Source organism: Arthrobacter sp. Rue61a (genome assembly GCF_000294695.2).
In the GTDB taxonomy this organism is placed as follows: domain Bacteria; phylum Actinomycetota; class Actinomycetes; order Actinomycetales; family Micrococcaceae; genus Arthrobacter; species Arthrobacter aurescens_A.
Map to the genome: position 1 here is coordinate 112,160 of NC_018531.1, position 224,491 is coordinate 336,650.

General features: G+C 62.7%; 212 protein-coding genes, 1 tRNA gene and 6 rRNA genes (2 of these 219 cut by a window edge). 124 read left to right on the forward strand and 95 right to left on the reverse strand.

The window, feature by feature from the left end; all coding sequences use genetic code 11:
* Positions 1 to 307: the end of a sigma-70 family RNA polymerase sigma factor gene (locus ARUE_RS00550; RefSeq protein WP_014920352.1), read on the forward strand. The gene continues 470 nt to the left of window position 1, outside the view; 307 of the gene's 777 nt are visible here — the last part of the coding sequence; its start codon lies beyond the left edge, outside the window; its stop codon occupies positions 305 to 307.
* A gap of 7 nt (positions 308 to 314) precedes the next feature.
* Here ARUE_RS00550 and ARUE_RS00555 read toward each other — a convergent pair whose 3' ends face one another.
* Entirely contained in the window at positions 315 to 1,277 is a 963-nt protein-coding gene (locus ARUE_RS00555; RefSeq protein ID WP_014920353.1) for a glycosyltransferase family 9 protein, read from the reverse strand.
* 86 nt (positions 1,278 to 1,363) lie between these two features.
* Here ARUE_RS00555 and ARUE_RS00560 point away from each other — a divergent pair, with 86 nt between their 5' ends.
* Genes ARUE_RS00560 through ARUE_RS00590 form a run of 7 tightly spaced genes read left to right on the forward strand, consistent with a single transcriptional unit; the run spans position 1,364 to position 8,172 of the window.
* Positions 1,364 to 1,918, forward strand: coding sequence for a D-glycero-alpha-D-manno-heptose-1,7-bisphosphate 7-phosphatase (locus tag ARUE_RS00560; RefSeq protein WP_014920354.1), 555 nt, complete (start codon positions 1,364 to 1,366; stop codon positions 1,916 to 1,918).
* Positions 1,915 to 3,003, forward strand: coding sequence for a glycosyltransferase family 9 protein (locus ARUE_RS00565; protein WP_014920355.1), 1,089 nt, complete (start codon positions 1,915 to 1,917; stop codon positions 3,001 to 3,003). Before ARUE_RS00560 ends, ARUE_RS00565 begins: the two co-directional genes overlap by 4 nt.
* Complete coding sequence (locus ARUE_RS00570; RefSeq protein ID WP_014920356.1) at positions 3,000 to 4,085, forward strand: glycosyltransferase; 1,086 nt, start codon at positions 3,000 to 3,002, stop codon at positions 4,083 to 4,085. Before ARUE_RS00565 ends, ARUE_RS00570 begins: the two co-directional genes overlap by 4 nt.
* The gene (locus tag ARUE_RS00575) at positions 4,082 to 5,350 is read left to right on the forward strand and encodes a glycosyltransferase (protein ID WP_014920357.1); all 1,269 of its coding nucleotides are present in this window, start codon (positions 4,082 to 4,084) and stop codon (positions 5,348 to 5,350) included. Before ARUE_RS00570 ends, ARUE_RS00575 begins: the two co-directional genes overlap by 4 nt.
* Positions 5,351 to 5,406: 56 nt before the next feature.
* Positions 5,407 to 6,039: a D-sedoheptulose-7-phosphate isomerase gene (locus ARUE_RS00580; protein ID WP_286140392.1), complete on the forward strand. Its 633-nt coding sequence runs from the start codon at positions 5,407 to 5,409 to the stop codon at positions 6,037 to 6,039.
* Complete coding sequence (locus tag ARUE_RS00585; RefSeq protein WP_014920359.1) at positions 6,036 to 7,445, forward strand: PfkB family carbohydrate kinase; 1,410 nt, start codon at positions 6,036 to 6,038, stop codon at positions 7,443 to 7,445. Before ARUE_RS00580 ends, ARUE_RS00585 begins: the two co-directional genes overlap by 4 nt.
* 31 nt (positions 7,446 to 7,476) lie before the next feature.
* The gene (locus tag ARUE_RS00590; protein WP_011772894.1) at positions 7,477 to 8,172 is read left to right on the forward strand and encodes an SDR family oxidoreductase; all 696 of its coding nucleotides are present in this window, start codon (positions 7,477 to 7,479) and stop codon (positions 8,170 to 8,172) included.
* On the opposite strand, the gene ARUE_RS00595 is transcribed toward ARUE_RS00590, so the two are convergent.
* Positions 8,138 to 9,313 (reverse strand): glycosyltransferase family 9 protein, encoded by a 1,176-nt coding sequence (locus tag ARUE_RS00595; protein ID WP_051024878.1) that lies wholly within the window; start codon positions 9,311 to 9,313, stop codon positions 8,138 to 8,140. The genes ARUE_RS00590 and ARUE_RS00595 overlap by 35 nt on opposite strands.
* Positions 9,314 to 9,471: 158 nt before the next feature.
* Here ARUE_RS00595 and rfaE2 point away from each other — a divergent pair, with 158 nt between their 5' ends.
* Together rfaE2 and ARUE_RS00605 are read left to right on the forward strand one after the other, a co-directional pair.
* A complete protein-coding gene (rfaE2, locus tag ARUE_RS00600; protein ID WP_014920361.1) occupies positions 9,472 to 11,049 on the forward strand; it encodes a D-glycero-beta-D-manno-heptose 1-phosphate adenylyltransferase in 1,578 nt (525 codons plus the stop codon).
* A gap of 10 nt (positions 11,050 to 11,059) precedes the next feature.
* Positions 11,060 to 12,094, forward strand: a complete 1,035-nt coding sequence (locus ARUE_RS00605; protein WP_043469579.1) for an NAD-dependent epimerase/dehydratase family protein — start codon at positions 11,060 to 11,062, stop codon at positions 12,092 to 12,094.
* Between the two features lie 3 nt (positions 12,095 to 12,097).
* Here the strand turns inward: ARUE_RS00605 and ARUE_RS00610 are convergent, their stop codons facing one another.
* A complete protein-coding gene (locus ARUE_RS00610) occupies positions 12,098 to 13,180 on the reverse strand; it encodes an FUSC family protein (protein ID WP_238324457.1) in 1,083 nt (360 codons plus the stop codon).
* Positions 13,181 to 13,363: 183 nt separating this feature from the next.
* Between ARUE_RS00610 and ARUE_RS00615 the strand changes: the two genes are divergently transcribed.
* Genes ARUE_RS00615 through ARUE_RS00625 form a run of 3 tightly spaced genes read left to right on the forward strand, consistent with a single transcriptional unit; the run spans position 13,364 to position 15,317 of the window.
* Entirely contained in the window at positions 13,364 to 14,296 is a 933-nt protein-coding gene (locus ARUE_RS00615) for a hypothetical protein (RefSeq protein WP_238324459.1), read from the forward strand.
* Positions 14,293 to 14,724, forward strand: a complete 432-nt coding sequence (locus ARUE_RS00620) for a phage holin family protein (protein ID WP_011772900.1) — start codon at positions 14,293 to 14,295, stop codon at positions 14,722 to 14,724. The genes ARUE_RS00615 and ARUE_RS00620 overlap by 4 nt, the downstream gene beginning before the upstream one ends.
* Entirely contained in the window at positions 14,721 to 15,317 is a 597-nt protein-coding gene (locus ARUE_RS00625) for a DUF3618 domain-containing protein (protein ID WP_011772901.1), read from the forward strand. The genes ARUE_RS00620 and ARUE_RS00625 overlap by 4 nt, the downstream gene beginning before the upstream one ends.
* An 82-nt stretch (positions 15,318 to 15,399) precedes the next feature.
* Here ARUE_RS00625 and ARUE_RS00630 read toward each other — a convergent pair whose 3' ends face one another.
* The 6 genes from ARUE_RS00630 to ARUE_RS00655 form a co-directional block, all read right to left on the reverse strand.
* Entirely contained in the window at positions 15,400 to 15,999 is a 600-nt protein-coding gene (locus tag ARUE_RS00630; protein ID WP_011772902.1) for a hypothetical protein, read from the reverse strand.
* Between the two features lie 58 nt (positions 16,000 to 16,057).
* Complete coding sequence (locus ARUE_RS00635) at positions 16,058 to 16,693, reverse strand: hypothetical protein (RefSeq protein ID WP_014920363.1); 636 nt, start codon at positions 16,691 to 16,693, stop codon at positions 16,058 to 16,060.
* Complete coding sequence (locus ARUE_RS00640) at positions 16,680 to 17,315, reverse strand: hypothetical protein (protein ID WP_011772904.1); 636 nt, start codon at positions 17,313 to 17,315, stop codon at positions 16,680 to 16,682. The genes ARUE_RS00635 and ARUE_RS00640 overlap by 14 nt, the downstream gene beginning before the upstream one ends.
* 47 nt (positions 17,316 to 17,362) lie before the next feature.
* The gene (locus tag ARUE_RS00645) at positions 17,363 to 18,139 is read right to left on the reverse strand and encodes a hypothetical protein (protein ID WP_014920364.1); all 777 of its coding nucleotides are present in this window, start codon (positions 18,137 to 18,139) and stop codon (positions 17,363 to 17,365) included.
* Positions 18,136 to 19,149, reverse strand: a complete 1,014-nt coding sequence (locus ARUE_RS00650; RefSeq protein ID WP_011772906.1) for a hypothetical protein — start codon at positions 19,147 to 19,149, stop codon at positions 18,136 to 18,138. Before ARUE_RS00650 ends, ARUE_RS00645 begins: the two co-directional genes overlap by 4 nt.
* A gap of 199 nt (positions 19,150 to 19,348) precedes the next feature.
* Positions 19,349 to 19,837 carry an inorganic diphosphatase gene (locus ARUE_RS00655; RefSeq protein WP_014920365.1) on the reverse strand — a complete coding sequence of 163 codons (489 nt, stop codon included), beginning with the start codon at positions 19,835 to 19,837 and terminating at the stop codon, positions 19,349 to 19,351.
* A gap of 147 nt (positions 19,838 to 19,984) precedes the next feature.
* Between ARUE_RS00655 and dacB the strand changes: the two genes are divergently transcribed.
* From dacB to ARUE_RS00680, 5 genes are all read left to right on the forward strand, one after another.
* The gene (dacB, locus tag ARUE_RS00660; RefSeq protein ID WP_014920366.1) at positions 19,985 to 21,430 is read left to right on the forward strand and encodes a D-alanyl-D-alanine carboxypeptidase/D-alanyl-D-alanine endopeptidase; all 1,446 of its coding nucleotides are present in this window, start codon (positions 19,985 to 19,987) and stop codon (positions 21,428 to 21,430) included.
* Positions 21,431 to 21,490: 60 nt separating this feature from the next.
* A complete protein-coding gene (locus ARUE_RS00665; protein ID WP_011772908.1) occupies positions 21,491 to 22,612 on the forward strand; it encodes an Rv3626c family coenzyme F420 biosynthesis-associated protein in 1,122 nt (373 codons plus the stop codon).
* 92 nt (positions 22,613 to 22,704) lie between these two features.
* Entirely contained in the window at positions 22,705 to 23,775 is a 1,071-nt protein-coding gene (tilS, locus tag ARUE_RS00670) for a tRNA lysidine(34) synthetase TilS (protein WP_011772909.1), read from the forward strand.
* Positions 23,776 to 23,806: 31 nt separating this feature from the next.
* Positions 23,807 to 24,358 carry a hypoxanthine phosphoribosyltransferase gene (gene hpt, locus ARUE_RS00675; RefSeq protein WP_011772910.1) on the forward strand — a complete coding sequence of 184 codons (552 nt, stop codon included), beginning with the start codon at positions 23,807 to 23,809 and terminating at the stop codon, positions 24,356 to 24,358.
* A gap of 620 nt (positions 24,359 to 24,978) precedes the next feature.
* The gene (locus ARUE_RS00680) at positions 24,979 to 25,824 is read left to right on the forward strand and encodes a hypothetical protein (protein WP_043470923.1); all 846 of its coding nucleotides are present in this window, start codon (positions 24,979 to 24,981) and stop codon (positions 25,822 to 25,824) included.
* Positions 25,825 to 25,886: 62 nt separating this feature from the next.
* Here the strand turns inward: ARUE_RS00680 and ARUE_RS00685 are convergent, their stop codons facing one another.
* A complete protein-coding gene (locus tag ARUE_RS00685) occupies positions 25,887 to 26,864 on the reverse strand; it encodes a type IV toxin-antitoxin system AbiEi family antitoxin domain-containing protein (protein WP_014920369.1) in 978 nt (325 codons plus the stop codon).
* A 435-nt stretch (positions 26,865 to 27,299) separates the two neighbouring features.
* Between ARUE_RS00685 and ftsH the strand changes: the two genes are divergently transcribed.
* The 14 genes from ftsH (at position 27,300) to rrf (ARUE_RS00755) (ending at position 44,301) form a co-directional block, all read left to right on the forward strand.
* Entirely contained in the window at positions 27,300 to 29,369 is a 2,070-nt protein-coding gene (gene ftsH / locus ARUE_RS00690) for an ATP-dependent zinc metalloprotease FtsH (RefSeq protein WP_011772914.1), read from the forward strand.
* Between the two features lie 9 nt (positions 29,370 to 29,378).
* Complete coding sequence (gene folE / locus ARUE_RS00695; RefSeq protein WP_011772915.1) at positions 29,379 to 30,014, forward strand: GTP cyclohydrolase I FolE; 636 nt, start codon at positions 29,379 to 29,381, stop codon at positions 30,012 to 30,014.
* Between the two features lie 5 nt (positions 30,015 to 30,019).
* Entirely contained in the window at positions 30,020 to 30,925 is a 906-nt protein-coding gene (gene folP, locus ARUE_RS00700) for a dihydropteroate synthase (protein WP_014920371.1), read from the forward strand.
* Positions 30,926 to 30,937: 12 nt separating this feature from the next.
* Positions 30,938 to 31,297 carry a dihydroneopterin aldolase gene (folB, locus tag ARUE_RS00705; RefSeq protein ID WP_011772917.1) on the forward strand — a complete coding sequence of 120 codons (360 nt, stop codon included), beginning with the start codon at positions 30,938 to 30,940 and terminating at the stop codon, positions 31,295 to 31,297.
* Positions 31,294 to 31,839 carry a 2-amino-4-hydroxy-6-hydroxymethyldihydropteridine diphosphokinase gene (gene folK, locus ARUE_RS00710; RefSeq protein ID WP_014920373.1) on the forward strand — a complete coding sequence of 182 codons (546 nt, stop codon included), beginning with the start codon at positions 31,294 to 31,296 and terminating at the stop codon, positions 31,837 to 31,839. Before folB ends, folK begins: the two co-directional genes overlap by 4 nt.
* Positions 31,836 to 32,357 carry a DUF3180 domain-containing protein gene (locus ARUE_RS00715; protein ID WP_011772919.1) on the forward strand — a complete coding sequence of 174 codons (522 nt, stop codon included), beginning with the start codon at positions 31,836 to 31,838 and terminating at the stop codon, positions 32,355 to 32,357. Before folK ends, ARUE_RS00715 begins: the two co-directional genes overlap by 4 nt.
* A complete protein-coding gene (locus tag ARUE_RS00720) occupies positions 32,338 to 32,850 on the forward strand; it encodes a PH domain-containing protein (protein ID WP_011772920.1) in 513 nt (170 codons plus the stop codon). The genes ARUE_RS00715 and ARUE_RS00720 overlap by 20 nt, the downstream gene beginning before the upstream one ends.
* The gene (locus ARUE_RS00725) at positions 32,847 to 34,418 is read left to right on the forward strand and encodes a PH domain-containing protein (protein WP_014920374.1); all 1,572 of its coding nucleotides are present in this window, start codon (positions 32,847 to 32,849) and stop codon (positions 34,416 to 34,418) included. Before ARUE_RS00720 ends, ARUE_RS00725 begins: the two co-directional genes overlap by 4 nt.
* Entirely contained in the window at positions 34,411 to 35,319 is a 909-nt protein-coding gene (locus tag ARUE_RS00730; RefSeq protein WP_014920375.1) for a Rossmann-like and DUF2520 domain-containing protein, read from the forward strand. The genes ARUE_RS00725 and ARUE_RS00730 overlap by 8 nt, the downstream gene beginning before the upstream one ends.
* Before the next feature lie 5 nt (positions 35,320 to 35,324).
* The gene (gene panC / locus ARUE_RS00735) at positions 35,325 to 36,227 is read left to right on the forward strand and encodes a pantoate--beta-alanine ligase (protein ID WP_011772923.1); all 903 of its coding nucleotides are present in this window, start codon (positions 35,325 to 35,327) and stop codon (positions 36,225 to 36,227) included.
* Positions 36,228 to 36,332: 105 nt separating this feature from the next.
* Positions 36,333 to 37,850 carry a DHA2 family efflux MFS transporter permease subunit gene (locus ARUE_RS00740; protein WP_014920376.1) on the forward strand — a complete coding sequence of 506 codons (1,518 nt, stop codon included), beginning with the start codon at positions 36,333 to 36,335 and terminating at the stop codon, positions 37,848 to 37,850.
* Positions 37,851 to 38,796: 946 nt separating this feature from the next.
* Positions 38,797 to 40,319, forward strand: a 16S ribosomal RNA gene (locus tag ARUE_RS00745).
* Between the two features lie 576 nt (positions 40,320 to 40,895).
* A 23S ribosomal RNA gene (locus ARUE_RS00750) occupies positions 40,896 to 44,038 on the forward strand.
* Positions 44,039 to 44,184: 146 nt separating this feature from the next.
* A 5S ribosomal RNA gene (rrf, locus tag ARUE_RS00755) occupies positions 44,185 to 44,301 on the forward strand.
* A gap of 87 nt (positions 44,302 to 44,388) precedes the next feature.
* On the opposite strand, the gene ARUE_RS00760 is transcribed toward rrf (ARUE_RS00755), so the two are convergent.
* Positions 44,389 to 44,754, reverse strand: a complete 366-nt coding sequence (locus ARUE_RS00760; protein ID WP_043469585.1) for a hypothetical protein — start codon at positions 44,752 to 44,754, stop codon at positions 44,389 to 44,391.
* Between the two features lie 226 nt (positions 44,755 to 44,980).
* Positions 44,981 to 45,574, reverse strand: a complete 594-nt coding sequence (locus ARUE_RS00765; protein WP_014920377.1) for an HhH-GPD-type base excision DNA repair protein — start codon at positions 45,572 to 45,574, stop codon at positions 44,981 to 44,983.
* Between the two features lie 507 nt (positions 45,575 to 46,081).
* Between ARUE_RS00765 and ARUE_RS00770 the strand changes: the two genes are divergently transcribed.
* From ARUE_RS00770 to rrf (ARUE_RS00780), 3 genes are all read left to right on the forward strand, one after another.
* Positions 46,082 to 47,604 (forward strand): 16S ribosomal RNA (locus tag ARUE_RS00770).
* Between the two features lie 557 nt (positions 47,605 to 48,161).
* Positions 48,162 to 51,304: ribosomal RNA gene (locus ARUE_RS00775) — 23S ribosomal RNA — on the forward strand.
* A 146-nt stretch (positions 51,305 to 51,450) separates the two neighbouring features.
* Positions 51,451 to 51,567: ribosomal RNA gene (rrf, locus tag ARUE_RS00780) — 5S ribosomal RNA — on the forward strand.
* The 16S, 23S and 5S rRNA genes sit together here, the layout of an rRNA operon.
* 96 nt (positions 51,568 to 51,663) lie before the next feature.
* On the opposite strand, the gene ARUE_RS00785 is transcribed toward rrf (ARUE_RS00780), so the two are convergent.
* Positions 51,664 to 52,524, reverse strand: a complete 861-nt coding sequence (locus ARUE_RS00785; RefSeq protein ID WP_238324461.1) for a LysR substrate-binding domain-containing protein — start codon at positions 52,522 to 52,524, stop codon at positions 51,664 to 51,666.
* Positions 52,525 to 52,598: 74 nt separating this feature from the next.
* Between ARUE_RS00785 and ARUE_RS00790 the strand changes: the two genes are divergently transcribed.
* Complete coding sequence (locus ARUE_RS00790; RefSeq protein ID WP_014920378.1) at positions 52,599 to 53,513, forward strand: alkaline phosphatase family protein; 915 nt, start codon at positions 52,599 to 52,601, stop codon at positions 53,511 to 53,513.
* The gene (locus ARUE_RS00795; protein ID WP_043469588.1) at positions 53,510 to 54,367 is read left to right on the forward strand and encodes an EamA family transporter; all 858 of its coding nucleotides are present in this window, start codon (positions 53,510 to 53,512) and stop codon (positions 54,365 to 54,367) included. The genes ARUE_RS00790 and ARUE_RS00795 overlap by 4 nt, the downstream gene beginning before the upstream one ends.
* A gap of 24 nt (positions 54,368 to 54,391) precedes the next feature.
* Here the strand turns inward: ARUE_RS00795 and ARUE_RS00800 are convergent, their stop codons facing one another.
* The 3 genes from ARUE_RS00800 to ARUE_RS00810 form a co-directional block, all read right to left on the reverse strand.
* A complete protein-coding gene (locus ARUE_RS00800; RefSeq protein WP_011772931.1) occupies positions 54,392 to 55,225 on the reverse strand; it encodes an alpha/beta fold hydrolase in 834 nt (277 codons plus the stop codon).
* A 63-nt stretch (positions 55,226 to 55,288) separates the two neighbouring features.
* Complete coding sequence (locus tag ARUE_RS00805) at positions 55,289 to 56,143, reverse strand: alpha/beta fold hydrolase (RefSeq protein WP_014920380.1); 855 nt, start codon at positions 56,141 to 56,143, stop codon at positions 55,289 to 55,291.
* Positions 56,144 to 56,152: 9 nt separating this feature from the next.
* On the reverse strand, positions 56,153 to 57,049 hold the full coding sequence (locus ARUE_RS00810; protein WP_014920381.1) for an alpha/beta fold hydrolase: 897 nt from the start codon (positions 57,047 to 57,049) through the stop codon (positions 56,153 to 56,155).
* Positions 57,050 to 57,124: 75 nt separating this feature from the next.
* Here ARUE_RS00810 and lysS point away from each other — a divergent pair, with 75 nt between their 5' ends.
* From lysS to ARUE_RS00880, 14 genes are all read left to right on the forward strand, one after another.
* Positions 57,125 to 58,654 (forward strand): lysine--tRNA ligase, encoded by a 1,530-nt coding sequence (gene lysS / locus ARUE_RS00815; RefSeq protein WP_011772934.1) that lies wholly within the window; start codon positions 57,125 to 57,127, stop codon positions 58,652 to 58,654.
* A 2-nt stretch (positions 58,655 to 58,656) separates the two neighbouring features.
* On the forward strand, positions 58,657 to 58,830 hold the full coding sequence (locus tag ARUE_RS24410) for a hypothetical protein (RefSeq protein ID WP_011772935.1): 174 nt from the start codon (positions 58,657 to 58,659) through the stop codon (positions 58,828 to 58,830).
* A gap of 131 nt (positions 58,831 to 58,961) precedes the next feature.
* Positions 58,962 to 59,288, forward strand: a complete 327-nt coding sequence (locus tag ARUE_RS00820; protein WP_014920382.1) for a histone-like nucleoid-structuring protein Lsr2 — start codon at positions 58,962 to 58,964, stop codon at positions 59,286 to 59,288.
* Positions 59,289 to 59,639: 351 nt separating this feature from the next.
* Positions 59,640 to 62,132: an ATP-dependent Clp protease ATP-binding subunit gene (locus tag ARUE_RS00825; protein WP_011772937.1), complete on the forward strand. Its 2,493-nt coding sequence runs from the start codon at positions 59,640 to 59,642 to the stop codon at positions 62,130 to 62,132.
* 79 nt (positions 62,133 to 62,211) lie between these two features.
* Positions 62,212 to 63,420 carry a glycosyltransferase gene (locus tag ARUE_RS00830; protein ID WP_014920385.1) on the forward strand — a complete coding sequence of 403 codons (1,209 nt, stop codon included), beginning with the start codon at positions 62,212 to 62,214 and terminating at the stop codon, positions 63,418 to 63,420.
* Positions 63,421 to 63,504: 84 nt separating this feature from the next.
* Positions 63,505 to 65,607, forward strand: a complete 2,103-nt coding sequence (locus ARUE_RS00835) for a S9 family peptidase (protein WP_187329911.1) — start codon at positions 63,505 to 63,507, stop codon at positions 65,605 to 65,607.
* Positions 65,608 to 65,782: 175 nt separating this feature from the next.
* The gene (locus tag ARUE_RS00840) at positions 65,783 to 66,292 is read left to right on the forward strand and encodes an amino-acid N-acetyltransferase (protein WP_011772940.1); all 510 of its coding nucleotides are present in this window, start codon (positions 65,783 to 65,785) and stop codon (positions 66,290 to 66,292) included.
* A 179-nt stretch (positions 66,293 to 66,471) separates the two neighbouring features.
* Positions 66,472 to 67,920 carry an FAD-binding oxidoreductase gene (locus ARUE_RS00845; RefSeq protein WP_014920387.1) on the forward strand — a complete coding sequence of 483 codons (1,449 nt, stop codon included), beginning with the start codon at positions 66,472 to 66,474 and terminating at the stop codon, positions 67,918 to 67,920.
* Between the two features lie 346 nt (positions 67,921 to 68,266).
* Positions 68,267 to 69,268: a dihydroxyacetone kinase subunit DhaK gene (gene dhaK, locus ARUE_RS00855; protein ID WP_011772943.1), complete on the forward strand. Its 1,002-nt coding sequence runs from the start codon at positions 68,267 to 68,269 to the stop codon at positions 69,266 to 69,268.
* A 2-nt stretch (positions 69,269 to 69,270) separates the two neighbouring features.
* Positions 69,271 to 69,933: a dihydroxyacetone kinase subunit DhaL gene (gene dhaL, locus ARUE_RS00860; RefSeq protein WP_011772944.1), complete on the forward strand. Its 663-nt coding sequence runs from the start codon at positions 69,271 to 69,273 to the stop codon at positions 69,931 to 69,933.
* Positions 69,930 to 70,622, forward strand: a complete 693-nt coding sequence (gene dhaM / locus ARUE_RS00865) for a dihydroxyacetone kinase phosphoryl donor subunit DhaM (RefSeq protein ID WP_014920389.1) — start codon at positions 69,930 to 69,932, stop codon at positions 70,620 to 70,622. Before dhaL ends, dhaM begins: the two co-directional genes overlap by 4 nt.
* Before the next feature lie 89 nt (positions 70,623 to 70,711).
* Complete coding sequence (locus tag ARUE_RS00870; protein WP_035760998.1) at positions 70,712 to 70,888, forward strand: CsbD family protein; 177 nt, start codon at positions 70,712 to 70,714, stop codon at positions 70,886 to 70,888.
* A 95-nt stretch (positions 70,889 to 70,983) separates the two neighbouring features.
* On the forward strand, positions 70,984 to 71,244 hold the full coding sequence (locus tag ARUE_RS00875) for a DUF4235 domain-containing protein (protein ID WP_011772947.1): 261 nt from the start codon (positions 70,984 to 70,986) through the stop codon (positions 71,242 to 71,244).
* Positions 71,245 to 71,247: 3 nt separating this feature from the next.
* The gene (locus ARUE_RS00880) at positions 71,248 to 71,607 is read left to right on the forward strand and encodes a VOC family protein (protein ID WP_011772948.1); all 360 of its coding nucleotides are present in this window, start codon (positions 71,248 to 71,250) and stop codon (positions 71,605 to 71,607) included.
* 13 nt (positions 71,608 to 71,620) lie between these two features.
* Here the strand turns inward: ARUE_RS00880 and ARUE_RS00885 are convergent, their stop codons facing one another.
* The gene (locus tag ARUE_RS00885) at positions 71,621 to 72,133 is read right to left on the reverse strand and encodes a VOC family protein (RefSeq protein ID WP_011772949.1); all 513 of its coding nucleotides are present in this window, start codon (positions 72,131 to 72,133) and stop codon (positions 71,621 to 71,623) included.
* A gap of 79 nt (positions 72,134 to 72,212) precedes the next feature.
* Here ARUE_RS00885 and ARUE_RS00890 point away from each other — a divergent pair, with 79 nt between their 5' ends.
* Positions 72,213 to 73,025 (forward strand): helix-turn-helix transcriptional regulator, encoded by an 813-nt coding sequence (locus tag ARUE_RS00890; protein WP_014920391.1) that lies wholly within the window; start codon positions 72,213 to 72,215, stop codon positions 73,023 to 73,025.
* 30 nt (positions 73,026 to 73,055) lie between these two features.
* On the opposite strand, the gene ARUE_RS00895 is transcribed toward ARUE_RS00890, so the two are convergent.
* Positions 73,056 to 73,538: a hypothetical protein gene (locus ARUE_RS00895; RefSeq protein ID WP_014920392.1), complete on the reverse strand. Its 483-nt coding sequence runs from the start codon at positions 73,536 to 73,538 to the stop codon at positions 73,056 to 73,058.
* A gap of 121 nt (positions 73,539 to 73,659) precedes the next feature.
* Positions 73,660 to 74,610, reverse strand: coding sequence for an iron-sulfur binding domain-containing protein (locus tag ARUE_RS00900; RefSeq protein ID WP_043469593.1), 951 nt, complete (start codon positions 74,608 to 74,610; stop codon positions 73,660 to 73,662).
* Positions 74,611 to 74,747: 137 nt separating this feature from the next.
* Here ARUE_RS00900 and ARUE_RS00905 point away from each other — a divergent pair, with 137 nt between their 5' ends.
* Positions 74,748 to 75,470 (forward strand): hypothetical protein, encoded by a 723-nt coding sequence (locus tag ARUE_RS00905; RefSeq protein ID WP_011772954.1) that lies wholly within the window; start codon positions 74,748 to 74,750, stop codon positions 75,468 to 75,470.
* 38 nt (positions 75,471 to 75,508) lie between these two features.
* Here ARUE_RS00905 and disA read toward each other — a convergent pair whose 3' ends face one another.
* The 6 genes from disA to ARUE_RS00935 form a co-directional block, all read right to left on the reverse strand.
* Positions 75,509 to 76,585: a DNA integrity scanning diadenylate cyclase DisA gene (gene disA, locus ARUE_RS00910; protein WP_011772955.1), complete on the reverse strand. Its 1,077-nt coding sequence runs from the start codon at positions 76,583 to 76,585 to the stop codon at positions 75,509 to 75,511.
* 233 nt (positions 76,586 to 76,818) lie between these two features.
* The gene (gene atzF, locus ARUE_RS00915; protein WP_014920394.1) at positions 76,819 to 78,654 is read right to left on the reverse strand and encodes an allophanate hydrolase; all 1,836 of its coding nucleotides are present in this window, start codon (positions 78,652 to 78,654) and stop codon (positions 76,819 to 76,821) included.
* The gene (gene uca / locus ARUE_RS00920) at positions 78,651 to 82,325 is read right to left on the reverse strand and encodes an urea carboxylase (RefSeq protein ID WP_014920395.1); all 3,675 of its coding nucleotides are present in this window, start codon (positions 82,323 to 82,325) and stop codon (positions 78,651 to 78,653) included. The genes atzF and uca overlap by 4 nt, the downstream gene beginning before the upstream one ends.
* On the reverse strand, positions 82,322 to 82,978 hold the full coding sequence (locus tag ARUE_RS00925) for an urea amidolyase associated protein UAAP2 (RefSeq protein WP_011772958.1): 657 nt from the start codon (positions 82,976 to 82,978) through the stop codon (positions 82,322 to 82,324). The genes uca and ARUE_RS00925 overlap by 4 nt, the downstream gene beginning before the upstream one ends.
* Complete coding sequence (locus tag ARUE_RS00930; protein ID WP_014920396.1) at positions 82,975 to 83,862, reverse strand: urea amidolyase associated protein UAAP1; 888 nt, start codon at positions 83,860 to 83,862, stop codon at positions 82,975 to 82,977. Before ARUE_RS00930 ends, ARUE_RS00925 begins: the two co-directional genes overlap by 4 nt.
* 53 nt (positions 83,863 to 83,915) lie before the next feature.
* Entirely contained in the window at positions 83,916 to 85,439 is a 1,524-nt protein-coding gene (locus ARUE_RS00935) for an amino acid permease (RefSeq protein WP_014920397.1), read from the reverse strand.
* Between the two features lie 228 nt (positions 85,440 to 85,667).
* Here ARUE_RS00935 and ARUE_RS00940 point away from each other — a divergent pair, with 228 nt between their 5' ends.
* Entirely contained in the window at positions 85,668 to 86,366 is a 699-nt protein-coding gene (locus tag ARUE_RS00940) for a TetR/AcrR family transcriptional regulator (protein WP_014920398.1), read from the forward strand.
* On the opposite strand, the gene ARUE_RS00945 is transcribed toward ARUE_RS00940, so the two are convergent.
* Genes ARUE_RS00945 through ARUE_RS00955 form a run of 3 tightly spaced genes read right to left on the reverse strand, consistent with a single transcriptional unit; the run spans position 86,363 to position 89,582 of the window.
* Positions 86,363 to 86,986, reverse strand: coding sequence for a Pr6Pr family membrane protein (locus ARUE_RS00945; RefSeq protein ID WP_011772962.1), 624 nt, complete (start codon positions 86,984 to 86,986; stop codon positions 86,363 to 86,365). The genes ARUE_RS00940 and ARUE_RS00945 overlap by 4 nt on opposite strands.
* 55 nt (positions 86,987 to 87,041) lie before the next feature.
* Complete coding sequence (gene radA, locus ARUE_RS00950) at positions 87,042 to 88,415, reverse strand: DNA repair protein RadA (RefSeq protein WP_011772963.1); 1,374 nt, start codon at positions 88,413 to 88,415, stop codon at positions 87,042 to 87,044.
* 39 nt (positions 88,416 to 88,454) lie between these two features.
* A complete protein-coding gene (locus ARUE_RS00955) occupies positions 88,455 to 89,582 on the reverse strand; it encodes an FUSC family protein (protein ID WP_043469597.1) in 1,128 nt (375 codons plus the stop codon).
* Positions 89,583 to 89,831: 249 nt separating this feature from the next.
* Between ARUE_RS00955 and pstS the strand changes: the two genes are divergently transcribed.
* From pstS to pstB, 4 genes are all read left to right on the forward strand, one after another.
* Positions 89,832 to 90,953 carry a phosphate ABC transporter substrate-binding protein PstS gene (pstS, locus tag ARUE_RS00960; RefSeq protein WP_014920400.1) on the forward strand — a complete coding sequence of 374 codons (1,122 nt, stop codon included), beginning with the start codon at positions 89,832 to 89,834 and terminating at the stop codon, positions 90,951 to 90,953.
* Between the two features lie 137 nt (positions 90,954 to 91,090).
* Entirely contained in the window at positions 91,091 to 92,023 is a 933-nt protein-coding gene (gene pstC, locus ARUE_RS00965; RefSeq protein ID WP_017197022.1) for a phosphate ABC transporter permease subunit PstC, read from the forward strand.
* Positions 92,024 to 93,127 (forward strand): phosphate ABC transporter permease PstA, encoded by a 1,104-nt coding sequence (gene pstA, locus ARUE_RS00970; protein ID WP_014920401.1) that lies wholly within the window; start codon positions 92,024 to 92,026, stop codon positions 93,125 to 93,127. It begins immediately after the preceding gene.
* Between the two features lie 68 nt (positions 93,128 to 93,195).
* Positions 93,196 to 93,975, forward strand: coding sequence for a phosphate ABC transporter ATP-binding protein PstB (gene pstB, locus ARUE_RS00975; RefSeq protein ID WP_011772968.1), 780 nt, complete (start codon positions 93,196 to 93,198; stop codon positions 93,973 to 93,975).
* A gap of 95 nt (positions 93,976 to 94,070) precedes the next feature.
* Here the strand turns inward: pstB and ARUE_RS00980 are convergent, their stop codons facing one another.
* Both ARUE_RS00980 and ARUE_RS00985 read right to left on the reverse strand, forming a co-directional pair.
* Positions 94,071 to 95,087: an inorganic phosphate transporter gene (locus ARUE_RS00980; protein ID WP_014920402.1), complete on the reverse strand. Its 1,017-nt coding sequence runs from the start codon at positions 95,085 to 95,087 to the stop codon at positions 94,071 to 94,073.
* 1 nt (position 95,088) lies between these two features.
* Positions 95,089 to 95,706: a DUF47 domain-containing protein gene (locus ARUE_RS00985; protein WP_043469600.1), complete on the reverse strand. Its 618-nt coding sequence runs from the start codon at positions 95,704 to 95,706 to the stop codon at positions 95,089 to 95,091.
* Positions 95,707 to 95,902: 196 nt separating this feature from the next.
* Between ARUE_RS00985 and ARUE_RS00990 the strand changes: the two genes are divergently transcribed.
* Positions 95,903 to 96,634: a hypothetical protein gene (locus ARUE_RS00990; RefSeq protein ID WP_014920404.1), complete on the forward strand. Its 732-nt coding sequence runs from the start codon at positions 95,903 to 95,905 to the stop codon at positions 96,632 to 96,634.
* Positions 96,635 to 96,866: 232 nt separating this feature from the next.
* Here the strand turns inward: ARUE_RS00990 and ARUE_RS00995 are convergent, their stop codons facing one another.
* Positions 96,867 to 97,526: a hypothetical protein gene (locus ARUE_RS00995; RefSeq protein WP_011772972.1), complete on the reverse strand. Its 660-nt coding sequence runs from the start codon at positions 97,524 to 97,526 to the stop codon at positions 96,867 to 96,869.
* Between the two features lie 239 nt (positions 97,527 to 97,765).
* Here ARUE_RS00995 and ARUE_RS01000 point away from each other — a divergent pair.
* A tRNA-Lys gene (locus ARUE_RS01000) sits at positions 97,766 to 97,838 on the forward strand.
* Positions 97,839 to 98,072: 234 nt separating this feature from the next.
* Positions 98,073 to 99,599, forward strand: a complete 1,527-nt coding sequence (gene arfA / locus ARUE_RS01005) for an arabinosylfuranosidase ArfA (RefSeq protein WP_014920405.1) — start codon at positions 98,073 to 98,075, stop codon at positions 99,597 to 99,599.
* On the opposite strand, the gene ARUE_RS01010 is transcribed toward arfA, so the two are convergent.
* The 6 genes from ARUE_RS01010 to ARUE_RS01035 all read right to left on the reverse strand — a co-directional run bounded on the left by ARUE_RS01010 (position 99,596) and on the right by ARUE_RS01035 (position 103,011).
* Entirely contained in the window at positions 99,596 to 99,970 is a 375-nt protein-coding gene (locus ARUE_RS01010; protein WP_011772974.1) for a hypothetical protein, read from the reverse strand. The genes arfA and ARUE_RS01010 overlap by 4 nt on opposite strands.
* A gap of 108 nt (positions 99,971 to 100,078) precedes the next feature.
* Positions 100,079 to 100,375, reverse strand: a complete 297-nt coding sequence (locus ARUE_RS01015; RefSeq protein WP_011772975.1) for a hypothetical protein — start codon at positions 100,373 to 100,375, stop codon at positions 100,079 to 100,081.
* A gap of 10 nt (positions 100,376 to 100,385) precedes the next feature.
* On the reverse strand, positions 100,386 to 101,108 hold the full coding sequence (locus ARUE_RS01020) for a GAF and ANTAR domain-containing protein (protein WP_014920406.1): 723 nt from the start codon (positions 101,106 to 101,108) through the stop codon (positions 100,386 to 100,388).
* Between the two features lie 124 nt (positions 101,109 to 101,232).
* The gene (locus ARUE_RS01025) at positions 101,233 to 102,021 is read right to left on the reverse strand and encodes a GAF and ANTAR domain-containing protein (protein ID WP_014920407.1); all 789 of its coding nucleotides are present in this window, start codon (positions 102,019 to 102,021) and stop codon (positions 101,233 to 101,235) included.
* An 11-nt stretch (positions 102,022 to 102,032) separates the two neighbouring features.
* Positions 102,033 to 102,290 (reverse strand): hypothetical protein, encoded by a 258-nt coding sequence (locus ARUE_RS01030; protein WP_011772978.1) that lies wholly within the window; start codon positions 102,288 to 102,290, stop codon positions 102,033 to 102,035.
* Complete coding sequence (locus ARUE_RS01035; protein WP_014920408.1) at positions 102,274 to 103,011, reverse strand: GAF and ANTAR domain-containing protein; 738 nt, start codon at positions 103,009 to 103,011, stop codon at positions 102,274 to 102,276. Before ARUE_RS01035 ends, ARUE_RS01030 begins: the two co-directional genes overlap by 17 nt.
* A gap of 210 nt (positions 103,012 to 103,221) precedes the next feature.
* Between ARUE_RS01035 and ARUE_RS01040 the strand changes: the two genes are divergently transcribed.
* Complete coding sequence (locus ARUE_RS01040) at positions 103,222 to 104,226, forward strand: LacI family DNA-binding transcriptional regulator (protein WP_014920409.1); 1,005 nt, start codon at positions 103,222 to 103,224, stop codon at positions 104,224 to 104,226.
* A 34-nt stretch (positions 104,227 to 104,260) separates the two neighbouring features.
* On the forward strand, positions 104,261 to 105,361 hold the full coding sequence (locus ARUE_RS01045) for a D-TA family PLP-dependent enzyme (RefSeq protein WP_011772981.1): 1,101 nt from the start codon (positions 104,261 to 104,263) through the stop codon (positions 105,359 to 105,361).
* Between the two features lie 159 nt (positions 105,362 to 105,520).
* Here ARUE_RS01045 and ARUE_RS01050 read toward each other — a convergent pair whose 3' ends face one another.
* On the reverse strand, positions 105,521 to 106,042 hold the full coding sequence (locus ARUE_RS01050; RefSeq protein WP_011772982.1) for a flavin reductase family protein: 522 nt from the start codon (positions 106,040 to 106,042) through the stop codon (positions 105,521 to 105,523).
* Between the two features lie 198 nt (positions 106,043 to 106,240).
* Here ARUE_RS01050 and ARUE_RS01055 point away from each other — a divergent pair, with 198 nt between their 5' ends.
* The 8 genes from ARUE_RS01055 to ARUE_RS01090 all read left to right on the forward strand — a co-directional run bounded on the left by ARUE_RS01055 (position 106,241) and on the right by ARUE_RS01090 (position 112,807).
* Positions 106,241 to 106,543, forward strand: coding sequence for an urease subunit gamma (locus ARUE_RS01055; RefSeq protein WP_011772983.1), 303 nt, complete (start codon positions 106,241 to 106,243; stop codon positions 106,541 to 106,543).
* Positions 106,544 to 106,551: 8 nt separating this feature from the next.
* A complete protein-coding gene (locus ARUE_RS01060; protein ID WP_011772984.1) occupies positions 106,552 to 106,920 on the forward strand; it encodes an urease subunit beta in 369 nt (122 codons plus the stop codon).
* Positions 106,917 to 108,647, forward strand: a complete 1,731-nt coding sequence (gene ureC / locus ARUE_RS01065; protein ID WP_014920410.1) for an urease subunit alpha — start codon at positions 106,917 to 106,919, stop codon at positions 108,645 to 108,647. The genes ARUE_RS01060 and ureC overlap by 4 nt, the downstream gene beginning before the upstream one ends.
* 8 nt (positions 108,648 to 108,655) lie before the next feature.
* The gene (gene ureE, locus ARUE_RS01070) at positions 108,656 to 109,129 is read left to right on the forward strand and encodes an urease accessory protein UreE (RefSeq protein WP_011772986.1); all 474 of its coding nucleotides are present in this window, start codon (positions 108,656 to 108,658) and stop codon (positions 109,127 to 109,129) included.
* A gap of 198 nt (positions 109,130 to 109,327) precedes the next feature.
* Complete coding sequence (locus ARUE_RS01075; RefSeq protein ID WP_043469603.1) at positions 109,328 to 109,999, forward strand: urease accessory protein UreF; 672 nt, start codon at positions 109,328 to 109,330, stop codon at positions 109,997 to 109,999.
* A 21-nt stretch (positions 110,000 to 110,020) separates the two neighbouring features.
* Positions 110,021 to 110,638 (forward strand): urease accessory protein UreG, encoded by a 618-nt coding sequence (ureG, locus tag ARUE_RS01080; protein WP_014920412.1) that lies wholly within the window; start codon positions 110,021 to 110,023, stop codon positions 110,636 to 110,638.
* A 202-nt stretch (positions 110,639 to 110,840) separates the two neighbouring features.
* Positions 110,841 to 111,761 (forward strand): urease accessory protein UreD, encoded by a 921-nt coding sequence (locus ARUE_RS01085; RefSeq protein ID WP_014920413.1) that lies wholly within the window; start codon positions 110,841 to 110,843, stop codon positions 111,759 to 111,761.
* Positions 111,761 to 112,807 (forward strand): HoxN/HupN/NixA family nickel/cobalt transporter, encoded by a 1,047-nt coding sequence (locus ARUE_RS01090; protein ID WP_014920414.1) that lies wholly within the window; start codon positions 111,761 to 111,763, stop codon positions 112,805 to 112,807. Before ARUE_RS01085 ends, ARUE_RS01090 begins: the two co-directional genes overlap by 1 nt.
* On the opposite strand, the gene ARUE_RS01095 is transcribed toward ARUE_RS01090, so the two are convergent.
* Positions 112,804 to 113,781, reverse strand: a complete 978-nt coding sequence (locus tag ARUE_RS01095; RefSeq protein WP_014920415.1) for a serine hydrolase domain-containing protein — start codon at positions 113,779 to 113,781, stop codon at positions 112,804 to 112,806. The two genes, ARUE_RS01090 and ARUE_RS01095, sit on opposite strands and share 4 nt — an antisense overlap.
* A gap of 258 nt (positions 113,782 to 114,039) precedes the next feature.
* Here ARUE_RS01095 and ARUE_RS01100 point away from each other — a divergent pair, with 258 nt between their 5' ends.
* The 4 genes from ARUE_RS01100 to ARUE_RS01115 all read left to right on the forward strand — a co-directional run bounded on the left by ARUE_RS01100 (position 114,040) and on the right by ARUE_RS01115 (position 118,779).
* On the forward strand, positions 114,040 to 114,663 hold the full coding sequence (locus ARUE_RS01100) for a hypothetical protein (RefSeq protein ID WP_043469606.1): 624 nt from the start codon (positions 114,040 to 114,042) through the stop codon (positions 114,661 to 114,663).
* Between the two features lie 24 nt (positions 114,664 to 114,687).
* Positions 114,688 to 117,087 (forward strand): signal peptidase I, encoded by a 2,400-nt coding sequence (locus ARUE_RS01105; protein WP_014920417.1) that lies wholly within the window; start codon positions 114,688 to 114,690, stop codon positions 117,085 to 117,087.
* 130 nt (positions 117,088 to 117,217) lie between these two features.
* The gene (locus tag ARUE_RS01110) at positions 117,218 to 117,727 is read left to right on the forward strand and encodes an RNA polymerase sigma factor (protein WP_014920418.1); all 510 of its coding nucleotides are present in this window, start codon (positions 117,218 to 117,220) and stop codon (positions 117,725 to 117,727) included.
* Positions 117,728 to 117,732: 5 nt separating this feature from the next.
* Complete coding sequence (locus ARUE_RS01115) at positions 117,733 to 118,779, forward strand: hypothetical protein (RefSeq protein ID WP_014920419.1); 1,047 nt, start codon at positions 117,733 to 117,735, stop codon at positions 118,777 to 118,779.
* A gap of 65 nt (positions 118,780 to 118,844) precedes the next feature.
* Here the strand turns inward: ARUE_RS01115 and ARUE_RS01120 are convergent, their stop codons facing one another.
* Positions 118,845 to 121,562, reverse strand: a complete 2,718-nt coding sequence (locus ARUE_RS01120; RefSeq protein ID WP_014920420.1) for an alpha-amylase family glycosyl hydrolase — start codon at positions 121,560 to 121,562, stop codon at positions 118,845 to 118,847.
* A 391-nt stretch (positions 121,563 to 121,953) separates the two neighbouring features.
* Here ARUE_RS01120 and ARUE_RS01125 point away from each other — a divergent pair, with 391 nt between their 5' ends.
* Together ARUE_RS01125 and ARUE_RS01130 are read left to right on the forward strand one after the other, a co-directional pair.
* Positions 121,954 to 122,151, forward strand: coding sequence for a hypothetical protein (locus tag ARUE_RS01125; RefSeq protein WP_011772994.1), 198 nt, complete (start codon positions 121,954 to 121,956; stop codon positions 122,149 to 122,151).
* On the forward strand, positions 122,148 to 122,378 hold the full coding sequence (locus tag ARUE_RS01130; protein WP_011772995.1) for a hypothetical protein: 231 nt from the start codon (positions 122,148 to 122,150) through the stop codon (positions 122,376 to 122,378). The genes ARUE_RS01125 and ARUE_RS01130 overlap by 4 nt, the downstream gene beginning before the upstream one ends.
* 74 nt (positions 122,379 to 122,452) lie before the next feature.
* Here ARUE_RS01130 and ARUE_RS01135 read toward each other — a convergent pair whose 3' ends face one another.
* From ARUE_RS01135 to ARUE_RS01155, 5 genes are all read right to left on the reverse strand, one after another.
* Positions 122,453 to 123,475 carry a lactonase family protein gene (locus ARUE_RS01135; RefSeq protein ID WP_014920421.1) on the reverse strand — a complete coding sequence of 341 codons (1,023 nt, stop codon included), beginning with the start codon at positions 123,473 to 123,475 and terminating at the stop codon, positions 122,453 to 122,455.
* Positions 123,476 to 123,498: 23 nt separating this feature from the next.
* A complete protein-coding gene (locus ARUE_RS01140) occupies positions 123,499 to 124,329 on the reverse strand; it encodes an aldo/keto reductase (RefSeq protein WP_014920422.1) in 831 nt (276 codons plus the stop codon).
* Between the two features lie 63 nt (positions 124,330 to 124,392).
* The gene (locus ARUE_RS01145; RefSeq protein WP_014920423.1) at positions 124,393 to 125,430 is read right to left on the reverse strand and encodes an NAD-dependent epimerase/dehydratase family protein; all 1,038 of its coding nucleotides are present in this window, start codon (positions 125,428 to 125,430) and stop codon (positions 124,393 to 124,395) included.
* The gene (locus ARUE_RS01150) at positions 125,427 to 126,398 is read right to left on the reverse strand and encodes an aldo/keto reductase (protein ID WP_011772999.1); all 972 of its coding nucleotides are present in this window, start codon (positions 126,396 to 126,398) and stop codon (positions 125,427 to 125,429) included. The genes ARUE_RS01145 and ARUE_RS01150 overlap by 4 nt, the downstream gene beginning before the upstream one ends.
* 24 nt (positions 126,399 to 126,422) lie before the next feature.
* Complete coding sequence (locus ARUE_RS01155) at positions 126,423 to 127,244, reverse strand: aldo/keto reductase (protein WP_011773000.1); 822 nt, start codon at positions 127,242 to 127,244, stop codon at positions 126,423 to 126,425.
* Between the two features lie 184 nt (positions 127,245 to 127,428).
* Here ARUE_RS01155 and ARUE_RS01160 point away from each other — a divergent pair, with 184 nt between their 5' ends.
* Positions 127,429 to 128,307, forward strand: a complete 879-nt coding sequence (locus tag ARUE_RS01160) for a helix-turn-helix transcriptional regulator (protein WP_011773001.1) — start codon at positions 127,429 to 127,431, stop codon at positions 128,305 to 128,307.
* Between the two features lie 53 nt (positions 128,308 to 128,360).
* On the opposite strand, the gene ARUE_RS01165 is transcribed toward ARUE_RS01160, so the two are convergent.
* Together ARUE_RS01165 and ARUE_RS01170 are read right to left on the reverse strand one after the other, a co-directional pair.
* Positions 128,361 to 128,570, reverse strand: a complete 210-nt coding sequence (locus ARUE_RS01165) for a dodecin (protein WP_011773002.1) — start codon at positions 128,568 to 128,570, stop codon at positions 128,361 to 128,363.
* Positions 128,571 to 128,679: 109 nt separating this feature from the next.
* A complete protein-coding gene (locus ARUE_RS01170; RefSeq protein ID WP_011773003.1) occupies positions 128,680 to 129,486 on the reverse strand; it encodes an SDR family oxidoreductase in 807 nt (268 codons plus the stop codon).
* A gap of 160 nt (positions 129,487 to 129,646) precedes the next feature.
* Here ARUE_RS01170 and ARUE_RS01175 point away from each other — a divergent pair, with 160 nt between their 5' ends.
* A complete protein-coding gene (locus tag ARUE_RS01175) occupies positions 129,647 to 130,078 on the forward strand; it encodes a universal stress protein (RefSeq protein WP_011773004.1) in 432 nt (143 codons plus the stop codon).
* A gap of 70 nt (positions 130,079 to 130,148) precedes the next feature.
* Here the strand turns inward: ARUE_RS01175 and ARUE_RS01180 are convergent, their stop codons facing one another.
* The 5 genes from ARUE_RS01180 to ARUE_RS01200 are packed head-to-tail and all read right to left on the reverse strand — an operon-like array spanning position 130,149 to position 136,835.
* The gene (locus tag ARUE_RS01180; RefSeq protein WP_014920426.1) at positions 130,149 to 131,600 is read right to left on the reverse strand and encodes a pectate lyase family protein; all 1,452 of its coding nucleotides are present in this window, start codon (positions 131,598 to 131,600) and stop codon (positions 130,149 to 130,151) included.
* Position 131,601: 1 nt separating this feature from the next.
* A complete protein-coding gene (locus tag ARUE_RS01185; RefSeq protein ID WP_014920427.1) occupies positions 131,602 to 133,584 on the reverse strand; it encodes a pectinesterase family protein in 1,983 nt (660 codons plus the stop codon).
* A 50-nt stretch (positions 133,585 to 133,634) separates the two neighbouring features.
* Positions 133,635 to 134,531 carry a carbohydrate ABC transporter permease gene (locus tag ARUE_RS01190; RefSeq protein WP_011773007.1) on the reverse strand — a complete coding sequence of 299 codons (897 nt, stop codon included), beginning with the start codon at positions 134,529 to 134,531 and terminating at the stop codon, positions 133,635 to 133,637.
* A 9-nt stretch (positions 134,532 to 134,540) separates the two neighbouring features.
* Positions 134,541 to 135,488 carry a carbohydrate ABC transporter permease gene (locus ARUE_RS01195; protein WP_011773008.1) on the reverse strand — a complete coding sequence of 316 codons (948 nt, stop codon included), beginning with the start codon at positions 135,486 to 135,488 and terminating at the stop codon, positions 134,541 to 134,543.
* A 33-nt stretch (positions 135,489 to 135,521) separates the two neighbouring features.
* A complete protein-coding gene (locus ARUE_RS01200; protein WP_014920428.1) occupies positions 135,522 to 136,835 on the reverse strand; it encodes an ABC transporter substrate-binding protein in 1,314 nt (437 codons plus the stop codon).
* A gap of 315 nt (positions 136,836 to 137,150) precedes the next feature.
* On the opposite strand from ARUE_RS01200, the gene ARUE_RS01205 reads away from it, so the two are divergent.
* From ARUE_RS01205 to ARUE_RS01215, 3 genes are read left to right on the forward strand one after another with little or no spacing between them, the layout of a single operon-like run.
* A complete protein-coding gene (locus ARUE_RS01205) occupies positions 137,151 to 138,014 on the forward strand; it encodes a DUF6807 domain-containing protein (protein ID WP_014920429.1) in 864 nt (287 codons plus the stop codon).
* 5 nt (positions 138,015 to 138,019) lie between these two features.
* Entirely contained in the window at positions 138,020 to 139,600 is a 1,581-nt protein-coding gene (locus ARUE_RS01210; RefSeq protein ID WP_014920430.1) for a glycoside hydrolase family 43 protein, read from the forward strand.
* Complete coding sequence (locus ARUE_RS01215) at positions 139,597 to 140,622, forward strand: LacI family DNA-binding transcriptional regulator (protein ID WP_051024883.1); 1,026 nt, start codon at positions 139,597 to 139,599, stop codon at positions 140,620 to 140,622. The genes ARUE_RS01210 and ARUE_RS01215 overlap by 4 nt, the downstream gene beginning before the upstream one ends.
* A 45-nt stretch (positions 140,623 to 140,667) precedes the next feature.
* Here ARUE_RS01215 and ARUE_RS01220 read toward each other — a convergent pair whose 3' ends face one another.
* The 7 genes from ARUE_RS01220 to ARUE_RS24415 form a co-directional block, all read right to left on the reverse strand.
* On the reverse strand, positions 140,668 to 142,344 hold the full coding sequence (locus ARUE_RS01220) for a thiamine pyrophosphate-binding protein (protein ID WP_043469614.1): 1,677 nt from the start codon (positions 142,342 to 142,344) through the stop codon (positions 140,668 to 140,670).
* Positions 142,341 to 143,132, reverse strand: a complete 792-nt coding sequence (locus ARUE_RS01225; protein WP_014920433.1) for a cyclase family protein — start codon at positions 143,130 to 143,132, stop codon at positions 142,341 to 142,343. The genes ARUE_RS01220 and ARUE_RS01225 overlap by 4 nt, the downstream gene beginning before the upstream one ends.
* A 7-nt stretch (positions 143,133 to 143,139) precedes the next feature.
* Positions 143,140 to 144,789: a phytoene desaturase family protein gene (locus ARUE_RS01230; protein WP_014920434.1), complete on the reverse strand. Its 1,650-nt coding sequence runs from the start codon at positions 144,787 to 144,789 to the stop codon at positions 143,140 to 143,142.
* A 24-nt stretch (positions 144,790 to 144,813) separates the two neighbouring features.
* A complete protein-coding gene (locus tag ARUE_RS01235; protein ID WP_011773015.1) occupies positions 144,814 to 146,556 on the reverse strand; it encodes a flavin reductase in 1,743 nt (580 codons plus the stop codon).
* A gap of 27 nt (positions 146,557 to 146,583) precedes the next feature.
* Positions 146,584 to 147,825, reverse strand: a complete 1,242-nt coding sequence (locus ARUE_RS01240; RefSeq protein ID WP_014920435.1) for a styrene monooxygenase/indole monooxygenase family protein — start codon at positions 147,823 to 147,825, stop codon at positions 146,584 to 146,586.
* A 44-nt stretch (positions 147,826 to 147,869) separates the two neighbouring features.
* The gene (locus ARUE_RS01245; RefSeq protein WP_014920436.1) at positions 147,870 to 148,658 is read right to left on the reverse strand and encodes an SDR family oxidoreductase; all 789 of its coding nucleotides are present in this window, start codon (positions 148,656 to 148,658) and stop codon (positions 147,870 to 147,872) included.
* A gap of 123 nt (positions 148,659 to 148,781) precedes the next feature.
* The gene (locus tag ARUE_RS24415) at positions 148,782 to 148,931 is read right to left on the reverse strand and encodes a hypothetical protein (protein WP_014920437.1); all 150 of its coding nucleotides are present in this window, start codon (positions 148,929 to 148,931) and stop codon (positions 148,782 to 148,784) included.
* A 223-nt stretch (positions 148,932 to 149,154) separates the two neighbouring features.
* Here ARUE_RS24415 and ARUE_RS01250 point away from each other — a divergent pair, with 223 nt between their 5' ends.
* Positions 149,155 to 150,078, forward strand: a complete 924-nt coding sequence (locus ARUE_RS01250) for an AraC family transcriptional regulator (RefSeq protein ID WP_286140079.1) — start codon at positions 149,155 to 149,157, stop codon at positions 150,076 to 150,078.
* Between the two features lie 455 nt (positions 150,079 to 150,533).
* Here the strand turns inward: ARUE_RS01250 and ARUE_RS01255 are convergent, their stop codons facing one another.
* Together ARUE_RS01255 and ARUE_RS01260 are read right to left on the reverse strand one after the other, a co-directional pair.
* A complete protein-coding gene (locus ARUE_RS01255; RefSeq protein WP_011773020.1) occupies positions 150,534 to 151,235 on the reverse strand; it encodes a FadR/GntR family transcriptional regulator in 702 nt (233 codons plus the stop codon).
* Positions 151,236 to 151,309: 74 nt separating this feature from the next.
* Positions 151,310 to 152,113 carry an alpha/beta fold hydrolase gene (locus ARUE_RS01260; RefSeq protein ID WP_014920440.1) on the reverse strand — a complete coding sequence of 268 codons (804 nt, stop codon included), beginning with the start codon at positions 152,111 to 152,113 and terminating at the stop codon, positions 151,310 to 151,312.
* Between the two features lie 129 nt (positions 152,114 to 152,242).
* Between ARUE_RS01260 and ARUE_RS01265 the strand changes: the two genes are divergently transcribed.
* The 5 genes from ARUE_RS01265 to ARUE_RS01285 all read left to right on the forward strand — a co-directional run bounded on the left by ARUE_RS01265 (position 152,243) and on the right by ARUE_RS01285 (position 157,585).
* A complete protein-coding gene (locus tag ARUE_RS01265) occupies positions 152,243 to 153,736 on the forward strand; it encodes a four-carbon acid sugar kinase family protein (RefSeq protein WP_011773022.1) in 1,494 nt (497 codons plus the stop codon).
* Positions 153,737 to 153,776: 40 nt separating this feature from the next.
* Positions 153,777 to 154,679 carry an NAD(P)-dependent oxidoreductase gene (locus tag ARUE_RS01270; protein WP_043469618.1) on the forward strand — a complete coding sequence of 301 codons (903 nt, stop codon included), beginning with the start codon at positions 153,777 to 153,779 and terminating at the stop codon, positions 154,677 to 154,679.
* A gap of 120 nt (positions 154,680 to 154,799) precedes the next feature.
* Positions 154,800 to 156,266 (forward strand): GntP family transporter, encoded by a 1,467-nt coding sequence (locus ARUE_RS01275; RefSeq protein WP_014920442.1) that lies wholly within the window; start codon positions 154,800 to 154,802, stop codon positions 156,264 to 156,266.
* Positions 156,266 to 157,141 (forward strand): class II fructose-bisphosphate aldolase, encoded by an 876-nt coding sequence (locus ARUE_RS01280; RefSeq protein ID WP_014920443.1) that lies wholly within the window; start codon positions 156,266 to 156,268, stop codon positions 157,139 to 157,141. The genes ARUE_RS01275 and ARUE_RS01280 overlap by 1 nt, the downstream gene beginning before the upstream one ends.
* Positions 157,142 to 157,192: 51 nt before the next feature.
* Positions 157,193 to 157,585, forward strand: coding sequence for a DUF1304 domain-containing protein (locus ARUE_RS01285; protein WP_011773026.1), 393 nt, complete (start codon positions 157,193 to 157,195; stop codon positions 157,583 to 157,585).
* On the opposite strand, the gene ARUE_RS01290 is transcribed toward ARUE_RS01285, so the two are convergent.
* Positions 157,582 to 158,001, reverse strand: coding sequence for a VOC family protein (locus ARUE_RS01290; protein WP_011773027.1), 420 nt, complete (start codon positions 157,999 to 158,001; stop codon positions 157,582 to 157,584). The two genes, ARUE_RS01285 and ARUE_RS01290, sit on opposite strands and share 4 nt — an antisense overlap.
* 266 nt (positions 158,002 to 158,267) lie before the next feature.
* Here ARUE_RS01290 and ARUE_RS01295 point away from each other — a divergent pair, with 266 nt between their 5' ends.
* Both ARUE_RS01295 and ARUE_RS01300 read left to right on the forward strand, forming a co-directional pair.
* Entirely contained in the window at positions 158,268 to 159,623 is a 1,356-nt protein-coding gene (locus tag ARUE_RS01295; RefSeq protein WP_014920444.1) for an acyltransferase family protein, read from the forward strand.
* Positions 159,620 to 159,976, forward strand: coding sequence for a GNAT family N-acetyltransferase (locus ARUE_RS01300; RefSeq protein ID WP_011773029.1), 357 nt, complete (start codon positions 159,620 to 159,622; stop codon positions 159,974 to 159,976). Before ARUE_RS01295 ends, ARUE_RS01300 begins: the two co-directional genes overlap by 4 nt.
* 4 nt (positions 159,977 to 159,980) lie before the next feature.
* Here ARUE_RS01300 and ARUE_RS01305 read toward each other — a convergent pair whose 3' ends face one another.
* Positions 159,981 to 160,391 (reverse strand): hypothetical protein, encoded by a 411-nt coding sequence (locus ARUE_RS01305; protein WP_286140085.1) that lies wholly within the window; start codon positions 160,389 to 160,391, stop codon positions 159,981 to 159,983.
* A gap of 314 nt (positions 160,392 to 160,705) precedes the next feature.
* Between ARUE_RS01305 and ARUE_RS01310 the strand changes: the two genes are divergently transcribed.
* Together ARUE_RS01310 and ARUE_RS01315 are read left to right on the forward strand one after the other, a co-directional pair.
* A complete protein-coding gene (locus ARUE_RS01310; protein ID WP_014920446.1) occupies positions 160,706 to 162,310 on the forward strand; it encodes a sigma-70 family RNA polymerase sigma factor in 1,605 nt (534 codons plus the stop codon).
* 184 nt (positions 162,311 to 162,494) lie between these two features.
* Positions 162,495 to 165,368 (forward strand): CLIPPER-2 domain-containing protein, encoded by a 2,874-nt coding sequence (locus ARUE_RS01315; protein ID WP_014920447.1) that lies wholly within the window; start codon positions 162,495 to 162,497, stop codon positions 165,366 to 165,368.
* A gap of 42 nt (positions 165,369 to 165,410) precedes the next feature.
* On the opposite strand, the gene ARUE_RS01320 is transcribed toward ARUE_RS01315, so the two are convergent.
* Entirely contained in the window at positions 165,411 to 165,770 is a 360-nt protein-coding gene (locus ARUE_RS01320) for a hypothetical protein (protein WP_011773033.1), read from the reverse strand.
* A 285-nt stretch (positions 165,771 to 166,055) separates the two neighbouring features.
* Between ARUE_RS01320 and ARUE_RS01325 the strand changes: the two genes are divergently transcribed.
* The 4 genes from ARUE_RS01325 to ARUE_RS01340 are packed head-to-tail and all read left to right on the forward strand — an operon-like array spanning position 166,056 to position 171,383.
* Positions 166,056 to 167,618 (forward strand): pyridoxal phosphate-dependent decarboxylase family protein, encoded by a 1,563-nt coding sequence (locus tag ARUE_RS01325; RefSeq protein ID WP_014920448.1) that lies wholly within the window; start codon positions 166,056 to 166,058, stop codon positions 167,616 to 167,618.
* The gene (locus ARUE_RS01330) at positions 167,615 to 168,958 is read left to right on the forward strand and encodes a lysine N(6)-hydroxylase/L-ornithine N(5)-oxygenase family protein (protein WP_011773035.1); all 1,344 of its coding nucleotides are present in this window, start codon (positions 167,615 to 167,617) and stop codon (positions 168,956 to 168,958) included. The genes ARUE_RS01325 and ARUE_RS01330 overlap by 4 nt, the downstream gene beginning before the upstream one ends.
* Positions 168,955 to 169,545 carry a GNAT family N-acetyltransferase gene (locus ARUE_RS01335; protein ID WP_014920449.1) on the forward strand — a complete coding sequence of 197 codons (591 nt, stop codon included), beginning with the start codon at positions 168,955 to 168,957 and terminating at the stop codon, positions 169,543 to 169,545. Before ARUE_RS01330 ends, ARUE_RS01335 begins: the two co-directional genes overlap by 4 nt.
* Positions 169,542 to 171,383: an IucA/IucC family protein gene (locus tag ARUE_RS01340; protein WP_014920450.1), complete on the forward strand. Its 1,842-nt coding sequence runs from the start codon at positions 169,542 to 169,544 to the stop codon at positions 171,381 to 171,383. The genes ARUE_RS01335 and ARUE_RS01340 overlap by 4 nt, the downstream gene beginning before the upstream one ends.
* A gap of 56 nt (positions 171,384 to 171,439) precedes the next feature.
* Here ARUE_RS01340 and ARUE_RS01345 read toward each other — a convergent pair whose 3' ends face one another.
* Positions 171,440 to 172,759: a BNR-4 repeat-containing protein gene (locus tag ARUE_RS01345; protein WP_014920451.1), complete on the reverse strand. Its 1,320-nt coding sequence runs from the start codon at positions 172,757 to 172,759 to the stop codon at positions 171,440 to 171,442.
* Positions 172,760 to 172,817: 58 nt separating this feature from the next.
* On the opposite strand from ARUE_RS01345, the gene ARUE_RS01350 reads away from it, so the two are divergent.
* Together ARUE_RS01350 and ARUE_RS01355 are read left to right on the forward strand one after the other, a co-directional pair.
* Positions 172,818 to 173,597, forward strand: a complete 780-nt coding sequence (locus ARUE_RS01350; RefSeq protein ID WP_014920452.1) for an SDR family NAD(P)-dependent oxidoreductase — start codon at positions 172,818 to 172,820, stop codon at positions 173,595 to 173,597.
* Between the two features lie 89 nt (positions 173,598 to 173,686).
* A complete protein-coding gene (locus ARUE_RS01355; RefSeq protein WP_014920453.1) occupies positions 173,687 to 174,118 on the forward strand; it encodes a hypothetical protein in 432 nt (143 codons plus the stop codon).
* Here ARUE_RS01355 and ARUE_RS01360 read toward each other — a convergent pair.
* Positions 174,108 to 175,226, reverse strand: a complete 1,119-nt coding sequence (locus ARUE_RS01360; RefSeq protein ID WP_014920454.1) for an FUSC family protein — start codon at positions 175,224 to 175,226, stop codon at positions 174,108 to 174,110. The genes ARUE_RS01355 and ARUE_RS01360 overlap by 11 nt on opposite strands.
* A gap of 74 nt (positions 175,227 to 175,300) precedes the next feature.
* Between ARUE_RS01360 and ARUE_RS01365 the strand changes: the two genes are divergently transcribed.
* Together ARUE_RS01365 and ARUE_RS01370 are read left to right on the forward strand one after the other, a co-directional pair.
* Positions 175,301 to 175,816: an SRPBCC family protein gene (locus ARUE_RS01365; protein ID WP_014920455.1), complete on the forward strand. Its 516-nt coding sequence runs from the start codon at positions 175,301 to 175,303 to the stop codon at positions 175,814 to 175,816.
* Positions 175,813 to 176,328, forward strand: a complete 516-nt coding sequence (locus ARUE_RS01370) for a GNAT family N-acetyltransferase (protein ID WP_014920456.1) — start codon at positions 175,813 to 175,815, stop codon at positions 176,326 to 176,328. The genes ARUE_RS01365 and ARUE_RS01370 overlap by 4 nt, the downstream gene beginning before the upstream one ends.
* Here the strand turns inward: ARUE_RS01370 and ARUE_RS01375 are convergent, their stop codons facing one another.
* From ARUE_RS01375 to ARUE_RS01385, 3 genes are read right to left on the reverse strand one after another with little or no spacing between them, the layout of a single operon-like run.
* Positions 176,329 to 176,730 carry a VOC family protein gene (locus ARUE_RS01375; RefSeq protein ID WP_014920457.1) on the reverse strand — a complete coding sequence of 134 codons (402 nt, stop codon included), beginning with the start codon at positions 176,728 to 176,730 and terminating at the stop codon, positions 176,329 to 176,331. It lies immediately after the preceding gene.
* A gap of 9 nt (positions 176,731 to 176,739) precedes the next feature.
* Positions 176,740 to 177,363 (reverse strand): FMN-binding negative transcriptional regulator, encoded by a 624-nt coding sequence (locus ARUE_RS01380; RefSeq protein ID WP_014920458.1) that lies wholly within the window; start codon positions 177,361 to 177,363, stop codon positions 176,740 to 176,742.
* A 7-nt stretch (positions 177,364 to 177,370) separates the two neighbouring features.
* Positions 177,371 to 178,291: a DMT family transporter gene (locus ARUE_RS01385; protein WP_014920459.1), complete on the reverse strand. Its 921-nt coding sequence runs from the start codon at positions 178,289 to 178,291 to the stop codon at positions 177,371 to 177,373.
* Between ARUE_RS01385 and ARUE_RS01390 the strand changes: the two genes are divergently transcribed.
* Positions 178,290 to 179,705: an aminotransferase-like domain-containing protein gene (locus ARUE_RS01390; RefSeq protein WP_014920460.1), complete on the forward strand. Its 1,416-nt coding sequence runs from the start codon at positions 178,290 to 178,292 to the stop codon at positions 179,703 to 179,705. The two genes, ARUE_RS01385 and ARUE_RS01390, sit on opposite strands and share 2 nt — an antisense overlap.
* Before the next feature lie 129 nt (positions 179,706 to 179,834).
* Here the strand turns inward: ARUE_RS01390 and ARUE_RS01395 are convergent, their stop codons facing one another.
* Together ARUE_RS01395 and ARUE_RS01400 are read right to left on the reverse strand one after the other, a co-directional pair.
* Positions 179,835 to 181,469 carry an MFS transporter gene (locus ARUE_RS01395; protein WP_011773048.1) on the reverse strand — a complete coding sequence of 545 codons (1,635 nt, stop codon included), beginning with the start codon at positions 181,467 to 181,469 and terminating at the stop codon, positions 179,835 to 179,837.
* 287 nt (positions 181,470 to 181,756) lie between these two features.
* On the reverse strand, positions 181,757 to 182,641 hold the full coding sequence (locus ARUE_RS01400; RefSeq protein WP_014920461.1) for a putative protein N(5)-glutamine methyltransferase: 885 nt from the start codon (positions 182,639 to 182,641) through the stop codon (positions 181,757 to 181,759).
* A 186-nt stretch (positions 182,642 to 182,827) separates the two neighbouring features.
* Here ARUE_RS01400 and ARUE_RS01405 point away from each other — a divergent pair, with 186 nt between their 5' ends.
* Together ARUE_RS01405 and ARUE_RS01410 are read left to right on the forward strand one after the other, a co-directional pair.
* On the forward strand, positions 182,828 to 183,028 hold the full coding sequence (locus tag ARUE_RS01405) for a hypothetical protein (protein ID WP_043469623.1): 201 nt from the start codon (positions 182,828 to 182,830) through the stop codon (positions 183,026 to 183,028).
* A 49-nt stretch (positions 183,029 to 183,077) separates the two neighbouring features.
* Entirely contained in the window at positions 183,078 to 183,338 is a 261-nt protein-coding gene (locus tag ARUE_RS01410) for a hypothetical protein (protein ID WP_043469625.1), read from the forward strand.
* Positions 183,339 to 183,447: 109 nt separating this feature from the next.
* On the opposite strand, the gene ARUE_RS01415 is transcribed toward ARUE_RS01410, so the two are convergent.
* Positions 183,448 to 186,006 carry an ATP-dependent DNA ligase gene (locus tag ARUE_RS01415; protein ID WP_014920462.1) on the reverse strand — a complete coding sequence of 853 codons (2,559 nt, stop codon included), beginning with the start codon at positions 186,004 to 186,006 and terminating at the stop codon, positions 183,448 to 183,450.
* Positions 186,007 to 186,044: 38 nt separating this feature from the next.
* Here ARUE_RS01415 and ku point away from each other — a divergent pair, with 38 nt between their 5' ends.
* Positions 186,045 to 186,911, forward strand: a complete 867-nt coding sequence (ku, locus tag ARUE_RS01420; RefSeq protein WP_014920463.1) for a non-homologous end joining protein Ku — start codon at positions 186,045 to 186,047, stop codon at positions 186,909 to 186,911.
* A gap of 60 nt (positions 186,912 to 186,971) precedes the next feature.
* Here the strand turns inward: ku and ARUE_RS01425 are convergent, their stop codons facing one another.
* Genes ARUE_RS01425 through ARUE_RS01435 form a run of 3 tightly spaced genes read right to left on the reverse strand, consistent with a single transcriptional unit; the run spans position 186,972 to position 188,530 of the window.
* Positions 186,972 to 187,238 carry a DUF7218 family protein gene (locus tag ARUE_RS01425; protein ID WP_014920464.1) on the reverse strand — a complete coding sequence of 89 codons (267 nt, stop codon included), beginning with the start codon at positions 187,236 to 187,238 and terminating at the stop codon, positions 186,972 to 186,974.
* Between the two features lie 51 nt (positions 187,239 to 187,289).
* Complete coding sequence (locus ARUE_RS01430) at positions 187,290 to 188,003, reverse strand: DUF6766 family protein (protein ID WP_014920465.1); 714 nt, start codon at positions 188,001 to 188,003, stop codon at positions 187,290 to 187,292.
* Positions 188,004 to 188,008: 5 nt separating this feature from the next.
* Positions 188,009 to 188,530 carry a DUF6328 family protein gene (locus ARUE_RS01435; protein ID WP_043469628.1) on the reverse strand — a complete coding sequence of 174 codons (522 nt, stop codon included), beginning with the start codon at positions 188,528 to 188,530 and terminating at the stop codon, positions 188,009 to 188,011.
* Between the two features lie 117 nt (positions 188,531 to 188,647).
* Between ARUE_RS01435 and ARUE_RS01440 the strand changes: the two genes are divergently transcribed.
* Complete coding sequence (locus ARUE_RS01440) at positions 188,648 to 188,872, forward strand: hypothetical protein (RefSeq protein ID WP_014920467.1); 225 nt, start codon at positions 188,648 to 188,650, stop codon at positions 188,870 to 188,872.
* Positions 188,873 to 188,962: 90 nt separating this feature from the next.
* Here ARUE_RS01440 and ARUE_RS01445 read toward each other — a convergent pair whose 3' ends face one another.
* Positions 188,963 to 189,133: a DUF4175 domain-containing protein gene (locus tag ARUE_RS01445; RefSeq protein ID WP_143711595.1), complete on the reverse strand. Its 171-nt coding sequence runs from the start codon at positions 189,131 to 189,133 to the stop codon at positions 188,963 to 188,965.
* A gap of 309 nt (positions 189,134 to 189,442) precedes the next feature.
* Between ARUE_RS01445 and ARUE_RS01450 the strand changes: the two genes are divergently transcribed.
* The 4 genes from ARUE_RS01450 (at position 189,443) to ARUE_RS01465 (ending at position 192,165) form a co-directional block, all read left to right on the forward strand.
* Positions 189,443 to 189,922 carry a Dps family protein gene (locus ARUE_RS01450; RefSeq protein WP_014920468.1) on the forward strand — a complete coding sequence of 160 codons (480 nt, stop codon included), beginning with the start codon at positions 189,443 to 189,445 and terminating at the stop codon, positions 189,920 to 189,922.
* Positions 189,923 to 189,966: 44 nt separating this feature from the next.
* Positions 189,967 to 190,926 carry a DNA topoisomerase IB gene (locus ARUE_RS01455; RefSeq protein WP_014920469.1) on the forward strand — a complete coding sequence of 320 codons (960 nt, stop codon included), beginning with the start codon at positions 189,967 to 189,969 and terminating at the stop codon, positions 190,924 to 190,926.
* Positions 190,927 to 191,013: 87 nt separating this feature from the next.
* Positions 191,014 to 191,571 carry a hypothetical protein gene (locus ARUE_RS01460; protein ID WP_014920470.1) on the forward strand — a complete coding sequence of 186 codons (558 nt, stop codon included), beginning with the start codon at positions 191,014 to 191,016 and terminating at the stop codon, positions 191,569 to 191,571.
* A 6-nt stretch (positions 191,572 to 191,577) separates the two neighbouring features.
* Positions 191,578 to 192,165 carry a TetR/AcrR family transcriptional regulator gene (locus tag ARUE_RS01465; protein WP_011773060.1) on the forward strand — a complete coding sequence of 196 codons (588 nt, stop codon included), beginning with the start codon at positions 191,578 to 191,580 and terminating at the stop codon, positions 192,163 to 192,165.
* Positions 192,166 to 192,246: 81 nt separating this feature from the next.
* Here the strand turns inward: ARUE_RS01465 and ARUE_RS01470 are convergent, their stop codons facing one another.
* The 4 genes from ARUE_RS01470 to ARUE_RS01485 all read right to left on the reverse strand — a co-directional run bounded on the left by ARUE_RS01470 (position 192,247) and on the right by ARUE_RS01485 (position 196,383).
* The gene (locus ARUE_RS01470; protein ID WP_014920471.1) at positions 192,247 to 192,522 is read right to left on the reverse strand and encodes an HPr family phosphocarrier protein; all 276 of its coding nucleotides are present in this window, start codon (positions 192,520 to 192,522) and stop codon (positions 192,247 to 192,249) included.
* A 74-nt stretch (positions 192,523 to 192,596) separates the two neighbouring features.
* Positions 192,597 to 194,606: a PTS fructose transporter subunit IIABC gene (locus ARUE_RS01475; RefSeq protein WP_014920472.1), complete on the reverse strand. Its 2,010-nt coding sequence runs from the start codon at positions 194,604 to 194,606 to the stop codon at positions 192,597 to 192,599.
* Complete coding sequence (locus ARUE_RS01480; RefSeq protein ID WP_011773063.1) at positions 194,603 to 195,595, reverse strand: 1-phosphofructokinase family hexose kinase; 993 nt, start codon at positions 195,593 to 195,595, stop codon at positions 194,603 to 194,605. Before ARUE_RS01480 ends, ARUE_RS01475 begins: the two co-directional genes overlap by 4 nt.
* The gene (locus tag ARUE_RS01485) at positions 195,592 to 196,383 is read right to left on the reverse strand and encodes a DeoR/GlpR family DNA-binding transcription regulator (protein ID WP_011773064.1); all 792 of its coding nucleotides are present in this window, start codon (positions 196,381 to 196,383) and stop codon (positions 195,592 to 195,594) included. The genes ARUE_RS01480 and ARUE_RS01485 overlap by 4 nt, the downstream gene beginning before the upstream one ends.
* A gap of 262 nt (positions 196,384 to 196,645) precedes the next feature.
* On the opposite strand from ARUE_RS01485, the gene ARUE_RS24010 reads away from it, so the two are divergent.
* Positions 196,646 to 196,855 (forward strand): hypothetical protein, encoded by a 210-nt coding sequence (locus ARUE_RS24010; protein ID WP_162486102.1) that lies wholly within the window; start codon positions 196,646 to 196,648, stop codon positions 196,853 to 196,855.
* Positions 196,856 to 197,118: 263 nt separating this feature from the next.
* Here the strand turns inward: ARUE_RS24010 and ARUE_RS01495 are convergent, their stop codons facing one another.
* Positions 197,119 to 197,550, reverse strand: coding sequence for a hypothetical protein (locus ARUE_RS01495; RefSeq protein ID WP_043469638.1), 432 nt, complete (start codon positions 197,548 to 197,550; stop codon positions 197,119 to 197,121).
* Positions 197,551 to 197,726: 176 nt separating this feature from the next.
* Between ARUE_RS01495 and ARUE_RS01500 the strand changes: the two genes are divergently transcribed.
* The 3 genes from ARUE_RS01500 (at position 197,727) to ARUE_RS01510 (ending at position 200,357) form a co-directional block, all read left to right on the forward strand.
* A complete protein-coding gene (locus tag ARUE_RS01500; protein ID WP_011773067.1) occupies positions 197,727 to 198,500 on the forward strand; it encodes a GAF and ANTAR domain-containing protein in 774 nt (257 codons plus the stop codon).
* A gap of 220 nt (positions 198,501 to 198,720) precedes the next feature.
* Positions 198,721 to 199,179 carry a hypothetical protein gene (locus ARUE_RS01505; protein WP_043469641.1) on the forward strand — a complete coding sequence of 153 codons (459 nt, stop codon included), beginning with the start codon at positions 198,721 to 198,723 and terminating at the stop codon, positions 199,177 to 199,179.
* Between the two features lie 32 nt (positions 199,180 to 199,211).
* Positions 199,212 to 200,357 (forward strand): glutamate--cysteine ligase 2, encoded by a 1,146-nt coding sequence (locus ARUE_RS01510; protein ID WP_014920475.1) that lies wholly within the window; start codon positions 199,212 to 199,214, stop codon positions 200,355 to 200,357.
* A gap of 42 nt (positions 200,358 to 200,399) precedes the next feature.
* Here the strand turns inward: ARUE_RS01510 and ARUE_RS01515 are convergent, their stop codons facing one another.
* Both ARUE_RS01515 and ARUE_RS01520 read right to left on the reverse strand, forming a co-directional pair.
* Positions 200,400 to 200,801: a VOC family protein gene (locus ARUE_RS01515; RefSeq protein WP_011773069.1), complete on the reverse strand. Its 402-nt coding sequence runs from the start codon at positions 200,799 to 200,801 to the stop codon at positions 200,400 to 200,402.
* Between the two features lie 19 nt (positions 200,802 to 200,820).
* A complete protein-coding gene (locus ARUE_RS01520; RefSeq protein ID WP_011773070.1) occupies positions 200,821 to 201,267 on the reverse strand; it encodes a helix-turn-helix transcriptional regulator in 447 nt (148 codons plus the stop codon).
* 64 nt (positions 201,268 to 201,331) lie between these two features.
* Here ARUE_RS01520 and ARUE_RS01525 point away from each other — a divergent pair, with 64 nt between their 5' ends.
* The 4 genes from ARUE_RS01525 to ARUE_RS01540 all read left to right on the forward strand — a co-directional run bounded on the left by ARUE_RS01525 (position 201,332) and on the right by ARUE_RS01540 (position 206,282).
* Complete coding sequence (locus ARUE_RS01525; RefSeq protein WP_014920477.1) at positions 201,332 to 201,949, forward strand: alpha/beta hydrolase; 618 nt, start codon at positions 201,332 to 201,334, stop codon at positions 201,947 to 201,949.
* Positions 201,950 to 202,154: 205 nt separating this feature from the next.
* Positions 202,155 to 203,156 carry a LacI family DNA-binding transcriptional regulator gene (locus ARUE_RS01530; protein ID WP_238324466.1) on the forward strand — a complete coding sequence of 334 codons (1,002 nt, stop codon included), beginning with the start codon at positions 202,155 to 202,157 and terminating at the stop codon, positions 203,154 to 203,156.
* Positions 203,157 to 203,164: 8 nt separating this feature from the next.
* Positions 203,165 to 203,896: an HAD family hydrolase gene (locus tag ARUE_RS01535; protein WP_014920478.1), complete on the forward strand. Its 732-nt coding sequence runs from the start codon at positions 203,165 to 203,167 to the stop codon at positions 203,894 to 203,896.
* 31 nt (positions 203,897 to 203,927) lie between these two features.
* A complete protein-coding gene (locus ARUE_RS01540) occupies positions 203,928 to 206,282 on the forward strand; it encodes a glycoside hydrolase family 65 protein (protein WP_014920479.1) in 2,355 nt (784 codons plus the stop codon).
* A gap of 65 nt (positions 206,283 to 206,347) precedes the next feature.
* On the opposite strand, the gene ARUE_RS01545 is transcribed toward ARUE_RS01540, so the two are convergent.
* The 3 genes from ARUE_RS01545 to ARUE_RS01555 all read right to left on the reverse strand — a co-directional run bounded on the left by ARUE_RS01545 (position 206,348) and on the right by ARUE_RS01555 (position 208,915).
* Positions 206,348 to 206,701, reverse strand: coding sequence for a hypothetical protein (locus ARUE_RS01545; RefSeq protein ID WP_011773074.1), 354 nt, complete (start codon positions 206,699 to 206,701; stop codon positions 206,348 to 206,350).
* A gap of 196 nt (positions 206,702 to 206,897) precedes the next feature.
* Entirely contained in the window at positions 206,898 to 208,370 is a 1,473-nt protein-coding gene (locus ARUE_RS01550) for an MFS transporter (RefSeq protein WP_014920480.1), read from the reverse strand.
* An 89-nt stretch (positions 208,371 to 208,459) separates the two neighbouring features.
* Positions 208,460 to 208,915 carry a MarR family winged helix-turn-helix transcriptional regulator gene (locus ARUE_RS01555; RefSeq protein WP_014920481.1) on the reverse strand — a complete coding sequence of 152 codons (456 nt, stop codon included), beginning with the start codon at positions 208,913 to 208,915 and terminating at the stop codon, positions 208,460 to 208,462.
* A gap of 62 nt (positions 208,916 to 208,977) precedes the next feature.
* Between ARUE_RS01555 and ARUE_RS01560 the strand changes: the two genes are divergently transcribed.
* The 3 genes from ARUE_RS01560 to ARUE_RS01570 all read left to right on the forward strand — a co-directional run bounded on the left by ARUE_RS01560 (position 208,978) and on the right by ARUE_RS01570 (position 211,684).
* The gene (locus ARUE_RS01560; protein ID WP_014920482.1) at positions 208,978 to 209,733 is read left to right on the forward strand and encodes a class I SAM-dependent DNA methyltransferase; all 756 of its coding nucleotides are present in this window, start codon (positions 208,978 to 208,980) and stop codon (positions 209,731 to 209,733) included.
* Between the two features lie 376 nt (positions 209,734 to 210,109).
* Positions 210,110 to 211,228 (forward strand): PheS-related mystery ligase SrmL, encoded by a 1,119-nt coding sequence (gene srmL / locus ARUE_RS01565; protein ID WP_014920483.1) that lies wholly within the window; start codon positions 210,110 to 210,112, stop codon positions 211,226 to 211,228.
* Positions 211,229 to 211,348: 120 nt separating this feature from the next.
* Positions 211,349 to 211,684 (forward strand): hypothetical protein, encoded by a 336-nt coding sequence (locus tag ARUE_RS01570; protein WP_011773078.1) that lies wholly within the window; start codon positions 211,349 to 211,351, stop codon positions 211,682 to 211,684.
* A gap of 34 nt (positions 211,685 to 211,718) precedes the next feature.
* Here ARUE_RS01570 and ARUE_RS01575 read toward each other — a convergent pair whose 3' ends face one another.
* Positions 211,719 to 213,236 carry an HNH endonuclease gene (locus tag ARUE_RS01575; protein WP_014920484.1) on the reverse strand — a complete coding sequence of 506 codons (1,518 nt, stop codon included), beginning with the start codon at positions 213,234 to 213,236 and terminating at the stop codon, positions 211,719 to 211,721.
* A gap of 272 nt (positions 213,237 to 213,508) precedes the next feature.
* Positions 213,509 to 214,300 (reverse strand): TspO/MBR family protein, encoded by a 792-nt coding sequence (locus ARUE_RS01580; RefSeq protein WP_014920485.1) that lies wholly within the window; start codon positions 214,298 to 214,300, stop codon positions 213,509 to 213,511.
* A gap of 111 nt (positions 214,301 to 214,411) precedes the next feature.
* On the opposite strand from ARUE_RS01580, the gene ARUE_RS01585 reads away from it, so the two are divergent.
* The gene (locus ARUE_RS01585; protein WP_187329912.1) at positions 214,412 to 214,942 is read left to right on the forward strand and encodes a MarR family winged helix-turn-helix transcriptional regulator; all 531 of its coding nucleotides are present in this window, start codon (positions 214,412 to 214,414) and stop codon (positions 214,940 to 214,942) included.
* Here ARUE_RS01585 and ARUE_RS01590 read toward each other — a convergent pair.
* The 6 genes from ARUE_RS01590 to idi are packed head-to-tail and all read right to left on the reverse strand — an operon-like array spanning position 214,937 to position 220,700.
* The gene (locus ARUE_RS01590; protein ID WP_014920486.1) at positions 214,937 to 216,142 is read right to left on the reverse strand and encodes a prenyltransferase; all 1,206 of its coding nucleotides are present in this window, start codon (positions 216,140 to 216,142) and stop codon (positions 214,937 to 214,939) included. The genes ARUE_RS01585 and ARUE_RS01590 overlap by 6 nt on opposite strands.
* Positions 216,139 to 216,489: a lycopene cyclase domain-containing protein gene (locus ARUE_RS01595; protein ID WP_014920487.1), complete on the reverse strand. Its 351-nt coding sequence runs from the start codon at positions 216,487 to 216,489 to the stop codon at positions 216,139 to 216,141. The genes ARUE_RS01590 and ARUE_RS01595 overlap by 4 nt, the downstream gene beginning before the upstream one ends.
* Positions 216,489 to 218,141 (reverse strand): phytoene desaturase family protein, encoded by a 1,653-nt coding sequence (crtI, locus tag ARUE_RS01600; protein WP_014920488.1) that lies wholly within the window; start codon positions 218,139 to 218,141, stop codon positions 216,489 to 216,491. The genes ARUE_RS01595 and crtI overlap by 1 nt, the downstream gene beginning before the upstream one ends.
* The gene (locus ARUE_RS01605; RefSeq protein ID WP_011773084.1) at positions 218,138 to 219,043 is read right to left on the reverse strand and encodes a phytoene/squalene synthase family protein; all 906 of its coding nucleotides are present in this window, start codon (positions 219,041 to 219,043) and stop codon (positions 218,138 to 218,140) included. The genes crtI and ARUE_RS01605 overlap by 4 nt, the downstream gene beginning before the upstream one ends.
* Positions 219,040 to 220,149, reverse strand: coding sequence for a polyprenyl synthetase family protein (locus tag ARUE_RS01610; RefSeq protein ID WP_011773085.1), 1,110 nt, complete (start codon positions 220,147 to 220,149; stop codon positions 219,040 to 219,042). The genes ARUE_RS01605 and ARUE_RS01610 overlap by 4 nt, the downstream gene beginning before the upstream one ends.
* Positions 220,146 to 220,700, reverse strand: a complete 555-nt coding sequence (gene idi, locus ARUE_RS01615; protein ID WP_014920489.1) for an isopentenyl-diphosphate Delta-isomerase — start codon at positions 220,698 to 220,700, stop codon at positions 220,146 to 220,148. Before idi ends, ARUE_RS01610 begins: the two co-directional genes overlap by 4 nt.
* Positions 220,701 to 220,802: 102 nt before the next feature.
* On the opposite strand from idi, the gene ARUE_RS01620 reads away from it, so the two are divergent.
* Positions 220,803 to 221,390: a MarR family winged helix-turn-helix transcriptional regulator gene (locus ARUE_RS01620; RefSeq protein WP_011773087.1), complete on the forward strand. Its 588-nt coding sequence runs from the start codon at positions 220,803 to 220,805 to the stop codon at positions 221,388 to 221,390.
* Positions 221,391 to 221,398: 8 nt separating this feature from the next.
* On the opposite strand, the gene ARUE_RS01625 is transcribed toward ARUE_RS01620, so the two are convergent.
* On the reverse strand, positions 221,399 to 222,217 hold the full coding sequence (locus tag ARUE_RS01625; protein WP_043469649.1) for a CPBP family intramembrane glutamic endopeptidase: 819 nt from the start codon (positions 222,215 to 222,217) through the stop codon (positions 221,399 to 221,401).
* Positions 222,218 to 222,391: 174 nt separating this feature from the next.
* On the opposite strand from ARUE_RS01625, the gene ARUE_RS01630 reads away from it, so the two are divergent.
* Complete coding sequence (locus ARUE_RS01630) at positions 222,392 to 223,510, forward strand: EAL domain-containing protein (protein ID WP_014920491.1); 1,119 nt, start codon at positions 222,392 to 222,394, stop codon at positions 223,508 to 223,510.
* Between the two features lie 114 nt (positions 223,511 to 223,624).
* Positions 223,625 to 224,491, forward strand: the 5' portion of a protein-coding gene (locus ARUE_RS01635; protein WP_014920492.1) for a glycosyltransferase family 87 protein. It continues 438 nt past the right edge of the window; only the first 867 of its 1,305 coding nucleotides appear in the window; the start codon lies at positions 223,625 to 223,627; its stop codon lies off the right edge, out of view.

Consider the following 224,491-nt stretch of genomic DNA (forward strand, 5'->3'; position numbering starts at 1 on the left):
GGACTCTTTGGATGCTCCGGCATCCGACGGGCGGGACGGTCTCCAAGGATCACTTTCAGCTTTCGGTTGCCCAACAGACCGGCTGGAGGATGTGCTGGCTTTGCGCAACGCTATCCGTGGTCTGAGCGCCGAGGACCGGCATCTGCTCTACCGCCGCTATTACCGCGAAGAAACGCAGTCCACCATTGCCGAGGCACTGGGAATGTCGCAAATGCAGGTATCGCGGAAGCTCTCCAAAATCCTCGTTTCACTCCAAACGCAGCTGCTGGACGAAGAAGCTCAACTGCTGGACGGGACAGCCCCCTGAGAACCGCTTAGCAGCCCAGCCGCTCCACGGCGTCCAGAACATCGCGGACGCTTACCGCCAGGAGCGCGGGATCAGGATCGGTTGAGAACACATCACCGCGGCGGAGTTCGACGGCGGTGAGCACCACGTGCGGCCCTGGAGGCGGTCCCCATTCCTCAGCGGGCGCGGGACCGAACAGCACTACGGACGGACGTTCGTAGGCGGAGGCCAGATGTGCCGCGCCCGTGTCCGCAGAGACTACCAACCGGGCTTCGGCGATGGTGGCCGCGAACTCGGCGAGGCCTTGCTCCCCAGCCAGCAAACCGTCGTCGAGGTTTGCTCCTTTGCGCTTGGCCAAGGCGGCTGTCTCTTCAGCGCGCCCGCGCTCCGACACGCCACCCGTGAGCACCACGTCATGTCCGGCTGCCGCGAGTTCCACGGCGACGTCCGCGAACCGTTCCACCGGCCACAGCCGGCTCCCGTAAGCCGCGCCCACATGGATAACGGTGGCTCGGGGACGCGGTGAGGGGATGGCGGGACGGTTCAGCCGGTAGTCCAGGGGGTCGGCATGGATGCCGTGCCAGTTGAGCAGACGCGTCCAGCGCTCGCGTTCCGGGATTCCAGTGGTCCACTCAGGTCCGTCAGTCCCGGGCGAGCTGTGCGCCACCACCCGGTTGGCCTGCAGTTCCTCAATCCGCATACGGCTCTCGGCCCCGTTTCCGTGCAGGTTCACGGCAATGTCCACAGCTCCTCGCGGGACGGTGAGGGGGTCGTCGAGCCCGGGTGTTGGCAGGTGGTGAATGCCGCCCACCAGCTGCAAAGCCTCTGCGATCCAGGCTGGTGCGGCGTACAGGATCCGGTGCTCGGGGAACGCCCGGCGCAAGCCCCGGAGCGCCGGAACGGCAACCAGCAAGTCGCCCAGTTTCAGGGCGCGCAGGGCAAGCAGCAGGGGTTGATCGTTGTTCTCTTGACTGTCCAAGGCTGTGTCCATGGTGGCCTCCCGCTAGGAGTCTAGCCGCACGAAAGTTCTCACGGCCGCACTGTTTAGCGCCCGGGGAACTGGGGAACGTTGCGGGTATGGGAGGAACCGGAACGTTGAAGGCGGTCCTGTTTGACCGCGATGGAACACTCGTTGTTGACGTGCCCTACAACGGGGATCCGCAGCTGGTGCGGCCCATGGACGGCGCCTTGTCTGCCCTCGAAAAAGTACGTCGGGCAGGGCTGGCCACCGGAGTGGTGACCAACCAGTCGGGCGTGGCGCGTGGGCTGTTGACGTTGGAGCAAATGCACTCCGTCAACCAGCGCGTGGAGCAGGTGCTCGGTCCTTTCGACGTGTGGGAATTCTGTCCGCACGGACCCGATGACCGCTGCCACTGCCGCAAACCTGAGCCTGGAATGATTCTGGCGGCCTGCCTGGCCGTGGGCATCACGCCGGGAGAGGCTGCTTTCGTTGGCGACATCGGTGCTGACATGAAAGCCGCCGCCGCGGCGGGTGCGAGGGCTGTGCTGGTGCCGACCAGTGTCACGCGGCGTGAAGAGATCGAGGCTGCCAGCAGTGTTGCCGAGGATCTGGGCCATGCAGTGGAGCTTCTGCTCTCCGGGGCGCTGGACGAACAGGATGCCCCTGTATGAGCCGGGTTCTGGTAGCCCGGTTGGACAGCATGGGCGACGTCCTCCTTTCGGGACCTGCCTTGCGTGCCGTGGCGAACGGAAGCCGGCCCGATGGCAGCCGCCCCAACGACGTGGTGTTGCTCTGCGGCCCTGAAGGCTCGAGTGCTGCGGAAATGCTGCCCGGGGTCACCCAAGTGCACACGTGGGCGTGCCCGTGGATCGTGAACCCGGCACCGCCCCCGACGCAAGAAACGACCAACGCGCTGATCGACTTTGTCCGCAGTTCCCGAATCGAAGAAGCCGTCATCCTGACGTCCTTCCACCAGTCCCCGCTCCCTCTCGCGCTGCTCCTGCGCTTGGCGGGCGTTCAAAAAATCACGGGCGCATCCACGGACTATGCGGGCTCACTCCTGGACGTCCGGCTCAAGCCTGGCGAAGACTTTCCGGAGGACCAGCCGGAAGTGGTCCGGGCGCTCACCATTGCAGAGGCCGGTGGTTACGTGCTGCCGAATGGCGACGACGGAAAGCTGCGCATCACCTCCGGTCCGGATCCTGAAGGGCTGGCCGAAGGGCTGGCGGATGAAGGCCCATACATTGTGGTCCACCCGGGAGCCGCCGCCCCGGCCCGGGCGTGGCCTGCACTGCACAACGCCGCCACGGTGGAACTCCTTGAAGCGTACGGGCACAGGGTGGTGGTCACTGGAGGCCCGGGCGAAACGTCACTCACGGCAACAGTGGCGGGCCCCTCCGCCCGGAACCTCGGCGGCGGAACGAACCTCCGGACGCTCGCAGCGGTACTTGCGGGAGCCGCCGTCGTGGTCACCGGCAACACCGGCCCCGCCCATCTGGCGGCAGCCGTAGGCACGCCTGTGGTGTGCCTGTTCGCCCCGGTGGTTCCAGCCATCCGTTGGGCACCCTACGGCGTCCCCCTTGAACTGTTGGGAGACCAGGACGCGGCCTGCAAGAACACCCGCGCCCGCGTCTGCCCGGTCCCCGGACATCCTTGCCTGAGCTCGGTAACCCCGGAGCAGGTGGTGGAAGCCGTCGAAAGGCTCTTGGGAGGCGTGTCCTCACTGTCCACTCGACGAAAGGTCTGGAAACCATGAGGATCCTGGTGTGGCACGTCCACGGCGGATGGATGGAAGCATTCGTCCGCGGTCGGCATGAGTACCTGCTTCCAACATCGTCCGACGGCGGCGCCTGGGGCTTGGGGCGAGGTGGCCGTGAGTGGCCTGCCGCCGCGCAGGAAGTGGACCTGGAGAGCCTCGATCCGGGGAGCGTGGACGCAGTGGTCCTGCAACGGCCCGAGGAAATCGCGGCAGTGGCCCGAGCGCTCGGCCGCCGCCCGGGCGTGGACCTTCCGGCTGTCTACCTGGAGCACAACACCCCCAAGGGCGACGTCCCGTTCACGCTCCACCCCTTGGCGGACCAGAGCACCATCCCCGTGGTCCACGTAACGCATTTCAACCAGCTCTTCTGGGACACGGGTACTGCAACCACCACGGTGATCGAGCACGGTATTCCAGACCCGGGACACCTGTACAGCGGTGAGCAGGAAGAGATGGGCGTGGTGGTCAATGAACCTGTCCGGCGTGGACGGGTCACAGGAACGGATCTGCTCCCGGGCTTTGCCGGTGTGGGACCGCTGCGGGTCTTCGGCATGGGGACAGAGGATTTGCGCGAAGCACTGAACCTCAAGAGATCCGGGCTCAGCGAGGAAAGGCTACGCATCGCCGGTGACGTCCCCGCCCCGAAACTCCACCAGGAGCTGGCCCGCTGCCGGCTGTACCTTCATCCTCTGCGCTGGACGTCGCTGGGGTTGGCACTCCTGGAAGCCATGCACCTGGGCATGCCCGTCCTGGCACTGGCCACCACAGAGGCGAGCCGCGCTATTCCGCGGGGTGCAGGCCTGGTCTCCAACGACGTCGACGACCTCCGGAAGTTCGCCCGGCGGTTGCTGGACGACCCCGACGACGCCTACGCCATGGGCATCATCGCCCGCGAGGCCGCGCTGCAACGCTACGGACTGAATAAGTTTCTTGGGGCCTGGGATCAACTCCTGGCCGAACTTCCCAAGGCCACGCGCAGTGGAAGCCGTCCGCAATCAGGCACAGCTTTCGCCCGCCATGACACCGATGCCCGCCATGACACCGATGCCAGCCATGACACCGAGAGGACGTACCCATGAAAGTCTCCATGGTCTCTGAGCACGCCAGTCCGCTGGCGGCCTTGGGAGGCGTCGACGCCGGAGGGCAGAACGTCCACGTCGCCGCACTTTCCTCAAGCCTGGCTGAACGCGGCCATCAGGTCACCGTGTACACACGGCGTGATGACCCGGCCCTACCCGCAAAGGTGCAGGTAAGTCCGGGCCTCACCGTGGTGCACGTGGACGCCGGGCCGGCTCGCCGCATCCCCAAGGATGAGCTGTTGCCGTTCATGGGAGAGCTGGCCGACGGGATCTGCGCGGACTGGGCGGGGCAGCTCCCGGATGTGATGCACGCGCACTTTTGGATGTCCGGGCTCGCTGCCATTCAAGCGTCGCGCCGTGCAGGAGCTAGCGATCCCGTACCAGTGGTCCAAACTTTTCATGCCCTCGGATCGGTGAAACGCAGACACCAAGGCGCCGCGGACACCAGCCCGCCGGCCAGGGCATGGCTGGAACCGTGGGTAGGACGCGCCGCTGACTGGGTCATCGCGACCTGCCCCGACGAGGTCTTCGAACTTAAAGCCTTGGGCATCAGCCGGTCCAAGATCTCCATTGCACCCTGCGGCGTGGACCTCACTCTGTTCCCCGGAACGTCCGACGCCGAACCCAAGTCCCGCACGCATCGCATCCTGAGTGTGGGACGCCTGGTGCAACGCAAGGGCGTGGACCTGATCATCCAGGCCCTGCCGCTGCTGGCCGAGGCGGGCTTCAACGACGTGGAACTGCTGATAGTTGGCGGTTCCGGCGATGCCCTGACGCTTGAAGAAGACCCTGAGGCCCAGAGGCTCCATGCCTTGGCGAAAGAACTCGGCGTCGAGGACAACGTAACCCTGCGTGGTCAGGTACCACGTGACGCGATGCCCGGAATTTTCCGCAGCGCAGACGCCGTGGTCTGCGCCCCTTGGTATGAGCCGTTCGGCATCGTTCCACTCGAGGCGATGGCCTGCGGAGTGCCTGTGGTGGCAGCTGCGGTGGGCGGCCTCCGGGAGACCGTAGTGGACCAGAAGACCGGCCTTCACGTGCCGCCCCGGAACCCGGAAGCCCTCGCGGAGGCACTCGCAAAGCTGCTGGCGGACCCGGGACTTCGATCCGACATGGGTCGTGCCGGCGCCCGTCGGGCCCGCTCCCGCTACGCCTGGGAACGCATAGCCGCGGACACCGAGAAGGCCTACCGATCTGTCCTGGCTGCCGGGCTGTCACGGCAAGCTGACGAAGGGCTGGAACCATTGGAAGGAACGGCGCTGTGACTATCAAAGGCCTTGTGACCCAAGAATCCACGCTCCCGTCGGCGGTCCCGGATACCGTGCCCGCCCGGTGGTCCCCGGACACGAGCAATTCCACCCATCACGCTGAGGTCACCACCCACCTGGACAACGTCCTGCCCGCCCTGGAATCCCTGCGCTCGCAGTCAGGACGCTTATCCGAGTGGGGCACCGAACTCGCCAAGAGGCTGCTGTCCGGCCAACGATTGCTGGCTGCAGGCAATGGCGGCTCAGCGGCGGAGGCGCAGCACCTCACTGCTGAGTTGGTGGGCAGGTTCGATGAAGAACGCGCACCGTTCTCCGCAATCTCGCTCCACGCAGAGTCCTCCGCCCTCACTGCGCTCGCCAACGACTACGGCTACGAGGAAGTCTTCGCCCGGCAGGTAAGGGCCCACGGCCGTGCCGGCGACGTCCTGATTCTCCTCTCCACCAGTGGCCGCAGCCCCAACCTGCTCAAAGCCGTCCGTGCAGCACGGGAACGCGGCATCACCACCTGGGCACTCACGGGCCCAGGCCCCAACCCGCTCGCCGAGGCCTGCGATCAAGCCATCACCGTGGACGCCATCGCCGCGAACGCCCAGGAAGGACACCTCATTGCCGTCCACGCCGTGTGCCGGGCCTTTGACGCCGAGGTGGCCCGGCGCGCAAGCACTCATGGCGGGAGTCAACCATGAGGATCACGGTGGTAGGTGACGTGCTCCTCGACGTCGACATCAACGGGGCCGCCACCCGGCTCAGCCCCGACGCGCCGGTGCCGGTAGTCGACGTCGCGGACATCCGGCGTCGTGCGGGCGGCGCGGGCCTCGTGGCTACCGTCCTCGCGCACGACGGTCACGAGGTCGCGCTGGTCACCGCGTTGGGGAACGACGACGGCGCCAGCCACCTCAGGCGGGCACTGACCGGGGTGTCCGTGCTCGCCGGAGCCCCGCTCGCCCCGACGCCCACCAAGACCCGTGTGCGCATCGGGACACATCCGATGGTTCGCTTCGACGAAGGATGTGCTCCTGCTCCGATCCCGTTAAGCACGGCGGAAATGCTGGCTGCCATTGCTTCTGCTGAGGCGGTTGTTGTGGCCGATTATGGCCGGGGAATCACCACCAACCCGGACATTCGTACCGCGCTCGCAGAAGCAGCCCGCCGCGTCCCTGTGGTGTGGGACCCGCATCCTGCCGGTTCCGAACCCGTGGCGGGAGTCGCCGTCGTGACCCCAAACCTCGCCGAAGCGACTGCATCCGCGACAACCGGCGGGCTGGACCCGTCCCGCACGGGTGCTGAAGAAGCCGGCCGCTACCTGCTCGGGAAGTGGGGCAGTGGTGCAGTTCTGGTGACGAGAGGCGAGGACGGGGCGGTCCTGCTGTCGGCCGGTGGTCGGGCGCAAGGCATCCCCGCACCCAAAACCAACGTCGCCGATCCTTGCGGAGCGGGAGACCGGCTGGCTGGAAGCCTTGCCGTGCACTTGGGGCTCGGGTTGGAACTCGCGCAAGCAGCCACCAAGGCAGTGGAGGATGCGTCGGCCTTCCTGGCAGCTGGCGGAGCGGCGTCGCTGGCGGTGGTGGGTGAGGCGCCAGCGGCGAGCCCCGCCGTCGAACTCAAGGGCCTGGAACTCGTTGACGCCGGAGACCTGAGCCCTGACGGCGTCCACCTAGCTCGCGCAGTGCGGAGCAGAGGAGGCACGGTGGTAGCGACCGGCGGGTGCTTCGACCTCCTCCACGCAGGCCACGCCCGGACGTTGGCCGCGGCACGCAGCATGGGCGATTGCCTCATCGTGTGCCTGAATTCCGATGAATCCGTGCGGCGGCTCAAGGGCGCACACCGGCCAATCGTCAGCGTCGAAGACCGCGCGGAGTTGCTGCTGGCACTCGAATGCGTTGACGCCGTGGTGGTCTTCGGCGAGGACACCCCCGAAGCCTGCCTCAGCGAAATCCGACCCGATGTCTGGGTCAAGGGTGGCGACTACACCCCCCAAGAATTGCCGGAAGCCCGCCTGGTTGCGGGTTGGGGAGGGCGGTGCGTCACCGTGCCCTTCCACCCGGCACGCTCCACCAGCGGGCTGGCGGCAGCACTGGCCAAAGTCAGCTGACAACAAGCAACCATCAACCGAGAGGAACCGCATGAACACGCAAACACCCGGCCGCGTCATCGTCACTGGAGGCGGCTCCGGACTCGGCGCTGCGATCGTGGAAGCCATCCGCGACGCCGGCGGCACACCCTTCGTCTTCGACCGCGACGTCAGCAACGTGTCCGGCGCCAAGGCCTTGGAAGTGGACGTCTCCAACCGCGAAGCCGTGGAAGCAGCCGTCAAAGAGGCCGCGGAGACCCTCGGCGGCCTGGACGGAGTGGTGACGGCGGCAGGCATCGATCGCTGCGGCAAGCTGGGCGACGTACCGGCAGAGGAATGGGAAAAGGTCATCGGAGTGAACCTCCTGGGCACAGTGTCCGTCATCCGTGCGGCCTTGCCGTACCTGAAGGGATCCCGCGGCCGGGCCATCACTATCGCCTCAACGCTCGGCCTCCGGGCGCTGCCCGATGCCACGGCGTACTGCGCCTCGAAGTTCGGCGTGATCGGTTTCAGCCGCGCGCTCGCCGCCGAAACCGGGGGCGTCATCGGCGTCACCACCATCATCCCGGGCGGCATGAAGACGCACTTCTTCGACGACCGCGACGAACAGTACAAGCCGCAGGACGATTCCAAGCTCAACGATCCCGCCAACGTGGCGCAGGCGGTGGTGTTCGCCCTCTCCCAGCCGTTCGGCAGCGAGGTCCGCGAACTCCTTATTTGCCCCGCAGAAGAAGGCTCGTGGCCGTAAGGTCCAGGACGTCCTGAACGACGTCGGCCACGGCGATGCCCCTGATGAGCGTGTCGTCGTGGCCGCAGTGCGGTGCAGTCCATCCCACTTGGGTCACATCCGCTCCGCATGCCGGGCACCGGGTCACCCACGACATATGGACACGGTGCAAGCTCCGCCCCCGCGGGCCGGCATTGAACGCGTTGCCCACCCAATAAATCCCCACCGTCGGCGTCCCCACTGCCTGGGCCAGGTGCCGGGGACCGCTGTCGCTGGCGAGCATCACCGTGGCATCCGCCAGGAGCGCAGCCAAGTCTCCGATGTCCAGTTCCCCAGCCACGGAGCGCACAGCCATCCGGTCCTCTTCCGCGAGTTGGCGAACCGCAAGCTCCTCGACTTCCTGCGTCAGCGCCTTCTCGGAGCTGTCGCCCACTATCAACACCTGCGCTCCTTCGGCTGCTGCTGCGGCCACCGCTTCAGCGAAGTACGACGCCGGCCACCGCCTCCGCGGATCGGTGGCACCAGGGTGAACCACCACCAGCGATCTCCGCTGGGGGTCCCTGAATCCCGCGATGTTCCGGTGGTGTTCCGGCCGCGGGCGCAGGGGAGGCGCAACGATCGGCGGAGCTCCTGCCAGGCCTGCGAGCTCCAGCCAGCGGTCCGGCTCGTTCTGGTAGTAGACATAGTCCAGGTTCCGTTCCAACCGCTCAGCGTCCCTGGTGCGCGTGCCCACGGAATGCCGTGCACCCAGGCGGAGCAGGAAAGGGTTGGAGAAACGCCCTCCGCCGTGCATCTGCAACGCGACATCGAACTTCTTGGCGCGCATGGCCTCGAAAAAGGCCTCTTGCTCCGCCACGTCCTCCGCATCATCCTCGAAGCGCTCCCCGTTTCGGGGGCCATCGTGGACGCCCTGCGCAACGGGCAGCATCTGGACGTCGTCAACCGGACCGTCCATCGCAGCCACCACGGCCGCATGGACCGGAGTTCCCAGAAGCGTGATGGTGGCATCGGGGTACGCGTTCTTCAACGCAGTGAGGGCGGGATAGGTGTAGATCAGGTCTCCCAAACCGCCGCCCCTGAGGACCGCGATTCGCTTGACGTCATTGAACTTTTCCAGCACGGGGCCAACGCCGGGGCTCGGATTCGTCAGCGGTTTCTCCATGGATGATTCCTTTCGCTGCCAATGCTGCGGTCTGGCTCTTCCGTAGCTCCGAGGCCGCAGTGATTCCGGGCGGAAACTCCCGGGTTCGGCGTGTGAAGCCCGTGCCGCGGGGTACCTGAGGGGAACAGGAAACTGTAAGCCCAACCGGAAGGTACCCCATGGCACGCCTATCCAATCAAGAAGGCCTGGCCAATCAAGAAGGCTTGGCTGACTGGTTGCCAGGTCGCTTGGCCGAGGAACGTCCTGTGGTGACGGTCATCGGAGATTCCATCCTGGATGGCTGGTGGGATGGAACCATTGACCGGTTCTGCCGCGAAGCCCCGGCCCCCGTGGTCCAGGTCCAGCGCCGCGACTTCGCCCCGGGAGGTGCCGCCAATACGGCGATGAACCTCGCCGCGATGGGGGCGGACGTTCGTTTCGTTTCACTGGTGGGGCAGGACTCCGGAGGCCATAAGCTCCTTGAGCAGCTCAGCTCGGCGGGAGTGGACGTATCTCACGTCGTCGCCCATGAGGATATGACCACCACCACCAAATTCCGCGTGAGCAGCGGCGGGCAGGTGATGCTGCGTTTGGACGACGCCGCCACGGAGGTCCCCGCTGATGGCCTCCGCCAGATGGCCGCTGCCATCCCCGAAGCACTCCGAACCTCGTCAGCCGTGGTTCTCTGCGACTACGGAGCGGGAGCTTTGGACGGGGCGGTGCGGGACGCAATTTTCCATCACCTGGGTCCCGGAAACGACGGCCCGGATTCCGTGGAGGCCCGCTCTTCCAATGCCCGGCAGGACACCCTGCTAGTAGTGGACGCCCACTATCCAGGACGCTGGGCACAGCTCAGGCCTGACCTCTCTACCCCCAATGCGCAGGAAGCCGCCAGGTTGCTCGGGACGGAGTTCCCCGGAGGGGCTGCCAGGTGTCCCTTCGTGGAAGCACACGCGGACCAGCTCCTGCGCGCCTCAGGTGCGGCCGCCGTCGTCGTGACTTTGGACCGGGAAGGGACCTTGACGATCCGGCGTAACGACACCTCGCAGAAGCCGGCAACCCACCGGACCTGGGCGCGGCCCCAGGCGGAGAAGCAGGCCTCGGGCGCCGGCGACACTTTCGTGGCCGCGTTGACGATCGCCCGGGCCGCGGGATTGCCGCTGACCACCAGCGTGAACCTGGCTCAGGCGGCAGCCGATGTCGTCGTCCATCGGCCAGGTACCTCCGTTTGCACCACTGAAGAACTGGCAAAGCACCTGCGGGGGTTCGCCGATACTGCACTGACGGATGAAGAGTTGGCCCGGCAGGTGGATGAGCACCGCCGGGAAGGCAAACGGATTGTGCTGACCAACGGGTGCTTCGATGTCCTCCACCGCGGCCATACGCGGTACCTCAACCAAGCCAAGCAATTGGGTGACGTGTTGGTGGTCGCGCTGAACAGCGATTCCTCCGTGCGGAAACTCAAGGGCCCGGACCGGCCGGTCAACCACGAGGCCGACCGCGCGGCAGTCATCGCCGCACTGAGCTGCGTGGACCATGTCACGGTTTTCGATACCCCGACTCCCATACCGCTCATAGATCTCCTGCGGCCGGATGTCTATGCCAAAGGCGGCGATTACACACCGGAGATGCTCCAGGAAACCGAAGCCGTGGAACGCTACGGCGGCACCGTGACCATCCTGGATTACGTGCCCGAACACTCCACCACAGCGGTATTGGAACGCATCCGTTCCACGGGCGAAACCCCGCAGAGCTGAGGAAGCAGACATGCGTATTGTGATCATCGGTGCAACAGGACACGGCGGTACGGAGCTGCTGAAACGGCTCCAGAGGGCACGTTCGGAAGAGGGCGCGGACTTGGAGCTGGTGGGTGTCGTCCGGCGGCAACCTGATCAGGATGCCGCCCCGTATCACGGAGTGGATTGGCACACCCTGGACATCAGCGCCGCTGAGGATCAACCCGCCCTGGAAGAAGCTTTGGCAGGCGCCGATGCGCTGGTTCATCTGGCGTGGCTGATCCAGCCGAACCACAACCGGGAGATGCTCCGCCGGACCAATGTGGCCGGGACAGCCCACGTGCTGGCCGCCGCCCGCAAGGCCGGAGTGGGGCACATCGTGTGCGCATCATCCGTTGGAGCGTACTCGCCGGCTCCCAAGGACCAACGGACCAAGGAAGGGTGGCCAACGGGTGGCATCCGCAGTTCGCATTACAGCGCGGACAAGGCGGCACAGGAAAGGCTCCTGGACGGTTTCGCCAAGGAGAACCCGGATATTGTGGTGGCCCGGCTGCGCCCCGCGCTGATGTTCAGCGCAGGCGGCGGCAGTGAGGTTGGCCGCTACTTCCTGGGACGGGTTTTGCCTCGCCTGGTTCCGCGTAAGCCGTGGCTGCCGCTGCTTGCCATCCCCAAGGAGATGGTGTTCCAGGCCGTCCACACTGCTGACGTCGCTGATGCCTACTGGCGTGTGTTGGAGCGCAGAGCGGAAGGTGCTTACAACATCGCCGCCGAGCCGGTCATCGACCCCAACGCCTTGGCGTGGATTTTCAACGCCCGGCGGGTGATGCCGTTCCCGCTTCCGGTGCTGCGCGCCGTCGTCGAGGTCAGTTGGCGACTCCGGCTGCAGGTGACCGACGGTGGTTGGGTGGACATGGCGGCCAACGCGCCCATCATGGATACAGCCCGGGCGCACACTCTTTTGGGCTGGTCGCCCAAGCATTCGTCGTTGGAGTCGCTGGCGGAAATGCTGGACGGGATCGGCGCGGGCAAGGGCCGGAAGGGCTCGCCGCCGCTGACGCCGCGCTAGCCTTTACTCGGCCGACAACACCACGGTAAGAATACGGCGCAGGCTCATGGCGACTGACGCTGGTGCATTTACAGAGGACTGATCGGCTGCGGCCTCTGCCACTGCGTTGCTGAGCGCCGTGATGCTGTCCTTAGCTCGCGCCAAGCGATTGGCCAGCTCACCGTTCTCGGCGTCGCGCCAATGATCAATCACGGCCGCGGTCGCCTCCAGGGCCTCGGAAAGGTTGCCCACCACGGCATCCGGGATCACCGTGCCCGCGTCTTTTTCCCAGATGGCGCTGGCCAGGACATCGGTGATGTCCTGGACGTGGAAGGTGAGGCGTTCAAGGGTCCGCAAACCAGCGAGGTCGCCGGGAAGGCGGGTTGCACGACGGCGGGACCGGGGATTTGCTTTGGCGCTCAGCTCAGCTTGGTGCACCGCCGTCCGCACAGCTGCCGCGGTGAGTGAGAGTTCGTCGCTGCGGCTTGCCCAGGCCTCATGATTGGGCGGCCAGGACTCCTCCATTGCTCGGGCCATGTCCTTGAGTTGCCGGGACAAAGCTTCCTGATGACCTGCGATGGCGGGATCGATGTCCTCCAGGTGCAGGGGCGGGAAGACCAGCCAGTTCACAGCGAAGCCTACGGCCACGCCCAGGGCCATCTGCAGAACGTACGCAAAAGAGAATCCCTCAGCGTTGGAGTCTCCCAGCACCAGCACGAACAGTGCGGCCATGGGAATCCACTCGGACGCCGTCCCTAGCCGGGGAAGTCCGCCTATGAGGACGCCGAGCCCCACCACCACCGCAACAGCCAGGGCAGTCGGGGCGGCCACGGTGGTGATGGCGAAGGCCATCCCGATGCCTAGGACCAGTCCGGCCAGGCTTTGCAGCCCATGTTTGGCGGAATCCGCCACAGTGGGGTGCATGCTGACCAAGGCGCCCAGTGGGGCGTAATACGGATACTCGGCGGCAGACCCGGGCATGAAGGGCGCCAAATACCAGGCCAGTCCCGCTGCGACTGCTGTTTTCGCAGCGAAGAGGAGGCGGTGGCGTGTGATGGTTTTTCGAAGCGCGGGAATCAGCCGTCGCCTTAAGGGCATTTGGCTCATCAACCCAACGTTGGCAGGTCTGGCTCCACCTGTCGAGCGGAGAAAGCCGAAAGTGGGCTACAGCATCTTTTGGAAATTGTGGTGATTAGAACCTTGGTTAGCGGGTACACACCCATTGATAGTAACGATACTTACTATCCCGGCTGCTGTCCGCAGCCTGCCAACTGTGGAAAGAGAGCGATAATGACTGAGAGCAAATCGCCGCAGGACGGAAGCTTCGCGGCGCCAAACACCGGTGCCCATGCAGGCACCGAACCGTTCACGGGAAACTACCTGGACTCGGCCGATGTTGAGACTCAAACTGCTGGAACCACCGGAATCAGTGGAACTCCCGCTGGTTCGGGAACCGGTTCCGACAGCTCCGGCAAGGTGGATACCGCCAAGGAAGAAGCTGCGGGTGTAGCAGGCGCCGTAAGTGACGCCGCGGGCGGAGTCGTGGACACCGCCAAGACCGAGGCCGGACACGTGGCCCACGAAGTCAAGGTAAATGCCCGCCAACTGCTGACGCAGACCAAGGGTGAGCTGAGCGAACAGGCCCAGGCCCAACAGCAGCGTGTTGCCGAAGGTTTGCGGTCCATTTCCGACGAACTTTCCACCATGGCCAACTCGACTGAAAACGGTGGTGTTGCCACGGACTTGGTCCAGCAGGCAGCCCAGCGCTCCTCCTCCGTTGCCCAGTGGTTGGAAGGCCGGGATCCCGGCTCGCTGCTGGATGAAGTCAAGGGCTTCGCACGCCGCAAGCCAGGAACCTTCCTGCTGCTGGCTGCCGGCGCCGGTGTACTCGCCGGCCGTCTTGGCCGGGGCATGGCAGGCAATGCCTCCGACGCGGCCTCCGCAAGCGGAACGCCCGCCACCACGGAGACGCCTCGCGCCGTTTACTACCCGACCCAGGGCGGCGCGGTAACTCCTCCGGCAGTGGACCTCCCCGGACCGACGGCAACCACCGCCGGATACGGTTCGGCCACCACCACCGGCTACGACGCAGGCACCACGGGTGGCTACGACGGGTCCACCCTTCCTTACCCGGAGACCGAGGCCGGTGGCGTTAAGGCCCAAGGCGACCCGCTGGCAGGACCGCTCGATCCCGATGACCCCCAGTATGGAGGTCACCGATGAGCAGTCCCGCCGATTTGCCTCCCACAGAAGCCCACGTGAAGGCGGAGACCCTTCCCCTCGGTGAGCTCCTGAGCGACCTGACGCGCGACGTTTCCACGTTGATGCGCCAGGAAGTGGAGCTGGCCAAGGCGGAGCTGAAGGAGTCCGCCACCAAGGCCGGCAAGGGCGCGGGAATGCTTGGCGGAGCTGCATACGCCGGCCACATCACCGTGCTGTTCCTGTCCATTGCCCTTTGGTGGGCTTTGGGTCAGCTTGTTGGCTTGGGATGGTCCGCCGTTATTGTCGCGGTCATCTGGGGCATCGTTGCAGCAGTTTTGGCAGCCAAGGGCCGCAAGGAACTCAACACCATCAAGGGCATGCCGCAGACCGCCGAGACGGTCAAAGAAATACCCCCCGCTTTGAAACCGAACACTGAGGAGACACGATGACGCAGAACCCCGACGCCCTGCGCGCCGATATCGAAGAAACTCGCCGGCGGCTCAGTACCAACGTTGATGCCGTGGCGGACAAGGTCACGCCCTCGCACATCGTCAATCGCAGGGTGGACAAGATCAAGACCGCTGTGTTCGGCGCCCGCGACGACGTCAGCGATGCTGCAGGGAACGCTGCGCACCGTGCCGGGGACGCTGTTTCCGGCGTGGCCAGCAACGTTTCCGGCGCCGTCTCGGACCTGGGCGATGCCCCGCAGGTGATCACGCGGAAGGCCCAAGGCAGCCCGATCGCCGCAGGCCTGATCGCGTTCGGCGCCGGCTTGCTGGTGTCCTCGCTGTTCCCGGCCTCGGAAAAGGAGCGCGAAGCTGCCCAGGCCGTCAAGGAAGCAGCCCAGCCCCTGACCGACGAGCTGAGCCATGCGGCCCAAGAAGTCGCTGAGCACCTGCGCGAGCCTGCCCAGGATGCGATGCAGAACGTCAAGGACAGCGCCACGGAAGCCGCAGCCAACGTCAAGGACGAGGGCCAGGCAGCCGCCGCCGACGTCCAGGACCGGGCACAGACGGCCAAGGATAACGTCAGCAACCAGTAAGTTGGCCGTTTTACACAACTGACTCGCAGTTGTGGTTGTTTTGGAGCCCCATAACAACCACAACTGCGAGTCAGTTGCTGTTTCAGCGAACTTCGAGAATCATCTGCAGCAAGCGGGCTGCAGCAGGACGGGCCGCGTGTTCCTCGGACCATTGCGCCCGTGCCAAGGCTTTGCTCACGGCCTGGGTGGTGATGCCGAGTTCCTGGGCGACCGCTTTCTGCTGGCCCCGGACGCCGGGCGTGAGCAGGTCCAGTACCCGCCATTCCGCCGTGCTCCGGTGTTGCACGATGTGTCCGAGGAGCCGCAGCACGGCCTCGGCCTCCGAAGCAAGGGCTGTCAGGGGGCCGTCCACTGCGACCGGGACACGTTCCTTGCCGTTCCGCAGCCTGTCGACTGCCCGGCGGGCATATACGAGGCCATGCCCCGAAGCGTCCTTGACCAAGTTGGGTAGGGGCTCATTAATTGGTCCCACGCCGATTCCCACGTACCACTGGCCGGTCCGGAGCGCGATCAGGGCTGTCTCCACGGCTTGGTGGCTGCATTCGACAATGCCTTGCACTTCATCCTCAACCGAGCGGTCAAAGTCGAGCCGCGCAGGAATGTGCCGCAGGTCCTTGAGCAGCTGCGGCACAAGATCGCCGTCGCGGCGGCTGTCGCGTTGGTTGATGGTGAGAGTGAACATAGTGGATCACATGCTACCGGCTGGTAGCGGGTCTGCAAGGGCAAAATTCCCCTGCAGTTCAGTCAAGCGCCGTACGTCCGGTCAATACGACGGCGGGCAGCGCACCTGCCGTGGCGCGCACAGCATCATCCATTCCCGCGTCACGCAGGCATTCCCGGATCGCGATGACCAGCGGCTGCGGGTCCTCGTCGGAGGCAAACACCCAGTGGGTGTCACGGGCTTGGAAAACCAGTGCATTACGTCCGCCGGCTCCCAGCGAAACCTTCTGGCGTGCCACCATGCGGCGGTCGGGATCACTGCCGTCAGCCGTGGTCACCGCCTTGATGCTCCCGGGCACGATGTCACTCCAGGGAATCACCACCATGGTGTGCTTTTGGGAGTACTTGGCCACCGCCCCGCGGTCAAACACCAGCAGTTTCCGGAAGCTTCCCAGGAGGGTCATGGACCACAGCAACAAGCCGGTGAGGATGCCCACGGTGATGAACAGTGTGGGGTCGCTGAAATGTCCGGCTTCCCGGGTTGAACGAATGGGGCTGACGAATTCCGCGATGGTCCCGAACACGAACCCCACCACCAAACAAGGAATCAGCGCCTTCCAGAAGACCCTGCGGGAGGAAGCGACATGGCGCAGCCCACCGAGCTCAGGCCCGAGCCTGCGCTCCACCCGGCGAACCAGCCAGTTACGGCCGCGCATCCGGACGCTGGCCGTAGAGGTTTGGCATGTTCCGGCGTTCCGCTTCGGCTGCCTGTTCCGCGGCAACCACCTTGGGGTCCGGGACGGGCTGCTGGCCTTGGGCGATGCCAGAGCGCCGGTCAATGGCCGCAAACTTCGGCTCCCACGTGTCGTCACCGCCGCCACTCACTGCGGAGGCAATGAGCATCACCACGAAGAACGGGAAGAAGGACCAGCAGATGGCGCGCCAACCGCCCAGCCACGCTCCCGCCGTCGTACCGTTCTTGATCCGCACGGAGCGCATGCCGGCGGCGGCGTCGCCCACACTGCCCACGGATCCCCAGATCATGCCGTAGGCAAACAACCCCACGAACCACAGGACAACGTAGAGCGTCAGCCACAAACCATCGTTGTATCCGAGCGCTGAGCCGCTGTTCATCATGGATTCCCGCACAACGGCCAGGATCACGGCCAAAACCGCGTAGCCAACCAGGAACACCAGGGCATCCAGTACGCGGCCCCAGAAGTGCGCGCCTCCGGACGCCTTGACGAAGTACGCGCCGGTCTCAGGATGGCGGCGAACGGGGCGGCCGTTGACAGCGTCAAGCAGACCGGTGAGGGTGGTGGACTTCGGAGTGCTCATCTGGGGCTTTCGGCTCGACGGCGGTGTACGGGCTTGGGTGCGGAGCGTCAGGCCAGTCCGGCCAGACCACCGAGGACGCCGGCCAGCGAGGCCGCGGACGTTTCCTTCAGTTCCAAAGACACCGAGTCGCCGTCAACCTGCGGGGTCAGCACATGGACGCCCGACGGGCCGGTGTAAACGGTGATGGTGGGGAACTCGTTAGTGTCCGAGTTGAAGGCCACCACGGTACTCGCGGCCAGGGTATCCGCCAAGGCAGTTGCTGCGTGTTCCTCGAACTGGGCTTCCGTGTAACCAGTGGGATCGGTATCGCGTACGGCGGCCTTTTCCGGGTCAACGAATTCGGCGAGGCGCTGGGCCAGTTGGTCGCGGGTTATGACGGTGAAGCCATGCAGGCCGCCTTCATCCACTTCTTCGAGCAGCACGCCGTCGTCGTGGAGATAGCTGTAGAGCCAGCGCTTTCCCGTGGACACCGTGCGTTCCACGGAAACAACGCTGCTGCCACTGCGGCGCAGGGTAAGGGCGCCGGTGATTTCTTCGGTGGCGTGCAAACGCGAAGGCTCGGCTTCACCTTCGAAGATCACCGGGTAAACGAGTTCCTTGGCGAGCAGTCCGCGCAAGGCTACGGCGCACATCAGTTCCTTGCTTGCGTCCTGGGCAGAAAGCCAGGGCAGGGCCACCAACTGTTCGTGCTGCACGCCATCCAGGGCCACAACTTCTTCGTCGGTCAGCGTGGGTAAGGGCGCTCCGGTTGCGCTGGCCGACGCCAGGACCTTGGCCGCTGCCTGCACGTCCCGTTCGGTCCAATTCATGGTGCTGGCGGTCATCCGAATATCCCTCCGACAAAGTTCCCGACTGATTTGGCGGCGTCACTGACCCCATCTGCCACCTTACTGCCTACATCTTTCGCGAAGCCCGCCACTTCCTTGGCGCCATCGGCGATGTAGCTGCCCGGGTTACGGGCAAAGTTGCTGATGGAGTCCCAGTTGTCGGCCACCAGGTTACCCAAGGCCCAGGCCCCGGCAACAAGCCCGGCACCAATCACAATCGGCGCACCAATCGGGCCCAGCAGGGCTGCACCGCCAGCGGTCATGAGCATGATGCTGCCCACGCCGCCCACCACGGACAGGCCGCCGGCCACGCGGTCGCCCGTGCCGCGCCAGCCGTCATGCTGCGGGTTGATCATGTCGCTGATGCCGCCCACGATGTTCAGCGGTGCTGCCAAAGCCCCCGCGATGCGCAGGCCCTTGGAGAATTTGCTGGCTTCCTGGAAAGCCTGGCTGTAAGGGATGTTGGCTTTGAGGTCGGTAATGACATCCGTGACCTTTTCGCCGTTGCGAAGGGCCGTGATCCCGTCCCTCAGGACGGTCCCGCCGGCACGCCAGTTGGTCAGGATCTCCTTGGTCTTGCCGTACCTCACATGCCGGGGATCGATGACGCCGTTGGGCAGTGGCTTGACGGGCAGAACGTACCTGACGGCCGCTACCAGCGGACTGATCGCGCCCTTCGCGCCCATGGCGGTGTCGTAGACGTCCTTGAGGACACCAACCGAGGTGCCTGAACCATCATTGTGGCTGGCGAACTCCTGCTGGTTGGCGTGCTTCTTCAGCTGGCTCGCATTTTCGCGCAGCATGTTGGCGGCCTTCACGAGGCTCTGCCGGTGTTGGCTGTTCCAGTCGCCCTTGAACACCGTGGCGTCCCGGCCCTGCCACGCCGTGGTGGAGTTGATCGCGTTGGACAACTGCGTGCTTTGCAAACTGATGGCGTCGGCAGCTTTGCCCATCACACCCGCCAGACTGCGAAGCTGCGCGATGTCCGCGCCATAGAACCCAGCCATATGGAACCCCCTGTGAATATGCATCGAACCTGTGAACATGCATCGAAAAGTCTCGTCCCAGCCTAGGCGGACCCGTCAACTGCCGCGATGGGGAGACATGCCCATGTGCATAAACCGTTAAAGAACGACGGCGGCCGGTGAGGTTCCGAGGGAACCGCACCAGCCGCCGTCGAGCGTCAGGCGTTGAAGGCCGCGAAAATCAGTGGCCTTCGGCGGAGAAGCGCTTGATGGAAGCTTCCAGCTCGGCTTCGGCAGCGGCGCGGTCGCCCCAGCCTTCAGCCTTGACCCACTTGCCGGGCTCCAGGTCCTTGTAGCGCGTGAAGAAGTGCTCGATTTCCTTGACCAGGAATTCGCTGACGTCGCTGACTTCCTGGATGTGGTCGAAACGTGCGTCAACGGGGACGCAGAGGACCTTGGCGTCTCCGCCGCCGTCGTCGGTCATGTTGAAGACGCCGATAGGGCGGGATTCAACGATGACGCCCGGGTGCAGATCGAAGTCCTGCAGGAGAACCAAAGCGTCCAGCGGGTCGCCGTCTTCGCCCAGGGTGTTCTCGAAGAAACCGTAGTGCGTGGGGTACTGCATGGAGGTGAACAGGACGCGGTCCAGGCGGACACGGCCGGTTTCGTGGTCAACTTCGTACTTGACGCGCGATCCCTTGGGGATCTCGATGGTCACGTCGTGCTTCATGGAATGCTCCTTGACGGGTGTGGGTGGGGCGCGGCAGGCAAAAGCGCCGCCGGCGCCGCCGACTACTATTGAGGATATAGCGAGAGGCCCGGGTTTCTTGAACCGGCGGGGACATTTCAAGACTGACAGGACCAAGCAGCTTCCATGATGGGCGTTAAAAACGGGGGTGCCCGCAAGCGGGTTCCCGCGGCGTGGGGGCGCTTTACATGGCCGGTGCTATTGACCACGGTCCTGCTGTGCCTCGGTGCCGTGGTGGCTGTGGGGATGTTTCCGGGCCTGCTCAGTTTCCCCAAGCCCCTACCTTCCGTTCCCGCTTGGCAGCAGGTGCCGGACCGACTTTCGGGCGCAAACAGTGTGCTTCCGCTGGATCCCAAGGCGCCCGTTCCCGTGCCTGCTGAGGTGGCGAAGCTCCTTGACGCCACGCTCAAGCCGGATGGCGCGGGCAGTATCAGCGGTGTGGTGATGGACGCCTCCACCGGCCAGGTGCTTTTTGACCGCGAAGCCACCGCCAACCGCATCCCGGCCTCGAACATGAAACTGCTGACAGCCGTCTCTGCCTTGAAGGCGCTCGGTCCCGAAACCCGTTTCACCACGCGTGTGCTCGCATCTGACAATCCCTCAACAGTGGTGCTGACCGGGGGAGGGGATGTGCTGCTGGGCGCTTCCGCTTCCGAGCCCACAGCCGTCCTGGGCCGGGCCGGCCTGGCGTCCCTGGCTGCAGACACGGCTGCCGCTTTGGCTTCAGCCGGAGTGAAGGGGCCCGTTACCGTTCAAGTTGACGACTCTCTCTTCAGCGGCGCGCCCCTTAACCCGGCATGGAGTTTGGAGGATGTCGCCGCCGGTGAAACCGCGCCCTTGTACTCCTTGGCGTTGAACTCCGGTCGCTACGCCCCGGACGTTCTCACCGGACCCCGACCCCAGGATTCCGCCCTCGCCACCGCCCAAACGTTCGCCGAACAGTTGGCGGCTGCCGGCGTAGCGGTGAGTCCCGGCGTCGAACGCGGCAAAGGCCTCCCCGCCAAAGAACTGGCAGCTGCTGAGTCAGCCACCGTCGGCGAGCAAGTGGACCTCATGCTGGAATCCTCTGACAATTTCCTGGCGGAAGCGCTGGGGCGGATGACCGCCTTGGCGTCTGGTCATGAAGGGACGTACGACGGCGCCACTGCGGCCGTGCGGCAAAGGCTGGGGGAGCTGGGAATCGCCACGGATTCGATGCAGTTGGCCGATGTGTCGGGCCTTGCCCTGGAGAATCAGGTCACCGCCCGCCAGTTCGCCGAGGTTGTCCGTGCCATCACCAGCGGGCCGGACCCTGCATTGCGGACCGCGCTCGATGGTTTCCCTGTAGCCGGGCTCACCGGGACCCTGGACGACAGATATGTGGACGCCGGTACGTCCGAGGGCGCCGGGCTGGTACGCGCCAAGACCGGGACGTTAAATACCGTGCTCGCGTTGAGCGGTTACGTGGTGGACGCCGATGGCCGGCTGCTGGTGTTCTCGTTCATCGGCAATGGCCTGGACCCGGGAGCCGCGGGCAACAAGGTGGCCTTGGACCGTTCGGCGTCGGTGCTGGCCTCATGCGGGTGCCGAGGCTGAATCCTCCGCGCGGAGCGAACTTAAGGCTGACTGTCAGTCACGTGTGGTGTGATGGACCGTATGGTGTCATCTGCCCGAGATTCGTCAGCAGGGGCCCCGTCCCTGATCAACTGGGACCTGGCCGCCTCTACGGCTGCCCGGCTTGCCCCTCCCGGCCCGGAGCTTAGCGCCGGGGAGATCGGCAAGGCCGTGGACAATCTGCGCTTCAACGCGGATATCTCCGTCCCGCACGTGCACGACATCACCGGCTTGGATGCCGCCAGGGACCTGCGTGATTCGCACGTCCTGGTGGTGGACCGAGCCTCCTGGTCCAAGGCCAATACCCAGAGCTTTTCCGTGATGCTCCAGCCCGCGCTGAAGAAGATGCTGGAGAACCGCAGCGGAGTGGCCATGACCCCGGCCGCGGCTGCTGCCAGCGGTGCCATCACCGGCACCCAGCTTGGCGCCGTGCTCGCGTTCCTGTCCAGCAAAGTCCTTGGCCAATACGATCCTTTTGCCGCGCTCGCCCCGGATTCCAACGTGCCCCCCGGCGGCCGGCTCCTGCTGGTGGCGCCGAACATCATTTCCGTGGAGCGCGAACTGAACGTTCACCCGGATGACTTCCGTCTCTGGGTCTGCCTGCACGAACAAACACACCGGGTGCAGTTCGCGGCCGCACCGTGGCTCCGGCACCACATGCTCGATGAAATCGAAAAGCTCAGCGGCAACCTCCTGGGCAACATGGACACTTTGGTTGAACGCGCCAGCGCTGTAGCCAAGTCCCTACGGGACCGTAACCCCTCCGAGAAAACACCGGGCCGCGGTGCCATCCTGGACCTCCTCCAGAACCCGGAGGAAAAGGCGTCCCTGTCCCACATCACCGCCGTCATGAGCCTCCTTGAGGGTCACGCCAACGTGGTGATGGATGCCGTGGATTCGAGCATCGTTCCCTCAGTGAAGACCATCCGTCAGCGTTTCAACGAGCGCGGCAAGGACCGCGGCGTGGTGGAGAAGTTCATCCGCAATCTCCTCGGCCTGGACGCCAAAATGCGCCAGTACACCGATGGCGCCAAGTTCGTCCGCGAAGTTGTTGCCGTGGCTGGCATGGAGGGCTTCAACCGGGTGTGGGAATCCGCCGAATACCTGCCCACTGAAGAAGAGATCCACAACTCCAAGCTGTGGCTTGAGCGGATGGGGCTTTGAGCGTTCCTTCCGGTTCCGCTGTCGGTTCGGCCGGTAAGGGTCGACGGCGTCCGGGGCGTCTGGCGCCCGTCGTCGGGAAGGCGCGGAAGCAGTTGCAGAACGCCTTGGCCTCTGCCGGCTATCCCTCGCGTGTGCTTGTAGCCTGCAGCGGAGGCCCGGATTCGTTGGCTTTGGCAGCCGTTGCCGCATACTTTGCCAGACGCGGCCATGTAGACGGGCATCCAGTGTCCGTGGCGGGCGTGGTGGTGGATCATCAACTGCAGGCCGGCTCCGCGGAGGTGGCTGCCCGGACGGCGTCTGTGCTGCGCGAGCTGGGGCTTTCTCCGGTAGAAGTGCGGACCGTGGAAGTAGCTTCAACTGGTTTTGGTCCCGAGGCCGCAGCCCGGGATGCCCGCCACGCTGCGTTGGAGTCCGCTGCTGACCACCTCGGATGTGATGCGATCCTGCTCGGCCACACCTTGGATGACCAAGCCGAACAGGTGCTCCTGGGGTTGGCTCGCGGATCCGGAACCCGATCTCTCGCGGGGATGAGGCCCGCTCGGGGACGCCTGCTCCGGCCTTTCCTTGGCCTTCGGCGCGAGGAGACCCTGGAAATCTGCGAGGTTGAGGAACTGGATCCCTGGCATGATCCCAGTAACGCCGATCCCGCCTTCGCCCGCTCCAGGACACGTGTTGAAGTGATGCCGGTTTTGGAAGAGAAACTCGGCCCGGGCGTTGCAGAGTCGCTGGCCCGGACCGCGGCAATCCTGCAGCAAGACGCGGACTTCCTTGAAGATCTGGCCAACGAGACCTATCTCTCACTTGTGCAGCGCGTGGACGATGGCGCGTGGTTGCCCGAAGACGCCGTTCGTGAGCTGCCCGCAGCGCTCAGGTTCCGCGTCATCGCGAAGGCGGCGGCCGACGTCGGAGGTCAACAACCCGGCTACGGGCGCCTCCAAGCTGCGGAAGCGCTGCTTCGCAGGCAAGGCTCGGCAGGGCCTGTGGAGCTGCCCGGCCACGTCAGTGTGTACCGCTTGTCCCTCAGTGATCTGGAGCAGGAAGGGCCTGTTTCCGCGGGTGCTTCGTCCGCATTTTCGGCGGGTGCTGCCGCTGACGGCGTTCCCCGACTAGCCCCCCGCTGTGGGAAGCTAGTATTCCGGCATCAGAAACCGTCCCAACAGTAGCCGCACCCGAGCATCAAAACAGGAGCCATTGGTGGATTCAAACGACGTCCAGGCAGATCTCAAGCACGTTCTTTACACCAAAGAGCAGATCCAAACACGTATCGCGGAACTCGCGGCGCAGATCGATAAGGATTACGAAGGCCGCGACATCCTCATCGTCGGTGTCCTCAAGGGCGCAGTGATGGTCATGGCTGACCTCGCACGTGCGCTGCACAGCCACGTCAGCATGGACTGGATGGCAGTCTCGTCCTACGGCTCGGGCACCCAGTCCTCCGGTGTTGTCCGGATCCTCAAGGACCTCGACACCGACCTCATGGGCAAGGACGTGCTCATTGTTGAGGACATCATCGACTCCGGCCTGACCTTGTCCTGGCTCAAGTCCAACCTCGAATCCCGTGGCACGGCCAGCGTCGAGATCTGCACAGCCTTCCGCAAGCCGACCGCCGCCAAGGTGGAAATCGACGTCAAGTACGTCGGCTACGACATCCCCAACGAATTCGTCGTCGGTTACGGCCTTGACTACGCCGAGAAGTACCGCAACTTGGACTTCGTGGGCACCCTGGCCCCGCACGTGTACGAGTAAGCACTCTCCGCCGCTTTCCGCCGCGCCCTTTTCCGCTGTTTGCACCCGTAACCTCTGGTGCGTTTGGCGGGAGTGGGTGCGGCGTTGGTGCTTAAGGGGTGCGTGCGGCGGTTGCAGGTGCAGCAGTGGGTACCGGATGAGCCTGCCGTCGCACCCTTTTCCGCTGTTTGCACCCGTAACCTCTGGTGCGTTTGGCGGGAGTGGGTGCGGCGTTGGTGCTTAAGGGGTGCGTGCGGCGGTTGCAGGTGCAGCAGTGGGTACCGGATGAGCCTGCCGTCGCACCCTTGAGCCATTGAGCTTTTGAGCCTTTTAGCTTTCAGCCGGTGTCCGTTGAGTCGTAGAGCTTCTCAGGCGGTGTCCGTTGCGTCGTAGAGCTCTGAGCCGGTGTCCGTTTGTCGCTGATGGCCGATCCTGACGGCGTGCTCGCTTTCGGACGTGGTTCCTTTCTCGGCCCTCATTTCGCCGCACCACTTTCCGCCGTTTGCACCCGTAACCTCTGGTGCGTTTGGCGGGAGTGGGTGCGGCGTTGGCGCTTAGGGGGTGCGTGCGGCGGTTGCAGGTGCAGCAGTGGGTACCGGATGAGCCTGCCGTCGCGCCGACCCTCCGCGCTAAACTTGACCATGACCGGTGCCCCTGCCCGTCTTCTGGCGTGGCTCGCCGTCATGGCGACTCTTCTTACGGCTTGCACTCCTGCCGTCGATTCCACCGTGCTCGATGCTGGACAACCAATCGCGACCTCGTCCTCCGTGCCGCCTAGGGGTGACGCCGGCGCGGGTCCGTCAACGAGTGCCACTCAGGCTCCTTCGCCCGCACCGCCACCTGCACCTGCTCCGCCACCGCCACCCGCGCCGCCAGCGGTGCCCCAGGCATTCGCCGTCAACCTCTACCAAGAGGGGGACTTCGTACCGCAGTACACCTTTGACTGGTGTGTTGCTGCGAGCATCCAGATGGCGCACAACCTCGTCGATGACACCGGAGGCGGTTCGTGGGCATCATCCGCACAGCAAAGTGAACTGTGGGAGATGGCCCGTGCGCGGTCGTCCAATTCGTTTAACGGAGCCAACCCGCGAGGTTGGGCGCAGGTGCTGACCGAAGTGGGAATGGGGGCATACACAGTGGTCAGCATCGCCAACTACGAGGACACGCTGCAGACGGCGGCGCGTGCCATAGCCGAAACCGGCCGACCGGTGGGGCTGGTCATGTGGAGCGGCCGCCACGCATGGGTGATGAGCGGATTCGAATCGATGGGCGACCCCTCACAATTCCCGGAGTTCCAAGTAACGGGGATCCGCGTCCTGGATCCTCTCTATCCGTACGGAAGTGGACAATGGGGCCCGTCACCGGAGCCCAACAGCCTGCTCACCCCGGAGCAGCTGGCCACACAGTTCGTGGTCCGTGAGCCCCGACGATGGAGCGCTGACCTGCCCACCGGCTACCTGTTGGTACTCCCGGTCGCCGCAGCCTGACGCAGCCAATCCAGTCAAGCAGCCTTCTCCCCGATGGCTACGGTTTGGGCTGAACGAAACCATCAGGCCACACGCAGAGATCGGAGCCCGCCGTCGTTCAAGATTCGGGCGAACATGCGCGGATTCATCATGTCGGACCAGTCCCAGCGAATAACGGTAAGGCCCAGTGCCCGCAAACCGTTTTCTCGGGCCTTTTCCGCCATGACTGCTTGCTGGATGGTCTGGTTACCCCGCAATTTGTTTCTCAGGTACTTCCCGTAGCCATCGAATTCCCCCACCAAGTCGAGTTCGGGCCACCAGAAATCCGTTCGGGCGGTCCGTCCGGTCCTCAAGGTAAAAGATCCTTGAAGGCTTGGGGTGGGGAAGTTGAGCAAAATCATTTGGGCTCGACTCATGGATTCCCCCACCGATTCGGACTTGTCTGTGGACAATTCGAGAATGGTGCCAGCGCGTCGTTTTCTCGACTGACTGGTAAAAGCGGAGACAGCGTCACCCAGTTCGTCCACGTCCGACGGAGGACCCCAGGCCCTGTCCTTGTTCCAATCGTCAACCTCAAGAGCGTCGCCCCACCTTTGGGTCCGCCGGCTGGAGTCTACGATTGCCAAGGCCTCAGCAAAGTTCAGGGCGGCAGCCAGCTCCATCGTTGTGCGAACTTTGTCCGTAACACGGAAGGCGCCGAGTTGGACTACCCCGGTGTCACAGGCCCCGAAGCTTCTCCGGATCCCGTGCTTTGACCGGCCACCTGTTGGGTCTGCAGTGACGGTACACAGGTGTTTCGGCACGCCAACTACGCCGAGCCCCCAGAGGAGTGCAGCCGTCTGCAAATTGAAGATGGGCGCAGTCCTGGTCGTATTGACCAGCGCAGCTGCTTGAAGTCCGTGCCGTTGGCGGTTGTTCAATTCCGCCCAATAAGCAGAGCGGACATATGTGCCTCGTCTTACTCGCACCAGTTCGCCACGCATGGCCCGCTTGGCGAGTTGGCGGGCATCCTGTCCGATACGTGTCGCGTCCGAGGCGAGGAGGAGTTCTGGAAAAGCCATAGGTTCTACGTTCCGGCGTTACGAGCGAAGGCGAAAGTTCAGGCTCGCGCTATGTGGAAAACACAAGGGAGCCCACACGGAAAACCAGTCTGCTGCAACTCAATGAGCACCGTGTGTGGCCGTTCGCCGGAGAAACCCCGCACCCTTTTCCGCCGTTCGCACCAGCCGTTACGGGGGCGAATGGCGCGAGTGGGTGCATCAGTGGGCGCACCGCAGCAGAGCGGACGCCCCACTCACGCCCGCCAGATAGCGCAAAAGCCCTGTTCCAGCACGCACAACGCGAGTATCCTGTGTACGCCCAGAGGGAACTTTTGGACTTTCCAGTGCGTGAATTACTGGGAACGGTGTATAGCTTGAAACTGAAGCAGCACCACTCGCGCGCAGAAGTTGCGCCTTGCAGCACTACCAGGAGGGACGGGGCAAAACCCCGATCAGATGAAAGCTAAGAGTTTCTTCAAGGGCCCGGGCATCTGGATTGTTGTCGTCGTTGGCTTGCTCCTGGTGGCATTCGCAACGCTGGCTCCGGGCGGTTCCACGCGCATTGACACCAAGGAAGGCCTCGAACTCCTTTCCCAAAGCGGGAAGGTTGAGCAGGCCAAGATTTTCGACGCCGAGAACCGCGTTGACCTGGTGCTCAAGGACAACCTGAACCTGGACGGCCAGGACAAGGGCAAGAACGTTCAGTTCTTCTACGTCACGGATCGCGGGCCGGATGTGGTGAAGGCTGTCACCAACGCCAACCCGGACAAGGGCTTCACGGACCAGCCGGTGGAGAACAACTGGTTCTCCGGCTTGTTCTCCCTGCTTATCCCTGTGCTGCTGCTCGGCGTCCTGTTCTGGTTCCTGCTTTCCCGCATGCAGGGCGGCGGCTCCAAGGTGATGCAGTTCGGCAAGTCCAAAGCCAAGTTGGTCAACAAGGACATGCCGCAGGTGACCTTCTCTGACGTCGCCGGTGCGGACGAAGCCGTGGAAGAGCTCCAGGAAATCAAGGAGTTCCTCCAGGAACCGGCCAAGTTCCAGGCCGTTGGTGCCAAGATCCCCAAGGGTGTGCTGCTCTACGGCCCGCCAGGTACCGGTAAGACGCTGCTTGCCCGCGCTGTTGCCGGCGAGGCCGGCGTTCCCTTCTTCTCCATCTCCGGCTCGGACTTCGTTGAGATGTTTGTGGGTGTTGGTGCTTCCCGTGTCCGCGACCTCTTCGAACAGGCCAAAGCAAGCTCCCCGGCCATCATCTTCGTGGATGAAATCGACGCCGTTGGACGTCACCGCGGTGCCGGTATCGGCGGCGGTAACGACGAACGCGAGCAGACGTTGAACCAGCTCCTTGTTGAGATGGACGGCTTTGACGTGAAGACCAACGTCATCCTCATCGCGGCCACCAACCGTCCCGACGTCCTGGACCCCGCGCTGCTTCGCCCGGGCCGTTTCGACCGCCAGATTACTGTGGAAGCGCCGGACATGATCGGCCGCGAACAGATCCTCAACGTCCACGCCAAGGGCAAGCCGATGGCTCCGGGCATCGACCTCCGGGGTGTTGCCAAGAAGACGCCCGGCTACACGGGTGCGGACCTGGCCAACGTCCTGAACGAAGCCGCGCTGTTGACCGCTCGTTCAAATGCCAACCTGATCGATGACCGCGCACTGGACGAGGCAATCGACCGTGTCATGGCAGGCCCGCAGAAGCGCAGCCGCGTCATGAAGGAGCTTGAGCGCAAGATCACCGCGTACCACGAAGGTGGGCACGCATTGGTTGCGGCTGCGCTGCGTAACTCCGCCCCGGTCACCAAAATCACCATCCTTCCCCGCGGCCGTGCTCTTGGCTACACCATGGTGATCCCTGAGGACGATAAGTACTCGGTGACCCGCAACGAACTGCTGGACCAGATGGCTTACGCCATGGGCGGCCGTGTTGCTGAGGAAATCGTGTTCCACGATCCCTCCACAGGTGCTTCCAATGACATCGAAAAGGCCACCTCCACGGCCCGGAAGATGGTCACCCAGTACGGCATGAGCGAGCGTGTTGGTGCCGTGAAGCTGGGCCAGGGCGGCGGTGAGCCGTTCCTCGGCCGTGACGCCGCGCAGGAGCGCAACTTCTCCGACCAGATCGCCTATGTGGTGGACGAGGAAGTACGCCGCCTGATCGACCAGGCGCACGATGAGGCATACGCCATCCTCACGGAAAACCGGGACGTTTTGGATCGCCTGGCACTGGAACTGCTGGAACGGGAAACCCTGAACCAAACGGAGATTGCCGAGATTTTCCACGACATCCGGAAGCGCGATTTCCGCGAGATCTGGTTGTCCAAGGAATCCCGCCCGGTGCAGTCGATTCCTCCGGTGGAGAGCCGCGCGGAGAAGGCTGAGCGCCAAGCCCAGGAAGAGGCCAAGCAGGCCCGCTTGGACGAGCCGCTGGACGTCGTGGCTCCGCACGCGCAGGGAGTCAGCAGCCAGGATTCCTTCCAGGCCCCGCAGCCCGACGGCGGCAACGACCACCCGCATCACGGCTAAGCTTCTGCTGTGACTCATTTCGACGACGACGACGACCTCGCCGCCGCCCACGGTTCCGCCGCGGGCTCCAAACACGACCATAAAGTGGACCGTCCGCGCATTGAAGCGGCTGTCCGTGAGATCCTCCTGGCGATAGGTGAAGACCCCGAGCGCGGAGGCCTCCTGGACACGCCCAAGCGTGTGGCCAAGGCATATGCGGAGATGTTTGCAGGGCTGCATCAGCACCCGGTGGATGTCCTGTCCACCACGTTCGACCTCGACCATGAAGAGCTTGTCCTTGTGAAGGACATTCCTTTCTACTCGACGTGCGAGCACCACTTGGTCCCGTTCCACGGAGTGGCGCATGTTGGTTACATTCCGTCACATGACGGAAAAGTGACCGGCCTGAGCAAGTTGGCACGGTTGGTGGACATCTATGCGCGGCGGCCGCAGGTGCAGGAGCGCCTCACCACGCAGATCGTTGAAGCGCTGGTGACGCACCTCAACCCGCGCGGCGCGATTGTCGTCGTCGAATGTGAACACATGTGCATGTCCATGCGCGGCATTCGCAAGCCCGGCGCAAAGACCGTCACCAGTGCGGTGCGCGGTCAACTCCATGACCCGGCCACCCGCGCCGAGGCCATGAGCCTCATACTCGGAAGGTAAGCACTATGGACTCCCTCGCTGCAGCACCCGGAACCGGCCCGGCCACAAGCCCGTTGTCGATTCTCCGCAAACCGCGCCCCGCGGCCAGGTTCGAGGACCTGCCAACGGACCGCACGCTCGTCATGGGAATCCTCAATGTCACCCCGGATTCCTTCAGCGACGGTGGCACGCACCGGACACCGGACACCGCCATCGCGCTCGGCCTGCGCATGTTTTACGCAGGCGCAGACATCATCGACGTCGGGGGTGAGTCCACTCGCTCCGGCGCTGAACCGGTTTCCCCTGAGGAAGAACAGCGCCGCGTCCTCCCCGTGATCCAGGCACTGGTGAAGGCAGGAGCGCTGGTCAGCATTGACACAATGCACACGTCCACGGCTGCCGCTGCCATCGAGGCAGGCGCTGCCATCATCAACGATGTTTCCGGCCTGACGATTGAACCGGACATGCCAGAGCTCGTTGCCCGGACCAAGGTTCCGTACATCCTGACTCATCGCCGCGGCGACGCCCTGACCATGGACAGCCTCACGGACTACAACAACGTCACGGAGGACGTGGTGGCTGAGATCAGCGGCGTCCGCGACAAGCTTTACGCAGCTGGCGTTGCGCCGGAGCAGATCATCATCGATCCCGGCGTCGGTTTCTCCAAGAACGAGGACCAGAACTGGGAGATCCTCAAGAACCTGGACCAGCTTTTCTCGCTGGGCCACAAGGTGATGGTTGCGGCTTCCCGCAAACGGTTCCTCGGTTCGCTTCTCACGGTGGCAGGTAAGTCCGCTGCGCCTCTGGAACGCGATGCTGCCACCGCTGCCATTACCGCTTTGAGCGCCACTAAGGGCGCTTGGGCTGTCCGCGTTCACGACGTCGGCCCCAGCCTTGACGCCGTCAAGGTCGCCGCCCGCATTTCCCGCTGATTGGATATCGCTGTGGACAGGATCACGCTGACCGGCGTCACCGCCGTCGGTTATCACGGAGTGTTCGATTTCGAACGCCGTGACGGCCAGCCTTTCGTTGTGGACGCCGTGTTGTACACGGACTTCACCAAAGCGGCTGAGACGGACGATCTCCAGTACACGGCCCACTACGGCGAGGTGGCTGAACTGATCACCAAGCACATCGAGGGCGAGCCTTTGAACCTCATAGAGGGCTTGGCTGTCAGGATTGCCGAGGGCATCCTCGAGAACTACCAGGTTGCCGCCGTCGATGTCACCGTCCACAAGCCCAAGGCCCCCATTGAGGTGCCTTTTGGCGACGTCACGGTCAGCGTCCACCGGGAGAGATCATGACGTCCGGCTATACCAAGGTCATCCTGGCTCTTGGCAGCAACCTGGGGGAGCGGAACGACACCCTGTCCACTGCCGTTGCGGATCTGGTGGACCCGCCGGAGGTGCGCCTCTTGGGTGTGTCGCCGGTGGTGCAGACCAAGGCCGTCGGCGGTCCGGAGGGCCAACCAGATTTCCTGAACATGGTCATGGCTGTGGAGACGACATTGGCGCCTTTGGAGCTCCTGAAGCACTGCCACGCGGTGGAACAGAAGCATCACCGCACCCGCGAGGTGCGCTGGGGCCCAAGAACGCTTGACGTGGACATCATCGTGTTCGGTGACGTGCTCAGCGACGATCCCGTTCTGACCATTCCGCATCCGCGGGCAGCTGAGCGTGCTTTCGTGCTTTACCCGTGGTCCTTACTTGAGCCGCACGCCACGCTGAATGGCGAAAGCGTGGCTGAACTGGCCGCCGTCGCCGCTGACATGCCGGACATCCGGCGCTTCGACGGCTTCGGTGACGTTGCCGGTGTGCCTGCGACGGGAGCTGTGGAGCAGCCATGAAAGCAATGCGCCCCGTAGTTCTGGTGCTCATCGCCGTCATCGCTGCCGTCATTGGATGGTTGGCCACGGTCACTACCAACCGTTTCAGCATGCCAACACCGGTGCTGCCGGTTTCGGCGCTCGTCACCATGGCTGTCATCGCGGTGCTGACGCTCATCATGGGCATCCGTGTCCTGCGTTGGCGCAACGGCAAGAAGAAGAACCTGCTCAATCCGATCTTGGCGGCAAGGACCCTGATTCTTGCCCAGGCCTGCGCTTACGCCGGGACGCTGCTCCTTGGCTGGCATGCGGGGATCACGGTGGATCTTCTCCGAATAGGTGGTTTGCGCGGGGGCGAAGGAATCCTGTGGAACGCCGTGCTGATGGGCGGCGGTGGCGTGGTGATGGTTGTGGTCGGACTTGTGGTGGAGCGGTTCTGCCGGATCCCGCCAGAGGATCTGGAAGGCGGTACCGCCGGACCGGAAACCCGTCGCGGCGAAACTAAAGGTGAAGGCGAGTATGCATACCGAGGCGATTGATCCTCCCGGCGTCCAGTGGCTGCGGGTATCCCCCAAGTACGTCACGGTGCGCTTGGTGGAGTGGGCCATCGGCAACGTAGTGATGTTGGCGGTCCTTAGTTTGCCTCTCATTTTCGTGCTGCTCGGCTGGTGGCGTTGGCCGCCGTTGTGGCTTGCCATCACGGTTCCGGCGGTGATGCTGGTGTTGGCGCTGTGGCGGCTGGTTCTGATTCCCCGCCAAGTACGTGCAATCGGCTATGCCGAGCGCGACGACGACCTCCTCATCCGCCGTGGCATCTTCTTCCAACGGACCATGGTGGTCCCGTACGGTCGGATGCAATATGTGGACGTTGCGGTTGGTCCCGTTGAACGCAGCTTGGGACTGTGCACGCTGAAACTTCACACGGCGTCGGCTGGAACCAATGCGCACCTGCCTGGTCTTCCTTCTGCAGAAGGGGCACGCTTGCGCGAACAGCTTTCGGCTCGCGGAGAAGCCAGGTTGGCCGGGCTGTGAGCCTGGAGAGCAACGCAACTGCGAGCCTCCCGGGGAAGCCGGAACCAACCGTCGACGGCGGCTGGAACCGCGTCCACCCTGCGTCACCGTTCGTTCGGGGCTGGGTGGCGCTTGCCGCCGTCGGGTTCTTCTTTGGCCGCGATGCTTTCGAGCGGATGCTGCAGGGCCGGGATTTCGTGGACCCGAACCTCAACGGTCGGGTGCCGTGGCTCTTGGCTGGCGGCGCCGTGGTGCTTCTGTTGACCGTTGGCGGTTTCATTCTTAGCTGGTACTTCACGCGCTACCAGGTGGCCGAGGGGTATGTCCGCGTCAACACCGGCTTCCTGTTCAAGCAGCAACGGCAGGCCCGCTTGGATCGCGTTCAGGCTATCGACATTGTGCAACCACTTTTGGCGAGGATCTTTGGGCTCGCTGAACTCAAGTTTGAAGTTGCCGACGCCGGCGAGTCGGCAGTGCGGCTCGCTTACCTCCCGCTGGATAAGGCCAAGCAGTTGCGTGCCACCATTCTTGCGCGGGCGGCCGGCGTGGTCAGCGGGCCCGAGACGGCAGAGGAAGTTCCTGAAGCTCCGGAGCACGTGGTGCTGTCAGTGCCGCCGTCCCGGCTGGTCGGGTCCCTGCTGCTGAGCGAGCAGACCGTCGGAATCCTGGTCGGCGCGGCAGTGGTGGTTGCTGTGTCCGTTTTCACGCAGAACCAGACGCTTTTCCTGGCACTGATTCCCGGCATTCTGGGTATCGGCGCCGCGTATTGGAGCTCCTTCAACAAGGGCTACAACTTCACTGCCGCAATCTCGCCGGATGGGATCCGCCTTCGATACGGCCTTTTGGACACGCAGGCGCAGACCTTGCCGCCCGGCCGCATCCAGGCGCTGATGGTGACGCAACCGCCCCTGTGGAGGATCTTCGGCTGGTACCGCATACATGTCAACGTTGCCGGTTACGGGGTTTCAGCCAGCACGGAGGGCACTTCCCGCACCATGTTGCTGCCTGTTGGCATGAAGTCCGATGTCCTGCGGATGATGTCGTTGGTGTTGCCTGATCCGGGAGTTGAGGATCCGGAACGGGTGTTCTCTGCGGGGTTGGATGGTTTGGGGCCGGCTGGAGCTGGTTCGGCACTGGTGGACGGCTTCACCACCACTCCCCGCCGCGCACGTTTGTTGGCCCCGCTTGGATGGCGACGCAACGGCTTCCTTGCCACTAAGACTGCGTTGCTAATCCGGTCCGGCCGCTGGTGGCACACGCTTGTGATGGTTCCGCATCAACGGACGCAGTCCATGGCACTGCACCAAGGTCCGTGGGCGAGGCGCTTCAAGGTGGCCGATCTTGTCCTCCACACCACGGCCGGGCCGGTTTCCCCACGGGTGTTCCAAGCCGACGTCACCCAGGCGGTGGAGCTTTTCGACCAGCAGGCGGCCCGTGCCCGGGAAGCACGGAAGCGGCAAACCAGCGAACAATGGCTGGCTCAGGTAGCTCCGCAGGCTCCGGAGGTCGCAGCCACACTTAACGAACAACCCGCGCAGCCGGAACCACCCCGCACTTCACCCCAACGGGAGGACCGCCACGATGGCTAGGCCAGGACGACTCGGCGTCGGGATCATCGGCGCCGGCAAGGTGGGTGCCGTGTTGGGTGCCGCCCTGCGCGCGGCCGAGCACGCCGTCGTCGGGGTTTCTGCTGTATCCGAAGCGAGCCGCGAGCGTGCGGAAAACCTGCTTCCCGGCGTACCGATCCTGGAGATACAGGACATCGTGGAACGCTCGGAGCTCGTTTTGCTTGCCGTCCCGGACGACGCCCTCGGCGAGTTGGTGGCGGGGTTGGCCAAGCTCGGTGCGTGGCAGCCCGGCCAACTGGTTGCGCACACCTCAGGCCGGTTCGGCGTCGGTATTCTCAACCCGGTCCGCGCGGTCGGCGCGATTCCACTGGCGCTTCACCCTGCGATGACCTTCACGGGCATGAGCTTGGACCTGACCCGTCTCATGGATTGCACGTTTGGTGTCACGGCGGATGCTGCCATGCTGCCGATCGCCCAGGCACTGGTGGTGGAGATGGGCGCGGAGCCGGTGGTGATTGCCGAGGCCGATCGCACCATCTATCACGCATCACTAGCGCACAGCTCGAACCATATGGTCACGCTGGTGGCGCAGGCATCGCAGATGCTGCGGGAGATCGGCGTCGAAAACCCGGAGTCCATGCTCGGTCCGCTGTTGCGCGCGACGCTGGAAAACGCTCTAGCGTCCGGCGAGTCTGCGCTGTCCGGTCCTGTAGCACGCGGGGATGTGGGTACCGTTTCTGCGCATGCTCAGGCACTGAAAGAGTACGACGGCGGTGCTGGCGGCGATGTCCTTTCGGCTTACCAGGCCATGGCACGGGCGACTGCCCGCAGGGCTGGAAACCGCGGACTGCTGCGCCCCGAACAACTGACCGAGATTGACGAGGCCTTGGGCGCCGAACCCGAGGCACCGGAAGGAAACTGAACAGCATGGCCATCAAACTCGTGACCACCGCGGCGGAACTGCGGGCTGAGAGTGCCCGGCTCCTGGCAGCCAAAGGTGGAAATTCGCAGGGACTTGTACCCACCATGGGTGCTTTGCATTCGGGCCATGCTGCGCTGGCCCGGACCGCTGTGGCGGAAAACGACGTAGTGGTGGCCACCATATTCGTGAACCCACTGCAGTTCGGCGACGCCGTGGACTTGGACCGCTACCCGCGCACGCTCGACGCCGACATGGCACTGCTCGATGCCGAGGGCGTTGACTTGGTGTTCGCGCCGTCCGTGGACGAGGTGTATCCCGGCGGCCAGCCCTTGGTGCGGGTGACATCCGGTCCGCTGGGTGAAAAGTGGGAAGGGGCCTCCCGCCCGGGACATTTTGACGGAGCCCTCACCGTGGTGGCCAAGCTGTTGCACTATGGGCTCCCCGGAGGTGCTGCGGCGGACGGCACGACGGCGGCCTACCGGGCCTATTTTGGCCAGAAGGACGCGCAGCAGTTGGCCTTGGTCAAGCGGATGGTCTCGGACCTGAACTTCCCGGTGGAGATCATTCCTGTGCCAATCGTTCGCAGTGAGGACGGATTGGCGCTCTCCAGCCGCAACAGGTTCCTTTCCGACGCGGAACGCGATGCCGCGTTGGTGTTGTCGCGGGCTCTGCGCCTGATCGAGTCCCGCGCGAACGCGCACGAACCGCTCCACCTCGATTCCGCCGTCGCACTGGTCGAATCCCAGCCGCTTGTGGAACTGGACTACTTCGACGTCGTGGATCCTGCCACGCTGGAGCCTCTCGCGGAGAACTGCAAAGAGACTCCGTTCCGTGGTGAAGGTTTGGCGATTATCGCCGCCAAGGTGGGGGCAGTCCGGCTCATCGACAACGCTCCGTTGTTCTCCTAACGTTTGGAATTTTTCTGCTGACGGGAATTGGATGGGCGTTTAGACTGTTTTAGTCTTCACCGGCACAGATCGCCGGACACCAAATCCAAACCTTGGGGAATCCTCATGTCTACCGACGTCACGTCCGACGCCAACGGCAAGCCTGAATCCAGCGCTTCCGGCTCTGTCACCTCCACGGAGGCGGCGCCCCCGCAGGCGCCGGCGGTCAAGGCGCCCGTGTCCCAGGCGCCCGTGTCCGGGAAGATGTCACGCGAATCAGTGACGGTCATTGTCACGCTGCTGGTGGCAACCTTCGTGGTGATCCTCAACGAGACCATCATGAATGTCGCCCTGCAGCGCCTCATGACGGATCTGCAGGTGAGCGCGTCCACTGTGCAGTGGCTGGCCACGGGCTTCATGCTGACCATGGCAGTCGTCATCCCCACCACGGGCTTCATCCTGCAACGGATGAGTACGCGCGGGGCGTTCATGCTGGCCATGGGACTCTTCAGCGGCGGAACGTTGCTGGCCGCACTGGCGCCGGGCTTCCTGGTGTTGCTGCTGGCGCGCATAGTACAAGCAGGTGGTACTGCCATCATGCTGCCGCTGCTGATGACCACCATCCTCACGCTGGTGCCGATGTCCAAGCGCGGTGCCGTCATGGGCAACGTCAGCATTGCCATCTCGGTTGCACCTGCCATGGGGCCAACCGTTTCCGGCATCATCCTGGACCACTTCTCCTGGCGCTTCATGTTCGTGTTCGTGCTGCCCGTTGCCCTGGCGGCGTTCGCGATCGGCGCCAAGTACCTCACCAACGTGGGCGAACGGGAGAAGACCACGCTGGACGTGCCTTCTGTCATCCTTACCGTCCCCGCCTTTGGTGGGCTGGTTTACGGTTTGAGCCAGATCGGTGGAGCTGAGGCCGGCGTCGTTCCCGTCATCGCGTTGGTAGTGGGAGTTCTCTGCCTTGCATTGTTTGTCTTCCGGCAGCTCAAGCTCCAGAAGTCCGACTCCCCGCTGTTGGATCTCCGCGCCTTCAAGTTCCGCATGTTCACCGTTTCCACGCTGCTGATGGTCGTTGCCATGATGGCCCTGTTCGGCGGCGTGATCCTGTTGCCGTTGTACCTCCAGAACACCCTGCACCTTCAGCCTTTGGAGACCGGACTGGCTCTGCTGCCAGGTGGTTTGGCCATGGGCTTGCTGGGGCCGGTTATCGGGCGGATCTTCGACAAAGTGGGTCCCCTGCCGCTGACTGTAACGGGCTCAGTACTTATGGTCCTGACCCTGTGGCAGTTCTCGCGCCTTGATGAAGCCAGCTCCCTCGGGTGGGTCGTCGCGCTTCACGTCACCTTGAGTCTCGGACTGGCCCTGCTGTTTACTCCGGCATTCACCACTGGCCTGAACCCGCTGCCGCCGCACCTTTACTCCCACGGTTCAGCGATTATCAGCACGGCCCAGCAGGTTGCGGGTGCTGCCGGGACTGCGCTGCTCGTGTCCATCTATGCTGTGGTTTCTGCATCCTCCGGTTTGGTGGCCGGCATGCAGGCAGCATTCCTGGCTGCGACCGTTATCGCGGTGGCTGCAGTAGTCCTGGGCGCCATGATGCGCAAGACGGAAGGTGCCGGAGGCCACGGAGGTCACTGACCTTGGTTAGCCACCCCTCCCTTCGGACGCTCTCTCACTTCCCTCGGGTTTGAGGGGGACGTTCTCTCACATCCCTCGGGTTTCAGCTCAGCGCTCTCTCACTTCGGTGGGGGAGCGTTGCTGTTTAACGGCGGGGTGGCCGTCTGGTTGTGAGGTTCGACGGCGGTGGCTGGGTTTGGGGTTTTGGTGGCAGGTGGGTGACGGCGCGTTATCCCCTGCGCGCTCGGTGGTGCCTCCTGGCGGGGCGCTCTGCCTGATAGCCGCCACCCCCTTTTGGACGCTCTCTCACATCCCTCGGGTTTGAACGCGTCGCTCTCGCACTTTTGGTGGGGGTGCGTTGGTGCTTAAAGGGTTCGACGGCGGCGTGTTGGGTTGTTGGGTTTGCCGGCCGGTGTCCGGTGGTTGGTTTGTGTGACGGGCTTCACGGAAACTTGTCGTTGTCGTTTTGGGGTGGTTGGGGGGTGGTTTGTGGTTGTTTTCCTTGTGTTTGCGGTGTTTTTGGGTGGTGTTGGGGTGGATTTGGTGTGGGGGTTGGGCGCGTGTAAAGTTATTCGAGTCGCCGCCGCTGATGCGGAAAGTTAGCGACAATCTCCCTTTCAAATCACCGGTTCCGGTTGTGCTTTTGTGTGCTTCTGGTTGGTGGGGGAGGCCTGTGGCTGGTTTGCTTTGTGCGGCTGGTTCGGGTAACTTTGAAAAGTTGCTCCGGAGCGATCCTGGGCCCCTGTGTGGGGGTTTTGGTGGTGCCGGTTAGTGTCTGTTGTTTGAGAACTCAATAGTGTGCCAAGTTTGTTGATACCGATTGTTTTATCAATTGGTTGAATTTATGCCGGATTGTCATGCACCCCCGTGTGTGGTGGTCTGGTTTTCAGCTGGTTTCGAATTTTGTGCAGCCGTGGTCGCCGTTATTTCCGGTGGGTGTGGTTGTGTCTGTTTGATTTGTTTTTCTTCAACGGAGAGTTTGATCCTGGCTCAGGATGAACGCTGGCGGCGTGCTTAACACATGCAAGTCGAACGATGATCCCTGGCTTGCTGGGGGGATTAGTGGCGAACGGGTGAGTAACACGTGAGTAACCTGCCCTTGACTCTGGGATAAGCCTGGGAAACTGGGTCTAATACCGGATACGACCATCTGGCGCATGTCATGGTGGTGGAAAGCTTTTGTGGTTTTGGATGGACTCGCGGCCTATCAGCTTGTTGGTGGGGTAATGGCCTACCAAGGCGACGACGGGTAGCCGGCCTGAGAGGGTGACCGGCCACACTGGGACTGAGACACGGCCCAGACTCCTACGGGAGGCAGCAGTGGGGAATATTGCACAATGGGCGCAAGCCTGATGCAGCGACGCCGCGTGAGGGATGACGGCCTTCGGGTTGTAAACCTCTTTCAGTAGGGAAGAAGCGAAAGTGACGGTACCTGCAGAAGAAGCGCCGGCTAACTACGTGCCAGCAGCCGCGGTAATACGTAGGGCGCAAGCGTTATCCGGAATTATTGGGCGTAAAGAGCTCGTAGGCGGTTTGTCGCGTCTGCTGTGAAAGACCGGGGCTCAACTCCGGTTCTGCAGTGGGTACGGGCAGACTAGAGTGCAGTAGGGGAGACTGGAATTCCTGGTGTAGCGGTGAAATGCGCAGATATCAGGAGGAACACCGATGGCGAAGGCAGGTCTCTGGGCTGTAACTGACGCTGAGGAGCGAAAGCATGGGGAGCGAACAGGATTAGATACCCTGGTAGTCCATGCCGTAAACGTTGGGCACTAGGTGTGGGGGACATTCCACGTTTTCCGCGCCGTAGCTAACGCATTAAGTGCCCCGCCTGGGGAGTACGGCCGCAAGGCTAAAACTCAAAGGAATTGACGGGGGCCCGCACAAGCGGCGGAGCATGCGGATTAATTCGATGCAACGCGAAGAACCTTACCAAGGCTTGACATGAACCGGAAAGACCTGGAAACAGGTGCCCCGCTTGCGGTCGGTTTACAGGTGGTGCATGGTTGTCGTCAGCTCGTGTCGTGAGATGTTGGGTTAAGTCCCGCAACGAGCGCAACCCTCGTTCTATGTTGCCAGCGCGTTATGGCGGGGACTCATAGGAGACTGCCGGGGTCAACTCGGAGGAAGGTGGGGACGACGTCAAATCATCATGCCCCTTATGTCTTGGGCTTCACGCATGCTACAATGGCCGGTACAAAGGGTTGCGATACTGTGAGGTGGAGCTAATCCCAAAAAGCCGGTCTCAGTTCGGATTGGGGTCTGCAACTCGACCCCATGAAGTCGGAGTCGCTAGTAATCGCAGATCAGCAACGCTGCGGTGAATACGTTCCCGGGCCTTGTACACACCGCCCGTCAAGTCACGAAAGTTGGTAACACCCGAAGCCGGTGGCCTAACCCTTGTGGGGGGAGCCGTCGAAGGTGGGACCGGCGATTGGGACTAAGTCGTAACAAGGTAGCCGTACCGGAAGGTGCGGCTGGATCACCTCCTTTCTAAGGAGCTGCTAACAACTGGTTGCTGCGCCTGCATGGGTGTGGTGGTGGTTGTCAGTGTTGCCCATTGCGCAGGCGTCTGTTCTGCGGTGGGTGCTCATGGGTGGAATATCAACGAATCAAACTTGTTTGGCATGGCCTTCACCGGTTGTGTCCTGGTGCCAGTACGGCAACCTGTGCCCCTTGTGGGTGTGGTGTTGTTTGGAACGCTGCCGGGGTGCGGGTGTGTGGGGTTGTGTTTGGCGCACTGTTGGGTCCTGAGGCAACAGGACCTTTTTGCAGCAATGCATGGGGGCATCTTCTGGTGTTTCTTTTGTTCCTGCTTCCGGTAGCACTGTTCATCGTGCACGGCCCCGCTGTGGTGTGGGTTGTGGTGGGTGGTGGTCTGGTTGACGGGGTTGTTGTTTGAGAACTACATAGTGGACGCGAGCATCTAGAACACACACGTGGCTGATCCCTTTTTTGGGGTTGGTGTGTGTGTTCTTACAGCAATTTCTTATGAATGAACCTGGCCCTTGTGGTCATGGTTCTCTCGAATAGATGATGCATGATCGGATGAGAGTCCGGTCTGTGTGTGGTCAAGTTTTTAAGGGCACACGGTGGATGCCTTGGCATTAGGAGCCGAAGAAGGACGTAGGAATCTGCGATAAGCCTGGGGGAGTTGATAACCGAGCGTTGATCCCAGGATGTCCGAATGGGGAAACCCCGCACAACGCTGCAAGGTGATTGTGTGACCCGCATCTGAACACATAGGGTGCGTGGGGGGAACGCGGGGAAGTGAAACATCTCAGTACCCGCAGGAAGAGAAAACAATAGTGATTCCGTTAGTAGTGGCGAGCGAACGCGGATCAGGCTAAACCGTTTCCATGTGTGATAGCCGGCGGGCGTTGCATGGGCGGGGTTGTGGGACTTTCCGTTCTGGTTCTGCCGGACCAGTGAGGTGAGGTGCAGGCATAGGTGAACGGTCTTGAAAGGCCGGCCAGAGAGGGTGTGAGCCCCGTAACCGTAATGTTGTGCACGGCCTGGGGAGTATCCCAAGTAGCACGGGGCCCGAGAAATCCCGTGCGAATCTGTCAGGACCACCTGATAAGCCTAAATACTTCCTAATGACCGATAGCGGACCAGTACCGTGAGGGAAAGGTGAAAAGTACCCCGGGAGGGGAGTGAAACAGTACCTGAAACCGTGTGCTTACAATCCGTCGGAGCCAGTCTGATTCTGGTGACGGCGTGCCTTTTGAAGAATGAGCCTGCGAGTTAGTGTTACGTCGCGAGGTTAACCCGTGTGGGGTAGCCGTAGCGAAAGCGAGTCTGAATAGGGCGAGTGTAGTGGCGTGATCTAGACCCGAAGCGGAGTGATCTACCCATGGCCAGGTTGAAGCGACGGTAAGACGTCGTGGAGGACCGAACCCACTTCAGTTGAAAATGGAGGGGATGAGCTGTGGGTAGGGGTGAAAGGCCAATCAAACTCCGTGATAGCTGGTTCTCCCCGAAATGCATTTAGGTGCAGCGTTGCGTGTTTCTTGCCGGAGGTAGAGCTACTGGATGGCCGATGGGCCCTACAAGGTTACTGACGTCAGCCAAACTCCGAATGCCGGTAAGTCAGAGCGCAGCAGTGAGACTGTGGGGGATAAGCTTCATAGTCGAGAGGGAAACAGCCCAGACCACCAACTAAGGCCCCTAAGCGTGTGCTAAGTGGGAAAGGATGTGGAGTTGCGAAGACAACCAGGAGGTTGGCTTAGAAGCAGCCATCCTTGAAAGAGTGCGTAATAGCTCACTGGTCAAGTGATTCCGCGCCGACAATGTAGCGGGGCTCAAGTACACCGCCGAAGTTGTGGATTTCACATAATGCCCTAGCCTTCGTGGTTCAGGGGTGTGGAGTGGTAGGGGAGCGTCGTGTGGGCAGTGAAGTCGCGGTGGAAACCAGCGGTGGAGCCTACACGAGTGAGAATGCAGGCATGAGTAGCGAAAGACGGGTGAGAAACCCGTCCGCCGAATGATCAAGGGTTCCAGGGTCAAGCTAATCTGCCCTGGGTAAGTCGGGACCTAAGGCGAGGCCGACAGGCGTAGTCGATGGACAACGGGTTGATATTCCCGTACCGGCGAAAAACCGCCCATGCCAAGCGGGGGATACTAACCGCCCGGAGCCTGCCCGCTCACCCTTGTGGTGTTGTGGGTTTTGGCCGAGCGCGGGACCTGATCCCGGGAGGTAAGCGTATTAACAGGTGTGACGCAGGAAGGTAGCCGGGCCGGGCGATGGTTGCCCCGGTCTAAGGATGTAGGGTCAGGGATAGGCAAATCCGTTCCTGTGTGCTTCGAGCACGATCCTGAGATCTGATGGGACCCCCGTTCGGGGGGATCCGGTGATCCTATGCTGCCAAGAAAAGCATCGACGCGAGGTTTTAGCCGCCCGTACCCCAAACCGACACAGGTGATCAGGTAGAGAATACCAAGGCGATCGAGAGAATTATGGTTAAGGAACTCGGCAAAATGCCCCCGTAACTTCGGGAGAAGGGGGGCCTGCCCCGTGATGGAGACTTGCTCTCCGTGAGCGGGTGTGGGCCGCAGAGACCAGGGGGAAGCGACTGTTTACTAAAAACACAGGTCCGTGCGAAGTCGCAAGACGATGTATACGGACTGACTCCTGCCCGGTGCTGGAAGGTTAAGAGGACCGGTTAGCCCTTACGGGCGAAGCTGAGAATTTAAGCCCCAGTAAACGGCGGTGGTAACTATAACCATCCTAAGGTAGCGAAATTCCTTGTCGGGTAAGTTCCGACCTGCACGAATGGAGTAACGACTTCCCCGCTGTCTCAACCATAAACTCGGCGAAATTGCAGTACGAGTAAAGATGCTCGTTACGCGCAGCAGGACGGAAAGACCCCGAGACCTTTACTATAGTTTGGTATTGGTGTTCGGAGTGGCTTGTGTAGGATAGGTGGGAGACGTTGAAACCCGGACGCCAGTTCGGGTGGAGTCATCGTTGAAATACCACTCTGGTCACTTTGGACATCTAACTTCGGCCCGTGATCCGGGTCAGGGACAGTGCCTGATGGGTAGTTTAACTGGGGCGGTTGCCTCCTAAAAAGTAACGGAGGCGCCCAAAGGTTCCCTCAGCCTGGTTGGCAATCAGGTGTCGAGTGTAAGTGCACAAGGGAGCTTGACTGTGAGAGAGACATCTCAAGCAGGGACGAAAGTCGGGACTAGTGATCCGGCGGTACATTGTGGAATGGCCGTCGCTCAACGGATAAAAGGTACCTCGGGGATAACAGGCTGATCTTGCCCAAGAGTCCATATCGACGGCATGGTTTGGCACCTCGATGTCGGCTCGTCGCATCCTGGGGCTGGAGTAGGTCCCAAGGGTTGGGCTGTTCGCCCATTAAAGCGGTACGCGAGCTGGGTTTAGAACGTCGTGAGACAGTTCGGTCCCTATCCGCTGCGCGCGCAGGAAATTTGAGAAGGGCTGTCCTTAGTACGAGAGGACCGGGACGGACGAACCTCTGGTGTGTCAGTTGTACTGCCAAGTGCATCGCTGATTAGCTACGTTCGGATGGGATAACCGCTGAAAGCATCTAAGCGGGAAGCTCGCTTCAAGATGAGATTTCCATACACATTATGTGTGAGAGGCCCCCAGCCAGACCACTGGGTTGATAGGCCGGATGTGGAAGCGAGGACTAAAGACTCGTGAAGCTGACCGGTACTAATAGGCCAACAACTTACACCACACAACACACTGCACGCGTCCACTATGTGGTTCCCGAACAACAACCGTTCCAGGAACCAACAACTAAATACACAACACCACAGTTGTAACCCAAAGATTTCCCACCCCCACCCAGGACAACCTGGCACGGGGTTCGGGTAACAGAGTTACGGCGGTCATAGCGTGGGGGAAACGCCCGGTCCCATTCCGAACCCGGAAGCTAAGACCCACAGCGCCGATGGTACTGCACCCGGGAGGGTGTGGGAGAGTAGGACACCGCCGGACAACCATTCACGGGAAGCCCCGACCACCACGGTCGGGGCTTCCCGCATTTAACACCCGTTTCCACAAACCCCCACCACCCCGGGGGCTTCACCCATTTAAAGTGACTGGAGCCAGCTCGGAAAAGGGGTAGAGGGCCTGTTCGATGGGTAGCGGCATGCGGACAAGTCCCGCCGGGATACCGTAAGGCTCGTAGTACCTGTCAGCGATCCCGTACCTGTTGTCCTGCACATGCTTGAAGGTCAGTGCGAATGCGCCTTTTCGCCCGTCTTGGTCGAGCTGCTCCAGGTAGCAAGCAAAACGCTCGCGGTACTCTTGAAGGCCCTGTCCACCTGCAGCCCAATCCTTATGCGAAGACTTGAAGAACCTATTGAGCCGACGGCGTTGCTTACCGGCCAGCACGCGTAGGCTTTCGGGCAAGGCAATGCCTTCCGTTGATGCGGCCAAGCTATTCATCCCCCCACTGGTGGTACGAGTTTGATGAAGGTGGCTTCCGTAGCCTTGAGGACGTCGATGTTGTCCGAGAGGTTGCAAGCCTGTTGTCGGGCAATTTCTCATCAGAGATCCGCAATCTCGCCACTAGGGTCCCCCCAGCCGACTTAGGCATTTTACGCATCATATAAGCCAGGTCTGACATGCTGGAGCTAAAGCTGTGAGAGCGGGGGCCTCCCCCAACACCTTCTTATGCGCCGGAAGTTTTCGCTGCCTTTGCGGCGGCCTTAGCCGCTTGCTTGCTGGCACGCACTTTGACCAAGGACTCTGGGTCCACAATGTCGGCGACCGAGAGGTAGGAGCCTTCCTCACCGTAATGGCCGGCTGCTTCCCGCCATCCGTCCGCCTTCAGGTCGCATTGTTTGCCCAGCAATGCCAGGAAGATCTTTGCTTTCTGTTCGCCAAAGCCTGGCAGGGCCTTGAGGCGACGGAGTACTTCAGGGCCGTCGGGGTTTCCGCTGGTCCAGATAGCGGCCGCGTTTCCGTCCCACTCCCGATGCACTGTTTCGGCGAGGGCTTGGACTCTTGCCGCCATGGAGCCTGGGAACCTATGGACGGCAGGCCGTTCCTTGAAGACTTCTACGAAGCCGGCGGGGTCGTACTCCGCGATAGTGCCGGGCTCCAAAGAGCCCAAGCGGGTGCGGATCTTCTCCGGACCAGCGAAAGCCGACTCCATGGTGACTTGTTGATCGAGCAACATACCCGTCAACAACGCAAAGGCGTCGTCACTGAGTAGTTGGTCCGCGGCGGCATCTCCTGTGATGTGCAGTTCCATGGGTCCCATCCTCCCACCGTGCTGCGGGTCCGTCATCGGGCGTCCGGTTGGCGTCGCTGTGCCTTGGATTCTTGGCAAGTGCGCCGTGGATTGTTGGGGTTCGACGGCGGTGTGGTGGGGGTTTTGGGGGTGGTTGGGGTGGGGTTGGGGGTGGATTTGCGTTGGGGGTGTGGGGCGTGTATTGTTTTCTGAGTCGCCGGGTGCGAAACGGAAAGCCGGAAGGTGTGTACGGTTCGGTAGGCGGCCAAAAAATAACTCTTCTTTTCCAATGGCCCTGTTGGGTGCGCTGCTTTGTGGTGTGCTGTGGGTGATGTTTTGGGGGGTCTGTTGTTTGAGAACTCAATAGTGTGCCAAGTTTGTTGATACCGATTGTTTTATCAATTGGTTGAATTTATGCCGGATTGTCATGCACCCCCGTGTGTGGTGGTCTGGTTTTCAGCTGGTTTCGAATTTTGTGCAGCCGTGTTCGCCGTTATTTCCGGTGGGTGTGGTTGTGTCTGTTTGATTTGTTTTTCTTCAACGGAGAGTTTGATCCTGGCTCAGGATGAACGCTGGCGGCGTGCTTAACACATGCAAGTCGAACGATGATCCCTGGCTTGCTGGGGGGATTAGTGGCGAACGGGTGAGTAACACGTGAGTAACCTGCCCTTGACTCTGGGATAAGCCTGGGAAACTGGGTCTAATACCGGATACGACCATCTGGCGCATGTCATGGTGGTGGAAAGCTTTTGTGGTTTTGGATGGACTCGCGGCCTATCAGCTTGTTGGTGGGGTAATGGCCTACCAAGGCGACGACGGGTAGCCGGCCTGAGAGGGTGACCGGCCACACTGGGACTGAGACACGGCCCAGACTCCTACGGGAGGCAGCAGTGGGGAATATTGCACAATGGGCGCAAGCCTGATGCAGCGACGCCGCGTGAGGGATGACGGCCTTCGGGTTGTAAACCTCTTTCAGTAGGGAAGAAGCGAAAGTGACGGTACCTGCAGAAGAAGCGCCGGCTAACTACGTGCCAGCAGCCGCGGTAATACGTAGGGCGCAAGCGTTATCCGGAATTATTGGGCGTAAAGAGCTCGTAGGCGGTTTGTCGCGTCTGCTGTGAAAGACCGGGGCTCAACTCCGGTTCTGCAGTGGGTACGGGCAGACTAGAGTGCAGTAGGGGAGACTGGAATTCCTGGTGTAGCGGTGAAATGCGCAGATATCAGGAGGAACACCGATGGCGAAGGCAGGTCTCTGGGCTGTAACTGACGCTGAGGAGCGAAAGCATGGGGAGCGAACAGGATTAGATACCCTGGTAGTCCATGCCGTAAACGTTGGGCACTAGGTGTGGGGGACATTCCACGTTTTCCGCGCCGTAGCTAACGCATTAAGTGCCCCGCCTGGGGAGTACGGCCGCAAGGCTAAAACTCAAAGGAATTGACGGGGGCCCGCACAAGCGGCGGAGCATGCGGATTAATTCGATGCAACGCGAAGAACCTTACCAAGGCTTGACATGAACCGGAAAGACCTGGAAACAGGTGCCCCGCTTGCGGTCGGTTTACAGGTGGTGCATGGTTGTCGTCAGCTCGTGTCGTGAGATGTTGGGTTAAGTCCCGCAACGAGCGCAACCCTCGTTCTATGTTGCCAGCGCGTTATGGCGGGGACTCATAGGAGACTGCCGGGGTCAACTCGGAGGAAGGTGGGGACGACGTCAAATCATCATGCCCCTTATGTCTTGGGCTTCACGCATGCTACAATGGCCGGTACAAAGGGTTGCGATACTGTGAGGTGGAGCTAATCCCAAAAAGCCGGTCTCAGTTCGGATTGGGGTCTGCAACTCGACCCCATGAAGTCGGAGTCGCTAGTAATCGCAGATCAGCAACGCTGCGGTGAATACGTTCCCGGGCCTTGTACACACCGCCCGTCAAGTCACGAAAGTTGGTAACACCCGAAGCCGGTGGCCTAACCCTTGTGGGGGGAGCCGTCGAAGGTGGGACCGGCGATTGGGACTAAGTCGTAACAAGGTAGCCGTACCGGAAGGTGCGGCTGGATCACCTCCTTTCTAAGGAGCTGCTAACAACTGGTTGCTGCGCCTGCATGGGTGTGGTGGTGGTTGTCAGTGTTGCCCATTGCGCAGGCGTCTGTTCTGCGGTGGGTGCTCATGGGTGGAATATCAACGAATCAAACTTGTTTGGCATGGCCTTCACCGGTTGTGTCCTGGTGCCAGTACGGCAACCTGTGCCCCTTGTGGGTGTGGTGTTGTTTGGAACGCTGCCGGGGTGCGGGTGTGTGGGGTTGTGTTTGGCGCACTGTTGGGTCCTGAGGCAACAGGACCTTTTTGCAGCAATGCATGGGGGCATCTTCTGGTGTTTCTTTTGTTCCTGCTTCCGGTAGCACTGTTCATCGTGCACGGCCCCGCTGTGGTGTGGGTTGTGGTGGGTGGTGGTCTGGTTGACGGGGTTGTTGTTTGAGAACTACATAGTGGACGCGAGCATCTAGAACACACACGCTTTGGTGTGTGTGTTCTTACAGCAATTTCTTATGAATGAACCTGGCCCTTGTGGTCATGGTTCTCTCGAATAGATGATGCATGATCGGATGAGAGTCCGGTCTGTGTGTGGTCAAGTTTTTAAGGGCACACGGTGGATGCCTTGGCATTAGGAGCCGAAGAAGGACGTAGGAATCTGCGATAAGCCTGGGGGAGTTGATAACCGAGCGTTGATCCCAGGATGTCCGAATGGGGAAACCCCGCACAACGCTGCAAGGTGATTGTGTGACCCGCATCTGAACACATAGGGTGCGTGGGGGGAACGCGGGGAAGTGAAACATCTCAGTACCCGCAGGAAGAGAAAACAATAGTGATTCCGTTAGTAGTGGCGAGCGAACGCGGATCAGGCTAAACCGTTTCCATGTGTGATAGCCGGCGGGCGTTGCATGGGCGGGGTTGTGGGACTTTCCGTTCTGGTTCTGCCGGACCAGTGAGGTGAGGTGCAGGCATAGGTGAACGGTCTTGAAAGGCCGGCCAGAGAGGGTGTGAGCCCCGTAACCGTAATGTTGTGCACGGCCTGGGGAGTTTCCCAAGTAGCACGGGGCCCGAGAAATCCCGTGCGAATCTGTCAGGACCACCTGATAAGCCTAAATACTTCCTAATGACCGATAGCGGACCAGTACCGTGAGGGAAAGGTGAAAAGTACCCCGGGAGGGGAGTGAAACAGTACCTGAAACCGTGTGCTTACAATCCGTCGGAGCCAGTCTGATTCTGGTGACGGCGTGCCTTTTGAAGAATGAGCCTGCGAGTTAGTGTTACGTCGCGAGGTTAACCCGTGTGGGGTAGCCGTAGCGAAAGCGAGTCTGAATAGGGCGAGTGTAGTGGCGTGATCTAGACCCGAAGCGGAGTGATCTACCCATGGCCAGGTTGAAGCGACGGTAAGACGTCGTGGAGGACCGAACCCACTTCAGTTGAAAATGGAGGGGATGAGCTGTGGGTAGGGGTGAAAGGCCAATCAAACTCCGTGATAGCTGGTTCTCCCCGAAATGCATTTAGGTGCAGCGTTGCGTGTTTCTTGCCGGAGGTAGAGCTACTGGATGGCCGATGGGCCCTACAAGGTTACTGACGTCAGCCAAACTCCGAATGCCGGTAAGTCAGAGCGCAGCAGTGAGACTGTGGGGGATAAGCTTCATAGTCGAGAGGGAAACAGCCCAGACCACCAACTAAGGCCCCTAAGCGTGTGCTAAGTGGGAAAGGATGTGGAGTTGCGAAGACAACCAGGAGGTTGGCTTAGAAGCAGCCATCCTTGAAAGAGTGCGTAATAGCTCACTGGTCAAGTGATTCCGCGCCGACAATGTAGCGGGGCTCAAGTACACCGCCGAAGTTGTGGATTTCACATAATGCCCTAGCCTTCGTGGTTCAGGGGTGTGGAGTGGTAGGGGAGCGTCGTGTGGGCAGTGAAGTCGCGGTGGAAACCAGCGGTGGAGCCTACACGAGTGAGAATGCAGGCATGAGTAGCGAAAGACGGGTGAGAAACCCGTCCGCCGAATGATCAAGGGTTCCAGGGTCAAGCTAATCTGCCCTGGGTAAGTCGGGACCTAAGGCGAGGCCGACAGGCGTAGTCGATGGACAACGGGTTGATATTCCCGTACCGGCGAAAAACCGCCCATGCCAAGCGGGGGATACTAACCGCCCGGAGCCTGCCCGCTCACCCTTGTGGTGTTGTGGGTTTTGGCCGAGCGCGGGACCTGATCCCGGGAGGTAAGCGTATTAACAGGTGTGACGCAGGAAGGTAGCCGGGCCGGGCGATGGTTGCCCCGGTCTAAGGATGTAGGGTCAGGGATAGGCAAATCCGTTCCTGTGTGCTTCGAGCACGATCCTGAGATCTGATGGGACCCCCGTTCGGGGGGATCCGGTGATCCTATGCTGCCAAGAAAAGCATCGACGCGAGGTTTTAGCCGCCCGTACCCCAAACCGACACAGGTGATCAGGTAGAGAATACCAAGGCGATCGAGAGAATTATGGTTAAGGAACTCGGCAAAATGCCCCCGTAACTTCGGGAGAAGGGGGGCCTGCCCCGTGATGGAGACTTGCTCTCCGTGAGCGGGTGTGGGCCGCAGAGACCAGGGGGAAGCGACTGTTTACTAAAAACACAGGTCCGTGCGAAGTCGCAAGACGATGTATACGGACTGACTCCTGCCCGGTGCTGGAAGGTTAAGAGGACCGGTTAGCCCTTACGGGCGAAGCTGAGAATTTAAGCCCCAGTAAACGGCGGTGGTAACTATAACCATCCTAAGGTAGCGAAATTCCTTGTCGGGTAAGTTCCGACCTGCACGAATGGAGTAACGACTTCCCCGCTGTCTCAACCATAAACTCGGCGAAATTGCAGTACGAGTAAAGATGCTCGTTACGCGCAGCAGGACGGAAAGACCCCGAGACCTTTACTATAGTTTGGTATTGGTGTTCGGAGTGGCTTGTGTAGGATAGGTGGGAGACGTTGAAACCCGGACGCCAGTTCGGGTGGAGTCATCGTTGAAATACCACTCTGGTCACTTTGGACATCTAACTTCGGCCCGTGATCCGGGTCAGGGACAGTGCCTGATGGGTAGTTTAACTGGGGCGGTTGCCTCCTAAAAAGTAACGGAGGCGCCCAAAGGTTCCCTCAGCCTGGTTGGCAATCAGGTGTCGAGTGTAAGTGCACAAGGGAGCTTGACTGTGAGAGAGACATCTCAAGCAGGGACGAAAGTCGGGACTAGTGATCCGGCGGTACATTGTGGAATGGCCGTCGCTCAACGGATAAAAGGTACCTCGGGGATAACAGGCTGATCTTGCCCAAGAGTCCATATCGACGGCATGGTTTGGCACCTCGATGTCGGCTCGTCGCATCCTGGGGCTGGAGTAGGTCCCAAGGGTTGGGCTGTTCGCCCATTAAAGCGGTACGCGAGCTGGGTTTAGAACGTCGTGAGACAGTTCGGTCCCTATCCGCTGCGCGCGCAGGAAATTTGAGAAGGGCTGTCCTTAGTACGAGAGGACCGGGACGGACGAACCTCTGGTGTGTCAGTTGTACTGCCAAGTGCATCGCTGATTAGCTACGTTCGGATGGGATAACCGCTGAAAGCATCTAAGCGGGAAGCTCGCTTCAAGATGAGATTTCCATACACATTATGTGTGAGAGGCCCCCAGCCAGACCACTGGGTTGATAGGCCGGATGTGGAAGCGAGGACTAAAGACTCGTGAAGCTGACCGGTACTAATAGGCCAACAACTTACACCACACAACACACTGCACGCGTCCACTATGTGGTTCCCGAACAACAACCGTTCCAGGAACCAACAACTAAATACACAACACCACAGTTGTAACCAAAGATTTCCCACCCCCACCCAGGACAACCTGGCACCGGGGGACGGGTAACAGAGTTACGGCGGTCATAGCGTGGGGGAAACGCCCGGTCCCATTCCGAACCCGGAAGCTAAGACCCACAGCGCCGATGGTACTGCACCCGGGAGGGTGTGGGAGAGTAGGACACCGCCGGACAACCATTCACGGGAAGCCCCGACCACCACGGTCGGGGCTCCCCGCATTTAACACCCGTTTCCACAAACCCCCCACCCCTTCAAACAACAAACCCCGCTAACCCACACACTCCAACACCGCTTCCACAACATGACTGCGCTGGTTATCCGTGCGAAAGACCAGGTACTCGGTGATGGGCTGGAGAGGGTCTGCGAAGTCGAGCAGCACCAGACGAGGATCGTCGTTGAATTCGTCCTCGGCAATCACACCAATTCCAAGGCCGGCGATGACGGCAGCGTGGACCGCTTCCCTGCTGTCCGTCTCAAGTACTTCTGTGGGTTGGAGGTGTGCGTCCGAGAGTGCCCGCTCGATGGATCTGCGCGTAACCGAGCCGATCTCACGGATGATCAATGGATGGGTTACCAGCTCACGGAGACGAATGACCTTTGCGCCGGCAAGGGCATGATCGTGTCTCACAAACGCCACCAGGTCCTGTGTGCCCAGTGCACGGGCAGTGAGGTCGGGGTGGGGTGTTTCATCAGCGATGATGCCCACCTCCACTGTTCCAGCGAGTACGCGTTGGCGGATTTCCGCAGAGTTACCGCTCACGAGTTGAATGCTGACTCCGGGATTCCGTCGGCGAAAGGTGCTGAGGACACCCACTGCGTTGATAGGTGCGTCTGTGCCGAAGCGCAGTTCGCCCTGCATGACGTTCCGTGCTTTGGCCAAGACGGCCTCGGCTTCCAGCTCAGCAGCGAACAAGGTGGATGTCACCTGAAGAAGCCTGCTTCCCAGCGGGGTCAGTTCAACCGATCTCCCTGCACGCTGCAGCAGGCGGACGCCGTGGTTCCTCTCAAGGAGACGAACCTGTTCCGACAGCGTCGGCTGGCTGACGTTCGCTGCTGCAGCAGCTGCCACGTAGCTGCCATAGGTGGCCACTTGGTGGAACGCCCTCAGGTGGGTGAGATTCATAGGCATGTCCTAAGTCTTCTATAGATGTGGATGGCTGTCCCTATGAGTTATCTTCTGAGCCAAGTACCGTCGTCGACGTGATGAATGAACCCCACGTACTTGTTGTCGGCATAGACGGCGTCCGCTTTGACTCGCTTGGGGCAGCAGCCACCCCCGCCCTGGACCGGATTGCCAGGGAGGGCTTCCTGACGCCCGTGCGCGTCCACGAGAAGAATGCAACGATCTCCGGCCCGGTGTGGGCCACGGTGGCCACGGGTGTGTATGCGGACCGGCATAGGGTGACGGGCAACAGCCACCACCCCGTCGAACTCAGCGCCTTTCAAGACTTCACCGAAGTTCTCCGCGCGGCCCGTCCTGAGTTGCAGACCATGATCGCCGCCAGTTGGCACCCTCTCGCGACCCGCACGGAATGCGGACCTCTCTTTTCCTCCCGGGGGTGGGTGCCGATGCCGGACCCCGAAGAAGCAAACGACGCCGACAGTTGGGTTCGTGCCGACGACGCCGTGGCGGAGTATGCGGCACGACGCTTGAAGACCGAGAACCTGGCCATCTCTTTCGTCTACTTTGGCGAGGCCGACGTCGAGGCCCACAACAACGGAACGGGCGCCGGATACATTTCGGCTATTGAACGGTGTGACTCCCGCCTGAACGCCTTGCTCGAAGCAATTGAGGCAAGGCCCAACCGGCACGACGAAGACTGGACCATCATTGTCCTCACCGACCACGGCCACCTCGATGCTGGCGGCCACGGCGGAGAGACCGATGTTGAACGAACCGCGTGGATGGCTGCCAGCGGCACAGGCCTGTCCTCAGGGAGCACAGCCGTGAACCACGCGGACATCTTTCCTCATACACTCGCCATCTTCGGCGTCGCAGTAAGGGGCTCCGACGGTGTACCTTTCGGAGCCAGACAAGAAGCACGGCACGAAACCCTCCAAGGCCCCCGGCTGAACACAGCGCCAGCCAGCCCCCACAACGCAGCAGGCTCCCGTTGACCCTCGCGGTAACGGCGGCCGTTCTCTTGGCGGCGGTCATGCACAGCGCGTGGAATGCCATTGCCAAGGCCATTCCGGACCGGCTCGCGTCATCCACCATGATTGCCGTGGCCTATGGGGCCTGTGGCGTCATCGGGGCTGCCGTCTTCGGGATTCCCCTGCAGCAGTCATGGCCATATGTGCTTGCTTCGGCAGTTCTCCAGACGTGTTATCTCATCCTGCTCACCACGTCCTACAAACATGGGGACTTCTCCCAGGTCTACCCGTTGGCCCGTGGTCTTGCCGTTCTCTTGGTCACCGGAATTGCCACGACATTCCTGGCGGAGAGGCTGAGCTTCTGGCAGTTGGCGGGCGTAGCTGTTGTTGCGGGTTCCCTGCTGAGCCTGGCCCTCGTAAGGCAAAACGTGTCAGCCACCACAGACGGAAACCGCAAGGGTCCCTTTTTCGCTGTGCTCACGGGCGTGGCCATCGCGGCTTATACCTTGCTGGACGGTGTCGGAGTCCGGGTCTCAGGGCAGTCGATGGCCTATATATCGTGGCTGTTTCTGCTTCAAGGCCTACTGATTCCCGTGGTGTGCTGGCGTATGGCAAAGGACCGCCGCACGTTCCCGCAAAGGGTGGCACGGTACTGGAAGCCGGGCTTCATTGGCGGGTTGGTGTCCATGCTGGCCTATGGAATTGTGGTGTGGGCGCAGAGCCTGGCGCCTTTGGCCTTGGTGTCCGCCCTGCGAGAGACCAGTGTCCTTCTGGCAGGAATCATCGGTGCAGTGTTCTTCAAGGAAAAGTTCAGCCGGCTGCGTGGCGCCCTCACGGTGGTGGCGGTGGCCGGTATTGCCGCCATCCAGCTAGGTTAGATCGCCGCCGGAACAAAGGCATGCTTAGCCCGAGAAGAACTCCGACAACTCCGAGATCAGTTTGTCCGGTGCCTTGTTGGGCCCGTCATGGCCGAATCCGGGGAGGATGGTGTAGCTGGATCCGGACAGGACGTCGTGGATCTGGCCACATGCGACACCGAAGTAGGCGGGGCTCTTTTCCCCCACCACAATGAGCGTTTCCAAGGGCAGTTCAAGGAACGGCTCGGCGGGCATGTCGGCTGCGATGACGGCCTTGATTTCCCGGACACCACAGGTCATCAGCTCGCGCATCTGTTTGCCCAGTGGTGTTCCAGCGGCCAGTTTGTTCGCCAAGGTGAGCATGGACAGGGGCATTCGTGCGAAGGCGCCGCCGGTCTCTACTCCCTTGATGAGGACGGCGAGGGCGCGATCGTAGTCTCCCGCCGCCGTCGCGCGTTCATAGTCGGGTGTCCAGTCGGCCTTGACGCTGTGGTTGACCGAGACGGCGGGGTCGTACACGGCGAGGCGCTCGACGGGCAGCGTCCGAGCCGCGTGCAGCGCGACGGCACCGCCGAAACTGTGCCCGAACACATCGGTGCTGGACGTGTGCTTCATGACAGTTTCCAGATCCCGGATGTCAGCTTCGAGCGTGTAATCCTCGGACTGCGGGGACGAATCACCGCGCCCCCGCCGGTTGAACGTGTGGACGGGGCGGCCAAGGGCCTCGCTGAGTTTCTGGGCGAATCGCGAGTAGTCGGTGGCTGTCACCATGGAGGCAGGAACGACGACGACTCCGGAGCCTGCCGCTGCCAGCTCACCGCCCGTGGTAAGTACTTCGAGGTGTCCGCCGTCGTGGGTCATGATGATGTCGCGCGTCATGACTCGAGCCTAACCGAGCCAGCTGACAGCATGCAGCATGCGGGCCCGTATGTGGAAAAGCGGTCAGCGTTTGAAGTACTCCGAGATATCGGTAACGAGCTCGCTGACTGCGGCAGGGACCGAACCGTGGAAGCCCTTCGGGGAGACTTCCAGAGTGCTGCCGGGGACTGCCCTGTTCAGGCGCGCGGCTGTGACCTTGTAGAACTGCGGACTCTTCTTGCCCACCATGAAGTGGGTGCCGGGTGGCAGGACGGAGAAGTCCCGCGGCGTATCAGCGGCGTCGAAGGCTGCCTTAAGTTCACCGACACCCGACGGCATGAGCTCGCGGAAAAGCCTGTTGACTTTGGTCCCCGAAACAACTGCCATGAGCCCGGCCAATATTGGCTCCGGGACCCGTGCCAGCGCAGTTCCGGGCTGCATGCCACGCTTCATCCGCGCCAAAGCCCGCCCAACATCGCCCCGATTGACGGACTCCGCGAATCCATCCAGCCAGGCGGTGTCCATGCTTCCGTCGATGTTCACTGCGGCGTCGTACACCGCGAGCTTGTCCGGTTGGTGGTGCGTGCCGGCGAATGCCTGGGCTGCGTTGAGGGCTACGGCGCCGCCCAGGCTGTGGCCCATGACGTTCCGGGCACCGGTTTCGTCCATGATGGTGCGGACATCGGCGATCTCCGTGGCCATGGAGTAGTTGGGCGGCTGCTCGGTTGACTGGCCCCGGCCTCGGCGATCGTACACATCCACGGCCCAGCCTTCGCCCAGCCCTTTGGACAAGGCAATGGAGAACGGTCGGTAAATCAGTGCGGTGAGGAACGCGCCGCCAATGAGCACCACTCGGCGTTCGCCGGGCGCGTCTTCGGTGCCGTAGCTGTACAAGGCGAGCCTGCCGCCGTCGTGCGTCTTGATGTGGCGTTCCTTCACCGGAACATCCTAGGTGGCACTGCTGGGTTCTTCCTTCACATGGTTCCCGGACAGGAATCGGGCGATGCGCGCAGCAAGGCGTTTCCCGGGCCGGAGCGGGCCTTCATGGAACTGCAGGGGCACAATCGCGAAGTCGATCGCGGGCACGGCCCCGGCCAGAATCCGGCCGGTCTCTGCGAAGTAGGACGGACTCCATCCACCGCTAAGCATGAGCGTGGGGGTGGACAGCTTCATGAAGTCGTGAAGGTGGGCGTCGGCGTCGAGAACGGCCCGCATTTCCGTAACGGCGGTGGGTAGGAGGGAACGCATCTCCAATCCCAGCCGGGTCCGGGCCGAGAGGACGCTGAGTGCACGGAGCGCACCCATCGGTAAGTAGGAAATCGGCCCGGCAGTTCCCAGGCCCTGCACCAGATGGGCCCATGCATGATCCAACTGGCCGGAGGTGACAGCGTCTTCGAGCTCGGGCCGCCACCGGCTGCTGAGGTTGCCGGACAGCGACACGGCGGCGTCGTAAGTGACCAGTTTGTTGATCCTGGCGCGGCGGGCGGCTTGCAGCGCCACAAAACCGCCATAACTGTGCGCCACGACGTCCGTGGAGCCGCTCTTCTCCATGACCGCTTGAAGGTCCGAGATCTCCGTGTCCACGGAATAGCCCGGTGGCTGCGGGGCGGAGTGCCCCCGACCGCGGCGGTTGTAGCTGTGAACCGGGCGCCCCAGCATGCCGCTCAGGGTCCGCGCGAACGGCCAGTACAGGGAATCGGTCACCAAGGTGCCGTGAACAAGCACGACGCCGGCTGGTTCAGCCGGTGCTTTCGACCCCGGAATTGAAGTGCCGGACGCCGGCCGAAAGGTGTGCACCTCAAGCTGGCCGCCGCCGTCGTTCGTTTCAACCGTCCACGTTTCCACAGCCTGAGTCTATGCGTTTCCCTGATCTGGGCGCCCGGAAGTAAAGGCCCGTAATCACCGGTAAACTTAAGGACTGTGACTTCCGCAAACACCCCCGCCCAGAACACCTCCGCAGAGCCCATCGACGCCAGCGAGCAAATGCGCATCCGTATGGAGAAGCGCGCCAAGCTGATCGAGCGCGGCACCGAGGCCTATCCGGTGGGCGTGGAACGGACCCACTCCCTGAGCGAAATCCGCGAAAAGTACGCGCACCTGGAAGCCGATGAAACAACCGGCGATACTGTGGGCGTCACCGGCCGCGTGGTATTCGTCCGCAACACCGGCAAGCTGTGCTTCGCAACCCTCCAGGAGGGCGGCGTTGACGGCAAGGGCGTCCGGCTGCAGGCAATGCTGAGCCTGGCGAATGTCGGTGAGGAAGCGCTCGCCGATTGGAAGGCGCTGGTTGACCTTGGCGACCATGTTTTCATCAAGGGCGAGGTCATCTCGTCCCGCCGCGGTGAGCTGTCCGTCATGGCTGACTCCTGGTCCATGGCGTCCAAGGCCCTGCGTCCCCTGCCGGTCCTGCACGCGGAACTGAACGAGGAAACCCGTGTTCGCCAGCGCTATGTGGATCTCATGGTCCGCGACGAAGCCCGCGAAATGGTCTACAGGCGCGCAGCCATCACCCGCTCTGTTCGCGACACCCTTGACCGCCACGGCTACGTGGAGGTGGAAACCCCCATTCTGCAGCTGGTCCACGGCGGCGCTACAGCCCGCCCGTTTGAGACGCACATGAATGCCTTCGACCAGAAGATGACGTTGCGCATCGCCACCGAGCTTTTCCTCAAGCGTGCCGTTGTGGGTGGCATTGACCGTGTGTATGACATGGGCCGCGTTTTCCGCAACGAAGGCGTGGACTCCACGCACAGCCCTGAATTCACCACGCTTGAATGCTACGAAGCCTGGGCGGACCAGTTCGTCATGGCTGAGCGCATGAAGGAAATCATCCTGAATGTGGCGGACGTGGTGGGTACGCGCACCATCCAAACGGATGCCGGCGAAATAAACCTCGACGGCGAATGGGCTTGGATTTCGGTGTACCCGGGTATTTCCGAAGCAGTGGGCGTTGAAATTACTCCGGACACCACGGTGGACGAGTTGCTGGCAATTGCTGCCAAGCACGAGGTCAAGGTGGACCCCAAATGGGACGCCGAGAAGATGGTTGTTGAACTGTTCGGCGAGATTGTGGAACCCACCCTGCTGAACCCCACTTTTGTCTACGACTACCCGCCTTCCGCCCAGCCGCTGGCTCGCCCGCACCGTGAGGACGGCCGGCTCATCGAGGCCTGGGACCTGATCATCGGCGGCATGGAGCGCGGTACGGCGTTCTCCGAGCTCATTGATCCCGTGATCCAGCGCGAACGGCTTACAGAGCAGTCCCGACGCTCCGCGGCCGGCGACGAGGAAGCAATGCAGTTGGACGAGGACTTCCTCCGCGCCCTTGAGTACGGTGCTCCGCCCATGGGTGGCATTGGGCTGGGCATTGACCGCCTGGTGATGCTTTTCACCGGTGCCGGTATCCGCGAAACCATCTTGTTCCCGTTGCTGAAGCCTGAGGGTCACTGATTATGGAGTACATCGCAGTCCTGGCGCCGTCCATTGTGGTGGGATTGATCTTCTGGTTTGCCATGAAGTCGATCTTCAATGCGGACAAATCGGAACGACAGGCCGAAGCCAAGGCGCAGGCCGAAGCGAATTTGAAAAATTCCGGACCTGCGTCCGAGGGTCCTGCAGCTAAATAGCCTTCCAATTGGCTTCCGCTAACAGAAGACAATCCAATTACGCTTTGACGCGCATGCTTGCCGTGAACGATAATCATCAAAGGAATCCGGGGAATTTCTGATTATCCAACCCTCCAAATGAGAGGCAACTCATGGCACAGAAAGTAAAAATCATCCTCGTCGATGACCTGGATGAAGGGGCTGCGGACGAGACTGTCCGTTTTGGCCTCGACGGCGTGAGCTACGAGATGGACCTGTCCACTGCCAACGCGGCCTCGCTGCGCAAGGCATTGGAGCCCTACGTCGCTAAGGCCAGGAAGACTTCTTCCGGCCGTGCAACCCGGGGCCGTGCGACAGCCGCACGTAACCAGGATTCCGCTCAAATCCGCCAGTGGGCCCGTGACAACGGCTACACCGTCAACAGCCGCGGACGTATTCAGGCTGAAATTCAGGAAGCGTACCAAAAGGCCAATTCCTGAATCACCGCTTCAATGCCCCGGCAGTCACTGCCGGGGCATTGGCATTTAAGCCGCCAGTTTTGCGGGCTCCCTCCAAGGCTTGGAATATCCTGTGAATCGCCGGGGTCGAGAAGGCCCGAATAGTGGGTACCAACAAAACGGCGGGCCCGGGGCCCCAAAGTATTACCGGCCGGCCTTCGCCCGGTGCTCTCAGGCAAGGGGAAGAGGGTGCCACTGCAGGTGGGCAGCGGTCAAGGGCTGGAAGCCGATTTATTCCACAACCACGTCATGTTTCCCCTGTGGCGAACACGCCCCAAAAGTGTTGCTCCGGCACGTAGCATCAAAGTACGTCGTAGCTAGGAGTGTGGCGAAATGTTTGAGAGATTTACGGACCGTGCCCGTCGCGTGGTCGTCCTTGCCCAAGAAGAGGCACGGATGCTCAACCACAATTACATCGGTACCGAGCACATCCTCTTGGGTCTGATCCACGAGGGTGAAGGCGTTGCTGCCAAGGCGCTCGAGTCCCTGAGCATTTCGCTCGATGGCGTTCGCGAGCAAGTGCAGGAGATTATCGGCCAGGGCCAGCAAGCCCCGTCCGGTCACATCCCCTTCACCCCGCGCGCCAAAAAGGTGCTTGAGCTCTCGCTCCGCGAAGCACTGCAGCTCGGCCACAATTACATCGGAACTGAGCACATCCTGCTCGGCCTCATTCGCGAAGGCGAAGGCGTGGCCGCCCAGGTGCTGGTCAAGCTTGGTGCGGACCTGAACCGGGTCCGCCAGCAGGTCATCCAGCTGCTCTCCGGCTACCAGGGCAAGGAGACCGCAGGCAGCGGCTCGGGCCAGGGCCAGCCTGAAGGTACTCCTGCCGGATCGGTGGTGCTCGACCAGTTCGGACGCAACCTGACCCAGGCTGCCCGCGAGAACAAGCTCGATCCTGTGATCGGCCGCGAGCAGGAGATGGAACGCGTCATGCAGGTCCTCTCCCGCCGTACCAAGAACAACCCGGTCCTGATCGGTGAGCCCGGGGTCGGTAAGACTGCCGTCGTCGAAGGCCTCGCCCAGGCGATCGTTCGCGGTGATGTCCCGGAGACCATCAAGGACAAGCAGCTGTACACGCTTGACCTCGGTTCCCTGGTTGCCGGTTCCCGCTACCGCGGTGACTTCGAAGAGCGCCTGAAGAAGGTCCTCAAGGAAATCCGCACCCGCGGCGACATCATCCTCTTCATCGACGAGATCCACACCCTCGTTGGTGCAGGTGCTGCCGAAGGCGCCATCGATGCTGCGTCCATCCTGAAGCCGATGCTCGCCCGCGGTGAACTCCAGACCATTGGTGCCACCACGCTGGATGAGTACCGCAAGCACATTGAGAAGGACGCTGCTCTTGAGCGCCGCTTCCAGCCGATCCAGGTCAAGGAGCCTTCCGTCGCTCACGCGATCGAGATCCTTAAGGGCCTGCGTGACCGTTACGAGGCACACCACCGCGTGACGATTACCGACGGCGCCCTCGCCTCCGCTGCGCAGCTGGCCGAACGCTACATTTCGGACCGCTTCCTGCCGGACAAGGCGATCGACCTCATCGATGAAGCCGGCGCACGCCTGCGCATTCGCCGCATGACCGCTCCGCCGGAGCTCAAGGCCATGGACGAGCGCATCGCGGACGTGAAGATGGAGAAAGAATCCGCCATCGACGCCCAGGACTTTGAAGGCGCTGCCTCGCTGCGCGACAAGGAGCAGAAGCTCATTGCCGAACGCGCAGAGAAGGAACGTAACTGGAAGTCCGGCGGCATGGACGATATCTCCGAGGTTGACGAAGACCTGATCGCCGAAGTTCTTGCGAACTCCACGGGTATCCCGGTCTTCAAGCTCACCGAGGAAGAGTCCTCGCGCCTGCTCAAGATGGAAGACGAACTGCACAAGCGCGTCGTCGGCCAGAACGAGGCCATCAAGGCCCTGTCGCAGGCCATCCGCCGTACCCGTGCAGGCCTGAAAGACCCCAAGCGTCCCGGTGGCTCGTTCATCTTCGCCGGCCCCACCGGCGTCGGCAAGACCGAGCTTGCCAAGGCGCTTGCCGAGTTCCTGTTCGGTGAAGAGGACGCCCTCATCACGCTGGACATGTCCGAGTACTCCGAGAAGCACACGGTTTCGCGTCTCTTCGGTGCACCTCCGGGCTACGTCGGCTACGAAGAGGGTGGCCAGCTGACCGAGAAGGTTCGCCGCCGTCCGTTCTCCGTGGTCTTGTTCGATGAAGTGGAGAAGGCCCACGCGGATCTCTTCAACTCACTGCTGCAGATTCTGGAAGACGGCCGCTTGACCGACTCCCAGGGCCGCGTGGTGGACTTCAAGAACACCGTGATCATCATGACCACCAACCTTGGTACCCGCGATATTTCCAAGAGCGTGGCAACGGGCTTCCAGTCCGGCACGGACACCCAGACCGGCTACAACCGGATGCGTGCCCGGGTCACGGAAGAGCTCAAGCAGCACTTCCGTCCCGAGTTCCTCAACCGTGTTGACGACGTCGTGGTGTTCCCGCAGCTGACGCAGGACGAGATCATCGAGATCGTGGACCTGTTCGTCACCCGCTTGGAGCGCCGCCTCAAGGACAAGGACATGGGCATCGAGCTGACCCCCGCTGCCAAGGTTCTCTTGGCCACGCGTGGTTACGATCCCGCAATGGGTGCCCGGCCATTGCGCCGCACCATTCAGCGCGAGATCGAGGACCAGCTGTCCGAGAAGATCCTGTTCGGCGAACTCCACTCCGGCGACATCGTTGTGGTGGACGTTGATGGCGAAGGTGACGACGCCAAGTTCACGTTCGAAGGCAACGCCAAGCCGCGTATCCCGGAGATTGCTCCGACCGCGTAGTCGCTACAGCACTAAGCCCCGCCCGCTCCAACATAGAGCGGGCGGGGCTTTTGCGTGAACTCCGAAGAAGGGAGGCGGTATGCGCGTACTCATGGTGACTCCGGGGACGCGGGGAGATGTCGCGCCGATGGCGGGGCTCGGTAGCCGCCTGCAGGGGCTGGGCTACGAGGTGGCCGTCGCGGCCAACCCGGCCTACGCGCCTCTTGTTGTTGAGTCGGGCTGCGAGTTCAGGCCGCTGCCCGGCGACCTGGCCGGATTGATCACGCAACCGGCCCCCGGTGCCAAAGCGTCATCCGGAAGCGTGCTCACCTTCTGGCGGAAGCTCACGGAATATATGGACAACGCTGCCACCGGCACGCTTGCTGCAGCCGAGGCCGGGGCCGACGTGATTCTGGCCAATTCGGTGGCACCCTATGCTTACGACATCGCGGATGCTCTGGGTATCCCGGCCATCGGCGCACATTTGCAGCCTATCGAGCCGAGCGCGGCGTATCCGCCTGTGATCATGAATTCGGCCCAAAGCCTTGGTGCGTGGGGAAACAAGATCATTGGTGAGCGCGCAGCTGCGGGTCCGGCTCCCTACGATGCGCCCAGCGCACGCCTTCGCAGAGAGCTGGGACTGGGCAAGGAAAGCCGTGCGGCCGGAGAGCGTCGGCGGAGGAAAGCGAAGGCGACCATCCTTCATGGCATCAGCCCCACCGTCCTGCCCCGGCCTGCTGATTGGCACTCCGGCCTGGTCATGGCAGGGTATTGGTGGCCCGCCGTCGAGCCGGACTGGCAGCCCTCCGCGGACCTTGTGGACTTCCTTGCCGAAGGCCCACCGCCCGTTTTCGTAGGCTTTGGAAGCAGTGCCCACATCGACCCCGCCTTCATCCTTGAGGCAACACGCCGTGCCGGAGTGCGGGCTGTTGTCCAGGGCGCTGAGGGTGGGTTGGGTGACGACGCCATCGCCGTCGGCAGCGTTCCGCATGAGTGGTTGTTCCCTCATATGGCGGCCGTGGTTCACCATGCCGGAGCGGGAACCGCGGCGGCGGGCCTCCGGGCGGGGGTGCCGGCCGTTGGCGTTCCGGTGTACACGGACCAGCCGCTCTGGGCTTCCCGCCTTGCCGCCCTCGGCGCTGGCCCTGCGCCGATCCCGTACAAGAAGCTCACCCCGGAGCGCCTCGGTGACGCAATCATGAAAGCCGTCAGCACGCCGTCGTACTCCCTGCGGGCAGCGGAGTTGGGGGCGGCCATCGCGAAAGAGGATGGCACCGTGGCTGTGGTCGGCGCCCTGCAGAACCTTTGACCTAGAGCCGAATATGTGAAAGTACTGTTTCACTGTGAGTGAACCAGTCTGTGATCGGCGGCACAATCCGTGTTGAATCGGATCATGGACTCTGCTGACACTCACACCCAGGGCGAGCAGCCCGAAACGCCATTTCACCACCTCGACCACTACCTCGCCATCCCGCGGGTCGGCGGCCTCACGCTGAGCCCCGATGGCAAGCGCCTGGTCACCACAGTCACCACGCTGAACGGCAAAGGAACTGAGTTCGCCACCGCACTCTGGGAAATCGACCCCAGCGGCCGGAACCAAGCCCGCCGCATCACCCGCAGCTCCAAGGGAGAGGCCGGCGCGGTCTTCGCCGCCAACGGCGACCTGTACTTTACGTCGGCGCGCCCTGATCCGGACAGCCCTGACGCCGACCCTGTAAATGCCCTGTGGCTGCTCCCCGCTGACGGAGGAGAGGCGCGGGTAGTGCATTCTCGTTCGGGTGGAATTGGTTCCGTCATGGCCGCGAAAGACGCCAACGCCACCTTCGTCAACGCTGAGGTCCTGGCCGGATCCGCGGATGAGGAGAACGACGAGGAGCGTCGCAAGGCACGCAAGGACAACAAGGTCTCGGCCATCCTGCACAGCGGCTACCCGATCCGCTACTGGGACGCCGACCTTGGCCCGGCCGAGCCGCGGATCTTCGCGGTGGAGCAGGGCGAGGAGAAGGAGCCCGGCAAGCCGTCCACCATTGACTCCGCTGCGCCCCTCAAGCTCCGGAACCTGACGCCCGGCGTCGGCGGCTCGCTGCGTGAGGCCAAAACCGTGGTGAGCCCGGACGGCAGGACCATTTACACAAGCATGACCAAAGCGCTCGCGAAAGCCGACAGCCGCGAGGTGCTCGCCGCCGTCGACGTTGCCACCGGGACCGTCAAGGTGCTGCTGGACCACCAAGGCATGAGCTACTTCCCCGGGCCGGTGAGCCCGGACAATCGAACGCTGGTGGTGCAGAGCGAAAGCGACACCACGCCAACGCAGGCTCCCCACGTGAAACTGCACCTCTTGAACGTGGCGGGCGGCGAGACCACGGACCTTGAGCCGCTCGCACACCAGTGGGACCGTTGGGCAACGCCCCTCGTTTGGCTTCCGGACGGCACCGCGGTCCTGGTAACAGCAGACGACGACGGCGCGTCGCCGGTCTTCCGGATCGACGTCGCTGACGGTGCAGTCACCCGGGTGACAAAGGACGCTGCAGCCTACTCGGATGTGGTGATTTCTCCCGACGGAACCGAGGCGTATGCGCTCCGAAGCTCCTACGAGTTCCCCGCCGAAGCCGTGCGGATCAACCTGGTCACAGGAGAAACGGTCCGCCTGCAGGCACCTGCGGAGCGGCCCGTGTACAAAGGCCGGCTTGAGCGCGTGGATACGACAGCCGAAGATGGCTCGCGCGTTCCGGCGTACCTCGCGCTTCCGGAGGGCGCGTCCGCGGACAACCCGGCACCCCTCTTGCTGTGGATCCACGGCGGGCCGCTTGGCTCGTGGAACGCGTGGACGTGGCGTTGGAACCCATGGCTGCTGGTGGCCAAAGGCTATGCCGTGCTGCTGCCGGATCCTGCCCTTTCCACCGGCTACGGCCAGGAGTTCATCCAGCGCGGATGGGGCGAATGGGGCAAGAAGCCGTTCACGGACCTCATGGCCATCACCGACGCGGTGGTCGCGCGGCCGGACATCGACGAGTCCCGGACTGCGGCGATGGGTGGATCCTTCGGCGGCTACATGGCCAACTGGGTTGCCGGGCAAACCGACCGCTTCAAGGCAATCGTCACCCACGCCAGCCTGTGGGCGCTGGACCAGTTCGGCCCCACCACCGACGCTGCCCAGTACTGGCTCAAGGAGATGACCGTGGAAATGGCGATGGAAAATTCGCCGCACCTGAACGTGGGCAACATCAAAACGCCCATGCTGGTGATCCACGGCGACAAGGACTACCGCGTGCCCATCGGCGAAGGCCTTCGCCTCTGGTACGAGCTCCTGTCCTCCTCTCAACTGCCTGCTGACGATAACGGCCAGAGCCCGCACCGCTTCCTGTACTTCCCGGACGAGAACCACTGGGTGCTGCAGCCACAGCACGCGAAGGTCTGGTACGGCGTCGTGGAGAGCTTCCTGGCAAAGCAGGTGCTGGGCGAGGAGGTTTCTTTGCCGGAGGAGCTGGGAGTGTAGGTCGTTGCTGGCTGCGGCGCTGGACCTGCGCCATTCGCCGCGTGCTCGCTCGTTCCTCGATTAGACGCACGCTATGCAAAAGTCTCAGGTCCAGCGCCTCGCGGGTGGGACTCGCTCACGTCCGGGTGTAAGTAACGGGGCGCATGGCATCTGTTTGCCTCGTTAGGATGGGGGAGTGGATTCGACCTTCAGCCTTCGCCCTGCCCGCACCAGTGATGTGGCGGCTATCAAAAGGCTTGTGGCGCCCTTGGCTGAGGAGCGGATTCTCATGGCCAAGGAGACTGTGGCGTATTACGAGAGCCTCCAGGAATTCCGGATTGCCGAGTCTGACGACGGTGAAGTCATTGGTTGCGGTGCCCTGCATGTGATGTGGGAAGACTTGGCCGAGATCCGCACGCTGGCCGCTGCTGACTCTTGGCGTGGGCGGGGAGTGGGGCATGTTCTGGTCGAAAACCTCTTGGAGGAAGCGCGGGCGCTTGGCGTGAGCCGCGTGTTCTGCCTGACGTTTGAAGTGGATTTCTTCAAGCGCCACGGATTCGAAGTCATGGCTGACCAGTCGGCCGTGGATCCGCAGGTGTACTCCGAGCTGCTGCGCTCGCATGACGAAGGCGTTGCCGAGTTCCTGGACCTTGCCCGCGTGAAGCCCAATACCTTGGGAAACACCCGCATGATCAAGCAGCTCTAGCAGCTCTAGCAGCCTAAACAGCACTCTTACTGCCTTGGGCAGCGTCAATCCAGGCGCGTCGATCAAGCCTGCCCGATTATGAGTGATTTATTAGCTCTTCTCTTATATCCAGTTGATGGATAAACTGATTGAGGCTTGCTGGGGAAGCTTCCACCACATCGGTCAATTGAGAGAAGATCATGCAGTCCCACGCCTCTTTTTCAGATGTTTCAGAACTCCAACTCAGCGTGCGCGGTCCCGTGTTCACGCCTGCCGATCCGGGCTTCGCTCCCGAAGTAGCGGCCTTCAACCTCTCCACACAGCACCAACCTGATCTGGCCTTTGGCGCCCTCGACGCAGAGGACGTTTCCGCGGCTATTCGCTGGGCGGCCGAGCGGGGAATGCCCGTCTCCGTCCAGTCCACCGGACACGGCGCTACCAATGCCATTGAAGGCGGCCTGCTCATCAGCACCCGCCGGATGTTGGAACTCAGCATCGATCCCCTTGAGAAGACGGCCCGCGTCGGTGCAGGCGTCCGGTGGAAGGCCGTGGTGGAACTCGCCGCGACGTTCGGCTTGATGGGACTTTGCGGTTCAACCACCGATGTCGGCGTGGTGGGTTACACGCTGGGTGGCGGTTTGCCGATCCTGGGGCGCAAGTACGGCTTCGCATCAGACCACGTAATTGCTTTCGAGCTCGTCACCGCCGACGGCACACAGCGCCGGGTGACCAAGGACGAGAATTCGGAGCTGTTCTACCTCCTGCGCGGCGGCAAGGGGAACTTGGGCATCGTCACTGCCATGGAATTCCATCTGTTCCCGGCAGCCGATCTCTACGCAGGCGGAATGTATTTCGACGGCGAGCATGCGCCCGAGGTTTTGCGGGCGTTCAGGGAATGGGTGCCGTCGCTGCCGGTGGACGCATCAGCGTCCATGGCGTTCCTTCGCCTTCCGGATATGGAAATGGTTCCGGAACCACTCCGCGGAAAGTTCGTCATCCATCTCCGCTACGCCTACCAGGGTGATCTGGCAACCGCGGCGGGAGTCCTTGAGCCCATGCGCCACTGTGCCCCGTTCATGATGGACGCCACCGGACCTTTGGACTCCACCCAGTTCGACACGATCCACCAAGACCCGGACCAGCCGGTACCCGTGCGCGAGCACGGTTTCCTGCTTGATCGTTTGGACGACCAAGCCGAAGACGCTTTGCTGCGGCACTTTGGTCCCGGCGTCGAAAGTCCTGTGTTGTTGGCAGAACTTCGACTCCTGGGTGGCGCCTTGGCCAAGAGCACGGACGGGGAGGACATTGTGGGCGGCCGTGACGCGGCGTTCAGCTTCTTCATGGGCGCGATCGCCGTCCCGCCGGTCCTGGACATTCTCCCCGGCGTGTTCAGCGCAGTCCACGAAGACCTCCGACCTGCTGCGAATGCGGGCACGTTCGTGAACCTGCACGGCCATTTTGTGGATGCCGAGGACAGGGAGCGGCCGTGGCTGCCCAGTGCGCGGGAACGGCTCCGGAAGGCGAAAGCCGAGGTGGATCCGAAGAACATGTTCAGCTTCGGGCACGTGGTGGGGCTTCCGGTCATCGATCAGACCGTGTTGCTCGAGGATGTCGTCACGGCCGGCGGCGACGCCGTGCTGAACAACTAGGGAACGCGCCATGCTTGATCGGGTGATGTTTCCGGATTTCTCGGCATTCCAAATAGATATTCCCCACGGATCATGGCCGCACGAAGCGTCATGGCAGGACGCGGGGCACTCGAACCCGGACCTGTACTCAGCCTTCTGGCCCGAGTACCAGGCAAGGAATGAGCCCGAGGCGGTGACAACACAAGCCGCTGAGGATTGACGGATCACGCGGATCCGCCGGAAGGGACAGTCATTGGGGGCTGTCCCTTCCGCTATTTAAGGACTGCTGCCACTGCAAGGCCTACCGTGGCCACAGTCGCCGGTAGTAGGGTCAGAGCACCAGCCACAGCACGCCCAGGAGCATCACATGAAAAAGCTCATTAATGATCCACGCGCCGTGGTGGACGAGTCCGTTGAAGGTTTCGGCATGGCGCATGCCGACATCGTGGACGTCCATCCCGAGCCCAAATACGTCATCCGGAAAGGCGCTCCGGTAGCGGGCAAAGTCGCCCTGATCTCCGGCGGAGGCAGCGGGCACGAGCCGCTCCATGCGGGCTTCGTTGGGCTCGGAATGCTCGACGCCGCAGTCCCCGGCGCAGTCTTCACCTCGCCTACACCCGACCAGATCATTCCGGCGACTGTCGCAGTGGACTCAGGTGCCGGCGTCGTCCATATCGTGAAGAACTACACCGGCGACGTCCTGAACTTCGAAACCGCGGCGGAGATGGCGCAAGCTGAAGGCGTACACGTGCGTTCGGTGTTGGTGAACGACGACGTCGCGGTGGAGGACTCCTTGTACACGGCCGGCCGACGCGGGGTGGGCGGAACTGTCCTGGTGGAGAAGATCGCAGGTGCATCCGCACAGCGCGGCGACGACCTCGATGCCGTCACGGCCATCGCCGAGCGTGTGGTGGCCAATGTGCGGACCATGGGTGTTGCCCTGTCTGGCTGCACGGTTCCACACGCGGGGACGCCCAGCTTTGAACTCGCGGACGATGAGATCGAGATTGGCATAGGCATTCACGGCGAACCCGGCCGGCACAGGATCGCGATGGAAAGCGCTGACGCCATCACGGATCGCCTGCTGGAGCCAGTACTGGAAGACCTCGCGTTGGCGTCCGGCGACAAGGTGCTGCTGTTCGTCAACGGCATGGGCGGAACTCCACAGAGCGAGCTGTACATCGTGTACCGGCGCGCGGCCCAGGTCCTGGCTGAGCGTGGTGCCACCGTGGAGCGCTCGCTGGTGGGGAACTATGTGACGTCTTTGGAGATGCAGGGCTGCTCAGTGTCCGTGCTGCGGCTCGATGATGAGCTGACCAGGCTCTGGGACGCACCCGTTCACACCGCGGCCTTGCGGTGGGGAGCCTGAGCATGGGGCTGGACGTTGACTGGGCACTGGACTGGTTGAAGCTCTCCGCCAAAGCCATGGCCGAACACCGGGTGGAGCTGATTGAGCTGGACAGGCCAATCGGCGATTCGGATCACGGCGAGAACATGGACCGCGGTTTCCAGGCCGTGCTGCAGAAACTCGATGAGACCCCGCCGGAGACTCCGGGCGCGGCGTTGAAGGCTGCGGCGATGGCGCTCATGTCCAAGGTGGGCGGCGCTGCCGGACCGCTGTACGGCACGGCGTATCTTCGGGCAGCAACCTCCTTGGGGGACGCCGGCGATATTGATGCGGAGGCCCTGGCCGCAGCCCTGGCAGCCGCCCGAGATGGCGTGGTGGCCCGGGGCAAAGCCGAGCTCGGCGACAAGACCATGATCGACGCGTGGACGCCCGCGGTTGAAGCGGCCCAAAAAGCCGCGGCGAGCGGCGCTGATCCGGTTGCTGTGTTGGAAGCGGCTGCGGAAGCTGCCGAAACCGGCGCCATGGCCACGGATCCGTTGGTGGCACGCAAGGGCCGGGCCAGCTACCTGGGGGAGCGCAGTGCAGGGCATCGCGACCCCGGCGCCGCTTCCACCGCGCTTCTCCTGAGAGCGGCCGCAGCAGCTGCTGCCGGTTCCACGGCTGACAAGGGAGCCGACGCCGTATGACAGTGGGGATTGTGGTTGTATCGCACAGCAGCAAGATCGCCGAGGGGGCTGTGGAACTTGCCGCGCAGATGGCCCCCGACGTCCACCTCGTCGCCGCCGGGGGAACTGACGACGACCGCATCGGAACCAGCCTGGAGAAGGTGCTGGCCGCCGTCGAGCAGTCCCTGGTTGATTCCGGGGGCGATGGCGTGGTGGTGCTAACCGATCTGGGTTCAGCTGTGATGACCGCAGAGTCTGCGGTGGAGTTCGCCAGCGATCCGGACGCCGTCCTCCTTGCCGATGCGCCGCTGGTTGAGGGACTCGTGGCCGCAGCCGTCGCCGCCCAAGGAGGTGACGGCGTCGAAGATGTTCGCAAGGCGGCCGAAGCCGTGGCCTTCGGCAACGTACCCGCAGGCGTAGGGGGTCCGGCAATCCCTGAGGATAAGGATGAACCGGACGCAAGCGGAGATTTTGAGCTCATCAATCCTTTGGGAATGCACGCCCGCCCTGCCGCGAAGATCGCCGGGGGCCTATCCGGGCTGGACGCTGAGGTAACCGTCAACGGCGTCGATGGCATGTCCATCATGGCGCTCATGGCGCTCGCCGCGGGTAAAGGCTCTACCCTGCGAATCGAAGCCCGCGGCAAGGATGCGTTGAAGGCCGTTGAGTACGTGGGACGGCTTGTGGAGGAAGGGTTTGGCGAGCTCTAAGTTCCAAATTTCCATCCCAGATATTGCTAAGTATGCTGATTAGTGATGTTGTAGAGGTACAGGTTCACTACAAGGAAGAGGTGCGAAACATGGGTGCTGACGACAAGATGGAGAACGCTGGCGAGAAGCTCGGTGGCAAGGCTAAGGAAGCTGCCGGAAAGCTGACGGACAACGAGCGCCTGGAAGCCGAAGGCAAGGGCGATCAGACCAAAGCCGACCTCAAGGGTGCCGGCGAGAAGTTGAAGGACGCCTTCAAGAAGGACTAGAAGTCCAGACAGGGCCGCTGCATTGCAGCGGCCCTGTCTTGTTTTGACCCTTGCGAGGCGCCCTTCGGGGGCGCGCTATCTAATGGAGGATCTTCGTGAACATACTGGTAAAACTTTTCGGCCTGGCCGTCAGCCTCGGAGCTGGCGCGCTCGCAAACAAAACGCTGGAAGGCCTCTGGGAGAAGAGAACTGGTAAGCCCGCCCCCAAGGACGGTACAGACCTCAACGACTCCCTGCCCGGCGTGCTCGTCTTCGCGGTTGTTTCCGCAGGCGTTGGCGCCGTAGTTCACGTGCTCACCCAACGGGGCACCAAGAGCGCCCTGGCCCGCATGAAGAAGACTGCTGACGAGGTTTAACACATGGCTATAGCTAAATTCCCCAGTGTCGTCATCGATTGTCCTGATGCGGCTGCTTTGGCCGCCTTCTATGGCGAGCTTTTCGGCTGGGAGATCGAGGACAAAGGCGACTGGTTCGACATCCGTCCCAGCGATGGCAGCAACTGCATCTCCTTCCAACAGGTAGAGGTGTACCAGCCGCCCAAATGGCCCGGCCAAACCATCCCGCAGCAAATGCACCTGGACATGGTGGTGGAGGACCTGGACAAGGGCGAAGAAGTTGCCTTGTCCCTTGGGGCAACCAAAGCCGACCATCAGCCCGGCGAGACGTTCAGGGTGTTCCTTGATCCGGCGGGCCACCCGTTCTGCCTCTGCCTGAGCTAAGGCCTCCCGGCACCTAGCCTTGCTTCGCCGCCCATTCGTCCACGCGGCGGTTGCTCTCTTCTTCGGAGAGGTCCTCCACACGGGTCATGATGGACCAGCGAACGCCGAAGGGATCGCGGATGCTTGCGTATCGGTCACCTGAGACGAAAGTGGATAGCGGCTCGCGGATGGTGGCTCCCGCTTGCTCAGCCTTCTTCACGAGTCCGTCCGCGTCCGGGCAGTAAAGGCCGAGGGAATAGCAGTCGTCCTCGCCGCTGGGCGCCGGCACCAAGTGGTACTCCGGGTTGGGCTCGCCAAGTTGGAGGCGGCCATTGCCGAAGTCGAGTTCGGCGTGGACCACCATCCCGCCCATCTCCGTTTCACCTACAACCCGGGCACCGAACACATCGCGGTAGAACGCGATGGCTTCCCTGGCGTTGGGCACGGCGAGGAACGGCGTGAGGCTGGTCAGGCCGTTAGGGATGCCGTGGGTGGTGTGTTCACCGTGGGCTGCGGTGGTGGGCTCTGTGCTTGTAGTATCTGTCATGGTTACGACGCTACGGGCCTTCTGCCGAGTGGCGCTTGGAGATTTGCGACAGCTTTGATCCGCTTGTGGAAAGGCTCCGATGGAGGGTTCGTTCAAGGGCATCCTGTATCCGGCGCGACTCCCCACCTTCCATCGCTTTCCTGCACCGGCGTCCGTTGCAGACCTGGTGCAGTGGTTCTGGATTCCGGAGTGGAACATCGAACCCGGCCGGTCATCCCGGCAACACGTGATCGCCTACCCGGCGTCCAACCTCGTGGTGCAGGGCGACGTCGTCGAGTTCTCCGGGCCGACCACCCGGGCCGCTTACCGCGACCTGACCGGTCAGGGTTGGGCGGTTGGCGCGTTACTGCGCCCCGCGGCTGTGCCGCTCTTTACCGATCATCCGGGGGCCCTCCGTGACCAGGAAGTTGGGATGGCGCTGGAAGGCCTTCAGAGGGCCGTCTCGGCAGCCATGACCACGCCTTCCGTTGAGATCATGCACGACGGCGGCACGCACCGCGAGCGGGCAGTGGAAGCCTTTGTTGCGTGGCTGAATTCCCTGGAATTTGTTGCTTCCGAGGAGGCGTTGCTCGCGAACCGGATGGTGGACGTGATTACTTCCGAACCGGACATGATCCTGCTTGAGGACGTGGCATCCCGCCTGGCCGTGTCGCCGAGAACCCTGCAGAGGATCGCCGGAAAGTACGTCGGACTGAGCCCTTCCGCACTGATCCGGCGTAGAAGATTGCAGGACGCCGCCGAGCGTACCCGGTCCAACCCAACAGCGGACCTTGCCGCGATCGCCGTCGAACTTGGCTACGCCGACCATGCGCACCTGACGAACGACTTCCAGAAGTATCTGGGGTTCACTCCGAGTGGCTACCGGAAGGCCGTTGGGGGAAACCCGGGCTAGTTTTGCTGGAACCTGGGTGGATAGCCACTCCTAGTGCTGCCGCAACCCTTCCTCATCCAGTATCAGGGCCGCAGAAATCATCCGGCCGCACTGTTCGCCGTACGGGTAGTCGCCCTTCGGCGTGAAGGTCACCGTCCTCGCGGGTAATGCCGCGCCGGAAGGGGAAGTGCCGGTCGCGGTCGCCTCAAGGGAACTTTCGGAGAGGGCGGGGAGCTCCAGGAAACCCTGAAGAGTTCCATCCGGCGACGACGTCGCTGAGCACACGCCATCCGGAGTGCAACCTTGGTCAACGGCAGTCGCGCCGGGATTCAGCAAGAGGTCTTTTTCGGTGCAGATCCCATCCTGGCAGGCCTTCAACCGAAGCGAAGCAACGTCGTCTGCGTAGTCGACTGCGACGGTCAGGGAGATGCCGGCTACATGTCCGATCGCTGGGCAGGCCACAGGTTCGGCCAAGCATCCGGGAAGCAGTGCGGCGGTCCCGGCAAGGGTTAGTGCCAATCCGATTCTGCCCATGCTTCAGAGTAGGGCTGCACGCTGCCGGTGTCGCCGGAATGTCGCATCTGCAGGGCAAAAGGCGCCTGCATCGTTATGGATCCGGGAAGGCTGTTGCGGAACCGATACGCGCGTACCGTCGCTACGCTGGAAGCCGCAATCCGCCGTCGTGCATTTCTGCCAAACCGTCCACCAAGAGGCCGTCCAATGCACGCTCGAGCTGCTCAGGTGCCGAGTTGAGCCGGTGCAGGGCAGCGAGCGGTATTCCGACGCCGGACGGTGCGAATCCCAGATCCGCCGGCGCCTGCTCGAACATCTCGCGGGGCACAGGGGTGGCCGCTTCACGGAGGACAGCCATCACGGCACCGCGGACCTGGCGGTCCGTGCCGTGCCAGGACTGGCCCTTTGGGGTGTACGACGGCGGCGGTTCACCGGCCGCGAGCCAGGCGCAACTGGAGCGCACGGGACAGTCAGCGCACTTGGGACTGCGGGCCGTGCAGACCATGGCGCCGAGTTCCATGACGGACGCGTTCCAACGGACTGAAAGTTCCTTGTCGAGCGGCAGGAGGGCGTCAGCCAGCCGCATTTCACCCGCGGTCAAGGCAGGAGCTGGCAGTGCGTCGCCGGATATGAGCCGCGCATGGACGCGCCGGATGTTGGTGTCCACCACGGTTTCGCGGCGTCCGAAAGCAAAAGCTGCGACGGCGGCCGCTGTGTAGTTGCCGACGCCCGGAAGGCCGAGGAGTTCGGGATACGTGTCAGGAACCTTGCCGCCGTGCTGCTCACGGATTGCGACGGCGGCAGCGTGCAGCCGCAGGGCCCGGCGGGGATAGCCGAGGCGGCCCCAATGGCGGACGGCAGCCCCCGACGGCTCATCTGCGAGGTGGGCGGGTGTGGGCCAGCGTTCCATCCAGTCTCGCCACACCGGCAGCACCCGGACAACGGGTGTTTGCTGAAGCATCACTTCGCTGACCAGGATGCCCCAGGGGCTGCAATCCGGCTCGCGCCACGGAAGGTCACGGGCAGTCCGGGCGAACCACTGATCAAGGGCTTGGTGGAGGCCTGCCAATTGGCCTGAATCGGGAAGTGTCATGCTGCCATCCACTGTAGTGGAATTCGGGCGGCCCGCCGCCAAGGAGGTATCCCATGGCCGACGTCACACAGGCCGGCATTAGGCCCTTTCGGCGTGGAGGTTAGGTGCCCAAGCGGCCGCGAGCCTAGCCTAGAACCATGGCCAACAAGGGTAAGCAGCAGTCGACCGCGCGCGCATCAGCGTCGGCGAAGGGTGCTGCCCGTGGCTCATCCCGCGCCGGTGCGGCGGGCAAAAGTACCTCAACGAAAAGGCGTCGACCGAGCCCTGCCGTGTATCGGCGTCGTCGGCAGGTGGTTTTTGGCGCCCTGCTGCTGGTTATCGCTTTGGTGATCGGCGGCGTCGTGGCACTCACCGGCGCATTGGCCGGGAACCCGGAGCCGCAAGCCGTGAGCACTGCCGACGCCTCAACGGCACCCACGCCGGGGACTACGCCCACAGGAACAGCGGCGCCGTCACCGTCGGCCTCGCCCGTGTGCGACCTCAACCTCATGACCGTCGCCGCCAAGACCGACAAGCCCGCCTACGGCGCCGAGGAAAAGCCGCTGCTCACCATGACCATTACCAACGGCGGCACCGCCCCGTGCGAGGTCAACGTGGGCACCTCCCAAATGGAGTACCTGCTGATGAGCGGCTCGGACCGGATTTTCTCGTCAAAGGACTGCCAGACGGGCGGCGAGGACCTCATCAAAACCATCCAACCCGGCAAGAGCGAGACTGCGAACTTCCCGTGGCAGCGCAACCGGACGTTGGAAGGCTGCGCCGCGATCACTGCCAAGCCGGGCGCTGGCGGCGCTTACTACACGTTCGAGGCGAGACTCGGGAACAAGTCGAGCCCCAAGGTCGCCTTCCAGCTGAACTAGTTTTCGTCCGAAATAGCGCCCGACGGCGGCAGTCGCCTTTAGAGGAACCGGTCCAGCAGGCTCGCCTCGGCCATGCGGCTCAATCCTTCGCGGACTGTGCGGGCTCGCTGATCGCCGATGCCGTCCACGGTCATGAGGTCGTCGATGGTGGCTGCCATGAGGTTCTGGAGCCCGCCGAAGTAGTCCACCAAACGGTCGGCCACTGCCTTGGGAACGGACTTCAAACCGGACAGCAGACGGTACCCGCGCGGCTGAACCACGGCGTCCAGCTGCTCTACTCCGCCGGCGAAGCCAATGATGTGGGCAATGCGGCTGAGGTCGATCAATTCTGTGGGGCCAAGGTTGAGGAGAGCCTGGACGGCTTCCTCGATCTGCTCAGGAGTGGCGTCGGGATCGGAGTAGTCGCGGATGATGACTTCGCTCCCCGGGCCGCGGCCTACCGTGAGTTCCTCCACCTGGAGGGAGAGCAGGCGGCCGTCTTCACCGAGTTCCAGCACGTACTGGGCGATTTCCTCGGAGATACGGCGAACCATCTCCTGGCGCTGCAGGGTGACCGCAACGTCCCTGACCGTGACCAGTGCTTCGATCTCCAGGGCCGAAAGTGAGCTGGTGACCTGGTCCAGCCTGGCGCTGTACCGCTCCAAGGTCGCCAAGGCCTGGTTGGCGCGGGCGAGGACCTTTTCAGAGCCCTCCAGAACGTGGCGCAAACCGTTCACATAGAGCGCGATGATTTGCATGGACTGGCTGACCGAAATAACGGGAACGCCGGTCTGGATGGCGACACGCTCGGCCGTGCGGTGCCTGGTGCCTGACTCCTGGGTTTCGATGCTCGAATCGGGCACCAGCTGGACGGCTGCCCGAACAATGTTGCTGGCATCCTTGTCACAAATGATGGCGCCGTCCATCTTGGCCAGTTCGCGCAGACGCGTTGGGGAGAAATCGATGCCGATGTCGAATCCGCCCGAACAGATGGAATCGATGGTGCGATCGTAGCCCAGCACAATCAAGGCGCCGGTGCGTCCACGGAGGATGCGTTCGAGGCCATCGCGCAATGGAGTTCCGGGTGCGACTCTGGCAAGGGTCGCCTTGAGCGACTCTTCCGGGCTCCGGGCCATAGGGTTTCCCTTCGAAGGTGCAAGCCATGGCTCACAGACAAGCTGAATCCGGCGTCAGCGCGCACTACCAAAAATGCCCACATGACGACAAGCACAATGATAGGGCTTCCGGACACCGTTAACCGCACCAGCAAGCCCCAAAGTGGGTCATTTCGTGATGTTCGGCGATGCCCGGAAAGTGGTTTGCGGCCGATTGATGGAAACCCTATTTCGGTCAATCGGCCGCCTTCGCGCTAGCGCTGGCCGCGGCTAAGGCCAGTCAGCAAGGCGCTGCCCGCCTCCCGCCACAGTGGCTGGTTACCGGGGCCGGCGGTACTTTCTTCCAGATATTTAATCCAATCGCCGTATTCGCTGATGTCCCGCGCGCTTGCCGCAGCTACGGCATCACATGCGAATCCCACTGCCGTGCTCCCATCGTCCAAGGTGATGGACCCCAGCAGCATGGGTTCGGGCAAGTCGGCGAGGAAAGACCCCAGGGCGGACTCGGAAAGCAACCACCGCTCTGCAACCAGCCCGGTTCCCTGTTCAGATCGAACCACGCCAGGCTTGGGAGGCGTGGTTTCCAAGGCCACCATCCGATACCGTGACGCAGTGACCACTTGGCCGTCCCAGAAAGCTCCACGCCGCTCAAGTTCGGCGGCCAAGGGCTGGCCTTTCCGGTGGGCGCCCACCACCACCAGCGGAATGACGCCGGCGCCCGCGGCAACCGGCCAGGGAACTATTGGCGTGGCAGTCCTGGCATTGGCAGCTCCGGCGGCGAACAGTTCGGGGTGCTCAGGGGTCAGCTCGATCCGCCGTGCAATATCCGCCGCCACCCCATCCTGGAACGTCCGACCAACCACCGTCAGGCCGAACTGGGAGATGCCGTCTGTGTCACGAACAGTTCCTGCCGGAACGGCGACGGCACTGAGGTCGAAGAGGTTGCAGAAATTGGTATACGTACCCATCCGGGAATTAACCCCCACGGGATCGGCCGCGACCTCTGCCAGCGTCGGATGGAAAGGTGCGGTTGGCACGATCAGGGCATCGAAGCCGGCCAGCCGCCGCATGGCCTCTTCGCGGAGCCGCTCCAATGCTGCGGAGTCTGCGACGTACTGGTGTGCGGGGACCTTGCCGGCGGCGGTGATGATCCCCGCCACAGTGGGGTCGAGCGTGGCGGAAACCCCTCCGGCTTGCACCGTGTCAACAAAGTTCCCAACGGCGGCGTAGCGTTCGGCCACCAATCCGCCGTCGTACAGCAGCCGGGCAGCCTCAAGGAAAACGTCCAACTCGATGGCTTCGGCCACCACGCCCGTGGAGCGCAGCCGTTCGATCTGCGCCTCGAACTCGAGCGCCCACGCGTCCGGGAGGGCCGGCAGGGTAGCTGGGTAAGCCACCCGCGGCGTGGCAGGCGCAGCGAGCTTGACGTCCGCGGGCCAGCTGCGGCACTCACCGGCCATGATGCCCATGGCGAGTTCCGCAGTGGCGAGGTCGCGCGCGAAAATCGTGGCGGTGTCCCAGGAACGGCACGCCGGAACTACGCCATCGGTGGACACCACGCCCAAGGTTGGTTTGATCCCCACAATTCCTTGCAGCGCCGCGGGAATCCGGCCCGAACCGGCGGTGTCCGTGCCGATGGCAAGGTCCACGAGCCCCAAGGCCACTGCCACGGCAGAACCCGAACTCGAGCCGCCGGAAATACGGTCAGGACGCCGCGAATCGCGCACAGTTCCGTAAGGGCTGCGGGTACCCACCAGTCCCGTGGCGAACTGGTCCAGGTTGGTGGCCCCCAGCACCAACGCCCCCGCAGCGCGGAGCCTCGCAACCGGCACCGCGTCCCGGGCGGGCACCTCGCCAAAACCGGGGCACGCCGCCGTCGTAATCACACCGGCAACGTCCACGTTGTTCTTCACGGCGAGCAGGAGACCCGCAAGCGGCAGGTCCTCCCCGGCGGCAGCCGCCGCATCGATCCTGGCCGCCTCTGCGAGTAGTTCCTCCCGCCCGCGCAGATGGATCCAAATTTCAGGACGGTGGACGGCGTCAATCGCCTCAAGAGCGGAGAGGACGCGTTCCACGGTGCGCCCGCTCATGACGCGCTTCCTTCCAGCACGAGTGCGGGTTCCTGGATGTCCACAGGCTCAAGCACCACAAGGGCCTCGCCTGCTACCACCTGAGCACCGGCCGTGGGCAGGACTTGTTGGACCACACCATCCACCGGAGCCTGGATGACCGTCTCCATTTTCATCGCCTCGAGGGAAACCAACGACTGGCCGGCCACCACCAGGTCACCGGGTTCCACGTCCACCTTCCACACACTCGCGGCGAACGGGGACGTGACCAAGGTGCCGCCGTCGGGAACCACTACGTCGTCGGCCGGCGGGGCCAAGGACACAGCCTGCTCGGCACGATCGAACTCGCCGGCTTCCTCCCAGGCATGGCGTTCCACGGCGAAAGCAACGGACTGGGTTTCCCGGAACTCGGCAATGGAGACACTGTTGCGTTCCAGGAATTTCTCATGCTCCGCGAGGGAGAACGTACCTTCCTCAATTTCCACGCCCCGACCCCTGCCAGCAGCCATGTCAGCCCGAAGATCCAGGAGCTCCTCAGGGTTGACCGGGTACCAGGAAATGCGGTCAAAGAACCGGAGAAGCCACGGGGAGCCCGGCTCAAAAGGCGCAGCGTCCGCATAGCGCGACCATACTTGCGTGGTCCGTCCAACAAACTGGTAGCCGCCAGGACCTTCCATGCCGTAAATGCACATGTAGGCACCGCCAATGCCCACGGCGTTCTCCGGGGTCCACGTGCGGGCGGGGTTGTATTTGGTGGTGACCAGCCGGTGCCGCGGATCCAAGGGCGTTGCCACCGGAGCTCCGAGGTATACGTCGCCCAGTCCCAACACGAGGTACTCGGCGTTGAAGACTGTATCGAAGACGTCATTCACGGAGTCCAAGCCGTTGATGCGGCGGATGAACTCGATGTTCCACGGGCACCACGGGGCGTCATCGCGGACACCTGCCATGTAACGCTCGATTGCTTCACGGGTAGCGGGATCGTCCCACGACAACGGGAGGCGGACGCTGCGGCTAGGCACCACCAACTCCGAACTGGCAGGGAGCGAAGCATCCACCTCGCGCACCAGGCCCAAAAGCTTGGGAGTGGGCAGGACGGATGGATCAGCCTTGATCTGCAGGGAACGGATGCCCGGGGTCAGATCCACGATGCCCGGGATGCCCAGACGCTCAAGTTCCTGGTGCAGGGCGTGGACGCGGGCACGGAGGCCCAAGTCCAGCACCATGTCCGCGTACTCCACCAGAAGATTGTCATCACCGGAGCGGCGGAAGGTGACCGCCGGCCGTCCCTCGCCTTCAGGCACCCGGCCAAGCACGCCGTCGTCGCCGTCCCCTCGCAGCAGTCCGGCGGCGCTGCTGCTGAAGTCCGTTCCGCCCGGGAGTATCAGCTGCCGTGCAGCGCCGAGTTCCTTGACGGAAGGTGCCTCAACCGAGCGGATCGGCACAAAGCGGACCTTGTCACCAGGCCGCAACTGCCCCAGCTTCCAGCGCTCGCCGGTCACCACGGTGACGGGGCAGACGAAACCGCCAAGGCTGGGACCATCCGGACCCAGCAGGATAGGGGTATCGCCGGTGAAGTCCAAGGCACCCACCGAATAGGCGGTGTCGTGGATGTTGGAGGGGTGCAGCCCGGCCTCACCGCCATCATTACGCGCCCAGCGCGGCTTGGGCCCGATCAGGCGGACGCCGGTGCGGGCGGAGTTGAAGTGGACCTCGTATTCGGCGGCATAGAGCTCTTCAATGTCTTCGCGTTGGAAGAATTCCGGTGCGCCATGCGGCCCTTCCACCACTTTCAGCTCCCAGTCGGAAGTGAGTGCCGGGCGGCTCTCCTCAGGAACTACGCCGGGGACGGTTTCGGGGAGGTGGTCGCTGACCGTGCGGAGCACATCGCTGGTCCGCAGCACACGGCCGCCGTGGCCGCCGAACTGGCCCAAGGTGAAGGTGGACGCACTGCCGAGGTATCGGGGAACATCCAGCCCGCCTTCAAAGAGAATGTAACCTCGCAGCCCGGATCCGTCTGCTGACCCGACGTCCAGCAGGCCGTTTTCGGGGACTGTGATGGGCTCCCAGGTGTCGGCCGTGTTGCCGTTGACCGTCACGGTAACGTCCGCGCCGGTGACGCACACCGTTGTGGCGTGCGTGAAACGGAGCGCCGGCCCGGCCATGGTGAATTCCAGCCCGGGTGCGCCCTCCGGGTTACCCAGCGCGACGTTGCCCAGCCGGAACGACAAATCATCCATGGGTCCGCTGGGCGGCACGCCGATCTGCCAGAGACCCGTCCTGCCCGGCCAGTCCTGCACGCTGGTTTGGAGGCCGGGCCGTTCAACGGTGATCCGGGGCTCAGGATCGCCCACGGTGTTCAAGGTTCCAGTGGAATGTTCTGCTGCGCGGACTACCTCCATCCCGGCCACGGCACGCAGCATGCCCAGATTCGTTTCGATACCGTCGATCCGGGTCTCTGCCAGCGCAGCGGCCAGCGCGTCGAACGCGGCGTCGCGGGTGGTACCGGACGTGATGACCTTGCCCAGCAGGGGATCGTAGCTGGTGGAGACTTCGCTGCCGGTCTCCACCCAGGCGTCAATGCGTACGACGTCGGAGGCCGGGTATTGCGCGTTGGTGACCGTTCCGGCGCTGGGCTGGAAGTTCCGGGCAGGGTCTTCTGCGTAGATGCGGGCTTCCACTGCGTGTCCTGAGACGGGCACACTGTCCGGCACTCCCTGAAGCACTGGCTCCTGCTGGGCCAAATTCAGCATCCACTCCACCAGGTCCACTCCGGTGATGGCTTCGGTGACGGGGTGCTCAACCTGCAGTCGGGCGTTGACTTCCAGGAAGGATGCTTCCCGGCGGACGGGGTCGTAAACGAACTCAACCGTGCCTGCAGAGCGGTAGCCCACGGAGGCGCAAAGCGCACGGGAGCTCCGGTGTAGTTCCTCCCGCAAAGCGTCCGGGAGATCTGGTGCGGGCGCTTCTTCAAGTACTTTCTGGTGGCGTCGTTGCAGTGAGCAGTCGCGGTCGCCGAGGCTTACTACGCGGCCCTCACCGTCCCCGAACACCTGGACTTCCACGTGGCGGGCATGCTCGATGTACCTTTCAGCGAAGACGCCGGCAGTTCCGAAGCTGGAGCTGGCCAAACGGGCCACCCGGGAGTAATTGTCGCGGAGTTCTGCTTCGTCGCGGCAAACTGCCATGCCGATGCCGCCGCCACCGCCGGTTGCTTTGAGCATGAGCGGGTAGCCGATGGTTTCCGCCGCTGACACGGCTTGGTCCACGTCGTCAAGCAGGCCGGATCCCGCGATCATGGGAACGCCTGCACGTTGCGCTGCATCCCTCGCTGTGTGCTTGGTCCCGAAGATTCGGAGCTGTTCGGGGGTGGGCCCCACAAAGACAAGCCCTGCTGCCTCCACCGCTTCGGCGAAAGCAGCGTCCTCGGACAAGAATCCGTAGCCGGGGTGAATGGCACCGGCGCCGGTGGCAGCCGCCGCATTCAGGATGGCCTCTACCTTCAGATAGGACTCCTTGGCGGGTGCAGGTCCCAACAGGACGGCCTCATCTGCGAGCTTCACATGCTTGGCGCCACGGTCAGCCTCGGAGAAAACGGCAACAGTGCGCAGCCCCGCCTTGCGTGCCGATTCGATGATCCGGCAGGCGATCTCGCCGCGGTTGGCAATGAGAAGGGTGTCGAAACGGTTCATGCGCGGGCCTCCGGGCGTGTGACGATCATGCGCACCGGCGTGGGGTTGAAGCCGTTGCAAGGGTTGTTGATTTGGGGGCAATTGGACACCAGCACCAGGGTGTCCACTTCGGCACGGAGTGCCACGCGCTTGCCGGGTGCGGACAACCCGTCCACAATGCCCAGGGCGCCGTCCGGATCCACCGGCACATTCATGAACCAGTTGATGTTGGACACCAGGTCCTTCTTGCCCAATTCCCACTTGGCGCCTTCAATGAGGAAGTTCTCCACGCAGGCGTGCTGTTCATGGGTGTGCTGGCCGTAGCGGAGGGTGTTGGATTCCTGCGAGCAGGCACCGCCAATGGTGTCGTGGACGCCAACCTCATCAGCCACCACGGTCATGAGTTCCCGGCCGCTGTCTGCGCGCAGGATGGAGCCGGTGGTGAGGAAGATCGAGCCCTGACCCGCGATGGTCGCCGCTGCTGAGTACCGTGTCCCGGTGTCATGTGCTGCGTAGAGGATGCAATCCACGGCCTGGTTACCGTCCAGGTCCACAATGGTCAGGATGTCACCGGCTGCCACCACGGCGGACCACGGGCCGCGTGCTTCCACCAGTTCGTCCAGGACTACTTTCCCGGGGACCAGTGCGGGGCTGATATCTGCGACTGCATTCATAGTGATGTCCTTGCGTTGTAGTCGAGTTCTGTGTTGTGGAGGGCCAGACGCCCTTCCGGGCCCAGGTCAACAGTAAAGTTTCCGTCCACGAGGGCCGCGAGGTCCTGCGGAGCCCGCCACGCGACGATGTCCACGGCGCTTCCGGTGAAGTCGGGGCGCGGGTCCAGAGGGTGGGCGGTATTGGCCAGTACCAGCACCGCGTCCATGTGGAGGAGAAGTTCGACGACGGCCCCGGCACCGGCGCTGCCGGCAAACTGCGTGCGGCCATTCCGGTCCACGGTGACGCCCTTGAAAAATGACAACGACGGCGGCAATTCCCTTTGGCCGACCCCGTGCTTCATGCCGCCAAGAGTGAGGAGTTCGCGGCCTGCCGGTGACGGGCTGTGGGCTGAGCCGGCACCGTACTTAGCCGTGTTACCAGCCAGGTTGGTGGTGCCGGTGAGGGCATCGTGATTGCCGGAGGAATCGGCCACAACGGTTGCCATGAGCCGTCCGGCGTCGGAAAGAAGCGGGTGGCCCGTGGTCATGTAGGCCTGCCAGGGGACTTTGACTGTGTCCGCAACGTTGAGCCGCTCATGCTGGGCACCGCTTCGGATGATGACAGCGTGAACGCAAGCATCGCCGTCGAGGTCCGTGAGCCTCAGGCGCGTCCCGCGGGCCAGTTCCAGATGGGTGTAGCGGCCGAAGGCGAGTGTTTCCGCCCAGGTCAGGGAGTCCTTTGCCTCCGCGGGGAGGTTTTGGGTCAAACGTGCAGGGGCCGAAGCTGGCGGGACGTGGATCATGGTTTCGGCTGCGCGCCCGTGCTGGGCCCGTGCATGCAGCTTGGCGCCGGCAGTCGTGGCGGTGCCGGGAGCGCTTTCAAGAGTCTGAGTCATGGCAATCATTTCTGTACTGGTGTTGGACCTGGTGCTGGAGCTGGAACTGGCGGTGGCAGGGGTCAGCCGGCGGTAGCGCCCTTGTTTTCCCGGACCCGGATGTTCCGCCGGACCCAGATGCCCAGGAGGAGGACGGCGCCAACCATGATGGGGGCGGAGAAGAGCAGGATCCCGTGTTCGCCGGAGGGGTCGTACACTTCGGGGCGTGGCCAGGAAAGGTTGACGACCATCAGTGCGCCATACAGCACGGCCAGGATGTTGACCGGCAAGCCCCAACGCCCCAGTGAGAAGAGCCCGCCCGGCATGGTCTGCCCTACCCTGCGCCAATCGCCCCTGAAACGGCTGAGCAACTGCGGCACCGTGACCATCAGGTACGCCAGGTACACCATCACGATGCACACACTGCAGAGGGTGGTGAAGAGTGCCGAGTTGCCGATGTTGATGGCGAGGATGCCCACAGCCAGGGCGCCGATCGCGATGGAGGGCCACATGGGGGTTCCGCGCTGGGGGTGGACCCGCGAGAGCAGGGCGGAGGCTGGAAGTTTGCCGTCGCGAGCCATGGAGAACACCAGCCGCGAACCTGCCGTTTGGATGGCCAACGTGCAGACGAAGATGGCGATTGCCACGTCAACCAGCAGCACTTTGCCCCAGAACGTACCCAGCACGGCAGTGAGTACGTAGGGCAGTCCCTCGGTGGCGAGCCGGCCGTCGTCCAGACTTGGCGCTGCCATCAGTGCGGCGATGATCATGAGTCCGCCGCCAATACCGGAGATAATCAGTGCGGAAAGGATAGTGCGCGGGGCCGTCTTGCGGGGGTTCTTGGTTTCCTCCGAGAGTTCGCCGGCGGAGTTGAAGCCCACCATCACGTATGCGGCCATCAACCCGGACACCAGGAAGGCACCCACTGCTCCAAGGTCCGAGGTTGTGACAACACTGACGTCCGCTACTACCCCGGGGCCGCGCTGCGCGGCCGAGAACAGGGCAAGGATCACCGCGGCGACGCCCACAATCTCGCAGGTGACGCCGATGGAGTTTACGTGCGACATGAGCTTCACGCCCAGGCAGTTGATCACCGTGGTGATCACCAGGAGTACGGCGCCAAGGATGACTGCGTTCGCCGCACCAGTGGGGGACGTCAGTGAGGGGTCGCCGCCTACCACTTGGAAGCCATCCCACAACTGGGGGAGGACCACCTGGAGCGCGATGGCGGCGGCGGCAGCAGTGATGACCTGGGCGATGGACATGAACCAGCCGGCGAACCAGCCCACCACCTCGCCGCCCATGCGTCGCGACCATTGATAGACGGCCCCGGACAACGGGTAACGGGCGGCGAGCTCCGCGAAGTTCAATGCCACAAGCAATTGGCCCACCAGTACCACCGGCCACGTCCAGAAGAAGGCCGGACCGGCAAAGGAGAAGCCGAAGGCGAAGAGCTGGAAGATGGTGGTGAGGATGGAGACAAACGAAAAACCTGCGGCGAATGATGCGTAGCGGCCCAGCTTGCGGTGCAGGGTGGGCTGGTAGCCAAGTGCTGTCAGGTCTGCATCGTCGGTGCGGCTGGTCGCCGTCGAAAGGGTGGAAGTCATCGGGTTTCTCCGTGTCTGGAACGGGATGTGGAACCAGCCCGGAGAGGTTTCTGACCACCCGTCCGGAATATCGGTCACTTGATAGTTTTCCAGCGCGGTGTCCCCGCAGCGTTTCGCCTATGTAAAGCCTTGGTTACCGCGTATTTCCGGGGTGTAAATGAAAACTCACCATCTTGGGAGCACCTAATGAAGGGGCCCTTTGCAGTCGCCGCGATGCAAGAATGAAGGGTGACTACAGCCGGACCGGGACGCCCCCGCAAGCAGCAGGCGGTGCGCCCTGGAGCCACCGCCCGTGACGAAATACTGGACGCGGCAGCCGAGCTTTTCACGGGGCAAGGGTTCGCGAACACCTCCACGCGGGCCATCGCCGATGCCGTGGGAATCCGGCAATCGTCGCTGTATCACCACTTCTCCACCAAGGACGAGATCCTGGGTGAACTCCTCGGCGGGACGGTATCCACCAGCCTGGACTTCGCGCGGGCGATTCGTCAGCACTCGGCTGACGCTGTGTCGGCTGCGGCACGACTGCACGCGGTGGTGCTGTTCGACGGCTCCCAGCTCTGTAATTCCCGCTGGAACCTCGGGGTGCTCTATCACCTGCCGGAGGCGAGGGCCGAGATCTTTCAGCCGTTCATGGCAGCCCGAAAAGAACTCAGGGCCATCTACTCGGAGCTGGGTCGGGAGCTCGCGCGCGTCTCCGATGCCGACCAGGGCCTCGGAGATACCGCATTCCGGCTTGTGGAGTCCCTGATCAACCTCCGCGCGGACGGACTCATCTCAACGGACTCGGCGTCCACCACGGCAGATACGGTGATGATCCTCGCCGGCCTCAAACGGGAGCTTCCGGCGGTGAGGACTGCCAGTAGAGATCTCATCAGCCGGTTTGGAGACGTACCCGAGCGGGTGTCGTCCATGAAAAGCGCCTAGTAGTCCACCTGCCGCTTCAACTTGTTCCCCAGCCACAGCATCGCCAAGCTCACCAGCAGGAAGCCGACTGAGATGGCCACGGCAAACACCACCACGCCGCCCCAACCGCCGGCCCGGGCGGGATCGATGAACCAGTACGGGTACCAGTTGACGAACGCACCGCGAATGAGGCTGTAAACCAGGTAGCCAATCGGGTAGAGCAGCCAATACCAAATGTGCTTGGGGCGCAGGGTGGCCCTGGGCGGTTGAAACAGCCAGTCCGCAACCATCACCACGGGCATCAGATAGTGGACCACAAAGTTGACCCAGGGGAGCAGGGATCCAAGGTCTTCGCCAGCCAGAAGGGCACCAAATACCAGGCCCACCACGGCCATGGCGATGGTGGCAGTGCCCCGAGTGACGTCATCAAGCTCGCTGGGGCGCTTCCGGACCAACACCCTGTAGCCGCTGATCAGGAGCACCAACGCGGCGAAGATGTTGGACAGGTTGGTGAAGTAGCTGAAGAAGTTCCAGAAGTCGTAGCCCATGCCCAGATGAACCGTCAGCTGTGTTCCCACCGCCACCAAGGTCAGAAGGCCAAAGAAAAAGCGTCCCCCGATAAGCACATTCCGTTTGGTCATGCCTCTCATCCTCGCTGAACACCCGGCTCTGGAGGCACCCGACACCCCGGCAGGATTACGTGATCAGCAGTTCCAGCGCCTCAGCCAGATGACCCACTTCGCGCACAGAGAATCCCTCCGGGATAACACCGGCACCGGCCGGGCTCGCCGGAACAATGGCGTGCGTGAAGCCAAGCCGGTGTGCTTCCTGGATGCGCTGGTTGATCCCCGGCACGGGACGCACCTCGCCGGCCAAGCCAACCTCGCCGAAAGCAATCAGCCGTTGGGGGAGTGCCTTGCGGGACTTCGCCGACGCCACAGCCAGTGCGACGGCCAGGTCCGTGGCCGGTTCGGTGAGCTTCACGCCGCCCACGGTTGCCACATAGGAATCATCCTTATGAAGCATGCAGCCCGCCCGCTGCTGAAGTACCGCGAGCAACATGGCAACCCGGGAGCTTTCCAGCCCGCTGGTGGCACGGCGCGGCTGCGAGTTGGCGCTTTCGGCAAGGAGGGACTGAACCTCCGCCAGCAGCGGCCTGCGACCCTCCATGGTCACTGTGATGCACGTGCCCGAAACGGGCTCACGCGTGCGTGAGACGAACAGCCCGCTGGGATCAGCCAGTCCCTCGATGCCGGCCTCATTGAGGTCAAAGCATCCGACGTCGTCCGTGGCGCCATAGCGGTTCTTGACGGCCCTCAGCAGGCGCAGGCGGGAGTGGCGCTCGCCTTCGAACTGGCACACGACGTCCACCAAGTGTTCCAGCAAACGCGGGCCGGCGATGGTGCCTTCCTTGGTCACGTGGCCCACCAGCAGCGTGGTCATGTTGCGTCGCTTGGCCGCTGAAATGATCGACGCCGCGACCTCGCGAACCTGCGACACACCACCGGCGCTGCCCTCCACATCCGCGCTGCTCAGCGTTTGCACGGAGTCCACAATCAGCAGCTTGGGTTCCAACTTCTCCACCTGGCCAAGCGCCTGCCCGAGATCAGTTTCGGCAGAAAGATAAAGAGTATGGGCGACGGCGTCGATCCGCTCAGCGCGCAGCTTCACCTGTGCCGCGGATTCTTCGCCGGTGATGTACAGGACATCCTGCCCGGTGCGTGCGAACTTCGCCGCTACATCCAGCAACAGCGTGGACTTCCCGACGCCGGGCTCCCCGGCCAGCAGTATTACGGCACCTGGAACGAGCCCTCCGCCGAGGACGCGGTCCAGTTCGTCCACTCCGGTGGGCAGGAACGCCGCGGTGGTCCCATCCACCTCAGCGATACGGCGGGCCGGCTCCAAAACGGTTGCCGCCGCCGTCGTACGCGCTACGGTGGCGCCGTACTCCTCAACCGTTCCCCAGGCCTGGCACTCACCGCAACGGCCCACCCACTTGACGGCCGTCCAGCCGCATTCGGCGCACTTGTAAGCGGGTGTTTTGGATGCGCGGGAGGTCTTGGAAGCCATGGGTTCAAGCGTAGTGGCGGGGGCTGACAGTATTAGCCGCTAAAGCGCCGGCAGGACCGCCCGGGCCTCTTCCGGCTCCATCCCGCTCGCCTCCAGCAGGTCCACCATGAGCGGACGGAACAGCATGACCACGGTTTCGCCCTCGAGCCTCTGGACGTCGAGCATCTTGGGATGCAACCGGGCAGCGATGTCCGCGAGCTCGTTGCGGGCACGGCGGAGGTGAACCCTGCGTGTCCCTTCGCTCTGCTCGGAGAGGCCGATGGTCATCTCATCGATCGCAGCAGCGGTTTCCTGCAGGACTTCGGAGATACTGTCGATCGCTTCGTCGGACAACGCGGCATGGTTGATCGCACTGGTGAGGCGCCGCGCAAACACGCGGCTGTTACGCAGCGCAAGATCGATGTACTCCAGCGAATGCTCCAAACCGGCGAGTTCGTCGCGATGCCTCCTGTGGGCTGGTGCCAGCGTCGCAACTTCACCGGAAGCCCGCAAAGTCTGCCGCATCCGGTCCACCAGCGGCTGGCAGTTTCGGCCACGGATCAGGGCATGCCAGGCCTGGGTGGAATCGCTGTCGATCATGGCCTTGGCACATTCACGCAGCACTTCCGCGAGCTCATACAAGATTTTCTGTACGTCCTTGCGGGGCTCCCGCCGCGGATCCTTCGGCACCAGAATGGTCACCAGCAACGCAAAAACGCCGCCGATCACGGCGTCCAAACTTCGCGTGAAAGGCCCGCCGGCCGGCGCCGGCAGCAGCACCACCAGCAACGACTGCAAACCCAGTTGGGTGGTGAAGATCGTGCCGCTGTCCAGGAACCTGGCCAACAGGATAGAGAAGAGAAGAACGACGGCGGCCTGCCAGATCCCGGCGCCCAGCCAGTGAAGCAGCAGGTCGCCCACCACGATGCCCAGTGTGCAGCCAAGGCCTACCTCGATCACGCGACGCAGACGCGGATCGCGGGAGAAGCCGAGCGCTATCAAGGATGAAGTAGCAGCGAACAGCGGCCCTTGATGACCGAGCACGTACTCAGCGAAAGCGTAGGCGCCCACAGCACACACCGTCATCTGGATGGCCGGCGTCAGGGAATTGCGGCTACGGACCAGGCCCGTCCGGACTCTGGCACGCAGGAACCTCTTGCTTGCAGAAAATCCCTTCGCGGCGGCCATGCGTTCCAGTCTATTTGCCCGGCTGGCGTTCCCACGAAGTGCAACTACCGCAGGGCATGTTCCGCTCAAGGTGGCGCGCGCCGCATAACCCAATGGTCCGCCGTCGTTCACCTTCCGTTCACCTTTCACCGCAGGTCCCGTTACCTGCGCTCCTTACCTTCAGTAAAGGAACACATTGGTCCATAGCTCGCGCACGCCGAAATCTCCGTTCGGCCCGCATCGAAGAATCCCTGGAAGGGGCACATCCAAGTGAAGGCAACTCACTTCGGCCGCAACGCGGCAATCGCGGTCATCGCAGCCGGCGCTCTCGCGCTCACTGCTTGCGGTTCAGACAACGCAACGGGCACCACTGGCGGCACCCAGTCGGCAGCCTCCGGCCCCAAGGTCACCGGCACCCTGACCGGCATTGGCGCCTCCTCCACCGGCGCAGCAATGGACGCCTGGAAGGCCGGCTTCTCCGCCGCAAACTCCGGCGCAACAGTTCAGTACTCCCCGGACGGCTCCGGCGCAGGCCGCAAGGCCATCATCGATGGCTCGGCGCAGTTCGCCGGCTCGGACGCCTACCTGAAGGACGAGGAGCTCGAAAGCTCCAAGGCCAAGTGCGGCCCCGAAGGCGCCATCAACATCCCGGTGTACATCTCCCCGATCGCTGTTGCCTTCAACGTCCCCGGCGTCACGGACCTGAAGCTCGACGCCGTCACCGTGGCAAAGATCTTCCGCGGCGAAATCGCCAACTGGAACGATCCCGCAATCGCCGCCCTCAACGAAGGCGTCACCTTGCCGGACCTCAAGGTCACCCCCGTAAACCGCTCTGACGACTCCGGCACCACCACTAACTTCACCGACTACCTCGCAGCTGCTGCTCCCGAGGTTTGGACGGACAAGGCCGCCGGCATTTGGCCTGCAACACTTCCGGGCGAAAACGCCAAGGGCACTTCCGGTGTCGTCAAGGTTGTCACCGACACCCCGGGTGCCGTGACCTACGCCGATGACTCCGCTGTTTCCGGCAAGCTGGGCACTGCGTCCATCAAGGTTGGCGACGAGTTCGTCAAGATCTCCGCCGAAGCCGCTGCCAAGGCCGTCGAAGCTGGCAAGCCCGTTGACGGCCGCGCCGCCAACGACGTCGCCATCAAGCTGGACCGCAAGACCACGGCATCGGGCGCCTACCCCGTAGTCCTCGTTTCGTACCACGTTGTCTGCACCACGTACGAGACCAAGGAAGTTGCTGACCTGGTCAAGGGCTTCGAAACCTACGTCGTTTCCGACGAAGGACAGAAGACCGCAGCTGACGCCGCCAAGTCCGCACCGCTCTCCAAGGCGCTGCAGGACAAGGCAAAGGCCGCTATCGAAACCATCAAGGCCAAGGCCTAAGGTTTCCCGGCGGGTTTGCTGAACCCGGCTGAACACTGAAGTTCCCTGTCCCGCGCGGGGTGGCCGCAGAGCCGCTCCGCGCAGGGCAGGGAACTTAGCCATGTAAGACCAGTTCACTGAGACTGAAGGATCGTGAAGTGACCACCAACTCCCTGACAACCTCCCAAGGCGCAGGACGCGCCGGGGACAAGGTTTTCTCCGGGGCCGCCATGGCCGCAGGGTGCCTGATTCTCGCGGTCCTCTTCGGAGTCGCGTTGTTCCTTGTGGTGCAGGCAATCCCTGCCCTAACCGCTCCGGCTGAGGACATCCAGGGCGGCAACGGCTTCTTCGCCTACATCGCCCCGATTGTGGTGGGCACACTGATTGCCGCCGTGATCGCCCTCGTCATCGCCACCCCCGTGGCAATCGGCGTGGCACTGTTCATTTCGCACTACGCCCCCCGCCGGCTCGCTTCCGGTTTGGGCTACGTAGTGGACCTCCTCGCCGCCATCCCCTCCGTGGTCTACGGCGCCTGGGGTGCGGCTTTCCTGGCCAAGGAAATCTCCCCGGCCTACGACTGGCTGGCCACCTACCTCGGTTGGATCCCGATCTTCGAGGGACCGGCATCCGCCACCGGCAAGACCATCCTGACCGCAGGCATCGTCCTCTCCGTCATGGTCCTGCCCATCATTACCTCCCTGTCCCGCGAAATCTTCCTGCAGACCCCCAAGCTGCACGAGGAAGCAGCGCTCGCACTCGGAGCTACCCGCTGGGAAATGATCAAAATGGCGGTGCTGCCCTTCGGCCGCCCGGGCATTATCAGCGCCATCATGCTGGGCCTCGGGCGAGCACTAGGTGAGACCATGGCCGTTGCCCTGGTGCTCTCCTCCGGTGTCCTCACCGCGAGCCTCATCCAGTCCGGCAACCAGACCATCGCCGCGGAAATCGCCCTGAACTTCCCGGAAGCCAGCGGTATCAAGGTCAACACGTTGATCGCCGCCGGTCTGGTGCTGTTCGTCATCACCCTGGGCGTGAACATGATCGCCCGCTGGATCATCACCCGGCACAAAGAATTCTCGGGAGCCAACTAAATGTCCGCCACAGTAGTCCGCAAGCGCTCAGCGCTCACCAAGGGCCAACTGCCCAAGTTCGCGCCCTACATTGTCCTGGCCGTCGCACTGATCGTCGGCGCGGCCATCCTGGCGCTCATCGGCTTCAATGCCTTCGGGTGGGGCATTGTCTCCGCCATCCTGTTCGCCGTGGGCCTGGTCTCCTGGAGCGGTGCCGTTGAAGGTGCCCGCAAGGCCAAGGACAAGCTCGCCACGTGCCTGGTGGTTGGTGCCTTCCTGATTGCGTTGCTGCCCCTGATCTCGGTCATCGTCACAGTGCTGGTCAACGGCATCCCCGGCCTCATCACTCCCGGCTTCCTGGGCACCTCCATGAACGGTGTCACGGGTGCTTTCGACAACAAGGCAGTGGAGGAAGGCGCCCCCGTCCTGGGCGGCATCTACCACGCACTGTTGGGCACCATCCAGATCACACTCCTTGCTACGGTCATCTCAGTGCCCGTAGGCCTCCTCACCGCGATCTACCTCGTGGAATACGGCAACGATCGTCCGCTGGCCCGCGCCATCACGTTCTTCGTGGATGTCATGACCGGCATCCCGTCCATCGTGGCCGGCCTCTTCGCGGCAGCGTTCTTCTTCGCCATCGTGGGCCCCGGCACCAAGACCGGTGCGGTAGCCGCCGTCGCGCTTTCCGTCCTGATGATCCCTGTTGTGGTTCGCTCCAGCGAGGAAATGCTGAAGATCGTCCCAAACGAGCTCCGCGAGGCCTCCTACGCGCTGGGCGTCCGTAAGTGGCGCACCATCACCAAAGTGGTTATTCCGACGGCGATCTCCGGTATCGCTTCCGGCGTCACCTTGGCGATCGCCCGCGTTATCGGCGAAACCGCGCCGATCCTGGTGACCGCAGGCTTCGCCACCACCATCAACAACAATGTGTTCGGTGGTTGGATGGCCTCGCTGCCCACGTTCATTTACACGCAGATCCTCAACCCGACGTCGCCGTCCAACCCTGCTCCCTCGGACCAGCGTGCCTGGGGCGCCGCGCTGGTGCTGATCATCCTGGTGATGCTCCTGAATCTGGGAGCCCGCCTCATCGCCCGTCTGTTCGCACCCAAAACGGGACGCTAGCCGGGCCGACCGCCAGTCATCGGGCGGCACCTTCAAACTTCCACACCCCCAAGGAACAAAGGAACACCATGTCTAAGCGCATCGACGTCAAAGACCTGAATGTCTACTACGGCAACTTCCTGGCCGTCGAGGACGTCAACATCAACATCCAAGCCAAGTCCGTCACGGCCTTCATCGGCCCGTCCGGCTGCGGCAAGTCCACCTTCCTCCGTACGCTGAACCGTATGCACGAGGTCCTTCCCGGCGCACGCGTCGAAGGCGAAGTACTTCTGGACGGCGACAACCTCTACGGTCCCGGCGTGGACCCCGTAACCGTCCGCACGCAGGTGGGCATGGTCTTCCAGCGCCCCAACCCGTTCCCCACCATGTCCATCCGAGACAACGTGCTGGCCGGCGTGAAGCTGAACAACAAGAAGATCTCCAAGGGCGCAGCCGATGCCCTCGTTGAGAAGTCCCTGGTGGGCGCCAACCTGTGGAACGAGGTCAAAGACCGCTTGGACAAGCCGGGCTCCGGCCTTTCCGGTGGCCAGCAGCAGCGTCTGTGCATCGCCCGCGCGATCGCCGTTGAGCCCCAGGTGATCCTCATGGACGAGCCCTGCTCCGCGCTGGACCCCATCTCCACACTGGCCGTTGAGGACCTCATCAACGAGCTCAAGGACCAGTACACCGTGGTGATCGTGACCCACAACATGCAGCAGGCCGCGCGTGTGTCCGACAAGACCGCGTTCTTCAACATCGCAGGCACCGGCAAGCCCGGCAAACTGATCGAGTTCGCTGACACCACCAGCATCTTCAACAACCCTGGCCAGAAGGCAACGGAAGACTACGTCTCCGGCCGCTTCGGATAAGGGTTCTGCAGGTTCCGGCTTCTATGGGGGGAGTCGGCACAGAACGACGGCGGCCGTCGCCTTGGGGGTACGGCCGCCGTCGTTCCTTCTTGGGTTTACAGGTCCGCGAGGGGCGAGAACGCCAGCTCCAGGATGAAGGCCGCGGCCGCCGTGATCAACGGTGTGGCCACCCAGAACAACAGCACCCTCCTGACCAGGCGCCTGTTGACGGTGTGGAACCGCTGATTCACGCCCGAACCCAGCACGGAGGCGGTCAACGTGTGGGTGGTGGAAAGCGGCAGGTGAAATCCGATGGCGCCGATGAAGAGCATTACGGACGTCAGAGTCTGCGCCACGAAACCGCGCAGCGGATCCACCCGAATAAGTTTGTGGCCGAGGGTGTGGGAGATTCGCCAGCCGCCGAACATGGTGCCCGCAGTGAGCATGATGGCGGTGACCAGCAGGATCCACAGAGGCACGTCGCTGCCGCTGGACAGGCCCGCGGCCACCATGGCCAGCACCATGACAGCGGCCGTGCGCTGACCGTCCTGGAGCCCGTGGCCGAATGCCACAGCCGCAGTCGAGATGGCCTGTGCCCGCCGGAACCGCCGGTTCACCACGTTGGGTTGGGTGTAGCGGGCAGCCCACGTGACAGGCCACACCAGCAGGTATGCGGCCACGAAGGCGATGACGGGGGAGAGCACCAGGGGCAGGGCCACCTGGGTCAGCAGGACATTGTCCATGCCTCCCACAGCGTTGCCGCCCACAAGGACACTCGCGGCCCCGGCGCCGATCAGGCCGCCGATCAACGAGTTCGTGGAGGATAAGGGAATTCCCCGCCACCACGCGTACACGCCCCACAAGATGGCGGCGGTAAGCGCGGACGCCAGCATGGTGAGCCCACTGGCGCCCTCCGGCAACGTGATCCACGATTGCGTGAAGGCGAGGATAAAGGTGCCGCTGAGCATGGCACCCACAAAGTTGAAGATGGCAGCCAGGAGCACCGCGATTGACGGCGTGAGGGCACGGGTCCGCGTGGACAGCGCGACGGCGTTGGAGACGTCGCGGAAGCCGTTGAGGAACGCGAACCCGGAGGCCAAAGCAACGACGAGGACCAGGAAGGCGATGGTCACGTCATGATTCCTTGACGATGATGCTGCCTACCTGCGTGGCGACCTTCCGCATGTCCTTGGTAACTTCCACCAGCTGGTTGGCGATGTCCCGGTGCCGCGCGTACTGCGTGGACTTCATATCCTTGAGCATCTCGGCCACCCAGATCCGGTGCGACCGCTCTGCACGCTTGGCCAGGCGAAGGATCTCGATCCAGTAGTCCTCAAGTTCGTCCAGGTCCTCGAGTTTCCGCATGGCATCCACGGTGAGCTCAGCTTGGCGGCTGATGATCTCCAGCTGGTCTGCAGCACGCTTGGGCAGGCGATCCAGTTTGTAGAGCGCCACGAGGTCTCCGGCAGCATCAAGCTTCTCCATGGCCTCATTGAGGTGGCGGGACAGTGTGTACATGTCCTCGCGGGGGAGGGGGTTCACGAAGCTGGTGCGCATGTGAGTCAGCAGCGCGAAGTGGAGGTCCAGGGACTTGGACTCGTGCTCGTGCAGTTCTTCTGCGAGGCGCTGGTGCTCACTGGCAGGCGCGCCAAGGATTTCGGAGAGCGTTCCAGTAGCGGCAACAATGACGCCGGCCATCTGCGCGAGCAGTACGAGCCCGGCAGGTTCCTGGGGAAAAAGGCGCAGCTTCATTTCGCTTCCGGGCTGGGGACGGGCGGGCGGCGGGCGGCTTGACTTGACGCAGCCCATTTCGATCCCAACTTTACCGGTCCGGCGACGACGCTTGGAAAGCGACCGGGAGCGTGGCGGGCAGTTGTCCCCATCGCTGAGCGTGGGGAATCGTGCAATGCTGGTCACACACCGAATTAATCCAATCAATGGGGGAATTGTGCGTCTCAACAATGTAGTGAAAATCACCAGCCTCGCGGCGGCTGGCCTGCTGGCACTGACCGCCTGTGGCGGAGCAACGGCGGGCTCGACGGCGGGTGGTTCCGAGTCGTCGTCGTCTTCGTCTGCGTCAGCATCGCCCTCAGCGTCCGCCTCCCCGTTGGCCTCGACGTCGTCGGAAGGTGCCGGGACCTCCTCGGGCTCGTACAAGGTGGCGGCCTGGGCGTTGCCCATCTCTGAGGCGGGGGACAAGCTGGGCAGCCTCAAGGGCGAGAGCTTCAGCGTGGACATCTACCAGGTGGCCACCGACGTGGCGTCCAAGGACAGCATGTTCGTGGACAAGGAAACCAAGGAAAACCTGCTCAAGAAGGGCGACCCCGTGGTGTACCTGAACTACGTGGTCACCAACACCTCGTCCGCAGACATTCCCCTGAGCCACTCGCTGGTCACTCCAAAGGCCAAGTACTTGGACTGGAAGTACCTCGGCGGCATGCCCTCGGATTCCAGCAGCGACGGGTACAAGAAGCACGGGCTGAGCAGCACCGGAACCAAGCTCAAGGAGAAGGCCCCGTTCGTGCTGAAGCCGGGTGAGTCCTTCAATATCGCTGAAAACTTCGGCTATACCGCGGGCAAGGAAACTGAAATCTCGGCCACCATGACGCCCCAGGATGCCGCCGGCGACCTTGATCACGACAAGAAGGACAAGGCGGAAACCACTGTCACGCTGAAGTAGTCCTGCTGGTCTGCCCGGGTCCGCCTCAGCGCCGGCCCGGGCAAACTGCGTCAGGGCATAAAAATGGTGCCGAACCGGATACGCCTCTCGGCGGTAGGCCGCTCGAAGCGGCTGTAAGTTGAAGCCCGGGGGTTTCGCGGTTCGACACCAGTTTTAGTTTTCACCGTCAGGCGGGCTAAGTCAACATTGACAGGCCGGGCCCAACGTGGGTACGTTTCGCCTCTTTTGCTGCTTAGTCCAGCTCTCCCAGGCGCCACGCGTTGGCCGCATGCTCGAGGTCTTCGGCCGTCTTCACCAGCTGGTGCGAATTGCGTGTGAGCTTGCTGGCGTGGCCTTCATTGCTGTGTTCAGCACCGTCGGCGAGGGTCGCCTGGCCGAGCGCCACTACCCGGCAGAATGCGGCGGAACGTTCCAGCGCGACGTCGAACTCGCCGTCGAAGGCGCCGGACAAAATGGCGTCGGCCATGGTCTTCATTTCATCTGCTCCGGGCGGCTCAGCTGCGCCGGCCACCACGTTGGAAACCTGCGCGGTGTCGCGTCCGGCCCTGAAATAGACCGAGATTTTCTCGGGGTTCTGGATGGTGGCGGCGCGGAGGGCGTAAAGCCTCCAGAGCGCGCCCGGAAGGCTTCGCGCGGGGCTCTCAGCCCACATCTCGGCGATGGCTTCAAGGCCCTGTTCGTCGGCCAGTTTCACCAGCCGGCGCGTGACCTTGGGGTCGTCGCTGTCGCGGCCCCGTCTGACGAGGGCTTGTGCCGCGAGGTGCGCGGCCTCGGAAACGCGCGCGGGGTCAGCCCCACCTGCGAACGGTTCGAAATCGATGGGCGCGAAGGGCTTGGGCTTGTGGTGCCTGTTTGCTCCGCCGTACGCACGTGATCCTGGCTGTTCGCTCATGACTTCACCGTACTCCTGTGCTCTGGTGGGGTCGAGTAACGGTTGTCGGGGCGGTTGTTCCTGTACCTCTGTGCCGCCACCACTTACTTTGCCGCCGCATCACGCGCGACACGCCGCTACGGCCGCGCGTCGCCGTCGAACCTGTTCCCAAAGTGGGTGACGACGGCGCATGTCACCTTGAGTTCCTTGTCTGCCTTGACGTTGGGGTACAGTATTCATGGCTGTTTCTACAGCTGGAGGGGCCTTTAGCTCAGTTGGTAGAGCATCGGACTTTTAATCCGTGGGTCGTGGGTTCGATCCCCACAGGGCCCACCCTCCTAGGCAGGCCGGAGACGTTGAGTCTCCGGCCTGTTTTTTGTTTTGGCCCGGACCCCGGACGCCCCGACCCCCGTCAACGGACAATTCACCTCCGCACGCAGGGGTGAATTGTCCGTTTTGCGGGGTTCCCCGAAAAAACTTCTTGACTCCTGCACCAAGGCCACGCCAGCATGGTTTCTATAACGTTGTAGAAATCGGCAAAGAACCAGCAGAAAAGGACCCCACCCTTTGGGAAACCAAGAAAACCCCACGGCTAAAATCACCATCGACCCCGCCTTCGTCGTCGGGCCTGTCAGGAGGAAGACTTTCGGCGCTTTCGTGGAGCACCTGGGCCGCTGCGTCTACACGGGCATCTTTGAGCCGGAGCACCCCAAGGCCGACGAGGACGGGTTCCGCACGGACGTCCTTGAGCTCACCAAGGAACTCGGCGTCTCCACGGTCCGCTACCCGGGCGGCAACTTCGTCTCGGGCTATCGCTGGGAAGACGGGGTAGGGCCCAAGGGGGACCGCCCCACGCGCCTCGACCTCGCCTGGCACTCCAGCGACCCCAATCTGGTGGGCGTGGACGAGTTCGCCAAATGGTCGGAGAAAGCCGGGGTTGAGCCCATGACGGCCGTCAACCTCGGCACAAGAGGAACCCAGGAAGCCCTTGACCTGCTGGAATACTCCAATATCAAGGGTGGAACGGCCCTGTCCGAACAGCGCAAGGCGAATGGCGCCGTCGAACCTCACAACATCAAGATGTGGTGCCTCGGGAACGAGATGGACGGCTTCTGGCAGATCGGCCACAAGAAGGCAGGCGAGTATGCACGGGTCGCCGCCGAAACCGCGCGGGCCATGCGCATGGTCAACCCGGATCTGGAGCTGGTGGCGTGCGGAAGCTCGGCACCCACCATGCCCACGTTCGGCGAATGGGAACGCGTGGTCCTCAACGAGACCTACGAACTGGTGGACCTGATTTCGGCGCACCAGTACTTCGAGGACTTCGGAGACCTGCAGGAGCACTTGTCCGCAGGGCACCGCATGGAGGCGTTCATCAAGGATCTGGTGTCGCACATTGACCATGTGAAGTCGGCCATCAAGTCACAAAAGCAGGTCAACATTTCCTTCGATGAATGGAATGTCTGGCACATGTCCCGCGACGAGTCCAAGGCGCCCACGGGGGATGACTGGCCGGTGGCGCCGGTGCTCCTCGAGGACCGCTACACGGTGGCTGACGCCGTGGTGGTGGGCGACCTGCTGATCACGCTGCTGCGGAACACGGACCGCGTCCACTCCGCCAGCCTCGCGCAGCTGGTCAACGTCATAGCACCGATCATGACCGAGCCGGGCGGCCGCGCGTGGAAGCAGACCACGTTCCACCCGTTCGCGCTCACCTCGCAGCACGCCGCAGGCACGGTGCTCAATCTCGCCGTCGAGTCCCCGCGGCTGGACAGCGAAAAGACGTCTGGCTTCACCGCGTTGTCAGCGGTGGCGACCTACGACGCAGAAGCCAACGAGGCCGTGGTCTTCGCCGTGAACCGTTCAGCGACGGACGCGCTGACGCTGGATGCCGCCGTCGGAAGCTTGAACCCGGCGCGCGTGATCGAGGCCGTCACCTACACGAACAAGGACCCCTACTGGCAGGCAACCGCTGACGATTCGACGTCGGTCCTGCCGTCCGAAAACGTCAGTGTAAAGCTCGACGGCGGCCGCCTCACCACCGAGCTTCCGGCCGTGAGCTGGAGCATGATCCGCCTGACTCTCAACTCCTAGGCAATAGCCTGCGAACCGTCCCGGAAGATCGGAAACGCCGACATTGGTGTGACGGTGGCTGCCGTGGTCGGTTCCGGTGCCTGCGTTGCAGGTGCCGGAGCCGGCTCGTCGAGCGTCACGATCTCCATTGACTCCATGTCCAGCAGCCGGCGGCTTCCTGTTTCATCCTGGAGCCAGAACAACTCGGTGCCCGCCACTGTCTTGACCACGGTGCCCCGGTGATAGAGGCGGCCGTTGTGCCACGCCTCGATGTACTGGCCCGGGTTCAGCGCGTGCGGCTCATCTTGGCTGCCAGGCAAAGTACCGAAAGCCTGCGCCAGGCTGGCCTGTGTTTTCAACGCCTGAAAAAGATCCCTGTTTGCGATGGTCATATCTGCCCCCTCTACTCTCGCCGTCCTTGGCCCCAGCATTGCGCATCTTTGTTGCGGGGCTGTTGCAAGGGGATGAGCGATGTGTGACGGCATGCGGGGCACTCGGGCTCAGGGTGTTTCAGGGTCCTCAGATGCGGGGGGATCATCCTGGGGGAGCTCATCCGCGTAGGGTGCGCGTGGGCCGCCGTGGTTGTTCAGGAGATCATTGGCGGCCATGGCCAGCAGGTCGCGTTCGAGTTCCGGGATGGAGAGCATGCCCTGCAGGTAGGCCTCCACCTCGTACTCACCCACGGACCCGCCGATACTGAAGTAATACAGCCAGAGGTTGCCGATGTTGATGCCCGCAGCATCGATCGCGGCTCGGAGTTTGCTCCGTTGCTCGGGTTCGTTGATGTCGAAGCCCATGTCCGGCGCCCTAGTTCTTGTCTGCCGGGATCCCGGCGACTATCTCGGCGCTGATGTGGTGCAGTGAACTGCCGTGATCGCGGGTGTGTTTCAGGAGGCGCTGGAGAGCAAGCTCGTGGGGGATCCCGTGACGTTCCATGAGCATGCCACAAGCACGGTTGACCAGATCCCGGCTTTGGAGGGCTGACTGCAGGCCCTCGCTGATGCGCTTGGGAGTCTCGGCACTTTGGATATGGGACAGAAGGGTGGCCGCGGGGGAAGCGAAGAGTTCCAAGAGGTTGGCGGTTTCGGTGTCATAAGCAGCCGGCTCCGGTGAATAGACCTTGATGGTGCCAAAGCTCTGTCCGCCTGCCATAAGGGGAGCGCTGATCACTGACCTGATGGGGAGGCTGCTCACTGCCGCACTCCACTGGGCCCAACGGGAATCATCGCTGAGATCGTGGACCAACACCGTCTCTTCGGTAGCCCACGCCGTCAGGCAAGGACCTTCGCCCAACTCGTACTGGAGGAAATCCGCCTGTTCCACTACGGAGTCCGTGAAACCCCGGCTGGTCCGGCGGCCCTGGGAATCGAGGATGGACACCCCGGCGCCAATGGTTCCGGGAACGGACTCCCTGATGGCCTGGGAAAGGTTTTGGACAGCGTGGTCCACCTTTTCCTCGGTCAGGAGGAGGCCCAGGATCCTGCCAATGGCGGTGGAGAGTTCGTCCAGAGGAAGTTGCTTCTTCGTCATGGTTTTCTCTCCGGCCCTTCGTGTCGGCTGGCCGACATGACAATTTCAGCGGTCCTTTGAAGTCCGCCTCAGGCTTCCAGCCTAGTGGTTCCCGCCAAACAAAGATCGGACCAAATGGGGGATCTTATTCCTCAAATGAGATCAAAGTCTCTTGGTCGCCCGCGACACCTGCGATGACAGTTGCCGCCACACTGCGGAGCTTGATATTCCGGTGGCTCGAAGCTTTGACCAGGATCTGGAACGCGGCTTCACGGCTACAGCGGTTCTGCCCCATGATGATTCCGACGGCGGTATCGATCGTGGTGCGGGACTCCAACGCCGCGGTGAGGTTCTCACGCGCATCCCGCAGCTGGGCCATCTTCAACGCGAGGCGAAGCGACTTTGCAGCTGTAGCGGTGACGCGTTCAGCGGCTTGGATGTCCTCCTGGGAGAACCCGTGAGGACGCGTGGAATACAGGTTCACAACGGCTTCGCCGGTGCCCTGCAGTTCCATGGGAAGCGCCAGGATTGATCGCACTTTCATGGCCCTAACAGCCGTCATATAGGAGTGCCAGCGTTCCTCCGTGTTTACGTCAGGGACGTGCGAGACGGTGCGGGTCCGCAGAGCGGTGAGGCAGGGGCCGTCACCGAAGCTGTTCTGCATCTTGTCCAACCTCCGCGCCAAGGCGTCGCTGTCCGCGATGGTTACGGGTTTTTTCTGCCGGACAACGGTGACTCCGCAAGCGATAGTGTTCCCGATCCTGGTCAACTTCGCAGCAGTCATTTCGGCAAGGTCCTGAAGGAACTCACGGATATCCTCGTTTTCCACGAGGATATCCTGCAAACGCACCAGAAAGTCCGTCAGATCTGCGGTGTCCTGCTGGCGCAGCCCGGGAGGGCTTCCGATGTGGTGCGATGGCTGAGTCTCAGTCATTTCCCGTCCTTTTACCAGCTCGCCGATCGTCCCGGGCTCTCATTGCCGAGCTCTTCGAGGGCGGTGTCCACCAGAGCCATTTGGGCCTGATCGAGCGTTGTTAGACCGTTGAGGTATCCGTCGAGGTCGAATTCGTCAGCGTTCCCTCCGATGCCGTAATAATAGGCCCACAAACCGTTGAGGCTCAGGCCTGCGTCCCTGAATCGCTCGCCCGCAAACTTGCGCGGCGGATCCGGCGCGGCATCTGCGGAATTAAGGGGTCCAGTCATGCTTCCCCGTTCCCTGGTCAGGGTCTCCTGACCGTGTCAGCATGTCCCTGGCAATCTCGTGGAGTCTACGATCGGTATTTCTGGAAGCCAGGTGGAGAAGCTTCATGGCCGACTCACGGCTGCACCGGTTCTGCATCATGAACAGGGAGATCGCCGCGTCCACAACAGCGCGCGACTCCAGCACTGACCTCAGCCCGGCAGGATAGGGATCAGACGAATGCATGCGGAGGGCCAACCGCAAGGTCCTGGACAGGGAATCTGCATACCTCTGAACTGCGACCACGGTGTCCGGATCAAAAGCTCCCACTTCATTGGAATAGCAATTCAGCGCCGCACCGGACCCGTTGTCCGTGCTGATGGGAACGGCGAGCATGCTGCGGACATGCGCCCCTGATATCGCGTTGGCGTACCCCCGCCAGCGAATGTCGGAGTGCAGGTCTGGAATCTGCACCATCTGCCCGGTGCGCAGCGCAGTGAGGCAAGGGCCGTCGTCGAATTCGTACTGCTTTTCGTCCAGCACACGGGCCGCTTCAGTGCTGCTGGCCACAGTGGCAGGACCGCCGTCGCGCTCCACGGTGATGGCACAGAGCATGGGTGTTTCCCCGCCCAAAAGGGAAGCAGAAATGGTTGTCAGTCCAAGGAGGAACTCTGAGAAGCCAGGACTTTCGAGGAGCAGGTCCTGCAATTCTTCGGCTGTGGGTACTGCGTTGTACTGGGCCATGCGGCCTCATTCCAGCAACGCCGGAGTCCACACACCTCCAGCTGGCGGCTGTGCGCTCGTGATCGCGCAAAACCCGGATATCCAACTCCGGACTCCACCCGAAATCTCCTACCTCAAACACTACGCTTGTGCCCTGCAACAAGATACAGACAGCCCACCCGCTAGACGCATCTGCAACGATGTATACCAACGTAGAGAAGGAGCACCTGCATGGCCGTCACCATGAACGACGTCGCACGAGCGGCTGGAGTGTCGTTGAAGACAGTCTCCAATGTCATCAACAACTACGAGTTCATCCGGCCAGCCACCAAGCAGCGCGTCCTTGATGCCATTGACGAGCTCGGCTACGAAACCAACCTGACGGCCCGCAGCCTCCGATCCGGGAAAACCAGCATGCTCGGCTTAGTGCTGGCCGACCTTTCCATCCCTTACTACGCCGAACTGGCCTCGGACATCATGAAAGCGGCCTGGGCCCGCGGTTACCGTGTTTTGGTGGAGCAATCCGGCAACGAGGCAGAGCATGAGCAGGCTGCGCTTCAGGGCCAGTTCCGTAGCCTCACCGACGGGCTCCTCTTCATCCCGCTCGCGCTCGACGCCGAGCAGATCATCGCCGCGGCCGGCAAGAAACCGCTGGTTCTCCTGGGCGAGTTCGTGCAGGATCCGCGGCTGGACATGGTCCTCATCCAAAACCAGGAGGCTGCGGCCGCCGTCACCACGCACCTGTTGGAGGGTGGCCGCCGTCGTATAGCCGTCCTTGGCGCGCACGACGGCGACGAAGCCGGGAGCAACGGCCTCCGCCTCCGCGGGTACAGGGCGGCGCTCGCTGCCGCTGGTGTGGCATATGATCCGGCGTTGGTGGTCCCCTGCGATTGGCGGCGCGACGCCGGTGCTGACGCCACCGCGAGGTTGCTGGACAGCGGCGTGGAATTCGACGCCGTTTTCGGGCTCAATGATGCCCTCGCTTTGGGCGCGCTCCACGAGCTCCTGGTCCGCGGACGAAAAGTTCCGGAGGAGATTGCCGTGGCCGGCTTCGATGACATTGATGAGTCGCGGTTCGCATCGCCGTCGTTAACCACGGTGGCGCCGGGGCGGGCGGAAATTGCGGAGCGCGCCGTCGAACTCCTCATCCAGCGGATTGAAAGCAAAGACGCCGTGGCCAACGTTGAGCAGCCGGAGGCGGTGTTCGAGTTGCGTATCAGGCAGTCCGCGCCTTAAGGCCTTCAGTGTCCAGGACGTTAGTCTTCTATGAATGAACGTGATCCCCGCTGAAGTCATCACCCCTGCCGTCCTGATCGACGTCGATGTCCTGGATCGGAACATCGAACGGATGGCGGGGAACATGCGTGGACGCGGGCTCCAGCTCCGTCCGCACGTGAAGACACATAAGACGCTGGAGATCGCCCGCAAGCAGCTCGCGGCGGGAGCCCTTGGTATCACTGTGGCCACCATCGGCGAGGCCGAGGTATTCGCGGCGGACGGCGTGAAGGACATCTTCATTGCCTTCCCGCTCTGGGTTGAAGCGCCGCACGCGGAACGCCTTCGCGCATTGACGGCCAAGTGCCGCCTCGCAGTCGGCGTGGATTCGGCTGAAAGCGCGACGGCGATGGGTCGCCAACTCGGGGTCGACGCAGGAAGCGTTGAGGTGCTGATCGAAGTGGACAGCGGACACCACCGTAGCGGCGTGCTGCCGGACGAAGTGGTGGATGTTGCCGAAGCAGCGGCTGCCGCCGGACTGAGCGTGCAGGGTGTCTTCACGTTCCCCGGCCACAGCTACAAGCCCGGCATGCCCACTGGCGCGGCGAGCAACGAGAATGAGGCACTTGGCCTGGCTGCGACGGCGCTGACATCGGCAGGCTTCGAAGTGACCACCATCAGCGGAGGCTCCACACCGACGGCACTGATTGACGGCGAAACGGTGGCAACCGAGCTGCGTCCCGGCGTCTACGTGTTCGGCGACGCCCAGCAACTGGAACTCGAACGCTGCAGCTGGGACGACATCGCGCTAAGCGTGGCCGCCACGGTGGTCAGCAGGCACGAAGCCCGCGGCGGGAACGTGCGCCGCGTGGTGCTGGACGCCGGAAGCAAGATCCTGGGCAGCGACCGCCCTGACTGGGCCACCGGATACGGGCGGCTTCCCGAATACCCCGAAGCCAAAGTGACTGCGCTGTCCGAGCACCACGCCACGGTTGTATGGCCGGATTCGTCGGAGTTGCCGCCCTTGGGCACCCGACTCCGGGTCATCCCCAACCATGTGTGCCTCACCATGAACCTCGTGGACCAAGTCATTGTGGTGCACGGCGGGGCCGTGGCGGAGCGGTGGACTGTGGCAGCCCGGGGCCGGAACAACTAAGTACCAATGTGGTCCCATGGTTCATGGCCATAATTTGCGTGTCCCGTTGGGTCAATGGTTACAGGCAGGACCTCACTACAAATCAAGGCTTACGCGATTCCGCCGCCGGGATTTCTCGGCACTTGGCGCCTCGCTAGCCCAAAGCAAACGCCAGCGCAGTTAGCCCAGCGCCGGAACGCTCTCAAGCAGGGTGTGGAACTCCCTGTTGTGGTAGACCAGCGGAGCTGAATCTGACGGGTTGGACCGGATCTCCACAACCCTGGCTGCCAGCAGCACCGAGCCGCCCAGCGGTGCCCGGTGGATAATCTCGCAACGCAACGCCCAATCGGCCTCCCTGAGAAGGGGCTCGCCTGTGGGCAGGACCTCCCAGTCCATGGCGTCCGTGAAGCGCGGGGCCGATGGGTCCGCGAAGGCACGTACCAGCTCCAGCTGATCGGCACCGACGAGGTGGACCACTATTGTCTGCGCCGCTGCAATGACGGAGGCCGATCGCCCACTTGTCACGGAGAACGCGAGCGTCGCCGGTTCCACTGCCACCGATGCCACCGAGGAGGCCGTCAGCCCCACCGCGCCTTCCGGTCCCGCTGCGGTGACAATTGCGACTCCCGCCGGATGAGCGCGAAACGCAGCCCTGAAAAGCTCGCCGACTGGTTCGGATGGCACGGGTATGTGGTGGGTCATTCATGCACCTTCGTGGGACTGGTTCGGTAAGGCGCCCTTCGCGGGCACACACCTGACTGATGCTAGGACCTCAACTTAAGTTGAGGTCAATTCCTGAGAAACCGACCCTCGACTGAGACGATTTGGAAACGTAGCCGAAACTTCCGCTCCCTACGCTGGTCACAATCTGACCAAGTGCCCGGCGTCCAAGGAGTAACCATGCATCTTTTGCCCCGTGAGCAGGAGAAACTCATGATCGTGGTGGCTGCCGACCTCGCGCGGCGTCGCCAGGCACGAGGACTCAAACTGAACTACCCGGAAGCCGTGGCGATCATCAGCTACGAACTCATCGAAGGTGCGCGCGACGGCCGGACAGTGGCTGAACTCATGAGCTACGGAACCACCCTGCTCCGCCGCGAAGACGTGATGGAAGGCGTGCCGGAGATGATCCACGACGTCCAGATCGAAGCCACCTTCCCCGACGGCACCAAGCTTGTTACCGTCCACAACCCCATCCGTTAGGAGCCCCCATGATCCCCGGTGAATACAGGCTCCAGCCCGGTTCCATCGCATGCAACAGCGGCCGTGACGCGATGGTCGTCGAGGTTGTGAACCGCGGCGACCGCCCAGTCCAGATCGGTTCGCACTACCACTTCGCCGAGGCGAACCGCGCCCTCGAATTCGACCGCGAAGCCGCCTACGGCCGCCGCCTGGACATCCCCGCGGGTACAGCCGCAAGGTTCGAGCCGGGGGACAGGAAGACGGTCCAACTGATCGAACTCGCGGGGACGCGCGAGGTGCACGGCCTCAGCAACGCAGTCAACGGAAAGCTTGACGGCGGCACTGCCGTAGCCGGGGAACCCCGCCCGGGCATCGCAGCGGAAAGGGACCACCAGTGAGCTTCGAGATACCCCGCAAGCAGTACGCCGAACTGTACGGACCGACCACCGGCGACTCGATCCGCCTGGCCGACACCGAACTGTTCCTCGAAATCGAGAAGGACTACACGGTCTACGGCGAAGAAGTGGTCTTCGGCGGCGGCAAGGTGATCCGCGACGGCATGGGCCAGAACGGTCAGCTCACCCGCGCCGAGGACATTCCGGACACCGTCATCACCAACGTCATCGTGCTGGACTACACCGGCATCTACAAAGCCGATATTGCCCTGAAGGACGGGCATATCTTCAAGATCGGCAAGGCTGGAAACCCGCAAATAACTGATGGCGTGGACATCGTGATCGGTGCCAGCACAGAGATCATCGCCGGCGAACGAAAGATCCTCACCGCCGGCGGCATCGACACCCACATCCACTTCATCTCCCCGGAACAGGTCCCAGCGGCACTGTGCAACGGCATCACCACCATGGTGGGCGGCGGCACCGGCCCGGCCGAAGGGACCAAAGCCACCACCATCACACCCGGCGCCTGGCACATCTCCCGGATGCTGCAAGCCGCTGAAGGACTCCCCGTCAACATCGGCCTGTTCGGCAAGGGCCACGCGTCCGCCGTCGAGCCCCTCGCAGAGCAGATCCGCGCCGGTGCCGTCGGGCTCAAAGTCCACGAGGACTGGGGCTCCACCACGTCCTCCATCGACACGTCCCTGCGGGTCGCCGACGAATACGACATCCAAGTGGCCATCCACACTGACACCCTCAACGAATGCGGCTTCGTAGAAGACACCATCCGGGCGATCGACGGGCGCGTCATCCACACCTTCCACACCGAAGGCGCAGGCGGCGGGCACGCCCCCGACATCATCAAAATCGCCGGCCTGCCCAACGTGCTCCCGGCCTCCACCAACCCCACCCTGCCCTACACACGCAACACCATCGAAGAGCACCTGGACATGCTCATGGTCTGCCACCACCTCAACCCCGACATCCCTGAAGACGTGGCCTTCGCCGACTCCCGCATCCGCGCCGAAACCATCGCCGCCGAAGACGTCCTCCACGATCTCGGCATCTTCGCCATCACCTCCTCCGACTCCCAAGCCATGGGCCGCGTCGGGGAAGTAGTCACCCGCACCTGGCAAGTAGCGGACGCCATGAAACGCCAACGCGGAGCCCTCCATGACCCATCCGGCGCTCCGCACGGTTCCGCCGAATCCGACAACTTCCGCCTCAAGCGCTACATCGCCAAATACACCATCAACGCGGCCATCGCCCAAGGCATGGCAGACGTCATCGGCTCCGTGGAAGAGGGCAAATTCGCGGACCTGGTGCTGTGGGATCCCGCGTTCTTCGGAGTGAAACCCGAGCTGGTCATCAAAGGCGGCCAAATCGCCTACGCACTCATGGGCGACGCCAACGCCTCCATCCCCACGCCACAGCCACGCACCATGCGGCCCATGTTCGCCACCTACGGCAAAGCCCTCCAACAAACATCCATCACGTTCCTGTCCCAAGCCGCCATCGACGCCGGAGTGCCCGCCGAGCTGGGCCTCCAACGCATCATCAAACCCGTCAGCGGCATCCGCAACCTCACCAAAGCGGACCTGAAATACAACGGCGAAACCCCGGACATCGCCGTCGACCCCGAAACCTACAAAGTGACAGTCGACGGCGTCGAAGTCACCTCCCAGCCCTCCGACGTGCTGCCCATGGCGCAGCGCTACTTCCTCTTCTAGGAGCACCCATGATCATCGAAAAAATCCTGGGCAACCTGCACCAACAGCCCGACGCCTACGCTAGCCACCACAAAGAAAAAGTAGTCCTGCCCAGCACCCTCCTCGTCAAACGCATCCAACGCGTCACCACCGACCACGGCAAAGAACTCGGCATCCGCCTACCCGCAGGAACCGGAGACCTCCGCGACGGCGACATCCTCGCCATCGACCAGCACAACATCATCGTCGTCTCCGTGCTGCCCACCGACGTCCTGGTGATAAAGGCGCGGACAATCCACGAAATGGGCGTCGTGGCACATTCGCTCGGCAACCGGCACCTGCAGGCACAATTCTTTGACGGCTCATCCGAGTACGGGGCCGAAGTTATGGTGTGCCAGTACGACCACACGGTCGAAGACTATCTGAAGAGCGTCGGCGTCCCCTACGACAGGCAAGAGCGGGTCATGCCGGTGCCGTTCCGCCATGCTGAACATTCGCACTAAAGCCGTGTGCCGCGTCAGGTTGGGTTCGCACGCTTGCGCTTCGCTGGGAAGGGGGCCGTGCCCGTCCCCAGCCGCTCCCAACCTTCGCAAGCTCAGGTCGGGGCCCTCGCGGCAGTGGGCCCCCCACGTGGCCCTCCACACCGCGGCCCCCTTCCCAGCTCCGCTCAATCGCGCCATCCTCACCTCCGGCGGTGTGCTTTGAGTGCGACATATCAGCTTGCTCTTCAACAGTTGACCGACTCCGCGTTGCCTACGGGGGCTTTTGCTCATTCTCTTGGGTTTGAGAGCTATATCGAGCGTGGGCTTGTGCGTGATGAGAGCACCTTCAGCACTTGGCTTCAGGCCTTCGTTTCCCAGCAGTTGAGCTATTCCGACGGGTTGGCTTTGCGGTTCTTGTTTGAGGGGGTGGATGTTGGCTTGTTGGATGGGGTGTTGTCTGCGCAGTTGTTGGCTCGGGAGGTTCGGGGGGCCTCCTTGAAAATGGGGGGACGGCTGCTGGAGATTGGTGGGGAAGTGTTCCCTTCGGGGGAGTTGGAGGCTTATCGGGGGCTTGTCCGGGCGGGGTTGGCTTCGGGCCACCAACCTTTGGCATTTGGTGTCATTGCGAGGTCTCTGGGGGTGCCTTTTGAGCAGGCGCTTTCCGCCTATCTGTTTGCCACCGTTACTTCGCTGACGCAGAACGCCGTGCGGGCCATACCGCTCGGGCAGAACGCCGGGCAGCGGGTACTACGCCAAGCGCACGACGCCGTCGCTGCCGCCATCCACGTTGTAGCACAGCTGTGCTGGGACGACTTCGGGGCCGTCAGCCCCGGCCTCGAAATTTCACAAATGCGGCACGAACGGCAACGCGCCCGCATGTTCATGAGCTAGTTAGTGCAAAGGACAAAAAACATGACAGAACCCATCAAAATCGGCGTCGGCGGACCCGTCGGAGCAGGCAAAACCCAGCTCGTTGAACGCATCACCCGACACATGAGCCGCGACATCTCCATGGCCGCCATCACCAACGACATCTACACCATCGAAGACGCCAAAATCCTCGCCGCCAACGGCATCCTCCCCGAAAACCGCATCATCGGCGTCGAAACGGGCGGCTGCCCCCACACCGCCATCCGCGAAGACACCTCCATGAACACCGCAGCCATCGAAGAACTCAAAACCCGGCACCCCGATCTCCAAATCATCTTCGTCGAATCCGGCGGCGACAACCTCTCCGCCACCTTCAGCCCCGAACTCGTAGACTTCTCCATCTACATCATCGACGTCGCCCAAGGCGAAAAAATCCCCCGCAAAGCCGGCCAAGGCATGATCAAATCCGACCTGTTCATCATCAACAAAACAGACCTGGCACCCCATGTAGGAGCAGACCTCGCCGTCATGGAACGGGACTCCAAAGAGTTCCGCGGCAACAAGCCGTTCTGCTTCACGAACCTGAAGACCGACGAAGGCCTGGACGAGGTCCTCAACTGGATCCGCCGCGACGTCCTGATGCTCGACTTGGCCCAATGAACCGATGCGAGTTGGCGGTTAAGTCACCTTGGGCGGCGAACGCGGATGAAGGGGGCCGTGCCCGTCCCCAGCCGCTCCCAACTCTCGCAAGCTCGAGTCGGGTCCCTCGCGGCAGTGGGCCCCCCGCGCGGCCCGCCACGCCGCTGCCCCTTATCCCCGGCTCCGCCGCCTCGGTGGTTACGGCACCACGCGAGATGCGCGTATGAACACGGCGACGCAGGTCGGTTTCGGCTCAGACGTTGTGGGGAACGTGGGGCCCGGCTCCACGTTGGCTTTGGGTGAAGGGGCGGTTCGGGGGCGGTTGGAGCTTGGGGTCTGTTTGCGTGGGGGGCGGTCCGTTGCTTCGCGGCAGTTTCATGAGGGTGCCTTGCGGGTTTTGCGGCCGCATTACTTGGATGAGTCCGGGCAGGTTGGCTATGTGATGGTCAATCCGGGCGGGGCATATCTCGGGGCGGATTTGTTCCTCATTGATGTGACGGTTGAAAACAATGCCGCGCTGTTGCTGACCACGCAGTCGGCAACTAAGGTTTATCGGACTCCGGGGTCATTTGCTGAGCAGCGAATGAGTGTGCGGCTGGGGGAGGGCTCGCGGTTGGAGCTCATGCCCGACCAGTTGATCGCCTACCGGGAAGCGAGCTACCGGCAGAATTCGCGCATCAGTCTCCACCCGACGTCGAGCCTAATCATGGCCGAAGTCATCACGCCAGGCTGGTCCCCGGACGGGGCGTCCTTCAAGTACCAAGAGGTGCGGCTGCGGAACGAGATCTGGATCGAAGACGAAAACGGAGCCAAGTTGCTGGCGCTCGACAACCTCCTGATCCGGCCCCCGCTGGGAGACGTTACCGGGATGGGGTTCATGGAGGGATTCAGCCACCTGGGGTCGTTGGTGGTGGTGGATCCGCGGGTGAATCAGGGGCTTGCCGATGAGCTGGACCTTATAGCCCGTGACTTTGACGCTTATACCGGGATGTCTTTGACCGCGACTATTGCCGGGAGCGCGGGGCTTGTGCTGCGATCGTTGTCGAACAGCACTGAGGAACTCAACAATTTGCTGGGTGCCTGCGCCGGCGTTCTGCGGGAACGTTGGTATGGGCAGGCGCCCTTGAACCTGAGGAAGTACTAATGACTGCGCTGACCGAGTTCGCCACCATGTACCGGGAGCGGGAGACGTTGTCCCTGCGGACCCGGCTGCTGTTCACGTTCGGTGCCGTCGCCGCTTTGCACCTTGCCGCCGTCGTGCTGTTGCTTGCTGGTACCGCGGGTGGCGCGCAGCCGCTGGCACTCGGGCTGGTGATCACCGCGTACGTGGCCGGTATCAAGCACAGTTACGACTGGGACCACATCGCCGCGATCGACAACTCCACCCGCAAATTCGTGGCACAGCACAAAGACCCCGTGAGCGTCGGCTTTGCATTCAGCCTGGGCCACAGCTCCGTGGTGATCCTCGCCGGACTCCTGGTGGTGGCGGGTGCCACCTTGATCGGGCAGTTCATGGAGGACGGCACCACCGGCAACAAGGTGCTGGGCCTGATCGGCAGTGGAGTGTCGGGGTTGTTCCTACTGGCGATGGGTCTGTTCAACGGCTCCGCGTTTGTGCGCGCGAGCAGTGTGTACCGGCAGGTGCAGCGCGGCGGTGACGTCCGTCCGGAGGACTTGGAAGCCAAGGGCTTCGTCGCCCGGCTGCTCGCCAAGCCGCTGTCCAAGGTGGAGCGGCCGCGGAATATCTACGTGATCGGCTTCCTGTTCGGCCTCGGGTTCGATACCGCCACCACCATCGGGCTTCTGGTCATCACCACGACGGCGTCACTCGCCGGTGCCTCGCCCCTCGCCTTGATGGCCCTCCCTCTTGCGTTCACCGCCGCCATGACCTTGTGTGATTCCGCCAATGGCGTGGCCATGATGAAGATGTACAAATCAGCCATTCGCAACCCCAAGCGCAAGCTTGGCTTCAATGCCCTGATCACTGGCATCTCGGCGGTCTCGGCGTTGTTCATCTCCGTGATCACGCTCGGTGGATTCGCGAATTCTGCGTTTGAGCTTCAGGATCCCCTGACCACGTGGCTCGGCAGCATTGACCTTGGCGACGCCGGCCTGATCCTGGTGGGACTGTTCGTGATCGTCTGGGCCGTCGCCTCCTTGCGGGGCCGGGGCGCCGGAAGCGGGACCTAGGAGACCGCCACTGCGTTGAAAAGCTCGTTGATGTCCACGCCGAGGTCCGGGGTGTCCAGCACGTTGGTCAGAAACACCACGCAGCGGTCCTGCTCGGGGAACATCCACCACTCCGTACCGGACCAGCCCGGATGCCCATAAATACCCTGCGCGAACAGCTCGGACTCGTTGGCCGGCATCTGGAATCCCAGCCCGGTGTGGCGGATGGGCTTGGGCCGGGTGGTGATGTGCGAAACCTCGGTGGTTCGGGGGCGACGCATGGCTGCAAGGGTCGCGGGCCGGACGGCTTTCCCGGAACCCCGCAGGAGCTCGGAACCGAGATTGAGCAGGTCTGCGGCCGTGCCGAACAGGCCCGCTCCGGGATGCCTGTTCTTGTACATGGCCTGGACATCAAGGCCAGCTGCCTCGGTGCCATGGACCGTGTGCGGGTTGCACTCCGTGCCGAACGTTAAACCCTGAGCCCCCGTGTCAGCCGCCAAGGACAGAAGCTGGTCCTCGAACGGAACCCCGCCTGCCCACTCGGCCATCGCCGCTGCACCTTCGAAAGCGATGTTGCAGTACTGGACCAAAGATCCGGCGTAAAAGGCTTGCTCCGCGGAGGTGAGCGCTTCGCGGAGGGGAGTACCGCCGTCGAGCACTGGGTCTGAGATTCCCGAGCGGTGGCTCAGCAACTGCTCAAGGGTCACGGTGTCCGTGCGCCCGGCGCCAAAGTCCGGCAGGGCGTCACCCAGCGAGGCTCCAAGCGAGAGTTTCCCCAGTTCAACCTGCCGCATCACCGTGAGGGCACTGATCGGTTTGGTGACCGAGAACAGCGCAAAGTGGTCATCGGCTGCCGCCGGCCTGCCGTCGTCGGTCCCGAACGCCACGATGTCCTCGATGCCTTGGCTGGAAGCGATGCCCAGCACCGCCACCGGCACCCGTTTGAGGTCTACCTGTTTACGGGCCCAGTCTGCAGCGGGTCCTGTTTCCACCATTGCTATGTCACGCCTTCGTTCGGAGTTGGGGGTTCCTGTATTGAATCTATCGCGGGCACCGGAGAGGCGGGGAGATCCTAAGCAGCGTGACCATATATGACAAGTCAATGACCACTTTATCAATTGCATGACTAACTTGTAGATAGGTGCCCTGAATTCACGTACCCTGAAATCGTCGTTACGCAGTGAATGGGGTGCCTGGTCTCGATGCTTCCCAGCGTGCGGCCTCGGACCGGTCTCAAGCAAAGGATTCGCACCATGAAAACCCCCTCCTCACGAACCAGGGCTATCGCGGCCTTCACAGCGGGCCCCATTGCAATACTCATCGCCGGAGCAATGGTCTGGCAGGGCTCGCAGGCCGCCTTCACGGCAACAACCCGTAACTCCGGAAGCGCCTGGAGCACCGGCAGTGTCACGTTGACTGACGACGACCTCGGTGCCGCTGCATTCACCGTGGAGAATATCGTGCCGGGTCAGACTGGCCAGAAGTGCATTGTGGTCACATCGAATTCAAATGTTGCCGGCGAAGTTCGTGCTTATACGCAGAATTTGATTGCCGACCGCGGCCTTGAGAACCAAATCTTCTTCGATCTGGAGCAGGGCACGGGTGGTACGTTCAATGACTGCACCGGCTTTACTCCCGTAGCCAACACGGTCCCGGAGCTTCCTCTCTCTACGCTGGCAGCCCAAAACCGTGACTTCGCCACGGGCGGTTCCGCTTGGGAAACAACTGGCACGCCCGGTGAGACCCAGAGCTACCGCGGAACATGGCGATTCGACACCACCGGCTTGACCCAGGAACAGGTGAACGCCCTGCAGGGTGCCCGGGTCAGCATTGACCTCGTGTGGGAACTGCAGTCGGACACTGCGCCTACTCCGTAGGCTGATTGGACTCTTTGCTGCGTCGTGAGCTTGGACACCAAGGACAGCGCCGGACAGGCCCTGTTCTCAGCTGAGGGATGGGTTCCCTTCGTCGTGGGCATCGTTGCCAGGGTTTATCTGGGCATTTCCCTGAGCCTGGCTGTGATCGCACTCTTTCCAGCTCTCTTGGGTTGGAGCGGGAGCGTGGTGCAAAGCGGTTCCATGGAGCCGCACATCAGCCCCGGCGATGTGGTCCTCACCTCTGAGCTTTCCGACGCCGAACCCGTTCCGGTTGGTGGCGTGGTGGCCTACCTGAGTCCAGCCGAGGCTGAACCGGATGGAACAGCAAAGACACGGCTTCATCGTGTGGTCGGAGCCAACGACGACGGGACATACGTCACAGCCGGCGATGCCAACACAGACGTAGACAGCACGCCCATGAAGCGTGAGCAGATCAGCGGAAGGGCCCGCATTTTGGTGCCCATGGTCGGCTTGCCGGGGCTGTGGATGACGCACAGGACGTTCCCGCAGATCGCCATCTGGTCTGTGGGAACCCTTCTGGCCGTGGTCTGTGCCATCTACGTGGGCGGCCCCGCTGGCGAAACCCGGACAGCCGGGCCACAGCGGAATACACCCCGCGTCAAAGGCACGGCGGCGTTCCTCCTCGCCGCGGTCATCGCCGTCCTGGTCATCCTCGGTGCCACGGCCGGCACATCCGCCGCTGCGTTCACGTCTGTCACATCCACTCCGGCGAACAGCTGGGCGGCATCCCCGGATTGGAATCCGCCCACGGTGTCGCTCGCGGACCCCGGCAGCTCGGTGAAAGACACCGTTGCCATCTCGGCCACGGCGCAGGACGCCGAGTCGGGCATCAGAAGCATCGACGTCGAGTACCTCCGCGACGGTACAACCACTTGGAGCACCATGTGCTCAGCCGCCACTGCTGCAGTCACCTGCCAGTGGAACACCAAAGCAGTGCCCGACGGCGGCTACAGCCTCCGCGCGCGGGCTACAGATAACGCCGGGCTCACCTCTATCACCGCCCTTCGTGCCACGACTGTGGCCAACAACCTCCTGGTGGTCCTGGCCAGCCCGGCCGAAGCAGTTCGCGGCAACGTTTCCCTGTCCACCAGCCTGTTGGGTGCCGCGAACACGCTGTACAGCGTGAGGGTTGAGTACTCCTTGGCGGGGGCGAACAAGTGGAGCACCCTATGCCTTTACCTCGCCGCTCCCTATAACTGCACGTGGACCACGGCCCTCTCCGCGAACGAAAGCTACGATCTCCGGGCCGTGGCTGTGGCGGGCCTGACCAGCACGTATTCGGCAGTGGTCACGGACATCACGGTTGACAACCAAGCGCCCGCGGTGGCCATGACGGACCCTGGAACACCACTTAGCGGCGTGCGTACTCTGACCGCCACTTCCACGGATGCTCACTCCGGCGTGGCGCAAGTCAGCCTTCAGTACGCGCGCGCCGGGACAAGCACTTGGACCACCGCGTGCACCGTGACGGAGAGCCCCTATTCTTGCCGCTTCGATACCACCACCGTGGCCGACGGCGGCTACTCCTTCAGGGCGATCAGCGTAGATGCTGCCGGAAACAGCACCACGTCCGCGGCACTCAGCAGAACCGTGGACAACACGGTGGCCTCTGTCTCCGTGGAAGATCCCGGCGCCTACGTAACTGGCACTGTGCCTCTAACCGCGGCTGCGAACTCAACGGCAGGTGTTGGCTCTGTAAGAATCCAAGTGGCACCCGCCGGGACAACAACGTGGAACACGCTCTGCACCATCGCAACCGCTCCCTACAGTTGCAGCTGGAACACCACAGGCTACGCGGACGGGACCTACGACCTCAGGGCGGTACTCACCGACCGCAACGGCAAGGAAACCATTTCCGTAACCGTCGCCTCCAGGAGGGTGGACAACAGTCCGCTCCGTGCAGCCGACATCCGAACCACCAATGCCGGGGCCATCCAAGGAAGACTCGAAACGGGCGATTCGATGAGCTTCGTTTACAGCCAGCAGGTCAATCTGGCCACTGTCACACCGGGGTGGGCCGGAGCGTCCCTTCCCGTGACAGTTCGCCTGCGGGACGGGAACCTGTTGGGCTTGGGTAACGGGCAGGATGTGCTCGACGTGCAACGGACCGGGAGCAGCATCAACCTTGGCTCAGTCAACCTGAAGCAGAACTACGCCAAGAACCGCAAGACCGTGGTGTTCAACGCCACCCTGACCGCTGCCACCGAAACAGTGGGCGGAGTTCCCCGCACGGTAGTCACCGTTGTCTTGGGTAGCGCGGCCAGCGGCGGCGCCGGAGTGAGGACGGCAGGTGCGGCAGCCAACATGGTCTGGACACCGACGTCGGCCGTTAGCTCTCCTGCCGGAGTGGCCTGCTCGCTGGCGCCCCTCACGGAAGCGGGTACCTTGGACAGGGACTTCTAGCTAGCAGGGACTTCCAGGCAACAGGGCCGTTCCCGAAAAAGATTCTTGCCGGCGTGTAACCGTGGCCGCCCGGCCGGAAACTATACAAGTATCCTGCAGTTCAGCGCTCTATTTTTCAGGGGGAACCATCGTGCTTTCAGAGCGCGAATTGGCGTTCATCGCCATTCACAAAGACAGCTACCCATCCGTGTTCAAGTTCGTCTGCCGACGTGTTGAATCCGCGGAAGTAGCTGAGGAGATCGCGGCCGACGTTTTCCGCGTCGTATGGCAAAAATGGACGGACGATTCCCGACCGGATCTTCCGTACCTCCTGACGGTTGCCAGGAACCTCGTAGGAAATGCGTACAGGAGCCGCGACAGGCGCTTGGCGCTGCAGGAAAAACTGCGGACGACGGCGGTCCAGCGCTTTGGCGACGACTCCGAGAACGTTGCTGTCCAGGACGCCCTGGAATCACTGCGGGAAAAGGACCGCGACATTTTGCAGATGGCTTACTGGGACGGTCTGGGGACCGCCGACATTGCGAAGGTGCTGCAGTGCAGCGAATCGGCGGCCAAAGTCCGCCTTCACCGGGCCCGCACGGCGTTCCGGAAACATCTGCCTGCAGGGGCCAACTCGACTACACAGAAGATGGGGGTCTGAAGACAATGGATCCGATCAAGAACCAGATATCAGCGATTGACCCGCTCACTATCGAACCAGTGGCGGAACCCAACGGCGAAGAAGCGCTGCACAAAATCCTTTCCGGCACCACCGTATTCAGCGACAACCGCCCGATCGCGGCAGTGACGTCCCTGGAACAGCGGAGGCGCCGCAAAGCCCAGATCGCCGGTGGGCTGTTGCTTGGTGCTGCGGCCGTGACGGTGGGGGTGCTCGTTGCCTCGAGCTTCGAGACAGTCAGTTCCAATCCCTTGCCCGCTGTGACACTCCAAACCTCAACGCCCACGCCTACCGCTTCCGCCACCCCAACGCCCACGCCCACTGTGACGCCCACGGCTACGCCATCGGCAACGCCCACAGTGGCCGCGCCGGTAACCACCCCGCCCGCACCCACCACACCTCCAGCAGTCGCCTCGGCGCCAGTGGTGCCACCCGTGCAGGCGCCGACCACCCAGACCTACACTTTTCCGGACGGCCACCTTTCCTTCACGTACCCGGTCGGCTGGAGTATCCGGGCGGACCAAGGACCATTCGATCCTCCCGGGACTGCGGAAGCCTCGCGCATTGTGACTGTCTTCGATGCCGCTGGGGCAGAGGTAGCCCGCATTTTCAATGGAAACTACGCGGATGGGACTGCTGGTTTGGTGGACCGAACCATTCTGGACCGGGCTGTAGTGCCCGGCGTTCGCGACAACTCGGGTGAGCTGGTGGAGTTCGGTTTCTCCTCGAACCAGTCACAGTACATTCCCTACGAAGGGCCCCCCTACGAGGGAATGCCCTCACCCCGAACGGGACCTGTCGAAGGACCTCCGACATACATCATGGATGTACGGGTGTCCTCCGAGCTCCAGGCCGGAGTAAGTTCCTCCGGGACCAACCAGGTCCGCGTACCAAACGGCATCATGAGTGCTTACGTGGTTTTCGATCCCAGCAAGAACCCAGCCTTCGCTACCCCGGAAGCGGCCAAGGCATGGATGGGCAGCACCCAGTATGCCCAACTCAAGTCCATGCTCCTGAGCCTGAGCTACAAGTAACCCATCTGAGCAGCAGTTGAGGCCGTCCTGAACGCTGGAACGGCCTCAACTGCTAGCTACTTGGATTAGCGGACAGTGACCAGATGGCTGGCGGGGTCGTACCGGAAGGTGATCGGGCCGCCGTCGTGTTTCAACGCGATGTTGCTGCCGTCGGCGGCGCCGGCCAAACCGTAGTTCTCAGCCCAAGACCCGTTGATGGCGGCCTTGAACTCGTAGCTGCCGGCAGCGAGATTGGGCACGGAGAGCTTCCACAGTCCGTCGGCGGCATCCAATGACAGCTGGGCTTGGGCGCAATCCGGCATCCAATCGCCAGCGCAGCCGAGCTCGGAGTTCAGGCTTCCCGGCACGGAAACGGCTGCAGGCTGCTGGCCCGCGGTGACTGCGCTGATGAGATTGGTGGCGTGGTCGTACAGGAACGTGACTGCGCCGCCCGAGTGCGTGAACGCCACGTTGGGGCCGTCGAGCTCACCGCCCGCGCCGTAGTTTTCGTCCCAGGTGCCATTGAGCGCAGCCTTGAACTCGTACGTTCCGGCGGGAAGGTTGGGGACGCTCAGCTGCCAGAGCCGATGCGTGGGCTCGTAGCTCATGAGACCCTGCTCGCAGCTGGGCTGCCAGTCCTCGGTACAACCCAACTCGGTGTTGAGGCTGCCGACCACAGTCACGGTTTCGGGCTGGGTGGGCTCACCCACCACGCCGCTCTTCGGCTCACTCGCCGACGTCTGCGCGCGGTTGTCCAACACCACCGCGCGGTACTCCACTGAGGTGCCATCCTCCAGGGACGACACGTCATGGAACACCTGGTACGGAGCGTTGTCGTCGGTGCCGATCGCCGCCCACTCGCCACCTGGCGTGCGCGACTGGAAGGTGACCTCATAGAACGAGTTACCGTCGACGTCGGCCGTCACCTTCAGGCGGCTGGCGTCACCAGCTGCGGTGACCGGCTTCTTAAGCACGACGGCGGGCGCTGCCGTCGACTTGGCCAGTCGCCCCGCCGCTTCATAAACCGCAGCGGAAAGCGGCGGTACGGTGACGGTCAGGTTGGCGTCCTGTCCGGTCTTGGCGTGCTTGGCGGCGTCACCATAAACCAGCTTGAACGGCTGTTTCGCTTCATACGTGGGGATGGCCGCGGTCTGCGCTGTCTCGCTGTTGTTCACTGCCACGATGTATTCGCGCTGCTCTTTGGCATCAATGCGTGAGAACGCGTAGATCCCGGCGCCGTCGGCTGCGTAGCGGTTTTGCTGGGCACCGCTGCGGAGTGTGGGATGTTCTGCCGCGAGGGCCGCGAGCTCACTGATTTTCTTGTACAACGGGTGCTGGGTGTCGAAGTTGTCCGTGACGTGGGTGGAGCTGGTGCCCAGGAGATCGTCGTCCAGGTATTCCTGTACCTTGCTCGCGAACATCGTCTGGCGCGAGTCCTGGTCTCCGCCGGCGCCGGTGAAGCCTTGCTCGTCGCCGTAGTAGATCACGGGGTTGCCGCGCGAGAAGTACATCAGCTCATGGGCGAGCTCGTCGCGTTCCACCAGTTCGGAGTCGGACGCTCCCGGGTTGTCCTGGGCGATGAAGGTGCCGATGCGGCCCATGTCGTGGTTACCCAGGAAGGTGGGCAGTTGGTAAACGTTCGAGTCAGCGTCCGTGTACCAGTCATCCCCGTTGAAGAAGTCCGCCAAGCCGGTGGCTTTACTGCTCTGGGACGCGAAGCTGCGGGCTGCGCCTTGGAAGCCGAAATCCAGCACGGCCTGCATCTGGTTCTTGGTGGTGAACTTGGACGTCACGGTCTTGGAGGTATCGAAGACCTCGCCGAACATGAAGAACTCGTCCTTGCCCTGTTCCTTGGCGTAGCTGAGGACCTGGGGTCCGAACTGCTGCCAGAATTCGTCGTTGACGTGCTTCATGGTGTCGATGCGGAAACCGTCAATCCCGAAGTCGCGGATCCAGGTTTTGTAGATGTCCATCATGCCGTTGACCACTTTTGGGTTCTCGGTGAAGAGGTCGTCCAGTCCGAAGAAGTCGCCGTACAGGGAGTCCTCACCGGCAAAGTTGGTGTTGCCCCGGTTGTGATAGAGCGTGGGGTCGTTGAGCCACGATGGGACCTTCACGTCCTTCTCCGCGTCAGGGACCACAGGGGTGTACGGGAAGGACGTCGCGGCATCCAGGGGCGGGAAGTCCTGCGTTCCGGCGTAGTCGCGGTCATCGAAGACCTCGCCAGCAGCGGTTCGGTAGGGCTCGGTTTCCTTGGAGATGTACGGCGCTGAGGCGGTTTCCTGGTACTGGATGACGTCCGCGGTGTGGTTGGTGATGATGTCGAAATACACCTTCATGCCACGGGCGTGGGCGGCGTCGATGAGGGTCTTCAGCTCGGCATTGGTGCCCAGATGGGGGTCGATCTGCGTGAAGTCCGTGACCCAGTACCCGTGATAGCCGGCCGAGCTGTTCGCCAGGGTACCGTCACCCTGGACCGCCTTGTTCTTGAAGCTCGGTGTGAGCCAGAGGGAGTTGGTGCCCAGCCCCTGGATGTAGTCCAGCTGGTCTTGGAGACCCTTCAAATCCCCGCCATTGAAGAATCCCTTGCGGGTGGGATCGAAGCCGGACACCATCGGATCGGCACCCAGCCCGCCGTCGTCGTTGGCTGTTGTGCCGTTACTGAAGCGGTCGGCCATGACGAAGTAGAAGTTCTGATCGCTGATGCCTCCGCGGATGGAGTGCTGGGCAGCGGCGTCGGGAGTGGCGGCGGGCGCGGCGCTTGCGGGGAGGATGGCCGAGGCGGTGAGTACCGCCGTCGTCATGACGACGGCGGCGATCCGGTTAAGTGGTGGGCGCTGAGGGCAGTTGTTGGGTCTATAGCTGCGAGATAACACGTGATGGAACCTTCCGCTAAGCGACAGTGCTGTGGCATGTAGGTGCTGTGTGACAAGTCACAACTGTAAGCGCTTCCGTAGGGTTAATCCACGGCTTCTGGGTGTTGAGAATTATGAAGAGCCTCGGATGAACTCCCGCACTGGAAGCGTTTGCATGTGCCCTACCCGAAATTGCGCGGGATTTTCACTGTGCCTTTGCATTGCCTCATCCCGAAACGCTATGCATCTGTCCATAACGAAGCCCGTGTGACTTGCATAGGGTTGAAGAGATCTGCTTCACAAAACGCCCCCGATCTATCCCCAAGGATGAGTTTCAACGATGAAGAGCATCGCCCTCCTGCGCGAACGAGCCACCCGCGTCATGCCTACCGGTTCCCACTGCCCGGCGTCGGGCCTGTGGAGCCCGGACTCCGATCCTGACGCCGTCCAGGTTTTCGCGGAAGGCCACATCCTCCCGGCTCACGATGGTGTGCCCACCGTCTGGCGGCGCCGCACCGCCGCTGAAGTGTCGGCATGACCAGCACCATCCTGAACAGGCCCGCCGACTACCGCCACGTGCCGGCGGCCGAGTGGACTGAACTCACCTCCGGCGATCCCGTGTGGATTTACGACGTCGCGTGGGGCGCCGGGACCGGCCGCGTGGACGATGTTTCCAAGCACCAGGAACTGCTCTGGGTCATCCTCGAGCCGACCGGCCGCAGGCTCATTTGCGGAACGGACGACGTCGAGGTCTGGACAGCCTGAAAAAACTCGCCGAGGTGGCAAATAATGACAATTTCTGAGCGGATGATTGTCATTAAGTGCCATCTCGGCGTCAGTTAAACGGCGGGGACCAGAACGCTGGGAGAGCCCGTCTCCACTCGGCTCACCGGACCGTCCGGCAGGCCGGTTTCGGAGTCCAGCTGGAAGCTCACGACGTCGTCCGAGCCTTCGTTGGCGACGTACAGCCAGCCTTCGCGGACCAGGTGGTGGCGCGGCCACTCGCCGCCGCACGGCACCTCCGCGACGGGCTCGAGCTCGCTACCGCTGTGCGACACCTTGAGGATACAAATCCGGTTGGACCCCCGCACACCCACATACGCGAAGCGGCCATCGGGCGATAACGCAATCTCCGCGCCGGCGTCGCCGTCTTTTGCCCCTGTAGCACTCGCCGGAACCATGGTTGTCAGCTCGTAAGTGCCGTCCGGTTCCATCCGAATCGCTGCCACTTCCACCGAGTATTCGGTGTCCACAAAGACAGTTCCGCTGTGATGGCGGGCCATGTGCCGGGGACCGGAGCCCTTCGGCAGGATCACCTGATGATCCGTTTGAAGGCCAACACCTGGCGAGTACTGCCACACCCTGACCAGGTCATGTCCCAGGTCCGTGGTCATCACGCGGCCGTCCGGCAGCATCAGGCTTGAGTGCGCACGGCTGGGCCGCTCCCCGTCCGGAGACGTTGCTGTGTGGGGGTCGACGGCGGCGGCCGCGCTGGTGCGCGAGGTGATGGCGCCGTCGTGGTCCAGTTCATACAAGATGACCTGGCCGTCGCCCCAACAGGTGGCCACAATAAAGCGTCCCTGCGGATCGGCCGCTACGTGGCACGTAGCTTCACCGGCCGGCCAACGATCGCCGAAGGCCTCCAATCCAGAGTCGCCTGTCCGGCGATACGCCCGCACCGTCTTCCCTTCCTCGGCCACGGCGTAGACCACCGGGAGCGAAGGGTGCAGGGCAAGGAACGATGGCGAATTGGCGGCGATCGCCAAACCGAGGGATGTCAGCTTGCCGTCGTCGTCGGCCGAAAGCGCGACGATGCCCTCACCCTTGCCGTCCCTGTCGGCAGTGTACGAACCAACCCACATCAGTGCCTCGTGGACGGCCACGGTCAGTGCCCCTGGACGTCTGAGTCGACGCCGGCGTCCGGTCCGGCGTCGAGGGTTTGCAGCCTGGTGAGGTCGTCGTGGTCCAGTTCGAAGTCGAAAATGTCCAGGTTTTCCCTCATCCGTTGCGGATTGGCGGTCTTGGGGATGGCCACCAACCCCTGCTGAACGTGCCAGCGCAGCACCACCTGGCCCGGCGTTTTCCCATACTTCTTGCCGATATCTGCCAACACTGGAGCGTTCAAGAGGTCGCTGCTGGCACCCAGCGGGCTGTAAGACTCGGTAATGATGCCGTTCCGTTCGTTGAAGGCCCGGGCAGCAGGCCGCGGAATGGACGGGCTGACCTGGATCTGGTTGACCGCCGGAACAACGTCAGTCTGCCGGAGCAGTTGATCGAGGTGGGCAGGCTTGAAGTTGGACACGCCAATCGACCGCACTTTCCCAGAGGCCTGAAGTTCCTCGAAGGTTTTCCACGTGTCCACGAAATCGCCGCGGCGGGGAAGTGGCCAGTGGATCAGGAGGAGGTCAACGTAATCCAGGCCCAGGCGCTCCAACGAGCCGTCCAGTCCGGCAGCGGCCTTACCGGAACCTTGGAATTCGCCGTCGAGTTTGGTGGTGATGAAGAGCTCCTCGCGATTCACCCCGCACGCCCGGATGCCGTTGCCCACGCCCTTCTCATTGCCGTACTTCACAGCAGTATCAACGTGCCGGTAGCCATGCGACACCGCCTCCACCACAGCATCGGCAACCTGGGCGTCATTCAGCGGCCACGTGCCGAGTCCCAGTTGAGGGATCTTGTGGCCGTCGTTGAGTTCGATGAGCGGGGCAAGTGTCATGGGGCATGATCTCCTTTTGAGTCTGTTGCTGTTCTACGCTGGCCGCTTGCTGCTTGGCAACAGCTACCGGCGCGACCATTCATAGAGCCGATCACTCAACTCCATAAAATCCTCGCTCACTGTCTGCAGCTCGGGATGGGTGTCATGCCATTCGACGATCTCCCTGGCACCGTCCGCGAACGGAATCGTGGCCCGGTAGTCAGGGACCAAGGCTTTGATTTTGGAGTTGTCGAACACCACGGAGTGCGAGCGGTCGCCCAACAAGTTCGGGCCGAGCTCATGGCTGTGGGCTGCGATGGTGTCCGAAGAAACATGGAACAGCTCGGGTTCTTCCACTCCGGCCGCCCGCGCAAAGAGGCGGTAAATCTGGTTCCACGGCAGGAACTCGTCAGACGTAATGGTGTAGCTCTCGCCCACAGCCTGCGGCCGCCCCAGAAGACCAACAAAAGCCTTGGCGAAATCCCGGCTATGAGTCAGCGTCCAGAGCGATGTCCCGTCACCGTGCACCATGATCGGCATCCCGGCCCGCATGCGATGGATGTCAGTCCATCCGCCCACCATGGCGATCTTGGTCCGGTCATAAGTGTGGGAAGGCCGCACCACGGTAAGAGGGAAGTCCCGCTCACGGTAGGCCTCGTACAGCAGCTCCTCGCAGGCAATCTTGTCCCGCGAGTACTGCCAGAACGGGTTCTTCAAGGGCGTCGACTCCCTGATGGGAAGCAACGTGGGCGGCTTCTGGTACGCCGAAGCGGAACTGATGAAGACGTACTGTCCGGTCCGCCCACGGAACAATTCCAAGCCGGCCCGCGCCTGGTCCGGGGTGAAGGAAATAAAGTCCGCAACGGCGTCGAACTCCCTTCCCCGAAGTACCTCCCGCACGGCGGCGGCGTCCCGGACATCCGCGTGAAGCACTTCCGCCCCCTCGGGGACCGGCCGCCCGGCTGACCGTCCCCTGTTAAGGATGGTCAGCCGGTGGCCCAGGGCGACGGCACGTTCAGCCGCCGCCGCACTGATGACCCCGGTCCCGCCGACGAACAGGATGTTCCGTGGCGAGACGGTGTCCGCCGCCGTTCCCAGAGTGGCGGGGAGGAGGCTGCTCACCAGGCGTAGTCTTCGGGTGCGGGTTTGTGGCCCGGGAAGATGTCGTCGAGGCGCTTGAGGGCGTCCTCGTTCAAGGAAACGTCCAGTGCGCGGATGGCTGCGTCCAGTTGTTCCTGGGTACGCGGCCCAACAATCGGGGCCGTCACCGCAGGCTGGTGGAGAAGCCAAGCCAACGCAACATCCCCGGGAGCATGCCCCAGTTCGTCCGCGAAATCCTCGTACTGGCGGATCTGCTCCTCGTGCTTCTTGAGGGTCTCCAATGCCCGCCCCTCGGTGCGGCGGACACCCTGCTCTTCCTTCTTCAATACGCCACCCAGCAGCCCGCCCTGCAGCGGCGACCACGGGATCAAGCCAAGGCCGTACTGCTGCGCAGCCGGGATGACCTCGAGCTCAACTTCGCGCCGGAACAGGTTGTAGATGGACTGCTCACTGACCAGCCCGGTGTAGTTCCGCCTGCGGGCGGCTTCCTGCGCCTGGGCGATGTGCCAGCCGGCAAAGTTGCTGCTGCCCGAGTAGAGGATCTTGCCCTGCTGGACGCCCACCTCGATTGCCTGCCAGATCTCGTCCCACGGCGTATCGCGATCAATGTGGTGGAACTGGTAGACATCGATGTAGTCCGTCTGCAGCCGCTTGAGGCTCGCATCGAGTGCACGGCGGATATTGAGCGCCGACAACTTGGACTCGTTGGGGCGGTCCGTCATGGTGCCGTACAACTTGGTGGCAAGGACAGTGCGCTCGCGGCGCTCGCCGCCCTTGGCGAACCAGCGACCGATGATTTCCTCGGTCCAGCCGCGGTGGCCGGTGCCGCCATAGACGTTGGCGGTGTCGAAGAAGTTGATGCCGGAGTCCAAAGCGGAGTCCATGATCGAGTGGGCTGTTGCCTCGTCCGTCTGCGGACCGAAGTTCATGGTGCCCAGGCAGAGACGTGAAACTTTCAGGCCGGAACGGCCAAGGTGGGTGTACTGCATGTTTGTCCTTTGTTTAGAGCTGACTTAGAGCTGTGTGAAAGCTGCGACGGCGGGATCGGAGCCGATGCGGGCTCCCGCCTCGAGTGCCGTAATGGCTGCCAGTTCGGATTCGGTGAGCGTGAGATCGGCGGCACCGAAGTTCTCCCGCATCCTCTTGGAGTCAGCGGACTTGGGGATCACGATGGTCCCCTGCGCGAGGTGCCAGGCCAGGATCACCTGTGCAGGAGTAGTGCTGTGGGCTGCGGCCACGAGGGCCACCTGCTCGGCGTTCAGGTCCTTCCCCTGCCCCAACGGGCTGTACGCCTCCACGGCAATGCCGAGGTCGCGGCACTTGGTGGCCAGCTCGCCTTGTTGGTACGTGGGGTGGACTTCGATCTGGTTGACTGCCGGAACCACCTCCGCCTCTTTGAGCAGTGTGTCCACGTGCTCGGAGAGGAAGTTGGAGATGCCGATGGCCCGGATCTGCTTGTCCTGATACAGCTTCTCCATCTCTTTCCACGCCTGCGTGTAGAGGCCCTGCGAAGGAACGGGCCAGTGAATCAGGTATAGATCAATGACTTCCAGGCCCAAGGCATCCCGGCTTCGTTGGAAGGCGTCATACGCCTCGCCCTGCTCGCCGTTGCGAAGCTTGGTGGTGATGAAAAGTTCTTCCCTCGGAATGCCCGAAGCCGCGACGGCAGCGCCGACCCCTGCCTCATTGCGGTACGCAGCCGCGGTGTCGATGTGGCGATAGCCGGCTTCCAAGGCGTCTTCCACTACCTTCTGCGTTTCCTCAGCAGGTACTTGGAAGACACCGAAACCGAGCTGGGGGATAGTGACGCCGTTATTCAATGTCAGCTCTGGCATGACGGTCTCCTTCGACGGGATGGTGATGGCGATGACTCCAGAAAGCGTTTTCGGAGGCTCTGTACTGAGCCTATGCAGTTTTGGCCCCAGAGTCAGCAACCCAGCCTGATCCTGTTTTTCCTAGGTCTGGTAGTCCTACCCAGAATGGTGGTCTTTCACACGCTACGAACGGCAGAATGGACGGATGGGTCAAAGCGCCGAGTTCGGTAAGTTCCTTAAAGTCATGCGTGCCCGTCTCTCACCCGAGGACGCCGGGTCGCAGGAATCCAGCGGTGCCCGCAGGGTGCCCGGACTCCGCCGCGAGGAAGTTGCCCGGCTCTCCGGAGTGAGTACCGACTACTACACGCGCCTTGAACAAGGCCGCAACATCCACCCGTCCAAAGCGGTCCTCGACTCGGTGGCCCGGGCGCTTCGCCTGGACGCGGGGGAGCATGCGCACATGATGGACCTGCTGGAGCACTGCGCCAGTTCCGCGGGCAATCCCGGCCCCGCGCAAAAAGTGAGGCCCGGGCTCCGGCAGCTGCTGGACGCCGTCGGTGATGTTCCGGCCATGGTGCTGGGCAGGCGGGCGGACGTCCTGGCCGGAAACCAGATGGCTCACCTGCTTTTCACCGACTTCCCGTCACTCCCGGCCGCGGAGCGGAACCTGACCCGTTGGATCATCCTGGATCCCTCGGCGGGGCAGCTGTTCAGGGACTGGAAAACCGTGGCCGCTGAAGCTGTGGGTGCTCTGCGAATGGACGTCGGCCGGCACCCCAACGATCCCCGGACCAACCAACTGGTGGGCGAACTTGCCGTGCACAGCGAGCATTTTCGGCAATGGTGGGCCGGGCACAGGGTGGCGTCGCGATCCGCAGGTACCGTGCGGTTGCACCACCCGATCGTTGGTGACCTCGAACTGAACTTTGAGACGCTGAGTCTCCCGGACGACCCCGACCAGATGCTGAGGGTCTATTCCGCGAAGCCCGGCTCGCCGTCGTCGGACGCTTTGACGCTGCTCAGCTTGGGTGACGTGGGCACCAAAGCAAAGGACCGCGAACCCGCCCGCAGAGATGGCAGTTAATGACAATCCGGAGCTCCGGAACTGTCATTAACTGCCATTTCGCGGAGAGGTCATCAGCGCTCCAGGCGGAAACCAAGCTTGATGGTGACCTGCCAGTCGGCCACTGCGCCGTCCTCGAGGTGCCCGCGGATCTCCTTGACCTCAAACCAGTCCAGGTTCCGCAGTGTCTGGGAGGCTGTTGCGATGCCGTTCTTGATCGCGTCGTCAACGCCTTCGGTGGAAGTTCCTACAATTTCGGAAACGCTATATGTGTGGCCAGCCATGGTGCTCCTCATCAACGTCTTACGAATCTTTGGAAATTTCGGGCCCGCCAGGCAGGCCGTTCATGCAGACTAGCCCACGGATCTCCGTGCGGCCAGAGGTGTTGCAGCCTTAGCTTTCGCGCCAGTCGTTGCTGGTGATGTGCGAACCTGCCTGCGGCCCCATTTGCAGCATTCCGCCGTCCACAGGCCATGACGCGCCGTTGACGTAGCTGGATTCCGGTGATGCCAGGAAGGCTATGACGGCGGCGATTTCCCGGGCATCTCCGGGACGTCCCAGCGGCACTCCGGGCCGTTCCTTCTGCTTGGGATCCTCGTCTTCCTGGCCCGTCATGGGAGTCGCGATCTCACCCGGCGCCACGTTGTTGGCGGTGATGCCGTGCTCAGCGAGTTCCAGGGCCATGGTCTTGATGAGGCCGCCCAAGCCATGCTTGGAAGCGTCGTATGCCGAGGCTCCTACCCTCGGCTGGAACTCATGGACACTGGTGACGGCGATGATGCGCCCACCCCGGCCGGCCTTCACCATGCGCTTGGCGGCTGTCTGCATCGCCACGAAAGCGCCGTTGAGGTTGGTGTCCAAAGTGGACATCCACGTGTCGTAGTCCAGCTCAAGGAACTTGGTGCCATCGCCGGTTCCGGAGTTGTTGACGAAGACGTCCACGCCGCCAAGTTCCTCAGCGAGCTTGTCAATGGCCGCAGCCGTCCCACGGGCATCAGTGGTGTCCAATGGGTGGACCACGGCCTTCCGGCCCAGGCCGCGGACTTCCTCCGCGGTTTCCTCAGCTCCCTGCTGATCGGAATGCCAGGTGATTCCCACGTTCATGCCTGCCTTGGCCAAGGCCACCGCAGTGGCGCGCCCGATGCCTGAATCTGATCCCGTGACAATGGCGGTCTCCGGGGAAAATGGTGCGTCGCTCATGGTCCTGCCTTTCGGTCGAGTAGTCGTTCCGATGATTAATCCCTACCCCCGAGACCCCGGCTGTAAACACTCCCGGCATGAACGGTCATCCCGGGGGATCATGATGGAGTGTAGATTTCTTGCAGCACCACCCAGCGAATCCCCACAACCAGGAGTACTCATGTCAGAAGTTATTGTCGTCGGCGTTGACAACAGCGAGACGGCCAAGCGCGCAGCAGTGGCAGCAGCGAAGCTCGCCACCGCGCTCGGTGCTGAACTGCACGTCATCAGCGGCTTCTCAGATGACCGCATTGAAGAATTTGGCAGCGGCAGCGACCGCATCACCGTCTCGTCGGCAGACTCTGCGGAGTACGTTGCCCGCAAGGTTTCCGAAGAGCTGGACGTTCCCGCCGGCAACATCAAGTACTTCGCTGCCCGTGGCACTCCCGCCAACGCCCTGATCAACTACGCCGAGACCAACAACGCCTCGCTGATCGTTGTGGGAAACAAGCGCATGAAGGGCCTGGGCCGTGTCCTGGGCAGCATCGCCAACAGCGTGGCGCACGGTGCACCCTGCGATGTGTACATCGTCAACACGGACGTGGAGGCGTAACCAAGCCAAGCAGGGGACAGTGCCTGTTGAAATGACTGCTCATTGGAGCAGGTGCTGTCCCCGAGCTGGCTTACCCGGTTGTGCCGTTGAGAACAGTCACGTTGGAGCGGGTCACGCCCCTCCCGGTGATGAGCAGGACATGGCCGGACTGCGGGATATCGGAAGTGATGGTGAGGTCCCGCAGCGCCGAACCGTCCGCCGCCACCAGTAGCGTGACGCCTTCGCTGTTGGACAGGATCACGTCCTCTGCATTTTCTGTTGCCCCGGCCAAGGTGATGTTCCGACGATCACCCCATATAACCGCTGGCTCGTGATAAATGCCGGGGTGCACCAGCACGGTGACAGCAGCGGGATTATTCGCAGGCACAGCGCCAATGGCCGCGCGGATGCTGGCGAAATCACCGGTTCCGTCGAGTGCCACCGTGATGACCTTCCGGAGCGCAGGCTCGGTCCCGCCCAAAGGCCCGCCGAAAGCACGCACCAGTGAGGGGAGCGCCTTGGTGGGGGTCAGGCTGTAGGAGTACGGCGGATTGAAGGCCCCACCCCGTTCCTGCCCAACATTGCCGGTGCACTCGTCAAAGACGTTATTTCGGGCTGCCAGCGCACCGCCCGGCCCTTGGTGGTGAAGGGGGTTCCGGACGTCGCGGAAGTAGTTTCCTTCCACGAGCAGCAGCGCGGCATTCCGCCCCAGCATCCCATAGCTGGAGATGTTCTCCAGATAGTTGTTGTAGACGTGGGATGCCGCGGTGTTGTCCAGGCTTGCGTTGCGCTGGTGCGTGTTCCGAATCCAGTTGTGATGCAGTGTCAGCCGGGTGACCACGTTCTGGGTCCAGCCCTCGCCAAGGGCTTTGTTGTGGTCCGAAAAGACGTTCCACGACAAAGTGACGTTGTCGCAGTCCTTTCTGATGTCCACCAGTCCGTCGCCCAACCGGGTGAAATGCATGTGGTCCACCCAAATGTGCGTGCTGGTGTCCACCTGGATGCCATCCCTGTCGTTGTCGGGCCGTTTCCCCGCAAAGTCGCCGGGAATGTAAGAGTCCCGGACAGTGAAGTTGCGAAACACGACGTTGGAGACATTGACGAGCTTGAAGCCGGCATTGACCACCGCGGCTCCTTCGCCTGCACCAAGGAAGGATTTGTTTGAGGTCACGGTCAGTTTTTCGTACTGCGTGAACAGCAATTCGCCGTGGAGGATCACCACCAGCGGTTCGGCGCTTTTGGCGAATTGGCGCAGATCCTCCGGGGTGTTCGCATGGACCAGTCTGCCGCCGGCCCCACCTGTGGTGCCTGCGCGGCCGTGCGCTGAAACGCCGGCGAAGCCTGTGGGTGCCACCGACCAAGCACCGCCGTGTCCGCCGTCTATGGGCAGCCCGGCTTCACTGAATCCGTTGGATTTGACGCCGGTCGGCGCCGCTGCGGAGGCTGCCGGGCCGAACAAGCCCGTGGACACCAAGGTGCCTGCTGCGAGTCCAGCGGAAAGAAGGGTCCGGCGCCGGATATTCAGGCCCTGTGCGTCCGCCATCTTAAGCACCTGCTGCCGGAGTCCAGTCACCGAGGAACGTGTCCTTAGTGAATTTCAGGGCCTCTTCCGGAGTGAGTTGGGGGTGGAACTCGTTGATGTATGCGCCGGGCCCGGTGTTGTTGAACTCAGCGAAGCGCCCTTCAGTCCAAGCATGACCACTCATGTCTGACCAGCCCTGCTCAGCGATGTGACTGCCCAGGTTCGAGTCCCGGATGACGGCCATGGGGTGCGCGTTGGGGTCGCTGCTGGCAAACCAAGGGCGTCCCAAACTGACGGTCCCGGGTGCAGCGTCAGAGGTCAGGGTGCTGTCCACGATCAGGAAGCCGTAAGGGTTGGAGTCCTTGGTGCTGGGTGCCACGATGTAGCCATTGTTCGTGTCGCTGCCGCGGTCCAGCGAATGGATGGTGCAGCCGTCAAACACCGCTGTGCCGCGGCCGTAGAGGAAGTCCACGTCACCTTCGATGTAGCAGTTTTTCAGATAGGTGCGGGCGGTAGCGTCACGGCCGGTGGTGTCTGCGAGGTAGGTGTCCTGGTTGCCGAGGAACCTGGTGTTGTCGAAGGTGATTTTGTCTGCCACCGTCCGCACCGCGAGGGCCTGGCTACCTCCGTGAACGGCCTCGTCATAAGCGTTTTCCACTGTGAGGTTCCGGACCGTGGTGTTTTCCGCCAGGACGTTGAGCGTGGCACTGCCCGCAGCGCCCCAGGTTCCGCCGAAGAACTTCGCGCCGTTTGCAGGGGTGTCGTAGGAAATGACGACGTCGGCCGGGTTGGCTGTTGCTCCCTGCAACGTCACGTTGGGCCGGTCGGCCCAGACATTCACCGCTTCCCGGTAGAAGCCGGGCTTGATGGTGATGGTCCGGGGTTGTGTGTTGCCCACAGGAATCGAGCCGATGGCCGCCTGTACGCTGCCGAAATCGCCGGTGCCGTCCAGCGCGACCGTGACCTCCGCCGTCGTGCTTGGTGCTTTGTTTTCGCGAGGTCCGGCACTGCCGGTGACCAGTTCGGGAACCCTCGCAGAGTCGTCCTTGGCGTATGAATAGAACTGTGTGGGGTCGAAGGCGCTGCCGACGTTGTCCTTGCGGCCGCGGGTGGACTCGAAAATGTTGTCACGGTTGACGATTTCCGTGGCAGGGTCCTTTGCCACCACGGGATCGGCAACCGCGGTGAAGTAGTTGCCCTCCAGGACCACCTTGGCGGCGTTGCGGCCCATCATTCCGTACCGTCCGATGTCCTGCAGGTAGTTGTTGTAGACGTGCGCAGCCGCTGTGTTGTCCAGGCTGAAGTTCCGCTGGACAGTGTTGCGGATCCAGTTGTGATGGATGGTCATTTTGGTGACTGCGTTGCCGGTCCAGCCAACGCCCAAGGCTTTGTTGTTGTCCGCGAACACGTTCCACGAGTAGGTCAGGTAGTCCGAGTCCTTGCGGGTATCGATCATGCCGTCGCCCATGCGCTCGAACTTCATGTGGTCCACCCAGACATGGTGCGAGGTATCCAGTTGGATCCCGTCACGGTCGTTGTCCGGGCGCTTGCCGTCCCAGTCGCCGGGAATGTAGGAGTCACGGACTGTGAAGTTCCGGAAGATCACGTTGGACACGTTGATGAGTTTGAAGCCGGCATTGATCAGCTCCACGCCCGCGCCCGTACCGATGAAGCTCTTGTTCGAGGCGACCGGAACCTTGACGTAGTCCTGGGCCGTGATGCTGCCCTTGAGGAAGATCACCAGCGGCTCCTCGGCCGCGGCATGGGTTTTGAGTTCCTCCAGCGAGGACACGCTCACGTGCCTCCCCGCCTGGCCTCCGGTGGTGCCGTCCAGGCCGTTGCCGGGAAGGGACGCGAAACCGTCGGGACGTTGCTTCCACAGGGCCGCCGGTGCCGCCGGTGATTCTGTGCCGCTGTGGATGGGCTCCGCCCTGGCAGGCACAGCGGTAAGGCTTCCAAGAATGACGACGGCGGTGGCCGCGCCGAGTAGGCGTCGCAGGCGCATGCAAAACTCCTTTGTCTTGTCTGGATTGGTGTTGCAGGGAGTGGAGGTGGCTATTTGAGTCCGGTGGTGGCAATTCCGTTGATCAGGTACTTCTGCCCAGCAATGAAGAAGCCGATGATGGGGGCGATGGACACCACTGACATGGCGAACATGGGGCCCCACATGCTTTGTCCTTCCGAGTCCATGAAGGCGCGAAGGGCCAAGGGAACGGTGTAGAGGTCCTGGTTCTGGATGTAGAGCAGCGGACCAAAGAACTCGTTCCATGTGGAGATGAACGTGAAAATAGCCGTGGTGGCCATGGCCGGCACGCAGAGGGGCAGAATGACCCGGATGAAAGTCCGGAACGGGCCGCAGCCGTCAATCTGGGCGGCGTCGTCCAACTCCTTGGGCAGCGACTTCATGAATTGCACCATCAGGAAGATAAAGAAGGCATTGGTGGCCATGAAGTTGGGGACGATCAGCGGCAGGTAGGTGTCCAGCCAGCCGAGCTGGGAGAAGATGATGTACTGCGGAACCAAGAGAACGTGACCCGGCAGCATGAGTGTTCCCAGCATGAGGGCGAAGAACAGCTTCCGCCCGGTGAATTCCATCCGCGCGAAGGCGTACGCGGCCAGGGCGCAGGAGAAGATGTTGCCGATGATGGAGAAAATCACAACGATCATGGAGTTGATCAGGTAAACGTGGAACGGCTGGTCCAGCGCGGTCCAGCCCTGGGCGTAGTTGGAGAAGTCCCAGTTTTCGGGCCAGAGACCCAGCTGCCTAAAAATATCGTTGCTGGGCTTCATCGAGCTGGAGATCAGCCACATCAACGGGTAGAGCATCACCAGCCCCACCAGGCAGAGAATCAGATGCCGTGAGAAGCGGGAAACCGGGGTTCCCGTCAGGGCGTCTTCGGGTTGATCCTGCTTGGCCAGCTTGCGCTTGAGAGGTAAATCAAGGAGTGCCATGGGGTTGCCTTAATTGTCGTAGAAGACCCAGAACTTGGATGCGATGAAATTGATGGCCGTGAAAATCGCGATGATCATCAACAGCAGCCAGGCCATGGCCGAGGCATACCCCATCTCGAACTCGGTGAAGCCCTTCTGGTACAGGTACAGGTTGTAAAACAGCGTGGAATCCGCCGGGCCCCCGGTACCTCCGCTCATCACATAGCCCTGGGTGAACGTCTGAAACGAGCCGATGAGCTGCATGATGAGGTTGAAGAAAATAATGGGGCTGATGAGGGGCAGCGTGATGCTGCGGAACTGCCGCCACTTGGATGCCCCGTCAATCGAGGCAGCTTCGTAGTACATCCCGGGGACCTGCCGTAGTCCGGCAAGGAAGATCACCATGGGGGAGCCGAACGTCCAGACGTTCAGCACAATGAGGGTGCTGAGGGAGAACTGGGGGTCAGTGACCCACGCTGGGCCCTGGATTCCAAAGATGCCCAGGAACCCGTTGACGATTCCGTCGTTGCCGAAGATGTAACGCCACAGCATCACGATTGCCACGCTGCCACCCAGAAGGGAGGGCAGGTAGTAAACAGAGCGGTAGATCGACAGGCCCTGAAGTCCCCGGTTTAGCACCAGCGCAACCAGCAGGGCAACAGCCAGGGAGATAGGCACCGACACGAAGGTGTAAATGAAGGTGACCTTCAGCGACTGAATGAGCCGTGGGTCCTCGAACATGGCCTGGAAGTTGGCCAGCCCCACAAAGTTGGGCTCAGTGAAGAGGTTGTAGTCCGTAAAAGCCAGGTACAGCGAGGCAAAGAACGGAATGACGGTGAACAACATCCCCAGGAACCACGGGAGAAGGAAAAGATATCCAGAGCGCTGCTTCCTGCGCCGGGACGGGCGGAGACGCGGTGTGCCGCCTGCCGCGGCTGGCGCCGGAGCTCCCGGCGGCTGCTTGGTCAGAACTGTCATAGCGGCAAGACCCCCTCGGAAGTAGCTGCAGGCTTACTTGTTGATTGCTGCATTGCTCTTCTCCATGAAGGTCTTAGCCGCATCCGCGGGGCTGATCCGGCCGAACTCCACTTCAGTGGTGAGCTGCTTGAGGGTATCGGCTACAACACTGGCGCCTTTCGGATATACGTAGGCGGGCGGCAAGTCCTCTTCCTGGATGGCGGCCATCAGGTCCACGAACGTCTTGTCATCCGCGCTCAGCTTGGGGGTGATGGAATCGGCCACCTCCGGGTTGATGGGGACACCGCGCTGGGTGAGGACCTCGGCGGCACCTTCAGCGTCGTTCGTCAGGAAGTCCACCAGTTTGGCTGCTTCCTTGGGATGCTTGGACTTGGCCGCGATTGACCACAGCATGGTGGGGTCGGCGGAGTAGCCACGGCGCTCGCCGCTGGTTTCGCCTGGAATGCGCAGCAGGACAACCTCACCCTCTACGGCCTCGTTGTAACCACGGAAGTTGTTGATGGGGATGATCTGCGAAGCGACCGTGCCCTTCGCGAGGTAGGACTGCGCCGGCGAGCCGCCAATTTGCTCGAAGAATCCTGCGGGCGGATAGCCGCCGGCTTTGCGGAGGTCCACGCTGTACTGGAACCAGTCCTCGATGGTCTTTTCGCTGACGCCGAGCTTGTTGTCCTTGGTGTAGAAATCCTCACCGCGTTGGCGCGCGAGCATGATGGGTCCTGTTTCCGTGGCGACGTCGTAGCCAGCTCCGTAGACTTTCCCGCCGGTTTTCTGCGTGACTTCGGTGGCGAACTTGGCGTAGTCCTCCCAGCTCCAGGTCTTGTCATCCGGGATGGTGACGCCGGCCTGGTCCGTGATGGTCTTGTTGACCACCATGCCGATGGTGGTCACGCCGGTAGCGAGGCCGTAGAGCTTGCCGTCAACCTCGCCACGGCTGAGGGTGGTTTCCGGAACCTTGTCCAAGTTCAGCTCCGGGAATGATTTGAGGTCCGCGAGGGTGCCACGCTGTGCGTACTCCAGGAGGCTGCGGTTGGCCATGGCCAGGACGTCCGGCGGGTTGCCGCCGGCAAAGCGGGTAGCGAGCTTATCGGCGTAGGGTGCGCTGTCCTGGTACTCGGTTTTGACGGTGATGCCCGGGTTCTTCTTCTCAAAGATCCGCAGGGCAGCTTCGGTCATCTTGGCCCGGTTGGCGTCGCCCCAGAAGACGAAGTTCAGTTCCACGTTGCCGCCGCTGCCGCTGCCGGAGGACGTCGCGCCCCCTCCACAGGCGCTGATCGTCAGTCCTGCCGCCACCATCGCGGCTCCCAGGACAAGCCTGCGCGAGATGGGAGTGTTTGCTGTCTTCTTCATTGAATGACGCCTTTCTGGTGCCCGATCTAGGGACGTAAATACAGGGTTTCCGAGCATTCCCGGCAGAAACTTTCTTAGGATGTACGGATTTTTTAGCGATGCGAGGGTCCTCATTGAGACCAAAACGAGGAGCAGAAATACTGAGTAAACGATTTCTAGCAACAATTCACTGTGACTGTCAACACATCATCGCTGTTATGCAGAAATTTTTAAAAGAAACTTTCGTAAAGAGTTGCCGAGTTCTTTCTGTTCTGTTTATGCTGAACCCACGCAACCGCGCTGCCATCACCAGCGCACTCACCGCAAGGAGGTCCAATGGGCAGTTTCCAGCTCCACGGCGCAACCGTGGCGCGGGTGAACAACGGCGTTGACCTGGCAACGGTGCTGGCCCCCAGGCCCTACCTGCACCCCCTCCGCACTTTGGCCGGCGCGCCCCTCACGGAAGCCGGTCCAGACGACCATCCGCACCACCTGGGCCTCTCGCTCGCGTTCTCGGACGTGAACGGAAGCAACTTCTGGGGCGGATCCACCTACACGGGGCACGCCCCTGCCCTTCTGGCCAATCACGGTCGTCAAGTGCCCTCTGGCTGGAGTTACCAACCCGGAAAGGCCGGCGGGACTGTCACGTGGATGGACATGAAGGGGCAGGAACTAGCCACGGAACAGCGGAACTACACCTGCCAGGACCACCCGGACCCCAACTCCTGGAGCCTTCTGTTTGACTCCTTGATCCAGCCAGCAGGTGACGTGGAGCAACTGTGGGTGTCGTCGTCGGCGGTTAAGGGACGCGAAGGCGCCGGTTACGGCGGAATCTTCTGGCGCTTCCCCACGGGGGACGGCCCGGCGGGCGTGCTGTGTTCGCAGGGCACCGGAACGGAAACGGCCCATGGCTCGCTCTCCCCGTGGCTCGTGGTGAAAACCCGGCAGCACGGCCGCGACGTTAGCGTCGTCCTCGCACAAAACCCCGCCGAACTCCGTCCTTGGTTTGTCCGCACAGAGGGATACGTCGGTGCCGGACCCGCGGTTGCGTGGAGCGAGGCTGCCCGGGTGGACCGGAACAGGCCACTCCAACTCAGCCTCCACGCCATCATCCACGACGGCCACATATCCAGCAGCCACCACGTGGAAGAACTCCTTCTCCAGCACTTCAGCAGCAGCTCTCCGGACAGGACACCATGACAAATATGGGAAATCGACACCGCATCCCCGTCTACAACAACCCCATCCTCAACGGCGACTGGCCGGACCCGGATGCAGTCCAGGTTGAGGGCACCTATTACCTCATCGCCTCCAGCTTCAACCGGGTGCCCGGGCTGCCGGTGCTTCGCTCCAAGAACCTGGTGGATTGGGAGCACGCCGGCCACGCACTCTCGGAACTGCCTCAAACGAACCACTATTCGCTGGTGAGGCACGGAAGTGGCGTGTGGGCTCCGGCGCTGCGTCACCACGATGGCAAGTTCTGGATCTTCTATCCGGATCCGGACCACGGCATTTTTGTGCTCAGCGCAGAGAAGGCTGAAGGACCGTGGAGCGCACCCCATCTCCTCTATCCCGGACGTGGACTCATCGACCCCTGCCCCCTGTGGGATGACGACGGCACCGCATACTTGGTCCACGGTTGGGCCAAGAGCCGCATCGGGGTCAAGAACCGGCTCACCGTACATCGGATGAGCCCGGACGCCTCCCGGCTTCTGGATCACGGCACCCACGTCATCAACGGCGAGGAGCTTCCTGGGTTCACCACCTTGGAGGGCCCCAAGTTCTACAAGCGCGACGGCTGGTACTGGATCTTTGCTCCGGCAGGCGGTGTTGCCACCGGATGGCAGTCGGTCTTCCGCTCGCGCTCGCCTTTTGGGCCTTACGAGGAACGGCGCGTCCTGGAGCAGGGCGATTCGCCGGTGAACGGCCCGCATCAAGGCGCCTGGGTGACCACTCCCGGGGGCGAAGACTGGTTCCTGCATTTTCAGGACCGGGGGGCGTACGGCCGGGTTGTTCATCTCCAGCCGATGGGTTGGGGCGAAGACGGCTGGCCGTGGATGGGCAAAACAGCGGACGACGGCGGACCGGGAACCCCGGTTTTGAGCCACCCCTACCCGGTGGGTACTTCACCTGAGGACGTTGCCCCGCCGTCCAGCGACAACTTCACGTCCCCTGCCCTGGGCCCGCAGTGGCATTGGCAGGCCAACCCCCGGGACGAATGGCTTTCCACCTGTGGAGGAGGGCATCTGATTCTGCGTCCGCAGGCAAACGATCCCATCAACCTCCGGGAACTTCCCAACGTCCTGGCCCAAATCCTCCCCGGCGAGCCGTCCACCTTCACCACCACCCTGGAACTGGACGATGTGCCTGTGGGTACCCGGGCCGGCGTCGTGGTTTTGGGCCAGCGGTACGCCTGGCTGGGCCTGGTGCGCACCGAAAACGGCTACGCCCTGGGTAGCGGCACCGGTAGCGAAGGTCCGTACGAGCAGCAGATGGGACGCGCTGTGGCACTTCCCGGCCCTAGCATTGAGCTCCAGATCCGCGCGGATGAGACCCCAAGGGCCACGTTTGCCTGGCGTGTTGGCCCCACGGATCCGTGGCAGATTCCCATCTGGGATTTCGACGTCGTGGAGGGGCGGTGGATCGGCGCTGAACTGGGGATTTTCGCTGCATCACCCCTGGGATCGCGTGAACACGGCAGTGTTAGGGTTGGACCCGTGCGGGTGGATACTGCGCCGGTCCGCCGGGCAACCACCCAGCGCATTGCCGCTCCCGTATCCCCATGAGTTCAAGGACCGCCCCGTTGACCACTCCGCGCCCCAAGATCGCAGATGTGGCCGCAGCTGCGGGCGTTTCCGTGCCTACCGTTTCCAAGGTGCTGAATGGGCGCTCGCATGTTTCGGAGTCAACACGCGCCCGCGTCCAGCAGGCCTTGGAGGAGCTCGACTACACCAAGCGAAACTCGCCCAGCGAACCTGGGCTGCTTCAACTGGTAGTGAACAACTTTGATTCTCCGTGGGTCCTGGAAACCATGGAAGGCGTGGAAGCTGCGGCCACACGCCTTGGCTACACCGTGGCCTACACGCGAGCCGTGAATGCCACCGCGGAGAACTGGCAGAAACTGCGGGAGCCCTCCGGCAACCGCCTCGACGGTGTGATGTTGTTGGCTCCGCGGCAGGGCTCACCGTTGGTGGAGCTGGCGCGGACGCTGAACATTCCCGCCGTCGCCATCGACCCCGAAGGCTCCCAGGGCCTGCAGATACCCAGCGTCAGCCCGGCGTCGTTCTCGGGAGCACTGCGTGCGGTGTCCCATCTCCTGGAACTGGGCCATGAGCGCATTGGCATCATTACCGGCCGCGTCCACAGCCCGGGTCACGGACGCGCCCGTTACGCCGCCTACGCGGCTGCCCTTCACGAAGCCGGGTTGCCGGTACTTCCCGAGTTCGTGCGCGACGGCGATTTCAGTATCGAGTCCGGGCTTCGCCTGGGCGGGGAGCTCCTGGACCTGCCGGAGCGGCCCACAGCGATTTTCACGGGCAGCGACCTGCAGGCCCTCGGCGTGATGAACGCCGCCGGGCAGCGGTCCCTGAAAATCCCCGGCGACCTCAGCATTGTGGGCTTCGACGACATCGCCCAGGCAGCCCTCACGTCACCGCCGCTCACCACGGTCCGCCAGCCGCTCGCGCAGTTGGCGTCCACGGCCGTGGGAATGCTCACGGAGCAAATCGAACAGGGAAGTGGTTCGTCGGCTGCCCTGGAAGTCGCCACGGAGCTGGTGGTGCGGGGAAGCACGGCCCCACCCAAGTAGCGCCGTGCTCCCCTCTTGATGGCCAGAAACTTAGTGGCCTGGAACTTAGTGGCCTTGGAACGCTTCGGCCAGCCACCACGAGCCGCCGTCGGAGGCTATTTTCGCGTCGATGACCAGCGGACGGGTTTGGGTACCGGCTTCGTAGGCCGCGATCCAGGGTCGTACGGCGTCCAAATCCGACACGGTCCGGACGGTGACGCCTTCGGCGCCGAAACCGCGGGCGATGGCGGCGATGTCGGTATCGGGGAACACAACGCTGGAAAGCTCTGCTTCTGTGTGCTCCGAAGCGAAGTGGTGGACTTCCGCGCCGTAGGCTGCGTCGTTGTAGACGATGCACACCAGGGGTAGTTTCAGCCTCGCGGCGGTCTCCAATTCGCTGATCCCCATGAGGAATCCACCGTCGCCCGCGCCCAGCACCGGCAGCCGGTGTGGTTGGGCAAGTGCGGCGCCGATGGCTGTGTACAGTCCGAGCCCGATGGCTTGGAAGGCTTGGGTGAAGCAGAATCCGTACTCGTCCGGCACGGCAAGGTATTGGCTGGGGTAGCCCATGAAGTTGCCCGAATCGACGGCCACGATCCTTTCGGCCGGGAGCAGGGTGTCGAGTTCGCGGGTGAGGACGCGTGGGTCGATGGCTGTGGCGGTGGATAGGTCTTCGGTTTCGACGTCCCGCCACCGCGAACCCTGTTTGATGGCCAGGGCGTTGGTCTCAGTGCGGTACTTTTCTGCCGGTTCGGGCTGGACGCCGGCCAGCGCGGCCAGCACATCGGCCGCGGTCAGCGCTGAGTCTCCCAGCACTCCCAGTGAGATGGGCCGGTTAGCGCCCAGGGCAGAGTCTTCGACGTCGATCTGCACCACTGTGGTCCCGGCGGAAATCAGCCGTCCGTGCCGCATGGTCCACATGTTCAGCGCGCAACCCCACCCCACGATCAGGTCGGCACCGCTGATGAACTCGGCGGTGGCAGGCGAGGAGAATCCGCCGGAGATACCCAGGTTGTGGGAATCGCCGTTGAATAGCCCGCTCGCCACCGCGGACGTTGCCACCAGCGCGCCAGCATGCCGGGCCAGCGCCAGGATTTCGTCCCGGGCACCGCGCCCGCCGCGTCCGGCAACGAACACCGGCCGTTCAGCTTTCGCTATCAGTGCGGCCAGTTGCTCCACGGCGCCAGTGTCCGGGCGTACCTTCAACGGTTGAGGCACGACGACGGCACTCACCTCGTCCGCGGCGGCTCCGCTTTGAACGTCCAGCGGCAAGCTAAGGACCACGGTGCGGCGTTCATTCACCGCGGTCCGGAAGGCCCTGACAGTGTCCGCGACGGCTGTTGCGGGGGAATGGATGCGTTCGGCCACGGCTCCTACGCTGCGGGCCAGGGCGTCTTGGTCGATCTTGAAGTTGGACCGGATGGCCGCGGCCTGGGTGTCGGCGGTCAGCACGATCATCGGCGTCCGGCTCTTCGCTGCCTCACCGATGCCGGTGATGGCGTTGCTCAGCCCGCAGCCTTGATGCGTGGTGACCACCCCGACTTTCCCGGACATCCGGGAGTACGCGTCGGCCATGGTCGCCGCACCGCCCTCATGCCGGGTGGCCGTGAACGGGATGCCCTCGGCCATGAGAGTGCCGGTGACATCGAAGTTGCCGCTGCCCACCACCCCAAAAACGTGCCCGACGCCGAGCTTCGCCAGTGTCCTGCCCACCAACGTGGAGACCCGCACTTGCCCGCTCATGCCTTCTCCACCGCACCCTTTTCCACCAGCGCGTACACGCGGCTCGGGCTGCCCGTCCCGCCGACGATCGGCAACGGAGCAACCACCAACGTCGCACCGGTGACGGGGAGTCGGTCCACGTTCCGGAGCGACGTCACCCCGTACTTGTCCGCGCCGAGCAGGAACGAGTGGACGGGGAACATGGGGTCCAGGCCGCCGGCTTGACCGGCGTCGATGCCCACGGTTTCCACACCGAAGCCACTGATCGAGGCGTTTCCGGCGAGCCACTTGGCACCTGCCGCGGAGACCCCGGGAGTGTGGGGTCCGGCGTCGTCAGCGTTGACGAAAGCGGCAGCGTCAGCGCCTCGGGCCGCCCAACCAGTCCGGAAGATCACCCAGCAGTTCTCCGGGAACGCGCCGTGCTCTTGCTGCCACTGCTCAAAGTGTTCCGGTTCCAGCAGGAAATCCGGGTCCTCCGCCGCCTCGAGCGACTTGTCGATGACCACAACCGGGCCCACCAGTCGGTGTGGTTCGATCTGGTCCACGGATTTGCCGTCCTTGCCCGTAATCCAATGGACCGGCGCGTCCAGATGGGTTCCTGCGTGCTCTCCCACGGTGACGTCGTTCCACGCCCAGGCCGGACCGGCGTCGTCGAAATTACTCACCGGTGAAACGGACAAGCCCACGGTGTTCGCGAACGGCTGCGGCAGGTTCAGGATGGGGGTCTCGGAACTGAGCGGCGTGGTGAGGTCGATGATCTCCACGGAACCACTCGAAAGGGCTGCAGTGAGCCCGGCCAGAACAGACATTGTTCTCCTATCGCTTGTTTGGTTTCAGTGCTGATTGAATACGGGAAAATCGTGAGGGTTTCGCGGTCAATTTCTGCGCAACCAGATGTCCGGAACCGCCGGAAAGCCCCGGACCGGGATGGGTTGACGCGCCGATGTGCCAGAGACCTTCGACGGCGGTTTGGTGTCCTGCCGCTGCGGGGAAGGGCCGCCAGAGCAGGTTTTGGAAGAGTTCCGCGGAGCCGCCGTAGGGATCGCCGTTGACGGCATTGGGGTTGGCCGAGGACAAGTCCGTCGGCGCCAGAATGTCCGAAGCAAGAACAGTTGCGCGCGTGCCCGGAGCGAACTGTTCAATCCGTGCCAGGACCCGTTCCAGATAGCCGTGCTTCAGCTCGTCAGTCCAGCCGCCGGCAACGTCCAGTTGGCCGGCTGCGTCACCTACGGGCGTGAACGGGACTTCCTGGAGCTGCAACCACAACGTGGCTTTGCCCTCCGGCGCCCGCGACGGGTCGAGGACGCACTGTTGGCCCACAACCACGGTAGGTTCGTTGGGCAGCAGACCCGCTTCAGCCTGGGCGCAGGCAATCCCGGTGCTGTCAGAGCCGTTGCTGATGTGAACCAGCGGGACGGTGTTGAGCCTGGGATCGAGCCATTCCACAGGCTTGTCCAAAGCAAGGTGGATCTGCATGGCACCGCGGCCGTTCTGGTAGCGTTCGGCGGCCTTGGCCGTACCAGCGGGTGGTTGCCGGAGGAGCCGGGTGTAGAGGGCCTGGGGCGAAACGTTGGCGAGCACCGTGCCGGCTGAAACCACGCCTTGCGATGTGCGGACGCCGGTGGCGGAGCGGCCCTTACCGGAAGCATCGGGGCCCACCAGGATCTCGTCGGCCTCCGCACCCAGCATGATCCGGACGCCGTTGTCCCTGAGCAAGGACTCGAAGGCAGCCACAAACTGCGAGGCGCCGCCCTTCACAACAGGAAGCCCGAAGCCGTGCATGCTCATGGCCATGACTGGGAGCATGACGCCGCCGGTGGCTTGGTCCGGGCCGAGCCCTGCGTGCAGAAGCCAGGGCGACCACAGCTGGTCCGCTTCCCAGCCGTCAAAACGGCTGCGGACATAGTTCCGTCCGCTCATCACGGAATCCCGGACAAAGGCCTCCGTCCCGGAGAAACGCCCGCGTCGCACGGCTCCGAAGGCAATCTTCGCCACCTCCCCAAACGACCGAAGCTCCGCCCCGAAAGCCCCGAACACGGTTCCGGCGTTGCGGCCCAGATCATCGAGCATGGCCAGATACGCGGCCCCGTCGCGTGGCTCCTTGAAAGCAGCGGCTGTTTCGGCCGGGTCCCTGTGTGCGATGATCACGCGGTGGGCTCCAGTGACAGGATCCGCAGCGACGCCGGCCGTTACAGGACTGGAGGTGTTGCAGTACTCCAAGCCCCTGGCGTGGAGTTCCTTGCCCAGCGCTCCGTAAGCACCGCCGGACACAAACAAAGGGTGCCAGGAGGAGAAGGTGTCGTGGATGAAACCCGGGAGGGTACGCTCCGCGGAGTGGATGAACCCACCCAACCGATCCGAGCGCTCAATGATGCACACGCGCTTCCCTGCCAAGGCCAGCTCGGCTGCCGCGACCAGCGAATTGATGCCTGATCCTATGATCGCGACGTCAAGGGGATGGTCCATATCCGTTCCTTTCAAAAGGCGTGACTAGAAATCCGGATGGCTGGCAGTGGCGTGGTACTTTCCACCGTGGAACACCAGGGGAGCGCCGTCCTGGTGGTTGTAGCTTTCCACCTCACCCACGTAGATGACATGGTCCCCGGCATCATGTCGCGCAACGGTGCGGCACTGGAATGTTGCAACGGCACCCTCCAGCAGCGGAACACCGGCGATTCCGTCAGCTGTTTCCACGCCGGCGAACTTGTCCGTGGCGGGCGTGGCGAACTGGCGGGACAGGACGTGCTGGTCACTGGCCAGGATGTTGATGGCAAAATGCGTTGCGTCCTCGAAATCGCCCAGGCTGGGGGCACGTTTGCTGGGGCACCAGAGCACCAGCGGCGGATCCATGGACACTGACGTGAAGGAATTCGCGGTCATGCCCACTTTTCGGCCGTCCGCAGACACAGTGGTAACCACCGTGACGCCCGTGGCGAACTGACCCAACGCACCTCTGAAATCCCTCACATCGAAGGCAGCAGCATCGTCCTCTTTCCGGGCCTGCATGAAGTCAGCGGCCGCGGTGGGATCGAACCACCAGGGGTATGACGTCCGAGGATCGTCGAAGCCGCTGACGATGCTTGCCGCCAGTGCCGGATGGTCAGCGGCTTCACGGAGGAGCGTCTTCTGGTGATCACGCCGCGGCTTCAGGAGATCGTTGGTCCACTCCACCGCCCATTGCCCCCAGCCGCGCCAAAATTCGTCGAAGGTGCGCTCCATCCAGGCACGGTCAAAAGGCTGCTGGCCTCGGCGAATGATCGAATCAAGGTAGTATTTCGCGGCCAGAGTGGCGTTGTTGGAACCCTGCCCGGTGAGCGGATCGTTCAGGACAACGGCGTCACCCAGCCCGAACACCAGCTTCCCGTTGCCGAGTTCCCCGACGGCGAACCTCACCGTGGGCGTGATGCGCCCCAGGAGCGTCGCGCCACTATCAGTCAGCTCAGCGGCGGCAAAGTTCTCTGCCTCGTGCGGGAAATGGTCTCGCAGGATTTCCAGCGAACGCTCGAGCTGCTCTTCGGGGGTTCCGACGTCTGCCCAGCGGTCCATGGGGCCGCCCACCACGCCCTCGAACACCATCATGCGGCAGGGGCCCGATACGGTCAGGCCCGGGAACGTGAAGAACTCGCCGACGCCGGGGGCCATGGACATGCGGATGGCGTCGCCCGCGCCGCCGGTACCGGCGGCGGAAGCACCGTCGTCGGACGTGACGTAGTTCAGGGCCAGTACCCGCTGCGGCCGGTCGAAGGGCGACTTGGCCTTGTCCCGCGGGAAGATCTGGCCGATCTCGCCCTTGCCGGTGCTCACAATGACCAGCTCGTAGTCGTGGGCGAGTTCTTCGAGCATGCGCGGTGTGACCTTCTCAATGCGGAAGTCACCACCGGCTGCAACAAATGTTTCGATCCAGAGGGCACTTTTGATGCGCTGGTCAATGGACCGGGCGGGACCGTCCAGTGGTGCTTCCCATTCGATGGGTTCATCACTATCCACACGTAGCCGGATGGAGGTGATGCCAGGGACGGCTCCGGATTCGTAGAATTCGGTGAGCGCTGTCCCCATGTGGGCTTCGGCGTCCAGGGCGGTGGAGAACATGCACTGGCTGGACATGACCTTGCCGGTGCGGATCTGGGCAGCGGAACGGTCGGATAGGAGCGTCACCGCGTAGCCGTCACGTTGCAGGCCCAATGCCAGCTGGGCCCCGGATTCGCCGGCCCCCACGATTGCTATCTTTCGCATGGTTGAGTCCTTATTAGCAGGGTCGTGCTACGAAACTTTGGCGGCAGACAAATCCGCGAGGTAGCTCGCGGCTTTATCCGGGTACATGAACCAGTCCTGGAATTCCGGTGGGTGGTTGAAGCCGTTGGCGAAGCGATGCGCGATAGCCGGCTCGCTGTTCGCAGCCCCCAAGAGCTCGAGGACATGGGGCGGAGGCGGAGCCAGGAGGGCATTCGTCCAGTGTGCAACGTGCTGCGCGTAATCCCAATAGCGCTCAAAAGTGGCCTGCATGAAGTTTGCATCGTAGGCGCCACCGCCGTACCGGGTGATGCTGTGCAAGTACGACGCCGCGCATTTGCTCGCGTTGTTGGAACCCTGCCCCGTGATCGGATCGTTCAAAACCACGACGTCGGCCAGGCCTAGTACCTGCCTGCCGCTGGGCAGCGTGGCAATGGGGTGGCGGACGGTGGGCGCGAACCTGCCCTGGAGGACGCCGTTGGGATCGGTGAGTTCCACATCCGTGGCGCGCTCGGCTTCCCACGGCAGGAAGGTCTTAAGGATGTTTTTGGAGTTTTCCAAATGCTCCTCGGGTGAGAGTCCCTTCCACGAGTCCATGGGCCCGCCCGGAACCCCTTCGAAGACCATGATTTCGCAGGGGCCGGTGGTGGTGAGCGCCGGGAAAACGAAGTACTCGCCAACGCCGGGGATCAGGTTGAATGAGACCGCCGAGTAGTCCTCGCGCGGCGTCAAGCCCTTCACGTAGGTTAAGGCCAGGGCACGCTGCGGTGCATCGTAGGTGCTGCGTTCCGCGTCACGGGTGAACAGTTGCGCGATCTCGCCCTTGCCGGCGGCCACAATCACCAGGTCCGAGTTCTGCGTGTACTTCTCCAGCTCGGCAACGCCGGCGTCTTCGAAGACGAGCTCTCCGCCGCGTGCTGTGAACTCCTCCATGAACCGCGGGAACTTCACGCGCTGGTCGATCGACTTGGCGTGGTTATCCAGGCGTGAGGCCCAGCTGATCGCCTTCTCGCCCGGCAGTTCGGGGTGGGGGATGGTGAACGAGATGCCGTCTACGGTGGGAGCATCGGGCCAGAAGTCCAAGCCGAGTGCCCGCTCGTGTTCCAAGGCGTTGTGGAAGATGCACTGGCTGGAGGCAACCTTGCCTTCATGTATCTCTTCGGGTGTGCGGTTGGAAATGGTTGTCACTTGGTAGCCGGCGTCCAGCAGTCCGATGCCGAGCTGCAGCCCGGACTGGCCGGCACCGACGATGGTGATGTGGCGTTGCGTCATGGCGTTGCCTTTCTCTGTGGTGGAAGGTGTTGTGAAGCTTGGCGTTAGTTTGCTGCGAGCAGGGGAATGGTCTCTTCGGCGCGTTCCGGGCCCAAGGCGGAATAGCCGCCGTCGACGGCCCAATCTGCGCCGGTGACGAAACTTGCTTGGTCGCTGGCGAGGAACGCGACGACGTCACCCACCTCGTGGGGGCGGCCGACCCGCTTGAGTGCGTGGAAGGGGGCCGCCACGGAGTCTGTCTTTTGGAGGTTCCCGTTGCTGAGTGAGTCCATGATGTTGCTCCAGACCCAGCCTGGGCTGACGGAATTCACTCGGATGCCGTCTTCTGCGAAGTCCACGGCCATGCTCCGGGTGACTTGCACCAGCGCGGCTTTGCTCGCCGGGTATAACCAGCGGCCGGTTTGGGCTACTGAGCTGGAGATCGAGGTGAAGTTGATGATGGCACCGTGCCCGGAGCCCTTGAGGTGGGGGCGGGCTGCGTTGCTGGCCACCACTGCGCTGACGAGGTTGACGTTGAGTGCCTCGAGCCAGTCGGCGCGCCCGGACGCTGCGCCGTCGTCCTTGTAGGTACAGGCGAGGTTTACCAGGATGTCGAGCCCGCCGTAGAGGGCCACGGTTTCCTCCACGAGTTCGGTGACTGCGGCGTCGTCGGTGATGTCAGTGTGGGAATAGTGGATCCCTTCCCCGAGAGCTTTGGTGAGGGTGTCGCCGTCGGGGGCTATATCCGCAACCACCACCGTGGCTCCGGCGTCGCGCAATGAGGTCACCACTCCTTGCCCCACCTTGGTTGCCCCACCGGTGACGATTGCTGTCCTGCCGTCGAGTCCTGACATGGCCTAAACCTTTCCCGTACTTGTGATGTTGAAGAAATGTGACGTCCGTCATGGTCGATCCATAAGCGACTTTAGGTAGTCGTTGTTGGCTGGACTATCCACTTAGCGCGGAAGTCATCCGAATTACGCAGGGTCTTCCTCTTCTTCATGCCAACCAACCCACGCTGCGGAAGTGAGGTGGGTTTCCCTGGCCTGAAGCTCCGCCGCCCAGAGTTCGAAGTGGCGTTGATCCCACTCGTCCCTGCGGTCGCGTACCACTTTGATGTTCTTCACTGGTCCTCACCTCGCTTTGGCTGTTGGTATCGTTTTGTGAGCTGCGTCATACTTGTCCTAAAAGCGACTCTAGACAGGCGCTGCACTCCGGAATATCCACTTGGCGCGGGGATCATCCGAAAGGCGAAAAGCTCCAGAAAACCGTGTGACGTGCAATTACCCGTGAAGTAGGTGGCGGATGGTCAGGATTCTTGCCCGTGATGTTCTCCGGGGGCAGCCAACAATGGCCACAACTGACGTGGACGAGGCGCATGCCAAGATTGCGGAGTTGTTCTGCAGTCATGAGCTCGCCCCGCGGACGCGCGCGTCCTTGATGGACATGAAGCTGCGCTCATTGCATCGTGGCGATGTTGGAATCGAGTTCCTGGACTACGGAGCCGACGTTCGGATTGAACCCGAGGGCCTCCAGGATTTCCATCTGGTGCAGATCCCTTTGGCCGGTCACGCTTCCATGCAGGTAGGTGCCAGGAGTGTGGAATCCAATCCCCGCATGGCTACGGTTCCGCCTATCGACCGCCCATTTTCCATGAGCTGGGACGGCGGAAGTCCGCACCTCATTGTCTACGTGCGTCGTTCAGCGGTTGAGCGGGTGGCCGGTCAGCTTTATGGCAATGACGCTGTGGATCTGGGCTATGGCATGGACCTTTCAGGTTCCGCCGGCCGCGCGTTCTTGAGGGCTGTCGTCGAGCTTCATGACGACATGATCAGCCGGCCCCAGTTCGCAGCTCCCGCTTTTGTGCAGGGGTTGTTGGCGGACAGCATGGTGTCCCGACTGCTGATGGCGATGGAGCCGCCCGCCGGGGAAGCACGAAACGCGGAAGCGGAGGGTCGGCTGGTCCGCGAGTGCAGGGAGCTGCTGGAGCGGCACGCCTTTGAAGAACTCACGGTGCCGGACATCGCGGAGTGCTTGGGTGTTTCAGTCCGTACCCTGCAAACTGCCCTGCGGGCCGAGACCGGCGCGACGCCGTCGGAGTTGCTGCGCAGTATCCGGCTGGACCGTGCCCGGGAGATGCTTCTAGAGGCGAACCCCCGCGAGCAGAGCGTCACGGCGGTGGCTGAGCAATGCGGCTTCACACACCAAGGGCGCTTCTCTGCGCTCTACGTGAAGGCCTTCGGCGAGCTGCCCAGCGAGAGCCTGCGCCGCTAGGTAGGAGGCGGAGACTATTCTGAATCGCGCAGAATGCGGGGCAGGAATCCCAATTGATCCAATTCCCGAACCAGAAGTGGCGTTAGTTCACTCGAGGCCAGCCGAAGCCGGTAGGATCTCTTCCCCTTGGCGATCGGTTCAATGACGCCGCGGTCCAGGAGCTTTCGAATGTCTTGACTTCGTGTCGCAGCTGAACCTGTGAATGCTGAACTAAGGTCTGCGGCCTTCACGTCAACTTTGCGCGAACCCGTTCAGGGTCGATGATGGCTTTCGCCAGTGGAGAGCTAAAGGGGAATTCGGGAAAATCGAGTGGGTTCACGGGGAGAATTTTCCAGGGAGGTTTCCAACATTTAAGAGGATGGCCCGAATATTCCCCAGAAATCAGTGATTTTGCTAGACCCGGCCCCTGCAGGATTTAAATTATCCGGGTCCAACAATTAAGGCGCCTGTGCCAGCTACGCCTCCAGCACGTACGTCTTCAGGTCGTCCAGGGTCTGCTGCATGTGCGCATCCATGGCGAGCCGTGCCTCGTTGGGATTGCGGGATTCCAGGGCGGCCGCGATCTTCCTGTGGTGCCCGATTGCGTGTTCCTGGATCTCAGGAAACGCTGAAGTTTCGGCCCGACGGGCTTCGAGGACGCGGTGCAGCGGTTCGAAGAGCACGGCAACAAAGACGTTGCCGGAGGCGTGAAGAATGACGTCATGAAAGGCAAGGTCTGCTTCCACGAAAGCGGGGAGATCGTTGATTTCGTGGGCGGCCTGCATCTTTTCCACGTGATCTTTGAGGGCAGTGAGCTCGTCGTCGGAGATGCGTTCGGCGGCCAGTTCGCAGGCGCCCGTTTCCAGCATCCGGCGGAGTTCGATCAGCTGGATCGCTGCGGCTGCATCCTTGGTTCCTTCGGACGCGGCACGCAGCACGGCTTCCAGTGATGCCCACTGATTCAGCGGGTTAACAAACGTTCCACGGCCGCGTTCAACGCTGAGGATCCGCTGCGCTTCAAGGGTTTTCATGGCTTCACGCACGGTCATGCGGCTCACCTCGTGTTTGGCGCTGAGCTCCAGCTCGCCCGGGACCACTGTTCCGGGCGGAAACTCGCCCGCGATGATCCTGTCCAGCAGCTCATCAGCCACCACGCCCACCAGTGACTTGCGTGCCATGTATCCCCGTTTCTGTACTTCAGACCGCCCGGCGCCCCGCGGATTTCCCCCGGGACGGGTGGTTGTCAGACATCTTACGCTGGCGGTGGCCGGCTTGTTTCCCAAAACCCGGTTAGCGCCGCGGCGCATTTGTCGGGCTGCTCCCAGTGGACGTTGTGGCCTGCGCCGGGGATGGCTCTCAGCTGGCGCTGCTGGCTTTCGGCTACGAACACGCGCATTTGCTCAATGGGTCGCACCCGGTCGCCGGTTCCGGCGATCACCAGCAGTGGCGCGTGGACGCGCCCGGGCACTGAAGGTTCGACGCCGGTCATGGCCGCCAGGGCGCTAGCGGACAGAACCGGGAAGGGGACATCGAACCCTGTGCTAAGCCGCTCCATATCTGCTGCGGAAAGCTCCCCGTACCAGGCGTTCATGAGCTTCGTTTTAGTCGCGGAATCGAAGAATCCTTGGTCCAGTTGCGACGTCAGCACTTTTTTGAATCCTTGATTTTGGGGCACCGGCGCCATGCCTACCAAGGTTATGGTGGCCACCACGTCGGGACGGGCGGCAGCGAGTGTCAGCGACACGCTTCCACCCATGGAGTGCCCCACCACGTGCACCGGACCCCCGGCGCGGGCATCAAGGACTGCGGCTACCGAGGCCGCTGCCGAGTCCAAAGTCCATTCGAAATCCGGCGGCAAATCATCGCCAGTGTGGTAGCCGGGGAGGTCCAGAATCCAAACCGTCCGTCCGGCGTCGAGCAACTTATTCGCGAGCGGTTCCCAGTACACCGAACCGGACGCCCAGCCGTGAATCAGCACTGCCGGGGTGGGCTCACCTGCGGAAACGGCGGGCGTGCGAACGTCCACGAACGGGAGCGGAATCCCTGCGTCAGCCATGCGCCCAGCCTAGTGATTCTCGAGACCTTGCGCGCTGAAGAGCCGTGTGTCACACTAATTCAAATGTTAGATGTCTGACATCTTACATTCACCAAACCGCAACAGAGATTTCCCACGATGGAGTGCACAGTGACCCTTGAAGCCGACGTTCTGGCCGCTTTCCCGGCGGAAGTCCAGATTCCTGCTCAGTTGGTTGCCGACGCCGTTGCGGCGTCCTCGGCAACGTCTCCCCGCGTCCTGGTTGTCCTCGACGACGACCCCACGGGAACGCAGTCCGTTGCGGACCTCGCCGTGCTTACCCGTTGGGATGTCGCAGACTTCACCTGGGCCTTCACCCACATCCGCGAAAACCAGACCAAGCCGGCCGTCTACGTCCTCACCAACACCCGCAGCCTGGACCCGGCAGAAGCCGCGGCCCGGAACGAAGAAGTCGTCCGCAACGCACTGGCTGCAGCTGCCGGCAACAGTGGTGGTCCTCGGCTGCGCCTCGGTTTCGTGAGCCGCAGCGACTCCACCCTCCGCGGCCACTACCCCTTGGAGCCGGACGTCATTGCCGCTACCGTGGCTGCCGAGACCGGCGAAGCCACCGACGGCGTGGTGATCGTCCCTGCATTCCCCGACGCCGGTCGCGTCACCATCGGCGGCGTGCACTACATGCGCGGCGACGCCGGCTCGCTCACCCCCGTGGCCGAGACGGAATTCGCCAGGGATGCAAGCTTCGGCTTCATCAACTCCGAGATGGCCAAGTATGTGGAGGAAAAATCGCAGGGCCGGTTCCCAGCCGGCGACGTGATCGTCCTGGACCTCAACATCATCCGCGCCGGCGCCTCCGCGCAGGACCCCGCTATTTCCGCCAAGGCAATCGCTGATGCCCTGGAATCCGCCAGCAATTCCACGCCGATCGTGGCCGACATCGTCACCGAGAACGATTTCCGCGCTCTGGCCCTGGGCCTCGAAGAAGCCGAGCGCCGCGGTAAGAAGCTCCTCTACCGTGTGGGCCCGCCGTTCGTTCGAGGTCGCATCGGACAAGAAATCCGTACCGCGTTGACCTCAACAGAGGCCTACGCGGGCAACACTCCCTCCACAGCCGGCGGCCTGATCGTGGTCGGCTCGCACGTCGGCGTCACCACACGCCAACTCAATGACCTCACCGCAGAGCACAGCTCGGCCCACATCATCGAGATCGACGTCGAGAAGCTGCTCGACGCGGAAGCCGACGCTTACATCGCAACCGTTGTGTCCGACGTCGTCGACGCTCTCCGCAAGGGCGATGTCATCGTCCACACCAGCCGCCTGCTCATCAAGACCGACGACGCCGCAGCGAGCCTTAAGATCGCCCGCACCGTCTCCGCCGCCGTCGTGTCCGTTGTGAACCGAACGCTGAAGACCTTCCCGCCGCGGTTCGTCATCGCCAAGGGCGGCATCACGTCCTCGGACGTCGCCGCGCACGGCCTGGAAATTCGCCACGCCATTGTCCGCGGCCCCATGCTCCCGGGCATCGTCTCGCTGTGGGAACCGGTGGACGGCCCCGCGAAGGGCATCCCGTACATCGTCTTCGCCGGCAACGTGGGCGACGACCAGTCCCTGACCCAGGTCACCCGCAAGCTCAGCGCAACTTTCTAAGCGCCTCTTTCTCATAGCCAAAAATTCAATGGAGAACACCATGACCAGCAGCAACTACACCATCACCGTTCTGGGCCTCGGCGCCATGGGCCTGCCCATGGCCACCCGCCTCGCGTCCGAGCTGACCGTCCACGGCTTCGATATCGCCGAGCCCCGCCTTGAGCTCGCCGCCGCGGCGGGCATCAAGACTTTCGCCTCGGCCCGCGAAGCTTCCCAGGACGCTGACGCACTCCTTCTTGCTGTCCGCAACGGCGAGCAGCTCAACGATGTCCTTTTCGGCGAGAACGGCGTCGCGGCGGTACTGAAGCCGGGCGCCGTCGTCATCCTGGGCAGCACCGTTGGCACCGAAGCCATCCCGGCCACGGTTGCCAAGCTGGCCGAATACGGCGTTTCGCTGGTGGATGCCCCGCTGTCCGGCGGTCCGAAGCGCGCTGGTGAAGGCGACCTGCTGATTGTGGTCGGTGCCGAGCCGGAGGCGCTGGAGAAGGCCCGCCCCGCACTTGAGCTGCTGGCGTCCACCCTGAGCATCGTTGGGGACAAGCCCGGCGACGGCCAAGCGCTCAAGACCGTCAACCAGCTCCTGTGCGGTGTGCACATCGCCGCCGCGGCTGAGGCCATGGCCCTCGCCGATGCCCTCGGGCTCGATCAGGCGAAGACCCTCGCCGCCCTCGAAGCCGGTGCTGCTGGTTCCTTCATGCTGTCCAACCGTGGCCCCCGCATCCTCGAGGCCTACTCCGAAGACGGCGCAGAGGTCCTCAGCCGCTTGGACATCTTCGTGAAGGACATGGGCATCGTGGGTAAGGCAACCAGGGCCGCCGGACTCGCCGCACCCGTTGCTGCCGCCGCTGAACAGCTCTACCTTCTCGGCCAGGCCCAGGGCCTCGCCGCCGCCGACGATTCTGCCGTCATTAAGGTTGTTGCGCCCTCCAAGCGCACCGCCTAACCACTCCCAACCCTAGCCACTCCCAATAAAGAACCCGCGACGACGGCGGTCCCCCCTTCGCCGTCGTCGCACCTCCCGCCGGTCTTCTTTAGACTGGTATGTCAAAGGAGACACCCCCCAATGAATCCCCTCATCAACTCGTTGATGGTTCAGGCGGCAGATGCCCCCGCCATCAAGCCCGCAGTGGAGCTGGGAACCCCCCTCCTGCTGACCATCGCCGCAGCGGGCATCGCCCTGCTGCTGGTGCTGATCATCCGCTTCAAGATTCAGGCCTTTGTTGCCCTGTTGGCTGTCAGCATCCTGGTGGCCGTAGCCGCGCAGATTCCGCTCAAGGACATCTTCACAGTGGTGACCACAGGCGTTGGCAGCACCATGGGCAAGGTCGCGTTGCTGATTGCCCTCGGTGCCATCCTTGGGCGCATGATCGAGGTTTCCGGCGGCGTGCAGTCGCTGGCTACCCACTTCACTGAAAAGCTCGGAGCCAAGCGCGTTGCCATTGCGCTGACTGCCGTCGGTTTCCTCGTGGCGATCCCCGTGTTCTTCGAAGTGGGCGTCATCGTCCTGGTCCCGATCGTCTACGCTTTCGCCAAGATCGCCAACGTTCACCCCATCAAGTTCGGCCTGCCCATGGCCGGCATCATGCTGTCCATTCACGTGGCTGTCCCGCCGCACCCGGGCATCGTGGCCGGCGCCGGCGTCTTCGGCGCCGACATCGGACTCATCACCCTGATCTCGCTCATCATCTGTATCCCCCTTGGATTCCTGTCCTACTGGGTTGCCAGCATCATGAACCGCAAGGACTACGAGCTTCTCCCCGGCGTGAAGCAGCAGGTTGACGAATTCGGTTCCGACTCCCTGGTTCACGTGGGCCACGACGGCCCCGGCGCCCGCGCCATCGCCCCTCCGCGTCCCGGCCTGATCATGTTCCTGATCGCCGCTCCGATCGTCCAGATCCTCCTCGGCACCGTTGGAACACTGACCCTCGCCAAGGACAACTACTGGTACGGCGTGGCCGCGTTCATCGGCAACCCTTTCTTCGCACTCCTGGTTGCCGTGGCCCTCTCCTTCTTCCTGCTGGCGGTCCGCCGCAACTGGTCGCTTAAGGAAACCGGCGAAATCTTCGAAGGCGCACTGCCTCCCATTGCCTCCATCCTTATGGTGGTTGCAGCTGGTGGGGTGTTCGGTGAAGTCCTCCGCGCATCCGGCATCGGCGCAGCACTGTCCCACACTTTGGACAGCCTCGGCCTGCCGGTGATCGTGCTCGGCTTCATCATCTCCCTGGCTCTGCGCGCAGCCCAAGGCTCCGCAACCGTTGCCATCGTGACCACGACGGGCCTGCTCACCTCGGCCGTCATGGAAGGTGGCTACACGCCGGCCCAGATCGCCGTGATCGTCATTGCCATCGGCTTCGGTTCGCTAGGCCTGTCCCACGTTACGGATGCCGGCTTCTGGACCGTGATCCGTTACTACGGCCTCACGGTTTCCGACGGCCTCAAGACCTGGACTGTCCTGACGACCATCCTGGGCTTGGCCGGCTTCGCACTGACGTACGTCGCCTGGATCCTGGTGGGAGGCCTGGGCCACTAATGCGCACCAAACTCGACCACCTGGTCAACTCTGCCCTGGCCTCCGGCTCGGCCGTTCCCGCCTTCACTTGCTACGACTTCACCACAGCCCTGGCTGTTGTGGGCGCAGCGGAAGAATCCGGGCTCGGCGTGATCATGCTCGTCGCTCCGAAAACCGCGTCCACGCCCAACGGACTGCGCCTCATCGCGGCCCTGCGTGGCCTGGCCGACACCGCGAGCGTCCCGGTTTCCGTCCAGTTGGACCACGCTTCCGATCTGCGGGTCATCCGTGACTCCGTGGCCGCCGGGGCGGATGCGGTCCTGGCCGATGGCTCGTCCTTGCCTTACGAGGACAACATCGCCTTGGTCCGCGAAGTCCGTGCCGCGCTGGACGCCCAAGGTGCGTCCGACGTCGTGCTTGAAGCGGAGCTTGGCGGTCTTGCGGGCGACGAGGACAAGGCGTTTGGTGCCGAAGATTCAGAGCACGACGCCGGCACTTCAGGTGCAGGGCTCACCAACCCCGCGCAGGTGGCTGACTTCGTGGAGCGAACGGGTGTGCAGCTGCTGGCCGTCGCGGTGGGCAACGTGCACGGCAAGTACAAGGGCGAGCCGAACATCCGCTGGGACGTACTGCAGGAAGTGGCTGCAAAGACCGGCGTGCCGTTGGTATTGCACGGCGCTTCCGGAATCCCTGCGGACGAGCTTGCCAAGGCGCCGTCCATGCAGGTTGGCAAGGTGAACTTCAACACGGAGCTGCGCACGGGAATCCTGGCCACACTGGAGACTGAAACTGCCGCCCACCGGGCAGACGGCGAGAACCTCCAAGGGCTGCTGGCTCGTTGGAACGGCTCCGCTGCGACCTTTGCGGGTGCCACGCTGGAGTTGCTCAGCGCCTGACGCGCAGCGCGGTACCCAAGTGCAGCAACACAGGGAGGCTAGGATCAAATCATGATTCTGGCCTCCCTGATTTTCGCGACGATTGCCGCCCTGCTCCACGTCTACATCTTCACCATGGAGTCCATCACCTGGACCAAACCGGCCACATGGAAACGCTTCAGCCTCACCTCGCAGGCCGACGCTGAAACCACCAAACCGCTCGCCTACAACCAGGGTTTCTACAACCTGTTCCTGGCCATCGGCGCACTGATCGGCATCATCGCTGTCTGGGCCGGGGCGCCACAGGTGGGCTGGACCCTCGTCTTCAGCAGTTGTGGTTCCATGCTCCTGGCCGCCTTGGTCCTTGCTGCCAGCGGTAAGAAGTACCTCCGCGCGGCAACCCTCCAAGGCACAACGCCGTTGCTCGCCGTCGTGCTTGGAGTGCTGGCAGTGACGCTGGGCTAGTGCTCCGGAGGACCTGCCTGGGCTGCGGCTTCATCCATCCAGAGGACTTCCCAGTGGTGGCCATCCAAGTCACGGAACGCGCGGCTGTACATGAAGCCAAGATCCTGGGCGTCGTAGGTTTCTGAACCGCCGGCTTCGAGCGCCTTTGCAGCCAGGGCATCCACGTCTTCACGGCTGTCGGCGGAAAGTGCCACAATAGCGGCCGTCGAGTTCTGCGTGTCCGCGATGGGCTGCTTGGTGAACTCGCTGAACTTGGCGTGGGTCAGGAGCATTGCATAGATGGTGTCGCTGAAGACCACGCATGCGGCAGTCTCGTCGGTGAAGTTCGGGTTGATGGTGTAGCCAAGGGCCGTGTAGAAGGCCTTGGATGCCTCGAGGTCGCTGACGGGGAGGTTCACGAAAATCGACGTAGTCATGCGTCTGATCCTGCCGGTGTTTCGACGCCTCGTCCAGAGGTAATTTCACGCCTGTGTATAAGTAGCCAGCGGAACTCCTTGCCAGCAAAGGGCAGGGATGGCGCCGCCGCCTTGGACCGGCGCAGAGAGACCGCTCCTTGGACCCGGCGCAGAGAGCCCGCTTGCTAAGGAAGGCACCCACTTAGAATGGCCCACCTGCTGGCCCAGCCCCTCGCCCGGGCGGAGAATGGAGTCAGCACGCAGGGGCGTGCCATGTAGGGAGAGCCATGGAGATGGACGAGCATCAGCCCGCCAGCCCGGCAGCGGTTGTGCATAGGGATCCGGCGATCGATCTTGTCCGTTTCATCTGCCTGCTCCTGGTTGTCGCTGCGCACTGCATGATGGTCAGCCCTGTTCTGCAGAAGGACGGGACTGTGGTGACCGTGAACGTCCTCATGGAGCAAAGCTGGTTTACCCCTGTGGCGTGGGGGCTCATGATTGTGCCGCTGTTCTTCGTCCTGGGCGGTGTAACAGGGCTGCAATCGTGGCGGCGTCTGAGGGCCCACGGCGGCACCGGGTTCGACTTCGCCCAGTTGCGACTCCTCCGACTGGTCCGCCCGGCCATGGCCGTTTTGGCTGTCATGTGGGGAGGGCTGTGGGTTGCGCTGCTGCTTGGCGTCCACCCGGCGGTCATCCAGTTAATGACCGCCGGCGCCGCGATGCCCCTGTGGTTCTTGGCGGCCTACCTCACCGCCCAACTCAGCATCCCGGTGATGGCCCGGCTTCACGAGCGTGCGCCATTTCTGACGTTCACTGCGCTGGTGGCGCTGATCATCACTGTCGATTCCCTTCGCGGCGCCATTCCCGTCCTGGCCTTCGCCAACATGGTCTTCGTGTGGTGCGCCGTCCAGCAACTGGGATTCCTCATGGCGGACGGCTTCTTCGAGAAACGCAGCCGCGGCTGGCTCATCGGTGCCGTTGTTTCCAGCAACCTTCTGCTGGGCCTCGTGACCGGTGTGGCCGTGTACCCGGGGAACATGGTGGTGAACTTGAACCCGCCCAATTTCTGCCTGCTTCTCTTGGGCATTTCCCAGACGGCCACGCTCCAACTCCTGCAAGGTGGCATACGGCGGATCGCTGACGTCCGATGGATCCAGAGGGTCATGGCCGTAGCGGGACGGCGATCCATGACCGTGTACCTGTGGCACCTTCCGCTCCTGGTGGGCATGTCCGGGTTGCTGCTGCTGACAGATGTGCCCAAGCCGTTGGCAGGGACTCCGGAGTGGTGGTGGGCGCGGATCCCTGTCTTCTTCGCGGTGGTCACCCTGATGGTCCCGGTGGTGTGGATTTTTGGTCGCCTGGAGAACCGTCCGACGGCGGCAAGCCACGCACGGGGCCCCACGCGCACCGCTGTGGTGACCGCCGCCGTCGTGGTTTTGATCCCGGTGGCGGACGCTGCGTTCAACGGATTGACGCTTGCCCTGTTGGGTGGGGGAGCGGCGTGCTTTGCCCTTTCGGTCCTCTTGCTGGGCAGGGTTCCGACGCCGCTGCTGCCGCCTCCGGTGCGCGAAGGTGCGGAATCGCCGGAACGTCGACGGCCCACGTTGCCAGAGCCGGATTTACGTGCCAATCTCGAAACATGACCGAGTACAAGGATTCACTGGCAGAGTCGTTCAAAGCTGGCGTCACCACGGTGCGCAACGACAAATTCCACCGCTATGAGCTGCACGTGGACGGAGAGCTGGCCGTGATTTCACAGTTCCTGGACAAGCCCGGTCATATCGATTTCATTCACACTGAAACGAAGCCCCAGTTCAATGGCCAAGGCTTGGCGAAAGTCCTGGCGCACTTTGCGCTGGATGACGTGGTGGCCTCCGGCAAACGCATCATCCCGCATTGCCCGTACATCGCCGCTTACCTGAAGAAGCACGAGGGCTACGAACAGGACGTCGACTGGCCCGCGGAAATGCCGGTGGGTGAACCGGACAACGAGTAAAGGGCTACACGAGCACTGACGCGTTGCTTCTCTTTGGGCTGCGTCGGGGCTGGCCGGCTCTGGTTGTCTTGAAAGGCCAGTCACGCCGCGTTCCGCTGAGGGAGACGATTGCGTCGTGCTCATCCGTAATCACCCCGCGGCGGCACGTTGCGCGGACCTGCATTGCGCTGACGAGGCTCCCGCCGTGGAGGTGATCGGAGTCCGTCACCAAGTAGGTGAAGCTCCGCATCACGGATTGGCCTGGGGCCAGCAGTCTTATCCGCAGGTCCCGCTCCACAGGTTCTGAGGTGTACTGGAGCATTTCCATGCCCTCGTTGGTGAAGGAACGAGGTACGAGATTGATATCACGCACGTGGCTCGTGGAGTCATTGGTGATCCATGCGGTGAAGATGACCGTATCGCCCGGGATGGCCAATGGCCTGTCGGCTCCGTAGACGAGAGAGATGTGGCCCGCATTCTTTTTTCGCGCTAAAAGTACCGAGCGCCGTAAGGGCAATCCCCGAACGATCGCGCACGGGACCCTTGGCGTGTGGTTGTGGGTGGCACGCATCAATTTCCTAAAGGGGCGGCTGCGCCGGATACCCATGAGTCCTCATTTCGGGCCGGGGATGGACGGTTGTGCATGTCAAGTGCCGCTCGGAGCGAATTCGTGTCGCGGAAATCGGAGTTATCTACAGGGCCGGGCAACGCGATTCAAGTCATAGGGCAAGAGGTGCCACACTCTTGTTTATGGATCAACTAACCGCGGCAGCGGCCAGTGGAGAGTCTCCTGCCAGCACAATGGCTGCCCGCAGCGATTCCCAGATCATTGAGTTGGTGCGCGAAGGTGCCACCGATGCCTTCGATGTGCTCTACCAACGGCACTTCAAAGTCGCCCATTTTGTCGCCCGCGCGCAGAGCGATAATCCCAGTGACGCCGACGACGTCGTGGCCGAGTCTTTCGCTTCCATCTTCCAGCAGTTGACGGAAGGCAAGGGACCAAAGGAGTTCTTCCGCTCCTATCTCCTGACCGTGGTGCGCCGCACCGCCCACGACCGGAACCGCAAGGCCCGCCGCATGCCAACTGCTGCCGACGACGCCATTCTGGATTCCGCTGTGCTGGACAGTGACCCCGTGCTCGACGACCTTGAGTCGAGCATTATGGCCAAGGCGTTCAAGTCGTTGCCCGAACGCTGGCAGGCCGTGCTCTGGCACCTGGACATCGAAGGCCTGAAACCGGCAGCGGCGGCACCACTCGTGGGCCTCACTCCCAACGGTGTCTCGTCGTTGGCCCTCCGGGCGAGGGAAGGACTGCGTCAGGCCTATCTTCAACAGCACATCAGCCAGACGGTGGGCGACTGTAACGAGTACGCCAGCCAGTTGGGAAAGTACGCGCGAAACGCGCTGAAGCGTACGTCCGAGGAGAAAGTCCGCAGTCACCTGGATGGCTGTGCCCGGTGCACGGCTCTGCTGATGGAACTCAATGACGTCCAGGGCGGCATGAGGGCCATCCTGTTCCCCTTGCTTACGGGCATCGCCTTTACCCCGGGGGCATTTGCCGCACTCGGATCGGCGGCCACGGCCGGAGGGCTGCAGGCGGCTGCCGGAAGCACAGCAGTATCCGGCCAGGCTGGCGCGGTCGCGGCGCGCACCGCCAGCCAAATGTGGAAGTTGACGGCGGCCATTGTGGTGGGCGTACTGGCTCTGGCTGGAGTGCTGGTGTGGTTCCTTCAGCCCAGCGCAGATACTGAATCCGCTGTTGCCTCCGACGCCGCATCACCGGCAGCACCGGCCGCCCAGGAAACGTCGTCGCCGAGTGCAACGCCAAGCTCCACGCCAGAGCCCAATCCAGAGCCCGCTGCCACATCGACGCCGGAACCAACCGCCGTCGTCATTCCGCCGACCCCTCTGCCGCAGCGGAGCGCCGCGGTGGTGGATTCAGGTGCGGTATTCTCGACGCCGGCGCCCGCCTCTGTAGCGCTGGCGGCGCCCGCCGCCCAAACGGTTGATGGGACGTTCTCAGTCATCCCGGGCTCCGACAAGACGGAGCGGGACCTGCACGTAGGGTTCTCGCTGCAGGGCGAAGGAGCGCCGAGCACGGGTGAGGCCGTCTTCACGCTCCCGGACCAGGCAACCTTCGTGGCGGGTAGGACCGTGGCCCCGGCTGGTTGGACGTGCGGAAACGCCGCTTCAAATATGCGGCAGATCCGCTGCACTACCGAGTCCATGGACAGGGAAAACCTTGCCTTTACGCTGGGCGTTGCGCTCCCGCCAGCCGCGGAAACGGGAACGGTCAACTATCGGTTTGGCGGGAATGGCATCGTCTCCAAGACGTTCGCCAACTCCTTCCGGTAGTCCCTCGCACCGTCCCTGAACCTGCAGTTCCGGGTCTTGGAAAAATCGTCTCAACATTTTTCCAATTTTTCGCGTCACGATTCGCGGACTTCTCCCACTACGCCTTCGGGTCCCCGTTTATCGGCGCCCTCGTTGAAGCCACCCCAAGCTTCAACGACAGAAAAGGTCGGTTGCGAGAGAGCCCATGATGTACAGAGGTCCACAGAAGCTGCTGGCGGCCATCGTCGCCACGGCGATCACGTTTCTGGGGGTGGGAAGCGCCTTGGCACCGCCGGCCCTGGCCACTCTGCCAGGCTCGCCCGGCGTTGCCCAGCCAGGTACTCCTGTCTACACGGAGACCTTCGCGAATCAGAATGCCACCGCCAGCGCCCTCAGCATCCTGAGCTACATGGGTGGAACCGCAGCTGCGAACCAAACGTATACAGCTGATACGCCCTACACACCGGCCGGCGGACAATGCGACGGCTGGATACTGAACTCCTTCACCCCGTTGGCGACCTCCGATGCGGGTTGCCTCAGGAACCAGCCCGGCGGCTGGGAACAGATCCAGCAGATGTCGGTTGCCCTCGGATTGGCGCAGGGACAAACAGCAGCGCAAGCTGCCAGCAACCAGGCGTTGTCTGAATACACCAACAGTGCATCAGGAAATATCGCCGCTGGCGTCCAATTCCGCACCGAAGCAAACACCATCCCGGCAATCGCCGGCCACTACTATGCGGTGTCAGGTTACTTCGCCCAGGTGAACTGCCACGCTGCACACGCGAGCCAGACCTTCAGCCTGCTCATTAATGGGACACGCCAAGTGCTCAGCGCCGGCCTCGATCCCTGTGGCAGCAGCACCCAGCCAAGCGTCCAGGTCACCAAGCTCCAATCCGCTGCCTACCAGATTCCCGTGGGCACAAACCCTTCACTCGGCTTGGAGCTGAGGAATGAAACAGCCACGGGAATCGGCAACGACGTCGCCTTCGACCTTCCGCAGATTGTGGATGTGACGCCCCAGCTGGATAAATCCTTCACCCCGGCGCTCATCGCACCTGGCGGCACATCCAAGGTCACGCTGACGATCACCAACACCGACGACCTCAAGGCGAAGAACGACTGGTCCATCACGGACACACTTCCTGCTGGACTGACCGTTGCCGGTACTCCCAACATGGGTGGCACCTGCGTGCAGGCCGCGGGAACCAACCCCTTGGAGAAGTGGGCCGTTGCCGGCAGCAACACCGTCTCAGTCATTGGCGGTGACCTCGCCCAAGGAATGACGGCGTGCACCATTACGGTAGACGTCACAGCTGCTGCGGAGGGTACGTACGTTAGCGGACCCGCCAACATCGTGACCAACCTGAACCCGCCTGCAAACGCCACGCTCAGCGTTCGGTCTCCGCGGCTGGCATTAAGCAAAGCCCTTGGCGCTCCCCGGCTGTCTGATTCCCATCAGTTCACCACCCACATCCGCACGGGCTCGGCCACTGGACCGGTTGTCAGCTCTACTGCCAACGCGACCACTGCTGGTGCGGGCTCCACGATTGAGCCAAACACGGGTGTCACCGGTGAGTACGTAGCCAATGCCGGAACCCCGTATTATCTGACCGAGTCCGGTACCAACCTGTCCGGCTACAGCAATGCCATAACCTGTGTGGACGCCAATGGTCTTCAGTCCGGCCTGCCTTCCGGGGCGCCTTTCGCTGGCTCCCTGGAAATTGTGCCCCGTGCCGGCGCCGATATCAGCTGTGTGCTGACCAGCACGGCACATCCCGTGCCGACCATGGAGTGCAGCGTGTCCGCTGACGCCTCTGACATTCAGCAATCGCCGGTTGTGGGTGACCGTATCACCTACACTTTCGCTTCGAAGAACACCGGCAACGTGCCGCTGACCAATGTCTCCATCACGTATCCGCTGGCTGGCCTGTCCGCCCTGAGCTACACCTGGCCGGGCATCCCGGGTGAGTTGCTCCCTGGCCAAACCGTGACGGCTACGGCAACCTACGGGATCACGCAGGAAGATATCGACGCCGGTCATCTCGCCAACTCGGCCACGACCACGGGTACCCCGCCCGCAGGTCCGCCGCTAGCGACTCCTCCCGGAACAACGGACACACCTTTGACCCAGGCCGCAGCGATGGAGTTCAGCAAGTCCGCCGACGCCAGCGCCGTTCTCCATCCGTCTGTTGCGGGCGATGTGATGACATACACGTTCACTGCGAAGAACACCGGCAACGTCACGCTGACGGATGTCTCCATCGAGGATCCGCTGGCCGGTTTGTCCGCGTTGAGCTACAGCTGGCCCGGCGCCCCAGGAACCCTTCTGCCCGGTGAAACCGTGACAGCCAAAGCAACATACGGGATCTCCCAGGCTGACATCGACTCCGGGCACGTGGTCAACAGCGCAACTACAAGGGGCACTCCTCCCTCCGGCACCCCGATGACGCCTCCTCCCGGAGAAACGGACACCCAGTTGACGCCGGGCGCCGGCATGCGGTTCACCAAGACGGCGGATGCATCTGCAGTGGGTGACCCCGCCAAGGTGGGCGATCCAATCACCTACATGTTCACGGTGAAGAACACAGAAAATGCGCCGTTGACCCACGTGGTGGTCAACGATCTGATGCCGGGCCTGTCGGCCTTGGTTTACACCTGGCCCGGTGACGCAGGAATTCTGCTTCCCGGTGAGGAAGTGACTGCCAGAGCAACGTACGCGGTCACGCAGGCGGACATCGACGCCGGGCACGTGGTCAACACGGCCACCGCAACGGGTACGCCTCCCACTGGACCGGTGGTCGCCACGCCACCAGCGAGTGTTGTGGTGACCTTCCCGCCAGTTGGGCCCAACCAGACTGATGGGCCGCGGGACGGGGCCAGTCGGCCCGACGGACCGCGGGACGGTCCCGGCCAGTCTGATGGACCGCGGGAAGGTGACGGATCGCCCCTTGGTCCCAGTCAGTCTGAAGGACCGTTGGCCTCCACAGGCGTTGTCCATAACGTGCTGCCGATCAGCCTCATCGTGGTTGGCGCGGGCCTGGTCCTGTTCCTCTTCGGATACCGTCGCACTCGTCACTGAGATCTGGTGCTGGGGCGTGGGTGCCCTGGAAAGCGTGCTCTGCTAACTGGCCGGCCGCTTTCTTTGCCACTGCACGGCGTGCCAGAAGAGTAGGGCGGCCGTTAGTAGCAGGCCGCCCAGGAGTACGTACGGGGTGTAGGACATCAGCATGAAGCTGAGCTGCGCCGATGTGTTGAACTGTGTTGGTCCGGCCATCGCAGCTGCTGCTTCGGTCAAGGCCCAGAACCCGAAGCCCAACAGTCCCGCATCCAGCACCCACAGCACAATGATGAAGGGGTTGGGCGAAGCGCGTTTCTGCGCGGGGTCCGCGAGTTCGGGCACATGGGGGCTGACCGCAGGTAACGCGTTGCCGTCCTCGTCGATTTCCCGGAAACCGATGTGCTCGTGAACGTGGTCCTTCATGGCCCCCCAACCTCTGACAGCTGATAGTCCTAGCACTCTACTCCCTGTTCCGAGCAAGCCGCAGGTAGCAGCCGATGGCCCTTATGAACAATCACTTGGCCGAAAAAGCGCCATATTTTGCACCCAACACGGTCTGAATGAAAGTCAATGACGCACCAACCACAGCTACTTACGCGAGAAAACGCCTTCTGAGCGAAATAGGTCACAAAAGTTTGACGGAAAGGCTTACCTAAGTAAGGCTTACCTTGCTAATAAGCGCCCCCAACGCAATGGAAGGAAGCTGACGTGACGTCACCTAGTGTCGAAGAGCGGATCGCTCAGGAGCAGGACTTCGGCTCCAAAGTGGAACTGGCCCTCGCTGCCACAAACCAGCTGTTCAACGCACGAAATTCGCCCAGCTACGTCGCGCAGGTTCTTCAGGGAGTCAACGCTGTCTCCACCAAAGTCCAGCGGACCGCCCAGCCGTTCACCGGCGTCGGGCATGCTGAACTGAAGGCGAAGGTTGGCGCCGTCGATCTTGAACGTCCGCTGCCGGACACGGCTGCAGCACTGGAAGAGCTGGACGAGCTCTACCTCAAGGACGCCATCTACTTCCACGATTCCCGCTACGCCGCCCATCTCAACTGCCCGGTTGTCATACCGGCGCTGGTGGGCGAAGCGGTGCTCTCGGCCGTGAACTCCTCTATGGACACGTGGGATCAGAGCGCCGGTGCCACCATGATCGAACGCCGCCTCATCGATTGGACCGCCGAGCGCATCGGGTTCGACGCCGACGCCGACGGTGTTTTCACCTCGGGCGGCAGCCAGTCCAACTTCCAGGCGCTGCTGATTGCCCGCAACCACGCGGTCGCCAAACTGCGGGCGACGAATGGGGACGCTCGCCTGCCGCACCTCCTGGACCGGCTCCGGATTTTCACGTCCGTGGACAGCCACTTCAGCATCCAGAAGTCCGCGTCCATGTTGGGCCTCGGCTTCGACGCCGTGATCGCCGTGCCTACGACGGAAGACCACCGCATGGACCCCGCAGCGCTCGCGGCTGCTTTGGCAGAAGCGCACGACGCCGGGCTGGTGCCCATGGCGGTTGTGGCCACCGCCGGAACCACGGACTTCGGTTCGGTTGACCCGCTCTCCGAACTGGCCGCGCTGGTCCGTGCCTACGATTCCTGGCTGCACGTGGACGGCGCCTACGGTGGAGGACTCATCGTTTCCGGCAGGCACCGGCACCTCCTCAGCGGGATCCACCGTGCGGACTCCGTTACCGTCGACTTCCACAAGACCTTCTTCCAGCCCGTCAGTTCCAGCGCGGTCCTGGTCCGCAACGGCTCCATGATGGGCCATGTCACGTACTACGCGGACTACCTGAACCCGGAGAGCGCTGCGAAGGCCGAAATCCCCAATCAGGTGGACAAGAGCATTCAGACCACCCGCCGCTTCGATGCCCTGAAGCTGTGGCTGACCCTCCGCATCATGGGGGCCGACGCCATCGGCGCCCTCTTCGACGAAGCGATCGACCTCGCCGCCCGGGTGGGAACCTTGCTGGCTGAGGATGCCGAGTTCGAGCTCGCTGCCGCACCGCAGCTGAGCACCTTGGTGTTCCGCTATCGCCCGATGGTTGACGGCGCAGCCCTTGATGAAGACGCTGCGGACGTTCTTAACCCTGCCATCCGCGCCGCGATCTTCGCCTCGGGTGAAGCTGTTGTTGCCGGCACCAAGGTAGCTGGCCGCCACTACCTCAAATTCACCCTCCTCAACGCCGAGGCGAGCCTGAGGGACATCCAGGAAATCATCGAACTTATCCGCCGGACGGGCGACAGCCTGCTGGCGAACACCACGGAGGCTGCAGCATGAGCACCCAAGACAACGGCAAGATCTACGACGTCGCAGGCATCGGCGTCGGGCCTTTCAACCTGGGACTGGCCGCGCTAAGCGAGCCTGTGGAGAACCTCGACTGTGTGTTCCTGGACCGTCGCGAGTCCTTCGACTGGCACCCCGGCATGATGCTGGAACCGGCGCATTTGCAGGTCCCGTTCATGGCGGACCTCGTGACGCTCGCCGACCCGACGTCGCCGTTCTCGTTCCTGAACTTCCTGAAGCAGACGGGCCGCCTGTACCGCTTCTATATCCGCGAGAACTTCTACCCGCTCCGCGCCGAGTACAACCAGTACTGCCAGTGGGTGGCCGGCCAGCTTGAGTCCGTTCGTTTTAGCACGGATGTGCTGGATGTGACGTACGACGACGGCGTGTACCGGCTTTCGGTGCAGGGGCCGGACGGCGCTGAGGTACTTCTTGCCCGCAAGCTGGTCCTGGGCACCGGTACGTCCCCGTACATTCCGGACTCCTGTGCAGGGATAGTGGACGCCGGCGGACTTGTCCTCCACAACGCCGACTACCTGTCGAGGAAGAGCGAGCTGCAGTCCAAGCGCAGCATCACCATCGTGGGCAGCGGCCAAAGCGCAGCGGAGCTTTACTACGAACTCCTTCAGGAAATTGACGTCTACGGTTACCAGCTCAACTGGGTGACCCGTTCCGGCCGTTTCTTCCCGCTGGAGTACACCAAGCTCACCCTCGAGATGACCTCGCCGGAGTACGTTGACTACTTCCACTCGCTCCCGGGCGAGCAACGCGATTCCCTGATCAAGAGCCAGAAGAACCTGTACAAGGGCATCAACTCGGACCTGATCGACGATATCTACGATCTTCTCTACACCAAGAGCCTCTCCGGCATGGTGGACACGCAGCTGCACACGCACTCGTCGCTCACCGCCGCCGAGTGGGACCCCGCCACGGGCACCCACACACTCCAGTTGCACCACGAGGAACACGGGCAGAGCTACAGCCTGGAGTCCGAGGCCGTGGTCCTGGCCACCGGCTACAGCTACAAGGAGCCCGCCTTCCTGGCAGGCATCCACGATCGGATCCGCCGCGACTCCAAGGGCCGCTTCGATGTCGAGCGCAACTATGGAACCGGCGTTGAACCCGGCGAGATTTTCGTCCAGAACGCGGAGCTCCACACCCACGGCTTCGTCACCCCGGACCTCGGTATGTCCGCCTACCGCAACTCCTGCATCCTGCGCGAAATCACCGGCCGCGAGGTTTACCCGATCGAGCGCAGCATCGCGTTCCAGCAGTTCGGCGCACCCGCACCCGTTTCCGCAGAGCTTCCGGCTGCAGTGGGGGCAACCGCATGAGCTTCACGTTCCGACCAGTCGAGCCCGTAGCGGACGCACCTGTCCTCCACAGCTGGGTGAGCCAGGAGTATGCGCGATTCTGGGGCATGGTTTCGGCCACCGAGCAGGACGTTGTGGAGGAATACTCCAAGATTGCCGAATCGGGCCATCACCAGGCGTTCTTAGGCCTCGACGACGGCGTCCCAGCCTTCCTCATGGAGCGCTACCGCCCGGAGTCATCGCCGTTGGCGGACGTTTATGAGGTCCAGCCCGGCGACGTCGGCATGCACCTCTTGGTGTCCCCGCCCGCCGGTGCTCCCCAGCCTGGCTTCACCACCTCGGTCATGCAGTCCGTCATGGCGGAACTGTTCGTTGACCCCGCAACCCGGCGCATCGTCGTCGAGCCTGACGCCCGCAACCACAAGATTCATGTCCTGAACAAGAAAGTGGGCTTCCGGCCCCACGGCGTGGTGACCCTTCCCGCCGTCGACCCCGCCGAAGACCATAAGCAAGGACTGCTGAGCTTCTGCACCCGCGAGGATTTTCTCGCTACCCTGACCCCGATTCTGGCCGCGCCTGCCGCGGCGACCAGAGGAGAATCCCTGTGACCACCACTGCCCACAACGCCACCACCTCTGCCGTTGATACCGTGTCGCACCTGACCCCTGGGCGCTGGGTCGCTGCCAACCGGCACCTGGTCCGTAAGGCAATCGCCGAGTTCGCGCACGAGCGCATCCTGGTCCCGGAGCTGATCCGGGAAGAGGGCGCCGGCGTCGGGCTCTATAAGGTGGTGAGCGATGACGCCGCTACGGAATACCGCTTCAGCGCCAGGCTGCTGCAATTGGAGCACTGGTCCGTAACAGCCGAATCCATCGTTCGGTTGCGGGACGGTCAAGAGCTTCCAGTGGATGCCTTGGACTTCATTGCCGAATTCCACGAGGCACTGGCCATCCGCCAGGAAATGCTGCCTGTGTACCTGGAGGAAATCAGCAGCACGCTGGCCAGCCACGCCTACAAGCAGGGCAAGCCCTTCACCTCGGCGCAGTTGGCTGCGGGTATCACCGGTGGTGCTGACCGGGCTGCGGACTTCCAAGCAATTGAGCACAGCATGACCGAGGGGCACCCGTGCTTCGTGGCCAACAATGGCCGGCTTGGATTCGGGATTGCCGACTACCACGCGTTCGCTCCGGAGACCGGTGCCACCGTGAAGCTGCAGTGGATTGCGGTGCACCGCAGCAAGGCTGTGTTCACATCGAGTGCCGGATTGGATTACCGGACGCACTTCGAAGCTGAGCTCGGCCCGGCCACTCTTGCGTGGTTCAACGCGGAACTGTCCGCATCCGGGCTGGATCCCGAGGACTATCTCCTGATGCCGGTCCACCCGTGGCAGTGGGACAACAAGCTCACGGTGACGTTCGCGGCAGAAATCGCCCAGCGCCACATCGTGAACCTTGGCAACGGTGAAGATTCGTACCAGGCGCAGCAGTCCATCCGTACGTTCTTCAACACCGATTTCCCGGAGAAGGCCTACGTTAAGACGGCCATGTCCGTGCTGAACATGGGCTTCATGCGCGGCCTGTCTCCGCAGTACATGAAGGCAACGCCGGCCATCAATGACTGGCTGCAGGAACTGATCGGCAATGACCAAGAGCTCCAGGACCGGGGCTTGGCCATGATCCGTGAAACCGCGGCCATCGGCTACCACAACCACTACTACGAGGCTGCTTCGGCCAAGGGTTCGCCCTACCGCAAGATGCTCTCGGCCCTATGGAGGGAAAGTCCGCTCCCGTTGCTCAAGGACGGGCAGCAGCTGGCAACGATGGCGTCTTTGTTGCACGTGGATTCGTCCGGAAACTCCGTGGTTTCTGCCCTGATTTCCCGGTCCGGCCTGGCGCCCACCGAGTGGCTTCGCCGCTACTTCGAGGCCTACCTTGTGCCGCTGGTCCACTGCCTCTTCGAGTACGAGCTCGCCTTCATGCCCCACGGTGAGAACGTCATCCTGATCCTCGAAGACGGCGTGCCCGTCCGGGCGATCATGAAGGACATCGCCGAGGAAATCGTGGTCATGGGGGATCGGCTGGAACTTCCGGAGGAAGTCTCCCGCGTCAAGGCCGAGATCCCTGCCGAGGAAATGGTCCTGGCCATCTTCACGGACGTGTTCGACTGCATCTTCCGTTTCCTCGGGGCAATCCTTGTGGAGGACGGGACGCTGCGTGAAGACGAGTTCTGGGGAACTGCCGCGGCTGTGCTCCGCGAATACCAGCAGCGGCACCCGGAGCTTGCAGACCAGTTCGCCATGCACGATCTCTTTGCCCCGGACTTCGAGCTCTCCTGCCTCAACCGCCTGCAACTGAGGAACAACCAACAGATGTTGGACATCTCGGATCCCTCCGGTGGGCTCCAAATGGCAGGCCGCCTGGCCAACCCTTTGGCCAAGTTCGCCTAGGTTCCTGCGGTGAGGGGTTGGCTTTCGGCACTTTCGAGCGTTGAAAGGGGCGAAAGCTAACCCCTCGGCGCGTCAACAAGCGCCACAATCTCAGTTTCATACGCCTGCGAGGACGCCATCGATCCCCGGAACCAGCACACTGCGTGGACGGACGGGTCGCCTGGGACCACCATGGGCCGGAGGTTGTCCACGGTGGATCCCTCTGTGATGGCTTCCCACGTCCAGCTCGCGCCGGCATCGGATGTCACTCCGCGGTAGATCTCGTAGTGTTCTGTAGCTTTGCCCGTCCTCGGATCCACAGGTGCAGAGATATAGACCCGGTCCAGATCATTCGGGTCCACAGCACCCAGCCCGGTGTAGTCCTGCTCGTGCGGCAGCAAACCGGGACCGGCGACGGCGAGGGGATGCAGCTTCCAGCGCACCCCGTCAAAGCGGGCGTACAGCAGGCGGTGATCGTCGACGTCGAGCATTTGCTCCCGCTGCAGCGGACCGTTCACGTCGTTGGCCCGGCACGTGAGGATCGCCGCGAGTTCCGTGCCCCGCCGGCGAAGGTCAGTAGTCCAACCATGGGTGAGGACATCGCCGTCGAGCGTTGATCCTGCCTCGAAAACGGTGGTCAGGGCCGCCTGGTTGATCCCGGCTGAGCCGATGACGGGCTTGCTGACCACCTTGCCCTCGGCGTCGTGGAGTCCATCGCCCTGGATGTAGCCGTGGTAGATGCTGTTGTTGAAGTCGCGGGGGTGGTGGTCCGTGGTGATGAGGTCGATCCGGTCCGTGCCGTTGCTGACATATCGGGTGTAACCGTTGACGTAGCCGATTTTGGGGCGGGTGAAGAGCTTGCCGCCGTAGCTCCAGGTGCTGCCGTCGTCCTCGGAAATCATCAGTGTGGGGTCGTCGTTGATGGCGCGGACAAAATTGTAGACCCGGCCTTCGGCGCTTAAAGCGTGGAGGTTGGAGTAGGTGGCACCGCGGCCGTCGGCGAGTTCCGTCCAGTCGAACTGCTGCTCGGGCTCCCACTCGGACGCGTCGTGCGGCTTGGTGGACACGCGCCAGCGGGAATAGTTGTCCGTCTTGTGCTTGGCATACATGGCCACGTAACGACCGTCGGGCCGGATGAAGAGAGCCGGGGCGTTGTGGTCATCGGCCTCCAACCTTTCATGGAGTACGTGGACGCGGCTTTGGCCCGTAGCAAGGTTCACCACTGCAACTTCGATGTTGCCGCTACGCTCCGCACCACCTTGTCCTTCCGGGGCAGCAACCGAGCCCACCAGCAACGTGTTAGCGGCGGGGTCGATCAGTGCGCGCTCGTCCTGGAACCAGCACCACGCCCCGTTGTTGTTGAGGACAAGTGGACCTTGCAGGAAAGAGTTGACCATGGGAATCCTTTGCGGCTTTGCATCGTTTCAATTCCAGTGTGGGTACTAGTCTAGGCGCATGACGACTCGAGCCAATGAACTCACCGCCCTGGTTACCGGGGCCACCGCCGGGCTCGGTGCGGAATTCGCCCGCCAACTCGCCGAAGCCGGACACCACCTGGTCCTGGTAGCCCGCGACGAACAGCGCCTGAAAGAAACGGCCGAAGAGCTTGAACGCGACTTCAGTATCTCGGCGGAGGTTCTTTCCGCGGACCTGACCACCGACGTCGGCGTTTCAGCCGTCGCAGACCGTTTGCGGGACGCAACACGGCCCGTGGATGTCCTGGTTAACAATGCCGGCATCGGGCTGTTGAAGTCGTTCGAAAGAAATGAGCTGGACGAGGAACGCCGCCACCTGCGGCTCCACGTGCAGACACCCATGGAGTTGAGCCACGCGGCGCTGGAAGTCATGCTGGCCCGGGGGAAGGGGCGGATCATCAACGTTGCCAGCGTGGCAGCGTTCGCCAACAGGGGCACTTACTCCGCAGCGAAAGCCTGGCAAGTGACGTTCAGCCGGTGGGCCAACATCACCTACGCAAAGTCCGGCGTGCAGGTCACTGCGGTGTGCCCCGGGTTCACCCACACCGAATTCCACGATCGCATGGGCATGGACAAATCCGTTGCTCCCCGGTTCTTGTGGCTCACCGCCGAGCGTGTGGTGCGCGAGGGGCTGGAGGACAACGCCCAGGGCAAGGGTGTCTCCATACCGACGCGCCGTTACAAGGTGGTCAGCTTCTTCGCCCGGATACTGCCGGCCAAGCTCACCTCCGGCCCGCCTCGCCGGCCGCTGGAACCCTAGGCAGGAAGCTGGGACGAGGGACTTGACCACGCCCCACAGGGACCATCGGGTTACTATGACACTTCATTCGAGCCTGAGGGGGCAGTGCTATGAAGAACAAATCCTTGGCATTAGTGGGGGCCATAGTTCTCAGCGGATTACTGCTGAGCGGTTGCTCCGGTGCCAGCTCCACGGGATTCCAGGCTTTGGAACGGGAAGCAACGGCGGCGGACAATCCGCCGGAGGACCTAGATCTCGGCGAGATCCACATGGAAAAGATTCTTCTGGTTGCAGAGGCAAACGGGAAGAAATATTACCTGGGACAAGGCAAGCAAGCCCGCCCATCCTGCCTGATCGTAGAATCCGTGGACCCATACTTTTGGCACAGCGGCTGCACCGACTCCATCCAGGGCGAGATGCTGAGAATCAGTGGCCCGGACCAGAAATCCGCTGTTCTGGTTTCCGATGACTACGACACCAAGCAGCTGGAATCGAGCGGCCTGACGAAAATCCACCCGAACATCCTGGTAGTTACAAACTGACCCGGCTCCGCGGCGCCCGCACCAGCACAGCAACCGCGATGCCAACTACGGCTCCTACGAATGTCTCGATGGCACGTTCCATGACCAGCACACCCGGATCCATGGGTGCGGCCAACTGTGCGATCAGCAGGACCACCGGCGTGAAGAACACCATGGCCCACCCGTAATGCCGTGCCATGAACAGCTCTGTGGGGAACTGGCACAGAACCACCAGCACAGCGAGTACCACCGCGGTTTGACCGGGGAAGTACTGCAGCGGCGATAGCGGACCGGGGAAAAGCACGACGGCGACAATCGCCAACCCGAGGAATGTTCCCACAATGCGGTGGATTCCTCGGTGGACGCGGCTTGGGAGGTCGGCGCCGGCTAGCGGCACAGCCGCGGCGGCCATGGCCCAGTGCGGGTGGCCGCTCCCGCTGAGGACGCCGATAGTCCCCGCGGCACTTACCGCCAAGGAATAGCGCGCAGCGTGGACCAGTGCGGCTTGACGCAGCGGGCCGCGGAGGACGGGAACGTCGCGGGCAGCACCGGCCTCCCACGTGCGTCGCCGGAGCCAACCGGTAAAACCGACCACAATGGAAAAGGCGGCGGACGCTGCCCCGATGAGTACCGCCGTCGTGAACGGAACATTGGTGGGCACGGATGCACAGGCGCCCAACGCGAGGATGCCGAAGAACGGGCCGATCGGTTTGAGGCGCACGGAGTCGGCATACAGCGACCCGAACCCGGCAAACAGGGTGGCCACCAGCACCAACCACCAGGAGTGGATGTGGTTCACGGAAAGGAACACGCCGATGGTCAGCCCGCCCACCAGGAACAGGGCAGCCTGGGCTTGGTGTTTGAGCCGCAGCTGATGCGTTTCGTTGCGCCCGTACATCCCGGTCAGCGCACCGAAAACGGCGTACATCATGAGGTCCGGACGGCCAATGACAAGGAGGAGCAGTCCGGGAACTGCGACGCTCAGGGCCACCCGCACTGCCGAGAGTCGATCGTTGTTGGCAGGGCCCAGCCGGTGGAGTTCGCGGGCGTGGACCATCAATCCGGGCACAGGGGAACACCACCAATCAGTTAAGGCTTGTCTTTGAAAATTAGCAGTGTCGCCGCCCAAGCCGCCATAAGCCCGGTCACAACCCGTAGTGGGCTTCGGCGCGCGTACGGGTAAAGGTCTGGGAAGATCGAGGTATGCCCGTCGCTTTCGTCTGCCGCACCCGCTCCGCCATGTCGCCGCAGGAGCTGTTCGATCTTTCCCGCAACATCGATGCCCACGTGGGGTCCATGACCCAGAGCCGTGAGAAGGCGGTGGGCGGCGTTACCACCGGGCTGATCTCGGAGGGCGAGACTGTCACCTGGCAGGCGTGGCACTTGGGAGTCCGCTTCCGCATGACCAGCCGCATCACGCGGATGGAGGCGCCGTCGTCGTTCTCCGATGAACAGGTGAAGGGCCCTTTCAAGTACCTCCGGCACACGCACGAGTTCCGGCCGGACGGCAGTGGGACCCTCATGGTGGATACCGTGGAATTCGCGGCGCCGTTCGGTCCTTTGGGACGGCTGGTGGAGAAGCTGATCCTGGCCCGGTATTTGCAAAACCTGATCGAGAAGCGCAACGGGTTTCTGGTTGCCCAAACCCTGCAAGCCCCAACCCCACAAGCCCAAACCCCGCAAGCCCCAACCCCACAAGCCCAGGACCCGCGGCAATGATCAGGCTCGCGCATGCGGACGACCTGCTGATCTTGCAGGAGATCGAGCGTGCCGCGGGCCAGGCTTTCCGGGCCTTGGGAATGGACTCCATCGCCGACGACGAGCCCCTCTCCATCGATGAGCTGAACAGTTATGCCACAGCCGGGCGTGCCTGGGTGTCCGTGGACGGGCTCAATTACCCGGTGGCGTATCTCCTGGCTGACATCGTGGACGGGGCCGGTCACGTGGAACAAGTGAGTGTCCACCCCGATCAAGCGCATCAGGGCCTGGGCCGCGAACTGCTGCATGCCGCGCGCGTCTGGACGCGAGGCCACGGTATGCAAAGGCAAACCCTGAGCACGTTCCGGGATGTGCCGTGGAACGCCCCGTACTATCGCCGCCTTGGTTTTGACGTGCTCGACGCCGGCAGCTGGGGTCCGCAGCTGGCCCACCTGATGGAGCACGAGGCTGAGTTGGGCCTGACCCGTTGGCCGCGCGTTGCCATGTGGCGTCCTGCGGTCCCACCGCAGTAACTACTCCGCTACCAGCTCAACCTCGTAGCTGTCCGTGTTGAGCAGGTACGCGGCGTAGTGGTCCGGGCCGCCGGCGTGCGGATACTTGGACTCGAACATCTCGTACCAGCCTGCGTCCGCGCCGAGCGCCCGGATCCTGTCCACGTTCTCCCGGGTGCCAGCATGGAAGGCCACGTGGTTCACCCCCGGATCAGTGCGCCTGTGGCCTGTACCGGTGATGGCATCAGTCTGCTCCACCACCACGTACGTGCCATCGAGCTTCCAACTGCACCCCGTGGGCCACTCCTGGAAGGGCTCATAGCCGAGCTCGCCCAACAGCCACCCCCACTCTTCCCTGGCCCGTTCAAGGAACGGCACCCAGATCTCAAGATGGTGGATCGACCCCACCGGAACCTCACGCATGCGCCGATTCTACGAGGTCCGCGCCCGTTCCACATCGGCCGCGCTCGCCGAGTCGCCCACGGCGCGGAGCCCTGCGATGACACCGTCAACATCAGCCGGAGTGCGGTTCTGGCTGAGTTTCGTCTTGGCTTCTACCCTGCTAATCAAAAGTTCGACGCCGACAATCGCCCGCAGTTGGCCGGCAATGAACCGCTCGGGTGCTTCGTCTACGGACCATGGTTGGGGCATGCCGGCCTCGTGCTGGTCAGACAGGCGCCGCACGTGCCTGGCCAACCACTGCGCGTCGTCGTGAATGACGAGTTCACCGTAGACGTGCGCGGTGGAGTAGTTCCAGGTGGGGACAACCCTGCCGTGTTGGGCTTTGGAGGCGTACCAGGACGGGGAAATGTAGGCATCCGAGCCCTGCACGATCATCAAGGCCTCTCCGGTAGCCGGCATGGACCACTGCGTGTTGTTGCGGGCCATGTGCGCGTGCAAGGCGCCGTGCTCGCCGACGGTGGGCTCGTAAACGAACGGCAGCAGGGTGGCGAGCAAGCCGCCCTCCGTCATGGTCACCAGGTTGGCTGCCCCGGAGTCATGGAGCAGCGAGGCCACGGCCTCCTCGGAAGCGGCAAAGTGAGCTGGCGTGTACATGGGGTTCCTACTTCCTGAGCCTGACGCGGACAGCTGCACCAGCACAGACGATCACTGCGAGGCCGCCCACTATGGTGGTCCAGGTCATCGACTCGCCTAACAAGAGTCCTGCCCAAGCGATGGTCATGACGGGCTGGACGAGTTGGATCTGGCTGACCTGCGCCATGGGTCCGATGGCCAGGCCTCGGTACCAAGCGAAGAAGCCGAGGAACATGCTCACCACCCCAAGGTAGGCGAAGGACAACCACTGGATTGGGGTGGCAGAAGGAGCGCCGGAACCCAGCGAGAGCACCGTCAGCAAGATCATCACGGGTGCCGCCACTACCAAGGCCCAGGAGATGGTCTGCCATGCGCCGAGTTCCCTGGCCAGCAATCCGCCTTCCGCATAGCCAATTGCGGCGGCAACCACGGCACCTAGCAGCAGCAGGTCCGCCCAGTGAAGGGAACCAAATCCACCGGACTGAACCAAGGCGAATACCACCGCGGCAATCACTCCCACCGCGGTCAGGACCCAGAACAACGGGCGAGGACGTTCGCGTCCCCTGATCACCGCTACGGTGGCCGTGGCCGCGGGCAGTAGCGCGATCACCACGGCTCCATGGCTGGCGGACGTGCTGGTGAGGGCGAAGGTAGTGAGCAACGGGAATCCGGCCACGATCCCTCCGGCCACCACAGCCAGCCGCAACCATTGGATGCCCTGTGGAAAACGTTGCCGGGTCAGGCCCAAGGCAAGCGCTGCAAGGATGGCGGCAACCACGGCACGGCCCGCTCCGATAAATAGGGGAGACATGCCCTCCACAGCCACCCGGGTGAGCGGCACCGTGAAGGAGAAAGCAACGACGCCGAGGAGGCCCCACCAGATTCCGGTCGTTGTCCGGGTGGATACCACTGGTCGAGAAAGTGTAGTAGCGCTACTATTAGGACTCATGAATCACGATAGCAGTTCTCGAATCGTCTCGCGAGTAAAAGAATGGATCGCAGGGGCGGCGCCGGGAGCCAAACTGCCATCCACGCGACAACTCGTTGCCGAATATCAAGCAAGCCCCGTCACAGTGCAGAAAGCCCTGAGGACACTCACGGCCCAGGGCCTCATCGAGAGCCGTCCCGGCGTCGGAACCTTCGTGCGGGCATACCGCACGGCCAGGCCCTCGGACTACGGCTGGCAAACAGCGGCGTTGCGGGCAGCCCAAACCGCGCGGCCCCTGAACTCTGCCGCCATGCGCAGTGCCACCAACGACGTCATCGCGTTCCACTCGGGGTATCCGGACCGCGAACTCCTCCCTGAAAGACTCGTCCGCGCCGCCCTCACGCGGGCCGCAAGGGGAGACGCCGCCCTGTCCCGGCCGCCCGCGCAGGGGCTTCCCGAACTTCAGACCTGGTTCGCGCATGAACTGAGTACCTCAACGCCGGTTGGCGTCACGCCGCCCCAGCCAAGCGACGTCGTCGTTCTTCCAGGCAGCCAGAGCGGACTCAGCTCGATTTTCCGCGGTCTGGTGGGGCACGGCCAGCCGCTGCTGGTGGAGTCGCCCAGTTACTGGGGCGCGCTGCTGGCAGCGGGCCAGGCCGGGGTAAATGTCATTCCTGTCCCCAGCGGCCCGGAGGGGCCTGACCCGGACGAACTGGAGAGGGCTTTTGAGGAATCCGGAGCGCGGTTGTTTTACGCGCAACCCAATTTCGCCAATCCCACTGGTGCGCAATGGTCCGCGGAGCGTGGCGAGGAGGTCCTGAGGATCGTCCAGCGGCACGGAGCTTTCCTTGTGGAGGACGACTGGGCACACGATTTCGGCATCACCGCGCCATCAGTGCCACTCGCCGCCAAGGACGACTCCGGCCACGTGGTGTACATCCGCTCGCTGACCAAGAGCGTTTCGCCATCCATCCGCATCGCAGCCATCATCGCGCGGGGTCCTGCGCGCGAACGCATCATGGGCGCGCAAGCCGCCGAGTCAATGTATGTCAGCGGCTTGCTTCAGGCGGCAGCGCTCGACGTCGTCACGCAGCCCGGGTGGCAAACGCACCTTCGCGGCCTCAGCCACCAACTGCAGTCGCGGCGCGACCTCCTGGTCACCAGCCTCCGCGAACATGTTCCGCAGGCCCACCTCAGCCACCTGCCCAAGGGTGGCTTGAACCTGTGGTTGCGGATGCCGGACGGGTTCGACGTGGATCAGCTCACCAAAGATTGCGAGGCTGCCGGGGTGCTCATTGCCGCCGGAACGGAGTGGTTCCCCGCTGAGCCGGAAGGGCCGTACATCCGCCTCAACTACACCGGACCCAATCCGGGCGCCTTCCCGGAAGGTGCGCGGATCATTGGCGAGGCAGTCCAAGCGCAGTTGGGCGCTTAACAAGCCGTAGCCACCAACACCAAGGAGAGCGCCTTGGGGCTGGTGGCTACGGTGGGCGGCAAACTGCCGCGAACTAACTGAATCGCTTGTATTAAGCGTCGCTGTGCAGAAGTTGCAGGCAGTGAGTTCCTAAGCGGGGGTCAAGTCCTTGTCGCTCTTGCCAAACACGGCATCATCGATCGGCCGGCCGTCGAACGGCATTTCGTCCAGGTTGATGAGCGGGTTGGTGTCCTGCGTTGCCACGAGCTCGCGTGCCTCTGCCTGGGTGTCCACACTGGGCATGGAGCCGGGCAGGGGACGCTGGGCGGATTCACGCAGGAAGTAGATGGCCACCGCACCCACGATTGACGTTGCCATCAGGTAGTACGCCGGCATCATGTCGTCGCCGGTGCCTTCGATAAGGCCTTGCACGATGAACGGCGTGGTTCCACCGAAGATCGCTACGGAGAAGTTGTACGCGATGCCCATTCCGCCGTAGCGGCTGGATGTCGGGAACAGGGCCGGCAGGGCCGAAGCCAGGTTGGCGATGTAGAACGTCACCGGGAAGGCAATCAATGCGAGACCGGCAAGTGTGGACCAGATGTCGCCAATGCCGATCAGAAGGAAGGCCGGAATAGCGAAGACGATGGTGCTGCCTGCACCGATCCACAGCACGGGACGGCGGCCGATACGGTCGGAGAGCTTACCGGTCAGTGGGATACAAACGGCCATGATCACCAGGACCGGGATGGTCAGCAAGGTGCCGTGGACGGGGTCGTAACCCTTGGAATCCGTAAGGTATGTGGGCATGTACGACGTCAGGGCGTAACCAACAGTGTTGGCTGCGGCTGCGAGGATCATGGCCAACACGATCTGGCGCCAGTAGGCCTTGATGATGCCAATGGGGCCCTTGGCTACCGCAGCATCCTGCGATGCTGCGTCCTTGGCAGAAGCTTCCTGGGCGTCCAGGGTTGCCTGGAATTGGGGGGATTCCTCAATCTTGCTACGGAAATACACGGCGATGAGGCCCAGCGGACCAGCGATCAGGAACGGAATCCTCCAACCCCATTCCTCCATGGCCGTCTGTCCGAGCGTCAGCTGCAGGACCGAAACCAGGGCGGCGCCGAGGGCGAAGCCGATGTAGCTGCCCATATCAAGGAAGCTGGCGAAGTAGCCGCGACGCTTGTCCGGGGCGTACTCGCTGACGAAGGTTGTGGCACCGGCGTACTCGCCACCGGTGGAGAAGCCCTGGATGAGCTTCAGGATCACCAGCAACGCGGCGGCCCAGATGCCGATCTGCGCGTAGCCGGGAAGGAGGCCGACGGCGAACGTACTTGCCGCCATGAGCATCAGTGTTGCTGCGAGCACCTTCTGGCGGCCCACCTTGTCGCCCAGCCAACCGAATACGACGCCGCCAAGGGGGCGCGCGATGAAGGTTGCGGCGAAGGTGCCCAGCAGGAAGAGTGTCTGTACTGATGGGTCTGCTTCGGGCAGGAAGACAGGACCCATGGTGGTGATGAGGTAGCCGAACACGCCGACGTCGTACCATTCCATGGTGTTGCCGACGATCGTGCCGCCGAGTGCTTTGCGCAGCATCGGCTTGTTCACCACGTTGACGTCGGACTCTTTCAGCCGGCGCTTCGGGCGAAGCTTCGTTTTCTTGGTTGCGTTCTTTACTGCATGTGCTGCGTTCGTGGCGGCCGGGGTGGGGCCTGCCAATACCTGGTTCCCGGTGGCGTTCCTTGCGCCATCCGGAGAGACGGTGTTGCTTTGGTCTGTGGGCATTTGGGCTTCTCCTAGGGAGGTCATTTGCTTGCGACTTCTGCTGCCCCGCTCTGGGCAGGGTTTCAATTTTACGCGTTTTGGGCCGAAAACCCGAGTTGAGATCCGATTTTTGGGCCATATGAGGATGCAAATTGCCTAGCTGTGTTGCATCTCATTACCCGCTCTTACCCCGTAATCATGCGGATCCGGGCCCGTTTTTGCCCTCCGGAGCACGTTGTTACCAAATTGTTTAGCTGAGCCAACGTAACGTGCCGGATTCGGGCCCAAAAGCTGATGATTTGAGGGGGCTACCGTGATGATCCGATCACCACGGTTGCCTCCAATTCCTCGTCCGAGGCCACCTCCGCGATGAACCCCGCCTCGCCTAGAATCCGAGCGGTCTCCAGCGCCTGTTGTCCCGAGGTTTCCATCACCACGGCCCCTCCCGGCCCAAGCCACTGAGCCGCCCCCAGCGCTATCCGACGCTGCACATCCAAACCGTCAGCGCCGCCGTCGAGCGCCACCCGCGGCTCATGGAGCCGCGCCTCCGGCGGCATCATCCCGATTGACTCCGTGGGCACGTACGGCGCGTTCGCCAGCAGGATGTCCACCTTCCCGCGCAGTTCCCGGGGGAGGGCTCCGTAGAGATCGCCGTGGTGCACAGTGCCGCCTCGGGGCTCAACGTTGCGGCGCGCGCACTGGACCGCGGCCGGGTCGATGTCCGCCGCGTGCAGCTCGCAGCTCCCCAGAAGATCGTTGAGAGCTGCACCTATAGCGCCGGAACCGCAGCAAAGGTCCACGACGACGGCACGGCGCCTGGCTGTTAGCGGCTTGGCGATCATCGCCGCTTCCCGCACCAGGAACTCCGTGCGACGCCGCGGCACGAACACGCCAGGTCCCACGGACATGCGCTTCCCGCAGAAATCCGCCCACCCGACGATGTGCTCCAAGGGCTGTCCGCTGAGACGTTGGTCCACCATGCGGTTGAGCTGCTCCGGATGGTGGGCGGCGTCGATGAGGAGTTGGGCTTCGTCCTCCGCGAAAACGCAGCCGGCAGCGCGCAATGTGGTGGCGATGGATGCTCTCCGGGTCACGTTTGCCATGCTAGCCGAGGATGAATCCTTGTGCGGTTGGAAGAAGCTGCAGGTGAGGGGTTCACAAATCTGCCGGGTCTTGGTTAGGGTATGAGGCATGGGAACACTGATTTTTGAGTAGACCGGCCTCCGGCCCCTCGCGGCACAGCCGAGTTTTACCTGACAAAAATCCACGCCTGTTGAGGCCCTGCCTCCATGCCGTTCCCGTTCTCGACGCCTTTTTCCCGAACCGCAACGACATGGGATACGTGTCTCTTCAGGACTCACACTTTTAGGAGTCCACGTATGACTGCCAACCCTTCCGAAAACAAGAAGACCCCGGCTTCCGGTGGTATCAAGTCCAAACTGACCGACGCCCAGAAGGCAATGCTGGCCAGCAAATCCGGGGGCGGTGCACCGGCCGGCTGGCAAAGCACCGGCAAGGGGCACAAGCCCACCTCCGCCAGCGGCAAGCAGGCTAAGACCGAGAAGAAGGTCCGCTGGTAAACCTGCGGACAGGCACATGGAAATACAGGCACACTGGAAAGGAAGAACCATGACTGCGAATCACGATTCTGAGCGCATCAATCCTGAGGTAGCGAGCCACTTGGTGGAGTCCATGGACATGGCCCCGATGCCCGAGCCCACAACCATTGCCGTGGCACTGGGCGCTGACCAGAGCAAACAATGGCCTGACGGTAACGGCAAACGACGCCACCCGAAGGAACGCGACCAAGCCCATGGCCGTATGGGCCAAGGCGCAGCTGTGACGGCGATCCATAGAACCAGCCGCCCGCAGATGCCGCACTCCTCCTAACCGCAACTCCCTACGAACCAGCCCAGCTTCGGGACAAGCCAGCCCTTACTGCACCGTCAGGACGGGCCTCTGGTTTCCAAAGTTGGGCTGGTTCCAAAGTTGGGCTGGTTCATGAGCCGGCCAGCGTTACCTCGCCAGCGGACTTGTCCGGACGCCACCCACGCCACACCGGATGCCTCAGCCTTCCAGGGCCCGTCCATTCCCCAAATGTCACTTCCGCCACGAGCTCAGGACTCACCCATGTAGCGCCCGCAGCGTCTTCCCGGGGAATGTCCGCGAACGGCGACTCAACAATAGCCAAGGGCTCCAGTTTCTCCATGATGTCCCTGAGCTGCCAGTCCTTGAAACCGCTGCCCACCCGGCCCACGTAATGTAGCTTGTCGCCGTCCGGGATGCCCAGCAGCAATGCGCCGAAGGTCCCGGCCCGTGCACCGGCACCGGGCCGCCAACCGCCCACCACCACTTCCTGGCTCTGCTCCAGTTTGAGCTTGATCCAGGACCTGCTGCGGCGGCCAATCACGTAACGGCTGTCGGCTTTCTTAGCCATGACTCCTTCCAAGCCAAGCTCGGCGGCACTCGTCATAAGGTCCTCAACGTCGTGGTCCAGCACCGCGGAAAGGTGAAGGGGACAGCCGCCCCGCAAGCGATCCGCAAATCCGGAAAGCCTCTCCCTGCGCTCGTGGAAAGGCAGCCCGCTAAGGTCCGTGCCGTCGTCGTACAGAAGATCGAACAGCATGAGCTGCACCGGAACCGTTGCCCGGGCACGTTCGATGTCCGCAGCTTTGACCAAGTTCATCCTCAGCTGCAGCCGGCCGAAATCAGGCCGCGATCCTTTGCCGAGCGCCACAATTTCGCCATCAGCCACGAAATCGCCGTCGGGCCAGCATGCGCGGTCCGTCAGTTCGGGATAGGCGGCGGTGAGATCGTTTCCGTTGCGGCTCATGAGTCGGATCCTGCCCTCGGTGCCGGTGATGATTGCGCGGATTCCGTCCCACTTCAGTTCATACAGCCAATCGTCGCCGCGGAGATCGGCGGTGGTCCCGGAAGTGGCCAGCATGGGGGTGTAGTTCGGCATGGGCCGGGGAGCAGGGGCCTGAGTCGGAGCGGACTTGGGTGCCGCGGCTTTGGCCGCAGATTGGGCGCCCCGACGCCCTCCTGGCTGCTCCTTCATGAGATGGATCAGCCAGTTCTGACCCGTATTGATGAGCGCGAACCGTTTGGTGCCACCAAGGCCACCACCCGGCTCGCCTGTGAGCGTCGCGATCACTTCCTTGCCGTCGCGCCACTTCTCGCAGGTGTACTCGCCGCGGTCCCAAATGGTCATGGTCCCGGCCCCGTACTCACCCTTGGGAATGACGCCCGCGAAGTTCGCGTATTCCATGGGGTGGTCCTCGGTATGAACGGCAAGGTTGTTGCGGTCGGGGCTTTCCGGGATGCCACGCGGCAGTGCCCAGGAAGCCAGGACGCCATGGTGCTCCAGGCGCAGGTCCAAGTGGTAGCGGCGGGCGTGGTGCTCCTGGATGACGAAAATGCCGCCGGGCGGTGGAGGATCGCCCGGCTTCGGCTGATCGGAGGCGGAGCCCGCCGATTGCGGGGAGGCAGAAACAGCCGACGACGACGGAAACGGCTCCGGGGTTTTGCCCGGATCGCGCATCCCGACGTACTTGGCGAGACGGTTCTCTACTGTCACCACACGCTCGCGGGAACGGCCGGTGCCTGAACTGCTTCCGGCAGTACCGTCGTCGTCATTCTCATCCTCGCCGTGAGGCGGCAGGTGGCGTTCGGAGATCGGCGCGAAGTGGTCTTTGCCTGTCTTCACGCGCTTCATCACGGCCACATAGTCGAGGTGTTCCAGCGAAGGAGAGGAGAGCTCCCGCCAGGTGCGGGGCGCGGCGACCGTAGGGTGGGCCTTCCCGCGCAGCGAATACGGGACGATGGTGGTCTTGTTGCCGCTGTTCTGGCTCCAGTCAACCAGCACTTTGCCGTGTCGGAGGGACTTCTTCATGTCGCTGACCACCAGCTCGGGGTGGTCCGATTCCAAGGCCCGGGCCAGCTCTTTGGCGAAGGCGGACACTTGCTCGGACTTCAGCGTCCCGTCCAGGCCAGTGTAGAGGTGGATGCCTTTGCTGCCGCTGGTAACAGGGACCGGGTCCATTCCCATGTCCTGCAGGATGGAACGGGCAAGCTTGGCCACTTCAACGCACTCGGACAGTCCTGCCCCGGGCCCGGGGTCGAGGTCCAGGACGAAACGGTCGGGGCGGAGCGGCTTCCCTGAAGGATCCACCTGCCACTGCGGTACGTGAATTTCCAGCGACGCGATTTGGGCCATCCATGTGAGCGTCGCAAGGTTGTTGACCATGGGATAAACATTGGTGTGGTCCGAATGCTGAATGGCGGCACGGGGAATCCATTTGGGTGCCGAGTCCTCAAGGTTCTTTTGGAAGAACACTTGCCCGGGGTTTTCGGCGGTACCCACTCCGTTGACCCAGCGCTTGCGGGTGACGGGCCGGTTGGCAGCGGCAGGGATCAGGAAAGGCGCCACTGCGGCGTAATACTCCAGCACTTCGGCCTTGGTGGTGCCGGTTTCCGGGTAGATGATTTTGTTCAGGTTGGTGAGGGTGAGCTCGTGGCCTTCCACGTTCACCCGCTCCTGTTGCTTGCCTGCCACCTCTTCTCCTCCGCTGTGTTGTGCTGTTGACTGGGTGCATGAGGGCCATATGGAAGGGATCTATCGCGTTCGGTCTGGTCAACGTACCAGTGAAGCTCTACAGTGCCACGGAGGATCACGATATTGGCCTGCACCAAGTCCACAATAAGGACGGCGGGCGCATTCGATACCAGCGGAAATGCGAGATTTGCAGCGAAGTTGTGGCGTACGAGGATATTGACAAGGCCTACGAAGAAGAAGGCCGCACGGTAGTTCTGACGTCCGCCGAATTGAAGTCGTTGCCTGAGGAGAACAGCCGCGAAATTGAGGTGGTGGAGTTTATCCCCGCCGAGCAGCTGGACCCCATCATGTACGAGCGCAGCTATTTCCTGGAGCCTGACTCCAAATCGCCCAAGGCGTACATGTTGCTCCGGCAGACGCTCGAGGACACGGACAGAATCGCGATTGTCCAGTACGCACTGCGGCAAAAGACCCGCTTGGGGGCGCTCAGGGTGCGGGGGGATGTGCTGTTGCTCCAGGCGCTGCTGTGGGGCGATGAGGTCCGCGAGGCCAAGTTCCCGTCGCTGGAGACTGATATCAAGATCTCGGACAAGGAACTCGAAATGTCCTCCGCCCTAGTGGAATCCATGGCGCACGACTTTGACCCCGACGAATACACCGATGACTATCAAGCGCAGCTGAAGACACTTATCGAGGCCAAGCTGGAGAAGGGCGAAGCGCTGGACACCGAGGCAACCTTCGGCGTGGTGGAAGGTGAAGGCGAGGGCGGCGACGTCATCGACCTCATGGAAGCGCTCAAGCGCAGCCTGGACAAGAAACGCGGCAAGGAAAAAGCGGACGACGACGCTGCTGCCGCCAGCAAAACTGCCAGCAAACCAAAGGCGCGGGCCAAGAAAAAGGCGTGAACCGGCGTCGTAATTCCACAAAGCTGCGGCCGTCCGGTGGGCGGCCGCAGCTTTTGTTGGTTAGTGATTCCGCAGCATGGAGATCAGCTCGGATTTCTTCTTGGCCGAGTAGCCTTTGAGGCCGAGCTCTTTTGCACGTGACTTCAATTTGTCCACGGTCCAGTCATCGTAATCACCGGACTTTCCTCCCTTGCTGCCTACTTCTTTGCGGCCTTTGGCTGCGGCAGCGTTGGAGATACGTGCTGCCTTCTCCTTGGAAGCGCCATCATCGCGAAGCTCTTCATAGAGCTTTGGGTCCTTCAAGCTGGAATTCTTCTTTCCCGGCAAGATGTGTTTCCTTTCTCTAATTCCACTAGTCCCTGATTCTCCCTGCTTCTACTAGGCGCCGGTTTCGTAGTGCGGTTCCGCTACCGGTTTGGACTCGGGCGAACCACGTTCACGGAGGTACACGGAGGCTCCCACCAGGACGGCCACAGCAAGGAACTCACTCTGCCAGTTCTGGAAGGACTCAAACCAGAATTGACTGGAAGCAATGTATCCCCAGGTGGAGACCTCGGGCAGGCCATGGCTGAGCTGTTCCTCGTTGTAAGCGGCCGCGCCACCTACCGCGTGCAACGTGAAGGAGGCCAGGAACAGGAGGCCTAGCAGGCCGGAGAGCGAGTGCTCATAGACCTTCAGCACCCAGCCGCCGCGCCTCACCGGCCACGGGGTCTTGGGTGACTTCTTGGCATCGCGGGGATCTTGGTCCTGTGGTGCTTCCTTGTCCACGGGTTTTGACTCCGAGGACCCCCTTTGGAACAGGAAAACGGTAAGGACCACGTACATGGCCATTTGAAGGAACTCCGATTCCCAGTTTTCAAAGACGGCTTCCCAGAAGCTGCCTGATGTCAAGAAATCCGGGATCCCGGTGGCCGGCTGGCCGTGAGCCTGTTGTTCCTCGCTGTACGTTGCCGCTCCCGAGATGATCATTCCCCCGAGGAAGACGACGAACAGGCCTGCGTTGACCAACAGCAAGCCGTGGTCCTTAACCCAATGGCGCGCGGGCGTCTTGTCCTTGCCGGATGTGTCGGGGTGCTTGACGGGTCTCAGCATCGGGCTCACTCTTCCCTTGCAATGCCGTTGCCGTCGCCGTTTCGGATGGCGCGGCGGTGCAGCCATAGCGGCGTTCCTACCACCAGGAGCAGCAGCACCAGGATGATGAATCCTGCAGCAACAAGCCCGGCCGTCCGGCCGGCGGTGAAGTCAAAAACGAGGGTGGCAGAGCCAACGATCAACAAAGCCACACCAGCCAAAGCCCACTTGGTGACCACATCGGCACTCGAAACCAGGGTGGCCTTGAGCCCCCTGCGGAACAAGCGGCGATGAACGCTGACCGGGAGCACGATGAGGACGGTGGTCAGGGCTGCCACCATCACGTTGACGAGGTAGAGGCTCCGTTGCCAGTCGTCCAGGAGTTCGAAGCGTTCCTGGAAGGGGAGTGTGAGCAGGAAACCGCCGAGGATCTGCACCCCTGTTTGGAGAACCCGTAACTCCTGGATCAATTCCATCCAGTTCCGGTCCATCCGTTCCTCGGTGGACTCGTTCCTGCCGATCCGGGGAGCCTGCTCCGGCTCTACCATCTGTGCACCTCCGTGTGGTTCTGGTGGACGACGACCATACTCCGGACTACGGTCGGAACTATCAGCATTCCTCGATCTTTTGTGTCGGGGCCTCATCGGATTTCCAAGGAGGAAGCAATGAGTCAGGACGAACACCGCGTGGACCCGGAAAGCGAGCCCGGCGGCTACGGCACGCCCACGCCTGAGCAGGAAATGCCCGGTCAGGGTGATGAGCGCGAGACGCCCGAACGGCCGGCCCAGGGAGAGCCCGAGGCTCCGGGTGACGAGTTCCCCACTCCCCAGGACCCCGACGCGGCACCCCCGCCCTCGACCACCGGAGAAAGTCCGGACGGGGCTGAATAAGCTCCGAGTACGGCTGAGGGCCGCCCCCGGGCTGCAGCTGTGCTGCGGCGGGGGGCAGCCCTACGTCGTCTGGAGCAAGCCCCCGTTGCTCTATACCGTGTGTCCCCTACGACCCGACATGAAGCTCAGCAGCCAGCCGATGGCCGCGATGACGAGGAGGATGACGCCTACCCACAGCAGCCAGTTCAGGGCTTGCGAGAAGCCGCCTACGAGAAGGAGAACAATTGCTACTACACCAGCAATGATCAGAAGCGTATTCATGGTCAGCACATTCCTTTCTGGGGGAATCTTTGATGAATCGCCGATTCCCAACTATGCATTCCGATTTACTTCGATTTAGTTATGCCGGTACTTGGAGGCGGTCCGTCGCCTCGAAGTGCCTTTTCAGTTATCACGAAGCGGGCTTCGCTGGGGGGCGAAGTTCGCCAGTCGTGAACAGTAACACTCCTCATTGTACTACTAAGCACCCTTATGAAAGGCTTATTGAAGTCGTCACCTGATGATTGGGCAGTTGCCGCAGATATTTAGCGGCACGTTTTTCGCTCACATGAACGTCCACGAGAGGAACACATGAAAGCGTCACAGCAGCTTGCAGACAACCTTCAGATCGTCCTGACAGACCTGATCGAGCTACAGCTCCAGGGAAAGCAGGCACACTGGAATATCGTGGGTCCGAACTTCCGCGACCTTCACCTCCAGCTGGACGAGTTGGTCTTGGCGACGCGCCAGTTCGCTGACGACACTGCCGAGCGCATGAGGGCCCTTCACGCCTTGCCCGACGGCCGCAGTGCGACCATCGCCAAGGGCACTCGCCTGGAAGAATTCCCGGCTGGCCTGGTCAACACCAAGAACGCCGTCAAGCTTGTCACTGACCGCGTAGAGCGTGCAGTCCAGACCATGCGCGATGTCCATGACGAAGTGGACGAAGAAGATCCCACGACGGCGGACCTTCTGCATGCATTCATCGCCCGCCTTGAGCAGCTGGTATGGATGATCAACGCCGAAATCATGAACGCCGGCGCTGCCGTGACGGATCCGGACGAGGCCTAGGCAGAACCCCGGACCAGGCTGATCGCGAACAGGGCGGACAGGCCATGCCCAGGCTGAAGCGCAGTGATCTTTCCAAGCCCGGCATTGTCCGCCGCAAGGTCGGGAAGGGATTCAGTTACCGCCACCCCGATGGCAGCTTGGTCAGCAAAGAGGATCGCCAGCGCATCAATGCGCTGGCGATCCCGCCTGCATGGACCGATGTGTGGATCAGTCCCTACGAACACGGGCACATTCTGGCCACCGGGGTGGACGCCGCAGGGCGCAGTCAGTACATCTACCACCCTGGTTGGCGGGAGCGGAAGGACACCGAGAAGTTCATCCGTGCGGCCAAGCTGGGCCTGGTCCTGCCAACGGTTCGACGCAACGTGACAGTCCACCTCCAAGACGCCACTGAACCCCGGCAGCAGACCCTTGCGGCCGCAGTGCGTTTCATGGATCTGGGCGCGCTCCGCGTCGGTTCCGAAATCTACATGAAGCAGAACGGCTCCTACGGTCTCACCACTCTCCGCTGCCGTCACGCGCGGGTGGACGGTCCGGACGTCTTCCTGAAATTCCCCGGCAAGAGTGGCCAGCTGTGGGACACTTCCATTCACGATCCCGCCTTGGCGGCCTTCCTTGAGCCGCTCGTGGGACGGCCAGGCAAGGAGCGACTGCTGGCCTACCAAACCAACGGCTCATGGGTCTCCGTGGACGCTTCCATGATCAACGAATACCTGCGCGGAATCGCCGGCGAAGCCTACACATCCAAGGATTTCCGGACGTGGAAGGGGACAGCCGCGGCAGCAATGTACCTCATCAAATCAGGCCACAAGGGGACTCCCCGCCAAGCGATTGTGCGGGCCATTAAGGAGACCTCGGAGCTGCTGGGCAACACCCCCTCCGTGGCCCGCTCTTCCTACGTAGACCCGCGCATCATCGAGGCTTTCCTCTCGGAAGAGCTGAAGGAAGTGAAGCCCACGGAAGCCTCGATTGCTGCCTACTTGAACGGCGAGGCGCCGAGGTAGACCATGCGCCTTAAGGCGGTCCCGGGAATTTTATGAGTACACTCGTACTAATAAGGATTGACGGGGCATAGCGTCTGGGGGCCGTAAATGATTCTGTTAGCAATCGTGGTGTGCGAAGTTGCGTTCTGGGTGGCGATTCTTGCCGGGCTTGCGGCGCGGTATTTGTTGCGGCGCCCCCGCCTTGGTGGGGCTCTCCTGATCCTTGCTCCCGTGATCGATGCTGTCCTGCTTGCCTTGGTGGCCGTCGATCTACTCGGCGGGGGAACTGCCTCATGGCAGCACGGACTGGCAGCGATCTACATTGGCGTCTCCATCGCCTATGGCAAACGCATGGTGGCCTGGGCCGATGCTCACTTCCAGCATCGATTCGCCGGCGGACCTGCACCGGAACGGCTCACGGGAGCCCGCTATACGGTCAAGTGCTGGCGGGATGTACTTCTTACAGCCCTGGCGGTGGTCATCGCCTCCGCGACCCTGGGCGCGATCATCCTCCTCGTCAATGACGCTGAGCGAACCTCAGCGCTCTCCGGATTCTTTCGCATTCTGGGAATCATCTTCGCAATCGATTTCCTCTGGGCTGTGAGCTACACGATCTGGCCAAAAAAGGCCGCCCGTCCCGTGCCCGCCACTACTTCCTCGCAGTGAAACCCCATGCCCCGAAGAATCGACGCCGAAGCACGCACTGCAGAGATTGCGGAGGCATCTCTACGTGTCCTCGAACGTGATGGGCTTGCGGGCCTGTCCGTGCGCGGGGTTGCCGCGGAAGCCGGCATTGCCGCCGCTTCGTTGCGCCGGGCGTTTGCCACGCAGCATGCTCTTCGGGAGTATTGCCTGCAACTCATTGAGGACCGAGTCACCGCCAGGGTGGCCGCTCTTGAGCTGGCCGGCCGGGCACTCGTTGATGAGTTGCTGCTGCAGTTGCTCCCTCTCGACAAAGAACGGCGCATGGAACTGGTGGCGCAAGTCCAGCTCGGGGTCCTTTCGCTGACCGACAGCGAGCTTCGCCCTGCTGCCATCAGGCTTAGCGACGCGGTAAATCGCGCGTGTCGCGCTGCCATTCAGATCTTGACCGAAGCGGGCCAGTTCTCCAAGGGGCGCGACCCCCAGTATGAAGAGCAGCGGCTGCGTGCACTCTTGGATGGAATCGCGATGCACGGCCTGTGGAGCGGGGAACTGCCGGATACGAGTCCAATGCTCAGCATGCTCGCACGCCACCTCGACGAGTTGGCGGGTCCGTAGGACACGGAAAGAGCCTGGCGCCACCCATATTTGGGTAGCGCCAGGCTCTTTCTGCGTCCCTAAGGAGTTTGCGTGTCCCTGCTACGCGTCGTGGTCCGTTTCGAGGATCTTCACCAGGCTGTCCAGTGCTGCATCGGCGCCTTCACCTTCGGCACGCAGCACCACGACGTCACCGTGGGAAGCGCCGAGGCTCATGAGGGACAGGATGCTGGCGGCGTCCATGGCGTCATCGGCGGGCTCGCCCTGACGTGCGATGGTGACGTCGATGTCCAGGTCTCCGGCTGCCTCCGCGAAGATGGCTGCCGGGCGGGCGTGGAGGCCCACACGGCTTGCAATGGTTGCTGTACGTTCTGGCATTGGTGCTCCTTTTTATGAAGGGTGGCGGTGAGGGAGGTGGCTTTGTGGGAAGTCTAGACGTTTGACCTGAGAGGCTAGACGCTGACGGTTGCCGGGGCGGCTTCGGCTTCGACCGGCTTCTTGACTGCAAAGCGCTTCAGGGCGATGACGGCCAGCGCGCTGACCACCATTCCGGCGACGATGGCGATGATGAACATTGGCAGGTTGCCAATGGCGAAGAAGACGAAGAGACCACCGTGGGGAGCCTGGGAGGTGACCCCGGTAGCCATGCAGAGGGCGCCTGTCAGTGCGCCGCCCACCATGCTGGCCGGGATGACGCGCAGCGGGTCGGCTGCGGCGAAGGGGATGGCGCCTTCTGAGATGAAGGAGGCGCCCAGCAACCAGGCGGCCTTGCCGTTTTCGCGCTCTGCGAGGCTGAAGAGCTTCTTGTTCAGGACGGTTGCAAGGGCCATGGCCAGCGGCGGAACCATGCCCGCGGCCATGACGGTGCCCATGATGAGCCACGGTGCCTGGTTGTCAGCGCTGCCGGCGCTCAGGCCAGCCACTGCGAAGGCGTACGCAACCTTGTTGACCGGGCCGCCGAGGTCGAAGCACATCATGAGGCCAAGGATGATGCCGAGGACTACGGCGGAGGCACCGCTCATGCCCGTGAGCCAGTTGTTGAGAGCCACGGTGAGGCCGGCGATGGGACCGCCCAGGACCAGGAACATCAGGCCCGAAGCGACGATGGAGGCCAGCAGCGGGATGATCACAACCGGCATCAAGCCGCGGAGCCAGCGGGGTACCTGCCACGTCCCGATCAGATGCGCGATGTAGCCGGCCAGAAGACCGCCAACAATGCCGCCGAGGAAACCGGCACCCATGAAGCCTGATACTGCGCCGGCAACGAAGCCGGGGGCAATGCCCGGCCGGTCGGCGATGGCGTAGGCGATGTAGCCGGCAAGCGCCGGAACGAGGAAGCCCATGGACAGGGCACCGATCTTGAACAGGACCGCGCCGAGGTAAATGGCGAGCCCGCCTTCAGGCAGGTTGCCGAAGTTGTTCTCCAACACCACCTTGTCCGCAACCTCAGTGATTTCGTAGCCGCCCAGCAGGAATCCAAGGGCAATCAGCAGACCGCCGCCAGCCACGAACGGGATCATGTAGGAGACGCCGGTGAGGAGGGCACGCTTCAGCTTCTGGCCGATGTGCTCGCCCTTTTCCTCCTCCGCGCGCTCGGCCTGCTCTTCAGCTCCGGAGTGCGGCACACGGCGTGCGTGCGGGTCTTCGGCAGCCGCAAGAGCTTCGCGGACCATTTTCTCCGGCTCGTCGATGCCACGCTTGACCGGTGCGTTGATGACCGGCTTGCCGGCGAAGCGCTCCTTGCCACGGACATCGACGTCGACTGCGAAGATCACGGCGTCCGCGGCAGCGATCACCGCGGGGTCCAGAGGCTTGGCGCCGGAGGAACCTTGGGTCTCCACCTGGAGGTCCACGCCCATTTCCTTGGCAGCGGCCACCAGCGAGTCGGCAGCCATGTAGGTGTGCGCAATGCCGGTGGGGCAAGCGGTCACGGCGACGATGCGCTTTGGTGCGGAAGTCGTCGTCGTGCCTGCTGCGGGGGCCGCAGCAGCGGCAGGTGCAGCGGCCGGCTTATCAGCCAGCGCACCATCCACGAGGTCCACAATGTCCTGCTCAGTGGCAGCCGCACGCAGTGCTGCAGTGAAGTCCTTTTTGATCAGCGAGCGGGCCAGCTTGGAGAGCAGCTTCAGGTGCTCCTGGTCTGCGCCGTCCGGGGCTGCGATGAAGAAGATGAGGTCGGCAGGACCGTCCTTGGCGCCGAAGTCCACCTTGTGGGAGAGGCGGGCCATGGCCAAGGCAGGCTCCTGGACAGCAGCGGAGCGGCAATGCGGGATTGCGATGCCGCCGGGGACGCCGGTTGCGGTCTTCTGCTCTCGTGCGAAGGCGTCGGCAAAGAGACCTTCAACCTCGGAGGCGCGGCCCGAGGCGGCAACTTTGCCAGCCAGGACGCGGATGACATCGGCGGGGGAGTCGCCCAGGTTTTGGTCGAGGGTGACCAATTGGGGTGTGATCAGCTGGGTCACTGTGAGTCCTTCTGGAGGGCCGTGATGGTTACGGCATCGGGGGTTGTCTGGTGGACTGCCGGGACAGTGGAGCCCGGCAGCGAAGCAGCAGCGGCACCATGTGCCACGGCTTGACGAAGGCAGTCCTGTGCGGAGCCACCTTGGGTTGCGGCCAGCAAGTAGCCGGCCAATGCAGAGTCCCCGGCGCCTACCGTGCTGACGGCTCTGATGGGCGGATGCGTGGCGAGCCATGCTCCGTCTGCCGTCACCAGGATTGCTCCCTTGGACCCGAGTGTTGCGAGGACGGCGCCTACACCGCTGGCGACGACGGCGGCAGCGGCTTCAGCGGCTTTGGCCGGATCTGCTTCCAGTTCGTCAGCTGTGGAGACGTTGGTGAAACCGGCGGCGGCGGCAAGCTCGGCGAGCTCTTCCGCGTTCGGCTTGAGGAGGTCCGGTTTTCCCGAGGCATCGCCTACCAAAGCGGCCGCGAGCGGCGCCCCGGAGGAGTCGATGGCGATGCTTGGGGTGGCCGTACCGTCCGAGTTCGACCGGAGTCGACGAGCGATGGTGGCGTAGAAGTCCGCGGGTACTCCTGGTGGGAGTGATCCGGCGAGAACCACCCAGCTGGCCCCACGGGAGCGTTCCAGCAGCAGCCCGATCAGGGCGTCCTGCTGGTCATCGCTCAGTTCCGGACCGGGTTCGTTGATCTTGGTGGTGACGCCGTCCGGTTCGGTGAGTGTGACATTGCTGCGCAGCGCCTGACCGATGGGCAGCGCCGCGAACGGCACACCGCCGTCGTGCAGCCCTGAAAGGACCGGGTCCGAATCGGCGCCCGGAAGAACAGCCAGGGTTTCGAGGCCGGAGGCCACGAGCGCGCGTGAAACGTTGACCCCCTTGCCACCGGATTCCTGGTGCACGGCCACGGCGCGCTGCACCTCGCCCCGGGCTAAAGCGCCGGGAAGCTCAACCGTGCGGTCCAGGCTGGGGTTGGCGGTCAAGGTGACGATCATGCGATCACCAAATCCACGCCGGCGTCGGCCAGGGCTGCTGCGAGCTCCGCAGAGGGTTCGATGTCTGTAATCAAGGTGTCAACATCCTTCAGGGTGGCGAACTGGACCAGTGTTTCGGCGTCCAGCTTGGAAGAATCGGCAAGGGCCACCACGCGGCGGGCTGACGTGACGAACGCGGCCTTGACTGCGGCTTCCTCGGGATCGGGTGTGCTGAGCCCGAACGTTGCATGGATGCCGTTGGCGCCGACGAAGGCGATGTCCGGGCGAAGTTTGTGGGCCGCTTCCACTGTGGACTGCCCGACGGCGGCCTGCGTCAGTCCGCGGACGCGGCCTCCGAGGATCTGGAGTGCTATGCCTTGAGTGGAGGAGAGCTTGCCGGCGATGGGGATGGCGTGGGTGATGACCACGAGCTCATCGTTTCCGTTACGCGATGGTGTCTGTTGGGCCAACAGGTCCGCGAGGGTTTCCGTGGTGGAGCCCGCGTCCAGCAGGATGCTGCCTGCGGTGAGCTGGGGGATCAGGGCGAGGGCTGCATGAGCGATGCGGAGTTTTTCAACTTGGCGTTGGACGGCGCGCTCAAGGATGCTCTCTTCGCGTGTGCTGAAGCGATCCGAGGGGACGGCGCCGCCGTGGACGCGCCTCAGGTTCCCGGAGCCCTCAAGGGCTGCGAGGTCGCGGCGAATGGTCTCAGTGGTGATGCTGAAACGGTCGGCGAGGTCAGTGACGCTCACCCGTCCGCGCTCTGCGACGAGTGCGGAGATCAGTTGCTGGCGTTCTTCGGCGAACACTAACCCTCCATTGCGGTCAAGGCGACTTTCAAGGCGGCCACATCAGTGACTGCTGTCACAATGATGTGGAATTGCTTGACTCTATCTTTGTTTATGTTGGTAAGTCAAGAGAAATCAACATAAACAAAGATCCGCAGGCGATGAGGAGGGTTGTCAGGCACGAAAAAGGGCATGCCGCGCTCCCTGTAGCGCGGCATGCCCTCGTGCGGATCCCGACTGGGGGATTTATGGGATCCGGTCTGTGGAGCGAAGTGACCCGGCGATGACTACGTCAGAATCCCGGGTGGTTCCCCTGTCGTTCCAGGCCCTGGCGGGGGCGTGGGAACTGCGGGTCCCGGTCCGGGTTCGGGCCCGGGCGTGGGGTCCGGAACGGGCGGCGGTCCTGGTTCCGGCAACGGAACGGGCTCAGGCGTGGGACCCGGCTCGCGGGTTGGATCAGGGTGTGACGGGTCCGGCGGGAATCCGCTCATGATCGTGCGCTCCGTCGGTGAGCGGAATGTTGCGGCCGGAGGCTTCCGGGAACAGTGGCGGGATATCTGCTGGAATCCCACCCTGAACCCGGGTAGTCGATGGGCAGGTTGTCCGGATCTGGTGGATCCGGAAGGCTGCGCTTGCCGGCCGACCTCAGCTTTCCACCCGTGGTCAAAGGATCTTTTCGTTGCGATTCTGCGTGCATGCTGTCCCTCCCGGTAGCTCCAGAACTGATGGTGTAGCTCCTCATGGCGTCCCCAAACCTCAATCCGGGATTTCCATGCGGAAACCGCAGTGACATCCGAGGATGCGTGTATTGATGAGTACCTCGTACATCCGTAGCTGCGCTCCAGGAGTCAATACCAGCGGTGCCTGGATTCTGCGGAGCTCGCAGCTCTTGGTCTTCATGGGTTCACCGCAGTGGAGGTACTGGCCGCCGAACTGCAGAACGCCTTGAGGGACGCCCGGGCGGTTCAGGACCGCGGCCACACGCCGCACGGAGGCGACATGCTCATAGGAGTACCTGCAGGCATGGCACTCGTACGCAACGTCCACCATGTTGGGAGCGGGCGGGTAATGCGACTGGATCGAGTTCACCAGAAGGTGCTGGTCGGTGTTGCAGCGCGAGCACCACAGCGGTTCATCAGGGGGCTGATGGGCTTCGTCCGGGACTCTGGAGGCTGGCTGGGCCGGCATGGATCTGTACCTCGGCATCAAAAAATGAGGGACGCCCGTCTGCATGAGCTGAAAAGCCTGGTCCTGTGATGGGGACTGTAGCTAGATTGTGCACATAGGTGCACGGGAGATGCAAGGATTCCGTCGCTCTTTCTGAGACGGTGACAAGCCGCACCCGGACGATCGTAAAATGAGGCATGGACGAAATTAACGTTGAATTAGCGCTGCCTGATGCCGCTTCAGCGCCGGACGTTGTTTCGGTGCCGGAGCAGCTGCAGGATCTTGTTGTTGACAGCGAGGATGTAGCTGGATTTCTGGACGAGCTTGCTAAGTTCTCGGCGGCGGCTGTCTCTGAAGCAGTGGGCTTGGACGTGCTCTGCGGCATCACCCTGAGCCGGCGGCGCCGTACTGCCACGGTGGCTGGAAGCACCCATGAGGCCAGGCTGATCGACGAAGTTCAGCAGGCGTACGGGGATGGTCCTTGCTTGGAGGCCATGCGCAGCCACGGGACGGTGCACGTTCCTGACACTTCCACGGAGGAGAGGTGGTCCGAGTACTGTTCAGTCATTGCGGACCGCGGTCATCTTTCCGCGCTTTGCGTTCCCTTGGAACTGGATGAAGGAGCCACGGCGGCGCTTAACTTCTTCGCGCCGCAGCCCAACGTTTACGACGAAGCGACTATCAGGAACTGCGAGCTCTACGCCAGCCAGGCCGAACGCTCTCTCCGGTTGGCGGTGCGGATTGGCGTGAAGCAGCAGCACGCCGATGACCTGCAAGACGCAATGCAGTCCAGGACGGTCATTGACCTCGCCTGTGGGATCATCATGGGGCAAAACCGGTGCACCCAGGAAGAGGCCTTCCAGATTCTCAAGAAGGCGTCCAGCACCCGCAACCAGAAGCTCCGGGAAGTCGCGGAGTCGCTCGTCACCAGCGTGGCGAAGCAGGCTCCTGTAGCCCATTTTGAGCCCTAGGCCCGCGCTGGCAAGGAATCCACCGCAACTCCCTCACTTGTGACGGCCGCCACTCATGAACTACATTCATACATGGGTTAAGCAGATAGCCCTTGGAGCCTCATGAGTTGGAGCCATCCGAGATGGTCCAAGAACTGCACCTTTCTAGCCGTGGCCCCTTTCGGCCGGCTCATAGCGTGCCGCCATGCAGGCTCCTTGAAGGAACAAAAGGAGAACAGCAATGACGCTTGGATCCCCGATTCCCGCCCCGAAACCTGCAAGCGGGCGGGCGCCTGCAACTGTCGATACCGGAGCGCGCCCTTGGTGCACCGTATGCGACACTGATTCGTACATTTTTGTGGAGACGGTCGTGGAAGCCACGCCGAATCAGTCGGAGATCGTCGAGGTCAGCTACACCTGTAGCGAATGCGATACCTTTTACGCCCACGCAGTCCGCCTGAGTGCCTTGGTGCCTGCGATTCAGAGCGAATTTCTGGCCACCTCTGCCGCCGGGCTCTGGTTCAGCTGCACCCACTGTGGTGATCCCATGACGTTGGGACGCCCCACGGAACGCGTCATTGAGGCGCCCCGGACCACTGACGATCCGGACAGCCCCAGCCTCCTTGAGGTGTACCTGCAAACGCAGGTGCTCCACTGCCGCTGCGGTTTCCAAATGGAGGTTCCGCGCCACGTTGGATAACCGCCGTCTCTAAATAACTCATCGTGGGGAGGGTGGCTGTGCGTACATTCGGCGTCGAAGAGGAACTGCTGATTGCCGATCCAGTAGATGGCATGCCCTTGGCGCTCGCCTCCGGAATTCTGGATGTGGCTGGCTTCTCCGAAACAGACAACAGCTCCGATGCCGGGCCGTCCCTGAAGTCGGAGTTCAAGCAGGAACAGATTGAGGTCAACTCGCTTCCGTGCCGCACCGCCAAAGAACTCCGTGCCGAGATTCGTGCCGGGCGGGCGTTGGCTGACTCTGCGGCCCGGGCTGTAGGGGCGCGGGTTGCTGCTTTGGCCACTCCGCCGGTCTTCCATGCCACGCCCACCGCGGGCAACCAGCGCTATGCCGCGATGGGTACGGAATTTGGCCTGATCTCCCGGGAGCAACTCACGTGCGGCTTCCACGTGCATGTGTCCATCGAGTCGCCGGAGGAAGGCGTTGCCGTGCTGGACCGGATGCGACATTGGTTGCCGGTTCTCTTGGCTTTGAGCGCCAACTCCCCGTTCTGGATGGGCGCCGACACAGGGTTTGCCAGTTACAGGACCCAGATCTGGAACAGATGGCCCACGGCAGGTCCCATGGATGTGTTCGGCTCGGCAGGCGGCTACGGGCAGGTGCTTTCAGAACTGCTGGGAACCGGAGTTCCACTGGACGAGGGCATGATCTACTTCGACGCGCGCCTGTCCAGGGGGCATCCAACCGTAGAAGTCCGGATCGCCGACGTCTGCCTCTACGCCGAAGACGCCCTCACCATTGCGATCCTCGCACGTGCCCTTGTGGAAACGTCGGCTAGCGAATGGCGCAAGGGGGAACCGCCGTCGGGCGTCATGACGCCTGTGATCCGCATGGCCAACTGGAAAGCCAGCCGTTTCGGCGTCAACAACCAGCTGCTGCACCCGCTGGAGCAGGCGCCCTTTGCCGCCGCAGACGTGGCGGGCGCCCTGCTCCGGCACATCCGCCGCGCCCTAACGGAATCAGGGGACCTGGCACTCGCGCGGACCGGAGTGGCGAATATCCTCCGGCGCGGAACCGGCGAGCGGCTGCAGCGGCAAGCTTACGGCCGGCGGTTCCGGTTGTCCGACGTCGTTTCCACCGCCATTGCCTCTACACACAACTACGGCGAACGCTCCGACGCCGGCCTCTTGAGTCGCTGACAACAATCGGCAGGCGTCGGAACATCGCTCAACAGGGAAAACTCAGCCCTGGTTGATGCGGATCATGTTGCCGGAGGGGTCACGGAAGGCGCAGTCGCGCGGGCCCCATGGCTGGTCGATCGGTTCCTGCAGTACTTCGGCGCCGGACGCGCGGAGCTTTTCGAAGGTGGCGTCCAGATCGTCCGTGGTGAACACCAGCATGGGCATGACGCCCTTGGTGAGGAGTTCCTGGATGGCGTCGCCGTCGGCCTGGGAGCGGCCGGCGTGCGGCGGGGAAAGGACCAGCTCAAGATCAGGCTGGGCATCGCTGCCGATAGTGACCCAGCGCTGGCCATCTGAGCCGACGTCGTTCCGGACGTCAAAACCCAAGGCGTCCCGGTAGAAGGCGAGCGACTCATCAACATCGTTGACAGTGACGTGTGCATATTTCAGTGAAATGTTCATGAATCACACGCTATTGCAGCTATGACGCGGGCGCTTCTTCAATCCTGCTCAGGTTTTGCGGGGACTTGCCGTTTCTTTCAGGGCGCGTGTGCTGCTTCGCGATGCAGTTGGGCATGGCCTTCACAGCGTGGTGCTCCCGGGCGCGGTACTCGCTGGGGTTGATTCCCACGATTTCGGTGAAACGCGTGCTGAACGAGCCCAACGAGGTACAGCCGACTTCCATGCAGGCATCGGTGACGCTGGTTCCCGCGCGGAGCAGGGCCATGGCCCGCTCGATGCGCCGTGTCATGAGGTAGTTGTATGGAGATTCTCCGTAGGCGGCCTTGAACTGGCGGGAAAAATGCGCGGGGGACATCAGGGCGCCGGCAGCCATGGTAGGCACATCCAAGGGACGCGCATATTCGCGATCGATGAAGTCGCGGGCGCGCCGCAGATGGGCCAGGTTGGCCAGTTCCTGCGGAGTCATGGGCACAGTCTACTAGGGCCAGCACAGTCTACTAGGGCCAGCGCAGTCTACTAGGCTCGTGCCCATGGAATCAGTGGTGTGGTCGAAGCCCGAAAACCAGCGCAAGGGCACGCCGTTGCTGGTAATGATGCACGGGTATGGCACCAGCGAGCAGCGCATGGTTGACCTGTTCCCTCACCTTCCCGGCGAGTTCAGCTGTGCGGCGCTTCGCGGCCCCAAAGCCATTGGGGACCACTACGGCTGGTTCCTGCTGGACTACTTCCTGACCAACGACTTCGCGGATGTCATCGCATCCACCAATTCGGTGTTCAGCTGGATCAACTCCGTCAAGGACAACCACAGCAGCGTCAGCCTGCTGGGTTATTCGCAGGGCATGGCCATGGCCACCACGCTCCTCCGCCTGCGGCCCCACGCCTTCAAAGCAACCGTGGGCCTCTCCGGGTTCGTCCTGGACAACGATCTCTTGGCCCTCAGCGAGTCCTTCGACTCGCCGCCACCCTTCTTTTGGGGGCGGGACAAGGCCGATCCTGTGATCAACGAGGACGCCATAGCTCACACCGAGGAGTGGTTGAACGCCAATGTTGCCCTGACGGCGAGGACCTATCCGGGGATGGGCCACAGGATCGAGGCGCCCGAATTGGTGGATGTCAGCGCGTTCCTGAAGTACTACGTGCTGGGTTAAGTCCCGGGATTAGAAGGCATTTGCCGCCCGGAAGCAATCTCTTGGGGAGATTCGCGTCACAATTTCGCATTCGACTGCACTCTATTGAATGACAAAATTGTAAGCGCTTACACTTTTGGCTGGTGACCCGGTTCGGGTCGCACGCCAAGGCGTCAGGCGAGGATGGAAAGGGTTGAGGCCGTGTTGCATGGTTAGGACTCACAGGGTGACAATCCAGGACGTAGCCGTCCTCTCCGGATTGTCCATTTGCACGGTGTCGCGGGCCCTTAGGAAGCTCCCCAACGTTTCCGAAAAGGCACAGCGACAGGTGGCGGAAGCCGCCAGCAAACTTGGCTATAAAGCCTCAGCCGCGGCGTCCAGGCTGGCGGGCGGCAGCACGGGTCTGGTGGCCATCGTCGCCCCCACAGCCACCGCCTGGTTCTTCGCCCAAGCCGTGGAAGCGGCAGAAGAAGTCTTCGGCGACAGTGGTTACGACACCGTCCTGATCAGCCTGCGCAACAAGGCCAGCGTGAGGCAGCAGTTCTTTGCGGACCTTGGAAACCTTGCGCAAAGAGTGGACGGGCTGCTCCTGCTCAATATTGACCTCGCCCCCAATGAGGTGGAAGCGTTGGAAGCCTGCGGGCTCGCAGTAGCCAGCGTGGGCATGCGAAATGTTCCGTGGGACAATGTAGGTATCGATGACGAACACGCGGCCTGGCAGGCTACCCAACACCTGCTGGGGCTGGGCCATTGGGACTTGGCCGTTCTCTCGAGCAATGAACACTCCGTTGTGACTGAGACTCCACGGTTCCGTGGCTTCAGGCGTGCACTGGATGAACACCACCTCACCGTCCACCCGGACCTTGTGGTGGGAGCCGGGCCAAGCATCGACGACGGCAGGCGGGCAATGACCGAACTCATGACCCGCGGCGGGAGGCCCACAGCAGTGTTCGCCCACTGTGACGAGGCCGCGTTCGGTGCCCTGATGGCGCTGCGCGAGCACGGCCTTTCCGTGCCCAAGAACGTGTCCGTGATCGGTATAGACGATCACCCCATGAGCTGGTTCCTTGGCCTGAGCACCGTGGCGCAACCCGTTGCCGACCAAGGCGCCTTCGCAGCGAACCTGCTGTGTGAACGCCTGCTGAATACTGAATCCCCCCACCAACCCTCCAACCACCTGCTCGATACCAAGCTCATCGAACGCAAGACCACGCGCCACAAGCGCTGAACGGAACAATGCACATGACTGATCTTCGTAATGCCTGGACCGGCGCCTCGGCGCTGTTGTTCGACCTCGACGGCGTGCTGACGCCCACGGCCGTGGTGCATGAGCAGGCCTGGCAGGAACTTTTCGACGGCTACCTGGCCGGCACAGGCCACCCGCAGGGATACCAAGAGAGCGACTACTTCGATCACATTGATGGCAAGCCTCGCTTCGATGGCGTCCGCGATTTCCTGACGTCACGCGGCATCACGCTGCCCGAGGGGCCGGTCCATGACCACCCGGACAATGAGACCGTGCAAGGCCTGGGCAACCGCAAGAACGCGATTTTCAACGAGATCGTGAACTCACGCGGCGTTGAGCCTTATGAAGGTTCGGTCAAGTTCATCAACGCCGCAGTGGAGCTGGGTCTCAAGGTGGCTGTCGTGTCCTCTTCACGTAATGCGCCTGCGGTACTGAAGGCCGCCGGGCTCGACCACCACTTCGAGGTGGTGGTGGACGGCCAGGTTGCTGCCGGCGTCGGACTTCCCGGTAAACCGGACCCGGCCACCTACGTCTATGGGGCAGGCCTGTTGGGCGTGCCGGTGGAGGAATGCATCGTGGTTGAGGATGCAGTATCCGGCGTTCAAGCCGGTGCGGGTGCGGCCTTTTATGCCGTGATCGGCGTGGACCGCGGAGCGGGCCGGCAGACCCTGCTCGACGCCGGTGCCACGCTGGTGGTCGACGACCTCAACGATCTTCTCTGACCCTACTTTTTACGAAGGACTTCAACAGCCCATGGCACTCATCAGCTCCGATCGGCTTCGCTTCCCCTGCGAGCCCTGGAAGCTCGTGGAGAATATCCACGTCCCCGGTGACGAGGGAACGCTGGAAACGCTGTTCGCGCTTGGCAACGGCCACCTTGGTATTCGTGGCTCGCATTCAACAGCCGGGGACGGCGAACTTCCCGGCACGTTCATCAATGGTTTCCATGAGATTTGGGACATCAAGCACGCCGAAAATGCCTACGGTTTTGCCCGGACGGGCCAGCGGATCGTTTACGTGCCGGATGCCAACAACTTCACCGTTTCCATTGACGGTGAGGCGCTGAGCCTGGCCGAATCCACGGTGCTGGACTACCACCGCAGCGTGGACTTCTCCACAGGCGTCTACGAGGAAAGCATCACTTGGGCCTGCCGTTCGGGCGCTACCGTCTCCACGGTAGAGCGCCGCGCCGTGGGCTTCGATTCCCGCGGATGTCTTGGCCTGGAACTGTCGCTGACAGCTGACCGCGACGTGTCCGCGGACATCACCTCCGGCGTCGTGAACCGCCAGGACCAGCCTGTGGAGGACCACTCGGTCCACGATCCCCGCCGCTCAGGCCGGCACGCCGGGCGTGTCCTGCTGCCGCTGCACCTCCAAGGCGCCGACGGCTCACTTCGCCTCGCATGGGAGACCTCTGAGTCCCGCCAGCGCGTCGCCATGGCCGTGGACCACTGGATTTCCGCCGAAGGCCAGCCGTTCGAGACTTTGGTGGCGGAGGACGAGTCCTCTGTCCGTTACGTTTTGGCCATTCACGACGGCGACACTTTCCGTTTGGAGAAGTCGGTCAGCTACCTGGTTGCCGGCTCCTCTGACGCCGAAGACCGTGGTGAAAGCCTTGCGGCCGAAGCCGAAGCGAACCTGGTGTCCTTCTCCGACATCCTGGACCAGAGCAAGGCCCACTACGCCGAATACTGGACCACGGCGGACATCTCAATTGGTGGTCAGCCGGAAATGCAGCAGGCGGTGCGCTGGGGGTTGTTCCAGTTGGCACAAGCCACTGCCCGGGCGGGCGTTGCGGGTATCCCGGCCAAGGGTGTGAGTGGTTCCGGTTACGAGGGCCATTACTTTTGGGACCAGGAGGTCTACCTCCTGCCTTACTTGACCTACACCAATCCTTGCGGGGCGCGTAAGGTGCTGGAATCGCGGCACGCGATGCTGCCGGACGCGCGCGTCCGGGCCAAGGAGCTCAGCGTGGACGGTGCGCTGTTCCCGTGGCGGACCATCAACGGCCTCGAAGCGAGTGCCTACTACGCTGCCGGCACTGCCCAGTTCCACATTGCGGCGGCCATCGCCTTCGCAGCCAACCGATACCAGTGGGCCAGCGGCGATGACACCTTCCGCGGCGAACTGGGCGCCGACCTGTTGATTGAAACAGCACGCATGTGGGCGTCGCTGGGCTTCTTCGGCAAGGACGGAATGTTCCACATCCACGGCGTCACCGGCCCGGATGAGTACACGGCCGTGGTCAACGACAACCTCTATACCAACGTCATGGCGCGCTTCAATCTGCGGGCCGCCGCTGCGCTGGAACACGAGGGGGTCGCGGATACCGAGCGCATGGTGTGGCGGCAAGCGGCCGAGCGGATGTCGCTCCCGTACGACCCCCACCTGGAGGTCTTCAGCCAGGACAACGATTTCATGACCCTGGAGCCGTGGGACTGGAACACACCCAAGTCCAAGTACCCGTTGCTGCTGAACTTCCACCCCCTGGTGATCTACCGGCACCAGGTCCTCAAGCAGGCTGACACCGTACTGGCCATGTTCCTGCAATGGCAGGACTTTACTGCGGAGGAGAAGCAGCGCGCCTTCGATTTCTACGATCCCATCACCACCGGCGACTCCACCCTGTCCGCCTGCGTTCAGGGCATCATGGCGGCCGAAGTCGGCTATGGGGACGTCGCGCTGCAGCACTTCACCGAGGCACTCTTCATCGACCTCGACAACTCCCACGGCAACACCATCGACGGCGTCCACATCGCCTCCACGGGCGGTATTTGGAGCTCTTTGGTGTGCGGTTTCGCAGGCATGCGGGACCAAGGTGAGGTGCTGCGCTTCGATCCGCGCCTGCCTGTTGAATGGGAAGGCCTGTCCTTCCGGCTCAAGGTGCAGGGACGCTTGTTGGCTGTGGATCTGGCACAGGGTTCCATTGCCCTGACGCTGGTGCCCGAAGCGGATTACAGCCAGGAGCCGCTTCGAATTGATGTGCGGGGTTACGACGTCACCGTTGGTGCGGAGACTGTCGCCGTGCCGCTGGAGACCGTACCCGTCCCGCCGCCGTCGATCTTCCCCAGCGTCTTCCCGACGGCAGGCCTTCCGATCATCCGGTAGCGCCGGTTGACGCGAGGCCCGGTGCCCCGAGCTTGGAGATCGACGTGGTAGCGGTCATTCCGTAGTCAGTTGCTGCTGGCGGTTTCCTGCCGGGTTTTGGCTACGGCGCGACGGTCCAACTCACCGTTGATGAGGTCCAACAACGCTTGGGCCGGTTCCGACAAGTGATGAGTATCCGGAGAGCCCAGCTGGTCGCAGTGGATGAGCACGTGGCGGATGCGTTCCAGTTCGCGGGAGGGCACCAACGGCCAGCGGTGGAAGAGCTGCCTGACGGCGATGGCTCCCAGGAGAGCATCGGGTTTATTGGCAACGCGATGGTGGCCATGGTTCTCGGCTGCTCTTCGTCGAGCAACGGAGGCCGCGGAGGGTGCGACGCCATGGGCCAGGAGAATCTCGGCCTTGAGTGAATTGGGGGCCATTGGGGACCTGCCAAACGTGGTGCGAGGGAAGCCGGCTGCGTGACTTTGAATTTAGCTTACAGAATGTGAGTTACCTCACGCCAATGGTTACGTAAGCCGTCCGCCGTCGTCGTCCTGAACTCCGGCTCCCAGCGACAGCTAATGCTGCAGCGCAAAGGCGCCGTCACCCTGATCGGGTGGCGGCGCCTTGCTCTGGCTAACCCAGGTGGATGTGCGGAGTGTCGCCCGTCCCGCTGAACGTCTTGCGGTCGATTCGGATCAGGAGGAGCGCGATGGGGGCGATCAATATCGCCACGCCTGCGGCCCACAGGAACACCAGTGAGTAGCCCGATGTCAGTGCGGCCAGTGTCCCACCGCCGACGGCGGTAGCTGCTGCCGCGATAGCGCTGAACAGTGCGATGCCCAACGAGCCGCCGATCTGTTGTGAAGCGTTGACCAGTGCGCTGGCGACGCCGGAATCGTCCTTGTCCACGCCGAACAGTGCCAGGTTTTGCATGGGAACGAAGACCATTCCCAGCCCGACGCCCATAAGCACCAGCGCAGGCAGCACGTTGATTGGGTAGCTGCCGTCGGGGGTGACTTGGGTGAGCCACAGCGTGGCTGCCGCCATGAAGACAGGTCCCAGCGCGCTGGGGATTCTGGCGCCCAACCTGGGCAGGTTCTTCGCAACGAGGCCGGCGGTGATGATCAGCACCACCGTCATGGGCAGCGACGCGATTCCGGCGGCGAACGGCGCGAAGCCCAGGACGATTTGCAGATAGAAGTTGATGAACAGGATCCCGCCGATCAACACCGCTCCGGCCAGGAATGATGCCAGGAAGGCTGCTGCACGGTTGCGTTCTGTAGCGACGCGCAACGGCAGCAGCGGGTTCTTTACCTTGCGTTCGACGGCGACGAAAAGTACCAGCAGCAGGGCACCTGCGGCGATGAAGCCCCACGATTCGATCGCGCCCCAGCCGTGCTCGGCGTTTGCGAAGCCGTAAACCAAGGAGCCGAGGCCCAGCGCGGCAAGAACGACGCCGGGCCAGTCGTATTTGGTGGAGCCTCCGGCTTTGCTTTCGCTCACCAAAGTCCAAACGCCGATGAGCGCGATGATGGCGATGGGGACGTTGACGAAGAAGCACCACCGCCACGAGACGAACTCGGTGAGGAAGCCGCCCAGCAAAACTCCTGCCGCCGCACCCACCCCGCTGATGGAGCCGAAGATGGCGAACGCCGTGCCGCGGTCCTTGCCGCCAGGGAAGGCAACCGTGAGGAGCGCGAGCGCCGCCGGTGCGAGCAGCGCTGCGAAGATGCCCTGCAGCGCACGTGCCCCAAGCAGTTCCCATGGCTGCTGCGCCAGTCCACCGATCAGGGAGGCGACAGCGAAGCCCGCGGAGGCCGTGATGAAAGTCCTCTTACGCCCCCAGAAGTCCGAGATCCGGCCACCCAGAAGCAGGAAAGCGCCGAAGACCAGGGCGTAGGCGGTGACCACCCATGCCCGGGTGGAGTCGCTGATGCCCATCTCGATCTGGAGGCGGGGGAGTGCCAGGTTCACGATGGTGCCGTCCAGGACAACCATGAACTGAGCCAAAGCCAGGAAGGGGAGGGCCCGCCAGCCGATGCCCTTCTTGTTGTGTTGGCTTGGTTGGACTTTGTTGCCCACCGATTCGAGCAGTTGTGATGCCACGCGTCACCCATTCTTGAAAGTAGTAATACTTATAAAAGTATAAGTACTTTGAAAGATGGGCGTAAGCCCGTGGGGACGTGATGTGTGTCTTAGTGGTGTTCCGGCTCCGCAAGGAACGAAGCCAACCGCTCCAGGGCGGGCAGGCTGGCCGCGATTTTTTCACGCTCTTCGGGGAGCAGCCGATCGCTGGCCTTCGTCAGCGCGTCAGCCCATGCTCCTTCCAGGAGCGACTTGATGCGCTTGGATTCGTCCGTGGGGTGGAGGGAAACGTATCGCTTGTCTGCAACATCCTTGACCCGCGTGACCAATCCGGCCGCCACGATCTCGCGCAGCTGGACGCTCACGTTGCTCAGTTGCCGACCCAAACGCGCGGCCACCTCGGCAACAGTGACGCCGGGGTGGCTCTCAACGACGCGGAGAATTTCCAGCACACCGTTCGAAATGGGGCGCAAGCCGGTCTCGTTGAGCGACTTACGCCGAATGTCGGACGAGATATCGATCATGCAGACGGCCAACGCCACATGGTCCACTGGCTTTTCTCCCATCCGTCAAGCATAGGTGGGGGCGCCTCACCGGGCCGCAGGTACCCGGCTGCAATAGTGGAAGGATGATCAACCAGCAACAGCTCTGGGACGACGAAGCCGCCGGCCAGTACGACACTCCTGGTGAGGGGATGTTCTCTCCCGAGGTCCTGGGCCCCACAGTCGAGGTCCTGTCCGGGCTCGCCAAGGGAGGTTCCGCCGTCGAATTCGCGATCGGTACCGGTCGCGTGGCCATCCCCCTTTCGGAAGCCGGGATACCGGTCAGTGGGATCGAGCTGTCCCACGCGATGATCGCGCGTCTCCGTGAAAAGGTGGGCGAGGACCGGATCCCAGTGGTGCAGGGGGACATGACCGGGGCCCGGGCCGGCGAGAATTTCTCTTTGGCTTTCCTCGTGTTCAACACCATCGCCAATCTCCTTACCCAGGAAGAGCAAATCCGGTGCTTCGAGAACGCTGCCCGGCACCTGATACCTGGCGGACGCTTCGTCATTGAGCTCTGGGTGCCGCAACTGCGGTCGCTGCCGCCCGGACACGGCGGAACTGTGGAGGTGGCTCAACCCGGATATCTCCTGGTGGACACCTACGATGTGCTGCGCCAACACGTCATCTCACATCACGTGCACTTCGGCCCGGAGCTTACGGACGGGCACGAGGCGCGGGTGGGGCGGACGCCGCACCGCTACATCTGGCCTAGCGAGCTCGATCTCATGGCACGGTTGGCCGGATTCGAGCTCGAATCCAGGTGGGCGGACTGGGACCGCAGCGAGTTCACCGCCGAGTCCCGGAGCCACGTGTCGGTGTACCGGCTCATTGAACGCTAGGGTCTTCAAGAAAGTTTGTTGGTACTTGCGCTTGCGGTGACGCGTAGCGATAAATGACCCGGACGCGGCGATTGAAGGAGACTGTGCGCTCTCTTCCGACTCTTCAGGCCTGGCTCTACGATGCGGGGCGGATGTTTCACGGATTCCGAGCAACCCGTAATTAGCACGCAATCCTTAGTTACCAAGCACTGCGAAGTTTCCACGTGCCTGTGCCGGAGCCCTGCGCGGGGGTATAGTCGGCCCATGCTCTCCATGCGCCGATTTACTTGCCCCCGACCGGTCTCCGGTCGCGAGGGCTTATTGGCGCGCGCCTAGGTCCTGGCGCGGAGTGAGTCGGGGGAGGAAAACCCGCTCATTCCACACTGAAGGACCAGCTATGCCTACGTATTTAAGCCCGGACGAGCTTCACAACGCCCTGAAGGTCAGGGACCTCTCCAATCCTGATCACCGCCCCCACGCCATGCAGTTACTCTTGCGGGACGTGGTGCGTGCCCTGCGCGACAAAGGGGACGTGACGGCTCGGACCATCCGCCACAGTCCCTTGGTCAGCGTTGCGGACAACTACGATCGGCTGGGTTTCAGTCCAGCAGACGTCACGCGCGACCAAAGATACTCCCGCTACATCAGCCCCACCGTCATGCTGCGCAGCCACACCTCAGCGTCCATCCCGTCGCTGTTGCGTTGTCTGGATCCTGAAGGGTCTATCGACGAGCTCTGGGCCATCCCAGGCTTGGTCTACCGCCGTGATTCCATTGACCGCACCCACGTTGGGACACCCCATCAAGTGGACCTGTGGAGGGTCAGTTCCCGCACGGCTCTGAGCCCGCGCCACTTGCAGGATATGGTCGAGGCCCTTGTGACAGCTGTGCTTCCGGGCGCGGACTGGAGGGCAGTTCCGGCTGTCCATCCCTACACTCACCGCGGCCTTCAGATCGATGTCCGTATGGACGGCGAATGGTTGGAACTCGCGGAGTGTGGGCTGATGTCGCCGAAACTTTTCCTGGACGCTGGTTTGGAGCCCGGGAGCTGGTCAGGGCTGGCCCTCGGGATGGGCCTGGACCGCGCGTTGATGCTGCGCAAAGGCATCCCCGACATCAGGTTGCTGAGGTCCGCGGACCCACGAATTCAACAACAGATGATGGACCTGAAACCTTGGGAGCCGGTCTCCCCGATGCCTTCCATCAGCCGGGATCTCTCGATTGTGGTTGGGGAAGACTTGGATGCTGAGTTGCTTGGCGACAGGGTCCGGACTGCGCTGGGAGACCGGGCCGAGGACCTTGAAAGCGTGGAACTGCTGGCCCTGACTCCCTGCGGGTCGCTTCCCCCGGCAGCGCAAGAACGGCTCCGCATCCGCGAGGGGCAGTCCAACGCCCTGATCCGGGTGGTGATGCGTCCTCTCACGCGGACCATGACGGACCGGCAGGCCAACCAGATCCGGGATGATGTCTACCTTGCCCTGCACGAAGGCCCGGTCAAGGAGCTCATTGCCGGTTAGGTCCTCCCATGCTGTGCCGGTGGTTGCACCGTGCGCTGCCGGCACAGCACCCTGGGAGCACCGCGGCACCTTTCCAACTAGCGCGTCAGTGGGCCGGCCAGTGATTGCTAGTCTGGGATCATGACTCGTCGACTCGCAGCACTGTCCGCCGTCCCCCTTTTGTTGCTGCTCGTCGGCTGCGGAGCCGTGGAGGAAGCAGCTACCAACGCAGCCAGCGACGCCGCATCGAAGGTGGCCACTGCGGCCGCCGACGAGGTGACCAAGCAGGTCTGCGCTGTGGTCCAGGACGGCTTGGTCAGCGTTCAGGACAAGCAACTACTTGCAGGCCTGGTCTCGGCAGCCGGCGCTGCCGGTGTCCCCGCAGAAATTACGACGCCGTTGAACCAGATCGCCGAAGCAGGAGACGAAGTGCCGGCTGAGTCAGTTCAGGCACTGAAGGACGCCTGCACGCCGTAGGTGCTGCTGAGCTCTTCCTTTCTCCAGTTCGCACCTAGATTCGGGTGAGATCTCGGCTTTCCTGCTGAGGTGATCCCCAGTTGGCGGGCGTTGCTGCAGCCGCCGCCACCGTCGTCTGTGACAAATGATCACCGCGCTCGCGTCCCTGAGCGGTGTGACATCCGGGTAATGGTGGCGCCTTGGATTTATACGAATGGCCTGTGGGCGTGCGGAGTTCGAATGTGTGGACGTCGTCGTTGAGCGGCTTTGCAGTCCATCCGAGGTTTTCTTTGGTGTGGTTGCAGGCTTCGCAGAGCCCTGCCCCGTTGGTCAAGGTGGTGGTTCCGCCGGAGTGCCAGGTGACGACGTGGTCGATGTGGCGGATGGGCGCGTCGCAGTAGGGGGTGCGGCAGGTGTCGTCCCGAGCTTCGATGAAACGCCGGAGTCGTGTGGGGAAGAGTCGAGCTTTGGAGTCCATGCTCAGGAGCTCACCCGTCCCGGGTGCCGTATAGAAGCGGCGCAGCCACACTTTGAAGTCACAGTCAGGATCTGATGCGCCTTCTTGGCCGGTCGCCAAACCACTTGCTTCGACTGCTTGAAGTTCCACAAGTAGGGTTCTGGCCCACTCAGCCGGGACGATTCCGTAACCCTTAAGCCGGGCTGGTTCACTGTCGCCCTGGAAGAGCGTCCGGTCGGTCATGACGACGTCCAGGTTGATCCCGGAGATCCCGCCGGGGGTTCCGGTAACGCGTTCGACCAAGGCGTCCGCCATGACCTGGCCGCGGGAACGGGAGTCGCCGTTGGATCGGGCCGAGTCAGCGGCCCGGGTCAACGCAGCATATGCAGCCACGCCTTGGGCGACTGGCAGGAGGGCGGTCAGGTAGGTCATGGTGTCCGGCGCGGGTCGCAGACTCACTGTTCGTTCGGTGGCTGCGTGACTGGCCCGTTGGGCTACCGAGCGGGGATCACGACGATACGCGGCAGCCTTGGCAGAGGCGATGATTGCCCGATCGCCTTTCCCTTCAAAGGTCCCGGTGTCGGGTGCGAGTTCCTCATCTACTGCGCACCGGTCCTCCACAGACAAACACGCGGTTTCCTTCACCAGGAGCGTGGCACGCCACTCATTGAGCTGGCCCGACTCCAACGCGGCCAAGGTCCGCGGCATCTCCAACACCAACGCTTTCGCCAACCCCAACAGCCGGGAACCCTTGTTTGGGGACTCACGCCGCGCCAACGCCACCTGCGCCCCGACACCCTGCCCGCGTTCGGACGCGGGAACGCCGGCGGTCTCCTGTTCCCTGCGCTGGGCGAGGTCAAAGGCCACAGCGATCCGGGCCTGGAGGCCGGTGATGGCGGACTTCAGGTCCTCCAATCCGCGGAGCTGGTCAATCAGCTCGGTACTGGAGTCGCCCAGAGAGACAGAGCCAAGGAGCGCAAAGAGGTCAGAAACCCGGGGCGCTGAATAAGCAGATGGAGGCCCTGAAGAAGGGGGCGTGGAGTCGCCGGGTAGAGGTTCCGAGGCGCGATCGAACGCATCACCTGACGGCGTTTGAGTGGCTCGAATCGGCTGCATGTCTCAACTCTTCCAGCCCACAGCCAGCACCATCAGGCCCCAACTTCCCTATGTGGAAAACCAGCCCGCACAAGGCCAGAGAGTCCATCTCCTTGAGCCCACTGGGGCGTCGCAAAGAGCCGAGATGTCGCACCTCGGCGGTTGCGCTTGTCACGCCCCGGGTGCTGGGGCGTCGCAAAGAGCCGAGATGTCGCACCTCGGCGGTTGCGCTTGTCCCGCTCTGGGTGCGGGCGTTAGGCAAAGAGCCGAGACGTCGCCCCTCACCGCCGAGGCTACCGCTCGGCCAGCACCGCCCGCGCCCGTACCGTAATCGCCGCGCCAAGGACCAGCGCGGCAGCAACGGCGGCTGCGATCGCCGTCGGAAATGATTCGGGTGCGTCAGTGCTGCGGCCGACGGTGATCCACGCTAGGCCCCACGCGATGGCGGCCGCCAGGGCGAGGCGACCGTGGCCCTTGATCGCCAAGGCAATACCGACGATAGCTACTACCACAAGTACAGCAACGGACCAGATTTCAGGGCGCAACCCGAAGCCCCCAAAACCAGAGGCCTTCAGTGCAGCTGCGATGTTGGCGCACACTGCCACGCTGGTCCAGCCCAGGTACAACCCCAATGTCCCATCAACAACAACGGCCTCAACCCAGGAGCCGGCACGGCTGTGGCTGTAGCGAAGGAAGGCCACCACGAGAGTCACCAGCAACGCCAGAATCACCACAACGCTCACCAAGAGCCAGCCGGCCTGCACGGACAGAATCCACGCCGCGTTCAGGAGCATGGACCCGGCAACGATCCAGCCGAGCGACCGCTGTCGCGGATTAGCCCGCTGGGAAGGCAACCATTGCCATACCGTCAACGCAGCAAGCCCGGTGTACACCACCGACCAAATGGAGAAGGCGGGTGTGGCTGGCGCAAGAAGGGTTGAGTCCGCAGCCAAGGCGCCGCCGGCTGCCTGCGCGATGGGCGTCCCTCCGAACACGCCGACGCCGATCATCGAGCCAACGATGCAGACCACCAAGCTCACGGTAACTGCGATCTGCCGCCTAAGATCTGAGCTTCGAGTTGCCATGTTCTGAGCCTCTTTCCTTGTGGGCGGTGCAATGTCATGCACAAGCGCGTTGCGTGACCTAGTATCAAAATGCTAGTGAATCAAGCTTTACGCTTATCGAAGGAACAACGGATGGACGCGGAAGGCCACGCAAAGGGCTATTGGTACGGCAAAGACCCAGGTCAGAAGGCCATAGCCATTGACGTCCTGAACGCCTTGCGGGATTACCGCGCCTCCGAGCAAGCGATGAGACGCAGGACCCGCTCTTCCATGGGTATGGGCGAGAAGGATCTGCTGGCCCTGCGTTATTTGTTCGAAGCCGAAGCTGCCGGCAAGGTGATGAAGCCGAAGGATCTGGGTGACAAGCTCGGCATAACGTCCGCGTCCATGACAACCCTGATCGATCGTTTGGTGGAGTCCGGCCATATTCGACGCGAACCTCACCCCACTGATCGTCGGGCACTGATCCTGAAGGCCACTCCCGGCTCGGACCAGGAAGTGCGGCATACCCTGGGTGGGATGCACCGTCGGATGCTGGACGCCGCATGTGCCTTGAGCCCTGACGAGTCGCAGGTAGTGGTGAATTTCCTGCAGCACATGCGCGAAGCACTGGACACGATCGACGAAGACCCTGAGGACCCTGAGAAATCCACAGCATCATGACGTGAGGCTCCATTGCAGGATGAAAATGAGCGTCACCAGGAATCCTGAACCGTAGTTGAGCCAGATGAACCGCCGCCAAGCCACATTGGTGCGTGCCGCCGTCGTATCCATCACCTTCCAGTACGGGGCGCAATTGACGATATACGGGATGGCGATGATCGCGGCGAGCGGCCCGGGCCACGGCGTGGCCAGCATTGCGAGGCCCGCAACAAGCCAGAGGCCGACGGCGAGCCTCACCGTCCGGCGGGCACCGATGACTGTTGCTATGGAGCCGATACCGGCCTGCCGGTCGGGTTCGATGTCCTGGACGGCGCCGAAAGCGTGGGCGGCCATTCCCCAGAGGAAGAAGGCGGCCAGCAGGATAACCAGTCCCGGCGTCACGTCGGCGCCAGCCAGCGCCAAGCCGACGACGGCGGGACTGACGAAGTGCGTGCTGGACGTCAGCGAGTCCAAGACCGGGCGTTCCTTGAAGCGGAGTCCGGCGACGGAGTAGGCCACCACTGCGAATGCACTCACGGCCAGGCTGATCCAGGCGGCGGGTCCGCCCGCGAATGCCAGTACCAGTAGGAACGGAATGTTGGTGATGGCTGCGAGCCACAGCATGGGGCGATGGAGCCTCGGCTGGAGGAGCGCGCCTTCGATGCCGCCTTTGCGCGGGTTCTTGAGGTCCGACTCGTAATCGAAGACGTCGTTGATGCCGTACATGGCCAGGTTGTAGGGGATCAGGAAGTAGAAAGTACCCACGATCAGGACCCAGTCGATTTCCCGGGTGGTGAGGAGCATGGCCGCGGCGAACGGGTAGGCGGTGTTGATCCAACTGACTGGTCGGGATGCGAGTAATGCCTGGGGGACGAGGCCCTTGAGGTTGCCCGCACGGTTGGATTCCCCGGAACGTTTGCGCGTCAGCCACATCCACAGGCCGGGAAGCGCCACCACTCCGGCGAGCGGGTAGGCGAAATCCTCAATGGGCGCCAGGCCGATTCTGGCGCCGAGGATGTGCGAAGCGTCGTAGTGGAAGAGTTCCATACCGATCATCACGGAATCGAAAACAGCTGTCAGGACGGCCAGCGCAGCAAACGCGAGGCCTACGGCTTTCCAGTGTTTGCCTGCCTCGCCTGGTCGTGCGCCCTGACGGGCAAAGATCACGCCTGCAACTACGGCTGCGGCGATGAAGGCGAGCGCGAGCCAGAGGTACGTCATACGTGCTCCCGCTGTTGCGCGCTGCGGGGGGCCGGTGTCCGGTCAAGCAGCCGACGCGCGCCGGTGTACAGGACCATGGTGCAGAGCACCAGGAAAAGCAGGAACACGGGTTCCTCGATGGGCAGTTCCGGGGCGAGCAGCAGCCCGGTGGCGATGGTGCCCTCGCCGCGGAGGAAGATCCCCAGGCCGATTCCGGCCAGGTCCCAGCCGAGAAGGAACAAAACCCCGACGGCGGTCACGGTTGCGGCTGCTTTTGGGTCCCGCCAGAAGAACAGGCGGAAACGGTGATCGAGCAGGAGCATGCAGGCGATGCCCAGGAGCAACGAGACCAAGTAGAGAACACCCATTAGCCAATCCTGCTAGCTACAGGCCTCACAGTGATAGGGCCGGTACTGTGATCGCCGCGGATCCGCTTAAGGACCAGTTCGGCACTGATGAGGCACATGGGTACGCCAACGCCCGGAGCAGTTGTGGCGCCGGCGTAGTACAGGCCTCGAACACGCTTGGAGGCATTTTGTGCCCGGAACATCGCGCTTTGCCGGAGTGTGTGTGCGGGTCCCAGCATGCCGCCGCGCCACGAGTTGTAATCGCGGGCGAAGTCGGCCGGCCCAATGGTGTGCCTGGCCACCACTCGTTCGCGGAGATCCGGGATGTTGGCCCACTGAGAGATTTGGTCAATGGCGGCGTCGGCAGTTCGTTCGATCATCACATCGCCGCTGCCATCGGCTCCGCCCCCTCCCAACGAGGGATCGGCGGGGATGGGAACCAGGACAAAGAGATTCTCGTGGTCGTGTGGTGCGACACCGGCATCGGTGGCGCTGGGTTTGCAGACATATATGGACGCAGGATCGGGAATGCTCGGATCGTCACCGAAGATCGAGGCGAAGTTCGCCTCCCAATCACGGGTGAAGAACAAGGAATGGTGAGGCAGGTCCGGCAGCGAACCCTTCACTCCCAACATCACCAGCACGGCGCCGGGACCACTGGTGCGGCTCTGCCAGTACTTTTTGTTGTAGCTCCTGTCCCTGACGCCGAGCAGCTGGGTTTCGGTGTGGTGCAGGTCAGCGCCGGAGACCACTAGGTCGGCAACACTGTAGTGCTCGGCCCCGGAACTGTCACGCCACTTCACACCGGTGACTTCCCGGCTGTCTTTGCCGGTGAGACCGGAGGGAAGGTTAAGGCCGTCGAATCGCCCGAGTTTCTTGGGGTGGGTCGCTTCGCGGGTGGTGATCTTGAGGGCTTCCGCGCCGGTGTGAATCCGCACTCCGGCGTCGACGGCTAGTGCTTCGAGCCGCTCAACCAGAGCCCGGAACCCACCCATCGGGTACTGCACGCCGTCGCCCAGGTCCAAGGCACTCATCAGGTGGTACATCGCCGGAGCAGCGGAAGGGCTGGTGCCCAGGAAAACCGCGGGATAGCCAAGCACTTGCCGGAGCACCGGATGCTGGAACCGCTGGGAAACGTACTTGTCCAGGGGTGTCAGGAGCAGCTGTGCGAGCTTGGGGAGGCTGCGCACAACCTCCGGCTGGAGCAGCGCCTGCATTTTGGTGAACGGGTTGTAAAGGAAGAACCGTTCAGCCATTTCGGTGGTGTGCCGGGCGGAAACCAGGTAGGACGCGAGTTCCTTGGAGCTGCCGGGCTCAACGCTTTCGAAGGTCTCCAAAACCTGCTCGCTGCCGAGGGGGATTGTCAGCGGGTCCGGCCGCACGCCGTCGTGGTTTGGTTCGCTGAAAATACGGTACGCAGGACTGAGGGTGCGCAGATCCAGCTGTTCGGCGGTGCTGGTGCCGAGCAAGTTGAAGAAGTGATCAAAGACGCCCGGCATCAGGTACCAGGAGGGGCCGGTGTCCCAGCGGAAGCCGTCCCGTTCGAGGCTGCCTGCACGGCCGCCCACGTGGTCGCGTTGCTCAAGGAGCTGGACCTCATGTCCTTCGTGGGCGAGGAGCGCGGCGGTGGCAAGCCCCGCGATGCCACCGCCGATCACTACTGTCCGGGTCATCGGTGCAACTCCATCCAGGTTGAGGCAACAGCGCGGGCGGCGAGTCCGGCTTTCACGGCATCCGGGACACGAACCCGGTGACGGTAGAGCTCGTCCACGGTGGTCTGTTCAATTCTGTCCGTGAGGGCTTGGAACAACGCCAATGCGCTCCGGACAGCAGCCCTGGCGTCGCGGGGCAACATCGGAATGACGGCGTTGGCATCGGCCAGCTGCGCCCGGATGGTGCTGACCCACTCCATGCGGTCGCGGTCCTCAAGGTGGTCCGAGGTGCCAAGGTAGCTGCGGCCCAAGCGGGTAGTGTCGTCGGCCAGGTCCCTCAGGAAGTTGATGTTCTGGAAAGCAGCACCCAACCTGCTGGCGCCGTACTCCAAAGCCGCGGCGTCGCCGTCGTCGATGTTCTCATCCCGCATGAAGACGCGCAGGCACATCAGTCCGACAACTTCGGCGGAACCGTGGACATAACCGTCGTGGGCGTCGGAATCGAAGCGCAGGGGCGCCGCCGGCGCTTCGCTTCGCTCGCCGAGATCCATGCGCATGGAATCAAAGAACGGATCGATGAGCGAATCATCGATTCCGGCGGTCCGGGCTGTCTGAGCGAACGCGTGGATGATGAGGTCGCTGCTGTAGCCGAGCTTGACGGCCCGGTGCGTCTCAGCGATGAAGTGCGTCAGGGCGTCGCACTGCTCTTGGTAGCTCAGGCCGGCTTCCGCCGTCACGCCGTCCACGAGTTCGTCGGCCACCCGCACCAAGGCGTAGATGTTGCGGACGTGTTGGCGGTGTCGGGATCCCAACAGCCTGCACGCCAAACCGAACGAGGTGGAGTACGCGGAGATGACTTGGTTGGCGGCACGTTCGGCCGTCCGGGTGAAATGCGTAAACGAGGTGTCCGCGGCGACGCTCATGATTGCCGTCCTTCCAGCTGTCCCGCGAGGTCAAGCAATACGTTGCGGACGCTTGCCGGGATGGTGCTTGTCAGCTGATTGTTGAATGCCTGCAGTTGTTCCTCGATGAGGCCTTGGACAAATACCTCGGCACCGCAATCGCTGAGATGCCGCCGCACGTGCTCACCGTCACCGACGCTGAGCTCGGGCCTGCCGAAGAAGGGCTCGATGTCCGGCCACACGGTGGTGGTCCGCGCGTGGGCGATGATGGCTGTTTCCTTGCCCTCGCGTAGGTCTGAAAAGGGATCCTTGCCATGGCGGCGAGGATCCCCGAAGGTGGACAGGAGGTCGTCCTGGAGTTGGAAAGCGAGCCCAAGATGCCTGCCGGCTGTTGCGAGCGCATTCTCGACGGCGAAGTCGGCACCGGCCAGCGTGGCGGCGGCACGCAGCGGGAGTTCGAAGGTGTACGTCGCGGTCTTGTAGCCGCACATCATCAGGATGGTCTGGAGGTCCGGGGCAATAATGCCATCACCAAGGCCCACATCCAGTTGTTCGCCGGCCACGGTCTCGTTGATGGTGTGTTCCAGGAGATCGAGGAGCCGCAGGCGAAGCTCGTGAGGGAGTTCGGCGCGGGCAAAGGCCTGGTGCGTCGCGGCCAGGAGCATGTCGCCCATCAGGATTCCGCCGGTTTGGGCCCAGTGGAGGCCGCTCCCGGCGCGGGCGCCGTCAGCGCCGTCCGTCCGGGCAGTTTCGCCGGCTTCCGCAAGGAGGGAGCCGATCAGGTTAGGGTGCCCGCGGCGGACGAGGTCGCCGTCGATCACGTCATCGTGCAGCAGGAAGGCGTAGTGGAGGAGTTCGATGGCAGCGGCGATGCTGATGGCGGTCTCGCGCTGGTGTGGCTCTGCGGGACCGTGCTTGTGGAGTGCGTCGTACGTTTCCATCAACAGCAAGGGCCGGACGAATTTGCCGCCGAGGACGTTCTGGCCCGCGAGCGCCCACAGCCTGGCGAAGTCCGCACCGTATGCCGTTGCTGCGCTGGCCCTCTTGTCAATGAGTCCGCTCAGTTCGTTCTCTATTGCGGTGCAAAGATCAGTGCGACCCCGGACGGCATTTGAGGTGATGGTCATGCCTCGGCTCCTGCTTGGAGTGGCAAGGCGTTCGCCTTGAGGAGCTGTGGAAATTGCAGCCCAAGCCACGGACTGAAAGCGGAGGGTGTGTGTTCCAAAGCATCCGCCAGCAGTGCCGGTGAGATCCAGGCCCAGTCGGCTACCTCGGCGGGATTCGGGTTCAACACGCCGGTGATGCGGGCTACGTACACGGGGCAAACTTCATTCTCGACAATCCCCGTGGGGTCAATGGCCCTGTATCGGAAGTGGGGGAGAATCAGTTCGATCTTGTTGGCGTCCACTCCGAGTTCGAACTGTGCCCGCCTGAGGATGGCGTCCTCGAACTCTTCACCGGGCCCCGGGTGGCCGCAGAAGCTGTTGGTCCACACCCCGGGCCACGTTTTCTTCTCCGGCGAACGGCGGGTCAGCAGAACTTCCCCAACATCGTTGATCAGGTAGCAGGAAAAAGCGAGGTGGAGGGGAGTATCAAGTGTGTGCACCCCTGCCTTGGGAGCCTCGCCAATGGGCGTTCCGGCGTCGTCAAGGAGGACCACCATCTCTGTCGCGTTCATCTTGCCCTTCCTCCACACCCTGTTTCTGCCTGAAACCTGAATATTGCTAGACAAGCTAGAAGAAAGGCTACCATGTAGGAAGTTAGGTGTAACATACCAAACATGTCCAGTCCTGAAGAGATACCCGAAGAAGCCGGGACCCCGGTTTCTGCCGGCATCTATCATCTGGACGCCAACGATCCTCATCAGGAACTAGTGGATCGCTCCGGTCTCTCCGAGGCCGATGTCCAGCAAGTTAGCGACCTCATGGCATCGTTGGCGAGGCTGCGCGAGGCTGAACAACGCCTCTCCGACGCTTCCCTCAGATACATGAAACTCAATCAATCCGATATGCGAGCTCTGCACTATCTGATTGTCTGCGCCAACCATGGCGTGATTGCCACCCCCGGTGCAATAGCCTCCCGGCTCCATATCTCGACGGCGTCAACCACCAAGCTGCTCGACCGGCTGGAACGCGCCGGGCACGTCACGCGACGCGCCCACCCCTCCGACCGCCGCGCGCTCGCCATCGCCATCACTCCCGAAACGCACGAGGCTGCGATGCGGACCGTTGGGCGCCAGCAGGCCAAACGATTCCTGGCGGCAGCACGTCTGACACCCGAAGAACGGGAAACGGTGATGCGGTTCCTCGATGACATGGCGCAGGAGATCGAAGTCGCCGATGAGGCGTGGGCTGGTTCCGGGGCGTAGCCCTGGTACTAGTACAGGAAGATCGGCAGCCAATCCCGGTTGTGTGCGTGGACCAACGCCAGGAACAAGACAAAGTCGAAGAGCAGGTGCACGGACACTACGTAGGTGAATGACTTGGTGAGCTTGAACGTGTAGCCCTGCAGCAGTGCGAAGGGGAACGTCAGCAGCGGGCCCCACGACTGGTAGCCGATCTCCCACAGGAATGACGAGAAGACCACTGCTTGCAGGAGGTTGGCCAGCCAGTCCGGAAAATGTTGGCGCAGCAGGGTGAAGGTGGTGCAGATGAAGAACAGTTCATCCCAGATACCCACGGCGTTGACTCCAAGGAAAAGCCGCCAGAAGATGTCGGGATCCGAAGCGTCAGGCCAGTTTTGGTAAACACCGGTCCTGATCAGGTACACCGGCAGGATGAAGTATCCGAGCGCCACCACGCCTATCAGGTACAGCTTCGCTGCCAACGGCCACTTACGGCCGGTGTTCACGGGAAACTTGATGATGTCCTCGCGGTAGGCGAACCGGGAAACCACCCATGGCACCAGCACCGCCAATGCAAGAGCGCCGCCCATGAGGGCCATGTGCTCTGTGCTGAGGTCAGCGTTGAGGGGCACCAGGCTGAAGATGGTCATACCGGCCGCGATCAACGCGAGGTGTCGCATCAGCCGGTGGTCGATGAAAGCCGCGGTGGCCACGCTCGCCCCCAGCAGGCCATAGCCAAGCAGCTCGTTGCCCATGGCAAAGAGCGGCACGCCGGACAAGGAAAGAAACGCCGCCGGCAACAGCTTCCAACTGAGTGCGGTGCGGGGTGATTCCGTTGAAATGGATGTCACCCCTCCAGCATGTCAGGGCTTGCCGTCCAATAACACGTTTTCCCTCGTCAGGAGTCTCCTCGGTGTCTCAGATGCCCTCATTCATCTGTAAGATTCGTGACAAGGCCCACATATTTATTGGTGGGCCAAGTCATGGCTGGCTTAGCCAGTGGGGGACACACAAAGGAATAATTAATGGCTCAAGACGCGGGCTCTTTTAAACCGGAAAGCGGCAGCTCACCGAAGGATGACGCTGCTGCGGCCGATGACGCTGTTAAGGCGCCGGCAAGCGAAGACATGACCATGCGCGAACAAGTGCTGGACATCATTGAATCCATCCTTGCGGACAGCGACGCCCGGAGCGAAGGAGCGAGGAACAACCTCCGCGCCTTGGTTGAGGCACGTCCCGGGAATCCCGAGCGTGCCTTGTTGGAGCACTTGCTCGAGACCCGCAAGACACCAGCTTCAGCGGCCAAGGTCCCCGTTCAGCGTGAAGTTGCCAGCCTGCACTTGGAGTCCTCGGATACAGCCAGGACAGTATCGGTACCCGTCAGCCACGAAGTCCGTGAAGGCATCCAGTCGATCCTGGCGGACAAACTCTTGCTGACAGCCTTCCAGCCCGTCCATGCACTGCCCGGCGGCGAGGTGGTGGGCGTAGAGGCGCTCACCAGATTCGTCGGAGAGGATGGCGCCGGAGCCGATGTCTGGTTCAACGAGGCTGCGGCAGCCGGACTGGGAACGGAACTCGAAATTGCCGCGCTGCACTGCGCCCTGACGGCAGCGCACGACGTCCCGGACAACATGTCCGTGGCGCTGAACCTCACCCCCGCAACGTCCAGCGACCCCCGCGTGCGGAACCTTCTGGCTGCGGCGGCGCTCGCTCCGGACAGGATCATTGTTGAATTGACGGGCAGCTTGGAATCCGTGGAAGGGCAAACCGGCGACCACGGCCTGGGGCCACTGCGAACCCTGGGCCTGCGGCTGGCCATCAGTGCGTCCGGAGCCGCCCTGGTTTCCATGGAGCGGATTGAACAGTTGCGCCCGGACATCATCAAGCTGGACCGCCATCTGATTGAGGGAATAGAAAGCAGCGACGGTCAGAAAATCCGGGCCAGGGCCATTGTGGAGCTCGCCCGGGAAATCGGGGCGGACATCATTGCGGAAGGCATCGAAACAGCTGGCGAACTTGATGAAGTCACCGCGCTGAAGGTCACAGCAGCGCAAGGCTATCTGTTGGGGCGCCCCTCCGTTCACCCCTTGGATTGGTCGGCATGGAGCATCCGCGCGCAGACCGAAGCCCAGCCCGCAGGCTAATCAACTGCCCGGCTTTTGGGCGACTCGCGTAAAGTAGCATGCGGGGGTTTTTCGGTCCCAAAAAATCGGGGACTGCTGAGGCAAGGACCCACCTAGCCAGGAAGTTCTTCGTTGATGGACAGTTTTTTCAGTATGCTCGCGGACCTTCGCGATAAAACAATCCCAACGAGGTTGGCTTCACGCATGAACTCCCCGCGTGGCCTGTTGTGGGGCTTTGTGGTGATTCACCTGGTGTTCCTGGTCTTTGCCGCCGTGCTCTCATTGCGCGGGGAAGCCTTCAGCGACACCTTCATCTACCGTGATTGGGCGCTGGCAGGGTTCAACGACGCAAACCTCACAGGCGGACCCAGCCCGTGGGTATACCCGATACTGGCGCTGATTCCTATGGGCTTGGCAGCTATTGCCGGTCCAGGCCCTTTCTTTTTCCTGTGGGTCCTGCTCACCACTCTGCTGAACGGCTGGGCGGTCCTCAAACTCACCGACCGCGGCCGCCGGCAGGAAGCAATCCCGGCTGCCTGGTGGTGGCTGGTATTCGTCTTCCTCATGGGTTGGTTGGGCTTCGCCCGCGTTGACGGACTCACGGCACCCATAGTGCTGGTGGCCCTTGTTTACGGTGTTACCCGGCCGTTCGTCGCGTCGGTCCTTCTGAGCGTTGCCACCTGGGTTAAGGTTTGGCCCGCCGCTGTCATGCTGGCCCTGTTCGCAGTGGTCAGGAAGCGCCTGCACGTTGTGGCGGCAGGAATTGCGACGACGGCGGTTGTAGTTGGGCTCGCCGCGGCAGTGGGTGCCGTCCCCAAGTTGCTGAACTTCCTGACACAACAGGGAGACCGCGGCATGCAGCTCGAAGCAACCTTCACCACACCATGGTTGTGGTTGTCGGTGCTCGGGGTGGGGGATTCCCGCATGTACATGAACACAGACATCAACTCCATGCAGGTGGACGGGCCCGGTACCGCATTCATGTCCGTGCTGATGCAGCCG

Bases quoted from the DNA above. Each gene is read 5' to 3' on its own strand.
- ARUE_RS00740 (WP_014920376.1), top strand. From the start codon at position 36,333: ATGTCTACCGACGTCACGTCCGACGCCAACGGCAAGCCTGAATCCAGC.
- ureG (WP_014920412.1), top strand. From the start codon at position 110,021: ATGACAGAACCCATCAAAATCGGCGTCGGCGGACCCGTCGGAGCAGGC.
- ARUE_RS00650 (WP_011772906.1), bottom strand. From the start codon at position 19,149: ATGGCTGGGTTCTATGGCGCGGACATCGCGCAGCTTCGCAGTCTGGCG.
- ARUE_RS01320 (WP_011773033.1), bottom strand. From the start codon at position 165,770: ATGAAGGACCACGTTCACGAGCACATCGGTTTCCGGGAAATCGACGAG.
- ARUE_RS01335 (WP_014920449.1), top strand. From the start codon at position 168,955: ATGAGCTTCACGTTCCGACCAGTCGAGCCCGTAGCGGACGCACCTGTC.
- panC (WP_011772923.1), top strand. From the start codon at position 35,325: ATGGCCATCAAACTCGTGACCACCGCGGCGGAACTGCGGGCTGAGAGT.
- pstB (WP_011772968.1), top strand. From the start codon at position 93,196: ATGTCTAAGCGCATCGACGTCAAAGACCTGAATGTCTACTACGGCAAC.
- ARUE_RS00895 (WP_014920392.1), bottom strand. From the start codon at position 73,538: ATGGGCAGAATCGGATTGGCACTAACCCTTGCCGGGACCGCCGCACTG.
- ARUE_RS01025 (WP_014920407.1), bottom strand. From the start codon at position 102,021: ATGACTGAGACTCAGCCATCGCACCACATCGGAAGCCCTCCCGGGCTG.
- ARUE_RS01120 (WP_014920420.1), bottom strand. From the start codon at position 121,562: ATGACGACGGCGGTACTCACCGCCTCGGCCATCCTCCCCGCAAGCGCC.
- ARUE_RS00610 (WP_238324457.1), bottom strand. From the start codon at position 13,180: ATGAGCCAAATGCCCTTAAGGCGACGGCTGATTCCCGCGCTTCGAAAA.
- ARUE_RS01030 (WP_011772978.1), bottom strand. From the start codon at position 102,290: ATGACTGGACCCCTTAATTCCGCAGATGCCGCGCCGGATCCGCCGCGC.
- ARUE_RS01175 (WP_011773004.1), top strand. From the start codon at position 129,647: ATGTCAGAAGTTATTGTCGTCGGCGTTGACAACAGCGAGACGGCCAAG.
- ARUE_RS01450 (WP_014920468.1), top strand. From the start codon at position 189,443: ATGAAAGCGTCACAGCAGCTTGCAGACAACCTTCAGATCGTCCTGACA.
- ARUE_RS01085 (WP_014920413.1), top strand. From the start codon at position 110,841: ATGAACACGGCGACGCAGGTCGGTTTCGGCTCAGACGTTGTGGGGAAC.
- dhaL (WP_011772944.1), top strand. From the start codon at position 69,271: ATGGGGCTGGACGTTGACTGGGCACTGGACTGGTTGAAGCTCTCCGCC.
- ARUE_RS01015 (WP_011772975.1), bottom strand. From the start codon at position 100,375: ATGGGCTTCGACATCAACGAACCCGAGCAACGGAGCAAACTCCGAGCC.
- ARUE_RS01560 (WP_014920482.1), top strand. From the start codon at position 208,978: ATGATCAACCAGCAACAGCTCTGGGACGACGAAGCCGCCGGCCAGTAC.
- ARUE_RS00665 (WP_011772908.1), top strand. From the start codon at position 21,491: ATGGTGTCATCTGCCCGAGATTCGTCAGCAGGGGCCCCGTCCCTGATC.
- ARUE_RS01180 (WP_014920426.1), bottom strand. From the start codon at position 131,600: ATGGCGGACGCACAGGGCCTGAATATCCGGCGCCGGACCCTTCTTTCC.
- ARUE_RS01165 (WP_011773002.1), bottom strand. From the start codon at position 128,570: ATGGCTGGCCACACATATAGCGTTTCCGAAATTGTAGGAACTTCCACC.
- ARUE_RS01215 (WP_051024883.1), top strand. From the start codon at position 139,597: ATGAGTTCAAGGACCGCCCCGTTGACCACTCCGCGCCCCAAGATCGCA.
- ARUE_RS00590 (WP_011772894.1), top strand. From the start codon at position 7,477: ATGAACACGCAAACACCCGGCCGCGTCATCGTCACTGGAGGCGGCTCC.
- ARUE_RS00820 (WP_014920382.1), top strand. From the start codon at position 58,962: ATGGCACAGAAAGTAAAAATCATCCTCGTCGATGACCTGGATGAAGGG.
- ARUE_RS01090 (WP_014920414.1), top strand. From the start codon at position 111,761: ATGACTGCGCTGACCGAGTTCGCCACCATGTACCGGGAGCGGGAGACG.
- ftsH (WP_011772914.1), top strand. From the start codon at position 27,300: ATGAAAGCTAAGAGTTTCTTCAAGGGCCCGGGCATCTGGATTGTTGTC.
- ARUE_RS01355 (WP_014920453.1), top strand. From the start codon at position 173,687: ATGAAGAACAAATCCTTGGCATTAGTGGGGGCCATAGTTCTCAGCGGA.
- ARUE_RS01480 (WP_011773063.1), bottom strand. From the start codon at position 195,595: ATGATCGTCACCTTGACCGCCAACCCCAGCCTGGACCGCACGGTTGAG.
- ARUE_RS01380 (WP_014920458.1), bottom strand. From the start codon at position 177,363: ATGTACACGCCAGCTCACTTTGCCGCTTCCGAGGAGGCCGTGGCCTCG.
- ARUE_RS01375 (WP_014920457.1), bottom strand. From the start codon at position 176,730: ATGCGTGAGGTTCCGGTGGGGTCGATCCACCATCTTGAGATCTGGGTG.
- ARUE_RS01345 (WP_014920451.1), bottom strand. From the start codon at position 172,759: ATGGTCAACTCTTTCCTGCAAGGTCCACTTGTCCTCAACAACAACGGG.
- atzF (WP_014920394.1), bottom strand. From the start codon at position 78,654: ATGAGCGGGCGCACCGTGGAACGCGTCCTCTCCGCTCTTGAGGCGATT.
- ARUE_RS00885 (WP_011772949.1), bottom strand. From the start codon at position 72,133: ATGACAGATACTACAAGCACAGAGCCCACCACCGCAGCCCACGGTGAA.
- ARUE_RS01520 (WP_011773070.1), bottom strand. From the start codon at position 201,267: ATGACTCCGCAGGAACTGGCCAACCTGGCCCATCTGCGGCGCGCCCGC.
- ARUE_RS01060 (WP_011772984.1), top strand. From the start codon at position 106,552: ATGATCCCCGGTGAATACAGGCTCCAGCCCGGTTCCATCGCATGCAAC.
- ARUE_RS01470 (WP_014920471.1), bottom strand. From the start codon at position 192,522: ATGCCAGAACGTACAGCAACCATTGCAAGCCGTGTGGGCCTCCACGCC.
- ARUE_RS01310 (WP_014920446.1), top strand. From the start codon at position 160,706: ATGGATCAACTAACCGCGGCAGCGGCCAGTGGAGAGTCTCCTGCCAGC.
- ARUE_RS00645 (WP_014920364.1), bottom strand. From the start codon at position 18,139: ATGACCGCCAGCACCATGAATTGGACCGAACGGGACGTGCAGGCAGCG.
- ku (WP_014920463.1), top strand. From the start codon at position 186,045: ATGAGGGCCATATGGAAGGGATCTATCGCGTTCGGTCTGGTCAACGTA.
- ARUE_RS01100 (WP_043469606.1), top strand. From the start codon at position 114,040: ATGAAAACCCCCTCCTCACGAACCAGGGCTATCGCGGCCTTCACAGCG.
- dhaM (WP_014920389.1), top strand. From the start codon at position 69,930: ATGACAGTGGGGATTGTGGTTGTATCGCACAGCAGCAAGATCGCCGAG.
- ARUE_RS01350 (WP_014920452.1), top strand. From the start codon at position 172,818: ATGACGACTCGAGCCAATGAACTCACCGCCCTGGTTACCGGGGCCACC.
- folK (WP_014920373.1), top strand. From the start codon at position 31,294: ATGACGTCCGGCTATACCAAGGTCATCCTGGCTCTTGGCAGCAACCTG.
- ARUE_RS01370 (WP_014920456.1), top strand. From the start codon at position 175,813: ATGATCAGGCTCGCGCATGCGGACGACCTGCTGATCTTGCAGGAGATC.
- ARUE_RS00720 (WP_011772920.1), top strand. From the start codon at position 32,338: ATGCATACCGAGGCGATTGATCCTCCCGGCGTCCAGTGGCTGCGGGTA.
- ARUE_RS01195 (WP_011773008.1), bottom strand. From the start codon at position 135,488: ATGACAGTTCTGACCAAGCAGCCGCCGGGAGCTCCGGCGCCAGCCGCG.
- ARUE_RS00890 (WP_014920391.1), top strand. From the start codon at position 72,213: ATGGAGGGTTCGTTCAAGGGCATCCTGTATCCGGCGCGACTCCCCACC.
- folP (WP_014920371.1), top strand. From the start codon at position 30,020: ATGGACTCCCTCGCTGCAGCACCCGGAACCGGCCCGGCCACAAGCCCG.
- ARUE_RS01455 (WP_014920469.1), top strand. From the start codon at position 189,967: ATGCCCAGGCTGAAGCGCAGTGATCTTTCCAAGCCCGGCATTGTCCGC.
- ARUE_RS00930 (WP_014920396.1), bottom strand. From the start codon at position 83,862: ATGATTGCCATGACTCAGACTCTTGAAAGCGCTCCCGGCACCGCCACG.
- ARUE_RS01115 (WP_014920419.1), top strand. From the start codon at position 117,733: ATGGATCCGATCAAGAACCAGATATCAGCGATTGACCCGCTCACTATC.
- ARUE_RS01200 (WP_014920428.1), bottom strand. From the start codon at position 136,835: ATGAAGAAGACAGCAAACACTCCCATCTCGCGCAGGCTTGTCCTGGGA.
- ARUE_RS01610 (WP_011773085.1), bottom strand. From the start codon at position 220,149: ATGACCATCACCTCAAATGCCGTCCGGGGTCGCACTGATCTTTGCACC.
- ARUE_RS01495 (WP_043469638.1), bottom strand. From the start codon at position 197,550: ATGCCGGCCCAGCCAGCCTCCAGAGTCCCGGACGAAGCCCATCAGCCC.
- ARUE_RS00880 (WP_011772948.1), top strand. From the start codon at position 71,248: ATGGCTATAGCTAAATTCCCCAGTGTCGTCATCGATTGTCCTGATGCG.
- ARUE_RS01210 (WP_014920430.1), top strand. From the start codon at position 138,020: ATGGGAAATCGACACCGCATCCCCGTCTACAACAACCCCATCCTCAAC.
- ARUE_RS01050 (WP_011772982.1), bottom strand. From the start codon at position 106,042: ATGACCCACCACATACCCGTGCCATCCGAACCAGTCGGCGAGCTTTTC.
- ARUE_RS01150 (WP_011772999.1), bottom strand. From the start codon at position 126,398: ATGCAGTACACCCACCTTGGCCGTTCCGGCCTGAAAGTTTCACGTCTC.
- ARUE_RS00630 (WP_011772902.1), bottom strand. From the start codon at position 15,999: ATGTTCACTCTCACCATCAACCAACGCGACAGCCGCCGCGACGGCGAT.
- ARUE_RS01390 (WP_014920460.1), top strand. From the start codon at position 178,290: ATGAATCACGATAGCAGTTCTCGAATCGTCTCGCGAGTAAAAGAATGG.
- ARUE_RS01225 (WP_014920433.1), bottom strand. From the start codon at position 143,132: ATGTCTGTTCTGGCCGGGCTCACTGCAGCCCTTTCGAGTGGTTCCGTG.
- ARUE_RS01535 (WP_014920478.1), top strand. From the start codon at position 203,165: ATGCACATGACTGATCTTCGTAATGCCTGGACCGGCGCCTCGGCGCTG.
- ARUE_RS00790 (WP_014920378.1), top strand. From the start codon at position 52,599: ATGAATGAACCCCACGTACTTGTTGTCGGCATAGACGGCGTCCGCTTT.
- ARUE_RS01290 (WP_011773027.1), bottom strand. From the start codon at position 158,001: ATGACTACGTCGATTTTCGTGAACCTCCCCGTCAGCGACCTCGAGGCA.
- idi (WP_014920489.1), bottom strand. From the start codon at position 220,700: ATGAACGCGACAGAGATGGTGGTCCTCCTTGACGACGCCGGAACGCCC.
- ARUE_RS01540 (WP_014920479.1), top strand. From the start codon at position 203,928: ATGGCACTCATCAGCTCCGATCGGCTTCGCTTCCCCTGCGAGCCCTGG.
- rfaE2 (WP_014920361.1), top strand. From the start codon at position 9,472: ATGGCACGCCTATCCAATCAAGAAGGCCTGGCCAATCAAGAAGGCTTG.
- ARUE_RS01010 (WP_011772974.1), bottom strand. From the start codon at position 99,970: ATGACCATCGCAAACAGGGATCTTTTTCAGGCGTTGAAAACACAGGCC.
- ARUE_RS01130 (WP_011772995.1), top strand. From the start codon at position 122,148: ATGACCAGCACCATCCTGAACAGGCCCGCCGACTACCGCCACGTGCCG.
- ARUE_RS01445 (WP_143711595.1), bottom strand. From the start codon at position 189,133: ATGAATACGCTTCTGATCATTGCTGGTGTAGTAGCAATTGTTCTCCTT.
- crtI (WP_014920488.1), bottom strand. From the start codon at position 218,141: ATGACCCGGACAGTAGTGATCGGCGGTGGCATCGCGGGGCTTGCCACC.
- ARUE_RS01235 (WP_011773015.1), bottom strand. From the start codon at position 146,556: ATGCGAAAGATAGCAATCGTGGGGGCCGGCGAATCCGGGGCCCAGCTG.
- ARUE_RS01465 (WP_011773060.1), top strand. From the start codon at position 191,578: ATGCCCCGAAGAATCGACGCCGAAGCACGCACTGCAGAGATTGCGGAG.
- ARUE_RS01405 (WP_043469623.1), top strand. From the start codon at position 182,828: ATGACTGCCAACCCTTCCGAAAACAAGAAGACCCCGGCTTCCGGTGGT.
- ARUE_RS00685 (WP_014920369.1), bottom strand. From the start codon at position 26,864: ATGGCTTTTCCAGAACTCCTCCTCGCCTCGGACGCGACACGTATCGGA.
- ARUE_RS01395 (WP_011773048.1), bottom strand. From the start codon at position 181,469: ATGCCCACAGACCAAAGCAACACCGTCTCTCCGGATGGCGCAAGGAAC.
- ARUE_RS01230 (WP_014920434.1), bottom strand. From the start codon at position 144,789: ATGGACCATCCCCTTGACGTCGCGATCATAGGATCAGGCATCAATTCG.
- ARUE_RS00935 (WP_014920397.1), bottom strand. From the start codon at position 85,439: ATGACTTCCACCCTTTCGACGGCGACCAGCCGCACCGACGATGCAGAC.
- ARUE_RS01020 (WP_014920406.1), bottom strand. From the start codon at position 101,108: ATGACGAAGAAGCAACTTCCTCTGGACGAACTCTCCACCGCCATTGGC.
- ARUE_RS00715 (WP_011772919.1), top strand. From the start codon at position 31,836: ATGAAAGCAATGCGCCCCGTAGTTCTGGTGCTCATCGCCGTCATCGCT.
- ARUE_RS00575 (WP_014920357.1), top strand. From the start codon at position 4,082: ATGAAAGTCTCCATGGTCTCTGAGCACGCCAGTCCGCTGGCGGCCTTG.
- ARUE_RS01260 (WP_014920440.1), bottom strand. From the start codon at position 152,113: ATGGCTGACGCAGGGATTCCGCTCCCGTTCGTGGACGTTCGCACGCCC.
- ARUE_RS01410 (WP_043469625.1), top strand. From the start codon at position 183,078: ATGACTGCGAATCACGATTCTGAGCGCATCAATCCTGAGGTAGCGAGC.
- ARUE_RS01255 (WP_011773020.1), bottom strand. From the start codon at position 151,235: ATGGCACGCAAGTCACTGGTGGGCGTGGTGGCTGATGAGCTGCTGGAC.
- ARUE_RS01575 (WP_014920484.1), bottom strand. From the start codon at position 213,236: ATGCAGCCGATTCGAGCCACTCAAACGCCGTCAGGTGATGCGTTCGAT.
- ARUE_RS00765 (WP_014920377.1), bottom strand. From the start codon at position 45,574: ATGGGACCCATGGAACTGCACATCACAGGAGATGCCGCCGCGGACCAA.
- ARUE_RS24410 (WP_011772935.1), top strand. From the start codon at position 58,657: ATGGAGTACATCGCAGTCCTGGCGCCGTCCATTGTGGTGGGATTGATC.
- ARUE_RS00800 (WP_011772931.1), bottom strand. From the start codon at position 55,225: ATGACGCGCGACATCATCATGACCCACGACGGCGGACACCTCGAAGTA.
- ureE (WP_011772986.1), top strand. From the start codon at position 108,656: ATGATCATCGAAAAAATCCTGGGCAACCTGCACCAACAGCCCGACGCC.
- ARUE_RS01315 (WP_014920447.1), top strand. From the start codon at position 162,495: ATGATGTACAGAGGTCCACAGAAGCTGCTGGCGGCCATCGTCGCCACG.
- ARUE_RS01160 (WP_011773001.1), top strand. From the start codon at position 127,429: ATGGGTCAAAGCGCCGAGTTCGGTAAGTTCCTTAAAGTCATGCGTGCC.
- ARUE_RS01295 (WP_014920444.1), top strand. From the start codon at position 158,268: ATGGAGATGGACGAGCATCAGCCCGCCAGCCCGGCAGCGGTTGTGCAT.
- dacB (WP_014920366.1), top strand. From the start codon at position 19,985: ATGGGCGTTAAAAACGGGGGTGCCCGCAAGCGGGTTCCCGCGGCGTGG.
- ARUE_RS01125 (WP_011772994.1), top strand. From the start codon at position 121,954: ATGAAGAGCATCGCCCTCCTGCGCGAACGAGCCACCCGCGTCATGCCT.
- ARUE_RS00925 (WP_011772958.1), bottom strand. From the start codon at position 82,978: ATGAATGCAGTCGCAGATATCAGCCCCGCACTGGTCCCCGGGAAAGTA.
- ARUE_RS01205 (WP_014920429.1), top strand. From the start codon at position 137,151: ATGGGCAGTTTCCAGCTCCACGGCGCAACCGTGGCGCGGGTGAACAAC.
- ARUE_RS00845 (WP_014920387.1), top strand. From the start codon at position 66,472: ATGCAGTCCCACGCCTCTTTTTCAGATGTTTCAGAACTCCAACTCAGC.
- ARUE_RS01095 (WP_014920415.1), bottom strand. From the start codon at position 113,781: ATGGTGGAAACAGGACCCGCTGCAGACTGGGCCCGTAAACAGGTAGAC.
- ARUE_RS00655 (WP_014920365.1), bottom strand. From the start codon at position 19,837: ATGAAGCACGACGTGACCATCGAGATCCCCAAGGGATCGCGCGTCAAG.
- ARUE_RS01400 (WP_014920461.1), bottom strand. From the start codon at position 182,641: ATGCCTCATACCCTAACCAAGACCCGGCAGATTTGTGAACCCCTCACC.
- ARUE_RS01605 (WP_011773084.1), bottom strand. From the start codon at position 219,043: ATGAGCGTCGCCGCGGACACCTCGTTTACGCATTTCACCCGGACGGCC.
- disA (WP_011772955.1), bottom strand. From the start codon at position 76,585: ATGGCCCGGAGCCCGGAAGAGTCGCTCAAGGCGACCCTTGCCAGAGTC.
- ARUE_RS01055 (WP_011772983.1), top strand. From the start codon at position 106,241: ATGCATCTTTTGCCCCGTGAGCAGGAGAAACTCATGATCGTGGTGGCT.
- ARUE_RS00555 (WP_014920353.1), bottom strand. From the start codon at position 1,277: ATGGACACAGCCTTGGACAGTCAAGAGAACAACGATCAACCCCTGCTG.
- ARUE_RS01580 (WP_014920485.1), bottom strand. From the start codon at position 214,300: ATGGCAACTCGAAGCTCAGATCTTAGGCGGCAGATCGCAGTTACCGTG.
- ARUE_RS00835 (WP_187329911.1), top strand. From the start codon at position 63,505: ATGGACTCTGCTGACACTCACACCCAGGGCGAGCAGCCCGAAACGCCA.
- ARUE_RS01595 (WP_014920487.1), bottom strand. From the start codon at position 216,489: ATGGGTGTTCTCTACTTGGTCTCGTTGCTCCTGGGCATCGCCTGCATG.
- ARUE_RS01505 (WP_043469641.1), top strand. From the start codon at position 198,721: ATGACGCTTGGATCCCCGATTCCCGCCCCGAAACCTGCAAGCGGGCGG.
- ARUE_RS01220 (WP_043469614.1), bottom strand. From the start codon at position 142,344: ATGAGCGGGCAAGTGCGGGTCTCCACGTTGGTGGGCAGGACACTGGCG.
- ARUE_RS01500 (WP_011773067.1), top strand. From the start codon at position 197,727: ATGGACGAAATTAACGTTGAATTAGCGCTGCCTGATGCCGCTTCAGCG.
- ARUE_RS00955 (WP_043469597.1), bottom strand. From the start codon at position 89,582: ATGGCCGCCGCGAAGGGATTTTCTGCAAGCAAGAGGTTCCTGCGTGCC.
- ARUE_RS00870 (WP_035760998.1), top strand. From the start codon at position 70,712: ATGGGTGCTGACGACAAGATGGAGAACGCTGGCGAGAAGCTCGGTGGC.
- ARUE_RS00615 (WP_238324459.1), top strand. From the start codon at position 13,364: ATGACTGAGAGCAAATCGCCGCAGGACGGAAGCTTCGCGGCGCCAAAC.
- ARUE_RS01300 (WP_011773029.1), top strand. From the start codon at position 159,620: ATGACCGAGTACAAGGATTCACTGGCAGAGTCGTTCAAAGCTGGCGTC.
- radA (WP_011772963.1), bottom strand. From the start codon at position 88,415: ATGGCTTCCAAGACCTCCCGCGCATCCAAAACACCCGCTTACAAGTGC.
- ARUE_RS00625 (WP_011772901.1), top strand. From the start codon at position 14,721: ATGACGCAGAACCCCGACGCCCTGCGCGCCGATATCGAAGAAACTCGC.
- ARUE_RS00760 (WP_043469585.1), bottom strand. From the start codon at position 44,754: ATGAATAGCTTGGCCGCATCAACGGAAGGCATTGCCTTGCCCGAAAGC.
- ARUE_RS01250 (WP_286140079.1), top strand. From the start codon at position 149,155: ATGGCCACAACTGACGTGGACGAGGCGCATGCCAAGATTGCGGAGTTG.
- ARUE_RS01275 (WP_014920442.1), top strand. From the start codon at position 154,800: ATGAATCCCCTCATCAACTCGTTGATGGTTCAGGCGGCAGATGCCCCC.
- ARUE_RS00640 (WP_011772904.1), bottom strand. From the start codon at position 17,315: ATGAGCACTCCGAAGTCCACCACCCTCACCGGTCTGCTTGACGCTGTC.
- ARUE_RS01045 (WP_011772981.1), top strand. From the start codon at position 104,261: ATGAACGTGATCCCCGCTGAAGTCATCACCCCTGCCGTCCTGATCGAC.
- ARUE_RS01330 (WP_011773035.1), top strand. From the start codon at position 167,615: ATGAGCACCCAAGACAACGGCAAGATCTACGACGTCGCAGGCATCGGC.
- ARUE_RS01040 (WP_014920409.1), top strand. From the start codon at position 103,222: ATGGCCGTCACCATGAACGACGTCGCACGAGCGGCTGGAGTGTCGTTG.
- ARUE_RS01460 (WP_014920470.1), top strand. From the start codon at position 191,014: ATGATTCTGTTAGCAATCGTGGTGTGCGAAGTTGCGTTCTGGGTGGCG.
- ARUE_RS01525 (WP_014920477.1), top strand. From the start codon at position 201,332: ATGGAATCAGTGGTGTGGTCGAAGCCCGAAAACCAGCGCAAGGGCACG.
- ARUE_RS00595 (WP_051024878.1), bottom strand. From the start codon at position 9,313: ATGGAGAAACCGCTGACGAATCCGAGCCCCGGCGTTGGCCCCGTGCTG.
- ARUE_RS00635 (WP_014920363.1), bottom strand. From the start codon at position 16,693: ATGCGCGGCCGTAACTGGCTGGTTCGCCGGGTGGAGCGCAGGCTCGGG.
- ARUE_RS00620 (WP_011772900.1), top strand. From the start codon at position 14,293: ATGAGCAGTCCCGCCGATTTGCCTCCCACAGAAGCCCACGTGAAGGCG.
- ARUE_RS01430 (WP_014920465.1), bottom strand. From the start codon at position 188,003: ATGCTGAGACCCGTCAAGCACCCCGACACATCCGGCAAGGACAAGACG.
- ARUE_RS01155 (WP_011773000.1), bottom strand. From the start codon at position 127,244: ATGCCAGAGCTGACATTGAATAACGGCGTCACTATCCCCCAGCTCGGT.
- ARUE_RS01620 (WP_011773087.1), top strand. From the start codon at position 220,803: ATGTCCAGTCCTGAAGAGATACCCGAAGAAGCCGGGACCCCGGTTTCT.
- ARUE_RS00995 (WP_011772972.1), bottom strand. From the start codon at position 97,526: ATGAGCGAACAGCCAGGATCACGTGCGTACGGCGGAGCAAACAGGCAC.
- ARUE_RS01190 (WP_011773007.1), bottom strand. From the start codon at position 134,531: ATGGCACTCCTTGATTTACCTCTCAAGCGCAAGCTGGCCAAGCAGGAT.
- ARUE_RS01285 (WP_011773026.1), top strand. From the start codon at position 157,193: ATGATTCTGGCCTCCCTGATTTTCGCGACGATTGCCGCCCTGCTCCAC.
- ARUE_RS01280 (WP_014920443.1), top strand. From the start codon at position 156,266: ATGCGCACCAAACTCGACCACCTGGTCAACTCTGCCCTGGCCTCCGGC.
- ARUE_RS00905 (WP_011772954.1), top strand. From the start codon at position 74,748: ATGGCCAACAAGGGTAAGCAGCAGTCGACCGCGCGCGCATCAGCGTCG.
- ARUE_RS24010 (WP_162486102.1), top strand. From the start codon at position 196,646: ATGACTACGTCAGAATCCCGGGTGGTTCCCCTGTCGTTCCAGGCCCTG.
- ARUE_RS01365 (WP_014920455.1), top strand. From the start codon at position 175,301: ATGCCCGTCGCTTTCGTCTGCCGCACCCGCTCCGCCATGTCGCCGCAG.
- ARUE_RS01170 (WP_011773003.1), bottom strand. From the start codon at position 129,486: ATGAGCGACGCACCATTTTCCCCGGAGACCGCCATTGTCACGGGATCA.
- ARUE_RS00680 (WP_043470923.1), top strand. From the start codon at position 24,979: ATGACCGGTGCCCCTGCCCGTCTTCTGGCGTGGCTCGCCGTCATGGCG.
- ARUE_RS01570 (WP_011773078.1), top strand. From the start codon at position 211,349: ATGACTCGTCGACTCGCAGCACTGTCCGCCGTCCCCCTTTTGTTGCTG.
- ARUE_RS01435 (WP_043469628.1), bottom strand. From the start codon at position 188,530: ATGGTAGAGCCGGAGCAGGCTCCCCGGATCGGCAGGAACGAGTCCACC.
- ARUE_RS01515 (WP_011773069.1), bottom strand. From the start codon at position 200,801: ATGAACATTTCACTGAAATATGCACACGTCACTGTCAACGATGTTGAT.
- ARUE_RS01240 (WP_014920435.1), bottom strand. From the start codon at position 147,825: ATGACGCAACGCCACATCACCATCGTCGGTGCCGGCCAGTCCGGGCTG.
- ARUE_RS01555 (WP_014920481.1), bottom strand. From the start codon at position 208,915: ATGGGAGAAAAGCCAGTGGACCATGTGGCGTTGGCCGTCTGCATGATC.
- ARUE_RS01630 (WP_014920491.1), top strand. From the start codon at position 222,392: ATGGCTCAAGACGCGGGCTCTTTTAAACCGGAAAGCGGCAGCTCACCG.
- ARUE_RS01185 (WP_014920427.1), bottom strand. From the start codon at position 133,584: ATGCGCCTGCGACGCCTACTCGGCGCGGCCACCGCCGTCGTCATTCTT.
- srmL (WP_014920483.1), top strand. From the start codon at position 210,110: ATGCCTACGTATTTAAGCCCGGACGAGCTTCACAACGCCCTGAAGGTC.
- ARUE_RS00945 (WP_011772962.1), bottom strand. From the start codon at position 86,986: ATGACCAAACGGAATGTGCTTATCGGGGGACGCTTTTTCTTTGGCCTT.
- ARUE_RS01590 (WP_014920486.1), bottom strand. From the start codon at position 216,142: ATGACGTACCTCTGGCTCGCGCTCGCCTTCATCGCCGCAGCCGTAGTT.
- ARUE_RS00730 (WP_014920375.1), top strand. From the start codon at position 34,411: ATGGCTAGGCCAGGACGACTCGGCGTCGGGATCATCGGCGCCGGCAAG.
- pstA (WP_014920401.1), top strand. From the start codon at position 92,024: ATGTCCGCCACAGTAGTCCGCAAGCGCTCAGCGCTCACCAAGGGCCAA.
- ARUE_RS00785 (WP_238324461.1), bottom strand. From the start codon at position 52,524: ATGCCTATGAATCTCACCCACCTGAGGGCGTTCCACCAAGTGGCCACC.
- uca (WP_014920395.1), bottom strand. From the start codon at position 82,325: ATGAACCGTTTCGACACCCTTCTCATTGCCAACCGCGGCGAGATCGCC.
- ARUE_RS00565 (WP_014920355.1), top strand. From the start codon at position 1,915: ATGAGCCGGGTTCTGGTAGCCCGGTTGGACAGCATGGGCGACGTCCTC.
- dhaK (WP_011772943.1), top strand. From the start codon at position 68,267: ATGAAAAAGCTCATTAATGATCCACGCGCCGTGGTGGACGAGTCCGTT.
- ARUE_RS01035 (WP_014920408.1), bottom strand. From the start codon at position 103,011: ATGGCCCAGTACAACGCAGTACCCACAGCCGAAGAATTGCAGGACCTG.
- ARUE_RS01440 (WP_014920467.1), top strand. From the start codon at position 188,648: ATGAGTCAGGACGAACACCGCGTGGACCCGGAAAGCGAGCCCGGCGGC.
- ARUE_RS00605 (WP_043469579.1), top strand. From the start codon at position 11,060: ATGCGTATTGTGATCATCGGTGCAACAGGACACGGCGGTACGGAGCTG.
- ARUE_RS00825 (WP_011772937.1), top strand. From the start codon at position 59,640: ATGTTTGAGAGATTTACGGACCGTGCCCGTCGCGTGGTCGTCCTTGCC.
- ARUE_RS00585 (WP_014920359.1), top strand. From the start codon at position 6,036: ATGAGGATCACGGTGGTAGGTGACGTGCTCCTCGACGTCGACATCAAC.
- ARUE_RS01545 (WP_011773074.1), bottom strand. From the start codon at position 206,701: ATGGCCCCCAATTCACTCAAGGCCGAGATTCTCCTGGCCCATGGCGTC.
- ARUE_RS01270 (WP_043469618.1), top strand. From the start codon at position 153,777: ATGACCAGCAGCAACTACACCATCACCGTTCTGGGCCTCGGCGCCATG.
- ARUE_RS01385 (WP_014920459.1), bottom strand. From the start codon at position 178,291: ATGAGTCCTAATAGTAGCGCTACTACACTTTCTCGACCAGTGGTATCC.
- ARUE_RS00900 (WP_043469593.1), bottom strand. From the start codon at position 74,610: ATGACACTTCCCGATTCAGGCCAATTGGCAGGCCTCCACCAAGCCCTT.
- ARUE_RS01585 (WP_187329912.1), top strand. From the start codon at position 214,412: ATGGACGCGGAAGGCCACGCAAAGGGCTATTGGTACGGCAAAGACCCA.
- ARUE_RS00985 (WP_043469600.1), bottom strand. From the start codon at position 95,706: ATGAAGCTGCGCCTTTTTCCCCAGGAACCTGCCGGGCTCGTACTGCTC.
- ARUE_RS00570 (WP_014920356.1), top strand. From the start codon at position 3,000: ATGAGGATCCTGGTGTGGCACGTCCACGGCGGATGGATGGAAGCATTC.
- ARUE_RS00560 (WP_014920354.1), top strand. From the start codon at position 1,364: ATGGGAGGAACCGGAACGTTGAAGGCGGTCCTGTTTGACCGCGATGGA.
- ARUE_RS00830 (WP_014920385.1), top strand. From the start codon at position 62,212: ATGCGCGTACTCATGGTGACTCCGGGGACGCGGGGAGATGTCGCGCCG.
- ARUE_RS01140 (WP_014920422.1), bottom strand. From the start codon at position 124,329: ATGACACTTGCCCCGCTCATCGAACTCAACGACGGCCACAAGATCCCT.
- ARUE_RS01135 (WP_014920421.1), bottom strand. From the start codon at position 123,475: ATGTGGGTTGGTTCGTACACTGCCGACAGGGACGGCAAGGGTGAGGGC.
- ARUE_RS01245 (WP_014920436.1), bottom strand. From the start codon at position 148,658: ATGTCAGGACTCGACGGCAGGACAGCAATCGTCACCGGTGGGGCAACC.